The organism is Sulfuriferula nivalis, assembly GCF_009937995.1.
GTDB lineage: Bacteria > Pseudomonadota > Gammaproteobacteria > Burkholderiales > Sulfuriferulaceae > Sulfuriferula > Sulfuriferula nivalis.
On the sequence record NZ_AP021881.1, the window covers coordinates 1,950,705 to 2,181,390 of the forward strand.

At 47.9% G+C, this 230,686-nt stretch carries 215 protein-coding genes and 3 pseudogenes (2 of these 218 only partly in view); 109 read left to right on the top strand and 109 right to left on the bottom strand.

Annotation, left to right across the window (positions count from 1 at the left end; genetic code table 11):
• A pseudogene (locus SFSGTM_RS09650) lies at positions 1-53 on the top strand (tyrosine-type recombinase/integrase) (it extends 861 nt beyond the left edge of the window).
• The gene (locus SFSGTM_RS09660; RefSeq protein ID WP_162083488.1) at positions 50-1,165 is read left to right on the top strand and encodes an IS91 family transposase; all 1,116 of its coding nucleotides are present in this window, start codon (positions 50-52) and stop codon (positions 1,163-1,165) included. The pseudogene SFSGTM_RS09650 and the gene SFSGTM_RS09660 overlap by 4 nt, the downstream one beginning before the upstream one ends.
• A 309-nt stretch (positions 1,166-1,474) precedes the next feature.
• Here the strand turns inward: SFSGTM_RS09660 and SFSGTM_RS09665 are convergent, their stop codons facing one another.
• The 5 genes from SFSGTM_RS09665 to SFSGTM_RS09685 form a co-directional block, all read right to left on the bottom strand.
• Positions 1,475-2,353, bottom strand: a complete 879-nt coding sequence (locus SFSGTM_RS09665) for a restriction endonuclease (protein WP_162084970.1) — start codon at positions 2,351-2,353, stop codon at positions 1,475-1,477.
• 87 nt (positions 2,354-2,440) lie between these two features.
• Positions 2,441-3,121 carry a hemerythrin domain-containing protein gene (locus tag SFSGTM_RS09670; RefSeq protein ID WP_162084971.1) on the bottom strand — a complete coding sequence of 227 codons (681 nt, stop codon included), beginning with the start codon at positions 3,119-3,121 and terminating at the stop codon, positions 2,441-2,443.
• A 23-nt stretch (positions 3,122-3,144) separates the two neighbouring features.
• Positions 3,145-5,061, bottom strand: a complete 1,917-nt coding sequence (locus SFSGTM_RS09675; RefSeq protein WP_162084972.1) for a hypothetical protein — start codon at positions 5,059-5,061, stop codon at positions 3,145-3,147.
• Between the two features lies 1 nt (position 5,062).
• Positions 5,063-6,013, bottom strand: a complete 951-nt coding sequence (locus tag SFSGTM_RS09680) for a mitochondrial fission ELM1 family protein (RefSeq protein ID WP_162084973.1) — start codon at positions 6,011-6,013, stop codon at positions 5,063-5,065.
• On the bottom strand, positions 6,013-6,642 hold the full coding sequence (locus SFSGTM_RS09685; RefSeq protein WP_198420537.1) for a 2OG-Fe(II) oxygenase: 630 nt from the start codon (positions 6,640-6,642) through the stop codon (positions 6,013-6,015). The genes SFSGTM_RS09680 and SFSGTM_RS09685 overlap by 1 nt, the downstream gene beginning before the upstream one ends.
• Before the next feature lie 197 nt (positions 6,643-6,839).
• Here SFSGTM_RS09685 and asd point away from each other — a divergent pair, with 197 nt between their 5' ends.
• The 3 genes from asd to SFSGTM_RS09700 all read left to right on the top strand — a co-directional run bounded on the left by asd (position 6,840) and on the right by SFSGTM_RS09700 (position 8,569).
• The gene (asd, locus tag SFSGTM_RS09690) at positions 6,840-7,691 is read left to right on the top strand and encodes an archaetidylserine decarboxylase (RefSeq protein ID WP_162084974.1); all 852 of its coding nucleotides are present in this window, start codon (positions 6,840-6,842) and stop codon (positions 7,689-7,691) included.
• A gap of 125 nt (positions 7,692-7,816) precedes the next feature.
• Positions 7,817-8,035: a hypothetical protein gene (locus SFSGTM_RS09695; RefSeq protein ID WP_162084975.1), complete on the top strand. Its 219-nt coding sequence runs from the start codon at positions 7,817-7,819 to the stop codon at positions 8,033-8,035.
• A 24-nt stretch (positions 8,036-8,059) separates the two neighbouring features.
• Positions 8,060-8,569, top strand: a complete 510-nt coding sequence (locus SFSGTM_RS09700) for a GGDEF domain-containing protein (protein WP_162084976.1) — start codon at positions 8,060-8,062, stop codon at positions 8,567-8,569.
• Positions 8,570-8,578: 9 nt separating this feature from the next.
• Here SFSGTM_RS09700 and hypE read toward each other — a convergent pair whose 3' ends face one another.
• From hypE to SFSGTM_RS09730, 6 genes are read right to left on the bottom strand one after another with little or no spacing between them, the layout of a single operon-like run.
• The gene (gene hypE / locus SFSGTM_RS09705; RefSeq protein WP_162084977.1) at positions 8,579-9,583 is read right to left on the bottom strand and encodes a hydrogenase expression/formation protein HypE; all 1,005 of its coding nucleotides are present in this window, start codon (positions 9,581-9,583) and stop codon (positions 8,579-8,581) included.
• On the bottom strand, positions 9,576-11,813 hold the full coding sequence (gene hypF, locus SFSGTM_RS09710; RefSeq protein WP_198420538.1) for a carbamoyltransferase HypF: 2,238 nt from the start codon (positions 11,811-11,813) through the stop codon (positions 9,576-9,578). The genes hypE and hypF overlap by 8 nt, the downstream gene beginning before the upstream one ends.
• Entirely contained in the window at positions 11,810-12,910 is a 1,101-nt protein-coding gene (gene hypD, locus SFSGTM_RS09715) for a hydrogenase formation protein HypD (RefSeq protein ID WP_162084978.1), read from the bottom strand. The genes hypF and hypD overlap by 4 nt, the downstream gene beginning before the upstream one ends.
• A complete protein-coding gene (gene hypB, locus SFSGTM_RS09720; RefSeq protein ID WP_162084979.1) occupies positions 12,910-13,722 on the bottom strand; it encodes a hydrogenase nickel incorporation protein HypB in 813 nt (270 codons plus the stop codon). The genes hypD and hypB overlap by 1 nt, the downstream gene beginning before the upstream one ends.
• Positions 13,723-13,731: 9 nt before the next feature.
• A complete protein-coding gene (locus tag SFSGTM_RS09725; protein ID WP_162084980.1) occupies positions 13,732-14,079 on the bottom strand; it encodes a hydrogenase maturation nickel metallochaperone HypA/HybF in 348 nt (115 codons plus the stop codon).
• A complete protein-coding gene (locus SFSGTM_RS09730) occupies positions 14,072-14,314 on the bottom strand; it encodes a HypC/HybG/HupF family hydrogenase formation chaperone (RefSeq protein ID WP_162084981.1) in 243 nt (80 codons plus the stop codon). The genes SFSGTM_RS09725 and SFSGTM_RS09730 overlap by 8 nt, the downstream gene beginning before the upstream one ends.
• A 151-nt stretch (positions 14,315-14,465) precedes the next feature.
• Between SFSGTM_RS09730 and SFSGTM_RS09735 the strand changes: the two genes are divergently transcribed.
• The 6 genes from SFSGTM_RS09735 to SFSGTM_RS09760 are packed head-to-tail and all read left to right on the top strand — an operon-like array spanning position 14,466 to position 20,220.
• Positions 14,466-14,933 carry a HyaD/HybD family hydrogenase maturation endopeptidase gene (locus tag SFSGTM_RS09735; protein WP_162084982.1) on the top strand — a complete coding sequence of 156 codons (468 nt, stop codon included), beginning with the start codon at positions 14,466-14,468 and terminating at the stop codon, positions 14,931-14,933.
• Entirely contained in the window at positions 14,930-15,364 is a 435-nt protein-coding gene (locus tag SFSGTM_RS09740; protein WP_162084983.1) for a hydrogenase expression/formation C-terminal domain-containing protein, read from the top strand. The genes SFSGTM_RS09735 and SFSGTM_RS09740 overlap by 4 nt, the downstream gene beginning before the upstream one ends.
• A 21-nt stretch (positions 15,365-15,385) precedes the next feature.
• Complete coding sequence (locus SFSGTM_RS09745; RefSeq protein WP_162084984.1) at positions 15,386-16,450, top strand: hydrogenase small subunit; 1,065 nt, start codon at positions 15,386-15,388, stop codon at positions 16,448-16,450.
• Position 16,451: 1 nt separating this feature from the next.
• Positions 16,452-17,105, top strand: a complete 654-nt coding sequence (locus SFSGTM_RS09750; RefSeq protein WP_162084985.1) for a nitrate reductase — start codon at positions 16,452-16,454, stop codon at positions 17,103-17,105.
• On the top strand, positions 17,102-18,463 hold the full coding sequence (locus SFSGTM_RS09755; RefSeq protein WP_162084986.1) for a (Fe-S)-binding protein: 1,362 nt from the start codon (positions 17,102-17,104) through the stop codon (positions 18,461-18,463). Before SFSGTM_RS09750 ends, SFSGTM_RS09755 begins: the two co-directional genes overlap by 4 nt.
• On the top strand, positions 18,460-20,220 hold the full coding sequence (locus tag SFSGTM_RS09760) for a nickel-dependent hydrogenase large subunit (protein ID WP_162084987.1): 1,761 nt from the start codon (positions 18,460-18,462) through the stop codon (positions 20,218-20,220). Before SFSGTM_RS09755 ends, SFSGTM_RS09760 begins: the two co-directional genes overlap by 4 nt.
• 70 nt (positions 20,221-20,290) lie before the next feature.
• Here SFSGTM_RS09760 and SFSGTM_RS09765 read toward each other — a convergent pair whose 3' ends face one another.
• Both SFSGTM_RS09765 and clpB read right to left on the bottom strand, forming a co-directional pair.
• Positions 20,291-22,465 carry a sensor domain-containing phosphodiesterase gene (locus SFSGTM_RS09765; protein WP_162084988.1) on the bottom strand — a complete coding sequence of 725 codons (2,175 nt, stop codon included), beginning with the start codon at positions 22,463-22,465 and terminating at the stop codon, positions 20,291-20,293.
• Positions 22,466-22,602: 137 nt separating this feature from the next.
• Positions 22,603-25,185, bottom strand: coding sequence for an ATP-dependent chaperone ClpB (clpB, locus tag SFSGTM_RS09770; RefSeq protein WP_162084989.1), 2,583 nt, complete (start codon positions 25,183-25,185; stop codon positions 22,603-22,605).
• A gap of 149 nt (positions 25,186-25,334) precedes the next feature.
• Here clpB and nadC point away from each other — a divergent pair, with 149 nt between their 5' ends.
• Genes nadC through SFSGTM_RS09805 form a run of 7 tightly spaced genes read left to right on the top strand, consistent with a single transcriptional unit; the run spans position 25,335 to position 36,411 of the window.
• Positions 25,335-26,171 (top strand): carboxylating nicotinate-nucleotide diphosphorylase, encoded by an 837-nt coding sequence (gene nadC, locus SFSGTM_RS09775; protein WP_162084990.1) that lies wholly within the window; start codon positions 25,335-25,337, stop codon positions 26,169-26,171.
• Complete coding sequence (locus SFSGTM_RS09780; protein WP_162084991.1) at positions 26,168-27,181, top strand: phosphoglycerate mutase; 1,014 nt, start codon at positions 26,168-26,170, stop codon at positions 27,179-27,181. The genes nadC and SFSGTM_RS09780 overlap by 4 nt, the downstream gene beginning before the upstream one ends.
• Entirely contained in the window at positions 27,178-28,581 is a 1,404-nt protein-coding gene (locus tag SFSGTM_RS09785) for an efflux transporter outer membrane subunit (RefSeq protein WP_162084992.1), read from the top strand. Before SFSGTM_RS09780 ends, SFSGTM_RS09785 begins: the two co-directional genes overlap by 4 nt.
• Positions 28,574-29,674 carry an efflux RND transporter periplasmic adaptor subunit gene (locus SFSGTM_RS09790; RefSeq protein ID WP_162084993.1) on the top strand — a complete coding sequence of 367 codons (1,101 nt, stop codon included), beginning with the start codon at positions 28,574-28,576 and terminating at the stop codon, positions 29,672-29,674. The genes SFSGTM_RS09785 and SFSGTM_RS09790 overlap by 8 nt, the downstream gene beginning before the upstream one ends.
• On the top strand, positions 29,671-32,739 hold the full coding sequence (locus tag SFSGTM_RS09795) for an efflux RND transporter permease subunit (protein ID WP_162084994.1): 3,069 nt from the start codon (positions 29,671-29,673) through the stop codon (positions 32,737-32,739). Before SFSGTM_RS09790 ends, SFSGTM_RS09795 begins: the two co-directional genes overlap by 4 nt.
• A gap of 37 nt (positions 32,740-32,776) precedes the next feature.
• Positions 32,777-34,039 (top strand): cyclic di-GMP phosphodiesterase, encoded by a 1,263-nt coding sequence (locus tag SFSGTM_RS09800; protein WP_162084995.1) that lies wholly within the window; start codon positions 32,777-32,779, stop codon positions 34,037-34,039.
• Complete coding sequence (locus SFSGTM_RS09805; protein ID WP_162084996.1) at positions 34,036-36,411, top strand: sensor domain-containing protein; 2,376 nt, start codon at positions 34,036-34,038, stop codon at positions 36,409-36,411. The genes SFSGTM_RS09800 and SFSGTM_RS09805 overlap by 4 nt, the downstream gene beginning before the upstream one ends.
• Before the next feature lie 5 nt (positions 36,412-36,416).
• On the opposite strand, the gene SFSGTM_RS09810 is transcribed toward SFSGTM_RS09805, so the two are convergent.
• From SFSGTM_RS09810 to mobB, 5 genes are read right to left on the bottom strand one after another with little or no spacing between them, the layout of a single operon-like run.
• Entirely contained in the window at positions 36,417-37,565 is a 1,149-nt protein-coding gene (locus SFSGTM_RS09810) for an aldo/keto reductase (protein ID WP_162084997.1), read from the bottom strand.
• Entirely contained in the window at positions 37,562-38,731 is a 1,170-nt protein-coding gene (locus tag SFSGTM_RS09815) for an acetoin utilization protein AcuC (protein ID WP_162084998.1), read from the bottom strand. Before SFSGTM_RS09815 ends, SFSGTM_RS09810 begins: the two co-directional genes overlap by 4 nt.
• Positions 38,721-39,203 (bottom strand): 2-C-methyl-D-erythritol 2,4-cyclodiphosphate synthase, encoded by a 483-nt coding sequence (ispF, locus tag SFSGTM_RS09820; protein WP_162084999.1) that lies wholly within the window; start codon positions 39,201-39,203, stop codon positions 38,721-38,723. The genes SFSGTM_RS09815 and ispF overlap by 11 nt, the downstream gene beginning before the upstream one ends.
• Entirely contained in the window at positions 39,196-39,912 is a 717-nt protein-coding gene (gene ispD / locus SFSGTM_RS09825) for a 2-C-methyl-D-erythritol 4-phosphate cytidylyltransferase (protein ID WP_162085000.1), read from the bottom strand. Before ispD ends, ispF begins: the two co-directional genes overlap by 8 nt.
• Entirely contained in the window at positions 39,909-40,397 is a 489-nt protein-coding gene (gene mobB, locus SFSGTM_RS09830) for a molybdopterin-guanine dinucleotide biosynthesis protein B (protein ID WP_162085001.1), read from the bottom strand. The genes ispD and mobB overlap by 4 nt, the downstream gene beginning before the upstream one ends.
• A gap of 135 nt (positions 40,398-40,532) precedes the next feature.
• Here mobB and moaA point away from each other — a divergent pair, with 135 nt between their 5' ends.
• Positions 40,533-41,516 carry a GTP 3',8-cyclase MoaA gene (gene moaA / locus SFSGTM_RS09835; protein WP_162085002.1) on the top strand — a complete coding sequence of 328 codons (984 nt, stop codon included), beginning with the start codon at positions 40,533-40,535 and terminating at the stop codon, positions 41,514-41,516.
• Here the strand turns inward: moaA and SFSGTM_RS09840 are convergent.
• A complete protein-coding gene (locus tag SFSGTM_RS09840) occupies positions 41,513-42,703 on the bottom strand; it encodes a BaiN/RdsA family NAD(P)/FAD-dependent oxidoreductase (RefSeq protein ID WP_162085003.1) in 1,191 nt (396 codons plus the stop codon). The genes moaA and SFSGTM_RS09840 overlap by 4 nt on opposite strands.
• A 107-nt stretch (positions 42,704-42,810) precedes the next feature.
• Here SFSGTM_RS09840 and SFSGTM_RS09845 point away from each other — a divergent pair, with 107 nt between their 5' ends.
• Both SFSGTM_RS09845 and ycaO read left to right on the top strand, forming a co-directional pair.
• A complete protein-coding gene (locus SFSGTM_RS09845) occupies positions 42,811-43,548 on the top strand; it encodes a pseudouridine synthase (RefSeq protein WP_198420539.1) in 738 nt (245 codons plus the stop codon).
• 39 nt (positions 43,549-43,587) lie between these two features.
• Positions 43,588-45,297 carry a 30S ribosomal protein S12 methylthiotransferase accessory factor YcaO gene (ycaO, locus tag SFSGTM_RS09850; RefSeq protein WP_162085004.1) on the top strand — a complete coding sequence of 570 codons (1,710 nt, stop codon included), beginning with the start codon at positions 43,588-43,590 and terminating at the stop codon, positions 45,295-45,297.
• A gap of 36 nt (positions 45,298-45,333) precedes the next feature.
• On the opposite strand, the gene SFSGTM_RS09855 is transcribed toward ycaO, so the two are convergent.
• From SFSGTM_RS09855 to SFSGTM_RS09885, 7 genes are read right to left on the bottom strand one after another with little or no spacing between them, the layout of a single operon-like run.
• Complete coding sequence (locus SFSGTM_RS09855; RefSeq protein WP_162085005.1) at positions 45,334-45,774, bottom strand: type IV pilin protein; 441 nt, start codon at positions 45,772-45,774, stop codon at positions 45,334-45,336.
• Positions 45,771-46,157, bottom strand: a complete 387-nt coding sequence (locus SFSGTM_RS09860; RefSeq protein WP_162085006.1) for a hypothetical protein — start codon at positions 46,155-46,157, stop codon at positions 45,771-45,773. The genes SFSGTM_RS09855 and SFSGTM_RS09860 overlap by 4 nt, the downstream gene beginning before the upstream one ends.
• A gap of 11 nt (positions 46,158-46,168) precedes the next feature.
• Complete coding sequence (locus SFSGTM_RS09865) at positions 46,169-49,465, bottom strand: pilus assembly protein (protein WP_162085007.1); 3,297 nt, start codon at positions 49,463-49,465, stop codon at positions 46,169-46,171.
• 11 nt (positions 49,466-49,476) lie between these two features.
• Entirely contained in the window at positions 49,477-50,031 is a 555-nt protein-coding gene (locus SFSGTM_RS09870) for a pilus assembly PilX family protein (protein ID WP_162085008.1), read from the bottom strand.
• Between the two features lie 10 nt (positions 50,032-50,041).
• On the bottom strand, positions 50,042-51,088 hold the full coding sequence (locus SFSGTM_RS09875; protein WP_162086278.1) for a PilW family protein: 1,047 nt from the start codon (positions 51,086-51,088) through the stop codon (positions 50,042-50,044).
• The gene (gene pilV / locus SFSGTM_RS09880) at positions 51,085-51,516 is read right to left on the bottom strand and encodes a type IV pilus modification protein PilV (protein ID WP_198420540.1); all 432 of its coding nucleotides are present in this window, start codon (positions 51,514-51,516) and stop codon (positions 51,085-51,087) included. The genes SFSGTM_RS09875 and pilV overlap by 4 nt, the downstream gene beginning before the upstream one ends.
• A gap of 11 nt (positions 51,517-51,527) precedes the next feature.
• Positions 51,528-52,070, bottom strand: a complete 543-nt coding sequence (locus SFSGTM_RS09885) for a GspH/FimT family pseudopilin (protein WP_162085010.1) — start codon at positions 52,068-52,070, stop codon at positions 51,528-51,530.
• 145 nt (positions 52,071-52,215) lie between these two features.
• Between SFSGTM_RS09885 and SFSGTM_RS09890 the strand changes: the two genes are divergently transcribed.
• The gene (locus SFSGTM_RS09890; protein ID WP_162085011.1) at positions 52,216-53,256 is read left to right on the top strand and encodes an FAD-dependent oxidoreductase; all 1,041 of its coding nucleotides are present in this window, start codon (positions 52,216-52,218) and stop codon (positions 53,254-53,256) included.
• A gap of 3 nt (positions 53,257-53,259) precedes the next feature.
• Here SFSGTM_RS09890 and fliE read toward each other — a convergent pair whose 3' ends face one another.
• A complete protein-coding gene (fliE, locus tag SFSGTM_RS09895) occupies positions 53,260-53,601 on the bottom strand; it encodes a flagellar hook-basal body complex protein FliE (RefSeq protein ID WP_162085012.1) in 342 nt (113 codons plus the stop codon).
• A gap of 176 nt (positions 53,602-53,777) precedes the next feature.
• Between fliE and fliF the strand changes: the two genes are divergently transcribed.
• From fliF to fliR, 13 genes are read left to right on the top strand one after another with little or no spacing between them, the layout of a single operon-like run.
• Complete coding sequence (fliF, locus tag SFSGTM_RS09900) at positions 53,778-55,460, top strand: flagellar basal-body MS-ring/collar protein FliF (RefSeq protein WP_162085013.1); 1,683 nt, start codon at positions 53,778-53,780, stop codon at positions 55,458-55,460.
• On the top strand, positions 55,453-56,451 hold the full coding sequence (gene fliG, locus SFSGTM_RS09905) for a flagellar motor switch protein FliG (protein WP_162085014.1): 999 nt from the start codon (positions 55,453-55,455) through the stop codon (positions 56,449-56,451). Before fliF ends, fliG begins: the two co-directional genes overlap by 8 nt.
• A gap of 3 nt (positions 56,452-56,454) precedes the next feature.
• Positions 56,455-57,156, top strand: coding sequence for a flagellar assembly protein FliH (locus SFSGTM_RS09910; protein WP_162085015.1), 702 nt, complete (start codon positions 56,455-56,457; stop codon positions 57,154-57,156).
• Complete coding sequence (fliI, locus tag SFSGTM_RS09915) at positions 57,153-58,559, top strand: flagellar protein export ATPase FliI (protein ID WP_162085016.1); 1,407 nt, start codon at positions 57,153-57,155, stop codon at positions 58,557-58,559. Before SFSGTM_RS09910 ends, fliI begins: the two co-directional genes overlap by 4 nt.
• Before the next feature lie 54 nt (positions 58,560-58,613).
• Entirely contained in the window at positions 58,614-59,072 is a 459-nt protein-coding gene (gene fliJ, locus SFSGTM_RS09920; protein WP_162085017.1) for a flagellar export protein FliJ, read from the top strand.
• A 35-nt stretch (positions 59,073-59,107) separates the two neighbouring features.
• Positions 59,108-60,184, top strand: coding sequence for a flagellar hook-length control protein FliK (locus tag SFSGTM_RS09925; RefSeq protein WP_162085018.1), 1,077 nt, complete (start codon positions 59,108-59,110; stop codon positions 60,182-60,184).
• Between the two features lie 55 nt (positions 60,185-60,239).
• On the top strand, positions 60,240-60,740 hold the full coding sequence (gene fliL / locus SFSGTM_RS09930) for a flagellar basal body-associated protein FliL (RefSeq protein WP_162085019.1): 501 nt from the start codon (positions 60,240-60,242) through the stop codon (positions 60,738-60,740).
• A 6-nt stretch (positions 60,741-60,746) separates the two neighbouring features.
• Positions 60,747-61,748, top strand: a complete 1,002-nt coding sequence (gene fliM, locus SFSGTM_RS09935) for a flagellar motor switch protein FliM (RefSeq protein WP_162085020.1) — start codon at positions 60,747-60,749, stop codon at positions 61,746-61,748.
• A complete protein-coding gene (gene fliN, locus SFSGTM_RS09940) occupies positions 61,741-62,190 on the top strand; it encodes a flagellar motor switch protein FliN (RefSeq protein ID WP_162085021.1) in 450 nt (149 codons plus the stop codon). Before fliM ends, fliN begins: the two co-directional genes overlap by 8 nt.
• Positions 62,187-62,618, top strand: coding sequence for a flagellar biosynthetic protein FliO (gene fliO / locus SFSGTM_RS17210; RefSeq protein ID WP_269780049.1), 432 nt, complete (start codon positions 62,187-62,189; stop codon positions 62,616-62,618). Before fliN ends, fliO begins: the two co-directional genes overlap by 4 nt.
• Positions 62,611-63,354, top strand: coding sequence for a flagellar type III secretion system pore protein FliP (gene fliP / locus SFSGTM_RS09950; protein WP_162085023.1), 744 nt, complete (start codon positions 62,611-62,613; stop codon positions 63,352-63,354). The genes fliO and fliP overlap by 8 nt, the downstream gene beginning before the upstream one ends.
• A gap of 20 nt (positions 63,355-63,374) precedes the next feature.
• Positions 63,375-63,644, top strand: a complete 270-nt coding sequence (gene fliQ / locus SFSGTM_RS09955) for a flagellar biosynthesis protein FliQ (protein ID WP_162085024.1) — start codon at positions 63,375-63,377, stop codon at positions 63,642-63,644.
• Between the two features lie 21 nt (positions 63,645-63,665).
• A complete protein-coding gene (fliR, locus tag SFSGTM_RS09960) occupies positions 63,666-64,439 on the top strand; it encodes a flagellar biosynthetic protein FliR (RefSeq protein ID WP_162085025.1) in 774 nt (257 codons plus the stop codon).
• A 50-nt stretch (positions 64,440-64,489) separates the two neighbouring features.
• Here the strand turns inward: fliR and SFSGTM_RS09965 are convergent, their stop codons facing one another.
• The 24 genes from SFSGTM_RS09965 to flgB form a co-directional block, all read right to left on the bottom strand.
• Positions 64,490-65,701: an EAL and HDOD domain-containing protein gene (locus SFSGTM_RS09965; protein WP_162085026.1), complete on the bottom strand. Its 1,212-nt coding sequence runs from the start codon at positions 65,699-65,701 to the stop codon at positions 64,490-64,492.
• An 8-nt stretch (positions 65,702-65,709) separates the two neighbouring features.
• A complete protein-coding gene (gene cheZ / locus SFSGTM_RS09970) occupies positions 65,710-66,369 on the bottom strand; it encodes a protein phosphatase CheZ (RefSeq protein WP_198420541.1) in 660 nt (219 codons plus the stop codon).
• A gap of 9 nt (positions 66,370-66,378) precedes the next feature.
• Positions 66,379-66,768 carry a chemotaxis response regulator CheY gene (cheY, locus tag SFSGTM_RS09975; protein ID WP_162085027.1) on the bottom strand — a complete coding sequence of 130 codons (390 nt, stop codon included), beginning with the start codon at positions 66,766-66,768 and terminating at the stop codon, positions 66,379-66,381.
• A 29-nt stretch (positions 66,769-66,797) separates the two neighbouring features.
• Positions 66,798-67,865 (bottom strand): protein-glutamate methylesterase/protein-glutamine glutaminase, encoded by a 1,068-nt coding sequence (locus tag SFSGTM_RS09980; RefSeq protein WP_162085028.1) that lies wholly within the window; start codon positions 67,863-67,865, stop codon positions 66,798-66,800.
• A 22-nt stretch (positions 67,866-67,887) separates the two neighbouring features.
• Positions 67,888-68,481, bottom strand: coding sequence for a chemoreceptor glutamine deamidase CheD (cheD, locus tag SFSGTM_RS09985; protein WP_162085029.1), 594 nt, complete (start codon positions 68,479-68,481; stop codon positions 67,888-67,890).
• A gap of 8 nt (positions 68,482-68,489) precedes the next feature.
• Positions 68,490-69,338: a CheR family methyltransferase gene (locus SFSGTM_RS09990; RefSeq protein ID WP_162085030.1), complete on the bottom strand. Its 849-nt coding sequence runs from the start codon at positions 69,336-69,338 to the stop codon at positions 68,490-68,492.
• A gap of 96 nt (positions 69,339-69,434) precedes the next feature.
• Positions 69,435-70,757: a methyl-accepting chemotaxis protein gene (locus SFSGTM_RS09995; RefSeq protein WP_162085031.1), complete on the bottom strand. Its 1,323-nt coding sequence runs from the start codon at positions 70,755-70,757 to the stop codon at positions 69,435-69,437.
• 51 nt (positions 70,758-70,808) lie between these two features.
• Entirely contained in the window at positions 70,809-71,771 is a 963-nt protein-coding gene (locus SFSGTM_RS10000) for a chemotaxis protein (protein WP_162085032.1), read from the bottom strand.
• Positions 71,772-71,798: 27 nt separating this feature from the next.
• The gene (locus SFSGTM_RS17270) at positions 71,799-73,286 is read right to left on the bottom strand and encodes a methyl-accepting chemotaxis protein (RefSeq protein ID WP_174237442.1); all 1,488 of its coding nucleotides are present in this window, start codon (positions 73,284-73,286) and stop codon (positions 71,799-71,801) included.
• Positions 73,287-73,432: 146 nt separating this feature from the next.
• The gene (locus SFSGTM_RS10010) at positions 73,433-74,656 is read right to left on the bottom strand and encodes an HD-GYP domain-containing protein (RefSeq protein ID WP_162085034.1); all 1,224 of its coding nucleotides are present in this window, start codon (positions 74,654-74,656) and stop codon (positions 73,433-73,435) included.
• A 73-nt stretch (positions 74,657-74,729) separates the two neighbouring features.
• Positions 74,730-76,460 carry a methyl-accepting chemotaxis protein gene (locus SFSGTM_RS17215; RefSeq protein WP_162085035.1) on the bottom strand — a complete coding sequence of 577 codons (1,731 nt, stop codon included), beginning with the start codon at positions 76,458-76,460 and terminating at the stop codon, positions 74,730-74,732.
• Between the two features lie 45 nt (positions 76,461-76,505).
• Positions 76,506-76,985 (bottom strand): chemotaxis protein CheW, encoded by a 480-nt coding sequence (locus tag SFSGTM_RS10020; RefSeq protein ID WP_162085036.1) that lies wholly within the window; start codon positions 76,983-76,985, stop codon positions 76,506-76,508.
• An 11-nt stretch (positions 76,986-76,996) separates the two neighbouring features.
• Positions 76,997-79,030, bottom strand: coding sequence for a chemotaxis protein CheA (gene cheA / locus SFSGTM_RS10025; protein WP_162085037.1), 2,034 nt, complete (start codon positions 79,028-79,030; stop codon positions 76,997-76,999).
• Positions 79,031-79,234: 204 nt separating this feature from the next.
• Positions 79,235-80,170 carry a flagellar hook-associated protein FlgL gene (gene flgL, locus SFSGTM_RS10030; protein ID WP_162085038.1) on the bottom strand — a complete coding sequence of 312 codons (936 nt, stop codon included), beginning with the start codon at positions 80,168-80,170 and terminating at the stop codon, positions 79,235-79,237.
• A 16-nt stretch (positions 80,171-80,186) separates the two neighbouring features.
• Complete coding sequence (gene flgK, locus SFSGTM_RS10035) at positions 80,187-82,124, bottom strand: flagellar hook-associated protein FlgK (protein ID WP_162085039.1); 1,938 nt, start codon at positions 82,122-82,124, stop codon at positions 80,187-80,189.
• An 80-nt stretch (positions 82,125-82,204) separates the two neighbouring features.
• Positions 82,205-83,056, bottom strand: a complete 852-nt coding sequence (gene flgJ, locus SFSGTM_RS10040) for a flagellar assembly peptidoglycan hydrolase FlgJ (RefSeq protein WP_162085040.1) — start codon at positions 83,054-83,056, stop codon at positions 82,205-82,207.
• 7 nt (positions 83,057-83,063) lie between these two features.
• The gene (locus SFSGTM_RS10045) at positions 83,064-84,167 is read right to left on the bottom strand and encodes a flagellar basal body P-ring protein FlgI (RefSeq protein ID WP_162085041.1); all 1,104 of its coding nucleotides are present in this window, start codon (positions 84,165-84,167) and stop codon (positions 83,064-83,066) included.
• 16 nt (positions 84,168-84,183) lie between these two features.
• A complete protein-coding gene (locus tag SFSGTM_RS10050; RefSeq protein WP_162085042.1) occupies positions 84,184-84,846 on the bottom strand; it encodes a flagellar basal body L-ring protein FlgH in 663 nt (220 codons plus the stop codon).
• A 19-nt stretch (positions 84,847-84,865) separates the two neighbouring features.
• Positions 84,866-85,648: a flagellar basal-body rod protein FlgG gene (gene flgG / locus SFSGTM_RS10055; RefSeq protein WP_162085043.1), complete on the bottom strand. Its 783-nt coding sequence runs from the start codon at positions 85,646-85,648 to the stop codon at positions 84,866-84,868.
• Between the two features lie 108 nt (positions 85,649-85,756).
• Positions 85,757-86,497, bottom strand: a complete 741-nt coding sequence (gene flgF / locus SFSGTM_RS10060) for a flagellar basal-body rod protein FlgF (RefSeq protein WP_162085044.1) — start codon at positions 86,495-86,497, stop codon at positions 85,757-85,759.
• Positions 86,498-86,523: 26 nt separating this feature from the next.
• The gene (gene flgE, locus SFSGTM_RS10065; protein WP_162085045.1) at positions 86,524-87,744 is read right to left on the bottom strand and encodes a flagellar hook protein FlgE; all 1,221 of its coding nucleotides are present in this window, start codon (positions 87,742-87,744) and stop codon (positions 86,524-86,526) included.
• 15 nt (positions 87,745-87,759) lie between these two features.
• A complete protein-coding gene (locus SFSGTM_RS10070; RefSeq protein WP_162085046.1) occupies positions 87,760-88,425 on the bottom strand; it encodes a flagellar hook assembly protein FlgD in 666 nt (221 codons plus the stop codon).
• A gap of 14 nt (positions 88,426-88,439) precedes the next feature.
• A complete protein-coding gene (gene flgC / locus SFSGTM_RS10075) occupies positions 88,440-88,844 on the bottom strand; it encodes a flagellar basal body rod protein FlgC (RefSeq protein ID WP_162085047.1) in 405 nt (134 codons plus the stop codon).
• 5 nt (positions 88,845-88,849) lie between these two features.
• Positions 88,850-89,260 carry a flagellar basal body rod protein FlgB gene (flgB, locus tag SFSGTM_RS10080; protein WP_162085048.1) on the bottom strand — a complete coding sequence of 137 codons (411 nt, stop codon included), beginning with the start codon at positions 89,258-89,260 and terminating at the stop codon, positions 88,850-88,852.
• 161 nt (positions 89,261-89,421) lie between these two features.
• Here flgB and flgA point away from each other — a divergent pair, with 161 nt between their 5' ends.
• From flgA to SFSGTM_RS10095, 3 genes are all read left to right on the top strand, one after another.
• On the top strand, positions 89,422-90,102 hold the full coding sequence (gene flgA / locus SFSGTM_RS10085) for a flagellar basal body P-ring formation chaperone FlgA (RefSeq protein ID WP_162085049.1): 681 nt from the start codon (positions 89,422-89,424) through the stop codon (positions 90,100-90,102).
• 137 nt (positions 90,103-90,239) lie between these two features.
• Positions 90,240-90,560, top strand: coding sequence for a flagellar biosynthesis anti-sigma factor FlgM (gene flgM / locus SFSGTM_RS10090; RefSeq protein ID WP_162085050.1), 321 nt, complete (start codon positions 90,240-90,242; stop codon positions 90,558-90,560).
• A gap of 2 nt (positions 90,561-90,562) precedes the next feature.
• Positions 90,563-91,036 carry a flagella synthesis protein FlgN gene (locus SFSGTM_RS10095; protein ID WP_162085051.1) on the top strand — a complete coding sequence of 158 codons (474 nt, stop codon included), beginning with the start codon at positions 90,563-90,565 and terminating at the stop codon, positions 91,034-91,036.
• A gap of 14 nt (positions 91,037-91,050) precedes the next feature.
• Here SFSGTM_RS10095 and rimO read toward each other — a convergent pair whose 3' ends face one another.
• Positions 91,051-92,364, bottom strand: coding sequence for a 30S ribosomal protein S12 methylthiotransferase RimO (rimO, locus tag SFSGTM_RS10100; protein ID WP_162085052.1), 1,314 nt, complete (start codon positions 92,362-92,364; stop codon positions 91,051-91,053).
• A 55-nt stretch (positions 92,365-92,419) separates the two neighbouring features.
• Here rimO and SFSGTM_RS10105 point away from each other — a divergent pair, with 55 nt between their 5' ends.
• Positions 92,420-92,584 (top strand): hypothetical protein, encoded by a 165-nt coding sequence (locus SFSGTM_RS10105; protein ID WP_162085053.1) that lies wholly within the window; start codon positions 92,420-92,422, stop codon positions 92,582-92,584.
• A gap of 117 nt (positions 92,585-92,701) precedes the next feature.
• Here the strand turns inward: SFSGTM_RS10105 and pgeF are convergent, their stop codons facing one another.
• Both pgeF and rluD read right to left on the bottom strand, forming a co-directional pair.
• Complete coding sequence (gene pgeF / locus SFSGTM_RS10110) at positions 92,702-93,439, bottom strand: peptidoglycan editing factor PgeF (RefSeq protein ID WP_162085054.1); 738 nt, start codon at positions 93,437-93,439, stop codon at positions 92,702-92,704.
• Positions 93,436-94,407, bottom strand: coding sequence for a 23S rRNA pseudouridine(1911/1915/1917) synthase RluD (gene rluD, locus SFSGTM_RS10115; RefSeq protein ID WP_162085055.1), 972 nt, complete (start codon positions 94,405-94,407; stop codon positions 93,436-93,438). The genes pgeF and rluD overlap by 4 nt, the downstream gene beginning before the upstream one ends.
• Between rluD and SFSGTM_RS10120 the strand changes: the two genes are divergently transcribed.
• From SFSGTM_RS10120 to panC, 6 genes are read left to right on the top strand one after another with little or no spacing between them, the layout of a single operon-like run.
• Entirely contained in the window at positions 94,406-95,197 is a 792-nt protein-coding gene (locus SFSGTM_RS10120; protein ID WP_162085056.1) for an outer membrane protein assembly factor BamD, read from the top strand. The two genes, rluD and SFSGTM_RS10120, sit on opposite strands and share 2 nt — an antisense overlap.
• 3 nt (positions 95,198-95,200) lie before the next feature.
• A complete protein-coding gene (locus SFSGTM_RS10125) occupies positions 95,201-95,869 on the top strand; it encodes a histidinol-phosphatase (protein ID WP_162085057.1) in 669 nt (222 codons plus the stop codon).
• 6 nt (positions 95,870-95,875) lie between these two features.
• The gene (pcnB, locus tag SFSGTM_RS10130; protein ID WP_162085058.1) at positions 95,876-97,216 is read left to right on the top strand and encodes a polynucleotide adenylyltransferase PcnB; all 1,341 of its coding nucleotides are present in this window, start codon (positions 95,876-95,878) and stop codon (positions 97,214-97,216) included.
• Positions 97,209-97,724 carry a 2-amino-4-hydroxy-6-hydroxymethyldihydropteridine diphosphokinase gene (gene folK, locus SFSGTM_RS10135; RefSeq protein WP_162085059.1) on the top strand — a complete coding sequence of 172 codons (516 nt, stop codon included), beginning with the start codon at positions 97,209-97,211 and terminating at the stop codon, positions 97,722-97,724. The genes pcnB and folK overlap by 8 nt, the downstream gene beginning before the upstream one ends.
• Before the next feature lie 6 nt (positions 97,725-97,730).
• On the top strand, positions 97,731-98,516 hold the full coding sequence (gene panB / locus SFSGTM_RS10140) for a 3-methyl-2-oxobutanoate hydroxymethyltransferase (protein WP_162085060.1): 786 nt from the start codon (positions 97,731-97,733) through the stop codon (positions 98,514-98,516).
• The gene (gene panC, locus SFSGTM_RS10145) at positions 98,513-99,340 is read left to right on the top strand and encodes a pantoate--beta-alanine ligase (protein WP_162085061.1); all 828 of its coding nucleotides are present in this window, start codon (positions 98,513-98,515) and stop codon (positions 99,338-99,340) included. The genes panB and panC overlap by 4 nt, the downstream gene beginning before the upstream one ends.
• On the opposite strand, the gene SFSGTM_RS10150 is transcribed toward panC, so the two are convergent.
• The 3 genes from SFSGTM_RS10150 to prfB all read right to left on the bottom strand — a co-directional run bounded on the left by SFSGTM_RS10150 (position 99,337) and on the right by prfB (position 103,238).
• Positions 99,337-100,371, bottom strand: a complete 1,035-nt coding sequence (locus tag SFSGTM_RS10150) for a lipid A deacylase LpxR family protein (RefSeq protein WP_198420542.1) — start codon at positions 100,369-100,371, stop codon at positions 99,337-99,339. The two genes, panC and SFSGTM_RS10150, sit on opposite strands and share 4 nt — an antisense overlap.
• A gap of 266 nt (positions 100,372-100,637) precedes the next feature.
• On the bottom strand, positions 100,638-102,131 hold the full coding sequence (lysS, locus tag SFSGTM_RS10155) for a lysine--tRNA ligase (RefSeq protein WP_162085063.1): 1,494 nt from the start codon (positions 102,129-102,131) through the stop codon (positions 100,638-100,640).
• 2 nt (positions 102,132-102,133) lie between these two features.
• Positions 102,134-103,238 (bottom strand): peptide chain release factor 2 gene (gene prfB / locus SFSGTM_RS10160; RefSeq protein WP_162085064.1). Its coding sequence is split into 2 segments (ribosomal slippage): positions 102,134-103,156 and positions 103,158-103,238, totalling 1,104 coding nucleotides; the frame shifts between segments, so codons are not numbered across the junction.
• A 91-nt stretch (positions 103,239-103,329) separates the two neighbouring features.
• Here prfB and SFSGTM_RS10165 point away from each other — a divergent pair.
• Entirely contained in the window at positions 103,330-103,599 is a 270-nt protein-coding gene (locus SFSGTM_RS10165; protein ID WP_162085065.1) for a hypothetical protein, read from the top strand.
• Positions 103,600-103,691: 92 nt separating this feature from the next.
• Here the strand turns inward: SFSGTM_RS10165 and ppk1 are convergent, their stop codons facing one another.
• Positions 103,692-105,752, bottom strand: a complete 2,061-nt coding sequence (gene ppk1, locus SFSGTM_RS10170; protein ID WP_162085066.1) for a polyphosphate kinase 1 — start codon at positions 105,750-105,752, stop codon at positions 103,692-103,694.
• Between the two features lie 56 nt (positions 105,753-105,808).
• On the opposite strand from ppk1, the gene SFSGTM_RS10175 reads away from it, so the two are divergent.
• Genes SFSGTM_RS10175 through SFSGTM_RS10190 form a run of 4 tightly spaced genes read left to right on the top strand, consistent with a single transcriptional unit; the run spans position 105,809 to position 107,733 of the window.
• A complete protein-coding gene (locus tag SFSGTM_RS10175) occupies positions 105,809-106,429 on the top strand; it encodes a CYTH domain-containing protein (protein ID WP_162085067.1) in 621 nt (206 codons plus the stop codon).
• A 44-nt stretch (positions 106,430-106,473) separates the two neighbouring features.
• Complete coding sequence (locus SFSGTM_RS10180) at positions 106,474-106,926, top strand: SixA phosphatase family protein (protein ID WP_162085068.1); 453 nt, start codon at positions 106,474-106,476, stop codon at positions 106,924-106,926.
• A gap of 26 nt (positions 106,927-106,952) precedes the next feature.
• Complete coding sequence (gene nudB / locus SFSGTM_RS10185) at positions 106,953-107,396, top strand: dihydroneopterin triphosphate diphosphatase (protein WP_162085069.1); 444 nt, start codon at positions 106,953-106,955, stop codon at positions 107,394-107,396.
• Positions 107,389-107,733 carry a SpoIIAA family protein gene (locus SFSGTM_RS10190; RefSeq protein WP_162085070.1) on the top strand — a complete coding sequence of 115 codons (345 nt, stop codon included), beginning with the start codon at positions 107,389-107,391 and terminating at the stop codon, positions 107,731-107,733. The genes nudB and SFSGTM_RS10190 overlap by 8 nt, the downstream gene beginning before the upstream one ends.
• A gap of 57 nt (positions 107,734-107,790) precedes the next feature.
• On the opposite strand, the gene SFSGTM_RS10195 is transcribed toward SFSGTM_RS10190, so the two are convergent.
• The 7 genes from SFSGTM_RS10195 to glk are packed head-to-tail and all read right to left on the bottom strand — an operon-like array spanning position 107,791 to position 119,370.
• Positions 107,791-110,283 (bottom strand): glycogen/starch/alpha-glucan phosphorylase, encoded by a 2,493-nt coding sequence (locus tag SFSGTM_RS10195; RefSeq protein WP_174237410.1) that lies wholly within the window; start codon positions 110,281-110,283, stop codon positions 107,791-107,793.
• Positions 110,283-111,758 (bottom strand): glycogen synthase GlgA, encoded by a 1,476-nt coding sequence (glgA, locus tag SFSGTM_RS10200; RefSeq protein WP_162085072.1) that lies wholly within the window; start codon positions 111,756-111,758, stop codon positions 110,283-110,285. The genes SFSGTM_RS10195 and glgA overlap by 1 nt, the downstream gene beginning before the upstream one ends.
• Before the next feature lie 4 nt (positions 111,759-111,762).
• Positions 111,763-113,934, bottom strand: a complete 2,172-nt coding sequence (gene glgB / locus SFSGTM_RS10205) for a 1,4-alpha-glucan branching protein GlgB (protein ID WP_162085073.1) — start codon at positions 113,932-113,934, stop codon at positions 111,763-111,765.
• Positions 113,934-115,292 (bottom strand): 4-alpha-glucanotransferase, encoded by a 1,359-nt coding sequence (malQ, locus tag SFSGTM_RS10210; protein WP_162085074.1) that lies wholly within the window; start codon positions 115,290-115,292, stop codon positions 113,934-113,936. The genes glgB and malQ overlap by 1 nt, the downstream gene beginning before the upstream one ends.
• Complete coding sequence (locus tag SFSGTM_RS10215; RefSeq protein WP_198420543.1) at positions 115,289-117,010, bottom strand: glycoside hydrolase family 57 protein; 1,722 nt, start codon at positions 117,008-117,010, stop codon at positions 115,289-115,291. Before SFSGTM_RS10215 ends, malQ begins: the two co-directional genes overlap by 4 nt.
• 15 nt (positions 117,011-117,025) lie before the next feature.
• Complete coding sequence (gene glgC, locus SFSGTM_RS10220) at positions 117,026-118,321, bottom strand: glucose-1-phosphate adenylyltransferase (RefSeq protein ID WP_162085075.1); 1,296 nt, start codon at positions 118,319-118,321, stop codon at positions 117,026-117,028.
• Positions 118,322-118,350: 29 nt separating this feature from the next.
• Entirely contained in the window at positions 118,351-119,370 is a 1,020-nt protein-coding gene (glk, locus tag SFSGTM_RS10225; RefSeq protein ID WP_232525958.1) for a glucokinase, read from the bottom strand.
• Positions 119,371-119,553: 183 nt separating this feature from the next.
• Here glk and SFSGTM_RS10230 point away from each other — a divergent pair, with 183 nt between their 5' ends.
• From SFSGTM_RS10230 to rlmD, 10 genes are all read left to right on the top strand, one after another.
• Positions 119,554-119,793: a FeoA family protein gene (locus SFSGTM_RS10230; RefSeq protein ID WP_162085076.1), complete on the top strand. Its 240-nt coding sequence runs from the start codon at positions 119,554-119,556 to the stop codon at positions 119,791-119,793.
• A complete protein-coding gene (gene feoB / locus SFSGTM_RS10235) occupies positions 119,790-121,574 on the top strand; it encodes a ferrous iron transport protein B (protein WP_162085077.1) in 1,785 nt (594 codons plus the stop codon). The genes SFSGTM_RS10230 and feoB overlap by 4 nt, the downstream gene beginning before the upstream one ends.
• Before the next feature lie 76 nt (positions 121,575-121,650).
• On the top strand, positions 121,651-122,256 hold the full coding sequence (locus SFSGTM_RS10240) for a MotA/TolQ/ExbB proton channel family protein (protein ID WP_162085078.1): 606 nt from the start codon (positions 121,651-121,653) through the stop codon (positions 122,254-122,256).
• A gap of 11 nt (positions 122,257-122,267) precedes the next feature.
• Positions 122,268-122,684 carry an ExbD/TolR family protein gene (locus SFSGTM_RS10245; RefSeq protein ID WP_162085079.1) on the top strand — a complete coding sequence of 139 codons (417 nt, stop codon included), beginning with the start codon at positions 122,268-122,270 and terminating at the stop codon, positions 122,682-122,684.
• Positions 122,685-122,727: 43 nt separating this feature from the next.
• Complete coding sequence (locus SFSGTM_RS10250) at positions 122,728-123,819, top strand: glycosyltransferase N-terminal domain-containing protein (RefSeq protein WP_162085080.1); 1,092 nt, start codon at positions 122,728-122,730, stop codon at positions 123,817-123,819.
• Complete coding sequence (lpxK, locus tag SFSGTM_RS10255) at positions 123,813-124,829, top strand: tetraacyldisaccharide 4'-kinase (RefSeq protein ID WP_162085081.1); 1,017 nt, start codon at positions 123,813-123,815, stop codon at positions 124,827-124,829. Before SFSGTM_RS10250 ends, lpxK begins: the two co-directional genes overlap by 7 nt.
• Positions 124,822-125,001 carry a Trm112 family protein gene (locus tag SFSGTM_RS10260; protein WP_162085082.1) on the top strand — a complete coding sequence of 60 codons (180 nt, stop codon included), beginning with the start codon at positions 124,822-124,824 and terminating at the stop codon, positions 124,999-125,001. Before lpxK ends, SFSGTM_RS10260 begins: the two co-directional genes overlap by 8 nt.
• Positions 125,001-125,762 (top strand): 3-deoxy-manno-octulosonate cytidylyltransferase, encoded by a 762-nt coding sequence (kdsB, locus tag SFSGTM_RS10265; protein ID WP_162085083.1) that lies wholly within the window; start codon positions 125,001-125,003, stop codon positions 125,760-125,762. Before SFSGTM_RS10260 ends, kdsB begins: the two co-directional genes overlap by 1 nt.
• Positions 125,763-125,766: 4 nt before the next feature.
• The gene (gene adk / locus SFSGTM_RS10270) at positions 125,767-126,426 is read left to right on the top strand and encodes an adenylate kinase (protein ID WP_162085084.1); all 660 of its coding nucleotides are present in this window, start codon (positions 125,767-125,769) and stop codon (positions 126,424-126,426) included.
• 83 nt (positions 126,427-126,509) lie between these two features.
• On the top strand, positions 126,510-127,826 hold the full coding sequence (rlmD, locus tag SFSGTM_RS10275; RefSeq protein ID WP_162085085.1) for a 23S rRNA (uracil(1939)-C(5))-methyltransferase RlmD: 1,317 nt from the start codon (positions 126,510-126,512) through the stop codon (positions 127,824-127,826).
• 4 nt (positions 127,827-127,830) lie between these two features.
• Here the strand turns inward: rlmD and SFSGTM_RS10280 are convergent, their stop codons facing one another.
• A complete protein-coding gene (locus SFSGTM_RS10280) occupies positions 127,831-128,643 on the bottom strand; it encodes an HDOD domain-containing protein (RefSeq protein ID WP_162085086.1) in 813 nt (270 codons plus the stop codon).
• A 140-nt stretch (positions 128,644-128,783) separates the two neighbouring features.
• Here SFSGTM_RS10280 and SFSGTM_RS10285 point away from each other — a divergent pair, with 140 nt between their 5' ends.
• Positions 128,784-129,470 (top strand): Bax inhibitor-1/YccA family protein, encoded by a 687-nt coding sequence (locus tag SFSGTM_RS10285; protein WP_162085087.1) that lies wholly within the window; start codon positions 128,784-128,786, stop codon positions 129,468-129,470.
• 17 nt (positions 129,471-129,487) lie between these two features.
• On the opposite strand, the gene prmC is transcribed toward SFSGTM_RS10285, so the two are convergent.
• From prmC to dusB, 10 genes are read right to left on the bottom strand one after another with little or no spacing between them, the layout of a single operon-like run.
• Positions 129,488-130,333, bottom strand: coding sequence for a peptide chain release factor N(5)-glutamine methyltransferase (prmC, locus tag SFSGTM_RS10290; RefSeq protein WP_232525959.1), 846 nt, complete (start codon positions 130,331-130,333; stop codon positions 129,488-129,490).
• Positions 130,333-131,409: a peptide chain release factor 1 gene (gene prfA, locus SFSGTM_RS10295; protein WP_162085088.1), complete on the bottom strand. Its 1,077-nt coding sequence runs from the start codon at positions 131,407-131,409 to the stop codon at positions 130,333-130,335. Before prfA ends, prmC begins: the two co-directional genes overlap by 1 nt.
• Positions 131,406-132,656 (bottom strand): glutamyl-tRNA reductase, encoded by a 1,251-nt coding sequence (hemA, locus tag SFSGTM_RS10300; protein ID WP_162085089.1) that lies wholly within the window; start codon positions 132,654-132,656, stop codon positions 131,406-131,408. Before hemA ends, prfA begins: the two co-directional genes overlap by 4 nt.
• Positions 132,657-132,659: 3 nt before the next feature.
• Positions 132,660-135,917 carry a transglycosylase domain-containing protein gene (locus SFSGTM_RS10305; RefSeq protein WP_162085090.1) on the bottom strand — a complete coding sequence of 1,086 codons (3,258 nt, stop codon included), beginning with the start codon at positions 135,915-135,917 and terminating at the stop codon, positions 132,660-132,662.
• A 5-nt stretch (positions 135,918-135,922) separates the two neighbouring features.
• Complete coding sequence (hemF, locus tag SFSGTM_RS10310) at positions 135,923-136,828, bottom strand: oxygen-dependent coproporphyrinogen oxidase (RefSeq protein ID WP_162085091.1); 906 nt, start codon at positions 136,826-136,828, stop codon at positions 135,923-135,925.
• Between the two features lie 14 nt (positions 136,829-136,842).
• Positions 136,843-137,352, bottom strand: a complete 510-nt coding sequence (tsaC, locus tag SFSGTM_RS10315; protein WP_232525960.1) for an L-threonylcarbamoyladenylate synthase type 1 TsaC — start codon at positions 137,350-137,352, stop codon at positions 136,843-136,845.
• A gap of 9 nt (positions 137,353-137,361) precedes the next feature.
• The gene (gene purD, locus SFSGTM_RS10320; protein WP_162085093.1) at positions 137,362-138,636 is read right to left on the bottom strand and encodes a phosphoribosylamine--glycine ligase; all 1,275 of its coding nucleotides are present in this window, start codon (positions 138,634-138,636) and stop codon (positions 137,362-137,364) included.
• A 9-nt stretch (positions 138,637-138,645) separates the two neighbouring features.
• A complete protein-coding gene (gene purH / locus SFSGTM_RS10325; RefSeq protein WP_162085094.1) occupies positions 138,646-140,208 on the bottom strand; it encodes a bifunctional phosphoribosylaminoimidazolecarboxamide formyltransferase/IMP cyclohydrolase in 1,563 nt (520 codons plus the stop codon).
• A gap of 46 nt (positions 140,209-140,254) precedes the next feature.
• Positions 140,255-140,503, bottom strand: a complete 249-nt coding sequence (locus SFSGTM_RS10330) for a helix-turn-helix domain-containing protein (protein WP_162085095.1) — start codon at positions 140,501-140,503, stop codon at positions 140,255-140,257.
• Positions 140,504-140,513: 10 nt separating this feature from the next.
• Positions 140,514-141,542: a tRNA dihydrouridine synthase DusB gene (gene dusB, locus SFSGTM_RS10335; protein WP_162085096.1), complete on the bottom strand. Its 1,029-nt coding sequence runs from the start codon at positions 141,540-141,542 to the stop codon at positions 140,514-140,516.
• Between the two features lie 293 nt (positions 141,543-141,835).
• Here dusB and SFSGTM_RS10340 point away from each other — a divergent pair, with 293 nt between their 5' ends.
• The 11 genes from SFSGTM_RS10340 to SFSGTM_RS10390 all read left to right on the top strand — a co-directional run bounded on the left by SFSGTM_RS10340 (position 141,836) and on the right by SFSGTM_RS10390 (position 150,083).
• Positions 141,836-142,099, top strand: coding sequence for a hypothetical protein (locus SFSGTM_RS10340; RefSeq protein ID WP_162085097.1), 264 nt, complete (start codon positions 141,836-141,838; stop codon positions 142,097-142,099).
• Positions 142,096-142,275 (top strand): hemin uptake protein HemP, encoded by a 180-nt coding sequence (gene hemP / locus SFSGTM_RS10345; RefSeq protein ID WP_162085098.1) that lies wholly within the window; start codon positions 142,096-142,098, stop codon positions 142,273-142,275. Before SFSGTM_RS10340 ends, hemP begins: the two co-directional genes overlap by 4 nt.
• 146 nt (positions 142,276-142,421) lie before the next feature.
• Positions 142,422-143,105 (top strand): energy transducer TonB, encoded by a 684-nt coding sequence (locus SFSGTM_RS10350; protein WP_162085099.1) that lies wholly within the window; start codon positions 142,422-142,424, stop codon positions 143,103-143,105.
• Complete coding sequence (locus SFSGTM_RS10355) at positions 143,105-143,857, top strand: MotA/TolQ/ExbB proton channel family protein (RefSeq protein WP_162085100.1); 753 nt, start codon at positions 143,105-143,107, stop codon at positions 143,855-143,857. The genes SFSGTM_RS10350 and SFSGTM_RS10355 overlap by 1 nt, the downstream gene beginning before the upstream one ends.
• Positions 143,858-144,277 carry an ExbD/TolR family protein gene (locus tag SFSGTM_RS10360; RefSeq protein WP_162085101.1) on the top strand — a complete coding sequence of 140 codons (420 nt, stop codon included), beginning with the start codon at positions 143,858-143,860 and terminating at the stop codon, positions 144,275-144,277.
• An 81-nt stretch (positions 144,278-144,358) separates the two neighbouring features.
• Positions 144,359-146,578, top strand: coding sequence for a TonB-dependent receptor (locus SFSGTM_RS10365; RefSeq protein WP_162085102.1), 2,220 nt, complete (start codon positions 144,359-144,361; stop codon positions 146,576-146,578).
• A gap of 15 nt (positions 146,579-146,593) precedes the next feature.
• The gene (locus SFSGTM_RS10370; RefSeq protein WP_162085103.1) at positions 146,594-147,274 is read left to right on the top strand and encodes a Fe2+-dependent dioxygenase; all 681 of its coding nucleotides are present in this window, start codon (positions 146,594-146,596) and stop codon (positions 147,272-147,274) included.
• A complete protein-coding gene (locus tag SFSGTM_RS10375; protein WP_232525961.1) occupies positions 147,274-148,353 on the top strand; it encodes an alpha-hydroxy acid oxidase in 1,080 nt (359 codons plus the stop codon). The genes SFSGTM_RS10370 and SFSGTM_RS10375 overlap by 1 nt, the downstream gene beginning before the upstream one ends.
• Positions 148,354-148,363: 10 nt before the next feature.
• Positions 148,364-148,633: a PepSY domain-containing protein gene (locus tag SFSGTM_RS10380; RefSeq protein ID WP_162085104.1), complete on the top strand. Its 270-nt coding sequence runs from the start codon at positions 148,364-148,366 to the stop codon at positions 148,631-148,633.
• 10 nt (positions 148,634-148,643) lie between these two features.
• Entirely contained in the window at positions 148,644-149,219 is a 576-nt protein-coding gene (locus SFSGTM_RS10385; protein WP_162085105.1) for a cytochrome b/b6 domain-containing protein, read from the top strand.
• 114 nt (positions 149,220-149,333) lie between these two features.
• Positions 149,334-150,083 carry a hypothetical protein gene (locus SFSGTM_RS10390; protein WP_162085106.1) on the top strand — a complete coding sequence of 250 codons (750 nt, stop codon included), beginning with the start codon at positions 149,334-149,336 and terminating at the stop codon, positions 150,081-150,083.
• Here SFSGTM_RS10390 and SFSGTM_RS10395 read toward each other — a convergent pair.
• Positions 150,075-151,622, bottom strand: a complete 1,548-nt coding sequence (locus SFSGTM_RS10395; RefSeq protein ID WP_232525962.1) for a SulP family inorganic anion transporter — start codon at positions 151,620-151,622, stop codon at positions 150,075-150,077. The genes SFSGTM_RS10390 and SFSGTM_RS10395 overlap by 9 nt on opposite strands.
• 258 nt (positions 151,623-151,880) lie before the next feature.
• Between SFSGTM_RS10395 and SFSGTM_RS10400 the strand changes: the two genes are divergently transcribed.
• Positions 151,881-152,291: an RDD family protein gene (locus SFSGTM_RS10400; RefSeq protein WP_162085107.1), complete on the top strand. Its 411-nt coding sequence runs from the start codon at positions 151,881-151,883 to the stop codon at positions 152,289-152,291.
• A 28-nt stretch (positions 152,292-152,319) separates the two neighbouring features.
• Here SFSGTM_RS10400 and lptG read toward each other — a convergent pair whose 3' ends face one another.
• Positions 152,320-153,393: an LPS export ABC transporter permease LptG gene (gene lptG, locus SFSGTM_RS10405; RefSeq protein WP_162085108.1), complete on the bottom strand. Its 1,074-nt coding sequence runs from the start codon at positions 153,391-153,393 to the stop codon at positions 152,320-152,322.
• Complete coding sequence (lptF, locus tag SFSGTM_RS10410; protein ID WP_162085109.1) at positions 153,390-154,469, bottom strand: LPS export ABC transporter permease LptF; 1,080 nt, start codon at positions 154,467-154,469, stop codon at positions 153,390-153,392. The genes lptG and lptF overlap by 4 nt, the downstream gene beginning before the upstream one ends.
• 66 nt (positions 154,470-154,535) lie before the next feature.
• Here lptF and SFSGTM_RS10415 point away from each other — a divergent pair, with 66 nt between their 5' ends.
• The 15 genes and pseudogenes from SFSGTM_RS10415 (at position 154,536) to SFSGTM_RS10480 (ending at position 171,544) form a co-directional block, all read left to right on the top strand.
• Complete coding sequence (locus tag SFSGTM_RS10415; protein WP_162085110.1) at positions 154,536-156,026, top strand: leucyl aminopeptidase; 1,491 nt, start codon at positions 154,536-154,538, stop codon at positions 156,024-156,026.
• Positions 156,023-156,442 (top strand): DNA polymerase III subunit chi, encoded by a 420-nt coding sequence (locus tag SFSGTM_RS10420; protein ID WP_162085111.1) that lies wholly within the window; start codon positions 156,023-156,025, stop codon positions 156,440-156,442. Before SFSGTM_RS10415 ends, SFSGTM_RS10420 begins: the two co-directional genes overlap by 4 nt.
• A gap of 534 nt (positions 156,443-156,976) precedes the next feature.
• A complete protein-coding gene (locus tag SFSGTM_RS17055) occupies positions 156,977-157,459 on the top strand; it encodes a tetratricopeptide repeat protein (protein ID WP_198420659.1) in 483 nt (160 codons plus the stop codon).
• Between the two features lie 18 nt (positions 157,460-157,477).
• A pseudogene (locus SFSGTM_RS17065) lies at positions 157,478-158,203 on the top strand (tetratricopeptide repeat protein); the annotation flags it as partial.
• A 135-nt stretch (positions 158,204-158,338) separates the two neighbouring features.
• Entirely contained in the window at positions 158,339-160,192 is a 1,854-nt protein-coding gene (locus SFSGTM_RS10430) for an SEL1-like repeat protein (RefSeq protein ID WP_162085112.1), read from the top strand.
• Between the two features lie 262 nt (positions 160,193-160,454).
• Positions 160,455-161,135 carry a hypothetical protein gene (locus tag SFSGTM_RS10435; protein ID WP_162085113.1) on the top strand — a complete coding sequence of 227 codons (681 nt, stop codon included), beginning with the start codon at positions 160,455-160,457 and terminating at the stop codon, positions 161,133-161,135.
• 356 nt (positions 161,136-161,491) lie between these two features.
• Positions 161,492-161,944, top strand: coding sequence for a hypothetical protein (locus SFSGTM_RS10440; protein WP_162085114.1), 453 nt, complete (start codon positions 161,492-161,494; stop codon positions 161,942-161,944).
• A gap of 30 nt (positions 161,945-161,974) precedes the next feature.
• Positions 161,975-164,731 carry a valine--tRNA ligase gene (locus tag SFSGTM_RS10445; protein ID WP_162085115.1) on the top strand — a complete coding sequence of 919 codons (2,757 nt, stop codon included), beginning with the start codon at positions 161,975-161,977 and terminating at the stop codon, positions 164,729-164,731.
• An 8-nt stretch (positions 164,732-164,739) separates the two neighbouring features.
• Positions 164,740-165,849: an elongation factor P maturation arginine rhamnosyltransferase EarP gene (gene earP, locus SFSGTM_RS10450; RefSeq protein WP_162085116.1), complete on the top strand. Its 1,110-nt coding sequence runs from the start codon at positions 164,740-164,742 to the stop codon at positions 165,847-165,849.
• 201 nt (positions 165,850-166,050) lie between these two features.
• A complete protein-coding gene (locus SFSGTM_RS10455) occupies positions 166,051-166,380 on the top strand; it encodes a hypothetical protein (protein WP_162085117.1) in 330 nt (109 codons plus the stop codon).
• A 111-nt stretch (positions 166,381-166,491) separates the two neighbouring features.
• Entirely contained in the window at positions 166,492-167,769 is a 1,278-nt protein-coding gene (locus SFSGTM_RS10460) for a cation:proton antiporter (RefSeq protein WP_162085118.1), read from the top strand.
• 185 nt (positions 167,770-167,954) lie between these two features.
• On the top strand, positions 167,955-168,614 hold the full coding sequence (locus SFSGTM_RS10465) for a c-type cytochrome (protein WP_162085119.1): 660 nt from the start codon (positions 167,955-167,957) through the stop codon (positions 168,612-168,614).
• Positions 168,611-169,606, top strand: a complete 996-nt coding sequence (locus SFSGTM_RS10470; protein ID WP_198420545.1) for a c-type cytochrome — start codon at positions 168,611-168,613, stop codon at positions 169,604-169,606. Before SFSGTM_RS10465 ends, SFSGTM_RS10470 begins: the two co-directional genes overlap by 4 nt.
• The gene (locus SFSGTM_RS10475) at positions 169,606-171,090 is read left to right on the top strand and encodes a cbb3-type cytochrome c oxidase subunit I (RefSeq protein ID WP_162085120.1); all 1,485 of its coding nucleotides are present in this window, start codon (positions 169,606-169,608) and stop codon (positions 171,088-171,090) included. The genes SFSGTM_RS10470 and SFSGTM_RS10475 overlap by 1 nt, the downstream gene beginning before the upstream one ends.
• The gene (locus tag SFSGTM_RS10480) at positions 171,083-171,544 is read left to right on the top strand and encodes a cbb3-type cytochrome c oxidase subunit II (RefSeq protein WP_174237411.1); all 462 of its coding nucleotides are present in this window, start codon (positions 171,083-171,085) and stop codon (positions 171,542-171,544) included. Before SFSGTM_RS10475 ends, SFSGTM_RS10480 begins: the two co-directional genes overlap by 8 nt.
• 302 nt (positions 171,545-171,846) lie before the next feature.
• Here SFSGTM_RS10480 and SFSGTM_RS10485 read toward each other — a convergent pair whose 3' ends face one another.
• Both SFSGTM_RS10485 and SFSGTM_RS10495 read right to left on the bottom strand, forming a co-directional pair.
• Positions 171,847-172,962: an IS91 family transposase gene (locus SFSGTM_RS10485; RefSeq protein WP_162083488.1), complete on the bottom strand. Its 1,116-nt coding sequence runs from the start codon at positions 172,960-172,962 to the stop codon at positions 171,847-171,849.
• Positions 172,959-173,872 (bottom strand): annotated as a pseudogene (locus tag SFSGTM_RS10495) (tyrosine-type recombinase/integrase). Before SFSGTM_RS10495 ends, SFSGTM_RS10485 begins: the two are co-directional and overlap by 4 nt.
• A 55-nt stretch (positions 173,873-173,927) precedes the next feature.
• On the opposite strand from SFSGTM_RS10495, the gene SFSGTM_RS10500 reads away from it, so the two are divergent.
• Together SFSGTM_RS10500 and SFSGTM_RS10505 are read left to right on the top strand one after the other, a co-directional pair.
• Positions 173,928-174,797 (top strand): c-type cytochrome, encoded by an 870-nt coding sequence (locus SFSGTM_RS10500; RefSeq protein ID WP_162085121.1) that lies wholly within the window; start codon positions 173,928-173,930, stop codon positions 174,795-174,797.
• Entirely contained in the window at positions 174,794-174,973 is a 180-nt protein-coding gene (locus SFSGTM_RS10505; RefSeq protein ID WP_162085122.1) for a hypothetical protein, read from the top strand. The genes SFSGTM_RS10500 and SFSGTM_RS10505 overlap by 4 nt, the downstream gene beginning before the upstream one ends.
• A gap of 495 nt (positions 174,974-175,468) precedes the next feature.
• Here SFSGTM_RS10505 and SFSGTM_RS10510 read toward each other — a convergent pair whose 3' ends face one another.
• The 4 genes from SFSGTM_RS10510 to SFSGTM_RS10525 form a co-directional block, all read right to left on the bottom strand.
• The gene (locus SFSGTM_RS10510; protein WP_162085123.1) at positions 175,469-176,446 is read right to left on the bottom strand and encodes a hypothetical protein; all 978 of its coding nucleotides are present in this window, start codon (positions 176,444-176,446) and stop codon (positions 175,469-175,471) included.
• Between the two features lie 686 nt (positions 176,447-177,132).
• Positions 177,133-178,563 carry an IS1182 family transposase gene (locus tag SFSGTM_RS10515; RefSeq protein WP_162085124.1) on the bottom strand — a complete coding sequence of 477 codons (1,431 nt, stop codon included), beginning with the start codon at positions 178,561-178,563 and terminating at the stop codon, positions 177,133-177,135.
• A gap of 256 nt (positions 178,564-178,819) precedes the next feature.
• Positions 178,820-180,145, bottom strand: coding sequence for a PQQ-dependent sugar dehydrogenase (locus tag SFSGTM_RS10520; protein ID WP_232525963.1), 1,326 nt, complete (start codon positions 180,143-180,145; stop codon positions 178,820-178,822).
• Between the two features lie 142 nt (positions 180,146-180,287).
• The gene (locus SFSGTM_RS10525) at positions 180,288-180,818 is read right to left on the bottom strand and encodes a DsrE family protein (RefSeq protein ID WP_162085125.1); all 531 of its coding nucleotides are present in this window, start codon (positions 180,816-180,818) and stop codon (positions 180,288-180,290) included.
• 310 nt (positions 180,819-181,128) lie between these two features.
• Between SFSGTM_RS10525 and SFSGTM_RS10530 the strand changes: the two genes are divergently transcribed.
• The 5 genes from SFSGTM_RS10530 (at position 181,129) to pbpC (ending at position 192,368) form a co-directional block, all read left to right on the top strand.
• The gene (locus SFSGTM_RS10530; RefSeq protein WP_162085126.1) at positions 181,129-181,686 is read left to right on the top strand and encodes a sterol desaturase family protein; all 558 of its coding nucleotides are present in this window, start codon (positions 181,129-181,131) and stop codon (positions 181,684-181,686) included.
• 96 nt (positions 181,687-181,782) lie between these two features.
• The gene (locus SFSGTM_RS10535; protein WP_162085127.1) at positions 181,783-182,313 is read left to right on the top strand and encodes a hypothetical protein; all 531 of its coding nucleotides are present in this window, start codon (positions 181,783-181,785) and stop codon (positions 182,311-182,313) included.
• A 46-nt stretch (positions 182,314-182,359) separates the two neighbouring features.
• The gene (locus tag SFSGTM_RS10540; protein WP_162085128.1) at positions 182,360-184,306 is read left to right on the top strand and encodes an AsmA family protein; all 1,947 of its coding nucleotides are present in this window, start codon (positions 182,360-182,362) and stop codon (positions 184,304-184,306) included.
• Between the two features lie 132 nt (positions 184,307-184,438).
• Positions 184,439-190,213 (top strand): alpha-2-macroglobulin family protein, encoded by a 5,775-nt coding sequence (locus tag SFSGTM_RS10545; protein ID WP_198420546.1) that lies wholly within the window; start codon positions 184,439-184,441, stop codon positions 190,211-190,213.
• Position 190,214: 1 nt separating this feature from the next.
• Complete coding sequence (gene pbpC, locus SFSGTM_RS10550) at positions 190,215-192,368, top strand: penicillin-binding protein 1C (RefSeq protein WP_162085129.1); 2,154 nt, start codon at positions 190,215-190,217, stop codon at positions 192,366-192,368.
• 70 nt (positions 192,369-192,438) lie between these two features.
• Here pbpC and SFSGTM_RS10555 read toward each other — a convergent pair whose 3' ends face one another.
• The 24 genes from SFSGTM_RS10555 to SFSGTM_RS10670 all read right to left on the bottom strand — a co-directional run bounded on the left by SFSGTM_RS10555 (position 192,439) and on the right by SFSGTM_RS10670 (position 217,444).
• A complete protein-coding gene (locus tag SFSGTM_RS10555) occupies positions 192,439-193,215 on the bottom strand; it encodes an alpha/beta hydrolase (RefSeq protein WP_198420547.1) in 777 nt (258 codons plus the stop codon).
• Positions 193,216-193,236: 21 nt separating this feature from the next.
• Positions 193,237-194,499, bottom strand: coding sequence for a TolC family protein (locus SFSGTM_RS10560; RefSeq protein WP_162085130.1), 1,263 nt, complete (start codon positions 194,497-194,499; stop codon positions 193,237-193,239).
• Entirely contained in the window at positions 194,500-197,568 is a 3,069-nt protein-coding gene (locus SFSGTM_RS10565; RefSeq protein ID WP_162085131.1) for an efflux RND transporter permease subunit, read from the bottom strand. It abuts the gene before it with no gap.
• A 2-nt stretch (positions 197,569-197,570) separates the two neighbouring features.
• The gene (locus tag SFSGTM_RS10570) at positions 197,571-198,653 is read right to left on the bottom strand and encodes an efflux RND transporter periplasmic adaptor subunit (protein ID WP_162085132.1); all 1,083 of its coding nucleotides are present in this window, start codon (positions 198,651-198,653) and stop codon (positions 197,571-197,573) included.
• Positions 198,654-198,709: 56 nt separating this feature from the next.
• Positions 198,710-199,105, bottom strand: coding sequence for a hypothetical protein (locus SFSGTM_RS10575; RefSeq protein WP_162085133.1), 396 nt, complete (start codon positions 199,103-199,105; stop codon positions 198,710-198,712).
• Positions 199,106-199,114: 9 nt separating this feature from the next.
• A complete protein-coding gene (locus SFSGTM_RS10580; protein WP_162085134.1) occupies positions 199,115-199,564 on the bottom strand; it encodes a DUF4149 domain-containing protein in 450 nt (149 codons plus the stop codon).
• Positions 199,565-199,573: 9 nt separating this feature from the next.
• Entirely contained in the window at positions 199,574-200,155 is a 582-nt protein-coding gene (gene rnhB / locus SFSGTM_RS10585) for a ribonuclease HII (protein WP_162085135.1), read from the bottom strand.
• Entirely contained in the window at positions 200,146-201,300 is a 1,155-nt protein-coding gene (gene lpxB / locus SFSGTM_RS10590) for a lipid-A-disaccharide synthase (RefSeq protein WP_162085136.1), read from the bottom strand. The genes rnhB and lpxB overlap by 10 nt, the downstream gene beginning before the upstream one ends.
• A gap of 6 nt (positions 201,301-201,306) precedes the next feature.
• Positions 201,307-202,077: an acyl-ACP--UDP-N-acetylglucosamine O-acyltransferase gene (lpxA, locus tag SFSGTM_RS10595; RefSeq protein ID WP_162085137.1), complete on the bottom strand. Its 771-nt coding sequence runs from the start codon at positions 202,075-202,077 to the stop codon at positions 201,307-201,309.
• 16 nt (positions 202,078-202,093) lie between these two features.
• Positions 202,094-202,531 (bottom strand): 3-hydroxyacyl-ACP dehydratase FabZ, encoded by a 438-nt coding sequence (gene fabZ, locus SFSGTM_RS10600; RefSeq protein ID WP_434784328.1) that lies wholly within the window; start codon positions 202,529-202,531, stop codon positions 202,094-202,096.
• Positions 202,524-203,558 carry a UDP-3-O-(3-hydroxymyristoyl)glucosamine N-acyltransferase gene (gene lpxD / locus SFSGTM_RS10605; protein WP_162086291.1) on the bottom strand — a complete coding sequence of 345 codons (1,035 nt, stop codon included), beginning with the start codon at positions 203,556-203,558 and terminating at the stop codon, positions 202,524-202,526. The genes fabZ and lpxD overlap by 8 nt, the downstream gene beginning before the upstream one ends.
• Before the next feature lie 16 nt (positions 203,559-203,574).
• Entirely contained in the window at positions 203,575-204,075 is a 501-nt protein-coding gene (locus SFSGTM_RS10610) for an OmpH/Skp family outer membrane protein (protein WP_232525964.1), read from the bottom strand.
• A 10-nt stretch (positions 204,076-204,085) separates the two neighbouring features.
• Positions 204,086-206,428, bottom strand: a complete 2,343-nt coding sequence (gene bamA / locus SFSGTM_RS10615; protein WP_162085138.1) for an outer membrane protein assembly factor BamA — start codon at positions 206,426-206,428, stop codon at positions 204,086-204,088.
• The gene (rseP, locus tag SFSGTM_RS10620) at positions 206,428-207,783 is read right to left on the bottom strand and encodes an RIP metalloprotease RseP (RefSeq protein WP_162085139.1); all 1,356 of its coding nucleotides are present in this window, start codon (positions 207,781-207,783) and stop codon (positions 206,428-206,430) included. The genes bamA and rseP overlap by 1 nt, the downstream gene beginning before the upstream one ends.
• A complete protein-coding gene (gene ispC / locus SFSGTM_RS10625; protein WP_162085140.1) occupies positions 207,783-208,970 on the bottom strand; it encodes a 1-deoxy-D-xylulose-5-phosphate reductoisomerase in 1,188 nt (395 codons plus the stop codon). The genes rseP and ispC overlap by 1 nt, the downstream gene beginning before the upstream one ends.
• Positions 208,967-209,779: a phosphatidate cytidylyltransferase gene (locus SFSGTM_RS10630; protein WP_162085141.1), complete on the bottom strand. Its 813-nt coding sequence runs from the start codon at positions 209,777-209,779 to the stop codon at positions 208,967-208,969. Before SFSGTM_RS10630 ends, ispC begins: the two co-directional genes overlap by 4 nt.
• Positions 209,769-210,527, bottom strand: a complete 759-nt coding sequence (uppS, locus tag SFSGTM_RS10635) for an undecaprenyl pyrophosphate synthase (protein ID WP_162085142.1) — start codon at positions 210,525-210,527, stop codon at positions 209,769-209,771. The genes SFSGTM_RS10630 and uppS overlap by 11 nt, the downstream gene beginning before the upstream one ends.
• Positions 210,528-210,531: 4 nt before the next feature.
• Positions 210,532-211,089, bottom strand: a complete 558-nt coding sequence (gene frr / locus SFSGTM_RS10640) for a ribosome recycling factor (RefSeq protein WP_162085143.1) — start codon at positions 211,087-211,089, stop codon at positions 210,532-210,534.
• A 12-nt stretch (positions 211,090-211,101) separates the two neighbouring features.
• Positions 211,102-211,818, bottom strand: a complete 717-nt coding sequence (pyrH, locus tag SFSGTM_RS10645; RefSeq protein ID WP_162085144.1) for a UMP kinase — start codon at positions 211,816-211,818, stop codon at positions 211,102-211,104.
• Between the two features lie 2 nt (positions 211,819-211,820).
• Entirely contained in the window at positions 211,821-212,693 is an 873-nt protein-coding gene (gene tsf, locus SFSGTM_RS10650; protein ID WP_162085145.1) for a translation elongation factor Ts, read from the bottom strand.
• Positions 212,694-212,764: 71 nt separating this feature from the next.
• Complete coding sequence (rpsB, locus tag SFSGTM_RS10655) at positions 212,765-213,514, bottom strand: 30S ribosomal protein S2 (RefSeq protein WP_162085146.1); 750 nt, start codon at positions 213,512-213,514, stop codon at positions 212,765-212,767.
• A 160-nt stretch (positions 213,515-213,674) separates the two neighbouring features.
• Entirely contained in the window at positions 213,675-214,829 is a 1,155-nt protein-coding gene (gene clsB / locus SFSGTM_RS10660) for a cardiolipin synthase ClsB (RefSeq protein ID WP_162085147.1), read from the bottom strand.
• Positions 214,826-215,578, bottom strand: a complete 753-nt coding sequence (locus SFSGTM_RS10665; RefSeq protein ID WP_162085148.1) for an endonuclease/exonuclease/phosphatase family protein — start codon at positions 215,576-215,578, stop codon at positions 214,826-214,828. Before SFSGTM_RS10665 ends, clsB begins: the two co-directional genes overlap by 4 nt.
• Before the next feature lie 81 nt (positions 215,579-215,659).
• Entirely contained in the window at positions 215,660-217,444 is a 1,785-nt protein-coding gene (locus SFSGTM_RS10670) for a GGDEF domain-containing protein (RefSeq protein WP_162085149.1), read from the bottom strand.
• 123 nt (positions 217,445-217,567) lie between these two features.
• Between SFSGTM_RS10670 and SFSGTM_RS10675 the strand changes: the two genes are divergently transcribed.
• The 14 genes from SFSGTM_RS10675 to mshL all read left to right on the top strand — a co-directional run.
• Entirely contained in the window at positions 217,568-219,271 is a 1,704-nt protein-coding gene (locus SFSGTM_RS10675; RefSeq protein ID WP_162085150.1) for a GspE/PulE family protein, read from the top strand.
• 5 nt (positions 219,272-219,276) lie between these two features.
• Entirely contained in the window at positions 219,277-220,509 is a 1,233-nt protein-coding gene (locus tag SFSGTM_RS10680) for a type II secretion system F family protein (RefSeq protein ID WP_162085151.1), read from the top strand.
• A gap of 185 nt (positions 220,510-220,694) precedes the next feature.
• Positions 220,695-221,171, top strand: a complete 477-nt coding sequence (locus tag SFSGTM_RS17220) for a pilin (RefSeq protein ID WP_162085152.1) — start codon at positions 220,695-220,697, stop codon at positions 221,169-221,171.
• A 30-nt stretch (positions 221,172-221,201) separates the two neighbouring features.
• Positions 221,202-221,630 (top strand): type II secretion system protein, encoded by a 429-nt coding sequence (locus SFSGTM_RS10690; protein ID WP_162085153.1) that lies wholly within the window; start codon positions 221,202-221,204, stop codon positions 221,628-221,630.
• A gap of 102 nt (positions 221,631-221,732) precedes the next feature.
• Positions 221,733-222,215 carry a pilus assembly FimT family protein gene (locus tag SFSGTM_RS10695; RefSeq protein WP_162085154.1) on the top strand — a complete coding sequence of 161 codons (483 nt, stop codon included), beginning with the start codon at positions 221,733-221,735 and terminating at the stop codon, positions 222,213-222,215.
• Positions 222,202-222,729 carry a PilV family protein gene (locus tag SFSGTM_RS10700; RefSeq protein WP_162085155.1) on the top strand — a complete coding sequence of 176 codons (528 nt, stop codon included), beginning with the start codon at positions 222,202-222,204 and terminating at the stop codon, positions 222,727-222,729. The genes SFSGTM_RS10695 and SFSGTM_RS10700 overlap by 14 nt, the downstream gene beginning before the upstream one ends.
• Positions 222,726-223,523: a prepilin-type N-terminal cleavage/methylation domain-containing protein gene (locus tag SFSGTM_RS10705; protein WP_162085156.1), complete on the top strand. Its 798-nt coding sequence runs from the start codon at positions 222,726-222,728 to the stop codon at positions 223,521-223,523. The genes SFSGTM_RS10700 and SFSGTM_RS10705 overlap by 4 nt, the downstream gene beginning before the upstream one ends.
• Complete coding sequence (locus SFSGTM_RS10710) at positions 223,504-223,917, top strand: hypothetical protein (protein WP_162085157.1); 414 nt, start codon at positions 223,504-223,506, stop codon at positions 223,915-223,917. Before SFSGTM_RS10705 ends, SFSGTM_RS10710 begins: the two co-directional genes overlap by 20 nt.
• A gap of 13 nt (positions 223,918-223,930) precedes the next feature.
• The gene (locus tag SFSGTM_RS10715) at positions 223,931-227,362 is read left to right on the top strand and encodes a LamG domain-containing protein (RefSeq protein WP_162085158.1); all 3,432 of its coding nucleotides are present in this window, start codon (positions 223,931-223,933) and stop codon (positions 227,360-227,362) included.
• A gap of 64 nt (positions 227,363-227,426) precedes the next feature.
• Positions 227,427-228,371 carry a type IV pilus biogenesis protein PilM gene (locus SFSGTM_RS10720; protein WP_162085159.1) on the top strand — a complete coding sequence of 315 codons (945 nt, stop codon included), beginning with the start codon at positions 227,427-227,429 and terminating at the stop codon, positions 228,369-228,371.
• Complete coding sequence (locus tag SFSGTM_RS10725; RefSeq protein WP_162085160.1) at positions 228,368-229,009, top strand: PilN domain-containing protein; 642 nt, start codon at positions 228,368-228,370, stop codon at positions 229,007-229,009. The genes SFSGTM_RS10720 and SFSGTM_RS10725 overlap by 4 nt, the downstream gene beginning before the upstream one ends.
• Positions 229,006-229,689, top strand: coding sequence for a type II secretion system protein M (locus SFSGTM_RS10730; protein WP_162085161.1), 684 nt, complete (start codon positions 229,006-229,008; stop codon positions 229,687-229,689). The genes SFSGTM_RS10725 and SFSGTM_RS10730 overlap by 4 nt, the downstream gene beginning before the upstream one ends.
• Entirely contained in the window at positions 229,674-230,021 is a 348-nt protein-coding gene (locus tag SFSGTM_RS10735; RefSeq protein WP_162085162.1) for a hypothetical protein, read from the top strand. Before SFSGTM_RS10730 ends, SFSGTM_RS10735 begins: the two co-directional genes overlap by 16 nt.
• On the top strand, positions 230,018-230,686 hold the start of the coding sequence (mshL, locus tag SFSGTM_RS10740) for a pilus (MSHA type) biogenesis protein MshL (protein WP_162085163.1). Its footprint extends 1,035 nt past the window's final position; 669 of the gene's 1,704 nt are visible here — the first part of the coding sequence; the start codon lies at positions 230,018-230,020; its stop codon lies off the right edge, out of view. The genes SFSGTM_RS10735 and mshL overlap by 4 nt, the downstream gene beginning before the upstream one ends.

Genomic DNA, 230,686 nt, shown 5'->3' on the forward strand with positions numbered 1-230,686 from the left:
GCCTTAATCAATTAATGGAGAAATTCCACATTCATTGGGGCAAAGTCAAATGATCAGACTGGCGCACATCGTAGCAACCTACGCAGCTAAACTGCTTGCACAACACGGTCATCACCTATTGCCCAGCCAGCAAGCTGCCTTAACCGCCTTTCAAACCTGCCGTAGCCAGATGAGCCCGAGGATGCAACTTGCCTGTGATGATTGTCAAACACCCAGCTACCTGCCACATTCCTGCGGTCATCGGCATTGCCCGCATTGCCAGGCGCACGAATCACAGCGCTGGATAGACCAGCAATTACACAAATCCATCCCCGCCAACTACTTCATGCTCACCTTCACCGTGCCCGCCCAGTTGCGCACACTGGCCTGGCAACATCAGCGCGTCATGTATGACTTGATCACACGCTGCGCGTGGGAAACAGTCAACACCTTCAGCCAAAACGACAACAAGCTGCGCGGCAGCGCAGGGGCGGTGACTGTACTGCATACCCATAACCGCCGACTGGACTATCACCCCCATGTGCATCTCGTCATGCCCGCTGTCGCCTTTAACCCCAAACAGCGACGCATGCGTCATAAACACGGCAACTACCTGTTTAACCACAAAGCCCTGGCCAAAGTATTTCGTGCCAAATTACTGGCAGGCATCAGACAAGCAGGACTCACCCTGCCAAACGATTACCCGACCGATTGGGTGGTGGATTGCAAAGCCGTCGGCACTGGACAGCACGCTCTGATCTACCTTGGGCGCTATCTGTATCGGGGGGTGATACAGGAGAAAGACATCCTCTCCGACCGGCATGGTCAGGTCACCTTCCGTTACCGGAACAGCCAAACCAAACAAATGGAAACCCGTACCTTGAGTGGTGTAGCCTTCCTGCGACTGATACTGCAACACATTCTGCCCAAAGGCTACCGCCGCGCCCGCAACTTTGGCTACCTGCATCCCAATAGCAAACTACTCACCCAGCTACAGCTGACCCACCTATGGCGACGGAACAATCCGCCGCCAGCGCAACCCAGACCAGCGATACGTTGCCAATGTTGCGGTGGGGTGATGAAGATAGTGCGCACACGTATCAAAGCGATACCGCTAGCCACATCAGCCCCATCTATAAAACGGGAACACAGAGCAGATGACACAGGGTGGGAGACCATGCGCTAAACCAGCCCACACCGCCCACCTGCCAGACTAGGCAGGTATGGCCGTGCTCGCCCTGAAGAAGGCTGAAATTGGGTTAACATGCCCGAAAAGCCGACTAAAAACGGTGAGTTGAATAGAATAAGTTGCTGCAATGGCAACGTGAAGGTCGTGAAATGGCGGGTGGGATGCGTAACGCGTCCAGTTATGCCAGCATAGTCAAAAAGATATTTCCATAAGCGCTCAAGCAACACCCGCCCCAGCCATGCCGGGCTTGTCCAACAAACGGTTCAGATTGTGGCTCGCTTCGCGATCACAATCTAACCTTATTCGTTATATTTCCTCAGAATCAAAAAAATCATTATCGATAACCTTTACTTCGTAATGGCTTTTAGTCTGCACACCAACGTTGAACTTATGCATCAGGTCAACAAGCTTAGAACCGTCCAATAAAATTATTTTGTGGTGCGCATCTCTGGCTTTTACTTTTGCCTTTTCATCAAAAGTTGAAGTAGTCACAAAGATGCCCTTGTGGGTATCGCCACTCATAGCGCCGATAAAGTTGCGTATATCAGTTTCACGGACTTTATTTTCACTATAACGCTTAGCTTGAATATATATCCTCTCAAGCCCAAGCTGATCTTCGTTAATAATGCCATCGATCCCACCATCGCCTGACTTGGCCGTTTCTATAAAGTCGCCGTATCCCATTTTTTTAAGAAGAATCAAAATTATCTTTTCAAATGCATACGGATCAACCTCTTTAAGCTTAGCAAGCAGTTCATCTTTTACTTCCCGCTCAATCTGCTCAAATCCAGAATCAATCAAATCCTGTGGGCTTGCGTTCGCTACGATTGTTGTTTCTGGTGCAGACTTGCTTTCGGGCTCATAAAAGGTAATGACATTTGATTGAATCTCATTGAGTGATACATTTTCTGATTTGGCAGATTTCCCTTTCTCTGTGATCTGAACGTAGCCTCGTTGTGGATAGTGAACTAATCCGCCTTTCTTAAGATAGGACTTTCCCCAAGCAATACGATTTTCAATTAAACGATCCCCACTTTTAGTAGTTTGCTCCAGCATCTCCTGAGGCAGGTTCGAATAAAACTGATCCACTACAAGCCGAACTAAATCTCTACCTTTGATGATTTCACCATCTTTAAGCACTTCCAATATTGGAAGGAAGGTTTCATTAAACTTTGGCAATTCCATTTATTTTCCGATGAGGTATGAAGTATTCAAGCATTTCAGCGAGATAATCGCCAGAATGGAAGGAGGCAAGCCATTAACCATGCTCAACTAATCCGCTAAAGTCGCCAAAACCTGCTGAAACAAAGCCGCCTTAACCGCCTCAGGCGCTTTATTGATAGCCCCTATCCAGATCGGAAATATCGTCGCTTCTTCACGATATTCATGCTTAGATAAATAACCCGCCAAAATCGCCAGCAAGGGTGAAACACTGGTTGACGTAGCATCATCCTCATCAAAACTCAGTTCTATCATAATCGACTGATTGAGAATTTCGTTATGCTCTTGCATCATTGCGGCAGTTGGATCGATGCCCATCGCGTTCGGCGGAGTGCGTATCGCTTTGGCAAGTATGTCGTGCTCAACGGCGAAGTGTTTGCGCAAGCCTTCGATAAACGCCCGCATGATGGCATGGGCTTCGACCAGATGATTCTGGTCAGTCAGGTGTATCACTTGCGAGAACATGGCATCCAGCCGTTTATGGTCGCGTTTAAGCGAGTCAAACACGTCCACCGGCGCCACATCTTCGGCGCGGTGGATGACGGTCAGCCAATGTCCCGCATCGGTACGGCTAATTTCCCAGCGTAAGTTATTACGCAACTGCAAATTCAGGCTGTGCAGGGTAATCGCGGGATCTTCGGCGAACAATACGGTGGCGGTTTCGCCACGTGTCATGTCTTTAATTTCGTAGAACACCGCCGTTTGTAAATGGCTGGGCGCGGTTGCGGTCAAGTCACAATATTGCTCACTCATCATTAAAACCCAAACATATGATCCATACAGAACGCGCTATCACCATTCACCATGCCGTGATAACCAAATAAACGACAAGTCACATCGCGAATAATAATGTAAGCACCATCGCCCGCACGTTGCCGCGTTGCTGTATCAAACACTTCGCTATAACGCCAATGCAAAGAGCCACTGCAAGGAATAGAGATTTTGGTTTGTGCGATTTGTTCACCCATGCGGTTGAACAGGATCAAGTGCGTGTCAGATTGTGCATGCCAAGGCGTAGAAGCTGGATAAATCAGATGGCAGAAACTATCCAGCGGCGCATCTCCCAAACGCAGGAACAAACGTGTGCTCAAGCCAGGCGCTGCACCCACATAAGACTGCGGCTCATTTTTATAGGTCATCACAGTATTAAACACATGACCGCCAAAGCTGGTTTCAGCGATATGGCCACTGCTACGCTGGGTATAGCGGAACAAGCCATGTAACCAGCCATCCGCCCCGCCACCTTGCGCGAAATCATAGACCAGCTCGACGTGACCAGAACCACTAGTCAACTTCGCCGCTTGCTCAGCCAAAATCGCATTCATATCCACCGCGACACTGTCACTGCGCTGCAAGCAGCCAAATGCATGACGCGCCACTTCCACACCAGTCGCATCGTAGAATATCGCCGCAATCGGCAAATCCACTTGCGCGGTAGACATGGGGTTAGGCTGCATCGTGCTTTGAAATTGTGCAACCGGCAATATAGGCGCAGGCAGGATATAGGATTTACCTAATTGCTGAGTCAGATTCGGAATATTCGGGTCGATGACTAAATCGTTACGTTCAACGTTCACATGCGCCATACGGCTGCGGCCATTCTTCACATGGACTTCATAACGTGGACGCACAAAATAGCGCCCTGCCTGTACTTCCAGTTGCTGCGGCCAACGCACTTCAGGGAACAAGTCCGCCACATTCAGCGCGTAGCAGGCAAAAGGCGGAATGGCTGTCGGCACATAACGCACCTCATCTGAACCCATCAAATTGATCCCCACCGCATTGGCTGGAATAGGCACGGGATGGCTGTTTTGTACCCACATCACCACGGTTTCATCGTCTTTCGGTGCAGGCAGGCCTGCAAACAAATCCGATGGCCATGCATTCGCATCATGCGTACATGACAACACCGTGTCATCATCGCCATACACATCCAGCGCATATTTAACGATGTCGTGCCGCGCCACGCCCAGCACATGGATAAACAACGATGCAGTAAAATCGCCCAGACCAAAACGTGCACGGACTTCCTGACTGTCAATGATCAGACTCGCGCCTGCAGCAGGAATCTGATCCTGCCACTGCGCCAATATCACACCCGACTGGTCAAACAGACAATACCAGACCCGCGGCACAGCAGGTGCGCCCAGACCAGACCAATAATCCGCCGTAATAATACGCGTATGCTGACCAGGCGCATCACGTAAAAAACCGAAGTTCGTGGCAAAGTTCAACGGATCCAAATAGCGATTAGCATTAGTCAACATTGCTGCAGGCAAGCGCAATTCATCCAGACTCAGCAAAGTCACGCCTGCTGGAACAAGATGGCGGATATGATCCATTAATCTGCCCGCATCAAACGCCGTCACCAGCACAGTGCTTGCGCCAGAGGATGACAACGCTGTCACAGGCTGTACACTATGACCCAGTACCACCTTGCCCAGATCCTCTACCCGCTGCACATATACGGATGCAATGTCCAAACTATCCAGCGGATAAAACTCATGCAAGCCTTCGGCCATGCCGTGAGGATCGTAAATAGCGACTTTGCCCACTGCACGTAATCGCGCATACAAGTCTGCTGCTTTCGCCACTGTAAGTGGATGACCCAGCGCTTTGAAAAAACTATTGCCGCCCTTGGCGTTGCTAAACGTTTCTATTTTTAACGACATATCACCATCCTAATCTATGCTTAATTTCATCCGCCACCCGCCGTGTTTCATCCAGCGGTTGATACTGCCAATGAGCTAACTCTCCCGTGAACGGACGCGTACAACCTCGCGCCTGCAAGCTACGGTGAAAGTCTTCAAATTTGTTAGTGCCACCGGTCAAGCCCGCCACATACACAGGCTTGCCAGTAAAACTCGCCTCCGATGCCATATTCACTGAATCTGCCGTGACCACCAGATAATCAACCAGGGCTAAATATGCGTAATAGGGGTTTTCACTCACACCGTCCCATATTTTTGCGTCAGGTAAGCGTTGCCGCAACACTTCAACAACAGCAGCATCGGTACGCCGTGATGGCGTAATCAGTACCGTACCACCATGTTGTTGCTGCGACTGCTCCAGTTGATCCGCCAGATGCTCGGCAAAGCCGGCATCCAGCGTATATTTACGATTGCTGCCGCCCAGTAACACACCTATCAACGGCCGCGGCAAATTAGCATACTCGGCAGCAAACTTCTGTGACGCATCATCCAATCGCGCTTGCGTCACCCGATTCACCGCACCCAGCGTAGAAAATACATTTTCACCTTGCAAATCATCATGCTGTGGCGCGGCGATGATATCAAATTCACGCAGACTCATTTGCGGATGTTGCACACGGATATTGACAGTACGCCCGCTACTGGCACGCTTGATCGCCACGGCCACCGCTGTATTCAAACGTCCCGTACCGATGACCACATCTGGCCAGGGAGGCACAAAACTATCACTGCCCTCACCCAAAAAACGTAATGGTGACAGCCATAAATTCGGCGGCAAATACCGCCACGGCGCACTTGCAACAACGCGCTTTTTCACGCAGTCCAGACCCAGTGCCTCGGCCAAACCAAACGACTGGTTATCCATACCGACGATATCATTCGATAACACCCAAGCGATGCGACGGGCACACATCAGCCGTTATATTCTTTGTTGCCAAATAATTTTTTGAAAAATGCAGACACACCATGACGCTTTTGCTCACGACGTTTGACTTGTTCATCCAGTACCCAATTCAATTGCAGTGCTTTACGCTCGCCTACAAATGGCTTGTGCCCATGCCAGGAATTATCACTGCGTTTAAATGCCAGCAATGTGCCTATGCTCGGCTCAACTTCAGCCACAAAATCATCCAGATCCTCGCCCGAACGCAACAAACGCAAACGCCCTGCTGATTCATGCCAAGTCTCATTGAAATAAATCAGCATGGTAATGATTTTGGTTTTGCTGTCAGTATGAATACGACCATCAGTCTCATCAGTATGACCACGCACAGTTATCATGGTGGGACGACCAGTCAAATCCAGCTTGAATTTCTGCTCGACTGCATGACGAAATTCATCACCTTCGAGTTGCTGTATTAATTTGATAAATGCTGGGCCACAGTTCAGGGTATCCGCAGGAAAACTCCCTGCCTGTTTAATAGAGGGAAAATCACGCACGATATCCGCCAGCTTGTCCGTTTTAAGAAAGCCGGGCAACACCATGAATTCAAACGGATCTGAATTTAATTTAGTCGCACTGAATTTATCGATATCTATCATGTTTGCAGCTAATGTCGGTGTTTGCATAACGCTCATCATATTTAGGACAAGTTAATCTTAATTAGTCTAACCCTAAGTCTATCGTCTTTCAAGATAGATATAAAGTCAAAATCCAAAAAAGTAATTCAAAAGTGTCAAGGTGCAAAGCCAAGCGTAAATCGGTACAATTACGCAGTTAATGATCCTTACTGCTCAGCATGTCCGATAAGCGCCACATCATCACTCAGCATTTACTTCCCAAACGTGCCATTACCGAATTCGGCTGGTACGTTGCCAATGCCAAAGCGGGACGCATTACCACCTCCATAATTCGCTGGTTTATCGGCAAATACAGCGTCAACATGGAGGAAGCAGTCAATCCTGACATCACCAGCTATGCCAGTTTTAACGAATTTTTCACACGTCCATTACAAGATGGCGCCCGGCCATTGGCGCAAGCCGATTTTGTCAGCCCTGTCGATGGCGCGATCAGCCAGTTAGGCAACATAGAACACGACCAGCTGTTGCAAGCCAAAGGGCACACCTACTCTACTCGTGCACTGGTTGGCGGCGATGCCGAACTCGCCCTACAATTTGATCACGGCAGTTTTGCCACCATCTACCTTAGCCCCAAGGACTATCACCGTATCCACATGCCTTGCGATGGGCGCTTAACACAAATGATCTATGTGCCGGGTGACCTATATTCGGTTAACCCTGCTACCGCACGCGGCGTACCAGGCTTATTCGCCCGTAACGAACGTGTCGTCTGTGTTTTTGATACGGCATACGGACCCATGGTACTCACTCTGGTAGGCGCTGCAATAGTGGGCAGCATGGAAACTGTATGGCACGGCACCGTCAACCCACCACGCACCCGCAACGTGCGTACATGGCATTACCACGATCAAAACATCAACCTGAAAAAAGGCGAAGAAATGGGCCGTTTCCTGCTCGGCTCCACCGTTGTCATGTTGTTCACTAAAGATGCCATGCAATTCAATCCAGAATGGCACGCCGATCATACTGTACGCATGGGTGAAACGATGGGTAACCACCCGTCAATCTGACATACACCTAAACCAGATCCCAGATCAACCTGAAAGCATGTAAGACTTAATACCACGCTAATGACACACAAACTACTATTCATGTAGAATAAATCCGTTGCACATTATAATAAAATGGGGGCGGAATGCTGAACTATTACCGTGGTTGCAATTATGCAACCAAGTATGCAATTTATGGCACACTCTTCGGACTCTGCTTCCCTGTGCTATCTATCATACTAATATCCAATTTCGAGCAGACACCGACCATCGGTGATTTCCTGGCAGCCATTCCTCTCGCCCATAACAATCGCCTAATGTACGTTATCGACATGGCGCCAGTTATTACTGGAATACTCGCCTGATTAGCCGGCACACAACATGACAAAGTGACACATTTAGCTGAATATGACGCACTCACAGGCCTGCTAAACCGTCGCGCTTTTCTGCAAAAACTAGACGTCTATTTCAAATATGCCAAACGCTACGATAAGCAAGGTACGCTGATATTTATCGACCTGAACAAATTCAAACTCATCAATGATGCTTATGGGCACAGCACGGGAGATGCCTATCTCAAATTTATTGCGGAACATTTAGTCAAGACATTACGCGCCACCGATATGATAGGTCGATGGGGTGGCGATGAATTCATCGTGTTCATACATGAAATCAATGCGGTTCCTGCACAAAAAGTCGCCACCAAACTAGTAAACAGCTTTTGCAGTAGCGAAATACGGATACAAGGTCACACTTTCACACCATCTGCCAGCTTTGGTTTATCGTCAATAGAGAAACATATACAGGATGTCGGCCAATTAATTCATGGCGCCGACGTTGCGATGTACACCGCCAAAACAGCTGGAACTTGTGGTTGGGAAGAAGCTGCTCGCAAATAGCGTGGGCGCTCAGCAAATTCTGGGCAATGGATCATCTTCCAGTTCATCCAGTATGCGCGTGCCACCCAGAGGCGTATGCAATACGACCTCTACTCGTCCCGGCTGTAAATAACCTATCTGTGCTGCATCCTTGCCATCTGGCAGCTTACGCCATGCATCAAGCGCAACGGCGGCATCACTTTCAGCCACCACGGCAACAACCCGACCTTCACACGCCAGATAATAGGGATCGTAACCTAACATTTCACATACGGCTGATACCGGATCCCTCACAGGTATAGCTGACTGCTGCAGATTAACTTGCAATCCAGTGGCATGGCTGATTTCGCATGCAACGGTAGCCAGTCCGCCACGAGTAGGGTCACGCATGAAGCGCAGCCCAGGCAATCCCAGCAACGCCTGTGTCAGTGGTAATACACAGGCACTATCCGATGCCAGCTCACCTTTAAGTCCAAACTGCTCACGCGCCAGCATCACTGCAATACCGTGGTCACCCACTGGACCAGAGACCAGTATCACATCGCCTGCCTGTATCGTTTGCATACCGAGCGTTACCCCTGGCGTGCGCACACCTATGCCCGCAGTTGCCAGATACAACCCGCCACCTTCGCCGCGCCGCACCACCTTGGTATCACCTGCTACCACCACCACACCAGCAGCTTTGGCGGCACGTGCCAGACTGGCAATAATGCGATCCAGTTGCGCCAGCGGCAAGCCCTCTTCAATAAAAGCATTCAACGACAGATAACGTGGTGTTGCACCCGATACCGCCAGATCATTCACCGTTCCATGCACCGCCAGACTGCCTATATCGCCACCGGGAAACTCCAGCGGCTGCACTGTAAAGCCATCGGTAGTAAACATCAGCTCGCCCGCATCCCACGGCAACCGTGCTGCATCAACATTCACATCCAACAATGGATTACCCAGATGACGCGCAAAAACCCGCTCTATCAGTTCACGCATATAGCGCCCACCATTGCCATGCGCCAGAGTAATGTAGGCATCAGTCATGTCGACTTCCCATTTCTATAATTTGTCCAAAGCTAATACCGCCATCATTGACAGGCACTTGCCGCGCCAGCTTGACCTGTAAACCAGCAGCAGTCAGCAAATTCACCACCATTTCGGTCAGCCGATGATTCTGAAACACGCCACCGGCCAGCCCGATACACCGCACTGCATGCTTCTCCTGTACTGCTCTCACTTGTGCCAGCAACGCATGAGCGAGACTGGTATGAAACAGATCAGCACGCTGACTCACGCTCAACGTTGTATCCAGCAGCATCTTTACCAATGGTGCCCAATCGCTACGCCATATGCCATGCTCATCAAGACTCAACGGTAAATCTATCACTGCACACGCATTTCCCGTACTCGCAGCTTCCAGCCACATCGGCCCTTGCCCTTCATAGCTTGCATGCGTTACCAAACCAGTCAATGCAGCCGCTGCATCAAACAGCCGGCCGACTGCTGACGTTTGCTGCGTATTAATGCGCCGTTGCCAGGCCGTATGTACCAGATCGCCATCTGTGGGCAAAGCCGGACTATCCATCCCTATCTCCCAGCTCATAGCAGCCGCAGCACGCCAGGGCTCACGCCCAGCAACATCACCACCCGGCAGATGAAACGGACGCATGCTCGCTACCCGCTCCCAGCTGCCAGGCTTGCCTAACAACGCCTCGCCACCCCACATAGCACCATCCTCACCATAGCCTACACCATCCCAAGTGAATACCAGCCAGTCATGCAGCTCTTGATATTCCCCAACCAATGCCGAAGCATGGGCATGATGATGAAACACGGAGCTTACTTTCAGGCCACTGGCTCGTGCCCAGCGACTGCTGGCATAACTGCTATGCGCATCACACACTACGCGACTGGCAGTAACGTTATACAACTTTTGCAAATCAGCAATGACCTGTTCAAACACCACCATAGATCGCAGTGAACCCAAATCGCCTATATGCGGCGATATCACTACTCGCCGATCCCAGGCCAGCGCAATGGTATTTTTAGTATGCCCACCGACTGCCAGTACTGGCGTCTCCAGTGTAAACGGCAGATTCAGTTCCAGTGGCGCACAACCACGCCCCAATCGCAATGGTCGCGGCACACCAGCGCTCATACGAAATACAGGATCGTCAGCCGGACGCACTATCTTTCTGTCATGATGCAAAAAAACGTCAGCCACACCAGCCAATCTGGTTTCGGCTTCAGTATTGTCTGTTAATACAGGTTCACCACAGATATTGGCCGACGTTACCACCAATGGCGCATCGAAATCCGCCAACAGTACGTGATGTAACGGGCTATAAGGCAGCATGATGCCAACTTCCACCAAACCTGGCGCCACTTCTGTCGCCAGGCCGTTATTAGTTTTTTGTTGAAGTAATAAAATCGGACGTAACGGACTAGACAGAAATTCCGCTTCGGTGTCAGTCATTTCAACAGCCTGTTGCGCACTCATCAAATCAGGAAACATCACTGCCAGTGGCTTATGTGGACGCACTTTACGTGCTCGCAATCTCGCCACAACCACATCTGACTTGGCATCACACAGCAAGTGATAACCACCCACGCCTTTTACGGCCACAATTTGCCCCGCTCGCAATGCTGCAACTGCAGCCACTAAGGCACTCTCACCGCTTAATCTGAGTCTGTCATTCTGAAATAACAGTTGTGGACCACACTGGGGACATGCGACTGGCTCGGCATGAAAGCGTCTATCCAGTGGATTTTCGTATTCGGCACGACATGCTGGGCACAGATTGAACTCCCGCATACTGGTCGCAGCCCTGTCATAAGGCAAAGCATTAATCAGCGTATAACGCGGGCCACACTGTGTGCAATTGATGAATGGATATCGATATCGCCTGTCATAAGGTTCGAACAGCTCAGACAGACATTCATCGCAAGTAAAGTAATCGGGGGGCACATGAATGTCAGCGGGCACATTACCCACACTGGGACGAATAGTAAAACCTGTCATCCCCGCCAAATCAGTTTGCATCTGCGCCCGTAAGTCGGGTTGAGACAAAGGCGGCGCTTCATCAATCAAGGCTGTGGCAAAACCAGCCAAATTTCGCAAACTGCCTTCCACATGTATTTCCACCTGCCCTAGCTGATTCTGTACCCAGCCGTGCAAATCAAAACGCTGTGCCAGCCGATAGACAAATGGGCGAAAACCCACACCTTGCACCCGTCCAGCCACCACAAAATGCAAAGCACGCAGTTGACTCAAGCGACTTTCGCCTCTCTGACACCACTGGCCCACCAGATGCGGCAAGCACCCTCATCCGATACCATGCACGGCCCCACTGGCGTGCGCGGGGTACAGGCGCTGCCATACAGGCGACACTGGTCAGGATAAATCTTGCCGAGTACAACTTGCGCGCAGTCGCATCCAGGTGGCATTTCTCCTGCACGTTTACGCACAGGGTCTTCATAAGTAGGAAAACACAATCTAGCATTATGCAGGGACAGTGTCGATTTCAGACCAAAACCAGAGGCAGGAATCACTCCCACACCACGCCAGTTTGCATCCACCACATCCATCATTTGCGCCAGTTGGCGACGCGCACTCACATTACCAGCGGGACGCACCAGTTGTGGATAGCAATTATCGAGAAATGGGCGATCAGCCAGTAACTGACGCAACACGGAGTAAGTCGCCGCCAGCAATGATTCAGGCGTAAATCCGGCCACAGCAGCAGGCAATCCGTGCTGAGTGGGCACAAAATCCCATTCATCCGCACCCATGATAGTGGCGACGTGACCTGGCGCAATCAACGCATCGAAACCTGGCTTACCCGCCTCTAGCAACATAGCGACAGCAGGCCAGGTAAGGCGACCCGACAACAACACTGACAAATTCGGTGGTACACCTGCTGCCAACATGGCCGCAACAGGTGCAGTGGTAGTCTCAAAACCAGCGGCAAAAAATACCACCGGCACATCTGCATTATCACGCGCAATCTGTACTGCTTCCGTTGGACTCGCAATTGGTCGTATATCCGCACCAGCAGCGCGTGCAGCATCCAGTGAACGCGGTTCGCCCTTAGGTACATTGACAGGTACGCGCAGCATATCGCCGAACGCCACTAATATTATCTTCTCGTTGAGTGCCAACTGTATTGCCTGATACACATCTTCTTCCGGACAGATACACACGGGACAGCCCGGTCCGGGAATCAGCTCTATATTTTTCGGCAATGCACCGCGTAACCCAGCCATGGTGATAGACCGTTCATGACCACCACAGACATTCATAATCTTGACGCGCTCGGGCAGATCCAGTGCACGAATTTGCTGTAACCAGTAAGCGGCATCGTGCTGCATCAGCTCACCTCAGCGTGGCCATGGAGTTTCAAACCATCTGTTTGTATGTACGGCTTAACCGTTTGTCCGGCCAATACACGAGCACGTTGTGCAACGAGCTCACTACGCAGCCAGTCATACCAAGCCGCCATACCCTGCCCCTTGCGTGCAGAAAGCTGTAACAGCGGCACCGTACTCGCCAGTTGACGCAGACACTGCTCGGCACGCGCTGGAACAAAATCATCCAGCACGGCTAACAAATCTATCTTGCTCAGCACCACCACATCAGCGGCACGGAACATAACAGGGTATTTAGCAGGTTTATCATCGCCCTCGGTCACCGAAAGCAAAGTGACATTACGATGCTGCCCCAGATCGAAACTCGCCGGGCACACCAGATTGCCGACGTTTTCAACAAACAGAATATCCACCTGAGACAAATCCAGATGATGGAGTGCATCATGCACCATATGTGCATCAAGATGGCAGGCACTGCCCGTAGTGATTTGATAAGCGGGCACACCACGAGCACGGATGCGCGCCGCATCATTTTCGGTTTCCAGATCACCTTCGATAACAGCAATTCGAAATTCATCCTTGAGTGCATCGATGGTCGCTTCCAGCAAAGCCGTCTTGCCCGAACCAGGTGAAGACATCAGATTGATGGTGAGTATGCCACGGGTGTCAAAATGGCTGCGATTGTGCCCAGCCTGATCATCATTATGTGCCAGCAATTTTTTTAGTACAGTCACCGCACTCGTGCCCGCCTGCACTGGCTTATAAGCCAGATGCTGGTTACCTGGTGTCACATTGCAGCCACAGCTATCACACATGAGCCATCCTTAATTTGTAATCAATTCCAGATTCGCCAGCAGCATTTCATCACCGCTGATCAGTTGGGTATGATAATCCCCACACTCGCCGCACAACAATCGATTAGGCGTAGCTTCTGTATCTGCACCACAAGTCTGACAGTGCACGCGGACTGGCTGGGACTCTATGATCAACTGGGCTTCAGCCGCCACCGTCCCTGCTGCGGCCAGGGGGAAAGCGCTTACCAGCAACGCTGGCTCGACACCTGACAATGCACCAATATGCAAAGTAATAACAGCCACACTTTGCGCAAAATTTTGCTGGGCAATCTCAGTCACCTGAGTCACCAGCGCCTGACAGACTGCCAATTCATGCACGATGCATAGCCGATTCTATTGCCAGCATTTCGTCGTAAAGCTCCCATGCGCTTTGTGCTTCTGCCTCACTCATGGTCTGTATGGCATAGCCGACATGCACCATGACGTAATCACCTACCGCAGGCATTTCATCCTGCAGCAGAAACAGGTTTACTTCACGTGCAACGCCCTTGGCAGCGGCCTGGGCGAGGAAACCATCAATGGTAGTAATTTGCATGGGTATGGCTAGACACATGATGCACCTCGGTTAATTCAGCACAGTATAGCCCTGATAAAGCCAGAATAACATGCTAAAAAAGTCATGATTAATTCATTAGGTTGTTATTAAAATTTGGCGTAGTATCATTAACCTTACTCCCATTACTGGAATGTCTTAGTATAACTTTATGGTTACTCTAGTGCTCGGTATAGGCAACACCCTGCTCTGCGACGAAGGCGTGGGGGTTCATGCGGTACGTGCACTCGCACAAGATCATTCCCACCTGACTGACGTAGAATTTATGGACGGTGGCACACTCAGTTTTTCCCTTGCTGGCGATGTTGAAGATGCCAGCCAACTCATCATTATTGACGCTGCCGAGCTGGATGATGCACCAGGTACGGTACGTGCATTTGTTGGTGAGGATATGGACAAATTTCTCGGTGTCAACCGTAAACGCAGCGTGCATGAAGTTGGCTTGCTTGATCTGATGGCTGTCGCACTTCTGGCTGGCCACCTGCCCGAACGCCGCGCTCTGATCGGCATACAGCCTGACATAGTAGACTGGGGCGACGCACCCACCACAGCCGTTGCACTTGCGATACCGCAAGCCTGTGACATGACGTTAGCATTGATTGCAGGATGGCGCACATGAGCACACTAGACCAAATCAGCGTAAAAATCATCAATCCACTGTCGACTCAGGCAACTCAGGCAGATGGCCTATCCGGCAATGCCGATGCCATCCTGCATGAAATTGTCGCGCTATTGGAAGCCTATACAAGCACTGGGGAAATGGGAGCAATTGATCTACGCAGCCTGCCCCTTACGCCTGCTGACTATGAGCTGCTGCGTGACACACTGTCTGAAGGCGAAGTCCATGCGCATATCAATGCGATAGGCAACTCAGATATACATGAGACCTGTTATCCAGGCGTATGGTGGCTGACTTATTACAATGCAGACGGCGATACCGTGGCCGAGTTATTAGAAATTACCAGCGTTCCCCAAATATTAAAAGCACCCGAGGAAGATATGCGTGAAGGATTAGCCCGTTTACGCGACCGATTAACGCAATTGGAATAGCACTGGAGGGAGAAACAAACAATGAACGAACCCGATACCCTGGGCGCAAGCCTGACACGTAGCGGCGTTAGCCGGCGATCCTTTCTCAAATTCTGCACCGCCATGGCTTCATTGATGGCATTACCTCCCAGCGCTGCTTATGCCATGGCTGACGCACTCAATCGAGCTCAACGCCAGTCGGTGATATGGCTATCATTTCAGGAATGCACCGGCTGTGTGGAGTCACTAACGCGTTCTTTCGATCCAACGCTGGAACAGATGATATTTGAAATGATCTCGCTGGATTATCAGGAGACGCTGCAAGCTGCATCTGGTGAAGCTGCTGAATTAGCACGTAAACAGGCAATGAAATCATCTTATGGCAAATATGTGCTGATAGTTGACGGCTCCATTCCCACCAAGGACGGTGGCGTATATTCTACGATAGCAGGTATATCCAACTACGACATGCTGGTCGAGACCGCCAAAGGCGCCGCTGCCATCGTCGCCGTGGGCACCTGTTCTGCATACGGTGGCATTCCTCACGCCAACCCCAATCCGACGGGTGCAGTAGCCGTATCAGATATCATCAAAGACAAGCCGATCATGAATGTGCCGGGCTGCCCGCCTATACCATCGGTGATTGCCGGCGTACTGGCCTATTTCGTCACCTACGGCAAACTGCCGGAACTCGATCACATCGGCCGACCCAAAGTGTTCTTCGCCGATACCATCCATGACCGTTGCTACCGTCGACCATTTTACGATCAAGGCAAGTTTGCCAAGACCTTCGACGACGAAGGCGCGCGCAATGGCTGGTGTCTGTATGAGCTAGGCTGTAAAGGCCCAACCACTTACAACGCCTGTGCCACAATTAAATGGAATGGTGGCATCAGCTTCCCCATCGAATCTGGGCACGGTTGTCTGGGTTGTTCCGAACCCAATTTCTGGGATAAAGGCAGCTTTTACCAGCCACTTCCCACGCCACTCGCCGACAATGCACCCGTCATTGCCGCGGCGACTCTGGGCGGAATCGCAGTAGGCACAGTTGCCGCGGTCGTCTCGCGCAAACACCAAGCCGACATCAGTACGAAAGAGGAGAAATAGCATGGACTTGCTACAGTTTGCTCGCGGCCCGGCGCTAACTTGGGCGTTTGCTATTTTCGTATTCGGCATGACCTGGCGTCTGGTCGGCATCCTGCTGCTGAAACGGCGACCTGATTACTCCGAACCGCGCAATACCGCCAGCTGGACAGGCGCAATCAAACTCATCATAACCCGCTCCTGGCCCCACCGCGAATTCAGAAAACGCACTATTTTCGGTCTATCCGTAGGTTATATTTTCCATATCGGACTGGCGATTGTTGTATTCGGTTTCGCGCCACATATCATGTTCATTCGCAGCCTCACTGGTCTGGACTGGCCCAACCTGCCTAATGCCGTTATTTATATCAGTGGCGCTATCACTATCGCCGCACTCATCATCGTAATGGGACGGCGGTTGACCAATCCGGTCATGCGGCTTATATCGAATTTCGACGATTATTTCAGCTGGTTTGTCACCATAACTCCGGTCGTGACCGGCATGCTGGCAGTCGCCCATCTGGGTGCGCGTTATGAAACACTATTGGCTATCCATATTCTGTCGATTGCATTGTTGCTGGTATGGTTTCCTTTCGGCAAGCTGATGCACTCAGCGCTGATATTTATCTCGCGCGGCACGACCGGCGCGCTATTTGAACGCAAGGGAGCATCGATATGAGCACAGCAGATATTGACAGCAAGCACCCACTCGAGCTCGACAAGCCGCGTATTTCGGTGAAAAACCCTGAGCAGCGATACGACAAGCAGGGCGACATGCCCGATGTGGAGCGCGTGGAAACAGCCATGCGCCATTTTGTAAAGGACTTCGGTGCCGTCGCTGCCACTTATATGGAATCCTGCATCCACTGTGGCATGTGCGCGGATGCCTGTCATTTCTATGTAGCGACTGAAGACCCGAAATATACGCCCATCTGGAAACTGGAACCGTTCAAACAGGCTTACAAGCGCGAAGCCGGACCATTTGCACCCATCTACCGCGCACTGAATCTGAAGAAAAAAGTGACAGTGGAACAGCTGGAAGAATGGCAAGAACTCATATACGACAGTTGCACCATGTGTGGCCGCTGCACGCTGATCTGTCCGATGGGTATAGACATTGCTTCGCTGGTCGGGCTGGCGCGCCACGGCATGAACAAGGCCGGACTAGTACCGCACGAACTATGGGCAGTCGCAGAACGTGCCGAGCGCGAAGGCAGCCCGCTTGGCGCTACGCCCAAAGTATTCAAGGATCGCTGTGAATGGCTGGCCGACGACAATGAAATTGAAATCTTTGTCGACAAACCGCAGGCCGATGTCATCGCCGCGATGTCTTCGATAGAAATTATGAAATACCCTGACTCCATCGTCGCCACCGCAAAAATCCTCAATCACCTTGGGCTGAACTGGACTTTCCGTACAGACGGTTATGAAGCCACTAACTTCGGCATGCTCTCCGGCAATAGTGAATGGCAAAAGGAAATGAGCCTGAAACTGATTAACGCCACCATCGCCGCGGGTGCGAAATTGCTGATACTGCCAGAATGCGGCCATGCCTACGGCGCGATGCGCTGGCAAGGTGCGAATATATATGGCAAACCACTACCTTTCCGGGTATTGCACATTTCTGAATTTCTTGCAGAAAACACCAAAAGCGGTGCAATCAAAACTAAACCACTGGGCAAGACTCTGACTTTCCACGACCCTTGCCAGATTTCCCGCCGTGGTGGTGCAATTGAAGCACCGCGCGATGTTCTCGACGGGCTGGGCGCAGAAGTAATAGAAATGAAAGATACCAAGGGACTGAACTGGTGTTGCGGTGGTGGTGGTGGCGTCGTTACTATACACCGCGCTGACCCGATACGTTATCAGGCATTTCAGATCAAGATGAAACAGGTGGATGACACAGGCGCCGAGTTATTGGTATCAAGTTGTTCCAACTGCCGTCAGACATTTGATGATGGTCAGGATCACTTTCACTGGGACAAAACCATGCTCAGCTTGCTCGAGTTGGTTGCAGAAAATCTGGAGGATAAATGAACGCACCTACTAATCGAGTTATCGTCGATCCGATCACCCGTATCGAAGGCCATCTGCGCATCGAGGCAGAAACTAATGATCAAGGCATGATTACCCGTGCCTCCAGTGCCGGCACCATGGTACGTGGTATTGAAATCATCTTGCGTGGTCGAGATCCTCGTGACGCCTGGGCTTTTGCACAGCGCATTTGCGGCGTATGTACGCTGGTACATGGCATCGCCTCGGTGCGTGCCGTGGAAGATGCGCTGAAATACGAGATTCCGGCCAATGCACAACTGATCCGCAACCTGATGATTGCTGCGCAATTTGTGCACGACCATGTCATGCATTTCTATCACCTGCACGCGCTGGACTGGGTCGATGTCGTCTCTGCACTCAAAGCCGATCCCAAGGCGACTTCCGAGCTGGCACAAAGCATTTCTGGCTATGCCAAATCATCACCCGGCTATTTTTCTGACGTGCAGAAGAAACTCAAAGGCTTTGTCGAAGGCGGCCAGCTGGGGATATTCGCCAACGGCTACTGGGGCCACCCCGCTTACAAACTGCCGCCAGAAGCCAACTTGATGGCCGTTGCCCACTATCTGGAAGCATTGGCCTGGCAACGCAACGTGGCGCAGTTGCATACCATATTCGGCGGCAAAAACCCGCACCCAAACTTCGTCGTCGGCGGCGTACCTTGCGCGATCAGCATCCATCCTGGCAGTAACGAACCTGGCGCCAGTTCGGGTGCGACTTCATTGAATGTTGTCGGCCTGCAAAAGGTGCAGGACATCATTCATCAGATGCGCGATTTCATCGATCAGGTGTATGTGCCGGACACACTGGCTATCGCAGGTTTCTACAAGGACTGGTTCAAACAAGGCGAAGGCATAGGCAATTTCATGACCTATGGTGATTTCCCAGAAAAGGGCATGTCTGATCCGAGTAGCTTCCTGATTCCTTCTGGCGTTATCCTTAATCGCGACTTGTCCACCATCCATCCAGTCGATCTCAATGCTGAAGATCAGATACAGGAATATGTCGCACATTCCTGGTACGACTACAAAGATGGCAAGAACAAGGGACTGCATCCCTATGCTGGCGAAACGGAGCTGAATTACACTGGCCCCAAGCCACCCTATGCGCAACTGGATATAGATCAGTCCTATTCATGGATTAAGTCACCGCGCTGGAAAGGTCACGCAGTCGAAGTCGGTCCGCTGGCACGTGTACTGATGCTGTACGCCAAGGGGCACGAACAAACCAAAGAACTGGTAGGCATGACCTTGAAAAAACTCGACCTGCCTGTTACTGCGCTTTACTCCACACTGGGACGTACCGCCGCGCGGACACTGGAGAGCAAGATCATCGTCGATGCCATGCAAACCTGGTACGACAACCTGATTGCCAATATCAAGGCGGGAGATGTCAGAACCTTTAACGAAGCCAAGTGGGATCCGTCACAATGGCCATCTACCGCCAAGGGAGTAGGCTACATGGAAGCACCGCGCGGCGGGCTGGCGCACTGGATTGTGATCAAGGATGGCAAGATAGACAATTATCAGGCAGTCGTCCCCAGCACTTGGAACGCGGGTCCGCGTGACGCTGAAGGACAAGAAGGTCCCTACGAAGCGGCACTCAAAGGTCATCAGTTATACGACCCCAAGCAGCCCATAGAAATACTGCGCACCATACACAGTTTTGACCCCTGCATCGCCTGTGCGGTACACGTTACCGACCCGGAAGGCGAAGAACTCATTAAGGTTAAAATCCGTTAGCAGCATTGCCATGTGTATCGCCTCTGGGCTTTACGCATGGCAACACCGCTTGTTACAACTCCGTTTCGTTTCAGTTTGATGCTGATAAGGCTTGGGGCTTCCCGGTGAAATAGCCTTGTGAAAAATCGACGCCTATAGATTTAAGACTTAGAAAAATAGCCTCATCACTGACAAATTCGGCTATCGTACCCGCACCTATCTTGCGCGCAAAATCAACGATGGTTTCAACAATGATACGGTGCCTGCTGTCTTCAACAACCCGCCGAATAAGCGATCCATCAATCTTGATGTAATCAACGTCGAGCTTCAACACATGTTCAAAATTTGAGTACCCAGTTCCAAAATCATCAATAGCGATCTTTGCACCCAAAGCTTTCACCTCGGTAATGAAACGAACGACAGATTCGTAATTTTCTATGCCTTCAGATTCAAGAATTTCAAACACAATTCTGGATGCTGTTTTGGTTGCAAGTATAGTTTCAATAATATATTTAACCGTTTCTGCATCTTCAATATCATCGATGGAAAGGTTAACGGAAAATTCCTCACTACGCCCTGCAAAACAATGACATGCCTGACGTAGTACAGCATGAGTGATATGTGGATAGAGTTTGGTCTTTTTGGCAACAGGCAAGAACTGCACAGGTGGGATTATCTCTCCATTCTCACCCACCATACGCACCAAGGTTTCATATTTAACAATTTCACCCGTCACAAAATCGACTATTGGTTGATAGTGACAAATTATCCTGTCTTCACTCAGTGCTTTATGGATGGCAGTGGTCATCGCAATATTAGTACGATAAACCTGTTCGACATTCGCGTTCTCTTCATAAAACGCGTATGAAATTTTTTGATCTTTTGCTAAATGCAACGCGATGTCTGCGTGAGTTAGCAGTTTATTGCTGCCGATGGCTATACCCACATTCATACGTATCGCAACAGCCTCGTCAGCGATCGTGAAAACACTGGCTCTCAACAATTCCAGCAGTTGATCTATGCGCTTAGTGAGACTTTCTCTAGTGACCTCGTCATAAAACAGCACAACAAACTCATCACCACCAATTCGATACACTTGCAGATCGAAGCCCATCAATATGCCCGCTACCTGCTCTAACAAATGATCAGCGGCTTCCACACCAAACAGGTCATTAATCTCTCTAAACCTCGCTATATTAAAAATGGCACAAGCACCTGGGTAGCGCTCATTCATATCAATTTTCAATTTTTGCCGATTAGGAAGTCCAGTAGACTGGTCATAATAAGCGTAGCGCAATGCACTCTCTTGACTCTGCCGCAGTTCACTCAGATCAGTGAATATCGCCAGATAATTCTGGATAATATTGTTATAGTCCGCAATAGCACTGATACTCATCCACTCTGGAAATATCTCACCGTTAGCGCGTTTATTCCATATTTCGCCGCTCCAGTGCCTATCTTGGGTAATGCTGTGCCACATTTGCTCATAAAACGACTGATCGTGCCTGCCGGATGAAAACATGTTGGGTGTACGTCCAAGCACCTCGGCTGCGCCATAGCCAAAAATACTGGTAAAACCATTATTGACCTGAATAATTTTATTATTACTGTCGGTCACAATAATGCCATTAAGAGCATGTTCAAAGACAGTACCAAAAATATTCAGCTCTTCTTGTTTTTTCCTTAACAGTGTTTCATATTCAACACGTTTCAGAATAATATTGACTATGTATGCACAAACTTCCAGTAACCGTTTATGGAAACCTGAAGGTGATCGTTGCTCGAATGAACTCAGTGCAAAAGTACCTATCGCTTGATTGGTTTCATCGCGAATAGGCATAGACCAGCAAGAACACAAATTGAAATCGTAGGCGATTTGACGGATATCCACCCAGCGCTTATCGGTTTTGGTATCTTTTACATATTGCGCTTCATTATGAAATAGCGCATTACCACACGAACCACCACCAGGACCAGGCTTCAGACCATTCAGCGCATCGTGACCTGCTTGCGGTACTGATGGTGCAACCAGCACCTCCATCAATCCTGTCGAAATATTCAGCCACATCACTGACGCTACCGAATTAGGCAACATGGCTTCAGCCATCTGGCATAAACGTTCCAGCGCAACTTTTCCGTTATCGCCCGTTGCCATCAACTCAAGAATTTCATGCTGGATATCAAAAATATGGCCGTACTCAAGCGGGGTGAGTGTAACCTCCCCCTCTTTTTCCAAGGATAAACAGCTGCCTATCTCATTATCCATGCGCGCTCCCATCTTGATTTTCTAGTGTGACAACGATATCACAAAATTTGGACATTTTAATAATGCAACCAACCAATAAAATAAAAAGCGGGATGAGTTTTACCTCATCCCGCTTATATCGAATCGCTGCAAAAAAATTACTTGGTAAACACCATTGCCTCATCACGATAATCAACGTGGACGATGTCTTTTTCAGCAAACCCTCCAGACAAGATAGATTTTGCCAATGGGTTTTCCAGCTGCGACTGAATAGCACGTTTGAGTGGTCGCGCACCGAACAGCGGATCAAAACCAACCTCAGCCAGTGCATCCAGAGCAGCGTCGCTGATTTCAAAGCCCATGCCCATAGCTGCCAGACGTTTGGCCAGATATTGCAGCTGTATCTTGGCGATACTGCGGATGTGAGCTGCGCCTAATGCGTGGAACACAACAACCTCATCGATACGGTTGATAAACTCTGGACGGAAGTAGGTTTTCACCTCGCCCATCACCGCCTCTTTCACCACTGCGTAAGGTTCGCCTTGCATCTGCTGTATCATTTGCGAACCCAAGTTAGAGGTCATGACGATAACGGTATTTTTGAAATCTACCGTGCGCCCCTGACCATCGGTCAACCGCCCATCATCCAGCACTTGCAGCAATACGTTAAACACATCAGGATGCGCTTTTTCAACCTCGTCCAGCAAGATCACACTATATGGCTTACGGCGCACAGCCTCGGTAAGCGTACCACCTTCTTCATAGCCAACATAACCCGGAGGAGCACCCACTAAACGCGACACAGTATGTTTTTCCATGAATTCACTCATGTCGATACGTACCATGTGATCTTCCGAGTCAAACAGGAAACCGGCCAGTGCTTTGCACAGCTCGGTTTTACCCACACCAGTAGGCCCAAGGAACAGGAACGAACCATAAGGACGACCTGGATCGCCCAGACCTGAACGCGAACGACGTATCGCATCAGCCACCAAGGTCACTGCTTCATCTTGTCCAACCACGCGATCATGCAGCACATCTTCCATTTGCAATAATTTGTCGCGCTCGCCCTCCATCATTTTGGACACAGGTATACCCGTCGCCCGCGACACCACTTCAGCGATTTCTTCTGCGCCGACTTGCGTACGCAACAAACGTTTAGGTGTGGCTTGTTCGGCACTCTCTGCGGCTTGTGCCTGGTGCAGCTGCGACTCCAGTTGTGGGATACGTCCATACTGTATCTCCGACATGGCATTCCAATCGCCCTGACGCTTAGCCTCTTCCATTTCAATACGCGCCTGATCCAACTGCTCTTTAATATGCTGCGTACCCGCGACCATGGCTTTTTCGGCTTTCCAGATTTCTTCCAGATCGGCGTATTCGCGCTCCAGTCTGGCGATTTCTTCTTCCAATAAGCCCAAGCGTTTTTGCGAAGCTTCGTCTTTTTCCTTTTTCACCGATTCACGTTCTATCTTGAGCTGAATCAGACGTCTGTCCAGCTTATCCATTTCCTCAGGCTTAGAATCAATTTCCATGCGCACGCGTGATGCCGCCTCATCGATCAAATCTATCGCCTTATCAGGCAAAAATCTGTCGGTTATGTAACGATGACTTAATTCTGCCGCCGCAACAATGGCAGGGTCTGTGATGTCCACACCATGGTGAACTTCATATTTCTCTTGCAAGCCGCGCAAAATGGCAATGGTGTCTTCTACACTAGGCTCATCGACCTGCACTTTCTGGAAACGCCGTTCCAGTGCCGCATCTTTTTCTACATATTTACGATACTCATCCAAGGTCGTTGCGCCGACCAGATGCAGTTCACCGCGCGCAAGAGCCGGCTTGAGCATATTGCCCGCATCCATAGAACCTTCGCTCTTACCGGCACCCACCATGGTATGCAGCTCGTCTATGAATAGAATAATCCGCCCTTCATCTTGGCCAACTTCCTTCAACACCGCTTTCAGACGTTCCTCAAAATCACCGCGATATTTCGCCCCCGCCAACAAGGCAGCCATGTCCAGCACCAGCACACGCTTGTTTTTTAGCGTTTCAGGCACTTCACCATTAACAATACGTTGCGCCAAACCTTCAACGATGGCCGTTTTACCCACACCAGGCTCACCTATGAGCACAGGGTTGTTCTTGGTACGACGTTGCAACACCTGTATGGTGCGACGTATCTCATCATCACGCCCAATTACAGGGTCGAGTTTACCCAGCCGCGCACGCTCGGTTAAATCCAGTGTGTATTTGTTCAAGGCTTCACGCTGCCCTTCGGCCTCAGCGTTATTGACACTCTCGCCACCACGCACTTGCGTAATCGCGGCATCCAGCGCCAATTTGGTCACGCCATGCTGTTTTAATGCGCGCCCTACTTCACCTTTGTCGTCACATGCTGCCAACAAAAACAATTCGCTGGCGATAAACTGATCACCACGTTTTTGCGCTTCCTTGTCAGTAACATTTAACAGGTTAGTCAAATCGCGCGAAATCTGCACTTCGCCGCCATGCCCTTCCACTTTAGGCAGCTTATCTATCCCTGCTTGTAACGCAGTGCGTAACGCACGTACATTCGCCCCTGCACGGGACAACAACGAAGTCGTGCCACCCTCCGCATTATCAATTAACGCCGAGAGTAAGTGCACTGCTTCTATATATTGGTTATCCTGTCCGATCGCCAAACTTTGGGCATCAGACAAGGCTTGTTGAAACTGAGTCGTAAATTTATCGATACGCATAGCTTCCCTCTTTAGTTTGTATGTTATGAATAGCCTATATATGTGGGGTAGTAATAGAATTTCAACCCTGCAGGTCTTAAATTATCATGCTTGCAACATTGTCAGACTCCACGCACAATAAGCAACTTCTAATTTACCCAGACCAACCCATGCTCAGCGCAGAACAACTCGCCCTCGCCATACAACAAAACGTCACCGCAGCACTTGCGGAAGACATCGCCACGGGCGATCTTACTGCGGCATTAATTCCTGCAGATAAAATAGCAACGGCCTATGTCCTCAGCCGTGAAAAGGCGATTTGCTGTGGACGTGAGTGGTTTGATGCGTGCTTCCGAAAACTCGACCCAGAAGTTAAAATCAACTGGTTCACTCAGGATGGTCAGTGCATAGGGGTAGATCAAATGCTCTGTGAAATCACTGGCAATGCCCGCGCGCTCCTGTCTGCTGAGCGTCCCGCGTTGAATTTTCTGCAAACCTTATCCGCCACAGCTACTGCCGCACACCAGTATGCGCAGGCAATAAAGGATACTTCAGCCGTCATTATGGACACGCGCAAGACGCTGCCCGGATTACGTATCGCACAAAAATATGCGGTAAGCTGCGGTGGTGGCAAGAATCAACGTGTCGGATTATTTGACGGCATTCTAATCAAGGAAAATCACATTGCAGCAGCGGGCAGCATAGCCGCCGTACTCAAAGCTACCCGCAACGCCAGCGTACCTGTGCAAATCGAAGTAGAAAATCTGGACGAATTAAAGCAAGCCTTGAATTCAGGCGCAAAATTAATTTTACTGGATAATTTCAACATTACCGAGCTCATCGCCGCCGTCGCACTCACTCAGGGTCGCGCCATACTTGAAGCATCAGGCAATGTTGATTTGAACAATGTCCGTGCCATAGCCGAAACAGGCGTGCAACGCATTTCCACTGGCTCGATAACCAAACATATACACGCAGTTGATTTATCCATGCGCATAGACACATGACCTGGCTTATCGTGCCTGACCTTATGCCGCCAGCTGAGATGTGTGCGGCAGTACTGCAAGACTTATCCCTACCCGCGCTCAGCACTCTGCTGGCTCGCAGCAAACGTGTAACTGCCACCGCTACCACGAGCACAGAGGCTGCGCTATGTGCACATTTTCAAATTCCATATCAACAGGACTACCCCATCGCACCCATTTGTCTCGCAGCTGATGGCGGCAAACCTGAGCAGTATTACTGGCTACGCGCCGACCCTGTGCACCTGCGCGCTACCCGTGACCAGCTGATGCTCGTCGACAGCGGAGCATTTAGCATCAGTCAAATTGAAGCCGAATTATTTGCTCAAGCATTCAACGAATATTTTAAGGATGATGGTTATCTGCTTTACCCATTGCGTCCAGACCGCTGGTACTTGCGTGTAGCAAAAATACCACAACTACGTACTACACCGGTCAACCAGGTCACCGGCAAACATATAGACCCACATCTCCCACAGGGAGCAGACAGTTTGGCCTGGCATCGTTTTTATAATGAAATCCAGATGCTATTCTTTAGTTTGGCAGTTAATGATGCACGTGAACAACGGGGTGAGTTACCCATAAATAGCCTATGGTGTTGGGGAGGTGGGGTTATGCCCGATATCCCGCGCATGGCAACCGGCAAACTATGGACTAACGATCCCAATATACGTGCCATGGCATTGCTGGCAAACATGCCTAATGACGCGCTCCCCGACAACATCAACAATATAAATGACGATGCGATTGTCATTCTCGACCAGCTCACTGGCGCTGCGCAATACGGCGATTATTATGGCTGGCGCGAAGCAATGCTGGTGCTCGAACAAAACTGGTTTGCACCGCTGTTATCACAACTGAAAGCAGGACAAATCAAGCAGCTTCGCATCACCACACACACGCCCACGCATCAATACGAATGGCTTTGTCAGCGTATAGATTTGTGGCGTATCTGGCGACGTACGCCCTTGACACAACAACTGACCAGTTTATGAATTTCACTCGTGCCCCAACATATTTGCTGCTAATGAGCTTGCTCGGTGCATGCAGCGTCGGCCCGACTTACCACAGCCCAACCCCAGCATTAACCACAGCCTGGCAGGCACCGCTGCCGCATGACGGACAAATCAGTAAGCTCGATGACTGGTGGGCACAGTATCACGATGCAACCTTGGTCAAGCTCATCGAACAAGCGCAAGCAAGCAGCCCCAATCTGGACAGCGCTATCGCACGCATTGCCCAAGCCCGCGCCAATGGCGAAAGCGTAGGCGCGGGTTTATATCCCACCTTAGACTTCAACGCCAAATCCATACGCAGCAAAAACAATCCGTTTGGAAACCAGATATTTTTGCAAACAGCCAATAGCATCAGTCTGGATAGCGCTTGGGAAATCGATTTATTTGGTGCCAGTCGGCGTGCACGCGATGCTGCTGTAGCACGATACGATGCCCGAGTTGCCAATTGGCACGAAGCCCGCGTCAGCCTGGCAGCTGAGGTGGCCAGCACTTATTTCACTTACCGCGCATGTGAAATCGCCACAGTCAATGCAGCAGCAGACTGGCAATCACGCCAACAAACTGCTGCACTGACGCAACTCAAGCTGGCCCAGCAATTTATCCCTGCCAGTGATGCCGCACTCGCTCTGGCCAGCACACAGGATGCCCATAACCGCTATCTCAATCAGCAAGCAGAATGTGCATCACAACGTAAATCACTGGTCGCACTGACAGGCTGGGATGAGCCTGCGCTAGTTACCGAGCTTGGCCAGCAACAAGCCAAATTACCGGACAGCCCTATGCTCAACATCAACAGCGTGCCCGCTGACATACTCCGCCAACGCCCCGACCTGGCTGCAGCAGAACGTGATCTGTCCGCAGCCATGGCTGATATCGGCATCGCTGAGGCCAATCGTTATCCGCGCATCAGCCTCACGGGGTCTATCGGTATCTCCTGGCTCAATTTGAATGGGGCAAGTAGCCAATCAGACACCTGGTCATTCGGCCCTGCACTCAAAATTCCATTATTTGATGCAGGGAAACGTCGCGCGGATGCTGCGCTGGCTCAAGCAAAATATGACGAAGCCCGTGCCAATTACGAACTGAAGGTCCGTAGCGCAGTAAAAGAAACCGAACAGGCATTAGTTCAGCTCGATAGCACACGATTACGCTTAATTGACGCGCTCGCCAGCGTTAATAACTATAGCCAGGTCGAACACGCCACCCAATTACGCTATCAGGCCGGTACAGCAAGCCTGCTCGAAGTGGAGGACAGCAAGCGCAACCTCATTAACGCACAAAATCAATACACCACATTACAGCGTGATCAACTTACCGCCAGCGTCAGCTTGTATAAAGCGATGGGGGGCGGCTATACCTCGGCAGATAAGCATGACTAAATCCACCAAAATCTTACTCGTACTGGCAAGCCTGATTGCAGCAGGTGCATGGTTTGCGCTCAAACGCCCGCACACGACTCCCAACACAATTAACACGAGTGCCAAGCCCGCGCTCAGTGTCAACGTGACTCAACCACACGAACAAGACTGGCCCATCCAAGTCGTCGCCAATGGCAATATCGCAGCTTGGCAAGAAGCCGATATCAGCAGCGAAGTTACAGGTCTGAAACTCACTGCGGTTTATGTCAATGTCGGCGACATCGTTAAGCGCGGTCAGGTGTTAGCACAATTTAGCGAGGACATTCCCAGCGCAGACCTCAGCCAACAACGCGCAACTCAGGCCGAAGCTAGTGCTACGCTAGTCGAAGCCACCAATAACGCAGAACGCGCCCTGGCACTGGCAAGTACGGGTGCAATGAGCGAACAACAGATTAACCAGTATAAAACTGCCGCGCTCACCGCTAAAGCACGTCTGGATGCAGCCAATGCCGCGCTCAACCGGCAACAACTGAATTTGCAAAAAACCCGTATTACCGCACCTGACGATGGCATCATCAGCGCGCGTAATGCCACATTGGGCGCTGTCATCCCTGCCGGGCAAAGCCTGTTCAGCCTGATACGCCAAAACCGTCTGGAATGGCGTGCCGAACTCACGGCTGAGCAACTAGCCCAAATACACCCTGGACAGATCGCGCAGATCAATCTGCCTAATCAGCAAATCAGCAATGCAAAAGTCCGCATCATCGCGCCCACTATCGACCCGCAAACACGCCTGGGCATGGCCTATGTGGATATTCCTGCACATACGGCCGCGCAGGCAGGTATGTATGTCAGCGGCACGTTTATTCTGGGCACACGACATAATTTTGGCCTGCCTGCCAGTGCGATTATCGAACGTGACGGGCATAGTTACGTGTATCGTTTGAGCCCTGATCATCATGTACAACTGACACAAATCAACACTGGCACACGGTATAAAAATAATGTTGAAATTTTGTCTGGCATCAATGCGCAAGACAGTTTCGTGGCGGATGGCGGCGGCTTCTTGAATGACGGTGATTTGGTTAACGTCGTCACGGCAAAGCAGCCATGAACATTTCAGCCTGGGCGATACGCCAACCCATCCCTGCCATACTGTTATTTGCGCTGCTTACACTGTTAGGCCTGCACAGCTTTCAGCGCATGGGCATCCAGGATTTTCCTGATATCGAGCTGCCCGTTGTCACTGTAACGACAACACTGGAAGGCGCGTCACCATCCCAACTAGAAACTGACGTTGCCCGAAAAATCGAAAACACACTGGCAACACTGGGCGGGGTCAAGCATATACGTTCAGTCATCACCGATGGTAGTTCCCTGACATACGCCGAATTTAATCTGGAAAAAGACACCAGCGAGGCGGTCAACGATGTGCGCGATGCCGTTAGCCGGGTTCGCGCTGATCTGCCCGGGGACATAAAAGATCCCATTATCAGCAAGGTAACCACCACAGGTCGCCCTATCATCACATTTAGTATCGCCTCAGCACAAATGGATGAAGAAGCCTTATCCTGGTATGTGGATAACAACTTATCCAAATTGCTGCTGGCCATACCTGGTGTTGGCAAGGTGGACCGTGTCGGCGGAGTCGACAGGGAAATCCGTATCACCCTTAACCCCGCCAAACTTGCTGCGTTACATGTGACTGCAGCGGATGTATCACGCCAAATCAAGCGTGTAGAAATTGAGTCTTCTGGTGGGCGCGGCGATGTCGGGCAAGTAGAGCAAGCCATTCGCATTGTCGGCACAGTCAGTTCTGCACAGGCGCTAGCCGCCACCAGCATCCCCCTCAGTAACGGTCGTTATGTGCGACTGGATCAAATCGCCGATGTACAGGACACTCACGCCGAGCGCCGCAGTCTAGCCTTATTGAATGGCAAACCCGTAGTCGGTTTTGAAGTTACTCGCATGAAAGGCACCAGCGAAGTCGAAGTTGCAGCCAAAGTCCGTGCTGCGATAATGCAGCTGACCCAGCATCAGTCCAACCTCCATATCGCCGAAGTCTATGATGGGGTGACTGCCGTACAGGACTCATATGACGGCTCCATGGACTTGCTCTATGAAGGCGCGATACTGGCAATATTGGTGGTGTGGTGGTTTTTACGTGACCTTCGCGCCACGCTGGTTGCCGCTACTGCACTGCCGCTGTCAGTGATACCCACGTTTATCGGCATGTACTATTTTGGTTTCTCGCTTAACACCGTAACATTGCTGGCGCTGGCTTTGGTCGTCGGCATACTGGTCGACGATGCTATTGTGGAAATCGAAAATATCGTACGCCATTTACGTATGGGAAAATCGCCACTGCAAGCCGCGCTGGAAGCCACCAATGAAATTGGACTGGCGGTTGTTGCCACTACGGCCACCCTGGTTGCAGTCTTTCTGCCAACAGCTTTTATGGATGGCGTTGCCGGGAAATTCTTCAAGCAGTTTGGCTGGACCGCTGCATTAGCAGTGATGGCTTCGCTGTTAGTTGCACGCTTGCTTACGCCTATGATGGCTGCCTATCTGCTCAAACCACTGCCCGCCAAAGCGCACGAAAGCGCACTCATGCAGCGCTACCTGACCTTAGTGCAATGGTGTCTACGACACCGCATCGGCACATCAATCGCAGCTGCTGTATTCTTTTTTGCTTCAATTGCATTGATTCCCCTGTTGCCATCTGGCTTTGTTCCGCCTGGCGATCGCGGGCAAACTTTTGTGAGCCTGGAATTAGCCCCCGGCACACCGCTCGCACTCACTCGCGAGCGTGCTGAAATGGCACGATTAGACTTGGTATCGATTCCCGAAATCAAGCAAATTTACACCAGCATCGGTGGTGGCTCTGGTGGTGGTGATTTGTTTTCCAGTGGTGCGAGTACAGAAGTCCGTAAAGCCAAACTCACCGTCAGCCTGACACCACGCAATCAACGTAGCAGAACCCAACAGGATATCGAAGCTGAAATACGCCAGCGTCTGGCTACTATTCCTGGAGTACGCATCACTGTTGGTAGTGGGGATGCTGGCGAAAAATTGCAATTAGTCTTGTCAGGTGACGATGCCAATCTACTGGCAGTCACTTCACAGCTCGTAGTACGCGATATTCGTACGCTGCCTGGATTAGGTAATGTCAGCTCATCTGCCAGCTTGCTACGCCCTGAAATCATTATCCAGCCTGACTACGCTCGTGCTGCGGAATTAGGCGTTACCACAGCCAATTTGGCTGATACCGTACGTATCGCTACCAGCGGAGATTACAGCGCCGCACTCGCCAAACTCAATCTCAGTGAACGCCAGATCCCGATACGTGCACGCCTGCCTGATAGCATCAGGCAAAATCTGGACAGCATCGGCCAATTAAGCGTACCAGGCAAAAATGGTGACGTTCAGCTTGCCAATATTGCCCACATCACCATGGGCAGTGGTGCGGCGCAAATCGACAGACTAGACCGTAATCGCAATGTAACGATAGATGTCGAACTGAATGGACAACAACTCGGTGATGTTTTCAAAGCTGTGGAGCAACTACCCAGCATGCAGCACCTGCCACCTGGCGTATTCCGTAGTGACTCTGGTGATGCCGAGCGCATGCAAGAATTATTTGGCAGCTTTGGACTGGCGATGATGACAGGTGTGCTTTTAGTCTACTTCACTTTAGTTTTGCTCTTTCACGACTTTGCCCAACCTGTCTCCATACTTGCCGCTCTGCCACTCGCATTCGGCGGTGCATTCGCGGCACTCTATCTCACAGGCAGCAGCTTCTCCATGCCGTCGCTGATAGGTTTGCTTATGCTCATGGGCATCGTCACCAAAAATTCGATATTGCTAGTCGAATATGCCATCGTCGCCCGCCGTGACCACGGCATGAGCCGCCACGATGCCATTGTTGATGCCTGCAGCAAGCGCGCTCGCCCTATCCTCATGACCACCATCGCCATGGGTGCTGGCATGCTACCCATTGCACTAGGCTTGGGTGTAGACCCTAGCTTCCGGGCACCAATGGCAATCGCCGTCATAGGTGGATTAATCACTTCGACGTTATTGAGCCTACTCATTATTCCCGTGGTTTACACCTATGTGGATGATGTCACCATGATATTAAAAAAATGGACACATAGGCGCAATGGCGTGCTACGATGAGATGTAATCATAATCATAACGATCATATTTAAACAATATGGACATCAGCCAAACCCAAATCATTAATGTCAGTGACCTCCGCATCGGGCACTACGTCTATCTGGACTTGGGCTGGATGCAGCATCCTTTTCCGCTGAATCATTTTAAAATTCAGTCGCAAGCTCAAATCAATACGATACGCACATTAGGCTTGGCTCAGGTACGTTATGCTCCGGACTATAGCGACGAAAAAATCATTGCTACGCCTATTTCCAGTAGTGATATTACACAGCCCATCCCTACACTCGAAGAACTACGTATAAAGCAACATCAATCCATACTGCGCGCGCAACGCAATCAATTACTGGAAAGTGATCGCCGTTTTAATGATGCAGTACTGATTTATCAGAAAATCACCCAAAACATCGATAAAGATGCGGGGCTTGCATTACAAAATGCGGAAAAACTGATTAATGACATGATCACTGACTTTCTCAGTCACGATGATATTGCCATCCGTCTGCTATCTGAAAACAACGCTGAACAGAACACGCTACATTCATTAAACGTAACCATACTCTCGATGTTATTGGCTAAGACATCGGGATTGTCCATGCCACAAATAGCCGAAGTCGGCATAGCGGGACTATTGCACGATATTGGCAAAATCATGCTCCCGTATCGTGTGCGCTCGTTTAATGAACAAATGACAGGTGCTGAAAAAAACCTGTATGAAAGCCATGTACTTCTGGGTGTCAATATTGCAAAGAAAATGGGGTGCAACTCACTGATTCAGCTAATGATTGCACAGCATCACGAACGTGATGATGGTTCGGGCTTTCCTGCCCGTTTAATGGACATGAGCATCCCTATTCCCAGCCAAATTGTTGGCTTAATCAATGCCTATGACAATTTATGCAACCCAGCCAATCCTAGCCTGGCTATTACTCCTCACGAAGCCATTTCCATCGTTTTTGCCAAAATGCGTAATCAGTTTAATCAGGATACGATATCCCGTTTTGTTCGCATGATGGGTGTGTACCCACCGGGTTCCACTGTGCAATTAACTGATAATCGTTATGCGATAGTCATCAGCGTTAATAGCGCCCGACCACTTAAACCCAATATTATCGTCTATGACCGTAACATACCTGTTGATGACGCGTTAATATTGGACTTAACAACCCATCCAGAGCTGAATATACAACGCAGCATCAAACCCATAGAGTTACCGAAGGCTGTATACGATTACCTATCACCGCGCAAACGCGCCTGTTATTTTTTTGAGCGTGGTCAAATCATCACGTCGACAGCATCATGAATAGCCATTGGCAAGCCATAATTGAAGGCATGTTGGATGCTGTCTGGCTGGTCAGTCCGATAGACTTCAAAATTATTATTGCGAATCGGGCTGCTGCAGATTTGCTCGGCGTAACGCCTGACTGGTTTATCAACAAACCCGTAGTTGCATTAGCCGCCACACCTGAAGATATGTTTTTCTGGGAAGATGTTGCAAACGGCTTATCCCACCAAATCAATTCCGAGAGTTTAATCCGTCACCATGATGGTCATTTACTCAATGTAGAACGTCGAGTGAGTCTTGCTAAAACGGCTCAAGCCCACTTTTATATCGTTGCCATTCGTGACATGACCCAGCAACGTCACACAGAACTGGAACTGGAACGACTCATTGCCGAATTACGTGCCACGCTTGAATCCTCAGCCGATGGTTTATTGGTAACTGATCTGCATCACGGCATCCGTGCTTACAATCAGACCTTTGCAAAACTATGGGAAATGCCCGAACACTTACTCACCGAACGTGATGACTATGCCGTATTCAGCTGGATAGATCAGGCTGTATTACATCGTAACCAACAGACCACTGATGAAATTTCAGCACATCCACTTTTAGTTAATACCACATCCACCCTCACCTTACGCTCAGGCCGTATTTTTGAATGCATCACCCTGCCGCAATATGCCAGAGGACAAGCGATAGGCAAAGTTTATACCTACCGCGATATCAGCACGCAAGTCGCAAATGAAGCACGGTTAAAACTGGCTTCAAAAGTATTTGAAGCCAGTCTGAATGCTATTTTCATTACTGATAGCGATCATCAGGTGATTGCAGCTAACCCGAGTTGCGAAAAACTGACTGGTTACACACAGCTCGAGTTACTAAGTCTTAAACTTTGCAGCATTTTCACTTTCAGTTGTGATAGTGAACAGCTAGCCCAAGTAATGGAAGAAGTGGCAACCCAGGGTTATTGGGAAGCTGAGATGTGGAATCAAAACAAACATGGCGATATGTATCTGGTACTCGCATCCATAGTGCGCATAGAAGATAGTCTCCATAACAGCTATCACCATTTATGTTTCCTCAAGGATCTCACCGAAACACACATTGCCAAGCAACGGATAGAAGAACTTGCCTACCATGACACGCTGACGGGACTTCCCAATCGTTTGCACCTGGATCAGAAACTTGAGCACAGCATCAATCTTGCCAAACGTAATCACACCAGCTTTGCCGTACTGTTTCTGGATTTGGATCACTTCAAAAAAATTAATGACTCTCTGGGTCACCAATATGGCGACCAAGTGCTGGTGGAAGTTGCTCAGCGTCTGCGTGACAATATCCGTGAAATTGACATTGCATCTCGATTAGGTGGGGATGAGTTTGTATTGATGCTGGAACAAACGGATGCGCGCGGGGTAGAAATCAGCGCACAGCGCATATTAGATGCACTGTCCATGCCATTTACCATCAACAACATTAATTTTACGGTTACTTGCAGCATAGGCATCGCACTCTATCCTGAAGACGGACTCACGTTTGATGACTTGATCAAAAATGCCGACAGCGCCATGTATCATGCCAAAGAGCGTGGACGGTCTGGTTTCCGCTTCTATCAACCGCAGATGAATATGAGTCTGCTATCGCGGATGAAGCTGGATCATGCCATGCGCCTCGCGCTAGAACAACAACAATTCAAGCTCTACTACCAGCCGCAAGTTGATTTAAAAACAGGTGCCATCGTTGGTGCCGAGGCACTTATCCGCTGGCATGATGAGGCATTGGGCAATGTTAGCCCTGCACACTTTATTCCGGTTGCTGAAGAAACGGGTGTCATTATCCCGATAGGCAATTGGGTATTAAAAACCGCGATAGAACAAGCCTCACAGTGGAAAAGTAAAAACATTATCATTGCTATCAATGTATCTGCGTTGCAATTCCAACAGAGCAATTTTGTTGAAATCGTCAGTGCGGCATTGCAAGCTGCTGAGTTAAGTCCTGCATTCGTAGAACTGGAACTCACCGAATCCATCCTTATCAATGATGCTGAGGACGCTTTACAAAAGCTACAGGCCTTGGCCACATTGGGTGTCAAGCTCTCGATTGATGACTTTGGTACCGGTTACTCCAGCCTTAACTACCTGAAGCGTTTCCCGCTCAATAAACTGAAAATAGATCGCTCTTTTGTGCAAGAAGCGCCTGATAATGACAGTGATGTGGCCATTTGTTCTGCCATCATCAATCTATCCCACGCACTCAACCTGAAAGTTATTGCTGAAGGTGTGGAAACGGAAGAGCAAAAGGCATTTTTGATTGATGCCGGATGCGATGAGATGCAGGGTTATCTCTTCTCCCCTGCCATCCCTGCCGACGAATTCGAAAAACTACTGTAGGCCGACTACTCAGTCCGCTGATACATTTTCAGATAAGCTGTTTTTTCCATAGGTTCAGTACGCGCCACCGCTAACACATCCTGCAAGTGCGCTGGCGTGCTGATCCCCACAAGTGTTGTACCAACCCCAGGCGTAGAGCGATTAAATTGTATAGCTTGCTGTGCGTGATTAGGCAACATCGCCATCGACTGCATCACCGCATCCATAGCCTGATTCGCCAGATGCCCTTTAAACAAGGTATGACTCGCCATCAGATACACGCCCAATTGATGAGCTGCCTGGATAGTCGAGCCAATATTACCCTGCCCAGTAGTTTGACTGAAACGGGTAAAACCTTCCTGCATCACTTGATTAAAAGGCATTTGCACTACTTTAAACTGATGCTTGGCCTGATCGTCTTTCCATATCGCCCGCGCCGCCTTTTCAGCGTGACCTTGCATGGAGGTAATCGACTGAAACATGGGATCATCGGTCTCAGCACGAAAGCCATTGAAAGTAGAAATGCCGTAATAACGGATTTTTTTGTCTTTTACAGCTTGTTCCAGCACCATAAATACTTTTTCCAGCTTGCGATTTAGCTGGTCTTTACCGATGGCCGGAATATGCACTTCAGGCTGATCTATCAAAAAAGCGTCCAGTGTTTCTACGCCCATTAACTGACGTGACAGTTCAATCTGAAAGCCGATATATTCAGGGCTGATACAATGTGCCTGGGTTAAATCCTCTACTCGCCCCAACCCTTTCGCCACCACTTCAGTCTGAAACCACGCTTGTAAATCATCGGGACGACCATCACGGAAACTTAAGAAACCGCCCTTGGATACCAGGAACATCTGCTCACGCTTTACCCCCGCTTCCATAGCACGACGCACACCCACACCCACCGCAGCAACTGAACGGCCATAACGATAATGCGTGCCCGTATCAATAACGTTGATACCGTGCGTCAATGCCTCGCTAACAATTTCAGCATAATTTGCATCCACCTCATCTACAGGCGCACCCGGAAAAGTACCGATACCAATAGAAGAAAGTTGTAAATGCACGTTAAGAAAATCACTATAGTGCCCAGCGGCACAGTCTTTACCAATAGTAGTGACATATTGTTTGGTTGCCATCATTGTGCAATGGCCAGGTATCAATGGTGTAGTCATGATGCTTTCAAATAAGGATGTTGTTGAATAGCTAAAATTAAATCGTGGATTTCTGTGCGTATGTGCGTGTCGGACTCAGCATCCAGACGCGAAATAAATAACTGTGCAAAATGCGGTTCGTCCTCGTCCATATCCCAAGGCACGGAACGCAATGCGTCTATCCCTGTGGCAGGCAAATCGACAGGAAGTTCACGTCCAGACAACAAAGCCCACAAACCCGTCCATGCCCGCGCCAGCACTAGCGGGTGATAACCACCACCGCCTGTTACCAACAGGCGTGGTGTACCATCAGCGTGACATGGACTGGTGTTGAGTATGGTTTCGGCAATTGATAAAAAACCTTGTGTGGTCATGCCCAGCTTACCCAGAGGATCTGCGAATATCATATCCGTACCTGCCTGCAACACTATGGCATCTGGCTTAAACTTATCCAGCACTGGTTGCCACACGGCATCGAATGCCAGACGATATTCTGCATCATTGGTGGCTTTCGGCAATGGCACATTCAAACTGGTGTGCCCAGCGCGTGCTGTATCACTCACCTGCCCTGCCTTGAATGGATAGGCATAGTTATCCATATGCAATGACAGCGTAAACACCTCAGGGTCGTCAAGAAACGCCTCTTCTACACCATCGCCATGATGTGCGTCGATATCTATATAGAGTACACGCCAGCCTTGTTGACGCAGCCGCATAATACCCAACACGGTATCGTTGAAATAACAGAATCCGTGCGCCGCATCAGGCCGCGCGTGGTGCATACCCCCAGCAGGATTAAATCCGATACGCCCGTTAACAACCTCATCAGCTGCCTGTACAGACGCACCCGTTGCCGTGGCGGGGATGGTAAAAAACTGCTCGAAGTACGGATTTTCCAACGTACCTAAATGATGGCGCTGACGTACTGGATTGGACACTCGACCTAGCGCCTCTGCACGTTTAAAAGCAGACACATATTCCGGCGTATGGAACCACTCCAGCTCGTAATCTGCCGCTTTACGCGCCAGTTTAAACTCCGCATCGGTCATTGCACCATAAGCCAATATCAAATCAGTAGCTAATGACACGCGGGGAATCGACAAGGGGTGATTAGTCCCATACGCATTACGGCGGTAATTAGAACCACCGATATACGTCGCTTTGCGTGTAGGCTGATTATTTTGCATACAAAATACATACCGCTTCAGCAGCTATGCCTTCACCACGCCCAGTGAAGCCCAGCTTTTCCGTTGTCGTTGCTTTAACGTTGACGGCATTCACATCCACACCCAAATCTGCCGCAATATTAGCTTGCATCGTAGCGATATGCGGTGCCATTTTTGGGGCTTGCGCGATTATCGTGCTATCCAGATTTGCCAATTGATAACCTCGTTGCGCGATTAAATTTGCCACTTCGCGTAATAAGCGACGGCTATCTATACCTTTAAAACGTGCATCAGTATCTGGGAAATGCCGTCCTATATCACCCAATCCTGCTGCGCCTAATAGCGCATCGCAAATAGCGTGGAGCAATACGTCGGCATCTGAATGTCCCGCCAAACCTAATTCGTATGGAATATCCACCCCGCCTATAATCAGCTTGCGCTCAGCAGCAAAAGCATGGACATCAAAGCCGTGGCCTATGCGTAAATTAGTCATTATCCTGCTCCAAATTTCCCTGCGCTGAAATTTCCTGTTCCAGAATCAACCGTGCCATACGTAAATCATTAGGGTAGGTCACTTTAAAATTACTGCTATCAGCTGCAACCAGCAGGGGATGATGCCCTAATGCTTCAACTGCGCTAGCTTCATCAGTAGGCACAAAATCACTATTGTTACTCAATGCCTGCTGTAATAAATCATGCCTGAACATCTGTGGCGTTTGCGCTTGCCATAAGCCATCCCGAGATTCGGTTTGCGCAACATGTACACCCGATGCACGCTTAAGCGTATCTGCCACCGGAATAGCTAACAGCCCACCGATCTCGGTATCACCCACCGCCTCTATCAGCCGTGCAATAAGCTCAATGGTCAGGCATGGTCGCGCTGCGTCATGAACCAGCACCCAATCCTTCCCATCAGTAGACATCGCTGCCAAACCATTAGTCACACTCTCAGCCCGTGTCGCACCACCGCACCGCAACACTTGCAATTTATCGCCAAATTCACACCAGTTGTAACCAGCCCACCAACTATCATCTGCTGCCAGTACCACATAAACAGCCGTTATTAACGGCGAGGTTACCATCGCCCGCACTGCATAATAAATCATCGGATGTCCGGCAATATCGAGGTATTGCTTAGGTACTTCTACACCCATACGCGAGCCACTACCCGCGGCAGGTATCAAACCGATATATTGCGTCATAACACATTAGCTTTCAGGTAGGCATACACCAAGGCAGGTTGATTCAAATCGAGTTGCGGCAAGTCCGTAGATACGACACTATCCGTCACTACTGCCATTATCGCATCGTCATTCGGATATAGGCCAGGTTTGCCCAATGCTTCGCGATAAATTTCCAGCTTAGGCACATTAGCAAATTTACAGCCTTCAATAATTACCACATCACACGGGCTCAGTTTCGCCAACAATTCATTCAAATCAGGTACGGGTGCATCGCGTAATTCATGTAACAATGCCCAGCGTTTATCCGAAGCCAGCAATACCTCACTCGCCCCCGCAGCCCTGTGCCGCCAGCTATCTTTGCCTTCCTGATCGAGGTCGAAGTCATGATGCGTATGCTTAATCGTCGCAACACGCAAACCATCTGCTGCCATTAAGGCAATGAGTTGCTCAATTAACGTCGTCTTGCCACTACCACTCCACCCTGCAAAACCAACGATTTTCATCCCATATACTCACGCTACAAAACCCAGTGATACTAGCATATTCATGAGCATGCAAAAAGCCAGAACATACAACAGCCTTTTATAAAATGCTCAAATAGGTTATATTCTGAAATATCTAACGCTTTGCTATCCGCCATGACCATCCCTGTTTTATCTGACCCATTTGGTCGCCGCATTGAATACCTGCGCCTCTCTGTCACAGATCGCTGTGATTTACGTTGCAGCTATTGCATGCCCGAAGACTTTAAGGGATTTGAAGAACCTGCAGACTGGCTGACTTTTGACGAAGTAGAGCGATTGCTGGGTGCATTTGCGCGTTTGGGTTTACAACGCGTGCGCATGACTGGTGGCGAACCCTTATTACGTCGGCATTTACCCGAGTTAGCCAGACGCATCACCGCCTTGCCCAACATCAACGATTTGTCGCTTTCCACCAACGCTACCCAATTAGACAAGCACTCTGTAGCACTCAAAGCCGCAGGTGTCAGCCGCATCAATGTCAGCCTGGATTCATTAAAACCAGAACGCATCAAAGCCATCACCGGGCGCGATGCCCTGCCCGACATTTTGAATGGTTTAGCTCATGCCAATGCGGCAGGATTTTCCCCCATCAAAATCAATATGGTGGCAATGAAAGGGACAAATGACGACGAAATTGACGACATGGTTGCTTATTGCATAGACCAAGGTTTTACTCTGCGCCTCATCGAAACCATGCCTATCGGCGACACAGGGCGTAATACGGCTTATCTGGATTTACAGCCAGTCAAAGCACGACTGGCGGAAAAATTCGACTTAATCGAAGCCAGCTTCCACGGTGCAGGACCTGCCCGCTATCTCGCCACACCAGATGGCGCATTCTCCGTTGGTTTTATCACCCCGATTTCACAGCATTTCTGCGAGACTTGTAACCGTGTACGCCTCTCTGTCGATGGCACGCTTTATCTATGCCTTGGGCAAGACGACAAATTTGAATTCCGTCCACTATTACGCGGTGGCATAACCGATTCTGAGCTTGAAGATGCCATACGCTTGGCGCTCACTCACAAACCAGAACGCCACGAATTTCGTGAACAGCCACATAAAATACTGCGGTTTATGTCGATGACAGGCGGCTAGGCAAACTGCCCCGCCACCCAACCTGACGACCAGGCCCACTGAAAGTTGTAACCGCCCAACCACCCCGTCACATCGACGACTTCACCAATAAAATACAGGTTGGGATGCGTTTTGACTGCCATGGTTTTGGATGACAATGCATTGGTATCAACGCCACCCAGCGTAACTTCTGCTTTAGCGTAACCTAATGTGCCAGCAGGCATCAGCTCCCAAGCGGACAACGCAGCTATCATGGCGGCCACATCTTTATTGCTATGCTCTATCAACGGCTTGTTCCAAGCCTGCAACACACACCATTCCTGCGCAAAGCGTTTTGGCAAATGCTCACTTAGCAAAGCAGCCAATGTGGATTTGCTATGACGATGCGAATTCAGCCAGTCGGCTATATCCAGATTAGGCAATAAATTGATCGTGATTGGCTGTTTTTTTCCTGAACTATACTGTTGATTTTGCCAATAACTGGAAATCTGCAAAATCGCCGGGCCCGATAGCCCCTTATGCGTAATCAACATGGATTCCAGGAATTGCTGATCATCGCAGTTGCTCGCCACAGCCAGTGACGCACCTGATAAATTCTGCAAGCCCGCCAAGGTTTCTGGAGGCAATGCCAATGGCACTAAAGCAGGTTGTGGCGCAATGACAGGAACACCAAACTGCTCCGCAATTTTATAACCAAATGGTGTTGCACCCAGTTGCGGTATGGCTAATCCACCTGTGGCTATGACCAATGATGTAGCAGCAAATTCACCGTTATCAGTGCTCACAACATAACCATCACCAGTCGCCGACACACTCAATACCTGACTTGGCTGTGCCCATTGCACCTTACCCACGTCACACTCTGCACGGAGCATGGCAATAATTTGTTGTGCGCTATCATCACAGAACAGCTGCCCCAAAGTTTTTTCATGATAGGCAATACCGTAATGGGCTATCAGCTTGATAAAGTCGAACTGACTAAAACGCGACAATGCAGAACGCGCAAAATGCGGATTTTGCGACAGGAAGTTATCTGCGCTCACATCCAGATTAGTAAAGTTGCACCGACCGCCACCTGAAATACGTATACGCTCCCCGATTTTAGCAGCATGGTCTATCAGCAACACTCGCCGCCCTCGCTGCCCCGCCTGTGCTGCACACATCATGCCCGCTGCACCAGCGCCTATGACGATGACATCAAAATCCATATTACCTACCATCAATTCTAAAAATCACAACCCTACACCTTACACAAAAAACAGCTATTCGACACAATTACCGCGTAAAATTACCACTTTCGTAAAAAGCCTACACCATGACTGACACCACGCTACGCCTTTCCAAACTCATGTCCATGCGCGGACTCAGCTCACGCCGTGAAGCGGATGTGTATATTGCACATGGCTGGGTGAAAGTGAATGGTGAAGTCGTCACCGAACTGGGCACTAAAGTATCGCCCGACTGCCGCATCACCCTGTTGCCGCAAGCACAACGTGAACAGAACAGTCGCGTCACCATATTGCTTAACAAACCCATAGGTTATGTCTCTGCTCAGGCTGAAGACGGCTACCAGCCTGCTAGCGTGCTGATCACAGCAGCCAATCACGATGTGCAAGATCGCTCTGGAATTACTTTTAGTAACGAGCACGCACATGGACTTGCCCCGGCAGGACGCCTTGATATTGATTCCACCGGCTTATTGGTGCTCACCCAGGACGGGCGCATCGCCAAGCAGCTCATAGGCGAAAACTCTGATGTCGATAAAGAATATCTGGTGCGTACTGAAGGACGACTCTCCACACAAGGTCTGGAGTTACTCAATCACGGACTCAGTCTGGATGGTGCCGCACTGCGCCCCGCACAAGTCAGCTGGCAAAACAAAGACCAGCTGCGCTTCATCCTGCGTGAAGGTAAAAAACGTCAAATCCGCCGTATGTGTGAGCTTGTCGGGCTTAAAGTCATCGGCCTGAAACGCATCCGCATAGGCAAAATCATATTAAGCGATTTGCCTATGGGACAGTGGCGGTATCTGGGCGAAGATGAGCACTTTTAATTTTGCATTACACAATAATGAAATAATGAGGAACAACATATGACCCATCACTTCATCATCGGCAAAGATGCCGCGCTTGAGACATCGATCGACACCATGCACGCCAAACTGGCAGCACTGGGGTTTCATATTGAAGAGCGTTCATGGCTTAATCCCGTAGCCGATGCGTGGTCTGTGCATATCCGCGACAAGGATTGCCCGTTGTTGTTCACCAATGGCAAAGGCGCATCCAAACAAGCCGCGCTTGCCAGCGCATTAGGTGAGTTCTTTGAGCGACTGGGCTGCCACTATTTCTGGACGCATTATTATCTGGGTACGACCATCGCCCAACAAGACTACGTTCATTACCCACAGGAGCGCTGGTTTGATATACCTGAAGACAATACCTGGCCTGATGAATTATTAAATGATGAACTGCGTGAATTTTACGACCCGGAAGCCAGTCTGGATTTAAGCACACTAGTAGACAGAAACTCAGGCAATGCAGATCGAGGCATTTGTGCAATTCCATACCAACGCCAAAGTGACAGCGCAACCTGCTGGTTCCCCGTCAACATCATCGGCAATCTCTACGTCAGCAATGGCATGTCAGCGGGGAACACAGCGACTGAAGCCCGCACCCAGGCCTTATCTGAAGTGCTGGAGCGGCACGTCAAATTCCGTGTCATCAGCGAAGGCATCTGCCTGCCCGATGTACCCGAGCACGTTATCGCCCGTTACCCCAGCATAGCGCAAGGCATCAGCGAATTGCGTGCCGCTGGCTTTGGCATACTCGTTAAAGACGCCTCATTAGATGGACGTTATCCAGTGATGAACGTCACCATGCTGCATCCAAATGATCAAGGCTGTTTTGCCAGCTTTGGCGCGCATCCACGCTTCGAAGTTGCGCTGGAACGCGCACTCACTGAGCTACTGCAAGGGCGTGATCTGGACGCCTTGGCAGGTTTTCACCCGCCAGGTTTCGACCTTGAAGAAATCGCAGACCCACAAAACCTGGAAATCCACTTTGTCGACTCCAGCGGCATCATCAGCTGGGAATTTCTGCGCGCCACACCCGATTACGAGTTTAACGACTGGGATCATCCCGGCACCACAGCCGAGGAATTCAACTGGCTGTGTGACTGCATACACCAGGACACATGCGAAATTTACATTGCCGACTTTACCGACTTAGGTATTTACAGTTGTCGCATACTCGTGCCCAGCATGTCAGAAATCTATCCAATAGACGATCTGGAATGGGATAACAACAGTATAGCCAACGACCTGCGTCATACCATAGGCAATTTACAGAATCTCGACATAGCTGAAAGCACAGCATTACTTGATGAACTCAACCAGCGCGACGTGCCCGATCAACAACTCGTCGCTGCTTTCATCGGTCTCGCCGCTGATGCCAACAGCCACTGGAAAACCCTGCGCATAGGCGAACTCAAAACCCTGCTCGCACTCCACAGCCACGATACCGACAATGCACTTGCAGGTTGCGAATGGATAAGCAATTTCAATCAGATAGATCCAGCCAGACAAAAAATCTACAACTGCATTGCAACCTTGCTACAGCTTACAGACAGTCAACTATATAATGACAGCTTGATTCAGCTTTATGGTGAAGTGAATCTAACCAGATCGCAGGAATTAATCCGAGGAGAAAACTGCTTTGCAGATTTAGCTGTGTTAGGCAAAGATTTTGAAAAAAGTGAGATGCACCAGCAATTACTTAATGCATATCGCAAGTTGATGGGTTGAATCACCCCCCCGCCATGGCGGGGGGGCAAATCTAGGTTATCGATTCCAACAATCAGCCACTACCCCACCAGAACCTTGTACTCCAGTGTTGGTTAATGTGTAAGTACCGCAGGTATCACCTGTCATACTCCCTGTTGGCGTCGCTGACAGTGTAAAACACTGTCCTGTTGTACAGGGTGCTACAGCAGGAAAAGCTACCGTCATATTGTATTGTGCAGTACCATTAGTTGGACTTTGTGTACGCGGTAGTGTGGCACTGGTAATTGCGACGGCCGCACTGGTTTGGTCATAACGATTAGCCATAGTAAAATTTCGCTCAAGAAACTGGGCATTTTCCATCAATAAAGTTCTAGCTTGCGCACGGTTACCGCGCTTAACATATTGTGTATAACCTGGATAAGCAATGGCTGCAAGGATGCCAACAATTGCCACTGTGATCATTAATTCAACTAAAGTAAATCCTCGTTGCTTATTCATTGCTTTACCTTTCTGGATTCTGGATTAACCATGAGCTCTAATCGTTCAAGTTGATATGATGATTGCTGCGTCACAGATGATTTGATCCAGAAATGCACCCAATCGCCCACCTTAAGTTGGGACGAAGGTATCGAACCTCCAGCAATACCGATAAATTTCATATCACCCGCTGCAAAACTATACACCACCCCATTAATACGCAAAGTTTTTGCCTCCACATCGACACTTTGCAACTGCCCCATACTCATCACGCTCAAAACCTTTGGTATATCAGCATGCGTTTTAGTTTTAGCTTCAGGCGGCATCACAATCATACTAGCGAGTGAAGCATGTGAACAAAACAAGTTCGCCAGCAATAAGAAAGTTACATATTTAATATTCATATTCGATTCCTTTATTGGAAAATTTCACGCCAGGATGTACGACCTATTTTAGAAGGTGGTGAGTTTTGTATTGTTGAAATAGTGCCGTTTGACTGACTAATTCTTTTAAGAACATTCCCATTTGTACCAGCACCATTCTGCAATCTCGCCGCACTTGGTATTGAACCCAGCTTCATACCACCGACATAAACATGCTGGGTGCCAACTGTTACATAATCACTACTATCAATAGTACCGTCCCCATTAGAATCTAAACTAGGGTATGTTAATGCTCCACCCGTTGACAAATCCATTTCCATCAACCAACCATCGCCACCTGATGAACAAGCCGCAGTAGATGGGATTACTGTAGTAAAAATAACACGTTTACTATTCGTAGTTGATTCAGAAATCACTCTTTCACCACTCGTAGGCAAATCAAGATACCAGCCATGCACAGTGGCGAGTGTCCAATTTACAGGATTAGAACTTAACGTACGGAACAAATTTCCATTAACTGTTTGAGTTGAAGTTACAGTCTGCTGAACCAGTACTGAACGATCAGACACCGTTGCGTTATTATCTTGAATACCATAGAAAGTTTGAGTAGATGTTGTTGCTGGATCACCAGTTTCTATATATTTACCTGTGCCAAAGGCAATTATCCATCCATAAGATGCCCCTGCTGGGTTTGCAATAATATCAGGTGCTGCAGTAATAGGTTGACGAGTACCACCACTATCCTTAGCAACAAACAATGGCACTGGTGTAGTTCCAGTCATATATGCGGATCCCCAGCTGCTTTTTGTACTTGCACTAATATCGAATTTCCACATATTACCAGCAAGATCTCCCGCGTAAACAGTGTCGGCAGTTCCGTTACCATCTTGATCCAGCACAGTAGGGGTTGCCAAACCATTTGGAGTTGTAGCTGTACCATATCCAGTGTCTAACTTCTTAATCAATAAGCCCGTTTCTAAATCGACAATAAACAACACTGCATGGCCTGTCGTACTCGCATGACCATCTGCTTCGGTGTTGTTATAGCCATTACCAAAAATAGCTGCCCATCTACCATTATTTAATTTAACGATAGAAGGTTGGTTAAAACTGTAACCTAAGTCAGCATCATTAGCATCGGTGAACTCCCAGCGGGCTAATGTTGATGCATTTGTTTCGCTAAACAGGGTAGGATCAGTTACATCCATTGCAAAATACCCCTGCCCACCACCGGCCAAACCAGAAACCAATACGGTATGCCACGCATTATTATAAAAACCATCCAACACCGTAGGTGAGCCGTCAACAAAATATCGATGTGAATAACTTGTTGAAGTCAACTGAGTCAGATTTTTATAAACGGGACTAGGAACATAGGCCAATTTTTCATTTCCAGTAACCCCATCAAAGCCATGCATCATACCGTCATTGCCACCGACATACACCATAGCCTCACGACTTGCATACGTGTTACGAAATGAGGAATACGGTGCAGCCTCAAGTGTATCGGATAGATTACTTGCAGGTGCACCAACATAAAATGGACCTGAGTCAACAATATCACCAAGCACACTTGTCCCTCTGACACGCATCCCAGTTTGGCTCGTATCCCCACGAATATAATTTAATCGATTTGCACCATTTGTATCCGTAGTGCCAGTGGGACTAGTATTCAACGCAGCTATCTGACTCGAATCTAATTCAGTAGGAGACGGAGAACTCGAATTAGCTGGCCACCTGAATGGGATCCCTGCACCAGTACTAGGTTTGAAAGTAATGATAGATCTACCCGTATTATAATTTTGCGCATTCAATTGCGTTGCTGCATTCCATGCCGTTGGTGATGTAATAACGGCACCTGTTGAATCCAAATTATAAGCAATAAAGTCGCCAGACCAATCCGCTGAATTGAACTTACCTTGGTAAATCTTACCACCTGCTTGAACACTACCTGACGTCACAGCAACAGCTCCTGCAGAACCCGATTGAGCCAAAATATTACTGAAAATACTATTAAAAGTTGAATTCAAGGTCGTTAAATCATTCGCATAGTATGCCGCACTTGTCCCACCAGCACTGGCCATCGAATCAAGTGGATTTGGTGGATTTGTATTGAAATAATCTTGCGTAAACTGAGGCAAGGCAAAACCAATGATATAAGTTTTAACAGGCCTCGTTCCTGAATTTAAGTTAGTAACTGCTGTCACTGAGTTTGCTACTTCAGCAGATGAATATGGCAACCCAGGGGCATAAGTAACCGTACCGCCAGATGAAGTCACATTAGGCAAACCATTGGTTAGAAAGACCGCAAAATCTTTATTACATGAGCTAGGTGGCGCAGATGCAGCCCCCCCCTGAGAAGTACCAAAATTGGTTGTAGCTCCATTAAAATAGTCCTTAGCTGTCATAAAGCTTCCCGTAATAGGAGACAAACCCGCATTTTGCATAGGACTAGAGGAATTACCTGCCCAAGTAGATCCTGAGCTAGTTGGAATTGTACTTGTGGCCAGTTTCGCATTTATTTTCCCAGATTGCGTAGAATCTAAATTTGCAATTGGGACATGCAAATAGCCTTTACCGGGACTTCCATTAGAAAACCAGGCCCAACCTACATCAAATGAAACAACATGGGTTCCGAAATACGAAATATTTTGCGCAAGATCACTATCTGTTGGTACAAAACCACCGTTATATACTAAGCTACTGTACCCAGCTCCAGACGTTCCTGGTGCCGCATCAGAAGTTCCCGTCTTTTTTGAATAACATTGATAATTATTTGCCCCAGGACCATTATCAAATGTTGATGTTGAAGAATAACAAAACCAACTACCACCCGCTGCACTAGAATAAAAGGGCAGGTTTACATTGTAATAAATATAATTCCCAGGGTCAGCAAGATTAGGAGTTCTAAATTTCTTAGTTGTGCTAACACGAGACCCTGCGTACGAAGGGTCATAATTAGCTGGGTTATAACTAGCATCATAAGGACTTTGACTTAACCACTGAGGACTCACACTAGATTGCTGATAACCCATCAACCCCATGTTGATGATATTGGTATAGTTTGTCACTATGCTCTTTGCAGCAGTACGTGCAATCTCTGATTTACTGGCTGGATTGGCACTACCCACTGCTAGTCCAGTTGGATCTTCATCAAAATTATTACTATTACCTAAAATCAGCAACACATTTGCTTTAGCCGTGGTTGTCACAAATAATGGAGTTGGGCTCAGTACCAAAGATGCAGCAATAGCACTACCATTGCACACCGCGAGAACTGCCGCCGCAAGCAATGTGTATTGAAAATTTTGACGATTCATATTAGACATGTTGACCTCCATTAGAAATACAAATAAGTAGCTTGGGTTGTTGCTTGTGCTTCAGGCGCTAAACCCCAACCTCGAGCGGTCACACGATATGGAGATGCTTGACATTGCGAGCCGACCGACCTACCAACGGAACAAGTACCACCACTTGCGGGGTATTGGACATTGGAAAAAAGCTCAATGACATATTGTGGCTGGTTAGCCACTCCAACTAATGCAGTGCCTGTGTATGTTTGTGCATTTGCAGACTGAGTCACTTGTCCAAACGGAAATATCGTACTCCAAACAGGCACGCCATTTGTAGAAGGCAAGCATAACCCCGTACCTGCGGTACAGTTAGCCACAAAACCACTCGTTGATGTAATAACGCCAGAACTGACTTGAAACAAGCCTTGACGCACAGCCGCCTCAGCCGCCTGAAACGCCGAATCTTGATTAAGTGCATTAGCTGCCATCTTTTCATCCATCCCAGTACTACGCATTGCTGATACTGCAAGCAATGTAAGTATCACTAAAAATATCAAACTGGTTACTAGCACAGCACCTTGTTGGTTGTGTTTATTTCGCATAATCGCCTCATTAAGGTAAACGGTTTCGCAAACCTACGGTGGTAGTAAATACCTGATGTAACAGAAAATAATCAGCGGCGCCCACTACGGGCGTCATTGCTGAGCGCGCTGTAGCTGCATCAGCAAAATACTGATAGGTTTGAGGACCAGAAAGGACTTTATCAGCACTTACCATCAACAAATTAATCCGTACACTAACTACACCAGTCCAAGCGGGGACACTTGCAGCTGAGAAATAAGCAGATGCGGCACCACTATTGGTACTGTCATACCCATACAACACTTGCATATCCCATACATTCTCAACTAATTCGACTGTACCGTCATTGAGACTGGAGCGGTAGAGGGAGCGACCACCGCTAGGATTAACACCCACAAAATAGGTATATTGATCCAATTTCATTACATAAGGATCGCCATTGGTATTTGCAATGTATGAGCCTTGTAAATTCGCGCTTGGTGTAAAAGTAACTGTTGTGCCTATAGGTGTTGTTGCCGTAGCTGGTGAAAGCCCTGCAACTGAAAAGACATTGGCACTAACACAGTTAGTAGCGAGCAATATGTCACCCGCCTTAAATCCATATGGATTACCATTAACAGGGACAGCACCTGCTGCTGCAGTTCCAACAACACTCACAGGACTGCTAAACGCGCCAAATATAGTTAATGTATCACCAGCGGGACGTACAATAGTATTTATCACCGCAGGTGCAGCACTCGCATCTTGTCCGGAAATCATGTTGAGCGATGTCAATGCAGGTGCAGGAGCAACCGCTGCTGGTGGCACGGGATAAACTGTTAGATTTAGCAAATTACCACACCCAGAAAAACCAACCATGCGTATATTTTGCGACATTGACTGCAATGCATAACGGGCATTTTCTTGAATACGCGACATCGCATCAGTAGTCCGAAATGATTGTCTACTACCAATAAATACATAACCCAGCGCAACCAAAACTACCAATCCTATCGTCATGGCAATCATCAGTTCAACCAGACTAAAGCCTTGCGATTTTGAATTTAACACACGAGGGATGATTAGATATTTTTTCATAGTTGTGTATCCACTCTAATCTGTTGAGCATTACTACCACCAGTACCACGTGAGTCATTCCACTGCACAATGACAGTTGTGGCACCTGTTGCTGATGCCACTGTTACAGAACCATCCCCAGCAGGAAGTGTACTCGCCAATGCAGTCTTCCAGTCATTCACATCCGCAAGGGCAAGATTAGTAGAAGCCGATGCCGCGCCAATAGCAACGTTATAATTACTGGCTGCTGATGAATTAACGGCCATGATACGATTAACTCGCATACGATCAATGATGTCATAAGCGAGGAAAGCAGCTTGGGTACGCTGATAAGAACTATGATTATTACGCAGACTTGATGCCATTAATGCAGCCAAACCAAGCAAGCCAATTGACATAATTACCATAGTCACCAAAACTTCTAAAAGAGTAAAACCTTTTTGACGCATAACAATTTTCCTCAGGGACATACTACAGCGGGTGGATTCTGAACTCGAGCACGACCAGAAGCCGAAACCTGAATATCTCGCCCAGCAACCGTTGCAGGCACGAACGGACATAGCGACACTACCTCATTGCTTCCTGCAGCCAAAGATGTTGAACCCGTACTTTGATAAGAGAGGAAACTTGCAATGTTAATGCTACCCACTAAAGTGCTATTACCACTAATTGCTGGAAATACACGTATCACAGCATCAGTTCCATCAACAGTTCCGACTACACCACTATCAGTAAATACTATCCAACCCTGCGCCCAAGTTCCAGTAACCGCACACGTCGCACCATCCGCACTCTTACAAACACTCACAAGCCTGCCACGTTTTACTGCCTCACTTCTTGCAAGTTGCAAAGCGGATAAAAAATCATTACTTTGCGCTGTCATACGACTACTAGACACAAAAGATTGATAACCTGGTATTGCTATTGCAAGCAAAATTGCACCTATAGAAATGGTGATTAATAGCTCTATTAAGGTAAAACCTTTGTCTATTGGAATATTCACTCCACCCCCGATGTCCAAATTAATTAATACTCAACAATGACACACTAGCTAAAAGAAACAAATCACTCAACCACTCCCAGATAAACGGCATATTGCAAGGAATAAACGGTAAAATACATATGGAATTCTTTATTACACAGCAATTATGAAACCCAGTACTACTATCATCATCGGCGGCGGTATTATCGGCTTGGCAACGGCATTCCGTTTAGCTGCTAAGGGTGCACAGGTCACCATAGTTGAACGCAATACTTGTGGTGCCGAATCTTCTTGGGCAGGCGGTGGCATTTTATCGCCCTTAATGCCGTGGCAGTATGCGCCAGAGGTAAATGCGTTATGCAACGCAGGAATAGCCCGGTACGCAGACTGGGTAGCTGAAATCCAAACATGCAGTGGCATCGACCCTGAATACTGGGTCAGCGGCATGCATGTGCTGGCTCCATTTGACAAAGCCGCAGCTCAAGTGTGGTGTGAAGCAAATAATTGGCAATATAAGCTAGACGATAGCGAACTATGGCTACCTGATGTAGCGCAAGTACGTAATCCTCGCCTGATCAAATCACTGCGTGCTGCGGTTCTGGCGCGAGGTGTACGATTAGTAGAAAACACAGAAATCATCAATATTGATATAGCAAATAATTGCGTAAAAAGCATTACAACTCAGAAAGGAAAACTATTTGCCGATACGTTCATTACTTGTGCTGGCGCATGGAGCCAACAAGTATTAGCAAGCACACCACCCATCAAAACAATCAAACCCATGCGCGGGCAAATGGTGTTGTTCAAAGCCCCGGTGGGTACGCTGCAATCTGTGATGTATCAGCAAGGCGTATATTTGATCCCGCGCCTGGATGGGCATATTCTGGTTGGAAGTACGGTGGAAGATGTGGGATTCGATAAAGCCACAGATAGCAAAACAAGGGAACAATTGGCCACAGCCGCGTTTGCCATGCTACCAGCTCTACGCAATGCTGAATTTATTCAACACTGGAGCGGTTTGCGACCCGGTTCACCCGATAACATACCGACCATTGCTCGCCATCCCGAGATAGCTAATTTGTATGTTAACGCAGGCCATTTTCGTTATGGCGTGACCATGGCGCCGATTAGTGCAGATTTGATCGCAGAATTAATATCTGGACATACCCTGAGTATGGATATATCAGCATATCAATGGCGAGAGTAACGCCTAAACTTGCATATTCATAATCGTTGTGTAAGCTGCAACAAGTTTATTTCGTACTTGCACGGTTTCCTGGAATGAGATATTTGCTTTTTGCATGGATATCATAACTTCTGACAAACTCACTTTATCATCCCCCATTGCAAAATTCTGCCCTAATTGCGCGGCTTGCTGCTGAGTTTGACTCACTTGATCCAAAGAATTTTTGAGCGCATCAGCAAAGCCCATTTTAGGCGTGCCCTGCTCTGCCTGCACAGGGTCCGAGCCACCTTGTGCACGGGCTGCGGCAGCCTTAAGCTGGCTGACCATCGCTTCAATTTTACTGGTATCTATACCGCCTGTTATCATGATGACACTCCAATATTCATACTATAATTAACATATTAGGTCACAACCATCGTGCTTTAGGTTAAGATTAGCGCGGTAAATCCTATTCTATTCGGTTGATTAAATTCATACTGAATGTAGATAATAAACACACATATTCGTTTAATTTAACCAATCTCAACTCAACGGGGCACACCATGGCGGCAGAAGGCGAAATAGTCGCTACACCAGGATTCGCAAATTTTGCGACGTCATCTATTGGGCGCAAACTATTTTTGATGGTAGGCATCGCTGCCGTGATTGCAGTCATGGCTGGCGTATGGATGTGGAGCCAGAAACCTGACTATCGTGTTTTATTTTCCAATTTTAGCGACAAAGACGGTGGCTCCATCGTTGCTGCGCTAGAACAAATGAACGTGCAATATAAATATGCTGAAGGTGGTGGAGCAATTCTGGTTCCCGCTGATCAAGTTCATGATTTACGTTTAAAACTGGCATCGCAAGGCTTGCCTAAAGGTGGCAATGTCGGTTTTGAGTTGATGGAAAATCAAAAACTAGGCACCTCACAGTTTCTTGAACAAGTTAATTTCCAACGTGCAATTGAAGGTGAACTGGCACAAACCATAGAAGCAGTTAACGCAGTTCAATCAGCACGAGTACACCTTGCATTACCTAAAGCTTCAGTTTTTGTACGCGATCAACAAAAACCAACTGCATCAATTTTGCTTAATCTGCAGCCAGGGCGTGCGCTTGATGTTGGCCAAGTCAGCGCTATCGTGCATCTGGTTGCCAGCAGTGTGCCGGATCTGACACCCTCCAATGTCACTATCGTTGATCAGAATGGCAATTTGCTATCCGACAGCAGCACTAAATTATCTACCAATGGCATGGACCCCAATCAACTCAAATATGTACAAGCACTACAAGACGATGTAGCTAAACGTATAGAATCTATAGTTGCCCCCATCGTCGGCGCTGCAAATGTTCACGCTGAAGTAACTGCTGATGTCGATTTCTCACACAGTGAACAGGCGGCAGAAAGCTACAAACCAAATCAGACACCCGACAGCGCTACTGTGCGTAGCACACAAACCAGCGAATCCAGCAATGGCAGTGGTAATGCAAGTGGTATCCCAGGCGCAGCAACTAATCAACCCCCAGCGCCCGCAACCGCACCGATAACTGCGCCCCCTTCAGCTATCGCTGCTGCTGCAGCCGCTGCAAACACTGCTGCCAGCAGTAGTACTGCAGCACCTGCTACGACACAGAAAGACGCTACGATTAATTATGAGGTTGATAAAACCATACGTTATGTTCAACAGCCTATGGGCGGATTAAAACGCCTTTCAGTGGCTGTCGTGGTTAACTACAAACAAACCACAGACAAAGCTGGCAAGGTTAAAAACGTACCATTAACCTCCGCAGAGCAGGCACAAATTAGCGACTTGGTAAAAGAGGCCATGGGCTACAGCCAAGCACGTGGCGACACGCTAAATATCGTGAACAGTCAGTTCTTGGTTAATAAGGAAGAGGCTATTCCAGAAACCCCTATCTGGAAACAACCTGACAACATTAATATGGCCAAAGAAATGGGCAAATACCTGCTTGCATTCATAGCCATTCTGTATTTGTATAAAAAAGTACTTAAACCCTTAATAGAAAAATTCAATGAACCGGCACGCAGACATCACACCAATGCACAGGGTGAAGACATGGAGGATGATGAAGATGGTAGTGAAGTACATTTATCTAGCGCAGCACACACACCTCCACCTGGCAGTTCATACCAGAGCCATCTTGAGAATGCCAAACAGATGGCAAAAGAGAATCCTAAAGTTGTCGCTAGCGTCGTAAAAGTATGGGTGAATGGTAATGAGTAATGACAGTATTAATAAAGCAGCGATTTTGATGCTATCGCTAGGTCAGGATGAAGCTGCGGAGGTAATGAAACATCTGGGTCCGCGTGAAGTGCAGAAGCTGGGTGAAGCCATGTCTCAAATGAAAGCTGTGGCCCATGAGGATATTGCTGGCGTACTCAGCGATTTCAATGCTATTACAGCGCAAACAACGGGCATAGGTGAAGACTCAGACGAGTATATTCGAGCTGTGATGACACAAGCTCTGGGAACTGACAAAGCAGCGTCCTTACTGAATCGCATCCTGGGCGGCAATGACTCAAGCGGCATCGAAAGCCTGAAGTGGATGGATGCAGAATCTGTTGCTGATTTAATTTTAAATGAACACCCCCAGATCATTGCGACTATTTTGGTGCATCTTGAACGTGATCAAGCCTCTGAGGTTCTCACCCATTTTACTGAACGGCTTCGTAATGATGTGCTATTACGTATTGCCACCCTGGATGGTGTCCAGCCAGCAGCGTTACACGAACTGAATGACGTACTTACCAAGCTCTTGTCAGGCAATTCCAACAATATCAAAAAAGCGCCTATGGGCGGCACACGCACAGCGGCAGACATACTTAACTTCCTGAGTGGCGCAATCGAGACATCCGCAATGGAGGCATTGCGCAACTATGACAGCGACATGGCACAGAAAGTCATGGACGAGATGTTTGGATTTGAAAATCTGCTGGAAATTGATGATCGCGGCATACAGTTGTTATTGCGTGAAGTGCAGTCAGATGCGCTTATCATTGCACTCAAAGGCGCACCACCAGAATTGCGCGATAAAATCCTGAAAAACATGTCTCAACGCGCGGCCGAAATGATGCGCGAGGATCTGGAATCTAAAGGCCCCGTACGAGTATCGGATGTTGAAGCACAACAAAAAGCCATCTTAGTAATCGTTCGCCGCCTTGCTGATGAAGGTCAGATTGCCCTAGGTGGCAAAGGTGACGAGGCTTTCTTGTAAATCATGTCCAATACACCTAAAGAACAACTCACCGCCTATCAACGCTGGGAGATGGCAGCATTTGATGAGAATGGCAACAGTTCCAACACCAAAGGTGGCACTCAAGGTGCAGATGAACTGGCGGCTATAACTGAAAAGGCACGGCGTGAAGGATATACCAAAGGATTGTCAGAGGGTTTTCAAAATGGGCATAGCGAAGGCTTAGCCACCGCTCTAGCCGAAGGTAAAATACAGGTCGACAACACCATAGCTCAGCTAACCACTCTGTTAAATAATCTTAATGATGAAATCGCCCTTGCCGATCTGGCGATATCTGCAGATTTACTGGCACTTGCACTCGATATAGCGCAAGCCATGATCAGAACCGCATTAAACGTGCAACCTGACTTAGTCATTCCCGTCATCAGTGAAGCTATACACGACCTGCCTAACTTACAACAGCACTCTAAAATTTTCCTGCACCCCAGTGACGCCGCGATCGTAAAATCTCATCTGAGCAATGAACCTCATCATTGGAGGATTATTGAAGATGATGAAATTACACCTGGTGGATGTCGTATAGATACACAAAGCAATCAAATTGACGCCACCATGCAAGGGCGCTGGCAACGTATTGCCAAAAATCTGAATGTAAACAGTCACTGGCTTAATAAGCCACCAGAAGAAACAGTTGACGCAGATCCGACTGCCACGCTAAAAAAATGAACTCAGCGAATCTGCATACCCACCGTTGGCAAGCCTATTTACGCCAATCTTCGCAGCTAGTCTCCGCCACACAGACTATAAATATTGCTGGCAGAGTCACTCGTGTAGCTGGATTGGTAATGGAGGCTGTAGGGTTAAAATTACCTGTTGGCAGCGCCTGTATCATACCGCTCAACAGTGGCGCACAACTTGAAGCAGAAGTCGTTGGATTTGACGGTGATAAACTATTCCTGATGCCACAAAGTGATGTAGAAGGTATCATCCCAGGCACACCGGTATTTCCTTTAGCCGTCAGCGCCGCTCAGCTTGCACCCATTTCAGGCTCAGATTCCCCCAAGCGCAGGTCGATTGATAGAACCAGACACTTGCCGGTAGGCGCCGCATTATTAGGCCGGGTACTCGATGGTGCTGGTCGCCCCCTCGACCAACTTGGTCCGCTACCCAGTATGGATAGTGCCCCACTCACCGTACGCGCGGCCAATCCTTTAGGTCGCGCACCAATTACCGAAATACTCGACGTCGGGGTTCGTGCCATTAACAGCTTACTTAGTGTAGGACGTGGGCAACGCATGGGTTTGTTTGCTGGTTCAGGCGTAGGTAAAAGCGTCTTACTTGGCATGATGGCGCGCTATACCAGCGCTGATGTGATCGTAGTCGGACTGATCGGAGAACGCGGCCGCGAAGTAAAAGAATTTATCGAGCAAATTCTTGGTGAAGTAGGTTTAGCGCGCTCTGTCGTCATCGCAGCTCCCGCTGACACACCACCACTCATGCGTTTACAAGGCGCCGCTTATGCGACCACTATTGCTGAGTACTTTCGTGATCAAGGATTAAATGTACTGCTGATCATGGATTCACTCACACGATACGCCATGGCACAGCGTGAAATCGCCTTGGCAATAGGTGAACCACCTGCTACAAAGGGCTATCCACCTTCTGTTTTCGCCAAACTTCCCACTCTGGTAGAACGCGCAGGTAATGGCAAAGTAGGTGGTGGCTCCATTACTGCTTTTTATACTGTACTCACCGAGGGTGACGATCAACAGGATCCAATTGCAGATGCAGCTCGTGCGATCCTCGATGGACATATCGTGCTCAACCGCAGCCTGGCTGAAAGTGGTCACTATCCCGCAATTGATGTTGAACAATCCATTAGTCGTGCTATGCACAATATTACCAGCGAACAGCACCAACAGGCTGCCCGCCGCTTAAAACAGCTTTATGCCAGCTTTGAGCGCAACCGTGATTTAATAAACGTAGGTGCATACAGTAAGGGTAGCGACCCGCTAGTTGATGAAGCAATTGCTAAACATGCCAAAATAGAGCACTTCCTACAACAAAATATCAATGAAAGTGCAAGCATACAGGAGAGTTTAGGGCAACTTTCGGCTCTATTCGAGTGATTGAATTTTTAGAAATACGCTAGAATGGACTAAATACTGCCACAGGTGAGTGAGATGTCTAACCCTAATGCGATACAGACATTAATTGAATTAAGCACACGCGAAGTCGATGAGCATGCCAAACGACTCGGATTGGCTATGCGCGCACAAGTAGAACAAGAAGAAAAACTGACACTACTACTCCAATACCGTGATGATTATGCTAATCGCTGCCAAGCCAATCTAAGTACAGGCTTAAGTACCACCGACTATCAAAATTACCGTATTTTTCTTAATAAATTAGAAGATGCGATTGCTGGACAACATGAGGTAATCAAAGCGGCTATCCACAAAGTCACTTTTGAAAAACACAATTGGCAGACTGCCGAACGTAAACGCATGTCCTATGATGCGCTAGCCCAACGCAGTCAATTACAGGCACAACAACAAGCAGCAAAACGGGATCAAAAAGAAACAGATGAATATGCCAACCGTGCATTTGCTAACAAAATTCACCAAGCGAACCGAACCTAATAGTCAGTTAATGCCGAAAACGGAAGGACATCATCATGACCATCACAGTGAAACCCATAACACCCACACAACAAAGTGCCAATGCAGATAATAAAGTGTCAGACAACAGCTCACCCGATGTTCCATTTGGCCACGTATTAGCCAAAGAAGTTGCGCAGCACCAGCCAACTAAATCTAATGATGCAAACAAAAAATCTGCGGACCAGAATACCAAATCTGCTGATGCGACTGACTCTGCAAATCAACCACAAACTCCTGCACAGCTCTCAAGCGAGATGCTGGCCATGATGGGCATACAACAAGTTCCATCAACAGGTGCATCAGCGACACCAACCCTGCCATCAGCTGATAGCAACAGCATTTCCACAAGCAATGGAATTGGCAAAAAAATAACGTCACTTACCGATAAGTTAGCACCAACCAATAGCAACCTATCTGCCACAACGACCCTGCCCAATACAGATAAATCAGCAGCTTTGGCAGGTCTCGCCGACGATAAATCATCAGCCAAGCTAACTGGCAAAACTGACCCAGCAACTTTTTCTGATCTATTAAAATCGGCAGAATCAACCAAAGAACGCATGACTGTCACGCAGGCAGATCTTCCCACTATTCCACAGATACAAACATCAGCAACCAACTTGGTAGCAAGCAATCCGGGAATGATCATCAACGATAAAATCAGTGCTCGTGTAGGTACGCCAGCGTGGGATCAATCGCTAAGCCAGAAGATAGTATGGATGTCAAACAATGCCCAACAAACAGCATCGCTTACACTGAACCCACCGGATTTAGGCCCACTTCAAATTGTACTTAGCGTAAACAATGACCAGGCAAATGCCACATTCATCGCAGCGCAACCAGAAGTCAGACTGGCTATAGAAGCCGCTATGCCTAAATTACGCGAAATGATGAGTGATGCAGGCATACAGTTAGGTCAAGCTAATGTAAGTTCTGGAAACACACCTCAACAAAATAATAGCCAACAAAACAGCCCAGCGTCGAACAATAGTCAACCTTTGCATAGCATTGAAGATAACATTTCACTCAACACCACACATAGAAGTGCAAATATCACCACTGGACTAGGATTGGTTAATACATTTGCATAAATTTACCATTACAATATGGGTGCCATGTAAACCTAAACACAACGAGGAGTAATAAATGTCAAAAGCACCCGCAAAACCAGCAGCAGATGAAGCAGAAGCACCACCAGTTAAATCAAAGAAGATGTTATTCATCATTATTGGTGCGGTTTTAGTATTAGCCATCGGTGGTGGGGTTGCCGCCTATTTTTTAACACAAAAACCAGCTGATCCTCATGCAGAAAAAAAACATGAGCCTGCCAAGCCCCCTGTTTTTGTGCCAATGGATAACTTTGTCGTTAATTTATCAGGGGAAGATAGTGAAAAGTACTTGCAAGTAGCCATGACTATGCAAGTTGCTGACGAAGCTGAAGGGGAAGAAATTAAAGTACATATGCCACAAATTCGTAGTCGCATATTGTTGTTATTAGCAAGCCAAAATGCTGCTGATCTTCTCACTGATGCAGGTAAAAACAAATTAATCGCCAACATTGTTACTGAAGTCAACAAACCATTTGATCCACATGGTGAGCCAAATAAAATTTCTGGCGTTTTCTTTACATCATTCGTTATTCAATAATTCATCATGGCTGAAAATTTCCTATCTCAAGACGAAGTTGACGCGCTACTGAAAGGCGTAACTGGCGAACAAGATGATGTTGAGGTAGCGGAAGATACAGCTGGCGTACGTCCATACAACCTCGCTACACAGGAGCGAATAGTACGTGGACGTATGCCCACTCTGGAAATTATTAATGAGCGTTTTGCACGCTTATTCAGAATAGGTTTATTCAGTTTCATGCGACGGACCGCTGAAATTTCAGTTGGACCGGTTAAAGTAAGCAAATACAGTGAATTTATCCGTAATCTGGTGGTACCAACCAACCTTAACCTGGTGCAAATCAAACCGCTACGCGGCACTGCGCTCATCGTATTTGAGCCTACTTTAGTATTCATGATCATCGACAACTTGTTCGGCAGTGATGGTCGTTTCCACACACGGGTTGAGGGTCGTGATTTTACGCAAACTGAGCAACGCATTATTCAGCGCGTATTGAATATATTTTTTGAAAACTATGAAAAATCCTGGTCTCATATTTACAACATAGAATTTGAATACATACGTTCGGAAATGAATACGCAGTTTGCCAATATTGCTACGCCGAATGAAGTAGTAGTAACAACCACATTTTCCATCGAAATAGGCCCTATGCATGGAGACATCCATGTTTGCATGCCCTATTCCATGGTCGAACCTATACGTGACTTGCTAACCAGCACACTCCAAGGTGAAACCATGGATGTGGATAAGCGCTGGACCAAAATGATGACTCAGCAGATCCAAACAGCTGAAATCGAACTAGTTGCTAACATGGGTTCTGCAGATACCACGCTCGGCAAAGTATTAAATATGCAAGTCGGTGACATTATTCCATTAAAAATTCCTGAAACCATATTAGCCACAGTTGATAACGTTCCTGTTATGGAATGTAAATATGGCACACGCAATGGTCAATTTGCATTACGTGTAGAAAAGCTCATTGCTTACAGCACAGAAGAAACGCCTAAAGGAGATAAAAATGGCTGAAGACACAACAACCGAACCCGCAGCTGATGATTGGGGTGCTGCGATGGCTGAACAAGCCGAAGCAGATAGTGCAGCTGATGATTGGGGTGCTGCAATGGCTGAACAAACACAGGCTGAAGCGGCACCTGCGGCAAATGCGATATTTAAAGAGTTCACAGGTAACAACACACCTGAAACGCACAACGATATCGATTTCATTCTCGATATTCCAGTACAACTGACGGTAGAACTGGGGCGTACGAAAATAGCAATTAAAAACCTGCTTCAACTTGCCCAAGGTTCAGTGGTCGAGCTAGCAGGTATGGCAGGTGAACCTATGGATATCCTTATTAATGGATTCCTCATTGCTCAAGGCGAAGTCGTCGTGGTCAATGACAAATTCGGTATACGTGTGACTGACATTATCAGTCCCGCTGAACGCATTCGCAAATTAAACAAATGAAATACTTAAATATAATCATAGCATTGACCTTCAGCACCTGTTTCAATTTGGCTCATGCTGTAATAAAAAGCACTACCCCAGCAATACCAGCACCAACACCCACGTTGGACTTATTACAAGTTGTCTTAAGTTTAATTGTCATTCTGGGATTGATAATTGGTGCCGCATGGTTTGCCAAACGATTTATGCTAACCAGCACCCACAGCGGCACTACTATCAAAATGCTGGGGGGAGTCAATTTAGGTGGACGTGAACGGGTAATGCTACTTGAAATAGCCGACCAGTGGATTGTGGTTGGTGTCGCCCCTGGTCAAGTTAACACATTAGCCACCATGCCACGTCAATCTTTACCTAATACGCCGACCAATGCACCACCAGCAGCTTTCGCCACATGGTTGAAGCAAAAGATGGATAAGCACCATGAATAAATCACGCTTCTTTATTATTCTATTATCACTGCTTATCCCCGTCATAGCTCACGCAGAGCCAAGTGCTTTGCCAGCATTTACCAGCACACCTAATGCTGGCGGTGGTCAGAACTACTCTCTAAGTATACAAACCCTGTTATTTCTGACTTCACTGACGTTCTTACCTGCTGCATTATTGATGATGACCAGTTTTACCCGCATCATCATAGTATTGTCATTATTACGCCAGGCACTAGGCACCCAGTCTTCTCCGCCTAATCAAGTCTTAGTAGGCTTAGCTTTATTCCTGACACTATTTGTCATGGGGCCAGTTTTTGACAAAATTTATGCGCAAGCGTATCAACCTTACTCAGAAAATAAAATTAGCTTTAATGAAGCACTGAGCACTGGTGTCGTACCACTCAAGACCTTCATGCTAAAACAGACGCGCCAGGCAGATCTTGCACTATTCGTCAAAATATCAAATACGCCTGCATTACAAGGCCCTGATGATGTGCCATTACGTGTGCTAATTCCTGCTTTTGTAACCAGTGAACTAAAAACAGCATTTCAGATTGGATTTGCCGTATTTATCCCTTTTTTAATTATTGATATGGTCGTTGCCAGTGTACTTATGTCTATGGGGATGATGATGGTGTCACCCTCTATTGTGTCACTCCCATTCAAATTAATGCTATTTGTTCTGGTTGATGGATGGCAATTACTAATGGGATCACTCGCACAGAGCTTTTACTAGCCAGCGACAGAGGAGAAATTATGACCCCAGAAAGTGTAATGACGCTAGGACGTCATGCGATGGAAGTCACATTAATGGTAGCTGCGCCTTTACTGCTAGTCGCGCTGGTAATTGGTCTAATCGTAAGTATATTTCAAGCTGCCACACAAATTAATGAATCCACCTTGTCATTTATCCCTAAACTGGTAGGGATATTTATTGCCCTCATAGTAATGGGGCCGTGGATGTTATCAGTTATGCTGGATTATATGCGTGAAGTTTTCACCAACATTCCCAACTTAGTCGGCTAATCACTGTGAATAATAGCTGTCATGTTTAGTTTTACCGACGCGCAATTCTATGGTTGGCTGGGGGCATTTATTTGGCCGTTGACTCGTATCTTGGGGTTAATCAGTGCTGCACCAGTCTTTGGCCACATGAGCATTCCTTTCTCCAACAAGATCGGTATTGCAGTCATGTTGACACTTATTATTGCACCCACACTAACCAATGTCCCAATACTCGATCCAGCCACACCAGCAGGCATTTTAATACTCACGGAACAGCTTATCATTGGATTAGCGATGGGGTTTGCCATGCGCATGGTATTTGTTGCGATAGAAATGGCAGGATCCATTGGTACCCAGTCTATGGGATTTGGATTTGCCAGTTTTTATGACCCACAAACACAGGGACAAACTAGCGCAGTCAGCCAGCTATTTACTATGCTAGCCACATTGATTTTTCTATCAATAAATGGCCATTTAATGATAGTAGAAACATTGGTAACCAGCTTCACTACTTTACCCATATCCCTGACGCTCAATGGACATGGCTTTTTACAATTAGCAAATTGGGGTGGATTTATTTTTAGTACGGGAGTACAGCTAGCTATGCCGATGATAGCCGCACTATTGATTACCAATATTGCGCTAGGCATACTCACCCGATCTGCACCACAGCTAAACATATTTGGGATAGGATTTCCGATTACATTATCAGTCGGATTTCTAGTAATCATTACCAGCCTGCCCTACCTCACCGCACCAATACTTGCAGCCTTCAATCAAACATTTAATTTCGTCCAGCGGATTTTCTTACCCTGAGAAATCAAAACTAACGTCAACCTTGAATCAGCTCACCTACCTCTGGCAATCTAAGATTCCAATCGTTGCGCCCAAAACAAAGCACGCAAATGTGCACGATTAACATCATCCATATTCATACTCAAATCACAACTTGGAATAGCAGCACCAACTTGCGACTGCTCACAGGCCTCCGCAATCAATAAAAATGGCGCATAAATACCTTGGCGCGTCATTAAGGCATCTGTGACAGCATCAGGTAGCTGTATTTGCTCCAATGCATCTTCCATGGTGACCCCAAGCAACCTGTCGAGTAGCGAGAACATACCCGTGATAAACAGATTCTCAGCTTCGGTTTTAGATAAATAAGATTTACCCAGCAACTCCATTAAACGCCCACGTGTAATGGCTGCTTGCATCAGCACCAATGATGCCGTTGAAGCATTGGCGCTTGCCAACAACACTGATAACCAGCGATACAACGGGTTATAACCCAATACTTGAATTGCGTGGCGCATAGACTCAATTTCAAAACCCAGACCGAATCCTGCAGAGTTAATATAATGTAACAGCTTGTATGAAATCGCTGGATCGTGTTTTAACGCATCCTCAATTTTAGGAATATCCGCATTATTACGAACCAGCTCCATCAGTTGCAACAACATAACTTGCGATGGATTCAAACCTGTATTTTTGGCAATTACCTGTCTGGGCGATAAGTAAAATTCCCCTGCAAATGCCTGTAAACCCAATGCTCCACAAGCATCATACTCCTGCCAGTTACTGATTTTACGTGCGATCATCCGTATCGGAGAGTTCTTCAACACCCCATAAATACGGGCTTGTGATGAAAAATTATCAGGATCAAAATAGACCTCTATAGCCGTTGCAAGAATTAACTGCTTAGGGTTTAGCGCCTTCATATCTACGCCGCGCAACAGTATGCCGTACCCTGCTTTACGTAACACTTTAACCTCAGCGTAAACAGCATCATCTTCCAGTTCACTCACATTAACAATTAAGTTGGTGGAGTTAGCGGGTAATTCTGAAAAGGCATTTTCCATAATTAGCGCAGCAGGCGCATATAAAAAATGACTGTATTTGTTGTGTGGCGCATCCTCACCATTTTCAACATTTTCCAGAACTAAATTTACTAATGCACGCGCATCCTCAATTTCATCAAATTCAACTAGTGCTGTTTTCAGCCACGAAAACTCATAACCCAACACTTGTTGTTGAGTATCTAATAATGGCTCACGCACCACCAACCTAACATCATTCATCGCTGTCCTTAGAATCCGAGGCTATCTAACAAATCATCAACTTGGCTCTGACTTGCCATCGTTGCACCATCTTCACCATGATTAATCACTGGCCCATTAAGCAAACTCGCATCCACCTCGCGCTTAATCTCAGCAGGAGCGTGCTCAACCAGCAACTGAACTAATTGGCTTTCCAAATTATGCGCTAAGTCCGTTATTTTACGAATAACCTGGCCAGTCAAGTCCTGAAAATCCTGTGCCATCATAATTTCCATCAACTGTACTTTTGTTGTGTTCGCATCTGCCGCCATCATTTGTAAAGATTGCGCAGTTGCAACAACCATTTCTCTACAAATAGCTTCACTAAATGGCTGATCCAGTAAGCTACGCCAATCATTAGCTATGTCGCTAGCATTACCAGCAATATTTTCCTGTAATGGCAGCGCCTTATCAGTTGCGTTGAGTACTCGCTGTGCTGCTTGTTCTGTCAATTTGGCCACATAAGACAAGCGATCACGCACATCAGGAATTTCTTGCGCGGCCTCTTGTATCACCTTATCAAAACCCAATTCACGCAAACTATCGTGCAACGTTCGCGTCAGCTGACCAACTTGTGACAACAATTCATCATGATTAGGCTGGCTCGCTTCAGCATTCTTTATGTTTTTTGGCGTTGCATTATCCATCATGCCTCCCGCTTACATACCTAATTTTTCAAAAATCTTACCTAATTTTTCATCCAGTGTAGCTGCAGTAAACGGCTTGACCACATAGCCATTCGCACCCGCTTGAGCTGCGGCAATAATATTTTCTTTTTTGGCTTCAGCCGTCACCATTAAAACAGGCAGACTAGATAAAGCAGGGTCGGCACGAATAGCTTGCAGCATTTGTAAACCGTCCATGTTGGGCATATTCCAGTCCGACACGACGAAATCAAATTTCGCGCTTTTAAGCATTTGCAAACCTTGTGCACCATCTTCAGCTTCTTCAACGTTGGCGTAGCCTAACTCCTTCAATAAATTACGTACGATGCGACGCATCGTAGAAAAATCATCCACTACTAAAAACTTGAGGTTTTTATCTGCCATACTTCACTCCTTAATCTCCAAATATATTGTCACACTCGCAAAGAACGACTACCTTGCGACGCCAAATAGCCTAATACCTTGCCTGGCAAATCTTTAATGTGCCCCACTTCATCAACCGCGCCTATCGCGATTGCTTCCTTAGGCATCCCAAATACAACACAACTAGCTTCATCCTGTGCAAAAGTGTGGGCACCCGCCTGTTTCAACGTTAACATTTGCTGTGCGCCATCTTTACCCATACCTGTCAATATCACCCCAACCGCATTTTTACCTGCTGCTTTAGCTGCAGATGCAAACAATACATCAACTGAAGGCCGATGATGATTTACTGGCGCGCTTTGTTCAAGCTGAGTCATATAATTTGCACCACTACGCACCAACAACAAATGTGAATGTCCAGGTGCTATATATGCATGTCCAGGCAATACACGCTCACCGCCTTCGGCTTCTTTTACTGATATTTTGCATAACGTATTCAATCTGCTAGCAAAAGACTTGGTAAATCCTTCTGGCATATGTTGCGTAATCATAATTCCGGGACAATCAGAAGGCATTTGTATCAAAAACTCTTTTATAGCCTCAGTTCCACCAGTAGACGCGCCTATGACTATCAACTTTTCACTACTTAATAGTGGATTAGCCATGGTTGGCAATGCAACTGAGGTTGGGATTGAAGCAGAAGGTCTTGGTTGTATACGAGCTCGTGATGCTGCTCGGATTTTATCGCTGATAGTTTCAGCATAATCCATCATGCCATTTTTAATAGAGATTTTAGGCTTGGTAACAAAATCAATCGCACCCAATTCTAACGCACGCATCGTTATTTCTGATCCATGTTCAGTCAATGATGACACCATCACGACGGGCATGGGACGTAGACGCATGAGCTTCTCAAGAAAATCAAGGCCATCCATTTTTGGCATTTCAACATCCAAGGTCAACACATCTGGATTCAAAGCTTTAATCATCTCACGCGCAACTATTGGATCTGGCGCAGCACCCACAACTTCCATATCAATCTGATCATTAATAATTTCAGTTAAAACACCGCGAATGAGTGCAGAATCATCGATTACCAAGACTTTTATTTTTTTCATAAATACCATCCAAATCTAGAAATTAACCCGCTACTTTGAGTTTCAAACGCTTTGCATATTCAGACTCACGTTCTACCAGCGTTGCATTTCTCAATTCTTTTATTTTCCTCACTAATACCTTGCCAGTACGCGGGAAAAAATACACCTTACGTGGATGCGCGCCGTTCAAATCTTGTGATGCCACAGGAATTTTAGCCGCATCCAAATAATTCAACACAAACTCCGCATTACGTTCACCTACATTCATAGTACCAAAACCTTGCAACACGTTGCCGCCACCAAATACCTTTGCTTCTAGATTTTCACGCTTGGCTCCAGCCTGTAATAACTTCTCAATCAGGATATCCATCGCATGTACACCATAACGCATAGAAGGAGAAGCCGAGTTATTCATAGGCATACCCGCATCTGGCAACATAAAATGATTCATACCGCCGATAGCCCTAATTTTATCTCGTATACAGGCAGACACACATGAACCCAACACTGTCACAATGAGCATATCCTTCTGGGTATAGTAATATTCTCCCGGCAACAACTTAGCAGCATCACAATGAAAACTTGCATCGTAATACACGTTGCTTGCAAAATGTTCTTCCCCTGCATCCCAAGTCATATCATCGCCTATTTTATATGCGTAGAATGATTTAATGCATACACTGTTTTACTTAATAACTTAAAACGATTAGTTACATTTAAAAAATTTTCTGAATGACCCGCAAATAATAGCCCGTCTGACTTCATTATTTGCGCAAAACGATCCAGTATTTTGGCTTGAGTAGGTTTATCAAAATATATCATTACGTTACGACAAAATATCACATCAAAGGGACCGGAAATAGGCCAAGTTGGCGCCAATAAGTTAAGTGGTTGGAAAGTTATTAAGTCACGCAATGCTTGCTTTACCCTAACTGTGCCATCATTTGCCCCCTTTCCTCTAAGGAAAAAACGCTTAACTTTTGCGATAGGCATTTTTTCCACTCTATCAAGCTGATAAATACCATTTGCTGCATTCTCGAGCACATTAGTATCGATATCAGTTGCGATAATTTTCACTGGAGGGGTAAGGCTATTAAAGGCCTCACATACAGTCATAGCAATAGAGTAAGGTTCCTCCCCGGTCGAACTGGCTGAACACCAAATTTGAATTTCACCATGCCTATGCTTAACAAAGTCAGCCAATACGGGGAAATGATGGGCTTCACGAAAAAAAGAAGTGAGATTTGTCGTCAGCGCGTTAATGAATGCCTCCCACTCTTCATGATGAGCATTCGACGTCAAAGTATCTAAATAGCGTGAAAAACTATTAAATGCCAGCACACGCAATCGACGCGCCAACCGGCTGTAGACCATATCTTGTTTGTTATCAGATAAGGATATACCTGCACGCTGATAGATCATTTCACGCACACGATTAAAGTCCTTATCAGTAAAACTGAATTCCTTATTATTGTCTGTACTTACTTTAGCCATGACATTCCTAATATTTCTATAAGACTAATAATCTTGCACTGTAATCAACTATTTTTTGTATGTGCATATTAGAACGACGACCCACTACAACATAGATTAGAACTCCTGCCATTCCTCCCCTACACTATCAATTTCTTCATGCTGTGGCTGACGCGCAACAGGTTCTTCTGTTGAATGATGCTGAGTCCTGCGAACTGGCTCATGCGATGAATAAGTAGTAAGTTTAAATTCACCCACAGTATGCTCAAGTGCCTGTGCCTGATCTTGCAGACTTTGTGCTGCGGCGGCGGCTTGTTCAACCAACGCCGCATTCTGTTGCGTTGTTTCATCCATTTCTGAGATTGAACGATTAATTGTGCTAATACCTGAGTTTTGTTGTGTAGAAGCTGAGTAAATGGAATCAAGTAAATCTGTAAACAACCCGACCACTGTTAAAATCTCTTCCATATTGTCACCGGCTTCTTCAACTAACTGTGTACCGTCTTTAACTTTATGTACAGATTCAGTAATCAATGTTTTGATTTCTTTAGCTGCTGCGGCACTACGCTGCGCAAGGCTGCGAACTTCACCCGCTACCACAGCGAAACCACGCCCCTGCTCACCCGCACGAGCCGCTTCAACTGCTGCGTTCAATGCAAGAATATTGGTTTGAAAAGCGATACCTTCAATAACACTAATGATGTCTACGATTTTACGTGAGCTGGTGCTGATTTCACTCATGGTACTGACAACCTTTGCCATGGTCTCACCACCAGATTCACACATTTCGCGTGTAGTTGCAGCAACTTTTTGTGCATGATGAGCATGTTCGGTAGTTTCTTCTACCATTTTAGTCATTTGCTCAGTTTCAGTAGCGGTGATAGACAAAGAGTTAGCTTGTGACTCGGTACGATTAGATAAATCAGTATTACCAATAGCGATTTCCTGGGCTGCAGATGAAATTGTTTCCGTACCTTGACGAACCTGAGTCACAATATCATTAAGACCAATCTGCATAGTCTGCATGGTTTGCATTAACACACCGATTTCATCAGTAGAAGTTACTGGGATTTCTTGGCTCAGATCACCTGCAGCGATACGCTCAGCCGCAGCGACTGCAGCACTCAGTGGGCGTGTAATAGCGTGTATCAACCACCATGCCAAGGCCGCTGCAAGAGTGATACTGACGGTCATAAGAAACCCGACCAACCACATCACCATATGATAACGTGACTGCCCAAGCTCATATACCGTCTTCACTTCATCAAGTTGCGCTGAAGTTAACACGGCTGTACTTGTTGCATATTTATATATGTCATTACTTGTATCATTTGACATGGATAAAAAATGCACCCCCATGTACCCACCTATCAGAAGGGCCACTGCCAAAAATGTAACGACACTGATAAGCTTAGCTTTAATAGTCAGATTGTTTAACAAAATAGTCTCCTCAGCATTACGTTCAATAACGGAATATACCCCTATCCCGTCCTAATTATATTTAGCCAGTATTTCGCGTATGGTTGCAGCGAGTTCTTCTGCCACGAACTTGGCAACATAACCATCTGCCCCAACATTCTTGACATGGTCTTCGTTGGCAGTGCCTGTTAGTGATGAATGAATCACGACAGGAATATTACGGAAACGTTTGTCTTGCTTAATGTTACGCGTCAGGGTGAAACCATCCATTTCCGGCATTTCCAAGTCGGTCAGCACCAGCGCAACTTTGTCCTGTACCGTATGCCCTTCAGCTTCCGCCTGTTTGGCAATCGCAGCTAGCATATCCCAGGCTTCTTTACCTGATTTGGTCATCACGAAAGGGATGCCCATCGCAGCCAAGCCCTGCTCTATCATAGAGCGCGCAACCACAGAGTCATCCGCAGCAAGTAGTATCTTGCCTGGTTTAAGCTGGATTTGTGGCCCTATGGTCGCAGGATTAACCGCATCTTCATCATCACCGGTGAGTCTGCGTAATATGGTTTCTACGTCCAGCACTTGTACCAGTCGTGAGTTATCTACATCACCATCCAGTCGGGCAATACTGGTGACCATGCCATCTGCACAGTTGGCTTCAGCAGATAAAACCTGACCCCAGTCCAGACGCGCAATGTCTTCAACCGATTCGACTGCAAAGGCTTGTGTAGTACGCGCGAACTCGGTGACAAGCATGATATTCAAGCCGGTTTCAGGGACGCGATTAACGATGGCGGGCAGGTCATAGACGGTTATGACTTGACCACGCAAGTTGATTATCCCCAGCATATGCTGCGGTGCACCAGCTACTGCCGTAATCGCAGGCATGGCTACGATCTCGCGTATCTTGAAAACGTTAATGCCAAATAACTCAGAACGCCCACTGATTGCGTCTTTGCCTAATTGAAACAGCAATAACTCAAATTTGTTGCTACCCGTCAGGTTCGTGCGTTCATCTATTTCTTGCTGGACTGATTTCATTGTGTTCACCTTGCGTTAAATCTCGCTTTAAATACCAGCCGAACGGCGCAGTGCCATGATTGCTGTTGATACATTATTGGATGCTTTTGCATAAGCAGTACCAGAATCCAGTGCCTTGGTTGCTTTTGCATAATCTTCAGCATTAATCATATAAGCGACTTTTCCGGCTTCTTTGTGGAATTGCGCGTGTGCTGATACTACCTTATCAAATTCAGGTAAGCGACCAAATTGTGATTTGCCTTCGCCATATAACCATTTGCCTAAGCCACAGCAATTGTCAGCTGATAAGGTGGCAGCATCTACTTCGGTTTTTTGCAGTATGGCAGTACGCAGTTTGTTTTTCCATTCCCCGTGTGCGGCAATTGCGGTATTAATATCGAATGGCGTCGATGCTGCAGGTAAGTGTTTATGCCCATGATTCTGATGCAGCTGACCTGGGCGTGGGGTGATATTTTTAGGAGATGAACCCAGGCGACTATGTGATGAGGTGCTGGTTAATTGGAACTGGTTGACCAGTTCTTCCAAATGCCCTGCCTGATCCTGCAAGGATTTAGCTGCCGCTGCTGCCTGCTCTACGAGAGCAGCATTCTGCTGGGTAGTTTCATCCATTTGCGTAATCGCATTGTTGACTTCTTCTATGCCCTGACTTTGTTCACGGCTGGCGGCGCTGATCTCACTCATGATGTCGGTAACGCGTTGTACGCTGTTGACGACTTCGTCCATGGTACTACCTGCCTGGGCGGCTTGTTTGTTACCTTGTTCAACTTTATCTACTGAGTCATCAATCAGGGCTTTGATTTCTTTTGCTGCTGCAGCACTACGTTGGGCAAGACTACGAACTTCAGTTGCAACCACGGCAAAGCCACGACCTTGTTCACCTGCACGCGCTGCTTCAACTGCGGCGTTGAGGGCGAGGATGTTGGTCTGGAAGGCGATGCCATCAATGACACCAATGATGTCGGCGATTTTGCGGGCAGATTGATTAATTTCACCCATGGTGTTGACTACGTCAGACACCACTGCACCACCCTTACTGGCCACTTGGGATGCGGTTTCTGCCAGCTGGTTGGCTTGGCGTGCATTGTCTGCATTCTGCTTAACAGTGCTGGTCAGTTCTTCCATTGCTGAAGCGGTTTCTTCCAGTGAGCCTGCCTGCGCTTCTGTGCGGTTCGATAAGTCCAGGTTGCCTGCGGCGATTTCACTAGATGCTGACGAAATCGAAACAACACCACTGCGGACATCAACTATTAGCGCCTGTAAATTGGTACGCATATCCCGTAAAGCATCAAATAAGCGACCTAATCCATCTTTACCATGAAAATCAATAGCAACAGATAAATCACCTTTGGCAATCTGATTAGTCACTGCAATTGCTGCTCGCATAGGCGTAGTGATACTGCGCACAAATACGATACCAATAAGGAATCCAAATATAGCACCTACTAATAGCAATACTATAGTTGCCGTCATTGCATATTCCCAACCAGAAAAGGCAAGTAATGCAATAACTATCATAAACAAATACGCTAACCCAAAGGCTAGTGTTAAGCGTGTCCCAATTCCTATATTATTCACGTCTCAATCCCCCACAACAAACTTCAATCACAATTAACAAAACTATCAACACTTCATAAGTTCAATCTAAAAATCATCACACTCAGCTAACAAATTCCTGTCATTTTTTCCAAATCAAACCCCCACTTTGCAACATCCTCAATATTTTCAATACTATCCTGTGTATGGGACATATCAATCAACTCCATGGGAATACCGGCATTTGAACGCGTAGAAAAAAACACTTTGACTATCGGTTTTAATAAACTTTTTTTGGATTGATCTGCTACCACACCTAAACGACCTGACTTAAGCTTCAGCAGAGTACCCACTGGGTAAATACCAATTGTGCGCACGAAAGCCTGAAATATAGTTTCATCAAAATGACCCTTTTGCCACTCAGCCATTTTGCGAATTGCATCAGCTGGAGCCCAACCCGCTTTATAGCAACGATCCGAAGTTATCGCATCATATACATCGCACACAGCGCCCATTCGCGCTGCTAGTGATAAGGCATCACCAGACAATTTATCTGGATAACCTGCCCCATCCACACGCTCATGATGATGACGACATACATCACGAGCAACCTCATCTGCTGCAGGGCATTGCTGCAAGATTTCCCAACCACGTAATGGATGAGACTTAACCAGCTCAAACTTAGATTCAGACAATTTACCTGGCTTATTCAGCACTACGTCTGGTATGGCAACTTTACCAACATCGTGCAACAAGCCAGCCATGCCCAATGACTTTAATTCATTACCCTCTATTCCCAGATTTTTACCGAGCGCTATCATTAGCGCACAGACAGCAACTGAATGAAGATAGGTGTAATCGTCTTTAGTTTTGAGCCTGACTAAACTTAATAACGCAGTATTGTTACGTGCAACGGACTGATTTATTTCGTCTACTAAATTTTCCATCTCATCCATGGGTAACGCCTTACCCATACGCACTTCTGCAAACATTGCAACAATAGCTTGCTTACCTTGTTCTTTTATTTTTCTGGCTCTATCTAATTCTTGATCTAACGTTAACTTTGCTACCACAACCTGCTCAGATTTAGTTTGTGCTGCCAGCAATACTTCTTCAGTCTGTTTGGCAACATCCGAATCAGAAACCGCACTTGCAATATGCAATGGCACATCCAAACCTTTTGCCGTGTCTATCCATACCTCCTGAATATTGCTTTGTTTCAATGAAACCAAATCATTTTGATCTTCAAGTTTAAACGACTTTTTCCAAAAAGGATGATCCATCCAGCTACCACAGAGCTCATCTACATACATCCCCAGAATGAGATCTCGCACACCAATTCTTTTACGCATAATTAATCTCCCATAAACATTACAGATTAGAAATCACTATGCAATATCACGTCATCTAGTCATCCAATAAAACTTAAAACTCTTCCCAGCCTTCATTGCTGGTTGATTTAGCAACTATCTTCTTACTCACACTCGCTGATGGCTTATTAGCAAGTTTAGTTTGACGTGCTGGAACATGACTATTCTGTACAGTTTTCATAGGTGCACGTTTCGAATTTAAACGACGACCACTGTCTTCAAGCTGAAACTGATTCACTAAGCCTTCCAGATTACCTGCCTGATCCTGCAAAGATTTGGCAGCTGCTGCTGCCTGCTCGACCAATGCAGCATTTTGCTGGGTGGTTTCGTCCATTTGCGTAATCGCATTGTTGACTTCTTCTATGCCCTGGCTCTGTTCACGGCTGGCGGCACTGATCTCACTCATGATGTCGGTAACGCGCTGAACGCTGTTTACAACTTCGTTCATGGTGCTGCCAGCCTGGGCTGCTTGTTTGTTACCTTGTTCAACTTTATCTACTGAGTCATCTATCAGCGCTTTGATTTCTTTTGCCGCTGCAGCACTGCGTTGGGCAAGACTACGAACTTCGGTTGCAACAACGGCAAAGCCACGGCCTTGTTCACCTGCACGCGCTGCTTCAACTGCAGCATTCAGTGCGAGAATGTTGGTCTGGAAGGCGATGCCATCAATTACACCAATAATGTCAGCTATCTTGCGTGCCGAGTCATTGATTTCGCTCATGGTATTAACCACATCAGATACCACTGCACCACCCTTACTGGCCACTTGGGATGCGGTTTCTGCCAGTTGATTGGCCTGACGTGCATTGTCTGCATTCTGTTTAACCGTGCTGGTCAGTTCTTCCATCGCTGATGCGGTTTCTTCCAGTGAACCTGCCTGCGCTTCTGTGCGGTTCGACAGGTCCAGGTTGCCTGCAGCGATTTGTGCCGAGGCTGAAGCGATAGATTCAGTACCAACGCGAACTTCGCCAACAATAGTAGAAAGATTGCTGTTCATATCATTAAGCGCAACCAGCAATTCACCTATTTCGTCATGACGCTTCACTGCGACATCCCTGTCCATACGCAAATCACCCGCAGCAACACGCTGCGCAACTTCAATAGCATGACGCAATGGAACAGAGATACTACGGATTATCTTCCAGCCAATAATCACTGCCAAACTTACTGAAAGAATAATAATGCCCCATAAAATGTAACTCATTTCAGCAACATCACTATTTGTCTTCGATGTGCTATCCAAAGCACGTTTTTGCAAATAATCTGTTATTGCCTTAGAATCATCCTGACCCTTGTTATACAAGGGATTAACTTCGTTTAACAACGTTGTTTCTGCAGCCGCCCATTGGTTCGACTGTATAGATGCCACAACCTGATTAACACCATCCTCAGCAAAACCATGAGTATCACTTACCCAAGTATCCATGAGTCGCTTTTCTTCAGGATCGGTAATTGAGGCTTGATAATTTTTTAAGATTTCGGTCAAACGTTTTTGTGCCACGCTAATTGCATCTAAATGCTTAGAGACTGGATGATCATGCAATTTACTTGTAGCCAACTCAGGATTATGTTGCAATGCCAATAACAATAGACTACGTTGTTCTTCCATACGGTATTTAATACGCACGGCATCAGCTTCATTTGCCTTATCGCTCAAGCTATGTTGCAACACAGCCACTCCACTACTTGCGCTATACATCCCTAGCCCGCCAACCAAAATCAGCAGCAATGTAAATGCTGAAAAAGCGATAATTAAGCGTGCCTTAATTGTAATTTCGTTAAACATTTATTACTCCTAGAAATGAAATTTATATTTTTATTTGTGCGACGATCAATCCACCAGTCCCATTTCATCGCTGGCCATCAGTTTTTCGATATCAATGAGGATGAGCATACGTTCATCCAACGCCCCCAGACCAATCAGATACTCTTCATCCAGAGAACTGGTCATGGCCGGTGCGGGGCGAATCTGATCCGGTGCCAAGGTAGTAACGTCAGATACGCTATCAACCACCATCCCTACAATACGACCATGGAAGTTGAGTATCACCACCACCGTAGTGTCTTCATAGCTGGCATCACCTAACCCAAACTTCAGGCGCATATCCACAATAGGAATGATTAAGCCACGCAGGTTAATTACGCCCTTGATAAAGTTGGGTACATTGGCAATACGAGTTGGCGGTTCATAGCCACGCAGTTCTTGTACCTTGAGGATGTCGATGCCATATTCTTCATCACCCAGGGTAAAAGCGAGGAATTCCTGTGTCACAACGGCTGTCTTGTCTATTTCCAGTGTGTTTTCTTGCATGCTGTCTTCCCTTAACCTAATGAACGCATTAATGCGCCCACATCCAAAATCAACGATACGCCACCGTCGCCCAAGATGGTGGCACCTGAAATACCAGGCACTTTGCGGAAGTTGGATTCCAGATTCTTAACCACGACTTGCTGTTGCCCGACCAGACCGTCTACCAGCAGCGCAGCCTTCTTGCCGTCAACTAGCAGGATGACGACGATGCCGTCTTCTGGTGAGTTGCAATGGGTATCAATGGAGAACTGTTCGTGCAGGTAGATCAGTGGCAGGTATTCTTCACGTACCTTGATCAGTCGTCCCTGTCCTGCAACTTCTTTCAATGCCACTGTTTCAGGCTGCAAGGATTCAATGACGTAGGCCAGTGGCACGATGTAGACTTCTTCACCAACCTTGACGGACATGCCGTCAAGAATGGCGAGGGTGAGTGGCAGGGAGATGCGCATGGTGGAGCCATTGCCACGCGTAGAACGGATGTCTACTGTGCCGCCCATGGCGGCGATGTTGCGTTTGACAACGTCCATGCCCACTCCGCGTCCGGAGACGTCGGTAACCACTTCGGCGGTGGAGAAGCCCGGGGCGAAGATGAGTTGCCAGACTTCGTCGTCAGGCATGTTGTCAGAAACGGGAATGCCTTGTTGTTCTGCTTTTTTCAGGATACGTTCACGGTTCAGCCCTGCGCCGTCATCACGAACTTCGATGACGATGTTGCCGCCTTGATGCGATGCAGCCAGAGTCAGTTTACCGGTTTCCGATTTGCCTGCTTCACGACGCACTTCCGGGGTTTCAATACCATGATCGACACTGTTACGTACGAGGTGGTTGAGCGGGTCGACGATGCGTTCTATGAGGCCTTTGTCGAGTTCGGTAGCTGCGCCCTGAGTGATGAAGTCTATCTTCTTACCCAGCTTGGCAGCCAGGTCACGCACCATGCGCGGGAAGCGGGAGAAGACGTAGTCCATCGGCATCATGCGGATGGACATGACGGATTCCTGCAGATCACGGGTGTTGCGGGCAAGCTGGTTAACGCTGTTGAGCAGGTTCTCATAAACCATGGGGTCAAGTACAGCGATGCGCTGGTCTATCATGGCCTGGGTGATAACGAGTTCGCCAACGAGGTTGATGAGCTGGTCGACTTTTTCTATGCTGACACGGATGGAGCTGGATTCGGCATTGCTGTTGGTGGCAGCTTTGTCTGACTCTCGACGCTGAGGGATAGGTGCAGCGTCTGCTGCGTGAGCAGCAACGGGCGTTGCAGCTTCTATCATGGGCTCGATTTCAACTTTGATTTCATCATCACCATCTGCGCTAGCGGGTGTTTCGTCAACAACCGCTGCGGCTGCAGGAGCTGCGCTGGCTTCGGTGATTTTGAGGGTGTCGATGTCGACCACGAATGAACAGACGGCGAAGATGTCGTCGGCACTGTTTTCGGTGACGAGGGTGAACTGGCTGCCACCATCACCGAGTGTGGCGTGTGTGACTTCACCCATGAGCGCAAGCTCGGTGGTGAGGGTGTCGATGTCGCGCTGCGAGGTGGCGGGCAGGTTGACGTGGTATCGGTGCATGCCTTCGGCCAGTGGTAGCTCTAATGTCAGATCAACAACAGGCGCTGCAACCGGTGCAGCCACAGCCGGCGCACTGGCAACGGCATTGCCGAGCTCGGACAGGCGGTTGAGGCGGTCGCTGACAGTTTTGACCTGGTCATGATCAATAGCCGCGCCGTGGCGGTGGCCTTCTATGAGCATGGTAAGTACGTCTTTAGCCGCCAGAAACGCGTCTACGTGTTCGGCAGTCAGGGTGATTTCGTTTTTGCGGATACGATCAAGCAAGGATTCCAGCACGTGAGTCATTTCTGTCATGTCGGTAAAACCGAATGTCGATGCGCCACCTTTGATCGAGTGCGCCGTGCGAAATACTGCGTTGAGGTCTTCTGTGTCCGGTGCGGATACGTCTATGTTGAGTAATAAGCGTTCTTTTTCTGCTAACAGCTCTGCTGCTTCATCAAAAAATACTTCATAGAATTGACTCATGTCTACTGTCATTATTTCCCCCTTCTGGCGTTCCTTAACACAGCTTTCCTACGCTGCTTTGAAAAGCTAGTATAGCCTTATATTTAGAGACTTTGGAGGAATTTTTTATAGCGAGGAATGTGCGAATATTTGCATATTCTGATGTTTCATAAACATTCGAACTATATGGATGCGCAAAGCTGCGCATCCATATAGTTCGAACAAAATGCAGAACGTTTAATTAATGTAATTAAACAAAGATAAGCTAGCGATTTTTACAAAAGATTGTTGAGCAGCTTGCAAAGTGGTTTGCTGCTGAGTCAAGCTCGTCACCGCTTTCGCGTAATCTAAATCTTGCAAATTAGATAAAGTTTGGCTGTACTGCACATCCCTATCAGAACCAGAAGTATCCAACGAAGACAATTCGTTAATTTTCGAGCCGGTTGATGCACGCGCCGTCAACACATTATCCAACGTTGCAGCTATATTGGTATTTGCAGTTTGTATACCCACAGTTAAGTCACTAACCGTATTAGGTGGCGTAATAGTCGTTACTGCACTGGGGTTGTCCAATAAATTTGCAAAATTGTTCAATGTTTTAAAAATATCTTGTGCATTGGTCTGAAAAATCGCCTGACCTGATTCACTAACACCAATTTGTGTTGAGTTGTCGACTTGTAATTGACGTTGCCCCTGGTCACCCACATAAGTGACAGTGCCAGGAGGTTGCTCAACAAAAGGCGCAGTAGTCGTATGGTAACCAGAAAATAAATAATGACCACTACCATCAGTTGCATTCGCCATTCCGACCAAATTAGTAAGCTGTGCACGTATATTCGTCGCCATAGCCGCGCGATTAGCATCGCTCATGTTAGGATCACCAGCACTCAACACCGTTGTCTTTAGGCTTTGCAGCATATCCGTAACACTAGATAGCGCTCCATCAACACTGGTCAGCGAGTCTTTAGCGTATTGTCGATTCACTGCAAATTGCGCATTAACCGCTTGTGACTGAGTCACCGTTAGCGCCTGTGCCGCCGCAATGGCATTATCAGAAGGTTTCAAAAAGCTCTTACCCGTTGCTATTTGCTGTTGTGTCGCATTCACAGCACTTTGCAAATTACTGATTTGAGTACCACTTAACTCATAAAGAATACTAGTACTTATACGCATGACACACCCCCTAAATTTATCCGCCGATGGTCAATAATGTGGAAAACAGCTGGCTTGCAATTTGCATAACCTTGCCTGCTGCTTGATATGCCTGTTGATACTGAAGTAGGTTGCTGGCCTCTTCATCTAAATTGACACCTGACAATGACTGTTGAGCCTGCGTCAAATTCGATAACGTCTGTGTTTCAGCATCGTTAGTTACTTTCAGTTCATTTGTTTTATTGCCAATAGTCGCAACTAATTGTGCAAAAACGTCCTGATAATTAGCCGTCCCACCAACCATCGTGTTGGTTGTTTGCAAAGCCCCTAGCAATACGGCATTTCGATTATCTCCAACGCCACCGGTATTAGGACCCACAGTAAATGTGTCAGCATTAGCGGGTGCGCCACTAATCATCATACTGATACCACCAAAACTGATCGTCGCACCTGCGGTGTAAGGCACGGGAGCACCTGCCGCATAAGTAGTGCTGGTTCCATTATTTGTCACCGTCACAGCTTGAGTAGCAGGGAATCCAGTTAACTGACCAGCAGCATAAGTCAAAGTTACTGGAGATGCCAATGGAGAGCCAAGATAACTCGCATCAATACTGCCCGCACTTATTTGGCCTGAGCCGGTATTAGAAGTGGGAGCTGCCGTTACGATAGGTGCAGCTGCTGCAAGCAATGATGGGTCGGTAATTTTAACCGCGAATGCCGAAGCACCATTTGCAGTTGGTCTTACCAGGAAATTATCACCGGTTGCAGGTACACCGGCAGTGTTGAAATCTACACCATCTACGGTTTGTGGGTTGGTAGTCAGTGGCGTCACTACACCATCAGACAACCTCGTTACTTGATAGCCCGTTCCATTGTAGTTGACAGAATAATCACTGGTTGTAAGCGCTGACACATTACTAATAGTTGCAGTTACCGTAGCCGTCCCTGTATTGCCATTATTCGCGGCTACAGAGGGTGTACCTACAGCAAAAAAATCCGTCCCTGGATTACCATTTAAATCTTGGCCTAAACGATGTTGAGCATTAAACGTAGTTGCTAACCCAATTGCTATCCTACCTAATGCATTCTCCGCAGGATCCAATGTCTGGCTACGAAAATCCAACAACCCACCCAAAGCACCACCTGAAAGGGCTGAACTACTCAGTATTGAGGTCGCACCATTAGCGTTATAAGCCACCATGGTCTGAGTAGGATCAGTTGGTGAAATTGCTGTGGTTAATTTAGATGTAGTTGAACCAACAACGAGCGCTTGGCCATTGCCAATAAACACATTGTATTGACCATCCTGCTGCTTCACGACAGAAGCCTTAATTTGCTTACTCAAGTCCAAAACCAGCTGATCCCGTTGATCCATTAAATCATTCGGTGGCTGACCAGCAGAAGTCGCTCCTTGCGCCAAAACAATGGACTGATTGAGCTGCGCTATCTGCGTTGCAAGCGAGTTGATCGTTCCAACACTGGTAGTAATCTGTGTATTAACTCCTTGGTTAATCTGATCAAGTTGCGAACTCATACTCTGGAAACTTGATGCCAGCGTACTCGCTGTTGAAATTGCAGTTTGACGAGCGGCAACAGAAGTTGGATTAGATGAAACGCCTTGTATACCATTAAAAAAGCTCTGCAGCGCTGGCGACAATCCTGAAGTGGAGTCCGACAGCATATTATCAATTTGAGATATTTGCGTGTAATAACTATCCAGCCCGCTTTGAGTTGTTTGCGATGCTCTGACTTGCGCAGCCTGAAAATCAGAGTAGATACGCTGAATATTACTAATATCAACACCACTGCCCACATAGCCATAGCCAAAATTTTGCGCAATAGCTGCACCCTGTATAACCACTTGCCGGCTATAACCCGGCGTCGCCGCATTAGCGATATTATGCCCAGTTACGCTGATACCTACCTGAGCCGCAGCTAAAGCACTTTGCCCTATACTTAATATATTAGTAGCCATGATAGTTTACTCTTAGACGTTACTTAGATTAGCGACATAGATATCTATAACTTTAACTTTTATCACAACAAGCACCGCTATCAAGCTAACGAAGAATTGATAATCTGTGTCAATTTATCTGCATAATGTGGATCGGTCGCATATCCAGCGCGCTGCAAACCTTGCGCGAAGCCCACAGCATCCTGACCACTGGCAATAACTTGTTGATATCTTGGATTGCTTTTTAACAAATGCGCATAATCACGGAACGAATCAGCATAACTGTCATATGCCCTGAATTTTTCCACACGGCGCTGTGCAACACCATCGACATATTCCGTTGTTACCGCATCTACGGTTTTACCCTGCCAGCCTGCTGTAGCTTTAATGCCAAACAGATTATGGCTAGTCGTTCCATCCGCATTATTAATTTCTTTGCGTCCCCAGCCACTCTCCAAGGCAGCTTGTCCCAGCATGAATTTTGCGGGTATGCCTGTGGTTTTACTAGCTTCCTCAGCATGCGCCTGCAACCGACTCTGAAATATTTGCGATTGACTGGACTGCCCTGCATTTGATTTGGGTATCACATCAGTCGGTGGCGTTGCTTGCAACGGTGTTTGTACTGTTGCGCCTGATGGCATGACAGGCGGTGTAAAATTGGATAACTGCCGCACTAGCACATCAGCCAAACCAATACCCTTCGTTGCCAAATTCTGACTTAATTGCTGATCCAGCATTGATGTATACAGTCGGCTCTGATCATTATCAGTCATCCCATCCTGCGGTGTTGCTTCACGCATGCTTTTTAACATCATATTCATGAACACCGCTTCAAACTGCTTGGCAACGGCTTTAATTGCATCAGGCGAATTATCTTTTGCTGCGCGTTTTAGTGCCGCCAATCCTTGCGGATCAACGGAAAACTTATCTGTCATATCGGCCGCATTAATCATCGCAACCTCAAATTATCTCAAGATCCGCATGCAAAGCACCTGCCGATTTCATCGCTTGCAATATAGCCAGCAAATCTTGCGGTGTAGTACCCATGGCATTTAACGCCTTAACCACATCCGCTAACTGGGCACCACCTTTTAGCATCATAACCTGACCTGGTTCACTTTTAATTTCAATATCTGGAGCTTGGGTGACGACTGTTTTACCTTTGGATAGTGGGGCTGGCTGGCTTACCTCTGGATTACTCTTAATAACAACTGAAAGATTACCATGCGACACCGCGCAAGGATCTAGCATGACAGCCTGACTCATCACCACAGAGCCTGTCCGCGCATTCATAACCACCTTGGCCACACCAGGAGCAGGCGTCACATTAAGCGCCTCTAATGCACCAATAAATGCAACGCGTTGATTGCTCCCCAGCGGGGTACGCACTTGAATGACTCGGCTATCCAATGCTGCCGCAGTATCTGTACCAAAGCGCTGATTAATTGCGTTAACAAGCAAACTTGCTGTCGCAAAATCGGCCTGTTTTAATTCCAAACTAATCACATTATCCTGCCCAAGCGAGTTCAATACTGCCCGCTCTACGGTTGCGCCATTAGGAATCAAACCCACATCCAAATGATTTACCTGTGCCTTTGCCCCCCCTACTGCAGCACCGGCCCCACTCACCAGTACATTACCCTGCGCCATTGCGTACACTTGCCCGTCTGCACCCTTTAACGGCGTCATTAACAGAGTACCACCACGTAAACTTTTAGCATTACCCATAGATGAAACGGTGATATCAACTGTCTGTCCCGGTTGTGCAAACGCAGGCAAGGACGACGTCACCATGACCGCAGCCACGTTTTTTAATTGCAAAGTGGTACCCGTAGGCAAATTTACGCCCATACCACGCAACATGCTTTCCACGCTTTGCACAGTAAAAGGGGTTTGCGTCGTTTGATCACCACTGCCGTCTAAACCCACAACCAAACCATAACCTAGCAATTGGTTTTGTCGTACACCGCCTATATTAGCCAGATCCTTAACCGAAACTGCCTGAGCTATACCTGATATCAAAGCCAGACACGCAATCAGCAGCCGAGATTTCCAATTTTTCATATTCAATCCCTCCCGCTTAAAAAGGCAGCACACTCAAGAAGAACCTCGACATAGCCGCCATAACGGCCGCTGCATCAATTCGACTATTTGTGCGATATTCTATGCGCGCATCAGCAACCTGTGTAGAAGACACTACGTTACCAGCCTGTATTGCATCGGGACTAACCACACCTGAGAAACGTATATATTCAACACCTTTATCCAAAGAAATCTGCTTTTCCCCACTCACTACCAAGTTACCGTTAGATTGAACATCGACAACCGTTACTGTAATAGTGCTAGTGAAATTATTAGTTGAAGATAAAGCGTCTGAATCGGCATCTTTACCCGATGTCGTTGCGCTTACACCCAAGCCTTGCAATGTTTTGAATGGCAATCCCACGATACTCGGAATGGTCGCACTCATACTCCCAGACTTGCTACCCGAACTTGACGCTGCTTTACCCGCACTGGTTTTCTCTGCGATAGCAATTGTTATCACATCCCCAATCAAACGTGCTCTTCTGTCTTCAAACAAGGGACGGTAATTATTTGCCTGATAAATGGAACCATTATTTGCGCTCGTCGATACAGGCGCAATTGGCTTAGCTGTTAGTGGCTCTTTCACTATGGTACCTGGCACAGTGCCGCATCCGGCCAGCACAGTAAGCATCATCCCAAGTAGTAACCAAGTTTTCATGATTATTCTCAAAGCACTATTACATCTGTGTAAGTTTTTGCAACATTTGGTCAGAAGTCGTAATAGCCTTACTGTTAATCTCGTAAGCACGTTGTGTCGCTATCATATTGACCAGTTCTTCTGCCACGTTGACGTTAGATGTTTCTACATATCCTTGATTCAAGGCACCCGCACCATTCGTTCCAGGCGTATTGGTATTTGGACTACCTGAAGCACCTGTTTCCACGTAAAGATTTTCACCTTTACTTTCCAAACCAGCATTATTAATAAAGGTAGCTAATTGCAAAGATCCAACCTGCACTGCTGCCGTAACTCCTGGTTGAGTGACTGAAACTGTACCATCAGTGCCTATGGTCAAACTTTGCGCATTTGCAGGGATCGTAATCGCTGGCTGGATAACGTAACCACTTGAGGTTACCAGCTGACCCTGATTATCTACCTGCATGGAACCATCACGCGTATATGCCGTAGTGCCATCTGGCAACAATACCTGAAAGAATCCTGATCCTTGTATTGCTACGTCCTTGTCATTTCCTGTTTGCTGTAAATTACCTTGGGTAAAAATACGCTCAGTTGCCACAGGACGTACCCCTGTACCTACCTGCAGGCCAGAAGGGTATTGAGTTTGCTGTGAAGATTGCGCACCTGGCTGACGCAGAGTTTGATACAACAAATCTTCGAATACGGCACGTGAACGCTTGAAACCATTGGTACTGACGTTAGCCAGGTTATTCGCGATCACATCCATTTGCGTTTGTTGCGCATCCAGACCAGTTCTAGCAATCCATAATGAACGTATCATCTCGTTCTCCTACAGGAATTAAAAGGGTCGCCCATATCTAACATCATATCTAAGTCAGGGTTTACTCACATTGAGCGACTTGTATAGTTAATTATGTATCTATCTGTGCTAAGTTAAAGTGAGGATCTGACTGGCTTTACTGGAGTTATTCTCAGCATTGGTCAGTAATTTCATTTGCATTTCAAATTGCCGTCCCAAACTAATCATGTCCACCATCGCCGATACCACACTGACATTACTGCCTTCTACAGAACCATCCACTACACTGACATTGGCATCCGCATCAAATGGCTTACCATCCTTACTACGAAACAAACCATCATCACCGCGCACCATATCTGTCTCAGCAGGGTTCACCAATTTAATTCGCCCCAGCACATTCACCGAAGTCGCCGCACCCGCTTTGGGTATGGTTGAAACCGTACCGTCCTTGGAAATAGTAATGGTTTCATCAGGTGGGATAGTGATAGGCCCAGACTCTCCCATCACATTCATACCCTTCTCGGTTTGCAACAATCCATTTTCATTAATCTTCAAACTGCCGTCACGAGTGTAGCCTTCTGTGCCATTGCCCACATCAACTGCGATCCACCCCTTACCTTGCACTGCTACATCCAGATCACGCCCAGTTTGCTGTATGGGGCCAGGAGTAAAGTCTGTCCCCACGGTTGAGTCCACCACAAAAGTGCGTGTCGGCAAGCCACTACTTAATATTGGAACTGCGCGAAACGAGTCCAATTGGGCACGAAAACCATTAGTCATAGCATTAGCCAAGTTATTCGAAACCGTGCTTTGCTGCTCTATGACATGCTTTGCACCTGTCATCGCGGTATAAATCAGCCTATCCATGACTTGCCCCCCTTATCGCAGTATCATCAACGCAAATTCACCAACGTTTGCATCACCTGATCTTCAGTTTTGATGGTTTGTGCATTCGCCTGATAATTTCGTTGCGCTGTAATCATGTTGACCAATTCTGCTGTCAAATCCACGTTGGAGTCTTCGGTAGCTGAAGATTGCAACACGCCTAACGGGCCTGAGCCTGGCGAACCCACCAATGGAGTTCCAGAAGCCGCCGTTTCTGCCCAAGTATTATTTCCCAATGGTTGCAAACCGTTAGGATCAGCAAAATTAGCCAACACCACTTGCCCCAAAGTGGCAGATTGACCGTTGGTATAACGCCCCGTTATTACGCCATCACTACCAGTATTGAAACCAGTTAACTTTCCCGAGGTATAACCATCTTGGGTCAGTGCGTTCACACTAAATGTGGAACCAAATTGTGTTGTGCCGGTGTAATCCACACTCACCGACAAAGGCGTTGCTGCGCCAGTAGTTACTGGAACTGCAACACTGAATGGTGATCCGCTTGACAATGCACCAGCGCTGTCAAATGCAAGCGTCCCCTGCACAGTAGGCGCACCTATTGCTGTTCCGTCAGCTGATGCATACACATCCCAAGTATTAGATGCCGTTTTAACGTAGAAAGTCTGCAATATATGAGAGTTACCTAAACTGTCATACACTGAAACCGAAGTGGCCTGATTATAAGTGGTTGGATCTGCAATATTGAAAGGTGTGGTTGTTGGAACGGCCTCGCCAGAATTCAAGTTTAGTACAGCCCCCACTTTGGAAGTAATTTTAGGTGGAAGATCTGCAGTACTTATAGATATATCAGTGGGCGCACCTGTAGACAACACCCCACTTGAATTTGCTGTATAACCCGTCACATGCAAACCATCTGAATTGGTTATAAAACCATTCTTATCCAATTGAAATTGGCCATTCCGCGAATAACTGATAGTGCCGTTATTACTGAGACGGAAAAAACCACCTCCATTAATCGCAATATCCAGTGGATTATTAGACGAAGTGATATTTCCTTGAGTAAATTGCTGGGCGACATTCGTAACCTTAGTTCCTATCCCTACCTGCAATGACGAACCTGCACCAGTCAAGGAGCTGGCGTAAACGTCGGCAAATTGCGCCTGAGATTGTTTAAAACCTACCGTGCTTGAGTTAGCCACGTTGTTACCGATAACTTCTAAATCTTTAGAAGCCGCATTTAATCCACTCAGTCCTTGTTGGAATCCCATTTTAAGCTCCTTTGATTATAGAATTTGAAGTACATCTGACATATTGACCTCACCTAACCCCGGCACAGTCAACTTAATCCCTTGCGCATTGCTGGCAACACTTGCCACCTGTCCATATGACAAAGTCTGTGCATTCAAAGCCTGAGAACCTTGCAACGCAGTTACTCTGAAGCTATAGGCACCATCCGCCGCCTTCGCACCACTATCCGTCGTGCCATCCCACTGCAAAGGTATCAGCCCCGCCTGCTGCGCACCGAGATCAAAACTATGAACTGGTTGCCCATTAGCATCTAACACAGTGACATTGACACTGCTGGCATTGCTTGGCAGATCGACACCAAATAAGGCACTGCCATTACTCAAACTCATACTGGAACCGTTTACCATTACGCCATGACCGATCATGCTGGCAGCTTGCAACGTTTGTGAGGATTGAAAGCTACTTATCATCGATTGCAAAGTTGTATTCACTTGTTGAATACCTGAGACCGTTGACAACTGCGCTAATTGGCTAGTCATCTGTGAATTATCCATAGGATTTAATGGATCCTGATTCTGCATTTGCGTCACTAGCAACTTCATAAACTGATCTTGCGCTGCCGTAGCCGCACTTGTCGTAGTGGTTTGGCTAGGATTCATTGCGGCCAATAAACTAGAAGAAACGGTATTAGTTGTACTCATGGTGAACTCCTAAATTACTGACCGATAGTCAGAGTTTTTTGTAACATGGATTTAGCCGCATTCATGGTATCCACATTGGTTTGATAAGAACGCGAGGCTGAAATCATGTTAACCATTTCTTCCACTACGTTTACATTAGGCATAGTGACGTAGCCTTTTTCATCAGCCAGCGGACTTTTAGGGTCATACATCATTCGCGGTGGCGATTTATCTTCAACCACTTGCGTCACTCTAACGCCAGTCGCCTCAGCGCCATTCACAGGCACAGCGGAAAAAACCACCTGCTTGGCTTTATAAACTTGTCCGGTTGAACTGGTTGCACTATCGGCATTTGCCAAATTACTTGCCACCACGTTGAGACGCTGAGATTGCGCACTCATGGCTGATCCTGCAACATTAAAAACGCTAAATAATGACATGATGATTACCCCTGCTGTAACGCTGCTAACATATCTTTTATTTGACCAGTCACAATAGTCAAACTCGCTTCATAGCGCAGCGCATTATCGGTAAACTGATTGCGCTCCACATCCATATCCACCGTGTTACCATCCACACTACCCTGACGAATAGCGCGATATTGCAATGGTACTCCGCCGATAGTTTGGCTACTGCCAGCTGAAAAATGCGCAGAATTAGTTGCGCTTAACTCGGATGCGCCAGAATTGGCAGGCGCTAATGCATGTTGCATAGCCTGCGCAAAATCAAAATCACGCGCCTTATAGTTAGGCGTATCAGCATTGGCAATGTTAGAAGCCAATACTTGCTGACGCTGTTCTCTCAGCCTTAATGCAACTTCGTGAAATTGCATATTGTTGTCAAATTTACCTATCATGTTGTTCTCCATAGTCACGATGGCACATATATATTGATTTAATGATAGCGCTTCCATCAAAATGCAAAGGTATAAATAAGCCCCTATTACAGGTGCTATTCTTCGCTTTAGGAAAAACGTATCAACTTATGATAGAGTCAGAAAAAGGGAGCACGCTGCTAATGAGGTTACTGATAATTCTACTTTTACTCCCAACACTGAGCTGGGCAGAGCCTGCACGGCAGGACAGCAATAGTATTTTGAACACGGTTACTCAGTTTTTACAGACGCAGTCAGTGGGACTGCCTGGCAAAGTCAAAATCACTCTTGGAAAAATTGACGACAGGCTCAATCTTGCTCCGTGTAGCAATCTGGAAGCATTCATGCCATATGGCAGCCGTATCTGGGGCAAGACCACTGTCGGCGTTCGTTGTAGCGTCCCAAGCACTTGGACGCTGTTTGTCCAGGCTGATGTTCGTGTCACAGGAAATTATGTAATCAGTGCTGCGCCATTAGCACGCGGACAGATGCTAAGTGATGAACAACTCAGCATAGCCGTTGGTGATTTGACTAAACTACCCAATGGGGTCATCACCAGCAAAGATCAGGCCACTGGTAAAATCATGACCATTTCCATACCTGCTGGGACACCTTTACGGTCTGATGCAGTGCAAACCCTGGCAGCGATTAAACAGGGACAGAATGTACGTATCATTACAACTGGAAATGGATTTGAAGTAAGTACAGAGGGGCACGCATTGAACAATGCAAACGCTGGACAACCTGTACAAATAAGATTAATTAATGGACAAGTAATAACTGGCATAGCTAAACCAGATGGCAGTGCAGAAATATCAAATTAAGGTATTTTCTGACATCAAAAAGGTTCGTTATTATTTTATTTATTTATTTTGCTAAATTCAGTTAAAGTTTATTGAGAACCTGCCGACAATCCATATGTAGTTCAGAGTATCTGAACCTTGATTGAAAGAAGATTATCATGAAAATTACTGACTCCATTAAAAACATAACCAGCCTGCCGGTGGGTAATACAACCACGAACAGTGCTAAGGGCAACGAGCAAGCTGCTGCGGTATCGACGGCTAACAGCAACACTGGCGCCAAAGTAACCTTGTCGCCGCTGTCGTCTCAACTTCAGGCGTTACAGGTGCAAATTGCAGGCACCAGCGCGTTTGATACTAAAAAAGTTGAGTCTATCAAAACAGCTATTGCAAATGGTCAGTTTCAAGTTGACTCCAGTAAAATCGCGAATGAGTTAATTACTTCTGTGAGAGACTTGTTGCAATCTAGAAATGGGTAGATATGAGCACTATAGGCACTAAATTATTAGCGAATTTAAACCACGAACAACAAGCTATCGATCAACTTGTTGAATTGATAAAGCATGAACAAGAAACGCTGGTTGCCGCGAACATTGAAGCCATAGACTCCATTACTAAACAAAAAGCCAACCTGATTGCTAAGCTGGCTGATCAAGCAAACAAACGCCATCTTATTTTAGCTGCAGCAAACTACCAAGCCGACGATACAGGCATGCAAACATGGATAGAGCAAAACAATGCACGTGAAGTAAATGAAGCATGGCAGGCATTGATACAACAAGTTAAAACTGCAAAACTGCTCAATCAAACCAACAGCCTGCTTGTAAATACACATCTAGCCCGCACCCAAAACGCACTTAACATATTACACGGCAGCAACAAATCTGGTAGCGTCTACGGTCCAAATGGACAAACCAGCAGTTCAACTAAAGCACGCCCTATCGTTAGCGGATAGGACGCTGATTCAAGCTAAACGACCTCGCCCCACAGATCGTGCTCACCACTATCAGTAATTTCCACAGTTACAAATTCACCCACAGCCAAATCCGCACCATCTTCAATCACCACCACGCCATCGATCTCGGGTGCATCAGCATAACTGCGCCCTATTGCACCTTCTTCACTAATCTCATCAATTAACACCGTCATGGTTTGACCAATTCGTGCCGCCAGACGATCCGCGCTGATGTCAGCCTGGCGCTCCATTAAGCGTGCACGACGCTCTTCCTTAACCTCATCAGACACATGGTCTGGCAAAGCATTAGCAGTTGCACCATCCACAGCAGAATAAGTAAAACAACCAACCCTGTCCAATTCAGCTTCATCGATAAAATTCATTAACTGTTGAAAATCTTCTTCAGTCTCACCAGGAAAACCAGTGATGAATGTGCTGCGTATCACCAGCTCCGGGCAGATTTCCCGCCATGCACGTATACGTGCCAAGGTGTTTTCAGCAGCAGCAGGTCGCTTCATCGCTTTTAAAATACGTGGACTGGCATGCTGAAACGGAATATCCAGATAAGGTAAGATTTTGCCTTCGGCCATCAATGGGATAATTTCATCCACATGCGGGTAAGGGTAGACATAATGCAAACGCACCCATACATCAAGCTCGGACAACGCTGCCGCCAATTCTGTCATACGCGTACGTATAGGGCGACCCTGCCAAAAACCTGTTCGGTATTTCACATCCACACCATATGCACTAGTGTCTTGCGAAATCACCAACAGTTCTTTTACACCCGCTTCAGCCAAACGCTCTGCCTCCTGCATCACGTCACCAATAGGACGGCTCACCAAATCGCCACGCATAGACGGGATAATGCAGAAAGTACAACGGTGATTACAGCCTTCAGATATTTTCAAATAGGCATAATGATCAGGTGTAAGTCTAATTCCTTGTGGCGGCACGAGATCCAGATAAGGATCATGAGGTTTGGGCAAATGTGCATGTACTGCCGCCATCACCGCTTCAGTTGCATGCGGACCCGTTACCGCCAACACACTAGGGTGCGCGGCAGTTACCACATCAGCTTTCGCGCCTAGACACCCAGTGACGATTACCTTACCGTTTTCTGCCAACGCCTCACCTATCGCATCTAACGATTCTTCGACAGCGGCATCAATAAACCCACAAGTATTAACCACGACCAGATCTGCATCATGATAATTTGGTGAAATCAAATAGCCTTCTGCACGTAATTCAGTCAGAATACGTTCTGAATCAGACGACGCTTTAGGGCAACCTAGCGATACAAAACCAACTTTGGGTATAGCATTCATTTAATTCCACTTTCTCATGTATATTATATTTTTTGCGTTTGCTTATATCTGGATTATGATGATCGTTACTGCCAGCAGCTGGATTCAAGCTGCGGTGGTGCTGATTTTCGGTGGCGCGTTAATGGCTGTCGTTTACTATTTACTGGACACACCTGGACGCAAACTACGGCGCATGGCTCGTGAAGCAGAAGAAGATGCTACCAGTAACGATCAAGCTTAGCCCTACTTCTATCTGTACGACAACAAACTTGCAGCGCTGAACCTTCAACCAAACCCGCTCTAACCAACTACCTAACTAACATAATGAGATTATACGGGATAAGCGCACATCTTACCGTTATGCTGCGCGCGCATCCGAAATCCAGATCAGACTGGCCATACGCCCAGTCACCCCATCACGCCGGTATGAATAAAAGCGTTCTGCATCACCATAGGTGCAAAATTCGCCACCATAAATTTGAGTAATTCCCATTTGTTTTAAACGTAATCGCGCTAATGCATAAATATCCGCCAGCCACTTATTAGACCCAGCTCCCTGAAAAGCACTGGCGGCTGATGGCATATCTGCGACAAACGCTGTTCTAACTTCACTGCCGACCTCGAATGCATTTGGACCTATTGCCGGACCCATCCAGGCCATAATTTGCTCAGCTGGATGCGCCATTGCCGCGACAGTTTCTTCCAGCACACCCGCCAACAAGCCACGCCAACCTGCATGAGCCGCTCCCACTACCGATCCATCTTGCGCGCAAAACAACACAGGCAAACAGTCTGCGGTCAACACGGCACAAACAACATCAGTATGATTTGCAACAGAAGCATCCGCTGCGACACGCTCATGCAAATTATCTGCGTAAGCCACTGTTGTACCATGCACTTGCTGCAACCAGCATGGTTCACTCGGCAAATCATCCCGTAACAAAGCACGATTTTCCGCCACATCAACCATGCTATCGCCCACATGGTCACCTAAATTTAGCCCCTGATAAACGCCAACACTCACCCCTTCGGCACGCAACGTTGATAAAGCCTGAACCTGACCAGGCGCAGGCCAATCCGGGTAAATATATTTCATAACAACTCGGCACTTTCTAAACAAATCAACAAATCAGCAAAATCCGCAGGCGGATCTACTTGCCATACCATATCCTCACCCGTAACAGGATGTACCAAACCCAGTTGTGTAGCATGCAATGCCTGTCGCGGAAAATCCCGGACACATGACAACGCACTATTCTGCCCACGATGATAAGTAGCGTCACCCACTAATGGGTAGCCTATCGATGTCATGTGCACACGTATTTGATGCGTACGTCCAGTTTCTAGCGCACATCGAAGTAAGCTATGTCTGGCAAAACGACGTAACACCGTATATCGAGTTACTGCCTCACGACCATTGCTCACCACCGCCATTTTGATACGCTGCGTAGGATGCCGCCCTATTGGCGCATCAACCACACCATCATGCTCTACCACCCCATGCGTTACCGCCAAATATTCACGTTTCACACTGCGCGACTGTAACTGCCTCACCAAATGTGTTTGCGCGGTCAAAGTTTTGGCAACGACCATCAAACCACTGGTATCTTTATCCAGCCGGTGCACGATACCCGCCCGTGGCACATGGGTAATTGCAGGGAAATAGAATAACAATGCATTTAGCAATGTGCCTTGCCAATTGCCACTCCCAGGATGCACCACTAAACCCACTGGTTTATTGAGTACCAAAATACTATCATCTTCATAAATGATATCTAATGGAATATCTTCCGCCACTGCGGGTAATTCCGCTGGATGCGGTTCTGGTTGAACCGTAACTTTCTCGCCACCCCAGACTTTATCCTTCACGCCCAATACCCGCCCATTGACCTGAACCAATGATTGTTTAATCCAATCCTGGATACGGCTACGCGAGTAATCTGGCATCAGCGATGCAAGTGCACTATCCAAACGAACACCACCACTCGAAAAAGGAATTTCCAATTCGATAGCAGCATCCATGTTTAATGTATAATCTGTTAACTGTTTTTCGGAAGATGTCATGAAACGAATTTTACTTGTTTTACTGCTCGTTGGGTTAGCTGGTTGCAGCAGCACCCCCACAACCAACGATGAAACCAAAAATTGGTCTGCTCAAAAAATCTACGCTGAAGCCAAAGATATGTTGAATTCAGGTAGTTATGAGAAAGCGATCAAGCTATTTGAGACTCTGGAAGCGCGCTATCCTTATGGCCGTTATTCACAACAGGCGCAGCTTGAAGTCGCTTATGCATATTACAAAGACAATGAACCGGTGTCTGCCGTTGCCGCTTGTGACCGTTTTATCAAGCTCCACCCCAATCATCCCAATGTTGATTATGCCTACTATTTAAAAGGGCTATCCAACTTTACTGAAGATCAGAGCTTTTTCGCACGCATTGCTGATCAGGACATGACAGAGCGCGATCCACGTTCTGCAAGTAATTCCTATGCATCATTTCAAGAACTATCGACCCGCTTTCCAGACAGCAAATACACACCTGATGCTATTGCACGGATGAAATATTTGATTGATGCGCTGGCTATGCATGAGGTGCACGTTGCGCAATATTATTACAAACGTGGCGCATACGTCGCTGCGGCAAACCGCGCTCAATATGCACTTAAAACCTATCCACAAGCACCTGCTAACGAACTGGGCATAGCCATCATGGTTCGTTCATATGATGCTTTAGGCACAAATGATTTACGTGACGATGCGCTGCGGGTTCTGAAGCTCAATTTCCCCAAAAGCAAATATATCGCTGGCAATTTTGACAAAACCAAACCCTGGTGGCGTTTCTGGGAATTATAATTAATGAGTAAGCTGGTTCTATTTGACCTAGACAATACCTTGCTGGCAGGTGATTCAGATTACGAATGGGGGCAATTTCTCATCGCTCGTGGCATCGTTGACCGTGATCTGTATGAAACCAAAAACGAACAGTTTTATCAGCAATATAAAGCTGGCACGCTGGACATCCATGAGTTTCTGGATTTCCAGCTTCGCCCACTCGCACTCCATAGTCGCGCTCAACTAAATGCATGGCATGCTGATTTTATGCACGACAAAATCAAGCCCATGATGACCACAGCGGCACGCAATCTGGTTACGCAAGCGCTTGCCGATGCGGATATGGTTGCCATCATCACCGCAACCAATAGTTTTGTCACCGCGCCTATAGCGCAGGCATTTGGCATACCACACTTAATCGCAACAGAACCTGAACAAATCAATGGTGAGTTTACGGGCAAGGTTGCTGGAATACCCAGTTTCCGTGAAGGCAAAATCACGCGTCTAAATGACTGGTTGGCCGCGCATAACAAACAGCTTAAAGATTTTAATGAAAGCTGGTTTTATAGCGACTCGCTCAATGACCTGCCTTTGTTGGAATTAGTCAGCCATCCCGTAGCAGTCGATGCCGACCCAACGCTTGCAGCATATGCAAACAAATTAGGCTGGCCTAGCATCAGCTTACGCAATTAAATCCACATGATTAAAAAATTCATCAATCGGGTATTAGGTAAAAAGTCCAAAACACGCTTATTACGCATCCCTGTCAACCAGCACAAACTGACCCGTGAACAAATTTTGCCATGTGCACTTAAAGTAACTGACACACTGCAACAGGCTGGCTACAGCGCATTTGTCGTTGGTGGCGCGGTGCGCGATTTACTCATAGGAAAAACCCCTAAAGACTTTGACGTTGCCACCAATGCCACCCCAGAACAAGTACGTGACCTGTTCCGTCGTTCACGTATCATCGGTCGACGCTTCCGCTTGGTTCACGTCATGTGCGGCAACGACACCATAGAAGTTTCCACTTTCCGTGCCAGCGCAGCAACGGAAGAAGACGACACCAAGCAAATCACCGACGACACAGGTCGTATCGTCAGAGACAACGTCTTTGGTGATCAGGAAAGTGATGCAGAGCGCCGTGATTTCACTGTGAATGCGCTCTATTACGACCCAAGCACTGAGGAAATACTGGACTACCGTGGCGGCGTGGCTGACATTAACAACAAAATACTGCGCATCATCGGTGATCCCGCTACCCGTTACCGTGAAGACCCAGTACGTATGATGCGTGCTGCCCGCTTTGCCGCTAAACTGGACTTTCATATTGACGAAACGACGCGCGCACCCATAGCCGAACTCGCCGAACTACTCGGCAATGTACCGCCGTCACGCATGTTTGATGAAATGCTCAAGCTTTTACTTTCAGGTCATGCCCTGCGTGCCGTACACCAATTACGTGCCGAAGGCTTGCATCACGGCATTTTACCCATGCTGGACACCATACTCGAACAAGAGCACGGCAAACGCTTTATTAATGCCGCATTGCATAACACTGACCTGCGTTTACAAGCCGGCAAATCAGTGTCACCTGCTTTCCTGTTTGCCAGTTTGCTGTGGCATGAGTTACAAATCAATTACCAAAAACGACTCAGTCGTGGCGAGCTTGCCATACCCGCTTTTAATGAAGCCATGGAAGACACGCTGAATCAGCAACGTAATCGTCTTGCAGTACCACGCCGTTTAGATGGCATGATGAAAGAAGTCTGGAGCTTGCAAGCCCGTTTCGAACAGCGTTCGGGTAGTCGTCCCTACCGTTTGCTCACCCATCCGCGCTTCCGTGCAGGTTATGACTTTTTGTTGCTACGCGCTGAAAGTGGAGAAATCGCCACTGAACTTGCTGAGTGGTGGACCACATTCCACGTGACGGATGAGGAAACACGTGCCAGCATGCTGCTCACAGAACCAGTCAGCACAAACAAGCCAAAACGTCGCCGCCGCACCAAAAAACCTGCCATTGCCGTCACTCATGAATAAAAATCCCGCCCATGCGTATATCGCACTGGGAAGTAACTTAGCTAACCCTGCGCAACAGGTTTTGCGTGCATTTAACGCATTGGACAAACTATCCAATAGCCAGTTATTAGCGCGCTCATCGCTTTACTTGACTGCTCCTGTAGGCTATGCAGACCAACCCGACTTCATCAATGCTGTCGCACACATCACTACCGAATTAACACCTGCACAGCTACTTAACGCAGTACTTGAGGTAGAGCATCAATTCGGACGCGAACGTACATTTCAAAATGCACCACGTATTCTGGATTTGGATGTTTTGCTTTATGATGATACACAGCAGCATGAAGCTGGTTTGACATTACCGCACCCACGCATGCACGAACGTGCATTCGTTCTGGTTCCACTGGCAGAAATTGCGCCTGATTTATTGATACCCGGACGCGGTCATCTCAGCACCTGGTTACAAGCTGTGCAAAATCAAGATTTACACAAGGTTGCTGATAATTGGCAACCTAGCGAACGATAGGCCGTTATGACGAATCTCATTACACTACAACAACGTGCGCAACAAGGTGAAAAGCTCGCAGTACTCACCTGCTATGACGCCAGCTTTGCCAGCCTCATGGCTAATGCTGGTGTGGATGCTATTTTAGTGGGTGACTCACTGGGCATGGTCATACAAGGGCAGCGCTCTACCCTGCCTGTCACGCTCACGGATATGGTTTACCATACGCGAGCAGTTGCAGCTGGTGCACCCGACACTTTTATCATTACCGATTTACCATTTGGAAGTTACCAGGCCAGTCCAGAACAAGCGCTTATTTCTGCCAGTGCGCTCATGTCAGCAGGTGCGCATTGTGTGAAGCTGGAAGGCGGCGCTGTCATGGCCAGCACGGTCGCATTCCTAACACAGCGTGGCATACCTGTGTGTGGGCATTTAGGTTTATTACCCCAATCAGTCAATACTCTGGGTGGCTACAAGGTTCAGGGGAAAACCGATGCAGCGGCGCAACAACTCATCGCCGATGCTGAATTACTCGCAGCATCAGGCGCAGCTATGATCGTGCTGGAAGCTATCCCTGCGACACTGGCAGCACAAATCACTAGCAGCATTGCTATTCCAACTATAGGTATAGGTGCAGGTGTGGATTGCAACGGGCAAGTGCTCGTACTATACGACATGCTAGGCTTGGGCAAACCGCCTCGCTTCAGCCATAACTTTTTACAATCTGCTAATAGCCTGCATGAGGCTGTTACTGCTTACGTTGACGCTGTTAAAACTGCCAACTTTCCCACGGAACAACATAGTTTCAAATGAAAATTTTACATACCGTCGCTGAGCTGCATGCTTGGCGTGTGCAACACGATCAAGTTAGCTTTGTCCCCACCATGGGTAATTTACACGAAGGTCATCTCGCGTTAATTAAACTTGCGCAGCAACATGCACCCACCGTTATCGTCAGCATCTTCGTCAACCCACTACAGTTTGGTGCGGGTGAGGACTATACGCGTTACCCACGCACACTGGAAGCAGATGCTGCCAAACTCAGCGCAATCGGTATTGATGCCATCTTCGCACCGAGTGTAGAAGAACTGTATCCTCAGCCACAACGCTATTTCATTACACCACCCGCACTCGCAAATACTCTGTGTGGCGCTTATCGCCCAGGGCACTTTGAAGGCGTTGCAACAGTGGTCATGAAACTGTTTCAATTAGTCCAGCCTACAATAGCCGTATTTGGGAAAAAAGATTACCAGCAGCTCACTATTATCCGCGGCATGGTGGAAGACTTTGCTGTGCCCATCACGATCATTGCAGGCGAGACCATACGCGCTACTGATGGGCTTGCCCTGTCATCACGCAATGGCTTCCTCAGTCCAACTGAGCGTGCACTTGCGCCTGCCTTGTATCAACAACTGACTCGCATTCAGCAGGCCTTGCAAGATGGTGAACGTGATTATGCCCAGCTACAACTCAATGCCAGTAACGCACTTATCAAGCAAGGCTGGCAAGTCGATTACATCGCCATCTGTGACACGCAACTCAACCCTGCCAACTTAGAAACGTCATCATGGATGATATTGGGTGCAGCACGTTTAGAAACGACCAGGCTAATAGACAATGTTATGGCTACGAGTTAATACTCGAGACTAAGCGTAATTGAACCGTAGCCAGGATTTGTTGACTGGGTTATGAATTCCTTACTACTCACGTAATGCGCATACGTAATTTGCCCTCCTTGCCATTGCCACGCCACACCTACAGCGACATTTCCTACCAGATATTTTTTATCAACACTGTGACTCGCGGCGAAAGTATTACCGTCCAAAAATATATCTCTTGCGACCAGTCGCGCATCTGTGGATAAAAACACGAGCAAACCACCAGCAGAAAAACGCCGTTTAGCAATATCTTCCAGCGGTGCGTTGCTGTCTCCCGCAGAATGTATCGGTGAAGTACCAAAATCGTTAGGTAAGCGATTACCTGCGCGTATCTCAAAACCCGTATTCAAATAGGTTGCAACATTACCCAAACTGCCACCATAGTGAGTAATTGCATCAATTTGTGGCCAGGTATTGCTGACCCATATTTTTTTCCTGCGCTCCGCGACAACTTGTATACCCAATTCGTTATGCAATTGATTATCCCAGCCATTAAAACGGGGGATATCACGCAAATCGTGAATGAAATCCTGAGTTTGCTTACCTAATGATGCTGGACCAACCATACCAATATTGACCTGTATCGTATCCATCTGTCTGGCATCACGCTCGTTATAACCCAACCCCAGATAAAGCCAGCCTGCATATGGCCTATCATTAGGGATAACATCAGTGCGTGTTTTATCCAGCGGGGTGTACATAGATTGTCCTAATGTCACAACCATATTACGCGTGGCATAACCAGTGGGGTGTATCCCATTAATCAGTCTATTCAAGCGTCTCACCGATAAGGGCAAACAGGGATCACTCACATAATCTCTCAGGTTCGCAGACACCCAAGACAATTTCACACCGTTGGTATAGCCCTGATCCGAGCCGTTGAATAAGTCATTTTCAAAATGGACATTGTATATTTCGGGATGCCGCGCCAGTGCCGTAATGCCAGGCTTTGCAGGATCACAAGTGCTAGACACATCCTCAACAGCATAGGCTGAATTAGCTGCTAGCATCAAATTGCCAGTGAATATAAAAATAAGTTGTTTGAAAGTGAGAGGCATCAGTTCTTCTTACCATCCTGTCTTGCAAAAATGTAGTAAGAAGTTGACTCTATGTAATGAGTGCAATGCCGTGGTGCAGTTATCCTTGAGAAGGATGATAATGTGTGCACTTAGTCTGATAGTGACACAGTTTAGAATTATTGTGCAGGAAATTGTAAGCTGGATGATATTTAATGCTGGACGCCATAAATCAGCGCCCAACAATTAATACTTTACTTTTATTCCAGACGCATCTGCGGGAACAACACCACGTCGCGTATGCTGGCGCTGTCGGTCAGCAACATCACCAGCCTATCGATACCTATCCCACAGCCACCTGCTGGGGGCATGCCATATTCTAGCGCACGAATGTAGTCTGCATCATAGTGCATCGCCTCTTCATCACCTGCTTCTTTTTGCGCGACCTGTTCCATGAAACGCGCTGCCTGGTCTTCAGCATCGTTCAATTCAGAGAAGCCATTGGCCAATTCACGACCCACCATGAACAACTCAAAACGCTCGGTAATTTCAGGCTGACTATCGGAACGACGCGCCAATGGCGAGACTTCGGCAGGATAATCTATGATGAAAGTCGGCTGTATCAGCAGCGTCTCTGTGGTTTCTTCAAAGAAACTCAGCTGCAAACCACCCAGGCCATCCGTTGCACGGTATTTACCCTTGTGAGATTCAAACCAGCTAATGAGCCAGTCTCTGTCATTCAGTTGCGCATCAGTATATTCAGGATTATATTTTTGTATTGCCTGAGTAATAGTCAAACGATCAAATGGCTTACCCAAATCAACTATCGTACCGTTATAACTCACCTGCTCACTACCCGTCGCAACACGTGCCGCTTCACGTAACAAGGATTCAGTAAAGTCCATCAAATAACGATAATCACGATAGGCTTCATAAAATTCCATCATGGTAAATTCAGGATTATGTCGTGTAGACAAACCTTCATTACGGAAATTACGATTAATTTCAAATACCTTTTCCATACCACCAACCACTAGACGCTTCAAATACAGTTCGGGTGCGATGCGTAAAAACAGCTCCATATCCAGTGCATTGTGATGGGTTTTGAATGGCTTAGCCGCCGCGCCACCAGGTATAGGATGCATCATAGGTGTTTCAACTTCGAGGAAGCCATGTGAAATCATGAACTGACGTATTGCCTGCACGATCTTAGAACGGGTCAGAAACACATTACGCGAATCTACATTCGTCATCAAGTCCACATAACGCTGACGATATTTTTGTTCCTGATCAGTTAAACCATGGAATTTTTCAGGTAAGGGACGTAATGACTTGGTAATCAAACGCACGCTTTTAGCCTGCACTGTCAACTCACCAGTTTTGGTTCTGAACAGCGTGCCTGTCGCCGCAACGATGTCGCCTAAATCCCAATGTTTGAAAGCGCCATGTACATCTTCGCCAACATTATCGTTACTGACATAAATCTGCAACTGCCCGCTCATGTCTTGTAAAGTGGCAAAACTGGCTTTGCCCATCACACGCTTTAACATCATGCGGCCTGCAAATTGCACCTGAACCTGCTCAGCTTCCAAAGCCTCTTTGCTGTGCGCAACATATTGTGTATGAATATCGCCTGCGTAATCCTTGCGCTCAAAATCATTCGGGAAAGCCACCCCTGCCGCACGCAGCGCAGTCAATTTTGCACGACGCTCAGCAATCAGCTGATTTTCATCTTGTTGTACGATCTCGGTCATGCTTAAACCCCTTGTTTCAAACTGGCTATAATAAATTCGTCCAAATCACCATCCAGGACTTTTTGAGTATTCGATATTTCAACGCTGGTGCGCAAATCCTTGATACGCGACTGATCCAGTACATAAGAGCGGATTTGATGCCCCCAGCCCACATCGGACTTACCCGCTTCCAGCTTATCCTGCTCGGCCTGACGCTTGCGCAGCTCGGCTTCGTACATCCGCGACTTCAGCATGGACATGGCTTCGGCACGGTTTTTGTGTTGTGACCTGTCGTTTTGACACTGCACTACAATTCCCGTGGGAATATGCGTAATCCGCACCGCTGAGTCAGTTTTGTTAATATGCTGACCACCCGCACCGCTGGCGCGATAAGTGTCAATACGCAAATCAGCAGGATTAATATCAACTTCGATGGAGTCATCGACTTCAGGATATACAAACACACTGGCAAAAGAAGTATGACGACCACCAGACGAATCAAAGGGTGATTTGCGAACCAGGCGATGCACACCCGTTTCAGTGCGCAAGAAGCCATAAGCATATTCGCCGTCAACTTTAATACTGGCTGATTTCACCCCTGCCACGTCGCCATCGGAAACCTCCAGCACTTCAGGCTTAAAGCCTTTACGCTCGCAATAACGCAAGTACTGACGCAACAACATCGAAGCCCAGTCACACGCCTCAGTACCGCCCGCTCCCGATTGAATATCGATAAAGCAGTTATTGGGATCCATAGGATTAGCAAACATGCGGCGGAATTCCATGCCTTCAACAGTAACTGCCAATGCAGCCACATCAGCTTCGACAGCTTCCAGCGTTTCGTCGTCATTTTCTTCGCGTGCCATGTCGAATAAATCGCGCCCATCACGCAAACCTTGCGTCAGACTTTGCAGCGTTAGAACTACATTTTCCAGCGATTTTTTCTCGCGGCCTAATTCCTGCGCACGCTTGGGGTCATTCCAGATAGCGGGGTCTTCAGCGAGGACATTAACTTCTTCTAAACGGTTAGATTTAGTATCGAAGTCAAAGATACCTCCGAAGTTCAACAGTACGTTGGGCTAAATCGGTCAATGAGGTATCGATAAGGTTAAGGCGTTCAGCATCCATAATGGCAACAAATTCTAATTTGTAAAACCATAGATTATAACATCCAGTTCACAGGTAGAATGCTGACTTCTATTTAGACACACTGAAAACCATGAAAAAAACCGACCTCTACAAAAACCAGGGTCTTAAAATTGCCAGCCAAATGAAACAGGCTGGTACGCCAGCACGCTTCGCTGAACTGTCAGCCACCGTCCCTGACCGCCGCGAACAGCGCAAACTGGATCAAGCTCAAGGTCTGGTGCCATTTGCAGTCAAACTCAATATCGAGCTAGTAACGCAATTAAATGCACTGGCTAAAAGTCGGGAAATGAATATAAATGAATTGACGGCAGAACTCTTGCAAGCGGCATTAACGCAATAGTGTAGTACTCCAAGCATTCCTTGCTTGGTTAACTTCCGTAAAAAAACCCTGGATTACAAATTCCCAGGGCTTTTTCTTATCAGGCGGTGGCGCTATTTAGCCAGACTGCCCAATAACATCAACTGCGCTGAAGAAGGCTGCGCACGTCTTGATCGACGCAGGGTGTAGTTACCCATCTCATCCATTTCCCATGCCTGCATATTATCTTTCAAATATGGTTTCACACCTTCTTGCAACACACGTTTCTTTAAACGCGCATCCAGTATTGGGAAAGCCACCTCGATACGACGGAAGAAATTGCGATCCATCCAGTCTGCACTGGATAAATAAATATCCTCAGCACCATCATTGAAGAAATACGTTATGCGGGTATGTTCCAAGAATCGACCAATCACTGAACGCACTCGTATATTCTCCGACAATCCTACATGCCCAGGTTTCAAAGCACACGCACCACGGACAACCAAATCTATTTCCACGCCCGCCTGTGAGGCTTCATACAATGCCAGTATCACTTTAGGTTCCAGCAGCGCATTCATTTTGGCAAAAATACGAGCGGGCTTGCCAGCGCGAGCGTGTTCAATTTCACGTTGTATCAGCGTTAACATGGTGCTATGCAGGCTGAATGGCGATTGTAATAAATGTTGCAAGTGGGTTGCGCTACCTAAACCTGTAAGTTGTGTAAATACCTCATTAACATCATTGCAGATGCCTTCATGACAGGTAAATAAACCAAAATCCGTGTACAGCCTGGCGGTACGCACATGATAATTACCTGTGCCCAAATGCACATAACGCCGCAATACGCCTTGCTCGCGACGCACGACCAGAGCCATTTTTGCATGCGTTTTATAGCCTACCACCCCATAAACCACATGCGCACCAGCTTGTTCCAATTTCCCTGCCCAATCAATATTCGCTTCTTCGTCAAAGCGTGCCATCAACTCAACCACCACTGTTACTTCCTTACCCGACTGAGCTGCACGCATCAGTGCTTCCATCAATTTCGAGTCTGTACCCGTACGATATACCGTTTGCCGTATCGCAAGCACGCTGGGGTCTGTCGCCGCCTGCGTTATAAAATCTATCACTGGCTGAAAGCTCTGGAAAGGATGATGTAACAGCACATCGCCCTTACGAATAACGGCAAACATATCTTCAGTTTTTGCCAAAGCGGCAGGTGTGCCTGGCGTATAAGGCTGAAACTTCAATTCAGGTCTGTCAACCTGATCAGGAATTTGCATAAGCCGCACCAGGTTCACCAAACCATTTACCTGATATAAGTCTTCATGTTTCAGATTAAACTGTTGTAACAAGAAATTAATCATTTCAGCCGAACAACTATCAGCCACTTCCAAACGCACTGCATCACCAAAATTGCGTTGTGATAACTCCCCCTTCAGCGCATCACGCAGATTTTTAATTTCTTCTTCATCTACGAACAATTCAGAATTGCGCGTGACGCGGAATTGATAGCAGCCCTCTACGCACATACCAACAAACAACTCGTTGACATGAGCATGCAGTATCGACGACAAGAACACGAATCCGTATTCGCACCCTGCTATTGCCTCAGGCATACGTATTACCCTGGGCAATGAACGCGGTGCCTGAACCACAGCAGCACCCGAACTGCGCCCGAATGCATCACGTCCTGATAATTCCACAGCAAAGTTCAAGCTTTTGTTCAGTACACGCGGAAATGGATGAGATGGATCCAGACCGATAGGCGTTAGCACTGGCATCAATTCACGAAAAAAGAATTCACGTACCCAGTCAGCTTGCGCTTCATTCCAATGATTGCGACGTAAGAAGCGGACACCTTGTTCTGCTAGCTGCGGCAAAATATCGCTATTGAGTACTTCATACTGCCTATCCACTAAAGCACGAATTCTTGGTTCTGCGCTCTGTATAGTCTGTTTAGCCGTCATTCCATCTGGAGAAGTCTGATGTGGATCAATTGCTGCACGTTCCTTTAATCCAGCCATACGCACTTCAAAAAATTCATCCATATTGCTGCTGACAATACAAATAAATTTCAGCCGTTCCAACAAGGGCATCGCGCTATCTTGTGCTTGCGCCAAAACCCGCTCATTAAAAGCTAATAAACTTAACTCTCGATTAAGAAAATGATCTGTAGGAAGTGCGCTCATATGATATAAACTGGCAGTAAATAAATTTGATGATATGACAACATTGTGACAACAGCATGACACAGGAAATCGAACTTAAATTAAATATCAACCCTGCGGACACAGCTCGTTTTGTGGCACACCCCTTATTGCAATCCGTAATTGAGCGACAACGATTACGCCTGGTCAGTGTTTATTATGACACGCCTGCACTCACCTTGATGCAACAACGTGCTGCGCTGCGCGTACGCTTGGCTGGAACCCGCTGGATACAGACCATCAAAATCGGTGGTGGTGCCGTTAACGGCTTACACAGTCGCCCAGAATGGGAAGTCGAACTCACAGATCAGCATCCCCAACCCAGCCTGTTCACCGACCCGATTGTCACTCAATTACTCACCACTGAGCTCACGCATCAACTCACTCCCATTTTCCAAACAGTTTTTTGGCGTGATACTTGGTTACTCGACTTTAATGGTGCAAAAATTGAAGTCGCACTAGATCAAGGTAAAGTGCTAAGTCTGGCGCAAGCAACCCCTATCTGCGAAGTTGAGCTTGAACTCAAACACGGTGACGCACAGCAACTGACTGAACTCGCACAAGCTCTCGGCCAAGTTATCACCCTCACCCCAGATTCGGTTAGTAAAGCACAACGGGGTTATGCGCTATATCAGAACCAAATCAGCACCTCGTCTTAATCATGTCACAATTCCCGACTAAGATGACGGATTTGAGCAGAATCATGGACTTGATATTATGGCGTCATGCTGACGCAGTTGACGGTATCCCCGACATTTCCCGCGAACTCACAGCCAAAGGGACGAAACACGCGCACCTCATGGCCGACTGGATTAATGCACGCATCCCTGATGACACACGCATCCTGGTCAGCCCCGCTATTCGTGCACTGCAAACGGCAGATGCACTCAAACGCCCTTACATTATCAACAAATCCATTGCGCCAGAAGCTGATGTCATGTCGCTATTACTGGCTGCTGGTTGGCCGGATGCAGGTGGCACGGTAATGCTGGTTGGACACCAGCCAGCTTTTGGCCGAGCCGCCATGCTATTACTCTCAGGAATAGAAACCGACATGTCGATTAAAAAATCTGGCCTGCTCTGGATCAGCAACCGCGTTCGGGGCACGACACAACAAAACGTATTGCGTGCTGTTATCTCGCCTGATATGGTGTAAGGCATTTCACCTTACTGAGCTTCACCATGCCCTACAAAACTCCCATTTCTGTATTAGTTGTCATTCACACCCCAGATTTACAAGTATTATTGCTGGAACGCGCAGATAATACAGGTTGGTGGCAGTCGGTGACGGGCAGTCAGGAAGCAAACGAAACACCAGTACAAACCGCCATCCGTGAAGTTGCGGAAGAGACAGGGTTGGACACAGCCCTATATCAGCTGAACGATCTGAACTACGTCAATGAATATGAAATCTACCCACGCTTCCGTCACCGTTACGCACCCGGTATCACACAAAATACGGAACATGTATTCAGCCTGACTGTGCCTGCACCAGTAACCGTAACCCTAGCCGAACGGGAGCATCTGCGTTATATTTGGTTACCCGCTAGCTTGGCGGCACAAAGATGTTTTTCCCCAAGCAATCAGGCGGCAATTCTTCAACTATTAGGAAACTCAGATGATTAATATAACAGTCGATAAAAATATTCTGCATGCTACCGTTCTGGGCGAATTCACCATCGCTGATTTCAAAGAATTTGAAAACAACATACTGTATGACGTCAAGTTTCAGGGGAAAGTTAATTTAGTTATTGATTTACGCGACATGCTTGATTTCACCATAGATGTCGTTTGGGAAGAAATACGCTTCAGCCGTGAGCATGCACATGAATTTAACAAAGTCGCTATCATCACCACTGAAGCCTGGCTCACATGGAGCGCATGGATAAACCGTTTCTTTGTAGATGCAGAGATACAAGTATTTGAAACTATTGAATTCGCTGACGCATGGGTTGCAAGCTAACTACATAACAAAAGGGGTGGCAAATGCCACCCCTTATTATCGTTTCACAAATATCTATCAGCCATTATTGATCGGTTTCAACTTCCAAATTTCACGATTATATTCAAGCATCGTTCTATCAGTAGAGAAGAATCCACTCGCAGCAGTATTTAATATACTCATACTGGTCCATTTCTCAGTATCTTGCCAAGCTGTTGCAACAGCCTGTTGAGCATCAATATAACTACGGAAATCAGCCAAGGTCATCCATGGATCAGTTGATGACATCATCGAATTAATAATGTCATCAAAAATCCCTGGCTCACATGCATTAAAGTGACCGCTACGCAACAAATCCATCACTGCACGTAAATCCGCATCTTTCTCGACATATTCCCAAGGGCGGTAATCATGACGCAATGCATCAACATGCTCTGCACGCAAACCGAACAGGAAGAAGTTTTCTTCACCCACAGCTTCCAGCATCTCAATATTAGCACCATCATAGGTACCTATAGTCATCGCACCATTCATCATGAACTTCATGTTACCTGTGCCCGATGCTTCTTTACCCGCTGTCGATATCTGTTCTGACAAGTCAGTCGCTGGGGCAATAATTTCCATGGCAGAAACACGATAGTTAGGCAAGAAAGCCACTTTCAAATGTCCTTGGGCATCAGGATCATTATTAATAACCTCAGCCAGGCTATTAACCAATTTAACGATACGTTTTGCCATGTAGTAACCTGGTGCTGCCTTCCCACCAATTAATACACAACGATTAACCATATGTTCGGTCTTACCCTGCTTAATTTGAACATACAAATGAATCACATGTAATAAATTCAGCAGCTGACGCTTATATTCATGTATCCGCTTCACCTGCACGTCAAACAAAGCATGTGGATCAAAATCAACGTCGCAATCAGCTTTCACTAAAGCCGCCAAGCGTTGTTTGTTAGCCAGTTTCACTGCGCGCCAATGCGCATGAAACGCTTTATGCTTAGCAGCCGCCAAAGGTTTCAATTTGACAATCTGGCTTAAATCAGCGATCCACTCGTCGCCAATCTGCTCACTAATGAGTGAAGTCATACCTGGATTAGCATGCGCTATCCAGCGACGTGGCGTCACACCATTAGTCTTATTATTGAATCTTTCTGGCCATAATTGGTAGAAATCATGGAACAGGCCATCTCGCAACAGTTGAGAGTGCAGCGCTGCAACACCATTCACTGAAAAACTACCGACAATAGCCAGCCAGGCCATGCGCACATGACGATAAGGCGCCTCACCGATGATAGACATACGTTGTTGCCGTTCAACGTCCCCTGGCCACTTCATGGAGACCTTACGCAAGAACTGCGCATTAATCTCATAAATTATTTCCAGCAAACGTGGTAGCAAACGTTCAAACAAACTGACGGGCCATTTTTCCAGCGCTTCAGGCAATAAAGTATGGTTGGTATATGCCATGCAACTCGACGTAATTGACCAAGCTTCATCCCAATGCAAACCATGCTCATCCAATAACAGCCGCATTAACTCTGCCACAGCGATAGTTGGGTGGGTGTCATTCATCTGAAATACATTTTCTACCGCAAACTTACGAAAATCCATTTCACCATGTCGAACCCATACCCGCATGGCATCTTTAATACTGGCTGAAGCCAGGAAATACTGCTGGCGTAAACGCAACTCCTTGCCATTTTCGCTGCTGTCATTAGGATACAACACCATGGAAATATCTTCGGCCTGATTCTTGGACTGAACCGCTTCGGTATAACTACCTGCATTAAATTCAATCAGATTGAATTCGTCAGTCGCTGCCGCTTTCCATAAACGCAAGGTATTAACCGTTTTATTACGATAGCCAGAAATTGGAATATCGTATGGAATAGCAAGAACATCGTGTGTGCTTATCCAGCGTGCACGTGAATTACCTTCTTTATCGATAAAATGTTCGGTATAACCACCAAATTGTATGCGTTGACTATATTCAATACGCTCGATTTCCCATGGATTGCCATTTTGTAGCCAATGGTCTGGCGCTTCCATCTGGTAACCATTCTCGATATATTGGCGGAACATACCGTATTCATAGCGTATACCGTAGCCCATCACAGGCAAACGCAAACTGGCGCAACTATCCATGAAACATGCGGCCAAACGACCCAAACCGCCATTACCCAAACCGGCATCCGGCTCTTCTTCAATAACTTCTTCAAGTTTTTGACTGTAATTAAGCATAGCCTGATCGGTCGCGGTGTGTATGCCCAAGTTAAGCAAATGATTGCCTAAGGCACGCCCGATTAAGAACTCTAACGACATATAAAATGCACGTCGGTTACCTGGCTGCAATTGTTCATTCCATGTATTACGCCAATCCACCATCAGTCGATCACGTACCGAATAAGCTAGCGCCTCATAGATATAATTAGGTGCGCAACCATGGAAACGACCTAAGTGATAAGACAAATAACGTTTAAAATCATGACCAATAGTTGCAGCGTCATCGACTAAAGGCTCTAATGTGAACGGTCGATAAACATGTTTCACGTATTCCTTCTTCATCACTGAACTCCCTTATATAAAGATAAATAGGCTTGGGCACTATGCTCCCAGCCAAATGAGTGATGCATACCTATACGTAAAATCGATTGCCATACTTTGGGTTGCAAATAATATACCAGCGCACGTTCCACAGCTGCAATCAGTGCCGCCGGTGTTAACTCATCAAAGACAAAACCATTTGCCGTACCATGTTCCAGGTGGAGCGGCGTAACATCAACTACGGTATCAGCCAATCCACCAGTGCGATAAACAATAGGCGGCGTACCGTAACGCAGACTGTACATTTGATTCAATCCGCATGGTTCAAAACGCGAAGGCATCAGAAACATATCAGCCCCAGCTTCTACCAGATGCGCCATGCCTTCATCATAACCAATGAATACGGCAACACGATTGGGATGACTAACTGCAAACTCATGCAGCTGCGCCTCATAACGCGCATCACCACTACCAACAAAAACAAAACGCATCGCCGTATGCGCCAACCATTGTGGTAAAGCAGCTAAGACCAAATCAATACCCTTTTGCTCAACCAGTCGACTCACCATGCCAATCACTGGTGTATGCATAGCGGCTTCATCGTCACTTAGATGGAATCGCTTCAATAGTGCCTGTTTATTCAATGCCTTACCCGGCTGACGACGGGTGGCGGTATAGTGTGCTGTCAGATAGCTATCTGATGCGGGATCCCATACGGATTCATCTATTCCATTCAAAATGCCATGCAACTTATGTTGAGCAACCTGCAATACCCCTTGCAAACCATAACCAAATTCTGGAGTACATATTTCACGTGCATAGGTAGGGCTCACTGTAGTGACTTCGTCTGCATACACGATACCTGCTTTGAGCATAGAGAAGCCGCCATAAAACTCTACACCGTCAGTAGTCCACCATTGCCGTGGCAACGCTAAACGATTAAAGTCATGCAAACTGAAATGACCACCATAAGCCATATTATGTATAGTGAAAATTGACTTGGGCGGATGTGGCAATTCCTTTAATAATCCTGGTATCAAACCAGTCTGCCAATCGTTGGCATGGACAACATTTGCGCGCCAGCCTAAACCCAGCGCATCGCCAGCCATCTCAACCACCGCCCGTGAAAACACGGTAAAGCGCTCAGCATTATCAGCCCAGTCTTCACCATCAGCTTGCAAATAGGGATTACCGGGACGGTCAAATAACGAAGCGCTATCAACCAACCATAACGGAAATGTAAATTGTGGGTGCTTAATTTCTAACACACGCACACTATGAGTGCGCTTTGATCCACGGACATCCAGCCATCCCAGAATACGGATGGACTCAGCGTGCATTAGCACCTTCCGATAAGCTGGCAAAATCAATCGCACATCCACACCGGCCTTATGCAAAGCATGGGGCAAGCTGTACGCAACATCGCCCAAACCGCCTGTTTTTATTAATGGATATGCTTCACTCGCTGCAAACAATACCCTTGTTGATGTTGGCATATTATTAACTCACAACTCGTTTCAAAAACACCGCTGCCAATGGCGGCACTACCAATACCAAAGATTGCGCGAATCCCATCCAAGGTACATCTTGAGTATGTAACTCACCCGCATTACCACAATTGCTGCCACCATAATAATCAGAATCGGTATTAAGCAACTCTTGATAACGTCCCGCCTGCGGAACACCGATGCGATAACCCAATCTTGGCACAGGGGTAAAATTCAATATTGCCAATACATGCTCTTCATCACTATTACGCATCAAACTGAGAACAGACTGATCGCTATCATGGCAATCTATCCACGAGAATCCACGTGAATTAAAATCATACTGGTGCAAAGCGACTTCATTCTGATACAAGCGATTCAAATCGCCAACAAGTCGCTGCACACCATGATGGATAGGAAACTGACATAAAGTCCAATCCAATTCACCCTTATCTCGCCACTCATTCCATTGACCGAATTCACTACCCATAAACAGCAATTTCTTACCAGGATGCGCATACTGCCATGCATAAAACAAACGCAAATTAGCAAATTTCTGCCAATAATCACCCGGCATTTTGTCCAGCATACTGCCCTTCATATGCACTACTTCATCATGTGATAATGGCAAAAAGAAGTTCTCGGTATAAGCGTATATCTGGCTAAATGTCAGCTGATTATGATGATATTTACGATGAACAGGATCTTCTTCTATGTAACTTAGATTATCGTTCATCCATCCCATGTTCCACTTCATGGAAAAACCTAAACCACCCAACTCCACAGGGCGTGACACCATAGGCCAGGCAGTAGATTCTTCAGCGATGGTCAACACGCCCGCGAAACGGCCATGCAGCACGGTATTCAATTCTCGTAAGAAGGCAATAGCCTCCAGATTTTCACGTCCACCATACTGATTGGCCGCCCATTCACCCGCCTTACGTGAATAATCCAGATATAACATCGACGCAACAGCATCTACACGTAATCCATCAATATGAAATTCATCTATCCAATAGAGTGCGTTAGCCAACAGGAAATTTTTGACTTCATTACGCCCATAATCAAATATCAGCGTTCCCCAATCCTGATGCTCACCACGACGTGGATCCGGATGCTCATACAAAGTCTCACCCGTAAAACGCGCCAACGCAAAATCATCCTTAGGAAAATGGGCTGGCACCCAATCGAGTATGACGCCCAAACCCGCCTGATGACACGCATCAACAAAAGCACGGAAATCATCAGGTAAGCCAAATCGCGCAGTTGGTGCAAAATAACCGGTGACCTGATATCCCCAGGATTCATCCAGAGGATGCTCAGCTATAGGCAACAACTCTATATGGGTATAAGCCAGCTCTGTCAAATAAGGAATTAGACTTTCTGCAAGTTCCGCCCAGCTATAAAATGTCCCGTCAGGATGACGACGCCAAGAGCCCACATGCAGCTCATAAGTACTAATCGGCTTATGTTGCCAATCAAACTGCGCACGTTGCGCCAACCATACTCTATCCTGCCAATCATGCTGACTAGGTACTGGAATACATGAGATGGTTTCAGGACGATTAAAGCTTTGCTGTGCGTAGGGATCTGCTTTCGTCATCAATTGACCATGCGCACCTAGTATTTCATACTTGTAGCCCCAACCACCCTCTAAACCCGGAACAAATAACTCCCATACGCCACTTTGTCCACGTGAGCGCATAGGCAAACTACGTCCATCCCAGCCGTTAAAATCACCTATCACGCTGACACGCTGAACCCCTGGTGCCCAAACCGCAAACTGACACCCCGCCACACCATCAACCACATCGAGATGCGCGCCTAATATATGCCACGCGTCATAATGTCGACCTTCACCAAGCAAATACAAATCCAGTTCGCCAATGAGCGCTGTGAACGTATACGGCGAGATAGACTCAAGCCAGCTTAAATCAGCTTTAGATTGCCAACGCAACACCGGGTGCTGTTCAGTTCGAACAGGCAACTTAAGTTCAAAAATATCGGTATCTTTAAGACGGCTAAATACTTCACCCGTTTTTAAAGCAACTTGTTCGGCAGCCGGCATAAATACGCGGAGTAACCAACTTTCATCCTTGGTCTGCTGATGCCAGCCCAATACATTGAATGGGTCATGATGCGTACCCTGTTGTATACGACTAATATTTAGTTTAGTTATAGGCATTATTTTAAACGTTGAGTGTTATGTAACGATAAACGCAAGTTTGATGCCAAATCTGTTGGCACATCTTGCCACTGAAATTTCCAAGACCAGTTACCTTGAGTTGTACCTGGCGTGTTCATTCTTGCCTGACTACCCAACCCTAATAAATCCTGCATAGGCACAATAGCCAGATTGGCTGTACTGGCAAAAACAGTATGCAACATAGTATCAATTAATTGCGATGACTCTGTGATTTTTAACATCGATAAAACAGCAGCTTGCTCAGTTTCATCCAAGCTGGAAAACCATCCTGAAAGTGTGTCATTATCATGCGTCCCTGTGTAATACACACGATCGCAGGTTACATTTTCGGGCTTATGCGGATTATCTGTAAAACTGTCAAAAGCAAACTGCAACACACTCATACCTGGCAAATGGAATTGCAGTCTGAGCGCATTCACATCCGGGGTTATCACGCCCAAATCCTCCGCCACTAAGGGCACGCTACCCATATCCTCCAGTATGCACTGCAATAATGCATCACCTGGCACATTTTGCCAGTAACCATCCATTGCTGTCGGACTTGATGCAGGTATCATCCATGAAGCCGCCAGCCCTCGGAAGTGATCTATACGTACAAGATCAAAAAATTCAAAGTGATAACGTAAACGTTCCCGCCACCAGATAAAATCTGATGAGCGCATGTAATCCCAGTTATATTGAGGATTACCCCAACGTTGCCCTGTAGCAGAGAAGTAATCGGGTGGAACGCCAGCAACCAGCGTCGCCTGACCAGCATCATCAAGCAAGAAACAATGCGGATTTGCCCACACATCGGCACTGTCATGCGCCACAAATATGGGCATATCGCCAAATAAAGCGATCTGCAACTCAGCCGCATAATGACGTAAATGTTGCCATTGCATATACAGTTGATATTGTTGCTGTATATGCGCATCGATTTGATGTTGGTATTGCTGCTTGACTGCTTGCAAGGCTAACACATCACGTTTTCGCAAATCGTCAGGCCATGCGATCCATGATGCGCCATCATGCAGATCTTTTAACACCATAAATATGGCGTAATTCTCAACCCAATGCCGCTGTGCATGGTACCAGGTCTGAAATGCAGCATCTTCAATATCGACCGTACCCAGATGTTCTGGAAATAATGCAGGATTCAAGGCAAAAGCAGATGCGCACTGATATGGAGAAGCATCAGCCAATGGCACACCCAAGGGTAGCATTTGCCACACCCCTATACCCGCCTTTGCCAGCATATCTAATAAACGATATGCATCATCATCCAAACGTCCAGATGGTAAAGATGTTGGATGTAACAACACCCCAGCTTGACGGACTTGCACATGCGCACTCATTCCACATTCCTACGCATCGTGCCTGCATTCTCAGCATTACCACCCCCTTGAGATAACGGAATATCAAGCATTGCAGGTGCGTCCACATTAAGCAGTTTATATAACTCGCGCAATTGCTCACGATATAACTGCTCAAAATCGCTTACACTCCCCGCTGGGTTATAATCCCCAAACCACCAGAACCAATCTGACCCTTCGCACACAGCTAGTTGCTGGGTAGCATCTGTCAATTGTGAAGCGCTCAGTTTTCCAGACGCGATAACCTTATCGTAAGCAACCTTCGCCGCCACCAAGTAATCCCAACCACGATTTTTATCGGCTGAACCTATCCAGGTTGAAAATGAACCATAGACCCAACTACCTGCACAAATTTTTGGCAAAGGTAATGCAGTCACACTTTTGGACACATCCGCAAAGGTGGATGTTTTAATATGGGGTGAACTAGACAACTCCTCATACAAAGCATCTAAAAAGTATTGCCCGTTCTCAGGATAATATTCCCACGCATTTTCGCCATCTAAAATCACAGAGACGACATGTTGATCGGCTTCTTTACCTAAAAAATTCGCAATATTATTTAAATGTTGTACAAAATCCTGCGCAGCGTCATCCGCATGCCAATCACTGTATCTAAAACCGATCAAGTCTGACAAGCCATCATCACGGAAAAACATCCTGGTCTGAGAATCGCCGTGTTGACGAGGTTTAAAGAGTTCACGTTTACTGCCAACATCAACACCATCACATCCCGAAATATGATAACTATTGCGCCAGACCCCCTCTCCAGAAGCTGTCCAAGCTATATCATGTGCATCCAATAACTGTACCGCATCTTCACTGATGCCACCCTCAGCCAACCACACCCCTTTAGGCTTATGCCCAAAGTACTGTTCAAAAACAGTTAATCCATGGGTGACATGCCATGCACTACGTGTGTCACCATCAGGGTAACCCTTAGCATGAGGACGTGGCGCTTCAGGGCTAGCACACTGCATATTGTCAAAACTGTGTAACAGCGGAATAATTGGGTGGCCATAAGGTGTCATGGATAGCTCAACTTGCCCACGCTCATACAATTTCCGATAGCGTGGAATCAATCCCGCCAAACAATCCCGCATTACAGTCAGTAATGTGCGTCGCTGCTGAATATCAAAGCTGCCCTTATGCAAAAATAGCGCCTGGACTTCAGCTGGTTTACGCAAACTGTGCCCTAACCAAACCAGATGATACCAAGTCAGCAAATCCAGAAAATACTGGTCATTCAAATAACGTAACGAGCAACCGATGCCCGCACATCCCATACCAAAATCTTCTGTCGAGCCCACCATTTTCAGCAGGTTATTGAATAGAGGATATGGATGTATCATGCGTGGCGCATGGCAGCGCTGACAGTCACGTATCAACTGTAAACGTGCCTTTTCATCCGATGGAATCGGAGTAACACCTGCAAGCAGATTAAGCATTCCATCCTGCATAGGCGTGCCATGTTCAAGAAAGCCAGTCAATTGCTGAGCGTAATCATCCAATTGCTCAAGCAATACAGGGACAAAATTCACCACCGCACGCATTTGCGGATGCTGTTCCAGATGCGCCGCCATATCACTGTAGTCTTTAATGCCATGCAAATAAACCCAAGGCAAACGATATTCACCCGTTAAACCCTGGCGATAATATGGCTGGTGCATATGCCAGCACAGCACTACATTCAAGCGACTCATTACGTACCCCTAAATTTAACGATAAAGATGTTGCCCCAACATTTCTGGTGTTACTAAAACAATACCTTCTTTGGTCACATGAAAGCGCTTCGCATCTTCCACCAAATCCTCACCTATGACAGTCCCATCAGGAATCACACTGGCTTTATCAATAATTGCACGTGAAATACGGCAATTCTTACCTATAGACACTTTAGGTAAAATAACGCAATCTTTAATCAGGCTATAGCTTTCTACAGTACACCCGAAAAATATCACCGAACGTTTCACTCGTGCCCCAGAGATGATGCAACCCGCCGAAATCAGGGAATCGATAGCTTCACCACGCCGACCATCATCATCAAAAATAAATTTTGCAGGAGGAGATTGAGGCTGATACGTCCAAATCGGCCAATCTCTGTCATACAAATTCAATTCTGGATCTATTGCACACAATTCCATATTGGATTTCCAATACGAATAGACTGTTCCCACATCACGCCAATAACCAGGCGCACCTGTTTCGCTACGGAATGGATAAGCCATAGCGCGAGCATTATGAATATTGGCTGGAATAATATCCTTACCAAAATCATGAGAAGAACCAGCTATTTCAGCATCCTCTTTTAATATCTTGAACAAATATTCAGTAGTAAATACATAAATACCCATAGAAGCCAGAGCTGTATCAGGCTTGCCAGGCACGGCCTCTGGATTGGCTGGCTTCTCGGTGAATTTGGTAATCCGCATATCATCATCAACGGACATGACACCAAATTCAGAAGCTTCTTCACGTGGCACTTCAATACAACCCACGGTAAAATCTGCACCTCTTTCCACGTGATGGAGCAACATCGCCGAATAGTCCATCGTATAAATATGGTCACCGCCTAACACGATGACATACTCAGGATGATGACGTAACACGATATCCAGATTCTGAAACAGCGCATCTGCTGTACCCTGATACCATTCTTTTTTATGCGTACGTTGTTGAGCAGGCAAAATCTCTACGAACTCGCCAATCTCTGCCCGCATGAAACTCCAGGCACGTTGCAAATGGCGTATCAAAGAATGTGACTTATACTGTGTTAACACGCCAATACGGCGCAAACCCGAGTTCACGCAATTAGACAAAGCAAAATCAACAATACGATACTTGCCACCGAAAGGCACAGCGGGCTTAGCTCGCCAAGCGGTTAAATTTTTCAATCGTGAACCTTCGCCGCCTGCCAGAATCAACACCAATGTCTTACGCGTTAATTCAGTCACCATCTTAGGTTCAGTGTAATAGCGATACAGCTTTTCTTGTTGTGCTTTAGTTACAGCCATTTCCTCATCTCCTATTTATTTAACTACTATTAATTTAATGCTATTTGCATTGCACCCTGCAGCCCCAATCGCGCATTGGTTACCAAATAAATCGGCGTCTGTCTTACCAAATCAGCCATCCGACCCTTAGCTGCTGCAATTTCCATAAAACGCGTAGTGACTACCCAATTTTGCAAGTGAATAGCAACACCACCTGCAATAAACAACCCACCCTTGGGTTGATAGAGCAACACCATGTTTCCCACCCATGCTGCATAAACATCAACAAACAATTGCACAGCTTCAAGTGATACTGAGTCACCAGCCACTGCCAAATCATGAATTTGCCCAGCTTCTGGCACACTATCCAAAGCACGAGTATGAATCTGGGTTATTAAAAATTCATATACCAGACTCAAGCCTGCACCTGACAATATCCGCTCCCACGAAACATGCTGAAAGCGCATTTGCAGCCATGACAGCAATTTTGACTGCAGCTCATCAGATGACGCAAAATCAATATGCCCACCTTCCGTAGCAAAAGTCCTGTACACGCCACCCACATCCGCCTGCATCCAGGCCAAACCCAGACCAGTACCTGCTCCAGTAATCACACGCACCCCACCCACACGGGCTACACCATGATTCAACTCAACATAATCAGATTTTTTTAATGTTGCAACACCAGCAGCTGCGGCCTGAAAGTCATTCACCAGACGCACATCGGCAATTGCCAATTCTTGCTGCAAGGATTTAATATCCACAAACCAATCCAGATTAGTCAAACGCACTCCACCCGACTCAACTGGCCCAGGTAATGCCAAGAGTAACCTATCAGGATACACAACAGCATGTCCAGCATCCGCAATAAATTGACGGATTAAATCGCTAGCACTAGCGAAATTTGCGCTTACATAACATTGCTCAAATTGGATAACAGAAGGCTGATTTGGCTTGTGTGTGAACCAAGCCAACCAGCTTTTGGTGCCGCCGATATCACCAGCGACAATATTGATTAGATGCGTCCCGAGTTGATTATTGACATCAACCCATTGCGTAAAGTTAGTCATAATATTATAGGAACGTTATTGTTATGCCCTGTAAGGATTATTCTACGCCCGAATATCGCCAATAAACTAGCAATATTATTAAAAAGTACCATGCTAAATTGAAATTGTGACAAATAGCGCCATCACCACCTTGTTTATTCAATTAAGTCATGTTATAAATAAGAATCTTTCTCATTTAAGATAATGATGCATACCACTCTTGATCACTTACAACCTAATCAAACGGGCACTATTGCTACTATTGATGCTGGCGCTGAATTAACAGGGCGCATGTGCGCATTAGGTTTACGACTGGGTCGTATGGTTGAGGTTGTTCGCATTGCACCAATGCGTGGTCCCTTGCAAATCCGAGTGGGTCATACTGAACTCATGATACGCCGGGTAGATGCCGCGAAAATCAATGTAACACTCAACCAGCCATGAAACGCATCGCCTTGTTGGGGATGCCTAACACAGGCAAATCCACCTTTTTCAATCGCTTAACCGGTGCAGGTGCACGAGTGGGTAACTGGCCTGGCATTACCGTTGATTTGCTTTCTGCTAAAGTGTTACTAGCTGGGAGCATGATAGAAATTGTCGATTTACCAGGCATCTACAATTTGCACGGATTTTCTGATGATGAACAAGTCGTCCGCCATTTTCTAGAATCACAGGCAGTCAATGGCTTGGTTGTTATTCTCAATGCCACTCAACTTGATCGGCAATTAGCGTTATTGCTACAGCTGAAAACACTGAAACTCCCCATGACCCTCGTCCTCAATATGCAGGATGAAGCGCAACAAATGGGTATCAAAGTAGATATACCACGCCTGTCCCAAACTTTGGGCGTAGAAATCAATATGATTAGCGCAAAGCACGGACAAGGCTTTGGCAAGGCGCGCACCGCCATAGAGTCACTTATACATCACCAACCGACAGCTATTCATGCAGATGCCAGCGCATTCCAACAAGATGACAATATCGAAGCAGAATTAGACCGTATAGTCAGCGACACCGTTACCACACCCATCACCCTGCCACCCGATTTAAGCCGCCGACTCGACAAAGTTTTATTGCATCCATGGTTAGGATTACCTTTGTTTTTCCTGACTGTTTTTATTTTATTCCAAATAGTCTATGGCATAGGCACACCACTACAAGATGGAACAAGCTGGTTATTAGATCAATTTAAAACACTTGTGCTTGAGCCTGCACTTTCTAATGCGCCGTATGCTCTTAAAAGTTTCATAACCGATGGTTTATTCGATGGTATAGGTACTGTGCTTACTTTTTTACCCATTATCGTCATATTCTTCATGTTCATGGCAATTATTGAAGACAGTGGCTATTTATCTCGCGCAGCCTATCTGATGGATGCAGTGATGGCTCGACTGGGACTGGATGGGCGCTCATTTGTCATGCAACTTATGGGTATGGGCTGCAACGTACCTGCATTAATGGGCACACGAGTAATGCGTTCGCGTGCACTGCGCTTACTTACTATGCTGGTTATTCCGTTTTCATTATGCTCGGCACGATTACAGGTTTTCCTGTTTTTCACTACCGCAATTTTTGCACCGCGTGCGGCCGCAGCAGTCATGTTCTCTTTATACTTCATGAGTTTCTTAATGGCGTTTTTAACCGCTTTAGTATGGCGAGGAAAATACCGCAGCCATGAGCCTTTGTTATTAGAACTACCCCCTTATCGCTTTCCAACCATCAAACAATTGCTCGCGCAAGGTTGGCAACAGTCAGGTCACTTCTTGCGTGGTGCAGCAGGTTACATTGTTGCTGGTGTCATTATTGTATGGGGACTTACCCATTATCCATTTAACGTTCCACCTGCCAGCGCGACAACCTTGGCAGGCCAGCTTGCCAGTTGGATGGCACCAGTATTTGAGCCATTAGGTATAGATCGCCTACTTTCAGTAGCACTGTTATTTGGTTTTATCGCAAAAGAGATAGTGATTGGCGCCCTTGCCGTAATTTACGGTGCAGGACAGTCAAATTTAGCAGGCATACTTGCGCATCAACTCGACTGGGTACAAGCTTATAGCTTCATGTTGTTTACACTCATCTACACACCTTGCTTATCAACCATTGCAGTCTTAAAGCAAGAATCCAAGAGCTGGTGGTTTACTATTCTGGCGGTGGCATGGCCACTTGGATTAGCATGGTTGGTCAGTTTTATTTTCTACCAAAGCGCCCGTGCATTAGGTTGGTAATCACACCACCCTTGCCGAAACCCCAATCTCACGCTAAAGTGATGTACGTTTTTGAACCCTTAGGAGTATATGCGTCGTGTTAGCTATTATAGAAGCAGCTGGTTGGCCAATTTGGCCTTTAGTATTAGCATCGATTTTATCTGTCGCAATCATCATTGAACGTTTCATTTCATTACGCTCATCAGAAATTGCCCCGCAAGGATTATTAGAGAAAACAGTACAAGCCTATCGCCAGCAGGGCGCTAACAACGACATGCTGAATTTATTGGCACAAAGCTCACCACTGGGTCGTATTTTTGCCGCAGGTTTACGCAATGCGAAAAACTCACGTGAAGTAATGAAAGAATCCATAGAAGAAGCCGGTCGTGGCGTAGTCCATGACGTAGAGCGCTTTCTGCCAGCACTTGGCACCATCGCATCTGTTGCTCCTTTGCTCGGCCTGCTCGGTACCGTTATCGGTATGGTAGAAATTTTCGGCGCACAAACGCCATCGGGCGGCAATCCAGCAGTGTTAGCACACGGCATATCGGTTGCATTATACAACACTGCATTTGGTTTGATCGTAGCGATCCCCAGCTTGATTTTTTATCGTTTTTTCCGTACTCGTGTTGACAGCCTGATCGTGGAAATGGAACAAGAAGCGATTAAATTAGTTGAAGTCATACACGGCGAACGTCAGTAAGTGAGGCCAAGATGAATTTTCAACGCAGACAAAATCAGGAAGAACCTGAGATTAACCTCATCCCGATGATAGACGTGTTGTTGGTCGTGCTGATTTTCTTGATGGTTACTACGACATATGCCAAATTTTCTGAGTTGCAAATCAATTTGCCACAGGCAAATGGTGAAACATCCAAGGAAAAACCTGCACAAATTACAGTATCCGTTGATGCAGTGGGCAATTATCAAGTTAATGCCAATACTATTAACTTCACTAACGTCACCAACCTTGCCCAAATTCTGAAACAGGAAGCAAAAGGCTCGGCTGATACAGTAATCATCATCAATGCTGATGCAAAAGCAACGCATCAGTCTGTCGTTAACGTCATGGAAGCCGGTCGTGAAGCAGGTTTAACTCGCATCACTTTCGCTACACAAAAAAGCAACTAACCCCCCACGCCCCAACAGGGGCGTGTCATACTGCATATTCGCTATGAACAATTGGAAAGACCCACTCGGCAGTAACCGCATAGGCTTATGGCTAGCTGACCGCAATGACCGCAAACGCAACAATATTGCTCGCATTGCTGCACGCTGGGGTTGGGTCAAGCCTTTGGGTGAGCGCGGCAAAGTAATATGGGTAATCGCTGGTGCGAGCCGGAATAGTGTACGTCTTGCTGTGGAACTGGTTCGTGCAATCCGTGAAAAACGTTTAGACATACGCCTCGTACTCACATTTGAACAAGATTATCCAGAATTACTGAATGCGCTGGATGACTGTGACAAAACAGGCTGGGGACTAGCACCTTGCGACCATCCACGCGCACTGGAACGCGTTAATGAACGACTCTCACCTTATGGCATTATTGTCATAGACACGCAACCACGCCCTAACCTGAGCGCGTTATTAAGCCAGCATGAACGTGTGCTCGTCGTTAACCCACCTCAAACTGTCGCCTACAAATGCGAACGCATATATAACGGCACAGGTAACGGTGAATTAGCTCCGCCAGCCGATATGCTCGCCATCCTGGCGCAAGCGCAAATAGACCCCAACTTCAAATCGCTAGTTAATCACGGCATAGAGCGACATTTATGGTGGCTACATGATGACGCATCCAATACCAGTAGCGCACTAATCACCCAATTCAAACAACAAACAACAAACGATGTGCTGTTTGTCAGTGGTGCTAAACCTGATGGTAATTTCATCGCTATCAGCAGCTGGGATCGCAGTCCTATCCCTGGTGGCAGTATCGTCTGGGTTGACGATGACAAATGGTTAACTGCTATTTCTGCCGCTGTCACCGCGACACACCTAGTATCTATCGACCCAACCGTACTCTGGCAAGCAATGGCTGGCGGTGCCGCAATTTCCTGTCAGCAGCATCATGATTTACCCAAGACCAGTTTGCACGAAGCCATTACAGCTTGCGCTGATCCTACTACCCTCTGGCAAGATTATCGTGACAACCCGATACTTGCTCGCCAGCGTGGGGATAGTGCTCGGCGTTTATTCTGGCAAGAACGCCGCCTGGCAGAAAGCACCAGCGAAGAACTGGTGGCACGCGTTTTTGAATGGTAGCCTGGTTACAGCGTCAGTGGCTGAGCATAACCATCTGGCATGTGCTACTTATCCCGCTATCATGGTTATTTTTGAGCATTACTCGCATACGCCAGCTTGCCTATAAACTACGTTTATCTACCAGCTACCGCCTTCCAGTCCCCGTCATCGTAGTTGGCAATATTAACGTAGGTGGCACTGGCAAAACACCTCTAGTCATCTATTTAGTACAACAGCTACGTCAACACGGATGGCGACCCGGCATTATCAGCCGGGGCTACGGTGGCACAGCTACGACACCCACAGCAGTCAACGCCAACAGCGACCCATCCGTAGTCGGGGATGAGCCATTGCTAATTGCACAACGAGCAGGCTGTCCATTGTGGGTAGATCGCAACCGCCCCGCCGCTGCGCATGCGTTGCTGTCTAGCCATCCTGAAGTCAATATCATTATCAGTGACGATGGTCTGCAACACTATGCACTGGAGCGCGATATCAATATTGCAGTCATTGACGGCGCGCGCGGGTTTGGCAACAAGCAACTTTTGCCTGCAGGCCCATTACGTGAGCCACTAGCTCGCCTTAGCACTATGGATGCTATCGTCATTAATCAAACAGGTGCATACCACACCAGCATCCCGCCTACGCTCTCTCACTATGCTATGCACTTGCAAGGCCATCAGTTCACGCAGCTGCTTCATCCTCAACGAACTGCAACTGCTCAGAATTTCATCAATCAGCCTATCCATGCAGTGGCCGGCATAGGCAACCCAAACCGCTTTTTTGATCAGTTGAGTGCTATGGGACTAACAGTTATTCCTCATGCTTTTCCTGATCATCATCAGTATCAAGCTGGCGACTTTAATTTCACCCATTCTAATTTATCAGCCATTATCATCATGACCGAAAAAGATGCGGTAAAATGTCATTCTTTTGCCGATGAGCGGATGTGGGTTTGGGCAGTCGATGCACACCTACCTGATACTTTCATCGCCGACATACTCACCCAATTAGGAAACCATCATGGATAGCAAGTTATTAGACATACTGGTCTGCCCGATTTGCAAAGGGCCGTTGGTTTACCACAAAACCACACAAGAATTGATCTGCAAAGCAGACAAACTCGCTTTTCCCATTCGTGACGATATTCCCGTCATGCTTGAAGGTGAAGCCCGCACACTGGCCGAGGACGAAGCCATTTAATGCATTACACCGTCATCATCCCTGCCCGCCACGCCTCTACTCGTCTGCCTGCCAAGCCATTGGCAGATATACACGGCAAGCCGATGATAGTACGTGTTGCAGAACGAGCAGCATTAAGCCAGGCTCAACAAGTATGGGTAGCAGCTGACGATGAACGCATCATGCATGCGCTGGATGAGCACGGTATTACAGGCATACTTACCGCCCCACATCATGCCTCTGGCACGGATAGACTGGCAGAAGCGGTCATGCAACTAGGCTTAGATGATGATGCAATAGTTGTGAACGTTCAAGGTGACGAACCGCTAATCGCACCAGAACTAATCCATAGTGTTGCCGCTGATCTGGCTGCGCATCCTGAGTCGGTAATGGCAACGGTATGCCACGCTATTGACGATACTGCCAGCATGATCAACCCCAATATCGTCAAGGTAGTGCTGGATAAAGATGGACACGCGCTGTATTTTAGCCGTGCACCTATTCCTTACCCTCGGGACGCATTCGCAGCAGGTGCAGCATTACCTGCTGATCTGCCTGTATATCGTCACATCGGTTTATATGCTTATCGTGTCGGATTTCTGAAACACTATGCTAATTTAAGTCCTGCGCCCATAGAACAATTTGAATCATTGGAACAATTACGTGTGCTCTGGCATGGTTACAAGATCAGTGTCAGCATCAGCCCTCATCCCGCCGCTCCCGGCGTGGATACGGCAGAAGACTTAACACGTGTACGTGAATTATTTTTATTAGAAGGTTAACAACATGCGCATTATCCTACTCGGCGGCCCTGGGGCCGGCAAAGGCACACAAGCCAACTACATCAAACAACACTACAACATTCCACAGATCTCTACAGGCGATATGTTACGTGCGGCCATTACCGCCGGCACAGAGCTTGGCAAAGCAGCCAAGGCGGTCATGGATGCAGGGCAACTGGTATCAGACGACATCATTATCGGACTGGTCAAAGATCGCATCGCCCAATCAGACTGTGCCAATGGTTTCCTGTTTGATGGCTTTCCGCGCACCATCCCGCAAGCTGAAGCGATGAAAAGTGCAGGCGTGCCGATAGATTACGTAGTAGAAATAGACGTACCCGACAGCGAAATCATCCAGCGCATGTCAGGCCGCCGCGTCCACCTTGCTTCTGGTCGTACGTATCACACAGTATTTAACCCACCCAAAATCGCGAACACCGATGACATTACTGGCGAGCCACTAATCCAGCGTGATGACGACCATGAGGACACAGTCAAAAAACGCCTGGATGTTTACCATGCCCAAACTGAGCCACTGGTGCATTACTACTCTGACTGGGCAAATACCGCATCAGCCGCCGATGCACCCAAATATGTCAAAATCGCTGGCATAGGCAATGTAGAAACCATCCGTGACCACGTTTTTGCTGCCTTGGGCAAGTAAACACTAACAGAACATGTCGGGCTTTAGCCCGACAATGCCACACCTGCATTCATCATCCACCCAAAAAAACGCAATCTTTAAATATGACCGACACCATTACCGCCCCCGCCACACTCACTATCACCTCACTCAACCATGAAGGACGTGGTGTTGCACGGCGCGAGGATGGGAAAACCATATTTGTTGATGGTGCAATCACTGGCGAAGTTGTGCAATATTCGGTTTACCGCAAAAAAGACAGTTTTGAAATGGCGCAAATCACCAAAATTGTACGCCCCAGTTTTATGCGTGTTAAACCCCGTTGCCCCCATTTTGGTGTATGTGGCGGCTGTAGTTTGCAACACATGGATGCAGGTGCTCAAATCGCGGCCAAGCAACGTGTACTGGAAGACAACCTGGTGCACATAGGCAAGGTTCAACCTGCCAGCATCATGTCACCCATCCATGGCCCTGCTTGGGGCTATCGCACCCGCGCACGTATGTCCGTGCGTCTGGTAGAAAAGAAAGGTGGCGTACTGGTTGGTTTCCACGAGCGTCGCAACAGCTTTATCGCCGACATGACTTCCTGTGCTGTGTTACCACCGCGTATTTCCGCACTCATACCATTATTGCGCGAATTTGTCATGCGACTCACTATCCGCTCCCAGCTACCACAGATAGAAGTCGTTGCTACTGACGTGGTTGATGCTTTAGTCATACGCCACATGGTACCTATTCCTGCAGAAGATGAGGTGCTATTACGTGAGTTCGCAGATCAGCATCACATCCAGTGGTGGACGCAATCCAAGGGGCCAGACACTATCCAGCCATTCTATCCATTAGACGTACCAGAATTATCCTATAGCCTGCCTGAATTTAATTTGGTCATGCCGTTCCGCCCCAGTGAATTTACCCAGATTAATACCGATGTTAACCCCATCCTCATGCGCCGAGCTATGCAGTTGCTCGACCCGCAGCCAAATGAACGTATCGTTGATATGTTCTGTGGACTAGGCAATTTCACCTTGCCAATAGCGCGCCATGCACAGACAGTAGTCGGCATAGAAGGCAGCAAGGAACTCGTAGCCCGTGCGCAACAAAACGCCACGTTTAACGGCATTAGCAATACTGAATTTATGGTAGAAAATCTATTTGAAATAACCACTGAACGCATGCAAGCACTAGGTCATTTTGACAAAATGCTGATAGACCCACCACGTGATGGTGCGTATGCGTTAGTGCAAGCACTTGATGATAATGCACCTAAACGTATTATTTATGTTTCATGCAATCCCGCCACGCTGGCACGCGATGCCGCGGTGTTGGTACATGAAAAAGGATATCAACTAAAAAGTGCAGGTATCGCCAATATGTTCCCACATACGGCACATGTTGAATCTATAGCCTGGTTTGAGAAATAACTGTTTAAGGTGACTGAACAATAGCTTGCACATCAATCGCTGACATGTGCAGCAATTCCCCTATTGCCTTGTAATCATCTGGCAAGGCTGCATCATCCCAACCATTTTCAGCATGTCGCGCCAAATTAATTGCTAGAAAAATATTGCGCATTTGACGATGCTGCGAATTGGTTTTTTCCATAAAACCAATCAACATAGTTGGCAACACCCATGATTTGGCCAAGGCCAACTGTAAATCAGATAGCTTGAATCCGAAGATTGCCTGCTGAGCCACACGAGAACGTAAACTCTTATCTTTCAATTGCATTTCTCGTACTTGCATCATCTGCTGCGGCGCATAACACCACATCAGGATTTCTGCAAAGTTATGGAGTAATGCAGCGGTATGAATTTCATCAAAATGAGTGTCCTGCAACCGTACCGCCCAATCACGTGCATAATAGGCCGCGCGAGTAGCGCGCCGAATAACGTGCAACATCCCGGTTAAGGCAACGACCTTACCCTGCAAAAGATCTTCAGCCACAAGTCCAGGCCGAACCTTTTCAAATACGGTCTTCATACCCAGCATCATTAATGCCTGCTCTACTTGCACAACTTCGAACTGTTGTACACTGTGCTTGTGGTGTTGTAAGTAACGCAACAAAGCTACGGTCATTAATGGATCCGAATTGATAATATCAGCAATGCCTCGAATATTTAACTCATCCGCATCAAGGTCAACTCGTCCAAGCTCACGTGCCGTACGTTTAAGCATGGGGATTTCTGTGGTTTTAAAAAAACTCACCCAGCCATCCAAATTCAGTATTGGCTCTATCATCACTCACTCCACTCAACTTCCTTATTATTAGTTGCCTATCCTACAGAAAATTTACAAGATAAGCCACAAACGCCGTAAGGTTGCAACTTTAACTGCATTCCTATAGTCTATGAACAGTTAGTTTAATTTGGAGCAACAACATGCAACCTGAAATCCGATACGCAGGCACTACAGACATATCTGAAGTCCAGAACAAAGTTTTACGCAATACCTACCTCATGCTGTCACTCACCATGATACCGACTGTAATTGGCGCTTATGCAGGATTAAGCATCAACTTTTCTTTCATGGCGCAACACCCTGTCCTCGCTATGGTAGGAATGTTAGCTGTCATGTTTGGTATGTTTATGGGAATCGCCGCCAATCGCAACAATACCCTCGGTATTGCGCTATTGTTAGGTGTAACATTTTTGCTTGGTTTAATGCTGGGCCCAATATTACAAGTAGCATTACATTTCCGTAATGGTCCACAGCTAATCGCCATGGCAGCCGGCGGCACTGGGGCAATATTTTTCACCTTGGCAACCATCGCCACCGTCACCAAAAAAGACTTTAGCTTTATGGGTAAATTCTTGATGGTAGGTTTGGTAATGCTGATATTGGCTTCACTGGCAAATATGTTTTTCCAGATACCAGTCGCTTCATTAGCAATTTCAGCTATCGCGATTATGATATTTTCTGGCTACATACTCTATGACATCAGCCAAATCATCCATGGTGGTGAAACCAACTATGTCATGGCAACGTTGGCAATCTACCTCGACATCTATAATATTTTTGTTAACTTGTTAAATCTGCTGATGGCACTAGCAGGCAATCGTGACTAAGTAAGTTTCAGGGCAAGTCAGCCGACTTGCCCTAGCGTCACGCGTTCTACACCACCCAAATCACGTTCTGACTTTACATTCTTAAATCCTGCTGTAGTCAACAAACCCTGCACAACATCAGCCTGATCATAACCATGCTCAAGCAATATATGTCCTCCAGCTGTCATAAAGTGTGCAGCGGAATCGATAATTAAACGCAAATCATCCAAACCTGTCACACCTGCCGTCAGTGCTGATATCGGTTCAAAATGCAATTTTTTCAGGTGATCATCGTTTTCAACGATATAAGGTGGGTTACTGACAATCAGATCGAATTTATTACCTTCGGGCAATTGCTGCCACCAATCACTGACAACAAAGTCAATATTGATCACACCCAACAAAGCTGCGTTGGTCTGTGCAACCGCTATCGCAGCAGGGCTCTTATCTACCGCAACGACCTGCGTCAACGGACGCGCGTTAGCAATGCTGATCGCAATTGCACCACTTCCTGTACCAAGATCCAACACCCGCAGTCGCTTGTCTTCAGGAATGTTCAATAGTGCCAACTCGACTAACAACTCAGTATCAGGACGAGGTATCAACACATCAGGTGTAACTTTGAAAGTCATCCCGTAGAATTCTTTCTCTCCAAAAATATAAGCGATAGGCTCACCTTGTAGGCGACGCTGCAAATATTGTTGATACAGGGCAAAGTCTGATACTGACAAGATTTCATCATCATGCGCTATCAACCAGGCACGATTAACTTGCAGAATCTGCGCCATCAACAACTGGACTTCAAAGCGCGCATCAACGATCGACATATCCAGAACTAAAGCCAGTTTTGCGCTATCCGCTTGAAGTATGCCTAGTATTTGCACTATTCGCCCATTGCGGCCAATAACTCAGCCTGATGTTCTGTCGCCAAACCGGAAAGCAGCTCGTCCAAATCACCATCCATGATTGCATCAATTTTATACAACGTCAGATTGATGCGATGATCAGTAATCCGTCCTTGTGGAAAATTATAAGTACGGATGCGTTCAGATCGGTCACCACTGCCTATTAACGATTTACGCGTTGCAGCTTCCTTGGATGCAATTTCACGCAACTGTTTATCCTTAATCCGCGCCGCCAGTACTGACAAAGCTTGCGCCTTATTTTTATGTTGCGACCTATCGTCCTGGCATTCCACAACTATGCCAGTAGGAATATGCGTAATCCGCACCGCCGAATCAGTTTTGTTAATGTGCTGACCACCCGCGCCACTTGCACGGTAGGTGTCTATACGCAAATCAGCTGGATTCAAGTTCACATCAGCCACTTCGTCGGCTTCTGGCATTACCGCCACAGTACATGCCGAAGTATGAATACGCCCTTGTGTCTCAGTGGCCGGAACACGCTGTACACGATGACCACCTGATTCAAATTTCAAACGCGAGTAAGCACCACGTCCGATAATTTTCAGGATAACTTCTTTATAACCACCCAACTCGCTCATGCTTTCGGAAATGATTTCCACCTTCCAGCGCTGACGCTCGGCAAAGCGCGTATACATGCGGAACAAATCTGCCGAAAACAAAGCCGATTCATCACCCCCTGTACCGGCCCGAATTTCCAGAAAAATATTACGCTCGTCATTTGGGTCTTTAGGCAACAACTCCATTTGCAAGTCTGTTTCCAGCGTCAACAAGCGTGCTTTACCATCGCTGATTTCCTGCTCTGCCAGCTCTTTCATTTCAGGATCTGCCAGCATTTCATGTGCGCTGGCAATATCAGCCTCAGTTTGCGTATATGCGCGATACAAAGCCACCACAGGGGAAATTTCAGCGTGTTCGCGAGTGAGTTTGCGGTAGTTATCCATATTGCTGGTAACTGTTTCCACAGATAACAAACGATCGATTTCATCTAATCGCTCAGTCAATTGAGCGAGTTTATTCAGTAAAGTAGGTTTCATTCTTGATGTAACGCGTAAAGCCGAGAAAGCATCGCCACTAAAGCTTGGCGTTCACTATTATCAGCATGATTAAGTGCGTGGGTAGGATGATGTAAAAATTTATTGGTAAGACTGTGAGACAGCGTCTCTAATACTTGTTCAGGTGACTCGCCTTTAGCCAGCAGCTTCATCGCACGCTCTACTTCATGACGGCGCACGCGCTCGGCCTGGTCACGTAGACTGCGGATGGTTGGCACCAACTCACGTGTATCCAGCCAATGCGAAAACTGACGCACACTCACGTCGATAATAGCCTCAGCATCACCCACCTGCGCCATGCGATTTTCCATACCCTGCTTTACTATCGCGCCCAGATCGTCAACGCTATATAAAAACACATCCGCCAATTCACCGACTTCGACTTCGATATCACGAGGCACGGCCAAATCCACCATAAACATAGGGCGATGACGACGTGCCTTTAACGCCCGCTCAACCATACCTTTACCCAAGATGGGTAACTGGCTGGCTGTGCTAGTAACAACAATGTCATAACGCGAAAGATGTTCAGGTAGCTCTTGTAAACTAATTGCACTGCCTTGATAACGCTCAGCCAGAAGCTGCGCACGTTTTACCGTACGATTAGCAACCATAATGTGTTTAGGATGACGAGCACCAAAATGTGCCGCACACAACTCTATCATTTCACCAGCACCAATAAACAGTACATTCTGCTCGGCAATACTGGGGAAAATTCGCTCTGCCAGGCGCACTGACGCCGCCGCCATCGATACGGAGTTCGCTCCAATCTCTGTGGCTGTACGAACTTCCTTTGCTACCGCAAATGTATGCTGGAATAACTTATGCAAGACTATGCCCATGGTACCGGCTTGTTCAGCCGTTTTCACAGCCAAACGCATTTGTCCCAGTATCTGAGTTTCCCCCAACACCATAGAATCGAGCCCCGATGCAACACGAAAAGCATGCCGTGCAGCCTCAACATGAGGGAGTGCATAAATATAAGGAGCAATCGTTTGGCTATCCAGTTGATGGTAATGCGCAAACCAGTTAATCACCGCATCCTGGTCAGCTGCATTACAATAAATCTCAGTCCGATTACAGGTAGAAAGTATAGCGGCCTCTTTAACCGCACCTGACGATACCGCAGCATGCAATGCGGCTTCCATACCATCGGCATTAAAAGCCACCTGCTCCCGAATATTTACCGGAGCAGTTTCATGATTAATTCCTATGGTTAACAAACGCATGGATTAGTATGCCTCACCGCCAGCAGGACGGCGCTCTTCTATAGGTGCAGGCACTTGCTGTGGAATAACAAACTCGTTAACTGGTGGAGGCGCTATGGGTTTGCTCACAACTACTGGTTTAACAACTGGCTCCAAACGGGTTGCCGGTTTTAAATGTGGTGCAATGACAATAGGGGCAACTTTCACAGGCACCTGAACTGGTTCAGGAACAGGTATCGCTTCGCTTTGTGCAGGCTCTTCTACGACCTCCGCTGGGTCATCCATTTCTACTTCTGGCTGTGCCTGAACGATACGTGAAGGCGCCAAAACCGCCGACAATTGTGGACTCATCGCTTTAATCAACTGTGCAGGCAAAGAACTGGTGAAATGGTATTGTGCACCATCCTCACCACGCACTATTGCTGTCATCGTGCCGAAAAATTTGTCACCAATAAAGAACACCATGGTGGCTGTACGATTCACCACTCTTGACGACACCACATTACCGTTAGCATCTACCGTATCAAAACGATGATCACCAGTTCCTGTTTTCCCACCCATAATCAGTGGGTTACCGTCATTATCCTTAAAGACACCACGTAAACGACCCGCAGTACCACGCTCAACTACGCCCTGCAACGCTTTACGCACGACCACCGTTAATTCTTCAGGCAACAATCGCTCACCTTGAGGTGGTTTGCGCACAAAGACAGTTTCGTAAGGTGTGCCTGCTGCAAAATGCACTTTTTCTATCGACACTGCAGGCATGCGCACGCCTTTATTTACCAGTATCCCCATTAACTCTGCCAATGCCGCCGGTCTATCGGCTGATGTGCCAAGCGCTGTCGCATAGGATGGCACCAGGCTATCAAATGGATAACCCAGTCGTTTCCAGTCCTGGTGGATTTTTTCAAATGACTCCACCTCCAGCAAGCTACGTATACGGATATCTTGTGCATTTTTTCGCCCGGTACTGAACAGCCAATTATAAACGGCAATGCGTTGATCATGACTTGCTGCCACAATCTGATCGAAACTATGTTGAGGATGCTGCCGCAAATAAGATACTAACCAGAGTTCGAGTGGATGCACTTGCGTAATGTATCCCAAATCAGCCAGTGAAAATGCATCAGGCGCATACTGTTTATATAGACTGGCTATCGTTGCGTCAGTCAGGCGTTCACCATCGACACTGCGCGCGCGCATGAATTTAGCAAAATCCTCCAGACTTTCATCAGGCGCTAAATAGCGGAACACAGCAGCCAAACGACGTGGAGTAGGATGTACTTTATTAAGTAAGGTCTCGGTAACTTGAGCAGGAGTTTGACCGCGATAAGTTTTATAGAACCGCAACAAATAAGCCTGCCCTTCCTTATCCGCGAAACGCTCCAGATAAGTACGCCGCTCAGGGTTATTAACATCTTCTAAAATTCGCCCTGCCATACCAGGTGATTGCGCCATGTAATACAGACTAATATCACGCATCAAACGAATATAAACCAGATTGACCGAATTGCGCGTCGCATCCCATAGATTCATGATGCGACCATTATCGTCCTTGTTAAAGTTAACAAAACGATGCAATCCCCCCCCAGTAAAAAATGGCTGTGACGTGTCAGCAGAATATTGTCTATCCATTGCCGCTTCCAACATAGCTGTCAGTGACTTATCCTGAGCATGCTGGTAATAATTCACGGCCCAGGCAGAAATCGCATCCGTCGATGTTGGCACTAATGCAGCTAATTCCTTCGCAGACAATTTACTATACTGGTCATGCAATGCCGTCACAATTTCCAAATAGCTAATCATGGTACGTAACTTTGCCGTTGATCCAAGATCCAACTTGGCGCCTTTATTGATATCAAAAGGCTGGTTCAAGTTATCGGCCTGTATCCGTAACAATGCGCCCTGTGGCGTCATTTCATACAAGGTAAAACTATAAATAATCTTGCTCAGATCATTATCAGGATTCAGCAAGTTTCTACCATACATACCAACTTTAGCCGCGCCCTCGGGCGAATTCAGACTTACCAGAAACTGGCTAACACTTTGCTGTGCTGCAGAATTCAGCGTGCTGTCTGCACTGACATCATAACGATCCAAATCATATAAACGCGATACCCCAAGCAGATTAGCCAAACGTGAACGCACCGCATTTGCTGCCTTCTGCGCAATAAAAGCCTTATTCTGTATAGGTCGCTGCACATTAAAACTGAGCGGTGCCTGCAAGGCCACATCACGCAGTGCTGGACTAATCACACCTTCACGCGCCAATAAGCGCAGATGCACATTAGTGATATCTTCCAATGCTTTATGATTTACGTTCAAATAATAAGATGGCTTACGCTGCGCAATAATGAGCGACAACACATGCTTATAAGCATTACCCGTTTCGGCATCCGCATGATTTGCCAACAACAATTGGTTGACCCGATTCACATCCAGGCCATACCAGGCCCACAACGCATCAGGCAGACCAATGACTTCACCAAATTTTGGTGCCGCGGACAAAGGCACGGTATTCAAATAATCCAGGACCAAACGTTGTCGTGCAGGCAACGTTTTTTCTCCGTCCAGATAAGCGCGGACTGAAGCTGAAGCCATCTGTTGCCATTTATCCTGCACCGTCATGGTTAAACCATCCGGTGAATGACGATATTTCTCAATTTGAGTCGCCAACGTACTACCACCAGGCACATCGTGTGATGGATAAACAAACTGGATCAATTTATCCAATACAGCTTGCGCTAATCTATCCCACTCTACTGCAGGATTACGCTTAGGATTATCGGCTGCCAGGAGTTCACGATTTTCCACAAACAACAAACTGTTACGGATTAACGGGGGAATAGACTTAAAATCAGGATACACACGTTGTGGCGTATGGCTTTCAAACACCACATCACCTGATGCATCAGTAACTGTCAATCCAGACTGATCTTTTTCGTGGTATGGCAGATTCAAACCTTGCTTTGCCATTTGTTGCATCGCCGGACTAATGCGTGCCTGCTGGGAAATTTCAAAACCTTGATCGAGCAACAGCTTGCTTATTTCCGGCAATTGCACATAACCCTTACGAATATCGGCAGGGCCAACCTTGGGAAAATATATAGAACGACTCGCTTTAGGTTCCAGCTGATAATGCATTTTTGCAGCATACTCAGTCAGGTACTTTGCTTGCAATGTAGAAGTGGTGAATTCCCAGGCAAGGAAACCTGCCAGCGCTCCAACAACGACGATACTCGTCCCTGCCAGCCAATAATAAATACGTTTAGATGACATAAAAATTAATGGTTACCCAGCCAGTCCTTACCGATAATGAAATTACTATATAGACGCGCTTCTTCCGTCCCCGCTTCTGGTTGCCACTGATAAGACCATTTGACGATAGGCGGCATAGACATCAATATTGACTCCGCACGTCCGTTAGACTGCAATCCGAACAAGGTGCCACGGTCATACACCAAATTGAATTCCACATAACGCCCACGACGAAACGCCTGAAAATCACGTTCACGCTCACCATAAGGCATACCCATACGACGTTCCAATATCGGCACATAAGCAGACAAGAAATGATCACCCACACTTTGCACAGTCTGGAAACTATGATCAAAATCACGATCAGCGAAATCATCAAAGAAAATACCACCTATACCACGTGGTTCATTTCTATGTTTGATAAAGAAATATTCATCACACCATTTTTTAAAACGAGGGTAATAACTGCCATCAAATGGTGCCAAAGCATTGCTGCAGATTTGATGAAAATGCACCGCATCCTCTTCAAAACCGTAATAGGGTGTTAAATCCATACCACCACCAAACCACCAGACGGGTTCAGCACCCGGTTTGGTTGCAATAAAAAAACGAACATTAAAATGTACAGTAGGCGCGTAAGGATTACGTGGATGAAACACCAGAGACACGCCCATCGCCTCGAAGCTGCGCCCAGCAACCTCAGGATGAGCGGCAGATGCAGATGGCGGCAAATTAGCTCCGAATACATGAGAAAAATTAACTCCGCCACGTTCAAGCACATTTCCATTTTCTAATACGCAACTGGTACCACCACCGCCCTCAGCACGCACCCAGCTATCGCGTATAAACGACTTGCCATCGACCTGCTCCATGCGGCTGACAATAAGATCTTGTAGTGCCAGTAAATAATCTTTAACCGCTGCTGTATCCATACTTGATCCCTAATTTACGAGCGCACTACCTGCTTAGTCACTAAATCCACAATTTTGCTCGGCCGTTTCGCCTGTCCTATGCATCCAGGCATCACCTGCACTTGCTGTCCAAAAACTCTATAAACCCCACGAGCACTTCGCAACGCACGTTGTCCGCTACGGTTTGCACTGGTAGAAACCATTGCCATTCCCAGCCGTTGGCACAGTTTTGCTGCAACCACATGAGCAGTCACGCGCACGGCTATGGTCTGGTGCTTACCCCGCAACCAAACTGGACAACGTTTACTTGCTGTTAGCAGCAAGGTTACTGGACCTGGCCAATATCCAGACGCTACCGCCGCTTGTAACGCTTCAGTCGTGACATAACGCACTAACTGCTCTGGCCGCGACGCAATCAGTATCAGCCCTTTACTTTGCGGCCTGCGCTTCAATCTCAATATCTGCCTAACTGCCAGTCTGGAGTCAGGATTACAGCCTAAGCCATAGCAAGACTCAGTCGGATAAGCGTAGACACGGTGCCGCACTTGTAACAATTACTTTTTACGATCTATCGCACGATAACCGATATCGCGACGCATTTGGCTGCCGTCAAAATGTATCTGATCAGCCACTTCATAAGCGCGACGTTGTGCGATCTTCACGCTATCACCCAGTGCTGTGACACACAACACTCGGCCACCGCTAGTCACTACTTGCTCGTCAACTAACTTAGTTCCAGCGTGAAATACGTGCGCATCTTCTTCAACTTTAGGCAAACCCGTGATGACATCGCCTACACGCGGAGTATCGGGATAGTTCGCTGCAGCCATCACCACACCGAGCGCAGTACGTCTATCCCACTCAGCCTCGACTGTATCCAGCGTGCCATTAACAGCATGCTCCATCAACATGACAAAATCGGATTTCAACCGCATCATGATAGGCTGAGTTTCAGGATCACCCATACGGCAATTGAACTCCAGCACTTTAATCGTGCCATCTTCACTGATCATCAGACCCGCGTAGAGAAAACCTGTATAAGGTGTGCCAGCTGCCTTCATCCCGGCCATCACTGGCGTAATCACTTCACGCAATGTTTTAGCATAAATTTCTGGCGTTACCACTGGCGCAGGAGAATAAGCGCCCATGCCACCCGTATTCGGGCCAGTATCACCGTCACCAATGCGTTTATGATCCTGACTGGTTGCCAAAGGCAAGACATGCTCACCGTCACACATGACGATAAAACTAGCTTCTTCACCGGTCAAAAACTCTTCAATCACCACGCGCGCACCTGCGTCACCGAGCTGATTATCCTGCAGCATCATATCAATAGCTGCATGCGCTTCAGCTATATCCATAGCCACAACCACACCCTTACCTGCTGCCAAACCATCGGCTTTAATAACGATAGGCGCACCTTCAGCATCTATGTAAGCATGCGCTGCAGCGATATCACTAAAAGTCTGATATTTTGCAGTAGGAATAGCATGCTGCTGCATGAATGCCTTGGCAAAATCCTTGGATGCTTCTAATTGAACTGCAGCCTGAGTCGGACCAAATATTTTCAGGCCAGCGGCACGAAATTTATCAACCACACCCGCTGCCAATGGCGCTTCTGGGCCCACTACCGTCAACATCACTTGCTCTTGCTGCGCAAACGCCAGCAATTCAGCAATATCGGTTATCGGCACATTGATTAACTCTTTCTCGCCTGCGGTGCCTGCATTGCCAGGCGCAACAAATACTTTAGACACACGTGGCGACTGTGCCAAACGCCATGCCAGCGCATGTTCACGTCCACCCGAACCTATCACTAATATATTCATAATCTTTGCTTAATGACGAAAATGTCTATGTCCAGTAAATACCATGGCGATGCCATGCTCGTTTGCCGCAGCAATGACTTCTGCATCTTTCACGCTACCACCTGGCTGAATAACCGCTTTCGCACCTGCTTCTGCCAGCACATCCAGTCCATCACGGAATGGGAAAAACGCATCAGAAGCCACAGCGCAGCCAGCCAAAGGCAACCCTGCATTAGCTGCTTTAATCACTGCAATTTTAGTTGAGTCAACACGACTCATTTGTCCCGCGCCTACACCCAACGTTTGTCCATTGGCAGCAAAGACAATTGCATTAGATTTAACAAACTTCGCCACTCGCCAGGCAAACAGCATATCCTGTATCTGTTGTGCAGTTGGATGCAATTCCGTTACCACGCGCAAATCATCAGCCGTCACATTGAAGTCATCCACAGTTTGCACCAGCAAACCTCCACCTACACGCTTAACTTCATAAGCATTAACTTCGTGCGCCATAGGCACAACTAACACGCGCACATTAGCTTTTTTCGCCAATATGGCTAAAGCATCAGCACTGTATGCAGGCGCAATTAACACTTCCATAAACTGTTGTGACACAGCTTCCGCTGTTGCGGCATCAACTTCACAGTTGAACGCAATAATGCCGCCAAATGCAGAAGATGCATCGGTAGCAAATGCCAGACGATAAGCCGACAAAGCATCGTGCGCCACCGCTGCCCCGCTGGGATTGGCGTGCTTAATGATCACACATGCTGGCTGGACAAAGCTTTTTACACCTTCCCACGCAGCATCACTATCAGCAATATTGTTGTACGACAATTCTTTACCTTGCAGCTGAGTGTAATGCGCCAAGCTGCCCGCTACAGGTTGCAAGTCACGATAAAACGCCGCAGCCTGGTGTGGGTTTTCACCATAACGCATGGTTTGTACACGGGTAAAATTCAGATTCAACTGCGCTGGGAATGGCGCACGTTCGCCATCCAGTTCACGTGCGGTCAAATAATTGGATATAGCACTATCGTATTGCGCAGTATGGGTAAACGCCTTACGCGCCAGATCATAGCAAGTACCCGTGGATAGCGAACCACTATTTGCTTTCAACTCAGCCAGCACCATGGCGTAATCCGCAGGGTCAGTCACCACACCCACATGCTGATAATTTTTGGCTGCCGAACGCACCATAGTCGGACCGCCTATATCTATATTTTCAATTGCATCAGGCAAGGTACAGTCCGCTTTTGCCACAGTTGCGCTGAATGGATACAGATTCACCACCACCAGATCAATATAGCCTATGCCCGCCTGCTTGACTGCTTCAGCATGCTCAGCCAAATCGCGGCGCGCCAGAATGCCGCCATGTATCTTGGGATGCAAGGTTTTTACACGACCATCAAGCATTTCCTGAAAACCAGTGTAATCAGCCACTTCAGTACAAGCAATGCCATTGTCTGCCAATAACTTGGCGGTACCGCCCGTTGACAGGATTTCGATATTGAATTCACGCAAACCTTGCGCCAATGCCAGCACGCCCGTTTTGTCAGACACGCTAATCAGCGCGCGTTCTATGTAAGCCATTTGATTCCTTGAAGATAAAAATGAAGATACTTGATGCTAAATATAGTTACTGCAAATCATATTGCGCCATTTTTTTACGCAAGGTATTGCGATTTATACCCAGATACTCAGCAGCTCGGGTTTGATTTCCCTGTGCATAGCTCAAGATTTTCTCCAACAACGGTCGCTCTACACACGCCAGCACCATATCGTAAACACCCGTTGGAGGCTCCCCATCCAGGTCCTGAAAATATACGTCGATAGCCCGTTGCACACACACAGCAATCTCGCCATCCTGCTTATTCGCTACTGTCATAAAATCATCCCTAAACTGTAGCCGCGTCATTTATCTGACTGTCAGCCACGTAATCCAAATGTTTACCGCGTGCTCGGCAATGTTCAAAAAATTCATCTACAGCGGATACTTGTTCTTTTAATGTCTGTAATTGATTCATGGCATGACGGAAATTAGCCGAATCATGCAAGCCTTTGGTGTACCAGGATATATGTTTGCGAGCGATACGCAAACCTGATTGTTCACCATAGAATTCATATAAATCCTGCATATGATGAGTCAATACACGATGAATTTCGTCCACTTCAGGTGGTGGCAAATGCTCACCTGTTTGCAAATAATGTTCGATTTCACGAAATATCCATGGCCGACCTTGCGCAGCGCGCCCTATCATCACCGCATCTGCACCAGTGTAATCGAGTACAAATTTAGCCTTTTCCGGCGTAGTGATATCACCATTGGCAATAATGGGTATCCGCGCCACCGCCTTAACTGCCGCGATCGTGTCATATTCCGCATCACCCGTATAACCACAGGCACGCGTACGACCGTGCATAGCCAAAGCCTGAATACCGCTATCCTCTGCAATTTTTAAAATAGATAAGGCGTTTTTATGCTGCTTGTCCCAACCCGTACGAATTTTCAGCGTCACTGGGACATTCGGTACGGCATTCACGACAGCCGCCAAAATACGCGCCACTAAAGGTTCATCCTGCAACAATGCCGAACCCGCCATCACATTGCAGATTTTTTTCGCAGGACATCCCATGTTGATATCTATAATCTGCGCACCCCTATCCACATTATGCTGCGCAGCCTCTGCCATCATTTCAGGTATGGAACCCGCTATCTGCACTGAAATCGGATCCACTTCGCCATCGTGATTCGCGCGCCGCTGCGTTTTAGCCGATCCATACAGCAACGAATTGGACGTCACCATCTCTGACACCGCCATCCCCGCACCCATCTGCTTGCATAACTGACGGAAAGGCCTGTCCGTCACCCCCGCCATAGGCGCGACAATAAGATTGTTTTTGAGGACGTGATTACCAATACGCATAGATTAAAATTTGGGCAGAATAACCGCGTATTTTATACGCTAAACAGATTCCACGCAAAGTTAGCATGCCTTTCCTCGCTTAATCATCTTAAACAGTTTCACATTTCGTAAAACTTTTCCAGATCGCCTATAAAATAGTTGCAAATGATAGTGATTCTCATTAAAATACAAATACCGCTATCCTATGTATCAGAGCTTGTTTCTCAACGCGGAAAAATTAATACCTAGCCAGCCACGGGATACCCCATTAGCCAGCCAGTTCACACTGATAGCCCACTGATGAGGATATGAACATGCAAACGCTAATGTTACCGACTACCAGCCCCAGAGATACCGCCCCAATTGCTTTACTGGTCAGCAGCTTAAATCATCTATTGAACTATACCCTGAGCGGCTGCCAACTATCCGCCCGTCATGCTGCCTTTCTGCTTGATCGACTATCAAATCAAGATGATGTGGATGAAGGGTTACGTTTGCTTTGCCTACAAATGAGTGATCGACTGGAAGATGGGAACATGCAACATCAACTTGAATTGGCTCCCAGGGTATTGCCATGAATACCAAAAAGGAAACAGGGGTTACACCAGCCACCACCTCTAAAACCGCGCAAACACCACCACGCTATGACAGCAAACATTTATTCGGAGAAGGGAATGTTGCCATCATTCAACACGCAGGACGTGAATACCAGTTGCGCATCACTGCAGGCAATAAATTAATCCTTACTGCCTGATTTCATCCAAATCAACATTAATGCAGAAGCCTGCAATAAAATCTTTACTTTATAAATGATAGCTATTATCATTTACATAGTTACAAATTACTTACACCCTAGCCAGCCAAAAGCCAGCCAACTATACCAACCATATTGGATTTGGCATGACATTGGCAGCAAGCTCATCAATTACATCATCAATCCCTTCACAATACCCCGCTGCGGGACGTTTGTTCATTGTGATCGGATTGCACGTGGGCGTTTTATATGCACTATTAAACCTGCCAGCAACACAGAATACGATAACGCCACCCCGAACACTGGAAGTGAGCCTGATCACGCCACAACCTGAACCGCTGAGACCAGAACCTGCGGTGCCACAACCTGCACCACCCAAACCGCAACCCAAAACAATTACCACACCGCCTGTGCTAACAGCAAAACCTGAAGCTAACAAACCACTTCCCGTTCAAGTGGCTGAAGCACCCAAGCCGATTGCGTCTACGCCCACCATATCAGCCGCGCCGCTAGCAGAAGCAACCCCCACGCCGTCTATGCCAGCCACTGCACCACTTATCAACGCGGATTACTTGAACAATCCCAAGCCACCCTACCCCGCCTCATCAAGACGACTAGGTGAAGAAGGCAAAGTCTTGCTCCGTGTCCACGTCAACATTGATGGCTCAGTTGACAAAATAGAGCTGCATCGCTCCAGCGGTTTCGCACGTCTGGATGACTCTGCAATGAATACCGTACCCGACTGGAAATTTGTACCCGCTCGTCAGGGTAATCAAGCCGTCGCGGCCTGGATTATTGTGCCTATCTCATTTAATTTAAGGAGTAACTAATGCAAACCACCTCACCTCATGAATTGGGCTTTGCCCATTTCGCTGCACAAACCGACGACCTGGCTAAGTTCCTGTTAGCCGTACTGCTCATCATGTCTGTCGCAACCTGGTATTTGATTATCAGCAAAGCATATATCAACTGGCGTATGCGTAGTAGTGCTAAACAATTCCTGAGTAATTTCTGGAATGCACCAGGATTAGACTCAGTCGCCAAACATATCAATGCAGCAGGCGTGCACGATCCGTTCTCCCACCTAACTCATCATGGGCTAAAAGCTGCAGAGCAATTCAAAAACAAAACAGGACAGCGCTTAATTGAAGCGGGTTCAGTCGATGAATTTCTAACCCGCGCTTTACGACGCGCCATTGAGCAAGACACGGCTCGCCTGGAAACAGGACTCACCGTCTTGGCTTCCATCGCCTCCAGCGCTCCTTTTATCGGACTGTTTGGAACAGTTTGGGGTATCTATCACGCACTCATCAATATAGGAATGAGTGGCTCAGGGGCACTTGATCAAGTAGCTGGCCCAGTAGGTGAAGCTTTAATCATGACGGCATTGGGCTTGGCAGTCGCAATTCCAGCAGTCCTTTCATACAACTTTTTTAACCGCTCAAACCGCATGGTATTGAATGAACTCGATGGTTTTGCTCATGATTTGTTTGCTTTTATGTCCACAGGTGTTTATCGCGACAGCAAAATCGCCACACCAGCTATGCCCGTTCGTGCTATTCCCCAGGCTCAGGAGGCTTAAATGGCATTCGGCGGACTCAACACACAGTCAAACACACCCACGATGGCTGAAATCAACATGATACCGTTGATAGATGTCATGCTCGTGCTGCTGGTTATCTTCATTATTACAGCACCGATGATGACTAACGCTGTAAAAATAGACCTACCCACTGCAACCAGCGCACCCAATCCCGTCAAACCAGAAACCGTGCAATTGTCGATAGATGCAAGCAATCAGATTTTCTGGAATGACGGAAAAATTGACCCAAGCGAATTGAATGTACGCTTGCAACAAGCAGCGAGCAAAAGTCCTCAACCCGAACTGCAAATCCGAGCTGATGGCAATATAGCTTATCGACATGTCGCGAAGATGATGGCCGATGTCGCCAATGCAGGACTGACCAAAATAGCTTTTGTAACCGATCCAAAGCAACAATAGATTCAACGCAACGCAAGTTGCATAACCGCAAGCCAGCATCAGTTATGCCAGCCAGCACACATTTTTAATTAGGAGCATGGCATGGCAATACCTGAACGTAACCTGAACACAACGTTAACCCCAAATCAGAAAGCTATTAATCTGATACGCACTGTCGGCATAGCACCGTTAGGCGCCTTAATGGCAGGCTTGGCTATGCCAGCAGTGGCTGCAGAAAGCACAACAGAGCAAACACTTTCCACCGTTACGGTTCAAGCTGATGCCGACAATGAGGTACAACCAGACGGCTATCTGGCAACAACTACCCGTGTCGGCAAAACGCTGCAGGATCCGCAGGATGTTCCACAGGCAGTGACTACAGTTACCAAAAAGATCATGGAGGAACAGCAAGTCAATTCACTACGAGAAGCCTTGCGCAATGTATCAGGCCTCACTTTCAACGCGGCAGAAGGTGGGCGCTCTGGTGACAATATGATGTTACGAGGTTTCTATACTTTTGGTGATATGTATCTGGACGGCATACGGGATACCGCACAATACAACCGCGAAACCTTTGCCTATGAACAAGTGGATGTACTGCGCGGTGCAGCAGCGATGCTCTTCGGTCGCGGACAGGCGGGAGGTGTTATCAATCAGGTCAGTAAATCACCTGTATTAACCGACAAATACAGAATCGCTGGCAGCGTAGGTTCAAATGGTTATCAGCAGGAAGCCGCTGATCTTAACAAAGTAATCGGCGAACATGCTGCTATCCGTGTCAACCTCATGAATCGCGATGAAGGCAGCTGGCGCTCCAACCCAGCCACTGGTGCAGAACCAGAAATTCACCGCAATGGTGTCGCAGTTGCAGCCCAATGGGGCATAGGCACTGACAACAGCTTCAAAGTCAGCCATTACTACCTCAATACACAAGATAATCCAGATTATGGTGTGCCATTTGACAGTACCACGCATGCACCATCTACAAAATATTCAGCAAGTACATTCTGGGGCATAGACAAAAATTTCGATGACAGTCGAACCAATATGACTACACTGACCCATGAATACAAGTTTTCCCCCAAAACCCAGCTGCGCACGCAAGTCCGTGCGTCTGAATATCTACGTGCTTACTGGGCTTCGGCTCCTTCCAACACAACTGACCCCAACGCAAATGGCACCAGCCCCAAAACACGCAAAATGGATACTGACGACGTCACTGTTCAAAGTGATTTAAGTACTCAATTTATAAGCTTGGGAATGAAACACGAAGCACTAGTTGGTGTGGAATACCTGAAAGAGAATTCCAGTCGTTGGAGTTTAAAAAACATAGGCAGCAGCACCACACCGATATACTCAGCTGACGTAGTCAACGGCGCACCGAGTACCTATGCAGGCAACAGCTACGCCATTTACGTACAAGATACCATGGAGTTCATCCCGCACTGGAAGGCCACACTTGGCGTCCGCAGAGACATGATGTCAGCTGACTATGGATTAACCACGGGCAACCCACCCGTTTCCGCTGGAACAGCGCACTTGGATTTTGCAGAACCCAGCTATCGGACTGCATTATCTTACCAACCCAACAGTGATGCGCATTATTACGTGGGCTGGAGCGATTCTTTCAGCCCGACCGCAGACCTGTATCAAACCTCGGCAGGCACAGCCTACCCACCAGAACGTAGCCAGGTTCTGGAGGCTGGCGCAAAATGGTTATTCTTTAATGGAGATTTAGCTTTCCGCACTGCTATTTATCGTGCCGATAAGGAATGGGAACGTAACGCCGATCTGGAATCCACAGCTGGCGTCTTAACCAAGAAACGTCGCACTGACGGGATAGAATTTGAACTGGCTGGACGTATCACTAAGAAATGGGAAGCATTTGCTGGCATTGCACTCATGGACGCCAAAATTCTGGAAGTAGCCGAGAACACCAATGCAACTACAGGTGTAGTCACTTATGCCAACCCCAATTACCAAGGCCAGACACCACCTAACACACCTCCTTATACTGCCAATTTATGGACCACTTATGCATTAGGTGATGGATGGAAAGTAGGGGGTGGCTTTGAAGCTAAAGGCAAACGTTATGGCTACAATCCTAGCAGCAGTGGAACAAGCGCATTTAACCCCAACACTATCAGTGGTTATGTACGTTGGGATGCCATGGTTGCCTATGAGCAAAAGAAATATACGATACGTCTAAACATACAAAATTTGTTTAACACCGTGTATTACGATTCACTCTATGTCAACGGCGGTTTCACCACTCCAGGTACCAACCGCAAGTTCCTCTTGATGGGTGAATACAAGTTCTAAATACAGGATGCAATCATGCTAATCACCATAGACGATGTTTTAACCCAGGAAGAACTGACTGAAGTTCGCAACCTGCTGGCGAATTCAAGCTGGGATAGCGGCCATACTACCGCTGGCACCCAGGCAGCCAAAAGCAAGAACAACCAGCAGCTTGCAGAAACAGCGCAGCATCTGGACAAACTTCGTTTACTGGTGCTTGGTGCACTGAATCGAAATGCACTATTTTTCACTGCAGCACTACCGCAGCGCATATTGCCCCCGCTATTCAACCGTTATAGCGGCGGCACCAATTTCTATGGCAATCATGTTGACAATGCCATGCGCCGTCTGCCTGACGGCAGCTACATGCGTAGCGACGTGTCAGCCACATTGTTTTTGGCCGATCCGGACAGTTACGATGGTGGCGAGTTGATGATTGAAGACACCTATGGTAGCCAGAAAATCAAACTCCAAGCTGGCAGTATGGTTATTTACCCCGCTTCGTCTGTACACCAAGTATTACCTGTCACACACGGCGAACGTCTAGCCTGTTTCATGTGGATACAAAGTATGGTGCGCAACACTGAACAACGTCGCATGCTGTTTGAAATGGACATGGCGCTACTCGACTTACGTCATACACATGGCGACACAGACCCAGTCATTCGCTTAACCAGTAGCTATCACAACTTGCTACGCACTTGGGCAGAAACCTGATGCATCCTTTAAACGATATGGGGCAATTACTTAATCTATCCGCTTACCAATCCCGGGCGCGTAGCTTACTAGACCCTGCAATTTGGCAATATCTGGAACATGGCGCTAGTGAAGAAATCAGTCTGCGCGCTAATCGCACAGCTTTCAACAACTGGGATATCCCCACTCGCCCTCTCACCAACGTAAATGGCGGGCACACACGCCAGACGCTATATGGACAAGAACTGGCACACCCTATTTTGCTCGCACCCATCGCTTATCAAAGGCTATTTCATGAGCAGGGCGAAAGCGCCAGTGCACTTGCAGCATGTGCTCAGGGTGGACAATTGCTGGTCAGCAGTCTGGCGAGCCAGCCGTTGGAATATATCGCTGAAACAAGTGATTCAAATTTATGGTTTCAACTCTATTGGCAAGGTGAGCGTGAGCGCACTTTACGTTTATTACGTCGAGCTGAGGCAGCTGGCTACTGTGCCATCGTATTCACGATAGACGCGCCTGTAAAACAGGCCACACTCGTATTACCTGCGCATATCCACAGCGTTAATCTCGAAAGCATCCCACCCTACTCGGCCATTAAGTCTGATCAAAGTCAGGTATTTGATGGCTGGATGGCACACGCCCCGACCTGGGATGACGTTTCATGGCTGCGACAACAAACTCAATTACCGCTAATACTCAAAGGCATTATTCATCCCGACGATGCCGATACCGCATTAAAACTCGGATGCGACGGCATTATCGTTTCCAATCATGGTGGACGTGTATTAGACGGCACCCCTGCCAGTTTGACCATGCTCCCCATTATCAGCCAGCGCATAGCAGGCCAAATCCCAATACTTTTCGATAGCGGAATACGCAATGGTCGTGACATATTCAAGGCATTGGCGCTGGGCGCAAGCGCTGTACTTATTGGCCGTCCTTACATCTGGGGACTTGCCAGTGCAGGCGCCATGGGTGTTGCTCACATTCTACGTTTAATGCGTGACGAACTGGAAATGACCATGGCCCTCAGCGGCTGTGCCACCTTGTCAGACATTAATAGCTCAAAATTATTTTCAAATCCCTCCAACCAACCTTAAGGAAATTACAATGAAATATATCTCCCTCAGCGCAATTTTATTCACACTATTAACCTCAGTAGCGCATGCCGACGCAGATTGCGTTGCTCATCCCAAAGAATCCTGGATACCCGAAAGCAAAATCAAACAGGCGCTGATTGATGAAGGATACTCGATTAAAGTTTTCAAGGTAGATGGCAACTGCTATGAAATGTATGGTTACAACAAAGCAGGAAAACGTGCCGAAATTTACTTCGATACACAGTCAGGCAAGCCAGTTAAGGCTGAAATCGAAAAGTAAGCAGGTAAAAATGCCACGCCATCCAGTTATTGAACGTGTTTATGTTTGGGACAAACTTGTCCGCTTACATCACTGGTCAGTAGCCAGCCTTATTCTTATTAACGGCTGGCTGCTGGATGGTGGTGGCAAGTTACATCGTTGGGCAGGATACACACTGGTTGCATTGATCTGTACCCGCATAGTCTGGGGTCTATTAAGTCATGGTTATGCTAGATTCAGCACATTTCTACCCACACCCGGTCGCATCAAAACCTACCGCCTTCATTACCACAACAACAACTTACCAATGCCAACTGGTCATAACCCACTGGGCGGCATGATGATATTGCTTATGTTTACCCTGATACTTAGTTTAGGCATCACAGGATGGCTCATGGGCACGGATACCTACTGGGGTGTAACCTGGCTGGAAAATCTGCATGAAACACTATTCTACATCCTCATGCTCTGCGTTAGCCTGCATGTCACTATGGTATTAATACTCAGCAAGCATCTGCATATCAACCTACCCAAGGCTATGCTTACTGGATACAAGGAAAGGACCAGCGCATCCCGTTCCTTGGGAAGCATCAACAAGAAAAATTAAAACATTCATCCACTAAGACTTTTCCATCACCAATATTCAAGTCATAGTATGGTAATCAAACAAGGTTATACTCGTCAGGATATTACTGCCGACTAACCACTATTGGAATGTACCATGCGTAAACTGCTGATATGGACTCGCCGCTGGCATGGCAACCTGGCAATAGTTTTTATTTTTCCCATACTCATCATGGCATTTACTGCCATATTGATCGTCCATGGAAAGGCATTGGGTATCCGCAATATTTATATTGATGCGAGCTGGTGGCCTGGCTATCAAACCAATACAGCTAACAGCCAACAAAACATCCGCAGCATTGTTGAGAAGGAAAATGGCTGGTGGCTATTATCCAGTGCTGGCTTATTTGACATCACCAACAATCAAGCAACACTGGTCACCCCACTTGCAGACAAGGACATACGTTCATTAATTGCCACCACAGATGGTGTACTTGCTGTATCAGATAAAGGCTTGTGGCGTGAACAACAGGGTAAATGGCTGCAGATTTTCAAGGGCAATATCACTCAGGCCAGTGGCAACGAGCATTCCATAGTGGTTATGCTGCGGGGCAAGGGTTCCATGCAAAGCCATGATAACGGAGCCACATGGGCATCGCTCAATCCAGTAATGAGTTCATTGCTTACGCAAAACCCGGTGCTATCGCAACAATCCAGCAAAATCAGCCTGGCTCAACTCATCCGCGACATACACAAAGGCGTTGCCCTTGCTGGCGACAAGAACCAATGGATATGGGTGGATAGTATTGCACTGTCACTGATTTTCTTCGCAAGCACGGGTATATTCATGTGGTGGAACAAGCAAAAGTCCCGATTTACAAAATCGAGGGACAAAGTATCAACCTAACCGATTATCTGCAGGATGATAATTTGGATCTTCCAGCACATTCACCTCTATCATCCCTTTGGCTTTATCGAGCAGTTCCATACAGTCCGGACTCAGATGACGTAAATGCAGCTTTTTCCCAGCCCAGGTATAACGTTCTGCCAACGCATCAATCGCAGCGATTGCAGAATGATCTTTGACTTGAGAAAATTTGAAATCAATAACAACCTCAGCTGGATCTTCCTTGGGAGTGAATAGCGAGGCAAAATTATGCGTAGAAGCAAAGAACAAAGCCCCATGCAGTTCATACACTTTCCAGTTGTGCTCATCCGTCGTCACCTTGACGTTAATATGCTTGGCCTGCTGCCATGCAAACACCAGAGCAGAAATAATCACGCCGACGATGACCGCCATCGCCAAATCGGTAAAAACAGTGACGATAGCCACTGTCAACCCAACCAGCACATCGGCTGGTGGCACTTTACCGAACAAACGAAAACTACCCCACTCAAAGGTTTTTTCCGACACCATGAACATCAATCCGATTAATGCCGCCAGCGGTATCATCTGTATCCATTCCGATGCGAACAGGATAAAACTCAGTAAAAACAGCGCAGCTGCAATACCAGATAGATTTTTAACTGCTCCATTGGTCACATTAATCATACTCTGACCTATCATCGCACAGCCGCCCATACCACCGAAGCATCCTGTCACTACGTTAGCAATACCTTGTCCAACACACATGCGATTCGGTTTACCGCGAGTCTGCGTCATGTCGTCAATCAAATTCAGGGTTAATAGTGACTCTATCAACCCTACACCAGCCAGTATCAAACTATATGGAAAAATAATACGCAGGGTATCCCAATTAAACGGTACATCTGCAATATGAAAGCTCGGCAAATCACCCTTAATTGATGCTAAATCACCCACTGTTTTGGTTTCTATGCCACCAAAAATAACCAATGCAGACACCACCACAATCGCCACCAGCGTTGACGGCACCACCTTCACAAAACGCGGCAGAATATAGATAATCAGCAAAGTCAGCACAATCAGGCCGAGCATGATATACAGTGGTGCACCCTGCATCCAGCTCAATGATCCATCCGCATTTGTCACTTTAAAATGACCTAGCTGCGCCATGAAAATCACAATTGCCAGCCCATTTACGAAACCCAACATAACAGGATGAGGAACCATACGAATAAACTTACCTAGCTTGAGCAAGCCGAATGCAATTTGCAACACCCCCATCAACACGACAGTGGCAAATAAATACTCCACCCCGTGCTGCACCACCAATGCCACCATCACCACCGCCAGAGATCCTGCCGCACCTGAAATCATGCCTGGACGGCCACCTATCAGCGAAGTAATCAAGGACACCATGAATGCAGCATACAAGCCCACCAATGGATGCACATGTGCCACAAAAGCAAATGCAATCGCCTCAGGCACTAATGCCAGCGCAACTATCAATCCACTGATTAAATTTATTTTGATTTCAGGAATATTCCGTAAATACATATCAACCTCACAAGGCACAGTCCACATGGTAAACACACACCATGCCAGACAAACTCAGATTAATTACTACTATGAAAGCACAATGACTTGCCAATTAGTCCGCATAAAAACAGCAGCGGTCACTGCAAAAAGACGAAGCGAGAAAATTACATGGGCGTAACTCAGACTGAGTTGTTATGAATTGTGCCGATATTATAACGAAGGTTTCATGCATCCCCAAACCAGCATACATAGCAAGCCGGCCATTTTTCTAGGATAATACGCTTTTGCCAATTTGAACCTGCCATGACCTCTCCCCTACCTACTGCTGGCATATGGAAACGCTTTGCGACCATGATTTATGAAGCCATATTGCTACTAGCGGTTTTATTTATTGCCGATTACCTGTTTATTGCCCTGACTCATAACAAATTACCAAAAGCCTCGTTACAGATCTATCTTGTTGGCGTAATGGCTATTTATTTCGTCTGGTTCTGGATGCGCGGACAATCCCTGGCAATGAAAACCTGGCATATTTATGTAGTTAAGGTAAATGGTGACAAGTTGGATATGCAGACAGCGTTAAAGCGTTTTGCCTTTAGCTGGCTAATCGGTATCACCCAATTATGGGCATTGTTTGATCGTGACGGCCAATTTTTGCACGACAGACTGGCAGGCACACGGTTAGTCAGCAAGTCACATCTGTTGAAAGATTGACGTAGTTAACGCTACATGAGCAAGTACGTTATTGCTGTTCTACCCGCTTCAGCAAGTAAACACCCAGCACTAAAAACATTAACGTAGGCACTAACGCACTCACTAAAGGCTGCCAATCGTTAAGTAAACCCATATAGGCGAATAATCGATTAAACAGATGGTAGCCTAACCCCAACATAATACCTGCGAACACACGCAAACTCACGCCTCCGGCACGGGGGCGATGATAGGCAAACGGCAAGGCCAGCAAAATCATGATAGGTGCGGCAAAGGGATAAATCAATTTACTCCACAATGCGATTTCATAGCGCTTACTAGGCTGATGGTTCTCATGCAAATGCTGAATATATTCCCATAAGTTCACAGCAGACATCTTTTCCGGTGGTACCAGCAGCACATTCATAATGCTGGGCGTCAGCACCGATTTCCATTCGCTGCTATCTACATGCCCTACCGTGACTCCCGTTGCCGCAAATCGAGTTTCATCGATGCCATGCAACTGCCATACGTTATCATGTAAAAACGTGCCCGTAGCGGCGCGATAAATGCGCTGCAAACGAAACTTATCATCAAAAGTGTACACATTGACATCATGAAGTTCACCATCCGGTGTCACCTCACGCACATTGATAAAGTTACGGTCATCACGCACCCATAATCCAGAACGAAACGCCTGCGCCACCAGCGAATTAGTCGCTTTTAACTTCATTTGCTCAGCATAACGATCACTTGCAGGTGCAATAATTTCACCGAACACAAAAGTCAATGCAGTAAATACCAGTCCCACCATCATCAAATATACCGCAATGCGCTGCATCGACAATCCTGATACCAGCATGATGCTGAATTCAGAATTCTCCACTAAACGCGCCATAGCGACTAACGTACCTATCAATGCTGCGACGGGCAGCAACTCATACAAATGTCCAGGAATGCTTAAAGTGACATAGAGCAAGATTTGACCAAAACCATAATGGCCTTTGCCTAATGCATCCAACTCGTTAATCAAATCAAAAAATGCAAACAAAGTCATCAATGCGACAAACACAAACAGAGATGATGCCAATGCTTCCTTGGCTAAGTAGCGGACAATAAGCTTCATTTAAACAAGCCTCGCCGCAAACTCATACGCTGATAAAACATGATACTCGCCAATCCCAGCATGAATAGATGCACGCCTAACAAGCCAGCCACAAATGAAATTTTTTCCTGAGCCACCCACGCCTGAATGATACCTAACAGATTGTTATAAATAACAAATATAAGCAATGACAATATCAAACTAAACGAACGTCCAGCACGCGGATTAACAAAGCTCAGCGGTATCGCCAATATTGCCAGCACCAAAGCACTTACAGGAAAACCAAAACGCCAGACAAACTCGGCCAGGTTGGCCGGGGTAGACTGTTGCAACAATGTTGTTGCCGGTAATGAATTCGCACCCAAATCACGGTGCAAAGAAATTGTTTTCGGCTCCAACCACATCCAATAATGCCCGAACTCTGCAATTTTATAGTCTGCCAGTCCAGGCGTACCTTCATAACGCCTGCCATTTTCCAGCACCAGATAACGCTCACCATTCGGCAACCGTTTATGCACCCCCGACTGCGCAACTGTAATACCCAGCACACCATCCTGCGTGGACTGCATGAACAGATTTTTCACCCGCGCACCGTTATCTGCCAGACCTTCAACAAAATAGACTTTATCTGCCTGTTTGGACTCCACAAACAAACCTGGTGTAATCAGTGACAATTCGTCGCGGCTATCTAATATTTGTCGGAAAGTATCTTTTTTGCTCAACGCCCAGGGGATCACCGCCAGATTCAACGTACCTATCGCCAGCACCACAGGCAATGCAAAAGTCAGTATGGGTCGTAACCAGGCATTGAGCCCCAGTCCAGCACTAAACCACACCACCATTTCGCTCTCACGATAAGCACGCGACAACGCCATGATAATAGAGATAAATAACGCTAATGACAGCAACATTGGAAGAAAACTGAACACGCCAAAACCGAGGAATGTCAGCACCGCCTCGACCACCATTTCACCGCGCGCAGCATCACCTAGCAGACGAATAAATAGCGTAGTGAGCGTAATCACTAACAGCACTAAAAATACCGCGAGATAGTTAAAAATAAGTTCACGCAACAATGCGCGATGAAAAAGCTTCATGTTTATTTTGACTTTTGACGACAGACTACAAATAATGAGGGGACATTCACGGTTTAGGAGCCACACATGGAATTTAGCATAAAAAATACCCTAGCAGACAAACAACGTGCAGCATGCACAGTGATCGGCGTTTTTGAATCTGCACAATTATCCGCTAGTGGACAAATCTTGGATAGCGCCAGCTTAGGCTATTTAACAGAAATTTTGGCAACAGGTGACATGACAGGCAAAGCTGGCAGCACTTTATTGTTACACAACGTCCCGCTTATCAGCAGCAAGCGGGTGTTATTGGTAGGATTGGGAAAAGCCGCGGAATTTAATGGCAAGAATTTCCTGACAGCCACCAATGCCGCACTCTCTACCCTCAACAAACTCAACATTAGCAATGCTGCAATATATTTAACCAGCGAAACGCTGACCGACCAAAATCTCGCATGGCAACTGGAACAAACCGTTTTTGCAGCACATGCACAACAATACCAGCCAGGCAAACTCAAGAGTAAAGCGGATGACAAATCCTGCAGCTTGAAAAAAATCACACTCATTATTGATAGCAAATCCCTGAAATCTGCGGAAACCAGTGTAACCCAAGCCAGCGCCATCGCTGCGGGTATGGCATTGGCTCAAGATCTGGGCAATCTGCCTGGCAACATCTGCACGCCAAGTTATCTCGCCGACCAAGCCAAATCACTGGCCAAAACTTACCCCCTAAAATGCGAAATCCTTGATCGTAAAGACATGGAAAAACTGGGCATGGGCGCATTGCTGGCTGTGGCTCAAGGCAGTGTTCAACCACCCAAACTCATCGTCCTCCGTCACAATGGAGGCAATAAAAACGACAAGCCTATCGTCCTCGTGGGCAAAGGCATTACCTTTGATTCAGGCGGCATTTCGCTCAAACCAGGCGCTGAAATGGATGAGATGAAATATGACATGTGTGGAGCAGCCAGTGTGTTGGGTACGTTACAGGCTGCCGCCGAGCTAAAATTGCCGCTCAATGTTATCGGCGTCATCCCTGCCAGTGAAAACCTGCCCGATGGCATGGCCGTCAAGCCAGGCGATATTGTCAAATCCATGGCGGGACAAACCATAGAAATTCTCAACACCGATGCAGAAGGCCGTCTCGTACTCTGTGACGCACTGACCTATGTTGAACGTTTTGATCCAGAAGTCGTTATCGACATCGCCACCCTTACTGGCGCGTGTGTGATTGCGCTGGGTCAGCATGCAAGTGGGCTGTACAGCCGCAGTGATGAGCTTGCCGCAGAAATCACCGCCGCTGGCACCGCCTCGCAAGACCGCGCATGGCGCATGCCACTGTGGGATGATTACCAGTCACAGCTGGATAGCAATTTCGCCGACATCGCTAATATTGGTGGACGTGCAGGTGGCTCAATTACCGCGGCGTGCTTCTTATCGCGTTTTACCGGCAAATATAACTGGGCACACCTGGATATCGCCGGCACTGCATGGAAATCAGGCAAGGATAAAGGCAGCACAGGCCGCCCAGTACCTTTACTCACTCACTTCTTGCTAGGTCGCGTTACCAAAAAATGAGCCGTGTAGACTTTTACTCCAATGCGCCAGATAAACTCATGCTGGCGCGGCAGATAGCACAAAAGGCATACAAGCAGGGGCTGAAGATCCTCATCCTGAGTGAGGATGAGGAAGTCCTGAACGAACTCAATACCAGACTATGGTCGGATGTAGTTACCAGCTTCATTCCACATTGCCTGGCCAGTGAACCTCACGCCCACTGCACGCCTATCGTATTAGGCACGAATTTAGGCGAACTGCCTCATCGTGATTTATTGATTAATCTGAATGCGCACACGCCCGATTTTTTTGAGCAATTTACCCGCTTAATCGAAATTGTCAGCACCGATGATGCTGATCGCCTTGCTGCACGCCAGCGATGGTCATACTATAAACAAAACAACCACCCACTCACTAATCACGACATGAGTAAATAGCTTGATATGTAGCAGTAAGAACCTTGTAATTAAGTCACTTACCCTCTAAATCCTGTTTGTTATCACACAGACGATTCACTTTAGCCCTCTATATCGCCAGCACAAGTTAACATGCATATTAATTGTTAGTCTTACAAAATATTTGAAAAAAGATAGAGAGGTGATAAGCTAGTCCACTTAAATACAACTAAAAACCTACATTGGAGAGCCATTCTTGGCGGAAAAATTAGAGCTCGTTAACACTTTATTCTTCAGCGCAGCATGATATTAATAATTAAAGGCTATGTCACAGTTAATTGTTGAAGCAAAACGCACAATTTAATTTTTTATTAAAAATCAATAAATTACATTTTTATGGTGCCTATTTAGTATCCAATATCCATAAGGCTTGTACAGCCACCACTAATTAACTATGACATAGCCTAATTAAAGCAATGTCAATTTTAAGCTTACAACAAAACCTTTTTCTGCAGCCACGCATAATTAGCTATTAAATCTATTCCACAATTTTTTACCTTTGATACGGGTTATGAAATGAGACACAACAAATTACTATCTATCATCAGCATTGCACTGAGTTCGACACTGGTTCTGGTATCTGGGAATGCTGTGGCAATGGATGATGCACAGGCTAAGCAACTATTTACCCAAGCTTATCAGGGAGATGCGACTGCTTTACAGCAGCTGCAGCAAGATGCGATTGCGGGCAGTGCTAATACAGAATTTTGGTACGGTGTTTATTTCGAAGTAAATGAAGAATATGTTAACGCTCTAGCTTGGTTAAAAAAATCTTCTGTTCAGGGATTTGCTGCCGCACAGGGCGAGATTGGTGTGCTATACCACGACGGCCAAGGCGTACCACAGGACTACGCACAGGCTGTATCCTGGTACAAAAAAGCCGCTGACCAGGGAAATACTGACGCTCAGAACAACCTTGGCGTACTATACCAGAACGGCCAAGGCATACCACAAAACTATGCACAGGCCGCCACATGGTTCAGAAAAGCCGCGAACTAGGGGAATGCTAACGCACAAACCAACCTTGGCGTACTATACCAGAACGGCCAAGGTATACCCCAAGACTATACACAAGCTGCCGCCTGGTACAGAAAAGCCGCTGAGCAGGGGAACGCTGAGTCACAACACAACCTTGGCTTGCTATACCGAGACGGCCAAGGCGTACCGCAAGACTACGCACAAGCCGTAACTTGGACCAGAAAGTCTGCTGATCAGGGGCTTGCTGTCGCGCAAGTTAACCTTGGCTTGCTATACCGCGATGGTCACGGCGTGCCGCAGGACTATGCACAAGCCGCAGCTTGGTATAGAAAAGCCGCCGATCAGGGGGAGGTTCATGCGCAAAATAACCTTGGCATTGTGTACCTCAACGGCCGAGGTGTACCGCAGAACTATATTCAGGCCGCATCTTGGTTCAGAAAGTCTGCTGAACAGGGATTTGCTTTAGCTCAGAACAACCTTGGTGCAATGTATAGAAAGGGGCAAGGCATAATTCAGAATAATATCATTGCCTATGCCCTCTACAATCTATCCGCAAGTCAGGATCAATCACACGATAATCCAGCCCTATCTAATAGAAATGATCTTGTTTCTATAATGACTGAGGCTGAAATAGAATCAGGACAGGCATTGACCCAGAAAATGATTGCAAACGGGGTTACTGTAGCAATCGATGCGTATCTTGGTGTTCAGCAAAAGCATTCATCTACTCATCAAAATAAAAAACAAAAGTTGTTAAATAATTGAATTCTCTGCCCTGCTGTTAATTGATTATGCTTGCATGGCTGATCAAACCGTAATAACAAACTAGGCAGAAGCTCAATCAGCGACACAACAAAACTACGCCTTTTAAGAAAATTTACCATTGATACGGATTAGAAAATGAAACACAAAAAATTACTATCTCTCATCAGTATTGCACTGAGTTCAACACTGGTTCTGGCATCTGGGAATGCTGTCGCAATAGATGATGCGCAAGCCAAGCTACTTTCTATGCAAGCTGTTTTAGGTAATACAACTGCTTTACAACAGTTGCAGCAAGATGCGATAGCAGGTAATGCTAATACGGAATTTTTGTATGGAGCTTATTTCTACGTAAAAAATGACTATGACAATGCTTTAGTTTGGTACAAAAAATCAGCTGACCAGGGATATGCTGCCGCACAGGGCGAGATTGGCGCGCTATACAACAACGGCCATGGCGTACCGCAAGACTACGCACAAGCTGTCTCCTGGTACAGAAAAGCCGCTGACCAGGGGAATGCTAACGCACAACACAATCTTGGCGTGCTGTATAACAACGGCCATGGTGTACCGCAAGACTACGCACAAGCTGCCACCTGGTACAGAAAAGCCGCTGACCAGGGGAATGCTGAGGCACAACACAACCTTGGCGTGCTCTACCAAAACGGCCAAGGCGTACCTCAGGATTACGCACAAGCCGCCACCTGGTTCAGAAAAGCTGCTGATCAGTGGTATGCCCAAGCGCAGAACAGTCTTGGCGAGCTGTATGACAACGGCCAAGGCGTACACCAGGATTACTCACAGGCCACCCAGTGGTACAGAAAAGCCGCTTATCAGGGGTATGCCCAAGCACAGCTCAATCTTGGTGTGCTGTACGGCAACGGCCTAGGTGTGCCTCAAGATTACACACAGGCTGCTCAGTGGTACAGAAAAGCCGCTGATCAGGGTGTTGCTCTAGCGCAGTACAACCTTGGCGTGCTGTACGACAACGGCCAAGGCGTGCCTCAGGATTACTCACAGGCCACCCAGTGGTACAGAAAAGCCGCTTATCAGGGGTATGCCCAAGCACAGCTCAATCTTGGTGTGCTGTACGGCAACGGCCTAGGTGTGCCTCAAGATTACACACAGGCTGCTCAGTGGTACAGAAAAGCCGCTGATCAGGGTGTTGCTCTAGCGCAGTACAACCTTGGCGTGCTGTACGACAACGGCCAAGGCGTGCCTCAGGATTATGCACAGGCCACCCAGTGGTACAGAAAAGCCGCTTATCAGGGGAATTTTCTAGCGCAGTCCAACCTTGGCGTGCTGTACGCTAACGGCCATGGTGTGCCTCAGGATTATGCACAGGCCGCTCAGTGGTTCAGAAAAGGCGCTGATCAGGGGTATGCTCAAGCACAGAACAACCTTGGTGTGATGTACGACTACGGCCTGGGTGTGCCTCAGGATTACGCACAGGCTGCTCAGTGGTACAGAAAAGCCGCTGATCAGGGGGTTGCAAAGGCGCAGAACAATCTTGGCGTGATGTACGCCAATAGCCATGGTGTTTCACAAGACTATGTCATTGCTTTTGCACTTTACAATCTTTCAGCGGGCAAGGATCACTCAAGCACTAATCCTGCCACGTCAAACAGAGATGCTATTGTTTCTTTGATGTCAAAAGTGCAAATTGAAGCTGGACAAGCCTTAACTCAGCAAATGGGATTAATGAAAGCAACTGCTGCAATCGCCAAGTATGAACATAATAGCGTGGCAACCGAGCATACCAGAACAATGCCGCACGAAAAAACCCAGATAGTTCGTCAACAGGTTACAGCGTCATCAGGAGGGTGGCCAGCTAAACCAGCACATAGGCCTGGTGTAACAAGCTGTAATACGCAATGTATGAATGGTGACTGTCTACGCACTTACGACGATGGACGTCATGTTCATCTACATGTATCTCCGAGCATAGACCCATTCACAAATGAAATGAAGTTCGAGACACCACCATGCTAATGAAAACCACGGGGAAAAACCTGATTTTTAGCGTGCCAAAGACTGAGTTTACGGTGGATCATGCATTATATTGGCAATGTCAAACATAGGGTCTAAGAAGCAATCACCAGAAATGGCGGGCACAAAATTGGCGGCAAATGGTGCGTTAATACAGCCACTTCGATCTGAGTAATACTGCAAGCTGCAATATGCTGATAAGCTTTAGCATAAGAACGATTCCGAATTCTAAATCAACCACCATAACAAATGATGAGGAGCATTAATGACTAAAATACCAAAAAGCTGTATTTATACAATGCTACTGTTGGCGTTTATTAATAACGGATATGCAGATGATAAGTTAGTCGACATATCTAATGTGACAGCTAAGCAAAATCTAATCAAAGATACCACGCCTGCACCTTATTCAGTCATAGTAGAAAGAACTCGATTTACTAAAAAAGCAGCATGGTTTGATGCTTGGGAAGCCAAATGCAATTGGGTGCATCATGCTGATTTATCTAATGTATGCAGTAATGATTTAGCGCTAAATGGTAAGTCAGGCGACAAACATGTTTTTTTCGTTGAGGAAGAATTTATTGGTGATGCACAAAATCTCCATCTTGAAGGAAGCAAGCCAGAGCTAACTAGTGCACAAACGACTTCTAATGCGATAGGGACAGCAGTAACGCTTGGTATTTTATGGGCAACTCGTGGTGTTACAACGATCAATACTAATCCATATTTTCCTGAAGATGTGATCACATACGAAGATATTAAAAATGCGCCACCTAATCCGAAGAAAGCAATTTTGACAGAAGTTTATGTCACAATGCCTGCCAGCAATGTCGTTTTGGTGCACAAAAGAGAGCAGTTAACGCTGGTATATACTGATATGAGTAATGATGAATTGCGAAAGATACATTACCAAAACGCCATAAAACAAGAGTTTAGAATGAAATGATGATCGTATCTTGGTATGGCATGGCAGTAGCTCTTACATCATGTATACATGCAGCCACGTGCAAATTGCACCACAATAGACCCATCTTCTGCATTTTAAGCTGACCTGATGATGTTTACTCAAAAAATTTGCGGTCAACTGCCGTTTCTAGGTTTAGCACACCATTATCAAAATCATGCGTTGACGTTGGCCAGACTTCCATCAGAAACAGACAAATGCCCATGGTGTGCTTGCTGGCTTTTGCTCTGCACTCATTCCATTTCTGAAATTCGACTAAGGCATGACAGCCGATGATGCGGCAGACTTCGAAAATGGGTTTAAAATATGCATAACCAAAAACTTAAGAGGTCTAAAATATGGACGACCCTATCATCGATAAAATGGATGCCTTAATTGGACGCTACCAAACCAACCCGTTTGCGCCAGCAGCCAATCCACCCGAGCCATTAGTCATGCCTGAATACGACACGGTGATGAATTTCCCTGTACTAACCGACATTGTCCAATTGGGTGATGCCGTATTCAATAATGCAGCGCCGACACCACCCTCTGCATCTACCCCAGCAGTAGATATTAGCGCAGAAACCCAGTCCAGCATCGCCACCCATGTTTTGCAATCCATCAATTCACAATTGCAAACCCAAATAACCAGCCTGATTGCCCCTCAATTGCAACAAGCCATGGATGACACCATCGCCCTGCTACTGCCACAATTAACTATCAATATCGAGCATATCGTACAAGAAACCCTGATTAACGAATTCAAGCGTTACGGTATTACACTCAAGCAGCCTGACGATTCGGTATAATGTGATGTTTTACCTAACTCATAGTGCATCATGGAAATCGCTAACAGTCTCGCTAAAAGCTTTGAACCGCAACAAATAGAACAACGCTGGTATCAACACTGGGAACAATCGGGCTACTTCCGTGCCAGCATGGATAGCCAAAAACCCGCTTACTGCATCATGCTGCCACCGCCGAACGTCACCGGCACGTTGCACATGGGACACGCTTTCCAGCACACCATCATGGATGCACTCATACGCTACCATCGTATGCTGGGCGACAACACCTTATGGCAGCCAGGTACTGATCACGCAGGTATCGCCACGCAAATCGTGGTGGAACGCCAGCTTGATGCCAAGAACATCTCCCGCCATGACTTAGGCCGTGAAGCTTTCCTCGAAAAAGTATGGGAATGGAAAGCGCAGTCTGGCTCCACCATTACCGGCCAAATGCGCCGCCTCGGCACTTCCTGCGACTGGGAACGTGAACGTTTCACCATGGATGAAGGTTTATCCACCGCCGTCTCCGAAGTATTCGTCAAACTCTATAACGAAGGCTTAATTTATCGTGGCAAACGTCTGGTCAACTGGGATCCCGTACTGGGCACCGCCGTATCCGACCTCGAAGTTGTTTCCACCGAAGAAGACGGCTTCATGTGGCATATTCTTTATGCCATAGAAGGTGAAGATGGCTTTGTTGAAGTCGCCACCACCCGTCCTGAAACACTATTTGGCGACGTGGCTGTAGCGGTTCATCCTGAAGACGAACGTTACAAACACCTCATCGGTCGTCATGTGCGCCTGCCTATCGCTGAGCGCAGCATCCCGGTAATTGCCGATGATTACGTTGATCCTGCTTTCGGTACTGGCGTAGTAAAAATCACACCTGCACATGACTTCAACGACTACGCTGTTGGTGCGCGTCACCATCTGGCACCTATCAGCGTGTTAACGCTGGATGCGAAAATGAACGATCTGTGCCCAACCGAATACCAGGGACTGGATCGCTACGTTGCCCGTAAAAAATTGCTGGCTGAGTTAACTGAAAAAAATCAACTCGCCCACGCCAAACCACACAAATTGATGGTGCCACGCGGTGATCGCACCAACACTGTCATCGAACCTATGCTCACCGACCAATGGTTTGTGGACATGGCCGAAATGGGCAAACAGGGCCTAGAAGTAGTTAAATCTGGTGAACTGCAATTTGTCCCGGAAAACTGGACTTCCACCTACAACCAGTGGCTGGAAAACATCCAGGACTGGTGTATCTCACGCCAGCTCTGGTGGGGACACCGTATCCCGGCCTGGTATGACGAAGACGGCAATATCTACGTCGCCCATACCGAGGCTGAAGCGCAGCAACAGGCTGGCGAAAAAACCATACGCCGCGATGAAGACGTACTCGACACCTGGTTCTCGTCCGCGCTGTGGCCATTCTCCACGCTGGGCTGGCCTGAGCAAACACCTGAGCTGGATGCATTCCTGCCAGGTGCTGTGCTGGTTACCGGCTTTGACATCATCTTCTTCTGGGTAGCGCGTATGGTGATGATGACCAAGCACTTCACTGGCAAGATTCCTTTCCGCCAGGTCTATGTCACAGGTCTGGTACGTGATGCACACGGTAACAAAATGTCGAAATCCAAAGGGAATGTTATTGACCCATTGGATTTAATCGATGGCATTAGTCTCGATGACCTCGTCGCCAAACGCACCACCGGCATGATGAATCCTAAACAGGCTGCCAGCATCGCCAAACAAACACGTGCCGACTACCCTAATGGCTTTGCCGCATTTGGTACCGACGCTATTCGCTTCACCTTTGCCAGTCTCGCTACCCATGGTCGCGACATCAAGTTCGATTTGCAACGTGCTGATGGTTACCGCAATTTCTGCAATAAATTGTGGAACGCGACACGCTTCGTGATGATGAATTGCGATGGCAAAGATGTCGGGCTGGATGACAGCCTGGCGCTCGAATACAGCTTTGCCGACCAATGGATTATCAGCCGTCTGCAACAAGCCGAACTCAGCGTTGCGCAAGCATTTACCGATTACCGTTTTGATATGGCTTCGCGTGCCGTGTACGAATTTGTTTGGGATGAATACTGCGACTGGTATCTGGAACTTGCCAAAGTCCAACTCAGCACAGGCAACGAAGCCGCTACCCGCGCCACTCGCCGCACCCTGGTGCGTGTACTGGAAGCCGCGCTACGACTTGCACACCCGATTATTCCATTCATTACTGAAGAGCTCTGGCAAACCGTTGCGCCACTGGCAGGTGGCACTGGCGACAGCATTATGAACCAGGCCTACCCTATTGCCGACACGAGCAAAATCGACGAACAGGCAATTAACCAAATCAGCTTGCTCAAAGACATTATCAATGCAACGCGTGGTCTGCGTGGCGAGATGAACTTGTCACCTGCACTCAAAGTACCATTGGCGATGAGTGGCAATGCCGTGATGCTCACCAGCTTCGCACCTTATGTCGCTGCGCTGGCCAAACTCAGTGAGGTTAAGATTCATACCGAACTACCCGATGGCGATGCACCAGTAGCTATCGTCGGTGACAGCAAACTCATGTTACTTATCGAAATTGATAAGGAAGCTGAAACCGCACGACTGTCTAAAGAAATCGACCGTTTACAAGGCGAAATCAACAAATGCGATGCCAAGCTCAGCAACGCCAGCTTTGTTGATCGTGCGCCAGCGGCAGTGGTTGACCAGGAAAAACAGCGCTTAAATGATTTCAAGGCAACCCTGGAGCAAGTTCGAGATCAGTTGCAACGTCTAGTGGCTAAATAAACAGGCTTATGCCGCGCTGGGATATATTTTGCCGGGTCATCGACAACTACGGTGATATCGCTGTCACCTGGCGACTGGCGCGGCAATTAGTTACAGAACATCATGTCAGCGTGCGTTTGTGGGTAGATGATTTACGCCCACTCGCCGCACTTTGTCCCGACGCACACCCTCAAGCAGCAAGCCAAATACTCAGTGGTGTAGAAGTACGGTTGTGGACAGCCGATTTTCCAGCCGTGGATATTGCTGATGTCGTCATCGAAGCCTTTGCCTGCGACATACCAGACAGCCACATGAACGCCATGGCAGCCAGTCCCATCAAGTCGCTCTGGCTTAATCTCGAATATCTCAGCGCCGAAGACTGGGTCGCAGGCTGCCATAACCTGCCCTCGCCTCATCCACGCTTACCACTGGTCAAACATTTTTTCTTTCCCGGCTTCACCGCGCAAACAGGTGGGCTAATAAAAGAATACGACCTCATCAGTCGTCGCGATGCATTTCAAAGCGACCCTAAGCTTCAAGCCGAATTTTGGGCTCAACTCAACATCACACCCGTCAGCGATGTGCTTACCATTTCCTTGTTTGGCTATGAAAACCCGGTTCTGCCCTCACTGTTAACACAATGGGAAAACAGTGCCACACCTGTCACCGTTTTACTACCGGATAGCAAAATCACCCCACTGGTCAGTAATTTCTTCACTAACAACCCAACCTGGCAACGCGGCAATTTAACAGTACATCGACTCCCTTTTCTCGATCAGGACAGCTACGACAAACTGCTCTGGCTCTGCGACATCAACTTTGTCCGGGGTGAAGACTCTTTCGTACGCGCCATCTGGGCAGGAAAACCGTTTGTCTGGCACATTTACCCCCAAGCTGACAACGCCCATCATGACAAACTCAATGCCTTTCTGGCTCACTTCCTGAGTAATGTAGAAAGTAATGTATCCACTAATTTCATCACATTCTGGCACAGCTGGAATCAAGTAAACTCGACCGAGTTGAACTGGCATACGTGGTTAACAACACTACCCGCAATACAGCAGCAACAGCTAACGTGGACTAACCAATTAATCATGCAACAAGACCTGATGCGCAATCTGATAACCGCAACAAACTGAGCAAACAACATGCCGCAATAGGCGCCAATATTGCACTATGTGCGTCAACGCACAGTATCCATAAGTACATCTGTTTATTATCCACTTTTAAGATGTGACCATGAACAGCAGTATCACGTCAGATCGTATTTTTAATTCCACTCGATTTAAATGTGCACTGAAATGAACCTCAATTTAACCAATGCAATGCAAAGGATAATCATGCAGATACTTAATCAGGATGTTCAAATAAACGAGGTCTTGGCTCAGCCCATATCGCTTCCGGAAGATCCGCAAAAAGAACGTATCGTGCTGTGGAAAGTATTCCGTAGCAAAGATGCGGCATTGGAATATGCTCATCACATACTGCTGGAACCGACTCAACGTATTGTTGGCGGTTATTGGACAGACTCGGCGGGTGGTTTTTTCTGGCTAGGTGTGGAAGTTGAAGATCTGGAAAAATGGGGTAACACTCAAGCGATACAGTTGACTGATCCATTCGACAGCAATGACCCTGTAGGTCAAGGACGTGGACCAGGCAGCGACGAATAGCAAGATCGGAACACAGTAGCCCAACTTACCAGAACACATTGAATTATCGTATACGCTGCCAGACCAGCCTATAATAGCAATATGAAAATTATAGTTGCGTATGGATGACAAATGACTAACGCCCATTGGTTCCTGCTCGTAGGTGGACTGTTGCTTACCATGGGCTTGACCTCTTCGATACTTAAGCGATTGCCAATCACCTCCGCCATGATTTATCTGGCGGTCGGTATTCTGGTCGGTCCGTCTGTGCTCGGTATATTTCATTTCAACCCACTCAAGGAATCAGCGCTGCTGGAAGTGCTGACTGAAGTGGCGGTATTGATTTCCCTGTTTTCAGCTGGTGTGAAAATGCCAGTACCATTCAGCTTTGTCCGCTGGCGCACACCTATATTGCTCGCTACAGCGTCAATGACCATCACGGTCGCATTGATCGCAGCATTCGCCTATTACGTGCTCGACTTGCCATTAGGGGCAGGCGTCCTGCTAGGTGCAATACTTGCTCCTACCGACCCGGTGCTGGCAACCGATGTGCAAATTCGCCACCCTGGTGACCACGACCAGCTGCGCTTCACACTGACCTGCGAAGCTGGCATGAACGATGGCAGTGCCTTCCCCTTTGTCATGTTGGGCTTGGGATTGCTCGGTTTGCATGACATTGGTGATTATGGTGTGCATTGGATATTGATCGATGTGTTATGGGCCACCGTAGCGGCGATTACCATCGGCATAGTTTCAGGCGTCACATTAGCTTATGCAGGACATAAATTGCGCGGTAAAACCACCGACAACCATCTAATATATGACTTCCTCGGACTCGGTCTGATAGGTGTCGTCTATGGTTTATGTGTACAGATCGGCGCCTGGGGATTTTTGGCCGTATTCTTCTCCGCAGTCGCATTACGTCAGACTGAACTCCGCTTTGCCAGCACCAATGAATCGTTCAGCAATCTCGATATAGAAGTAAACAGCACCACTTATGATCTACCACCGACAGTCAGTGAAGGGTCATTAGTATTTAAAGAACATCTGGAAAGATTGTCAGAAGTCGTGCTCGTGCTATTAATAGGCGGCACGCTATTTCAAAGCTCATGGAGTTTTCGTGCAGTCGGCCTTGCACTGTTTGTCTTCATAGTAGCGCGCCCAGTCAGTGTTTACATCGGCTTGCTTGCAACGCGCACTTCTGGGCGAATACGCGGCATGGCAGGCTGGTTTGGCGTACGCGGCATAGGCTCACTTTATTACCTGATGTACGCCATACAAAACGGACTCCCCGAAGATCTTTCGCTGGAACTGGTCAAACTGACACTGATAGTTATCACTTTATCTATCATCGTTCACGGTTTTAGCGTCAAACCACTGATGGGTCGTTTTCAACGTCACCGCAAATAGCTATGCAGGTGCAATATCACCACAGAAACTCAGAACACAGCCACCCTTAGCTGCCATCAGTAATTAAAACTAACGTGCGCTACCGCACAAACTTACCCGCTTAATCCTCGTAGAGTTCATCAGGACGACGTAATCCGCCATACACGTACGGATGCTTTTTTTGATGCTTGATATGAAGGATACCGATGAGCCCAAATCTGACGCTTATTTCACTCATTAGCCTTGCACTAACAGGCATGATTAACCCTGCGCTAGCCGACGACGCTACTATTGCGCTGCATGGTAATGATCGAGGCACACCAGCGTGCATGAGTTGCCACGGCGCTCACGGTGAAGGCATGCCCGCAAATGGATTCCCCCGACTCGCAGGGCAGAACGCCGACTATCTGCAGGCCCAGCTCGTTGCATTAACAAATGGTCAGCGCTTCAATGCGATGATGACACCTATCGCCAAAACGCTGAATGCTGACGAACGCGCCACAGTGGCCCGCTATTACGCCGGATTGGGTAGCCCGGCAGGTATAAACGCAGCTGTACCAGAAACAAATTCCGTAGGAGCACGTCTTGCCATACAGGGTCGATGGCCGCAGGGTTTGCCGGCATGCATACAATGTCATGGCGCTATGGGCGTGGGTGTCGGCAGCACCTTTCCTGCGCTGGCAGGACAGTCATCGATCTATATCGAGAATCAACTGCGTGCCTGGCAGCAAGGCACACGCGCACCTGGGCCTTTAGGGCTGATGAAAGTTATCGCCTCCAAATTGTCTGCAACCGATATCCATGACGTAGCGACATATTTTTCAGCGCTGCCCACAAGCACAGTTTCCACGAGGAATCAGCCATGAAAGTACAATTAGCCATAACATGGACTGTCGGCATTCTTGTCACTGCAGGTGTCATCATCGTAGCAGCACAAGCCGGGCAACCTGGCCCGGTAACGCAAACCGAAAAACCAGTTGCCGCATCCACTATTGCATTGCCTGCGGCGACTGACGTCAAACCCGCAACTAAATTCCAGCCGCCATCTGATCTGGATATGCCCAAGGATGAATTCGGTAAAACAGTACAATTGGGCAAGAATATTTTCGAACATACCTCAAGCTATGCAAGCAAATATACGGGTCCTACCAACCTCCGCTGTGCCAGTTGCCATCTGGATGCGGGTCGTCTCGCCGACTCGGCACCCTTGTGGGCTGCCTATGTAAGTTACCCAGCTTACCGTAGCAAAAACAAACACGTAAATACCTATTCCGAACGTATGCAGGGCTGCTTTAAATTCAGTATGAACGGCAAGGCGCCGCCGCTTGGTGACCCAGTGCTGATCGCACTGGAAAGCTATTCCTATTGGCTGGCAACCGGTGCAACCATAGATCCAAAAATAGCTGGCAGGGGTTATCCAAAAGTGCCCAAGCCCCCATTGGCTATGGATTATGCACGCGGACAGCTGGTATTTGAACAAAACTGTGCAGTATGTCACGGTGCGGATGGTGCGGGCCAGGCGGATGCTAACGGACAACCCAATTTCCCAGCTTTATGGGGCTCGAAATCATTTAACTGGGGCGCTGGCATGGGCAGCATAAAGAATGCCGTGGGCTTCATCAAAGCCAATATGCCGCTGGGTTTGGGCGGTACATTGAGCGATCAACAAGCATGGGATGTGGCAATTTTCATGGACAGCCATGAACGTCCGCAAGACCCGCGCTTCCAGGGGGATATAGCAGCGACGCGAGCAAAATATCACGACTCATCTGACAGCATGTATGGAACCGTAGTAAATGGTCAACTGCTGGGTAAAGGTACTACATCAGCGAACAATCCGACTCCCGGCATGAAATGATGGCTGAGGTTATCGAGAAAAATAAGGCCGGACACGAGGGCGGCACAGCACTCAGCTTTATCACAGGCGCGCCGGTTGCATCTGTCGAAACTAATCTTATGCGTGCCCATGCTTACGCTGCACTGTTCTGTTTGATAATCGCAGCCTTGTTTGGCACGGCGATCGCCATCAAACTAGTGCAACCAGAATTCCTCAGTGGTCATGTAGAAACCACCTGGGGGTCCATGCGTGCCAATCATACTCAAGGTATCCTTTTTGGCTGGCTCGGCAATGCCTTTATCGCGTTCCTGTATTTTGCGGTTCCGCGACTAGCCGGGCGTCCAGTCATGAGTCGAGCACTCGGCTGGCTGCTGTTCGCATTATGGAATGCAGGTGTGGTGTTGCTGGGCTGGACGCTGGTTACCATCAATCTACCTGACACGTTCTGGGCGATCAAGCCGCTGGAATGGACCGAGTTTCCACTGGCAGTCAATCTGGTGACTGAGCTGTGTCTGGGGCTGATGGCATGGCAGTTTATCCCGCCGCTGGCTCGGAAACCCAATGATGATGGCATGTACGTATCATCTTGGTACATCATCGGCGGACTGACATTCACACTGTTCGCCTTCCCAGTAGGCAGTCTGGTGCCACAACTGGTGCCAGGTGCAATTGGCGCAGCGTTTAGCGGGTTATGGATACATGACTCCATCGGACTATTTGTCACGCCTTTTGCGCTCGCCATCGCGTTTTATGTAATTCCGGTACGGACTAAACTACCTATCTACAGCCACTTTTTATCGATGTTAGGTTTCTGGCTACTGTTCTTCGTTTATCCGCTTAACGGCATCCACCATTACGTTTACTCATCCATACCTATGGATACTCAGCGTGCAGCAATTGCTGCTTCTATCATCATGGGATTTGACGTGATACTGGTCGTCTTCAATCTGCTCATGTCGTTGCGCAGACAGGGGGCGTTGGTCAGTCGTGATATACCGCTGCGTTTTGTATGGACTGGCGTTGTAATGTATTTGGTGGTCAGCCTGCAAGGCTCGCTCCAGGCCATCATGCCTATGCAGCGTTACATACACTTCACTGACTGGGTAATCGGCCACTCGCACTTGGCAATGCTGGGTTTCGCTACTTTTGTCACATTGGGTGGCATCGCCCACATATGGGAACGCAGTTTGGGTAGCCGTTATCACCGCGGTTATATGAATCTCGCTTACTGGCTGATTTTGTCAGGCTTGATGATAATGCTGGTCGATCTGACAGTGGCAGGCCTGGTACAGGGACAATTATGGAACAGCGGTGCACCATGGATGGATTCAGTACGTATCTCCCACGGATACTGGCTGGTACGCGCCGCATCTGCTGCGCCTATCCTTGCTGGTTTTGCCTTATTCATTGCTGGCATGTTTACTGGGATCAGCAATCGCAATACCAGTGGCAGTCAGCCCTTACCAAACACGGGCGCGCAACTACCGCAAACTAATCATGGATGAAATTATCACAACCCAGCCCAGCCCGCAGCACTGGTTTGGCATGGTATATCTACTGATATTTGGTGCTGGCATCGGTTTCTTCCTGCTCTCATTTATTGCGCTGGGGGTATTGCCGGGATTACGTTTAGCCAAGACGATTGCTTCCCATACCCAGACAGATATGCCGGATTACACCGCCGCCGAACTGCGCGGCCGGCAGGTTTACGCAAGCCTGGGCTGCGCGCTGTGCCACACACAACAGGTACGTTTCATACTGCCTGACGTGCTGCGCTGGGGCGCGCCCACCGAAGCATGGGAAACACGCTACGACTTTCCGCAACTGTGGGGTACACGTCGCATCGGTCCCGACCTTGCCCGTGAAACTGGCGTACGCAGTGATGACTGGCAACTCACCCACCTGTACCACCCCCAATCAATAGTGCCAGATTCAGTGATGCCCTCCTATAACGAATAAGGTTAGATTGTGATCGCGAAGCGAGCCACAATCTGAACCGTTTGTTGGACAAGCCCGGCATGGCTGGGGCGGGTGTTGCTTGAGCGCTTATGGAAATATCTTTTTGACTATGCTGGCATAACTGGACGCGTTACGCATCCCACCCGCCATTTCACGACCTTCACGTTGCCATTGCAGCAACTTATTCTATTCAACTCACCGTTTTTAGTCGGCTTTTCGGGCATGTTAACCCAATTTCAGCCTTCTTCAGGGCGAGCACGGCCATACCTGCCTAGTCTGGCAGGTGGGCGGTGTGGGCTGGTTTAGCGCATGGTCTCCCACCCTGTGTCATCTGCTCTGTGTTCCCGTTTTATAGATGGGGCTGATGTGGCTAGCGGTATCGCTTTGATACGTGTGCGCACTATCTTCATCACCCCACCGCAACATTGGCAACGTATCGCTGGTCTGGGTTGCGCTGGCGGCGGATTGTTCCGTCGCCATAGGTGGGTCAGCTGTAGCTGGGTGAGTAGTTTGCTATTGGGATGCAGGTAGCCAAAGTTGCGGGCGCGGCGGTAGCCTTTGGGCAGAATGTGTTGCAGTATCAGTCGCAGGAAGGCTACACCACTCAAGGTACGGGTTTCCATTTGTTTGGTTTGGCTGTTCCGGTAACGGAAGGTGACCTGACCATGCCGGTCGGAGAGGATGTCTTTCTCCTGTATCACCCCCCGATACAGATAGCGCCCAAGGTAGATCAGAGCGTGCTGTCCAGTGCCGACGGCTTTGCAATCCACCACCCAATCGGTCGGGTAATCGTTTGGCAGGGTGAGTCCTGCTTGTCTGATGCCTGCCAGTAATTTGGCACGAAATACTTTGGCCAGGGCTTTGTGGTTAAACAGGTAGTTGCCGTGTTTATGACGCATGCGTCGCTGTTTGGGGTTAAAGGCGACAGCGGGCATGACGAGATGCACATGGGGGTGATAGTCCAGTCGGCGGTTATGGGTATGCAGTACAGTCACCGCCCCTGCGCTGCCGCGCAGCTTGTTGTCGTTTTGGCTGAAGGTGTTGACTGTTTCCCACGCGCAGCGTGTGATCAAGTCATACATGACGCGCTGATGTTGCCAGGCCAGTGTGCGCAACTGGGCGGGCACGGTGAAGGTGAGCATGAAGTAGTTGGCGGGGATGGATTTGTGTAATTGCTGGTCTATCCAGCGCTGTGATTCGTGCGCCTGGCAATGCGGGCAATGCCGATGACCGCAGGAATGTGGCAGGTAGCTGGGTGTTTGACAATCATCACAGGCAAGTTGCATCCTCGGGCTCATCTGGCTACGGCAGGTTTGAAAGGCGGTTAAGGCAGCTTGCTGGCTGGGCAATAGGTGATGACCGTGTTGTGCAAGCAGTTTAGCTGCGTAGGTTGCTACGATGTGCGCCAGTCTGATCATTTGACTTTGCCCCAATGAATGTGGAATTTCTCCATTAATTGATTAAGGCGAGTGTGTGCGCTCTGATGGCGTTGTTCGGTGAGGTGGGTGTAGCGGATGGTGGTGAGGATGGACTGGTGTCCGAGTATCTGCTGAATTTCGAGTAAATCGATGCCAGCTTCTATCAGGTGGGTGGCATAGCTGTGGCGCAGGCTGTGTGGTGTAATTCTTTTTTTAAGCCACAGTCACGGGTCACTTGACCCAAGGTGGTCTGGATACCACCACGATCCAGCGGGGTGCGTGCCAAGTGCGATTTGGCAAGACCGCCGTGTCGATTAGGAAAGAGCAAGCTTGGGTTGCGATGGGTGAGCCAGAAACGGCGCAATACCTGCAAGGTGTTCTCTGATAACGGCACCAATCGATCACGGTTGCCTTTGGCGTTGCGTACTTGCACCCGCATCCGATCCGCATCGATATCCCCTACCTGCAAGCGTAAGCCTTCGCCTAATCGTAAGCCCAGGCTGTAGAGGGTGAAGAAGAATACGCGGTAGCTCAATACGCGGGTGGCCATGAAGATTTGTTGTGCCTGGGCGACGGTAATGATGTCGGGCAGGCTATATGACTTGGGTGGTTTAACCAGATCCGCACCTGGCCAGGGTTGGCTGAGTACATGGGCATAATAGAACTTCAGTCCATACAGATCATGTTTGAGCGTACTCCATGAATGGGTATCCAGGATGCGAACAAAATAGTCGGTTAATTGTGGCTTGGTGAGCGCGTCTATCTGGTCATTAAAATACACCGCTGCGCGCCGTACGCCGTGTGAATACAAGGCGATGGTTTTAGGCTGCATGCCTCTGAGCTTGAGGCAATTCAGCAGTCGCTGGTGATTGTGCTCGAAGTGCGCGGGGATGGGTGTGGGGGCTGTCAATGTCGTCTCCTCGTGGTACAGTAATCAAAATTCCATTGCTGGGGGAGACGAAATTATGCTGCGTAATTTGATGGTTCGGGAATATTTCTCCGCGATAGCGGCTTCGTTCAACTGGCTATTCAAAGGTGGTCCTGATCGTCCGGGCGCCTCGGCTTCCGACCTGCTGGCTTATTTGCACACACTGGGACGCGCACGTCAGGCAGGTGCAGGCAAGCGCATAGGACCCCGCGTTGATAGCGGGCTGGATCCAGATATGTTGATGGAAATAAATAGTTTATGTACAGCTCCATTTATCAACCCTAATCAGGCACAACTGAGTGGGACTGTACCGAGTTTGGCGCATAGCACCGTTACCCGCGACCAGTTGTTTGCACGTGGCAGCACGCTGTTCACGCAAAACTGTGCAGGATGTCACGGTGCCAATGGTGATGGCAACGGACTTGCTGCATCAGGCCTGTCACCCAGACCTGCCAATTTACAGGTGCATCATTTTTCAACGCAGGGTGTAGCGGAGGCATTATGGAATGGCGTACCCGGCTCGGCAATGCCCGCCTGGCGTGACTTACCCGTCTCTGACCTGGCAAGTCTGACCATTTACGTGCAGTCATTGCACAGTGCTCCCGTCGAAACCATCACCACCACAGCTTCGTTACTTGCGCGTGGTGCTGGAATTTATGCAAACAATTGTATGATTTGTCACGGTGCCCAAGGTCGTGGCAACGGCTCAGTCAGTATAGGGCTCTTGCCCCGACCCGCAGACTTTACAGCTATGCAACCCGATACGGCGCGTGCCATACAAGTGCTGAACACAGGCATACCAGGCACAGGTATGCAACCTTGGCCCAGCCTTAGCGCTTTGGATAAACAAGCGGTAAGTACATTTATACGTACCCTGTACAAATTACCAGAGGCACAACAACCATGATAGCCGTGATTATTAGCGCGATCATTTTCATGGTGATGGCACTCGTTACCATTTGGCTGTTTTCACCCAAATTCCGCTCTTGGGCCGAGCAACCCAAATACACCATGCTCAAACGCAATGACATGTTCGAGCGCGCTAGCTATGACGAATTAAATAGCACTGGCAAACCTCGCTAAAACAACCATACCACTACTGATCTAGGAATGTAATATCGTGTTGATATTGCAAGCGGAGATTAATAGCACGAGGTACCGATTGTCTGCCAATATACATTCTAGGGCGGGTCAGGTTGCTGGGGTCTAACTTCTGCTATTCTGCCTAAGCAAGCTGTCATTCATACACAGGTTTTTGAGTGACGGCTGTCCACCCAAAATCAAATTTTGATGGCTTATTGTCAATTTGCACCGCAGATTGATCCAACTTTTGCATTTCAGTCTGCCCCACCAAATTTTATAGAAGATGTTTCATGAGCATCTAATATTGGGTTCGCCGATGTGCTTCAGAAAATGGCGTGTGGTGTCGGCATTAGTAATAAAGGCGCGGATACTTATCTGTGCAGGGCAGCTTGGATAGATCAAAGGGAAAACTTCATAGAGGCTACGTGCCGGCAACATACACCACAGGTGTATGTGAAGCAGCACGATGCGGTGCAGTCAATCTAGGTAATAGCGCTATTTCTCGGCGGCTACCGAAGTTAGCAGCAAGTCGATTGCCTTTGATGCCACCAAGAGAATGTTTTTCTCATAGGCGGCTGGGTCGACGGTGACGGTTCCCGATTGGTTGTTACTCGATCCGGAGCTGTCGTATGTGCCGATGAATGCGTCGGAATGAATCTGGCCTTCGAGGCCGAACTGCGCCTGACAGAAGGCGCAAGCTCCTGTGCCACTACCCCAACCCAGGATCGATGTGGACGGGATGATCTCATTTTTATTACGGCCGTCGATTGTTGCTCCCACAGCGAGGGATGCCTTGGAGCCGCCAAAAGAACCTGAGCCTTTGAAATTTGCAAAGTTTGCGACGATGGTGATACCCAGTACAGCAGCGTCAGTTTGTTTAGCTGCAATGGGGAACGCCTCGTACGCTGGGGACTTCGCCACTTGATCGCTAATTATATTGAAGCGTGCTGCAAAGCCCGCCGTGCCTTTATCCTCCTTGGCGCGGTCATCGGCAGCCAACGCCACTGAGCGCTGACCAGTGGGGATCACGAACGTCCCCAAGCGGCCGACCGTAAAGTTTTCGGATGGCGACAGAGCGGCGTAGGCGGCGGCTGTTTTCATGAGCGCTGACGACTCGATGACGGCATATCCCTTGGCGGACGCCTGCTTGAGGAACTCCACATAAATCTCGTCGGCAATTTTCTGCATGAGGGTGTGGTTCACGCCGACCAGTTCTCCACTTATCTTGGCCGCGCTGCTGCCAAAGAGGCCATGCGATGCTGCATTCGCAGCGTCTTCGGTGACGAAGGCCACACGAAACGCACCAATTGCGAAAGTCGATTTCCCTTTAAGCTCTCCACCATGTGTGACTTTAACGCTGGCATCCTTATCACCACCTCCAAAAAAAGAATCGGCTTGTACTTGGCTAGTCAGTGCAATGCCGCCGATTAAGAAGGCGATGCAGGAGAGGCGAAAGCAGACTTTATTGATCATAAGGGCGATTCTTTCATCGAAATTAAAAAACAGAGTGGATATTCTAAAAGTGCACTTTCGCCAAACAGACAAGAAAAAACTTTTTAAAACCTGAGACCATTATTATTTTTAATATTGATTCCGTCGCTATCATCATGAATATTGGTGGTAGAGCACGAAACTGAAAAGATAAACAATTCAAATGAATTCAATTAAGTATCAACGATTATGGAATTGAGGTCAATGGCATTATTCTTCTTGGTTATTTGAAAAATGCCTGATTCCATCCGCGTGGATGGCGAACTATTGAATAACTTGGTCGAGAACACCAGCGAGGTTTCGAAGGACCCTTAGACAACGCGATACCATAGCGACGGTTCGGATCGGTAATGTTTATAGTTATCGGGCGCGGTGTATTTGACAACGGCTCCATGTCGGGAAAAAGATTGCACTAGATTGAAGGCTTAAGCCATTCTAAACTCGCCTATGTCCACTAGTATAAGCAGTACTTCATAATCAGCCATACGAATGAGCACTTATGGCACAAAACAGAAGAAATTAGCCAAGGACGTGAACGTCTACTTAGGCCGGAGGCTGTGTGAAAACGGTCTAAAATTCTGACCGGGATGGGGTGGCCTCAGAAACACACTGGCTGCTCAATTTTGATTTGCAGGTGGTGTTGGGAACAGAGCAAGCAAAAGGCCCGATCAGGCCTGTATCGCCACCATCAACTCCTTGATTCCGATGATTTTCATCACTCGCTTCATGTTGTAGGCGAGTACATGCAGGCTCATTTCGGTACTGACCCGTTCCAAGGTTCGGGTCAGGAAATGGGTTGCTCCCATCCAATCCTTAAGCGTGCCGAACGGATGCTCAACGGTCTGTCGTCGAATTCGCATAGCATCTGGTTTTTTATCGAGACGTTTTTGCATGGCATCAAGGCTGGACTCATGCTCTCCACGGGAGATACGTCGATATGGGCTGGGAGTACATTTATCCTTGATTGAACAGCGAGGGCAATCCGAACTCGAGTATCTATGAATAAGTGCACCCCGCTCAATACTGGTGAACCGTTTGGTCAGTCGGCTTCCGGCCGGGCAACGGTATTCGTCTGTTTCTGGTTCGAAGATGAAATCTTCTTTGTCGAATCGTCCATCGGCTTTGGCCGATGAAGTCATTGGCTTGGAAACGAAAGGGGTAATGCCTGTTTCCTCGCAGGCATGTATTTCCTCGCCATTGAAATAGCCACGATCCGCAATCACCTGCAGATCGGACGCGACCATGGCCACCTTGGCTTGCTTGGCCATCTTTGCTAACTGACCCCGGTCACTCCCCGTATTGGTGACCTCGTGGGCAACGATGAGATGGTGCTGTGTATCGACCGCCGTTTGAACGTTATAACCCACCAACCCTCGACTGGTACTGGTTGCCATGGCGCGAGCATCCGGATCGGTTAACGAAATTTGTCCGCTGGGTACCTGATCCAGTTGAGCTTTAATTTCTTTCAGTTGCTCCAGCCTGACCTTCATCGTTGCCATCTTCTCCTTGAGTCGGGTTGTTCTCGCCTCGGCAATATCGGCAGGCTGCCGGTCTGCGGTATCCATTGCTGTCAGGTAACGCTCAATGCTACGATCAATTTCCTGTATCCGCTTTTCAAGTTTGCCGCGTGTGAAGTTGCGGTCATGTGCATTGACCGCTTTGAACTTGCTGCCATCAATAGCCACGACTGCTTGGGTGAAGAGATTTAGCTGGCGACATAGCACAATGAACTGATGGCAAACGTTGCGGATACCTTTGCTGTTGTCCTTCCTAAAGTCAGCAATGGTCTTGAAGTCGGGAGACAGCCTTCCGAGCAGCCACATCAGTTCAATATTCCGATGAGTTTCTCTTTCCAGCCGGCGGCTCGATTGAATGCGATTGAGATAGCCATACACATAAAGTTTCAGGAGCGTCGATGGGTGATACGAAGGTCGCCCGGTAGCGGCTGGCGCAACTGAAAAACCAAGGTCACTAAGATCGAGCTGATCGACAAACACATCAACAACCTGGACAGGATTGTCTTCACTGATATAGTCATCGAGGCACTCCGGTAGCAACGAGACTTGGCTCCGACATTCGCTATGGATAAATCGCTTCACGATAAGCCTAACATAATGTTTATATGCGTTATTTTAACACATAATGGCGATTTATCGTTTACACGGGGGCGACGTTTTCACACAGCCTCGCCGAATACCTGACCTTCATATTCTCGAGACTTTTACAGAAATTTACGTTCAACCCGTTATGGGTTGGTGGTAGCTGATAGGCTGAAGCAGATTTTTTCGCCAAAGGAATGCTCCTTGAATCGTAGATTCCAGGCGCATTGCACAGGATACACCAATGATATCTAGCTCAATGCGTTGAACTCACGCGCCAGATGACATTACCCACGTCGTCAGCCACAAGCAGCGCGCCCTGTTTATCAATCACCACACCCACAGGTCTACCGTAGGCGTTACCTTGCTCACTTAGAAAACCTGTCAGTACATCTACAGGCGCGGCAACCGATGGTTTGCTATTTTGAAAAGGCACGAAAATCACCTTGTAACCACTGTGTGGTCGACGATTCCACGAACCATGCTGGCCGATGAACATGCCGTTGGCGAACCTTGCTGGCAACGTATTGTTGGCGGAAAAAGCCAAGCCCAGAGAAGCAGTATGTGCCCCCAAAGCGTAATCAGGCACAATCGCCTTGGCGACTAAGTCCGGACGCTGAGGTGACACGCGCTGATCGACATGCTGACCATAATAGCTATAGGGCCAACCGTAGAAACCACCATCTCGTACTGAGGTCATATAATCTGGAACCAGATCACTGCCCAGCTCGTCGCGCTCATTCACCACTGTCCACAATGCGCGGGTGTCTGGCTCCCATGCCAGACCATTCGGGTTGCGCAGACCTGATGCAAAGATCCGATGCGCACCTGTCTGGATATCAACCTCCCAGATAGTAGCCCTTTCAGCCTCGACTGCCATGCCACGTTCAGCGACATTGCTATTTGAGCCTACAGTCACATACAGTTTGCTGCCATCCGGACTCGCGATGATATTCTTGGTCCAATGGTGATTGATAAGCCCCGCTGGCAAATCCACTAGCTTAATGGCGGGTGCAGTGATGCGCATATCACCTTCCACATAGGGAAATCGCAGCACCGCGTCAGAGTCGGCGATATACAAATAGTTGCCAACCAGCGCCATGCCGAAAGGTGAGTTTAACCCCTCCAGCAATACCGAACGCAAATCCACCACCCCATCACCATTACTGTCGCGCAGCAATGTGATGCGGTTAGCACTGGGCACACTTGCACCGGCTTTCTTCATCACCAGCCCCATCACCCAACCCTTGATACCTTTGCCGTCTTCCGGCTTGGGTGGCGCATTGCTCTCTGCCACCAGCACATCGCCATTAGGCAGCACATAGAGCCAGCGCGGATGATCAAGATCTTTTGCAAAAGCGCTGACAGTGGTACCGGGTGCGGACAACGGTTTGACGTTATCAGGCCAACCTTTTGCAGGGGCGATATTAACTGTGGGTATCAGGGTGTGATTGGGTGCGGGGAGCTGCGGATTGGCACCAAAGCCAGCCGACAGCGGCAACGTGGCTGTATCACCACATGCCGACAGCGCTAGCATGGCACTCAACATCACGATTATTCGTACAGAAGGCTGCATAGCCATGACCAGCTCCTTGATTGATATTTACCAACTGGCTAACCGGGTGGTTTCATAGCCTATCTAACACCCCGTCAGACTTAAATTAGCACTTGGATGTTTTAAGTCCGGCAGGATAGTAGTTTTCAAAAACCTGGTCCTATAATACTCAATTTACAGGATCTACAACATAGCCCTTTTTCGCTTGCAAATAAGCCACTTCGGCAAAGCCGGACGGCACGATGTCACGATCGGTCACGTGATATAGCTGATGAAAATCGATACCCTGTTCGCGCAGGGTATTGTCGCACACGTCAAACTGCACACCACGGGCTTTAAGTGCATCAAGCTTTTTTCGCATTTCTGGATCAGGATCTTTCAACAACGACACGCCCTTGCCATAAAGCACGACCGTACTATGTACGTGACCACCCCATTTCGCAGCCGAATCCAGGCCATTCTCTATATTATTCAACTTCATGCCCTGAACGGCCTTATCATCAGTCGTCATTGGCACCACTATCTTCACCACCCCATATTGTTCATGGGTCATCTTCGGTTGAACATAGCTGCCAGAACTAACCACCATGGCTTTTGCACCTGTATCTGTATGGGGTTTGTCATCGGCAACTGCATAGACTGCACCCACCACAAATATCGAACTAATTATCGGAATCAAGACGTGTCGAATACGTTTCATAATTTACTCCTGGTTGGATTAGTAAAATCACACTACAAAATGGCCATCTGTATAAGTAAATATCGGCACATTCAGTTCAGTGTATCCCTGCAAATTTTGCTATCCGTTCGATACCGAACATATCCTGGCTCAATCACTTCTTGACGTTAGCATCCCTATTTCATTTCAGCCTCACTTCGTTCACAAACCACAATTTATGTGTGTCGCCGTACAGACTGTGCATTTCAGCGCAAGTATTCTGGTTAAGTAGCGTAATAACACGCCTACCCAAATAGCCATCTGATTGGGCAAAAAACACATGGGAGTTTTTATGTTGAAACACAGCAAATTGGCGTACCGAACTTACTTCGCGCTGTATCTAAGTGCAGTAGTTATTTCGTTGACCGTCCTGCTGGTGACGAACCCGCCTGAACAAAGTCTGATACTGGTCAGTTTCGCATTAGCAGGTCTGGCAAGCTGGACCGCTATTGAGTACGTAATGCATCGCATCATACTGCACGAGTTGCCGTTTTTTAGTCGCTGGCATATGGCACATCATCAGCACCCATCCATACTCATACGCGGAACTAAGGTGCTCAGCACGATATTTATCATCTTGCTTGCCCTGCTTCCAGCACTGTTATTAGCTGATATTCAGCACGCTTTTGCACTATCACTAGGTTTAATCACAGGTTATCTGGGATACGCACTTACACATCAGGCCATACATCACTGTAATACCGATCATGCCTGGCTGAAAGAACGCCAGCGCTGGCATGTTGATTGTCACCACCACAGCGAGCAACCCATTTGCTATGGCGTTACAACTGAATTTTGGGATCGTATTTTTGGCAGTACACCTCAGGTAGTAGCACCCACAAATTATTAACAGTAAAAAGTGTGCGGTTACGCACATACGCACCAGGACGTAGAGATTAAGATTAACCACTATCCGACCCAAACGGGTCATATCAGGAGAAATAACATGAACGAATACATCCACCACGTATCGGGATTTTTTGCTCACCGCGAAGAAGCCCACAATGCGCTTACCTCACTTGTTGAGCGCGGACTGCCAAGCGAACATATACATATCTTTGAAACCGACGCTGATGTACCCGCCTCCGCTCAGGCATCTAAAAGCAAAGAAGTCTTAAAAGATGTGCTAGTAGATGGCGCTATTGGCACAGCAATTGGCACTGGTGTCGGCGCGCTAGGCGAAATAGCCTTGCTAGTAACGAACGTCAGCTTGTTCATCGCTAGTCCATTGCTTGCACCTATCGTGATGATGGGTTGGGGCGCCACTATAGGCGCTTTGATCGGCGCTTCAGCAGGCGCTACATCAAGCATAGAACACAAAGACGGGAAATTTGCCGAGCTGATCGGTGACGCCATATCCAATGGTCAGTTTGTGCTGGTAGTGAAAACCAAATCCGAACAAGAAACCGCCATTGCACGTGATGTCATCCAGAAATCGGTCGGTGATTACAACGATATCAACAAGGTCTGGAAATAATTGTTGAGCACAGTGTGTCGAGCAAGCCACTGAAAAACAGCCGAATATGAACGCGTCTCGCAGCCTGAAATTGTTAGGAATCCTCATGGCTGCGTTAGCCGTTACCACTCTCATACTGGTGATATTCTTCGACTGGAATTGGCTGCGTCATCCTATCGAACGCTTCGTGGCGGAGAAAACCGGGCGGGCGCTAATCATTAACGGCAACCTCAACATCAAACTGGGTTGGCCGCTTGCTCGTATTCAAGCTACAGATATCAGCTTTGCCAATCCTGACTGGGCGAAACAGCCGCTGATGTTCACGGTCAAACAAATAGATGGCAAAGTCAGTTTGCCTGAGTTATTTAAACGCCATGTCAGTGTGCTCACGCTTAATCTCACACAGCCACAGGTATTTCTTGAACAAAGCTCAGATGGCCGCAAGAACTGGCTACTCGACCGCAATCAGCAAGATGAAAACGCCAAAATTAAAATTGACAGTATCACTCTGGATAACGGTCAAATCAGTTACACCGATACAGGACACGACACTCAAATTCAGGCCGCGCTTTCTACCCACCAGAGCCTGCCACAAACCGACATGGCAGCAGATATCATATTTACCGCGACAGGTAAGCTCAAAGGGTTGGCATTAACAGCCAGTGGTAGTGGCGGCACCGTGCTCAACTTAAATGATGAAATCACCCCCTATCCGCTCAACATTGATATCAGCCTCGGCCATACCCAGCTACATGCAGCAGGTACAGTAACCAGCTTGAGTCGCTTTAGTGCTGTTGATTTGAATATAGCCCTGAACGGCACCAGTCTCGATCAGCTATATCCGCTGATAGGTATTGCGCTGCCACGTACACTAATTTACTCGACCAAAGGGCATTTACTGCACAGCACAAAGCAGTGGCGTTATGAGAAATTCACTGCGCGGATAGGAAAAAGCGATTTGTCTGGCAATCTTCAAATCGACAGCACTGGTAAACGCCCGTTTTTAAAGGGTGACGTAACATTTCAAAAGTTGGATCTGGCAGATCTTGGCTCGCCCATAGGGATGAGCAATAAAAACAAGGGCAAAGCGTCCGATTCAACACAACAAACCACGCATGCACTACCTGTCAGCACTGCCAATAAACGCGACGTACTGCCTGAACTGCCTTTTCGCACCGAGCGCTGGGACAGTGTCGATGCAGACGTAAGAATCCAGGCAAAGCACATCCAGCGGGCACGTGCCTTGCCTATCGACAATCTGGTGGCACACGTCAAAATGAATAACGCCATCCTGACGCTAGATCCTATCAGCTTCGGTGTTGCAGGCGGCACACTGGCGGGAACCGTCACGCTCAATGGCAAACACGATCCGATTCAGGCCAAAGTCAACATTCATGCCCGAAAGATACAACTCAATCAATTATTCCCCACCATCAAATTAACCAGAACCAGTATAGGTCAGATACATGGTGAATTCGACCTGAGTGGTACTGGAAATGCCGTTGACCAGATGCTCGCCAGCGCCAATGGCCGTGCGACGCTAGTGGTGGACGGAGGAAAAATCAGCAAGCTGATGCTAGAAACAGCAGGGTTGCATCTGTGGGAGATGTTGCAATTAAAAGTAACTGGTGACGAAGTCATCACGCTAAATTGTGCAGTGGCTGATTTCGATGTCAAACGCGGCAATCTGCAAACCAAAATCATGGTTCTGGATACTGACATCACCACCATCATGGGTAGAGGCAATATCGACATGGCACAAGAAACTCTGGATCTGGAATTACAACCCCACACCAAAATCCTCAGTCCGCTGGCATTGCACAGCCCAATCTACATTCGTGGTAAATTTGCCAAGCCTGTTGTATCCCTCGACAAAACCAAACTGATATTACGTGGTGCAGGCGCAATTGCGCTGGGCGTCGTCAACCCGTTACTGGTAATCATCCCATTAATTGACTCTGGGCCTGGAAAAGACAGTGCATGTGGAAAGCTGATACGTAGAGCACAACACTAAGGCCGTGTTGGCTTACGTCCTGCTAGGATCGATAATGCCTCCATCAGTGACATACATGCAGGATAAAAAATTACAGTTTCCCTACAAACAAGCACTATATAATCCTCAAGAATACTCGGGGGAGAATAAAAAATGTGGTTACGTATGTGGATGCGGGTTGTAATTGTTTTACTTATGCTGAGTTTACAGTCCGTATGGGCGGCAGGTTTTCAGATCGAGAGTTTCTCCCCGCAAGGGACAGTCAAGGGTGTGCGACAGGTGACGGCACGCTTTACTGCACCGATGATTCCATTTGGCGATCCGCGTTTGCCTGAACCTTTTGATATCGATTGCCCGGAAAAAGGCACGGCGCGCTGGGTTGATGCAGAAAACTGGGCGTACGATTTTGACCGTGATCTGCCAGCCGGCGTTAGCTGTCGGTTCGTACTCAAAGCCGGACTCAAAGCATTGGACGGCAGTGCGCCGAACGGTACGTTGGCATTTACCTTTAACACAGGCGGGCCTTCAGTATTACGTACTGAACCGGATGAAGGTTCGCAGATAGAAGAACGCCAGATTTTCATCCTCGGTCTGGATGCGACAGTCCGCAAGGATAGCGTGCTAGAGCATGCATGGTGCTCAGCACAGGGTATCAACGAAAAGATCGGCGTACGTTTCATCGAGGGCGCAATGCGCCAGCGCATACTGGCAGCCAGCCAGAATACGCTCGGTGGCATGCTGCAGGTTCTGTTCAAATCGCGTGATCACGCTGCCATTGCCACTTTTTCGGTAAAGGAAAAGGGCACCCCTTTCGAACAGGCGCTCAAGGCAAATGATGATCGCATCGTTGTGCTGCAGTGCGCACGCCGACTGCCGGCCAAATCGGATGTCAGTCTGGTATGGGGTGCGGGCATTGCTACACAGAGCGGAATTACGACCGATCAGGATCAGGCGCTGGCTTTCGAAGTACGCGAGAATTTTCGGGCAAAATTCAATTGCGAGCGGGTCAACAAGCATTCCAACTGTATCCCTATGCTGCCAATGACGCTGGACTTCACTGCGCCAGTGCCTGCCCGTTTTGCCAAACAGATTACGCTGACAGGTGCCGGCAAGACATGGCACGCAGTGTTCAGTAAAGATGATAGCAATGCAGTAAATAGTGTCAATTTTAGCGGCCCATTTCCTGAGCATGCTACTTTCAAGCTGACGCTGCCAGAAGCGATACGCGATGACGCAGGGCGTCCCTTATACAATCGCAAGCGCTTCCCGTTGCAGGTCAAGACTGATTTTGCACCGCCACTAGCCAAATTCCCCGCCGAATTCGGCATCATCGAACTCAATGCCGGTGCCACACTGCCAGTGACAGTGCGTAATCTGGAGCCGGCTCTGGCAGTCACCAAAATTCAGGCTGAACAGGATATACCGGGCAAAACACTCAGAGTCAGCGACAATCCGAAAGATATCTTGTACTGGCTGAAGCTGGTCAGAAAAAATGCCAATGACGAGTGGGAATACGATGAAGATAAAGGCCGTTCCGTGCCTGTGGTTCGTTCCGGCGATCAGCCAACCCGTTTCCATCTGCCCAAGCCCAATGGTGCGAAGGCATTTGAAATCATCGGCATCCCGCTGGAGCAGCCGGGACTGCATATCGTAGAGCTGGCCAGTCCCAAGCTGGGTGCAGCCTTGCTGGGCGAGAAAAAACCTTATTACGTGCGCACAGCCGCGCTGGTGACCAACCTCTCTGTGCATTTCAAGCAGGGGCGCGAGTCGTCGCTGGTATGGGTGACATCGCTGGATAAGGGTGAACCGGTAGCCAATGCCGCAGTAGATGTGCGGGATTGCGGCGGCACCAGTTACTGGAAGGGCAAAACCGACAAAGACGGCATTGCCAATATTGAAACAGCACTGCCATCACTGGACGAATTACCGATCTGTTTTGAGTACAACCGCAGCTATTTCGTGACTGCGCGACTGGGCAAGGATAACAGTTTCGTATTCTCCGACTGGAATGAAGGTATCAACCGCTGGCGTTTCAACCTGCCCGACGGTAGCTATAACGGCCCGATACTGACAACCACGGTATTCGACCGCACCTTGCTGCGCGCGGGCGAAACCGTACACATGAAGCATTTTTACCGCCGTCATACCCGTAGCGGCTTTGCGCTGCCAGCAGCAGACAGTTTACCTCCCCTGTTGCGCATTACGCATCAGGGCAGCGAGCAGAAATACGAGATGCCGCTGAAATGGAATGCCGACGATACCGCCGAATCTGTGTGGACGGTGCCGAAAGATGCAAAGTCCGGCAGTTATACGGTGGAAATGGTGACATCGAAAGGCCAGAATAGCGACAGTCGCATGAGCGGCAGCTTCCGCGTCGAGGCGTTCCGCGTTCCAACCATGAAAGCCGTACTCAAACCATTGGGTACGCCGTTGATCAATGTCGATAGCGCCGAACTGGATATGCAGTTGAACTATTTATCCGGCGGCGGAGCTGGCGGGTTACCGGTCAAACTGCGCGGTCTGGTCGAGCCCCGTACAGTCAGTTTTGCAGATTATCCCGATTTCACTTTTGCCAACGGCAGCGTGAAGGAAGGTTTGCAGGCAGAAGCTTCCAATCAGTGGCAGTTTGGCGATGACGAAAACGATGACGACGATGCACCGGCTATCAATACCGCTGTCAGCGGCAGCCGTCCGCTGGCATTGCGCAATCTGGTGCTGGATAAGAACGGTGCAATTCGTGCCACGCTGGATAAGTTACCACGCTCGGATGCGCCACAGGATGTGACGGCCGAGCTGGAGTATCGCGACCCTAATGGCGAAACGCTGGCTGCATCCAGTCATTTTACGTTGTGGCCGTCGCGCATCGTGCTCGGTATCAAGCCCGATGCCTGGGCGGCAAGCAAGGAGCATCTCAAATTTCATGTACTGGCGCTCGATACCGCAGGCAAGCCACTGGCCGGCGTTCCCGTCAGTGTGGACATGTTGCAGCAGAAAAGCTATTCGCACCGCAAACGCCTGATCGGTGGATTTTATGCTTATGAACATAAGAGCGAGATCAAACGGTTAGCCGATATCTGTCAGGGCGTCACCGATGCCAAAGGCTATGTGCATTGCGACACGCATAGTGATACCGACGGCAATCTTATCCTGCGTGCGCATGCCACCGACGATGCCGGTAACGCCAGCTGGGCGCATCGCGAAATCTGGGTTGCCGGCAAGGACGACTGGTGGTTCGATGCCAGCAACGACGACCGTATGGACGTGTTGCCGGAAAAACCGCGCTACGAGCCAGGCGATACGGCCACTTTCCAGGTGCGCATGCCGTTCCGCGAAGCGACAGCGCTGGTCACGGTGGAACGCGAGGGAGTGATTGATTCCTTTGTGCAGCATATCTCCGGCAAAGAAGCGGTGGTGAAACTGCCGATCAAGTCTAGTTACGCACCGAATGTTTTCGTCTCGGTACTGGCTGTGCGCGGCAGAATGGACGACGTCCAACCCGGCGCGCTGGTCGATCTGGGCAAGCCGGCATTCAAGCTCGGTATCGGCCAGATCAACGTCGGCTGGCGCGCGCATGAGTTAAAAGTCGCCGTCCACGCTGATCGCGACGAATACAAAATCCGCGACAAGGCGCATGTCAAAATCAAGGTGATACGCGCAGACGGCAGCACCCTGCCCGCCGGAGCGGAAGTCGCACTGGCGGCCGTGGACGAAGGTCTGCTGGAGCTGATGCCGAACGATAGCTGGAAACTGCTGGAAACTATGATGAGCACGCGCGGGCTGGAAGTCGATACCGCTACCGCCCAAATGCAGGTAGTCGGCAAACGCCACTTCGGTCGCAAGGCCGTGCCGCATGGTGGCGGCGGCGGACATCAGGCTGCACGCGAGTTGTTTGAAACGCTGCTCAAGTGGCAGGCCCGGGTGAAGCTGGATGCCAACGGCGAGGCGGAAGTGGATGTGCCGCTCAACGATGCACTGAGCTCATTCCGTATCGTAGCCATTGCGCATGCCGGGGCCGGTCTGTTCGGCACCGGATCGACTTCGGTGCACACGACTCAGGATGTAATTCTGCTGTCCGGGCTGCCACCCATGGTGCGTGAGCAAGACAGCTATCGCGCTGGGTTCACCGTGCGTAATGCCTCCAAAGGTACATTGACCCTAAAGGTACAGGCCAAACTGACGCAAAGTCGCAGCGGCAGTACACCGCTGGCAGTGAAACCAGATCTGGCACCACAAACTGTCACGCTGGCGCCGGGGGCGGCACAGGAAGTTGCCTGGAACGTCACCGCGCCGCTGGATGCCGATAATTTACGCTGGGAAGTCGAAGCGCGTACACCGTCAGGCGATGCCGGCGACAAACTCGCAATTAGCCAAAAAGTCGTGCCAGCCGTACCAGTACGCACTTATCAGGCCACGCTGTTGCAGCTCGACCAGCCGTTTGCATTAGCCGTAGCCAAACCCGCCGATGCACTGCCCGAACGCGGCGGCGTAGTGTTGCACATGCAGAGCCGTCTCGCCGATGAATTGGCCGGAGTACAGGATTACATGGCGTCATACCCATATACCTGTCTGGAACAGCAAGTTTCACAGGCTGTGGCATTGCGCGATCAGAAACGCTGGGATCGTGTTATGGACAGCCTGCCCGCCTATCTCGACAACGACGGCATGGCTAAGTATTTCCCAATGATGCAGGAAGGCAGCGACACCCTGACCGCTTATCTGATGGCAATTGCAAATGAAGCTGGCTGGACTATTCCCAATACCAGTCTCGAACGCATGAACAAGGCGCTTAATGGCTTTGTAACTGGTCGCGTGCGTCGCTATTCCGCACTGCCCACTGCCGATCTGGCAATACGTAAGATCGCTGCACTGGAAGCGTTATCGCGTTATCAGGAGGTAGGCGATGAGATGACACAATCCTTCTCCATCGAACCCAACCTGTGGCCGACCTCGGCGGTGCTGGACTGGTACGACCTGCTCAAGCATGCATCCGGACTGGCAGAACGCGACAAACGCATGCAGGAAGCGCAAGGCATTATCCGTTCACGCCTGAATTTCCAGGGTACGACCATGGGCTTTGCTACCGAACGCAGCGATTATCTGTGGTGGTTGATGATATCCGGCGACGTCAATGCCAATCGAGCCATACTCGACCTGCTGGACAACCCGCAATGGCAGAAAGATATGCCGCGTCTGGTACGTGGCAGCATTGGGCGGCAACACAAGGGTCGTTGGCAGACTACGGTTGCCAATGCATGGGGCGTGCTGGCGCTGGAGAAATTTTCGCAACGGTTCGAAGCCGTGCCGGTGACAGGCAAGACCGTTGCCTCGCTGTCCGGCCAACAGGATAAAACCCTGGACTGGAGCCAGCACGCCAAGGGTGGCGATCTAGCTTTCAACTGGCCGGCAACATCGCAAACCTTGCACGCTGTGCAGAATGGCACTGGCAAACCTTGGCTAACAGTGGAAAGTCGCGCTGCCATTCCGCTCAAACAGCCGCTCAGCTCAGGTTTCCATGTAGTGCGCACGGTAACTGCGCTGGAACAGAAGGTAAAAGGCCGCTGGAGCCGGGGCGACGTGCTGCGCGTACACCTCGATCTCGAAGCACAGTCGGACATGAGCTGGGTAGTAGTCGACGACCCTATCCCTGCCGGAGCATCGGTGCTGGGTACGGGGTTAGGACGCGATTCGGCCATATTTGCCAAGGGTGAGAAAAAACGCGGCTGGGTCTGGCCTGCTTTTGAGGAACGCACATTCGAGGCTTTCCGCGCCTATTATGCATTCGTACCTAAGGGTAGCTGGAGTGTGGAATATACCGTGCGGCTGAATAATTCTGGTCATTTCGAGCTGCCCGCCACTCGGGTCGAAGCCATGTATGCGCCGGAAATGTTCGGCGAAATTCCGAATCAGGATATGAAAATTCAGGAGTGACATGGACGTTATTCGGGTATTACTCTCAAGACCGGCTTCACGCTGGATCAATGTCTGGCTTTTGCTGACTGGTCTGCTGACAGCAGCAGCAGGACATGCGGCATTGCCGACTTTTGCCGAAGTAAAGGCCGGTTATGTGCCTTCCGATGCTACGCTACTCGATCGCAATGACGTTGTTATCGATCAGTTGCGCATCGACATGAAAATACGTCGACTCAACTGGACACCATTGCAGGATATTTCACCGATACTGCTGACAACCGTGATTCAGGCGGAGGACAAACGCTTTTACGAACACGCGGGGGTAGACTGGAAAGCGCTGGCAAGTGCGGCTGTCGACATGTTGTTTCAGGACAGGCAGCGAGGCGCCAGTACGTTAACCATGCAACTGGTCAGCCAGCTGAATCCGGCACTGCTGCCGAAGAAGAACAAGCGCACCTATACGCAAAAATGGGATCAGATTGCGGCAGCACGCGAGCTGGAAAAAAACTGGAGCAAGCCGCAGATACTCGAAGCTTATTTCAATCTGGTGAGCTTTCGCGGCGAATTTCAGGGCATAGGCGCTGCAGCCAAAGGCTTGTTCAATAAAACACCGGACGGACTGGACGAGGCAGAAGCCTTGTTACTATCGAGTTTGCTACGCGCACCTAATGCGACGCCGGGCACGGTAGCAAAACGCGCTTGCCAGCTCGCCATCAGCGCCGGGGTAAAAACGTCGTGTACGGCAATTCAAGCCAAAGCCGCCATCAGTCTGGATCGTGCTTTCAATATCGCACCGGAAATCGCACTGGCACCCCACGTTGCCCGCCGCTTGCTCAAAGATGCCGGACAACCAGTACGTTCGACGCTGGATGCTGCTACCCAGCAATTCGCTACTCAATCGCTGTTTGAACAATTGGCCGGACTAGCCGGTAGCCATGTACAGGAAGGCGCTGTGCTGGTGGTGGATAACAAAAGTGGCGAAGTGCTGGCCTATGTCAGCGGCGGCCCCAATTCACGCAATATTTATGTGGATGGCGTGCTCGCTCCTCGTCAGGCAGGCTCGACGCTGAAGCCTTTTCTTTATAGTCTGGCGCTGGAGCAGCGCCTGCTGACAGCGGCCTCACTGATCGACGATGCGCCAGTTAATTTGTCTACGCCCAACGGTCTGTATGTGCCGCAGAATTATGATCATGAGTTCAAAGGTATGGTCAGCGCGCGGCTGGCGCTGAGCGGATCGCTCAATGTGCCGGCAGTGAAAACGCTGATGCTGGTAGGTACCGACACATTCATCGATCGCTTGAATGCGCTAGGTTTCGACGGGCTGACCGAGGATGGCGATTATTACGGTTATTCGCTAGCGCTGGGCTCTGCCGAAGTGAGCTTGTGGCAATTGGTAGATGGTTATCGTACCTTGGCAAATAGTGGCCGTTACAGCACACTGAGTTTGACGCCCGGCAGCAGCGGCAAGGCAGTGCAAGTAATAGATCCGGCAGCTGCCTTTGTGGTGGGAGACATCCTCTCAGACCGCGGCGCACGCGCTATTACTTTCGGCCTGGACAGTCCACTCGCAACCCGTTACTGGTCTGCCGTCAAAACCGGCACCAGCAAGGACATGCGTGACAACTGGTGCGTCGGGTTTTCCGAGCGTTATACCGTTGGTGTATGGGTAGGCAATTTTAACGGCGACGCCATGCGCGACGTTTCCGGCATCAGCGGCGCAGCACCGGTCTGGCTGGAGGTCATGAATTTTCTCAATGGCGCTGCACCTGGGCGGGCACCAACCGCACCGCAGGGTGTTGTCGCCCAGAATGTACGATTCAATCCTGCTGTAGAACCGCCGCGACGCGAATGGTTTCTTGCCGGTACCGCCAGCTCAGTGATCAATCTTGCTCCGACGGGCAGTGTGCGTCCTCGCATTCGCTACCCTGGGGCAGGTGAAATTTTAGCACTTGATCCGGATATACCGCCTGCCAATCAGGCAGTGTTTTTCGAGATGTTTCCAGTTGATACGTCCATGCAGTGGCAGCTGGACGGTAACGTATTGCCTGCCGATACTCCCTGGCACCCTCAGTCAGGTGAGCATATGCTGGTGTTGCTAGATAGTGCTGGGCAAGAAGTGGATAAGGTACATTTTGTTGTACGTGGCAATTTAAGGCAGACAAGTAGTAGATAACGGCGCATGAAATCTATACATCCTCATCATAAACAACTGCCGGACTGGAGGAGGATGTATAGCCACAAATTCATTTCAGTTCATGCGTCCATCTCACTATTTCATCCATATCAGCAGTAGGTGCACCCTTGTGATCGGAGTCTGATTCATAATAATGATTAGATGGATTAGCAGGCAGCTTGCTATACAGCGGGATATTCACCTGTCTTAAAGCTGGATAATCATTTTTAGCTACTGTCCATAAAATGGGCACTTTTGCAGCCAGAACCGAATATTCCAGATTCATTGCACCTTCAGGATCAAACCAGCTCAGGTATATATTCGGCGTAGTTATTACAGTAAATAAGCCACGACTGCCTTCATAATCATTCAGCCCCACAGTGACATCCCCTTGTCCTGTTGCCTGCAATTGCCGGGCTTGCGCAACAGTCTCACCCAGCTTTTCCCTGAAACCAGCGCTGGCGACATTACCTCCGGGTGACATGGCAATCACGCCATCAACTGGCAGCACCCCTGCCAGATACATGGCAAATACGCCGCCCTGACTATGCCCGGCCACAAACACTTTTTGCGCGCCTTGTTGCCGCAAGGAAAGTATTGCCGCTTCTACTTCACGCTGCGCATGTGCTACATCGACATCATAATGACGACGTCCAGACCATGGCATATCCAGATTACTCACCAGATATCCCCGTGTTTGCAAACCTTCAGCCAGCGTACTCACTAATCCAGACGGTGAGCCGCCTTTACCGTGCATGATGACTATACCCAGCTGCGGCGATTGTGCATGTGCCAGCGATCCGAACCACATCAGACACCAGGCTAACAAAATTGATCTGAACGCCATTTTTTGCTCCTTATATGATTTTTACTTGACGGGATCATGCCCTTCTTCATCGGCATCTATCGGCCACAAGGCATGTGTGTCCAATAGTAAACGATAACGCGCTTGCGCTGCCGCAAGTCGTGTATTGATGGCATTCAAATCTGCGTCCTGCGTCAAGCGGCGCGCGTTGAGCACATCCGTCAGCCCACTTTCCCCCAATTCATAGGCGCGCGTCATCAAGTCAGCATGACGGCGCATCGCAGTACTGGCTGCTTCACTAGCTTGCCATGCACCATAGGCAGATTGCGTGGCGAGCCAGGTATTGGCAGTTTCGGTCTCGATTTTGGTACGCACTCCCGCTTCACGTTCACTGGCAACCAACTGATTCGCCGCCGCCATACGCGCAGTTGCGTAACGAGCGCTGCCCGTAAATGGAATAGTGAGATTGACCCCTATAATTTTTTCTTCACCACCACGTTCATTGGCAAAATGTATACCGACACTAGGGTCTGGGACTTTATCTGCTTCGCTACGCTCCAACAGTGTTCCATAACGCAAGGTTTCATTATGGGCAATAGCCAGTTCATGGTTGTGTGCCATACTGCGCTGCTGCCACACATCCAATGATTCGGTCACTCGTTCAGGCTGTGGCAGCACAGGTTTGGTTGGCAGCGCTATAGCTGGATATCGTCGATTCAGCTCATTCTTTGCAGTCGCCAGCCGTAACTCAGCATCGGCCAGCTGTGCTTGTGACTGCGCTAACGCAGCTTCTGCCTGAAGCTGGTCAAGTTTGGCGGCATCCCCTGCACGTACGCGTTTATTAACCACGTCTAACTGAGTTTTCAGCCCATCTACTTGCGCTTGCCATTGCTGGGTTTGATAGAACTCACGCAACCAGTTAAACCAGCTGGTCAATAACATACGGCCAGACTCATGCAGCGCGTCGCCGAGCACGAAATGACCTTGCTCCATACCTTGTTCACCGAGTTGCGCATCCAACCGCGCCTTATTCGGCAAACGTAACGCGCGTTCCAAGCCCACGTCCCATTCGTTATAACGCTGATCAGGTATCAAGGTATGACGTTGCTGCGTATTCAGGCGGATAGCCGTTTCATACCCACCCGCCCGCAGACGGTCATTATTGGCCGATTCCACACCCAGATTCGCCGTTGCTGCACGTACTGTAGGCGTGTTATTCAATGCCGTAGTCACGGCAGCCAGAGAGGGTAAATCAGGTGGACTCATGTAGCTGTCTGCATAAGCGGGTAAGCTCATCATCACCGCTAAAAATAGTATTTTTTTCATTTAAGCCTCCACCGCCACTTTGGCAAAGCCAAAACGACGATACAAAATAGGAAGTAAGACCAAGGTCAGCAAGGTAGAGGTGACTAAACCACCTATCACCACAATCGCTAACGGCTTCTGAATTTCAGAGCCTGGACCGCTGGCAAACACCAAGGGCAACAAGCCGAATGCAGCGATCATCGCTGTCATCAGCACCGGACGCAGCCGGCGTTTCGCACCCTCAACCACAACTTGACTGATATCCATGCCAGTCTCGATAAGCTGATTGAAATAACTGACCAACACCACACCATTGAGCACGGCTATACCCAGCAAGGCGATAAAGCCGACTGATGCGGGTACAGACATATATTCACCTGATAGCCACAAGGCAAACACACCCCCTATGAGCGCAAATGGCACATTGGTCAGCACCAACAGCGCTAACCGCAGTGAATTAAATGTGGCATAGAGCAGCAAAAATATCATCATCAGCGCGATCGGTACGACGATAGCCAGACGTTTAGCCGCACGTTGCTGATTCTCAAACTGTCCGCCCCAGACGATGCTATAGGCTGCGGGCAACGATACCTTGCTCGCCACAGCACGCTTAGCCTCATCGACAAAGCCCACCAAATCACGCCCACGCACATTGGCTTGTACCACGACATAACGGCGAGCGTTTTCTCTATCCACTTTCACCGGACCATCAACACGCTGCAAATGGGCGATTTCGGATAACGGTATGCTGCGACCATCTGGCAAGGTGATGCGCATCGCCGCAAACTGTTCCGGCGAATTACGCACGGCTTCCCCGCCACGCAATACCAACGGTGTACGACGCACACCTTCGAGCACCACACCTAGCTGCTTGCCTTCGATTTGCGCCCGCAGGTCATTCTGGATGTCATCGGTATTCAAGCCAAACCGCCCAGCTGCCAGCCTGTCAACTTTGATCTGCAAGAATTGCACACCATCATTTTTAACCGTAATAACGTCTTCAGCACCAGGGATGGCTTTGAGCACGCCTTCAACTTGACCTGCCAACTGATTTAACTGAGCCAGATCCGTACCAAAGATTTTCACAGCCAAATCACCACGCACGCCTGTCAGCATTTCCGACACGCGCATTTCTATCGGCTGTGTAAATGATATCGTCACCCCGGGGAAATCCTGCATCACCGTGCGCAACTGATCAATTAACCAGGGTTTATCAGGCTTGCGCCATTGATCACGAGGCTTAAGTACGAGGAAGGTATCAGTCTGGTTCAAACCCATAGGATCTAATCCCAGTTCATCCGAACCTGTCCGCGCCACGACACCCTTGACTTCAGGCACACGCATGAGTGCTTGCTGTATACGCAGATCCAGTTTCACCGAGTCTTCCAGGCTGATAGATGGTAATTTTTCCAGTTGCAGAATCACATCACCCTCATCCATCACCGGCATAAAGGTTTTACCTATCAGGGTATAAACCCCTGCTGTTGCTACCAAACCCAATACTGCGGCGATAACTACCGTACGCGCGTGTGCAAGACTCCACACCAAAGCAGGCTCATAAATCGCCATAGCCTTACGCACCAGCCAAGGGTCACTATGCGCACCCTGTTTCAGCAGCCAGGAAGCTAGCACAGGCACCAACGTCAATGACAGCAATAATGAACCTGCCAAAGCAAATACTATGGTCAGTGCAACAGGAATAAACAGCTTGCCTTCCAGTCCTTGTAGCGTCAGTAAGGGGAAGAACACGATAATGATAATCAGCACACCAGATGCTACAGGGGTGATGACCTCACCAACTGCACGATAAATCAGATGCAGTTTTTCAGCCGTCTTATCATGCGCCAGATGGGTGACGATATTTTCCACCACAACAACCGCCGCATCGACCAGCATACCAATCGCTATCGCCAGCCCGCCCAGACTCATGAGATTCGCCGACATATCAAATTGGCGCATGAGAATGAATGTGAATAAGGCAGATAAGGGCAATACCACTGCAACCAGCACAGCGGCCCGCAAATTACCTAAGAACAGAACCAACAATATCACCACCAGCACTATCGCTTCTGCCAAAGCTTCCGCCACTGTCCCCACCGCGCGATCAACCAGACCGCCCCGGTTGTAGAATACTTTGGTGTGCACGCCTGCAGGCAGCCCTTTATCAATCTCAATCAGTCGCTCCTGTACGGCAGCAACCACTTGCCGTGCATTAGCACCCTTTAACCCCAGCACCAGGCCTTCTACCGCCTCACCACGACCATCCTTGGTCACTGCGCCATAACGAGTCAAGCTGCCGACCTGGACTTCTGCCACGTCACCCACACGCACAGGCACGCCATCGCGGTTTGTGATAACGATGGCACGTACGTCATCCAAGGTCTTAATTGCACCTTCAACACGCACAACCAATACTTCTTCACCTGCACGCAAACGCCCTGCACCATCATTTCGATTATTCAGTTCCAGTGCGCGTTGCAAATCATTCAACTGCACGCCTCGCGCTGCTAACTGAGCATTGTTTGGTACGACTTCGAACGTACGCACCATGCCACCCAACGTATTCACATCAGCCACACCAGGCAAAGTACGTAGTTGTGGACGAATTACCCAATCCAGCAGTGAACGCCGCTGCTCGAGCGACAATCCGCCACCTTCAACGGTAAACATAAACATCTCACCCAGCGGCGTAGTAATTGGTGCTAATCCGCCTGAACTGCCTATGGGTAGGCTACTCTGCACATTGGCTAAACGTTCAGCAACTTGCTGGCGAGCCCAATAAATATCGGTGCCTTCGGCAAAATCGATGGTAATGTCGGCCAATGCATACTTAGAAATAGAGCGTAATATTTGCTGCTTGGGTATGCCCAGCATTTCTGTTTCTATCGGCGCAACAATACGCGCTTCGACTTCTTCAGGAGTCATGCCTGGGGCTTTCATGATGAGCTTAACTTGCGTGCTCGATACATCAGGAAAGGCATCTATCGGCAACTGCTGAAAAGCCATCCAGCCAGTACCGATCAAAATAGCGGTCAATATTAATATCAACAGCCGCTTGGAGAGGGCAAAAGCGACGAGTTTATCTAACATGATTATTCGCCTCCTACGCCAGTCCACACCGCCTTAATCTGCGCAACACCCTGGATAGCAATCATGTCGGTGGGCAATAACTTGCCCGAAATACTCGCCATCGTTCCCGTATGGGCTAATACTTGTACCGCAACTGGATGGAATCCGTGTGCATCACGTACGAATACATAGGGTTTATTCTGCTGATATACAATTGCACTTGCAGGAACCTGCCAAGCTGCAGTGGCTGCATGCCCACTGATTTTGGCTTCAACGGCTTGCCCACTCATCAGCCCATCCAAATCCCCGCTAATTTCTGCACGCACGGTGACAGTTTGTGAAGCCTGAGCGCTTTGTGCAATCGACAATACCCGACCCGTTGCAGTACGTCCGACCAGACTTACCGTGTCGTTAACTTTAATATTGGCTGCCAACTGACTAGGCACTTGTATCACCAGCCACAACGGGCGCATTTGAGCGATTTTGAATAAAGCCGTGGTGGTATCAACGCGTTGACCGGCTGTGACATTGGCCTCCAACACCACACCAGATATCGGCGATGCCAGTTGCAATTCTGCACTACGTGCAGTTCCGTGCTCCATTTGCGAGATGGTACTGGCTGGCACGCCTAACATACGAAGCGATTGGCGCTGTTGTGTCAGCATCGCCTGTGCAGACAAATAGTTTGCCCGAGTCGTTTGCTGGCGTGATGCGGGGATAATGCCATCAGCCAATAATTTATCATCACGCTGCATTTGTGCCTGTGCCAGTTGTGCCTGCGCTGCCGCCTGCACCAGCCCACCTTGTGCTTGCGCCAAATCTGGACTCAATAAGCTTGCCAGTGGTTGACCTGCTTTAACCTGCGTGTTCGCTGTGACCCAGATACGACTCACCATCCCCATCATAGGCGCGGCAACTATGCGCTCCTGATTTGCTGGTATTGCTACCATTGCAGGGTAACTTAAACTGGTTGTTGATTGGCTACTGCTAATTGGGGTGGTAACGATACCCAATGTTTGTAGTTGTTTGGCAGTAAATGCCAATTGATCAGCGGCATAAGCCGTAACTGCTGTGCTCAATGCAACAGCAAAAATAATGCGTTTCATGGTATATCCTCACACAAAAAATAGTCACCTATTGTCGGTTAACAATAGGAGTAAATCTAAACGTGTGAGGTTGGAGGTGCGAGTGACCAGGGTAGTGCGTAAGATGGAGTACGGAATACAGCAGGAATACGGAATAAACTTGTCCACACCAAAGCTGGTGCAGGTAACAAAGCGAGCACAAGAATAGCGACGAGTAAAAACACATCCATAACACTGATGTCCAACTCATTTTTCCCTACCGATTCCATACCTATTGCATCTTCTTCGGCAAGGTTTGCTTTCATCTGATACATACCTGATTCGGCAGGCATGTGATTTGTATCAATTTCCAGATTTGGCATATGAATTTTGCCAGGACTGGATAAATCATGAACATGTGCATGCAACAGCGGCGCCATACCTTGCAGTAGCGCCAGCCATATAATTAACACCCATGTCAGACTGGATTTCATAATCACAAATTAGCCTAAATAAACGCCTAAAGTTGCCACAGTAACGGTGACTAAACCCAGTGTTAAATTAATTGCAATCAACTTGCGGATCTGTCCCAATGCCGCTCCACCAGCCGGCCAGTCCTTTGCAGCAACAGCTCGCTTCAAACGTTTGTAGGGTGCAAAAAACACATGCGCGAATAACAGCATCATGATCACACCCAGCACGAACATCAAGCTAACATAATGTGTTGGCGGCATACCCATACTAAACATCATATGCATGCCCGTACCCAGAATGATTGCAACTGAACCCCATACCCACGGAAAGAAACGACCAAACACACCTTCCCATAAGCTCAAACGCTGTGGTGGCTCTAAGCGTTCTGCTGCAACAGGGCGTAAAGCCATATACGCAAAAAACATTCCGCCCACCCAAATTACAACACTTAACACATGTAAAAACTTTGCAATTATCATTATTTATCCCTAAAAATCAATTTCAACTTGCTGCACTATTTTTTTGACAGGTGCATAGCTTAGCCTATGTTCTGGCGTAATACCAAACCTAACAAGCGCTGCCCTGTGCGCCGCCGTCGGATAACCTTTATGCTGATCGAAACCATACTGTGGGTAGAGTGCATGTAAACGCATTAGTTCCCGATCACGTGCAGTTTTTGCCAGGATTGATGCCGCCGATATGCATGGCTCCAGCGCATCTCCCTGAACGATAGCTCGACTAGGTAATTTCGTCGCAGGACAATGCAGGCCATCGACAAGTACTTCGTCTGGCTGTATAGCTAAAGCCTCAATCGCACGCCGCATCGCCAGCATCGACGCTTGCAAAATGTTAATCTCGTCAATTTCCGCGGCAGTTGCAAAGCTTACCGCATATGCCAAAGCATGCTCCTTGATCAACACTTCCAAAGCATCACGGCGCTTGGCACTCAATTTCTTAGAATCGTTAAGTCCGACAATAGGTTTATTGGGATCGAGTATGACAGCCGCAGCATAAACAGCACCTGCCAAAGGACCACGACCGGCTTCATCTACCCCGCAGATTAATCGCATTTTAAGTAAGGCAATATCGCTGCGGCCATTTTTTCAGCTGTATTTTGCTTGAGTGATACATATTGTCGAGTGAACTCAGTTTCTATCTCTGCACGCCGTGTTTTATCTTCCAGCAATGCCATCAGCGCATCAGCTAACTGCGGCGCGGTAGCATTTTCCTGCACTAATTCAGGCACGACTTCACGGTTCGCCAAAATATTAGGTAACCCTACCCAGGGCAAATAGGCTTGTCTGCGCATCAAATAGGCAGTGATTTTAGGCACTCGATAAGTAATCACCATAGGACGTCTTAACAAGGCTGCTTCCAGCGTTGCCGTACCTGATGCAATCAGTGCAATATCAGCTGCAGCAAGCGCATAATCTGCGTGACCTATCATGATTTGTATATTGGGTAAATGCTCGCAGGCATGCATGGCTGCGGTGAAAATTTCACGCGTTGCACGACTAATCAAGGGGGTTATAAAACGTACTTGCGGATTACGAGCCTGGATCAGTTGTGCAGTCTCTACGAATAATTGCGCATGCTGTTTGAGCTCACCAACGCGACTTCCAGGCAATAGGGCAATAATCGGCTGTGCAATGGGCAAATTCAAGCGCGCACGGGTGCCATCACGATCAGGTTGCGCAGGCAAGGTATCTGCTAACGGATGCCCGACATAAGTCACCGGTATGCCTGCTTTTTGATAAATTACCGCTTCAAAAGGAAACACAACGAGCATATGACTAACGGCTTTGGCAATTTTTTTGATACGTCCACCACGCCACGCCCATATAGACGGGCTGACATAATGTACAGTAGGAATACCATGGGATTTAAGTGAGGCCTCTAATCCCAGATTAAAATCTGGTGCATCAATGCCTATAAACAAATCTGGTGGATTTGCTAATATCGTTTTTTTAAGATTACGCCGTATCTTGAGCAATTCAGGCAGATGTTTAATAACTTCGACGTAGCCATTAACCGATAGCTTTTCCATAGGATACAGACTGCGTGCACCTGCAAATACCATCTTGGCGCCAGCAATACCGTAAAACTCGGCATTGGGGCAATGCGCTTTAATAGCCTGAATCAAATGACTACCCAGCAAATCGCCAGAAGCCTCGCCTGCAACTATCGCAATACGCGGTGGACGTTGGTTGCTCATGCCATACTACCGAATGATGCCGCGTTTCGAGTTCACCAGGAAATCAACCATAGGCTGCACTTCAGGAACCTCTTGCGCCAACGCTGCCAGCTGCACTTGCGCTTCGGCCAGTGTCAATCCTTCACGATACAATATCTTATAGGCAAGTTTTAAGCCTGCCAACGCTACAGTTGAGTAACCACGGCGCTTTAAGCCTTCATTATTCATGCCATGTGGTGCAGCGGGCTGACCTGCTATTAAAAGGTATGGTGGTACATCTTTGAAGATGACGCTGGAAATACCCGTCATCACATGTGCACCTATCTTGCAGAATTGATGAACGCCAGTGAAGCCACCTAGAATTGCATAATCACCCACTTCAACGTGCCCTGCGAGCGATGCATTATTGGCAAACACAGTATGATTACCAACATTGCAATCATGCGCTAAATGCACATAGGCCATAATCCAGTTATCATTGCCTATGCGTGTTACACCTGTATCTTGCACTGTACCAATATTGAATGTGCAAAACTCTCGGATGATATTACGATCACCGATTTCCAGACGTGTAGGCTCCCCCGCATATTTTTTGTCTTGCGGAACTTCACCCAGTGAACAGAACTGAAATATCTGATTATCACGACCTATAGTGGTATGCCCATTGATTACCACATGTGGTGCTATGGTAGTACCTGTATCAATCGTGACATACTCACCAATGATGCTATAAGCACCGACACTGACGCCTTCAGCTATCTGTGCCTTAGGATGGATAATGGCTGTGTTATGTATCATTTAACTAACCACTTCATTAACGCAACGTCGCCATCATTTCAGCTTCAGCCACACGCTGACCGTCCACTTCAGCATAAGTTGCATATTTCCAGATGCCTTTCAGGTTACGCAAAATCTCTACATGCAAGGTTAATTGATCGCCAGGCATAACAGGTTTTTTAAAGCGCGCACCATCGATACCAGCAAAATAGACTACAGCGTCACTATCAGGAGGATTACCTACGGTCTTGAACGATAACAAAGCTGCGGCTTGAGCCAATGCTTCCAATACCAACACGCCCGGCATAACAGGATGCTTAGGAAAATGCCCTGCAAAGAACGGTTCATTCATACTGACGTTTTTCAGCGCAATAATTTCTTTGCCAGGTTCTAAATGAATTACCCTATCTACCAATAAAAACGGATAACGATGCGGCAAATACGCCATAATTTCATTAATATCCATACTAGTCATTTTTTTTCTCCATACTGGCTAACTGTTGTTCTAAAGCGCGCAGGCGTTTTGCCATGCTGTCTAAATGGCGCATTTGTACTGCATTTTTTAACCATTCACTGTGTTCCGAGAATGGCAAGGCGGAAGTATAAGTTCCCGCCTTAGGAAGTGATTTAGTAATCAAGGTATTCGTTGAAATATTAACCTTGTCAGCAATTTCAATATGACCGAATATCATCGCTGCACCACCTATCGTGCAGTGTGCCCCGATATGCGCACTACCTGCTATACCAGTACACGCAGCGATAGCCGTATGCTCACCAATGTGGACATTATGTGCAACCTGAATTTGATTATCCAGCTTCACCCCGTCGTGTATTACCGTATCATCCAGTGCACCACGATCTATGGTGGTATTAGCCCCGACTTCAACATCATCGCCAATAATTACCCGCCCAATTTGCGGGATTTTTAACCACCGTCCAGCTTCTGGCGCTAAACCAAAACCATCCGCACCGATGACGCAGCCTGAATGCAAGATCACGTTACTACCAATGACACATGAGGGATAAATGGTGACATTCGCATATATCAATGCATTCGTACCAATCTGCACACTTTGACCGATCACCGACCCTGCAGCAATACTGCTACCCGCACCTATGACTGCGTCTCGCTCTATGACCACATTGGCAGCGATGCTTACCCCTGCACCGATAACTGCGCTGGGGTGTATTACTGCTCGCTCATGTATACCGAGTTCACCACGCAATGGTGGATTAAATAAAGTCGAAACTTTAGCAAAATAAGTGTACGGATTATCCGCCAGGATACATGGTTTATCAGTAACACCGACCATATCACGCGCTAAAATGAAAGCGCCAGCATGACTGCTGGCTAACTGTTCGCGATACTTAGGATTAGCTAAAAATGCAATATGCTGTGACTGCGCCTGAGCCAGGCTCGCAACTTGAGTAACACAAACTGACGCGTTACCCTGTACAGAACCACCCAGTTGTTCAGTTAATTCCTTAAGACTGTAACTAATTGCATGCGCCACAGCATTACTGACTCAAAGAACGAATAATGCGGTCGGTAATGTCAATTTTTGGACTGAAATAAATCACATCTTCAAGAATAACATCGTACTTTTCAGATTCGCCGTAAGCTTGAATAGCTTTACGTGCTTTGTCCTGAACCTTAACTAACTCTTCATTGCGGCGAACATTTAAATCTTCACGAAATTCACGTACGCTACGCTGATAATCACGATTCAGATTAGCCAAATCACGCTCTTTACGCTGCTTATCAGCATCAGACATAGTCAATCCATCTTTTTCCAGCTGTGCTTGTAAATCACGAGCTTGCTTAGCCATTTTCTGTAAATCAGCATCACGACCAGAAAACTCTTTTTCAAGTTTCTTTTGCGCTGCCAAAGCAATAGGCGCTTCGCGAAATACACGATCAGTATTCACAAAGCCAATTTTCATATCAGCCATCGCTGTTACACTACTAACCAATAGACTTACCGCTACAACCAACTGCTTGAGTACTACTTTATTCAAAATTTACCCCTTAAAATACCTGACCCATAGTGAACTGGAATACTTGTTTCTTATCAGAAGGTTGCGGATTCAACGGCATGCCTAAACTGAATTTCAGTGGACCCACTGGCGATACCCAATTAACTGCCATACCTGTTGAGAAGCGTATATCCTGGAATGAGAATTTACTATACAAACCATCATTTACTCCAACACCATTTACATTCTCTTGATTACCAGGCCCAAACACCGCACCAGCATCAACAAAGGCACTCAAACGTACTGATTTATCATTTTCCAAACCTGGCATAGGAAACAGGATCTCTGCATTCCCAACCACACGTTCATTACCACCCAATGCGATTAATTGGCCAGATGTAGTATCCCAGTATTTAGGACCTATCGTCCCTGTGTCATAACCACGTACAGAGCTCACACCACCTGCATAGAAATTCTTGAAGAACGGCAAATCAGTGTTAGTACCATAACCACCACCGTAACCAAACTCGCCATTCAACATCAATGTAAAGGTTTTACTCAATGGCTTAAACCATTGTTGTTGATAATTAACTTTGTAGTACTTCAAACTGCCTGGTGGAACTGCTACTTCACCATATACACGTTGCAACATACCCTTGGTTGGATAAGTCAGACTATCACGACTATCGCGAGCAAAACCTATATTCAACAACAAGGTATTATTAGCATTGCCATATTCACTCACGAAATTCTGATACTGAATAGGGCTACTGGAATTAACTGTCAATACAGCATGTTCCACCGACATACCTAAACTTAACGCATCCTTTTCATTCAATGGAATGCCAAGTCTAGCCCCTACACCTGTTGTACTATTTTTATAACTGGAAACAGAGGACAAACTGGTCGTATCGGTGTCGCGACGATACAAATCGTAGCCCATGCTTAAGCCGTCAGGCGTAAAGTACGGGTTGGTATAAGAAACTGAATAGACTTTATTTATACCACCGCTATTAATCTTTACAGCTAAGGCATTCCCGCTACCAAACAGATTATTCTGTGATATTGAACCAGATAAAATCAGACCTTCTGAAGATGAAAAGCCTGCGCCGACCATAATGTTGCCCGTAGCTTTTTCAGTAAGGCTCATATTCACATCTACCTGATCTGTTGTACCAACTACAGCAGGCGTTTCTACATTGATATCACTAAAATAGCCTAAGCGTTCTACCCGCTCACGTGAGCGCTGAATTTTATCTGCCGCATACCAGGCGCCTTCCATTTGGCGGAATTCACGACGCACAACTTCGTCTCGCGTACGAGTATTGCCGTTGATATTAATACGATTAACATAAACCCGGCGTCCTGCATCAACAAAGAAAGTAAATGCAACTGTATGTTTTTCCTTATCCACTTCAGGAACAGCATTAACGTTGGCAAACGCATAGCCATCGTTACCCAGTCTGTCACCAATTTTCTTTGAGGTTTCTGTCAGTGCTTCACGCGAAAAAACATCACCGGCCTTAACGCTGATCAATTTCTGCAACTCAGCTTGTGGCACCATCATCTCGCCCGCCAGCTTAACGTCAGAAACAGTATATTTTTCGCCTTCAGTAATATTTACCGTTAAATAAATATCTTTTTTATCTGGCGTAATTGAGACCTGTGTAGAGTCCACATTGAACTCTAAATAGCCTTGGTTAAGGTAAAAAGACTTTAGTGTTTCTATATCTGCAGCTAATTTCTGTTTGGAATACTGGTCGTTTTTGCTATACCAGCTAAACCAGCCCGGCGTGCTTAACTGAAACAACCCCTGCAATTTTTTCTCTGGGAATACATTATTACCTACGATGTTAATCTGGCGTATCTTGGCGACGTCACCTTCCTTAATATTGAACGCGACTGCAACGCGATTACGTTCCATTGGCGTTACCGTAGTATCAATTTCTACTGCGTACTTACCACGACCAAAATACAGGCGTTTAATTTCCTGTGCAGCCCTGTCCAGCATCGCCTTATCAAAAATACGTCCTTCAGCCAGTCCCGATTGCTTTAAACCATCTTTAATTTGATCGGCAGTAAGATCTTTACTCCCAACGATATCAATTTTCGCAATCGCTGGACGCTCTTCAACGACCACAATGAGCACACCATTCTGTTCTTCCAAACGCACATCTTTGAAGAAGCCTGTCGCAAACAAAGCCTTAATCGCCGCAGCAGACTTGTCCGCATCTAATGTCTCACCTACCTTAACAGGCAAATAACTAAATACAGTTCCTGCTTCAGTACGTTGTAAACCTTCAACACGGATATCTTTCACCACGAATCCGTCTGCGGCTTGCGCCGAAATAGCCAAAACGCTAGTTACCAGCGCAGCAATCAGTTTAATTTGCATTATTGAGAACCTAATAAACGAGTAATATCGTTATAAAAAGCAAACACCATCATCGTAAACAGTGCTGCCATACCAAATCTTTGCCCTAATTCCATAATACGATCAGACACGGGACTTCCCTTAACCGCTTCGACAATATAATACATCAAATGCCCGCCATCCAATAATGGAATCGGCAATAAATTCAACACCCCTAAACTGATGCTAACCAGCGCTAAAAATCCTACAAAAGACATCCAGCCATTGCGCGCCGACTGCCCTGCATAATCCGCTATCGTCAATGGGCCAGATAAATTGTGCCAGGACACTTCACCGGTAATCATACGCCCCATCATTTGCAAACTGAATATCGACATTTGCCAGGTTTTAGCAAAGCCCTCTTGCAAAGCACCGCCAACCGAGTAATCCAATGTTGTCATCATATCTTTAAATACAGCTGCATCAACATCAGGGCCAGCGCCTATCTTACCGACAACAGCACCCGCCTCAGTTACGCTTTCAGGTGTCAGATTCAAGTCTATCTGCTGCGAACCCCGCATAACAGTCACGACCAATGTCTGTCCCGCATGGTTACGCACCCAGCTTACAAAATCTGCCCATTGTGTCACAGCATGCTGATTAACCTGCAATATTTCGTCCCCAACGCGCAAACCTGATCGCTGCGCAGCACCTACTTCCAGGACTTTACCAACGACTGCCGGAATAGCCGGTTCGAACAATTTCAAGCCCAATTGGGTGGCAATTTCAACCTTACCGTCGCCCAAACTCGCGCCAGTGACATCCAGAATGCGTGTACCACCGCCATCCAATTTAACAACAACCTGTGTCTTTTCTGATACATCTCGAAGCAATGCCCAGTTCACATCCGCCCAACTACGCACAGGCTGATCATCAATAGCCGTAATCTCATCACCATCATGCAAACTCGCCATAGCCGCTGCAGTTTGTAGCAGTGGTTCTGCCAATATCGGCTTAATAGCTGGCACACCGTGCAGGAAAACACCCCAGTACAGCAGGACGGCAAGCAGCAAATTGGCTACAGGCCCTGCTACAACAATAATCATCCGTGCCCAAACAGTCTGGCGATTAAATGCTCGACCCAGTTCATGTTCAGCCACTGGTGCTTCGCGTTCATCCAGCATCTTGACATAACCGCCTAAGGGTATCGCACCAATAGACCACTCCGTCGCATCTGCCCCCCAACGTTTAATCAATAATGGCTGTCCGAAACCTACCGAAAAACGCAACACCTTAACGCCTACCCATCGCGCAGCTAAATAATGCCCTGACTCATGCACAACAACCAATATTGCCAATGCCGCAACGAAAGAAATCAAAGTGCCTAAAAATTGCATTATGCTGCCTGTTTTTGCAAGTAACTATCTGCATCAAGCCGCGCTTGCGCGTCAGCCGCAATCAAATCATCCAGCGAACTTGGTTCACCAGACATCGCTCGTGCCAATGCGTATTCGATACTCGCCGCTATAGCATGATAGCCAACTTGCCCGGCCAGGAATGCAGCGACAGCAGATTCATTTGCCGCATTTAGCACAGCAGGCAACATTCCGCCCTGTGCTAACGCATCGAACGCCAGTTTTAAACAGGGGAAACGTTGATAATCGGGCGCTTCAAAGGTCAAACCACGCCCAAATAAATCCAACGCTGATACGCCTGAATCTATACGCTCAGGAAAGCCTAAAGCATAAGCTATCGGTGTACGCATATCGGGATTACCCAATTGCGCAATCACTGAACCATCTAAATAATCCACCATGGAATGAATCACACTTTGCGGATGAATAACCACTTCTATCTGCGCAGGCGCAGCATTAAATAACCAATGCGCCTCAATAACTTCCAGACCTTTATTCATCATCGTCGCGGAATCAACCGAAATCTTTCTGCCCATCACCCAGTTAGGATGCGCGCAAGCCTGATCAGGGGTAACAGTCGCCAAGTCGGCTAAAGGAATAGTACGGAAAGGACCACCCGATGCAGTCAACAAAATACGGCGCACACCGCATGCTGCCAGATCGCCATTAAATTCGCGCGGTAATGATTGAAATATCGCATTGTGTTCACTGTCTATGGGTAACAATGTTGCGCCGCCTGCTTCCACAGCCTGCATAAACAGACTGCCAGCCATCACCAATGTTTCTTTATTCGCCAGCAAAATTCGTTTGCCCGCATGTGCAGCTGCCATTGCAGGACGTAACCCAGCTGCGCCAACGATTGCCGCCATCACCGTATCAACTTCGGGCAGCGCCACAACCTGTTCCAACGCTGATATTCCAAACAACACTTCTGCCTGCACACCGGCATCAGCCAGCAATCCACGCAATTTAATCGCGCTTGCTTCATCCATCACCACCGCATAACGAGGCCGATGCTGCACACATTGCGCAACCAATTTTTCCAACTGTGTACTTGCCGTCAATGCCACTACATTAAAGCGTTCAGGATGCCGCGCCACTACATCCAGGGTATTTACTCCTATCGTGCCTGTCGCGCCTAATATGCATAAATTTTGCACTTTATTCATCCTATCATTTGCGCCATATCCGCATGCAATAACACCAGCGCTGCAATCGGCAAGGTAGAAGTTAATGCATCAATTCTATCCAACACTCCACCATGCCCAGGCAAAATAGTGCCACTGTCTTTTGCCCCGGCTATGCGCTTAATCCAAGACTCAAACAAATCTCCTATGATGCTCAAATACAGCATCAACCCACCTAATATCGCAATTGGTAGCAACCATGTCCAGGCATTAAAACTAGCGCTGTGTAAAACGCCAAGCACTATTGCAATATAAATCGCCAACATTACTGCAGCACCTGCCACACCTTCCCAAGTTTTACCTGGGCTAATCGTTGGCGCCAATTTATGTTTGCCAAAACGTCGACCAGTGAAATAGGCTGCGCTATCGGCTATCCACACCACACCCATCAACACCAGTACCAAGCCTGCACTATGCGTACGCAACTCTACCAGTGCTGCCCACAACGGCACTAATACCAGCAACCCCATAGGAAAACGCAACACCGCCGACTTCAACTGCCAGCCATAAGCCAACATCATCGGCACGAGTAACAACCATAACACCGCAGAAGCCAGGTACACCCACTGCGCCGCATCAAAAGCATAAACTGCTGCAGCAGACAGCATATTGATGAGCACAAATATATACTTTAACGATATTGAGAAATTAGATAGTTTTGCCCACTCCCAGGCGCCCACAACCAATGGCAGCAATACCACCACCGCCCATGCAGCATCAGGCAACAAGAACAAACACCCCAGGAAACCGCCAATCAACAAAAAGGCAGTAATTAAACGTTCACGTAACATGATGCAGTTGCTCGCTGGTACGACCAAAACGACGCTCACGTTGCTGGAACGACGTAATCGCCATATCCAATGCCGCAGCATCAAAATCTGGCCACAATGTAGGGGTAAAATACAACTCGGAATAGGCTAGTTGCCACAATAGAAAATTACTAATACGCTGCTCACCGCCAGTGCGAATAAACAAGTCTGGCTCCGGCGCATAATGCATGGACAGATAAGGCTCCAAATGCTGCTCAGTCAACGCCTGCCCTGCCAACTCTGGATGGTGAGTCAACATTTTGGTCACTGCCTGCAACATATCCCAACGCCCACCATAATTAGCAGCGATAGTTAAAGTCAGGCCATTGTTCCCCGCCGTCATATGCTCTGAAGCATGGATTAACTGCACCAATTTAGGCTCAAAGCGGGACAAGTCACCTATGACTTTAAGTTTGACTTGATTTTTATGTAACTTACTGACTTCATGTTCCAGCGCAAAACGAAACAAATCCATCAGTAAATTAACTTCTTCTTCAGGTCGCCGCCAATTCTCAGAACTGAAAGCGAACAAGGTCAGGTATTTTACATTGCGTGCTACACAGGCTTTGATCACCTCTCGCACCATTTCCACACCACGCTTATGCCCTGCTATGCGAGGCATATAGCGTTTTTTTGCCCATCGTCCATTACCATCCATAATAATTGCAATATGGCGCGGCACTTCTACTGACTCTGGAATATGTTGCGTGGAACTGCCAAATATACCCACCTGCTTACACCGCCATCAATTCAGCTTCTTTAGTTACTAAAGCCTTATCTACTTCAGCAATAAATTTATCAGTGAGTTTTTGGATTTCGTCCTGAGTGCGACGTTCATCGTCTTCGCTGATTTCTTTATCTTTCAGCGCTTTTTTCAGCTGGTCATTCGCATCACGACGCACATTGCGTATCGCCACTTTTGCGCCTTCGCCTTCAGTTTTCACGACTTTTATCAAATCTCGGCGACGTTCTTCGGTCAGTGCAGGCATCGGCACACGGATCAGATTACCCTGACTGGATGGATTTAAACCCAAATCCGAATCACGTATTGCCTTTTCTACTGCGCCCACCATCTTGGCTTCCCAAGGCTGCACAGAAATTGTACGTGCGTCCATCAAGGTCACGTTGGCTATCTGATTAATAGCTGTTGGGTTACCGTAATAATCCACCATGACATGATCCAGAATTCCTGTGTGCGCACGCCCGGTACGCACTTTCATCAAGTCAGTTTTGAGCGAATCGAGTGACTTGCTCATTTTTTGCTCTGTATTTTTTTTAATATCAGCTAACATGCCATTTCCCTCTTAACAATGCACCAATGTGCCTTCGTCTTCGCCCATCACAAAACGCGCCAAGGCACCAGCTTTAAACACACTGAGCACCGCTAACGGCATTTTTTGATCACGACACAGTGTAAACGCAGTAGCGTCCATCACTTTCAAATTCTTGTTAATTGCTTCATCAAAACTCAAACGCTGATAACGCGTTGCATTTGGGTCTGTTTTTGGATCAGCAGTATAAACGCCATCTACTTTAGTCGCTTTAATCACGATATCGGCATTCATTTCCATGCCACGCAACGCAGCAGCCGTATCGGTAGTAAAAAACGGGTTACCCGTTCCTGCACCAAAAATCACTACACGACCTTCTTCTAAATAACGCATCGCCTTACCTCGTATATAAGGCTCAGCGACTTGTTCTATATTCAACGCGGATTGAACGCGGCTTACCACGCCATTCACGCGAAAAGCGTCTTGCAACGCCAGTGCATTCATTACTGTTGCCAACATCCCCATGTAATCAGCAGTCGCTCTATCCATCCCCGCTGCCGCTGGTGCGACACCTCGGAAAATATTACCACCACCTATCACCACGGCGACTTGCACGCCCATATCGACAACGGCTTTCACCTCTTGCACGATACGCGTAATCGTTTCACGATTAATACCGTAACTATCATCGCCCATCAGGGCTTCACCAGACAACTTTAGTAATATGCGTTTATACACTGGCGCGCTCATGCTTACACCTTCGCAGCAGCAGCCACTTCAGCGGCGTAATCAACCACTTTCTTCTCCATACCTTCACCAACCACGAACATGGTGAATGCATTTACCTTAGCTTTTTTCTCAGCCAATAACTTCTCTACCGTTAGATCAGGATTCTTAACGAAAGGCTGACCAACCAGAGTAACTTCAGCCAGGAATTTAGCAATACGACCATCCACCATTTTAGCAACGATGTCAGCAGGCTTACCTGATTCAGCAGCTTGTGCAGTATAGATTTCACGTTCCTTTTCGATCAAATCTGCAGAAACCTGATCTTTGGACACACAAGTAGGTTTACTTGCAGCAATGTGCATCGCCAAATCTTTACCTAAAGTTTCATCGCCTTCCAAATCAACCATAACGCCGATTTTTGAACCATGCAAGTAAGATGCCAAACGACCTGCAGTGCTATATGTTGCTACACGGCGTATGGTCAAATTCTCACCCAGCTTCATAATCAATGCCTGACGCACTTCTTCAACCGTTCCGCCTGTCATTGCCATAGCAGAAATCGCAGCAACATCAGCATTTGCAGCTTCAGCAGCTAATTTAGCAACAGCTTGTGCGAACCCAAGAAAGTCATCATTCTTAGCTACGAAATCTGTTTCGCAGTTGATTTCCGCCATCGCGCCTGATTTACCATCAGCACTGATAAACGCACCAATCACGCCCTCTGAACCACCGCGACTAGCTGCTTTACTTGCCTTTGCACCACTCTTGATACGCATTAAATCTTCAGCAGCCTGCATATCACCATCTGTTTCAGACAGTGCTTTTTTACATTCCATCATGCCCAAACCAGTACGCTCACGTAACTCTTTTACCATACTCGCTGTAATTTCAGCCATGCTTAACTCCTTGATTAATTAAATTTACAAAAAAAGGGGCACAGGCCCCTTTTCGTTGAGCTATGAAATGATTATTGTGAGGTAACGACTGCAGCAGCCTCTTCCTCAACAAACTCTTCACCTTCACCCAAAATTTCGTTGACTGATTGGCTACGACCTTCCAATACTGCGTCAGCTACACCACGTGCGTATAAACGAATCGCGCTGCTTGAGTCATCATTACCAGGAACGATGTAATCAACACCCGCTGGGCTGTTGTTAGTATCAACCACGCCCACAACAGGAATACCCAAAGCATTCGCCTCTACAACAGCACCTTTTTGATAACCCACGTCGATAATGAAAATCGCGTCAGGCAGAGCTGTCATATCTTTGATACCGCCCAGACTGCGTTGCAGCTTGTCTAATTCACGCTTCAATACCAAAGCTTCTTTTTTAGGCAATTTAGAATTGTCTTCGCCTAACAAAATTTCCAATTCTTTCAGACGCTTGATAGATTGTTTAACTGTTTTAAAGTTGGTTAACATACCACCCAACCAACGGTTATCAACATAAGGCATACCGGCACGTTCGGCTTCTTCACGAACGATTTCACGCGCAGTACGCTTGGTACCTACGAACAACACAGTACCTTTATTTGCTGCCAATTTACGCACAACTTTCAGTGCGTTTTGGAACATAGGTAAACTTTTTTCCAAGTTTACAATGTGAATTTTGTTACGATGACCGAAAATGTACGGAGCCATTTTCGGATTCCAGAAACGTGTTTGGTGACCAAAGTGAACACCAGCTTCCAACATTTGACGCATAGTAATAGACATACAATTTCCTTTAGGGTTAAGCCTCCAACTGTCGCCCAACATTCCCCATAATTCGTTACAGGGAACACCCTAAGCAAAGACAGTTGTGCGTATTTTGCTATTTAGACATTAAATAACAAGCTCAAAATTATAGCATAAACTACGCTAGTAGAGCAACGCATCACCACTTTTGTCCATAACCTACCAAACCCATCAAACCACGCACTAACAACATTGCCGCATTCGGTAAAATACGCTGATACCAGGCACGTTTACGCCAGCCCTCTACTTTGATCCAGCGACCGCCACGCAACATAGCAGCTTGCAAGGCAACATATAACTCATCTGCAAATCGTGTACTTTCTACCAGCACATTGGCCTCGCGTGCCAACAACAAACTGAACGGATCAATATTACTTGACCCTACAGTAGCCCAATGCCCATCTATTACCGCAACCTTGGCATGCAAAAACCCATGGTGATATTCACATATTTCCACACCCGCAGCCAATAACTCACCATACCAGGCTCGTGTTGCATAATGCAGCAAGCCATACTCCACACGCCCCTGTAACAGCAGCACCACCTGCACATTACGCTGCGCCGCAGTCATTAATGCATGGCGAAACCGCCTGCCTGGCAAAAAATACGCATTCGCAATGACTACCTGCCGCGTCGCCGACGCAATCGCTGACAAATAGGCGTCCTCTATATCCCGCCGATGGCGCAAGTTGTCACGCACCAAATAAGCGACTTTATCATTACCTACTTTAACTGGCTGTGCTGCCCATTGAGTGCGCCTTCTACGTACCACACGACCATGTGTCCACCCGATAAACGCCCATAATCGCCGCACATCTCGTGTAATCTGCTCAACCACCCTGCCCTGCACCTGCACCGCAAAATCAAAGCGCGGAGGAATCTGATTGGGTGTATCCATATCATCAATAATATTAATACCGCCGATAAACGCCAGCTCTCCATCAACCACTGCGATTTTTCTATGCATACGCCGCAACCGATGTCGCCGCAACGACAACTGGAACTGCTCCGCACGAAACACCATCCATTCCACACCAGCCGCTTCCATCTCGGCCACCAGCGCAGGATTTAAATCACGCGAACCAAAACCATCAACCAACACACGCACAACCACGCCTCGCCGCGCCGCTGCTATCAATGCCCCTGAAACTGCACGCCCAGTTTCATCATCAGCAAAAATATAAGCCTGTAGATGCACCTCTTGTTTAGCCGCACCTATCGCCGCCAATATCGCGGGGAAATAGGCCGCGCCACTTTCCAGCAAATCTACCTGATTGCCATTCGTCCAGATCACTCGAGCTCCAGTGTCGCCAGTAATGCGGCATGATCTGAACGATGCCAGCCATCACCCGCCTGCAACACTTGCGCATTAACAACACGCCAGCCACGCACATAGATTCTATCGAGTGACAACAATGGAAAATGCGCAGGAAAACTCTTGGCTGTTTGCCCATGCACACTCATAAAGGCCTCTTCCAAACCTAATTCAGTGGCAAATTTACGCCCCGCTTGACCACGCCAGTCATTAAAATCTCCAGCAATAATCAGTGGCGACGTATCCGGAACTGTCTCATGCACACGTTTTATCAGCATTGCCAATTGACGTTGGCGACTATGTTCAAACAAAGCCAGATGCACACACATCAGATGCACTGGCGCAGCCAAACCTGGCACAGCTATCTGCGCATGCAACAAACCACGCGACTCGAACGCATGCGCTGAAACATCCAGATTCTCGCTCGCCACAATAGGGTAGCGGGACAAAATCGCATTACCATGATGCCCATGGTCATATACCGCATTTTTCCCATAGGCAAAATCCGACCACACCTCATCCGCCAGAAACTCATATTGTGGCGCACTAGGCCAATCATGCCAACGCCCGCCATGGGTAGCATGACTACCCTGCACCTCCTGCAAAAACACCACATCAGCCTGCAGTGATCGCAAACGCTCGCGCAAATCGTGTATCACCATACGCCGATTAAAATGCGTAAAGCCTTTATGAATGTTATAACTCACTACCCGTATCGATTTTGTCATTATCAGATGATAACAAGCATTTACAGCCTACTGTCAAATGCCAAACAAAATCTGACCTAAAAACAAGCTAACCTTATAATTTTAAGCCGCTAAAGCTTTCAGTGTTGCAGGCAATCCGCCCCGACTGTCAACATACAGACTGGAGCCTGGTATCTTTTTAGCGGCTTTTTTCACTTCAGCTGCAACCGCTGCAATCTGATGGCAACTTTCAAATTGGCGGGGCTGAACCAGCACCGCACCTATAGATACACTTGGGAATGCATACTCAATATCATTCCCGCGCCTATCCTCTGCAGTATAAATACCCACACCAAACTCGGCATGTGTTACGTATTTGCACACCGCATCATCAAACTCAGTCAAAATTTGCTTACAACGCCGCTCCCAATCAGCACTCTGGAACAACATGAAGAAATCATCACCACCAATATGCCCGACAAAATCCACATCCTGATCAGCCACTGTGGACAACACGCGCGCCGTCAATTTAATTAGTTCGTCGCCATGCGCATAACCAAACACATCATTAAACGGTTTAAAATTATCCAAATCTACATAACAAGCGCAAAAGCTGACACCATTCGTCAACAACACTTCGATTTGTTCATTAATCGGCACATTACCAGGCAGCAAGGTCAAAGGATTTGCATAGCGAGCCTCTTTTATTTGCAAGCTAGTCATCTCTTGCATCAGCGCAAAGTTAGATCCCACACCCACATAACTTCCAGCATGCGTCAGCACAAATCCATCGGCAAAACGCTTACGCCCCTGAGCCAAGACCAGCTGGCTTAAAGCGACGATGGGCGTATCCAGTTCCACCGCAATAAACGCCTTATCCATAAACAAGGCACAAGATTGCCGGGCATATAACTCACGTATATATTGTCGCGAGAATTTATCTACCATGGTTCGATTAAGCACACCGACGGGCAGACCATCATCCAGCACAGGCAATATCTCCAAATCCGGATGAGCCAACAAAATTTCATGCGCTTCTTCACTATTAGTAGTGACATCCACTGTAGGTACTTTATTTAGCAATAGTCGGGCTTGTGGTCCTCGGCGCAATACCGTTTTTAACCATGCACCATCACCCGCATAAGACAATTGCATGCACTCCAAGACAGCCGAGCTTGCCGTTAAACTCGGTTGAGCAGCAGGTCGCCCAATAAAATATCCTTGACCACAACACACGCCCAACTCCTTCAGCAATAGAAATTCCGCTCGTGTTTCTATACCTTCCGCAATTAGTGTGGCATTGCTTTTATCTGCAATCTGCTTGATTGCCCGTACAAACTGCAAATTCACTGGCTTCTTATCTATCCCCGTCACAAAATGTTTATCAATTTTCACAAACTGCGGGCATGCCTCCGCCCATAAACGCAGACTGGAAAAACCCTCGCCCAAATCATCCAAAGCAACGCTAAAGCCTTTATCCTGCAAACGCCGAATTCCTGCCACCACATCAGCACTCGGCATTTGCGGCGTACCTTCGGTTAATTCAAAGACTATACGACCTGCTAAAGGACTGGTCGGTGCCAATAAATCCACCAGCAACGGATTATCCAGCACGCCATTCAAGAGTGCGTATGGGCTGATATTGGCAAACAACCGACTTTTCATGGATTGTTCCAGAAAAGCCGTCATCACCTGAAACAGACATAATGTTTCTAACGCCAATAACAAATCATGCTGGATCGCCGTTTCAAACAAATCTTGGGGCATAGGCAGCAGACTATCTACAGGACCACGCACCAATCCTTCATAACCAACAATCTCACCATCATGCATTGCGATAATCGGTTGAAAAACGGGAATCAAACTACGTTCCTGCAGAATTTTCAATAAACAATCTCGCTTATCCATCTTCACATCCCTTTCACTCTGACATGCAGCAAGATGGCATAAAAATATGACCGTTTCACGACAAGCACACACAAGCGCTCAATTCGCGTTAAGATAATGCCATAACAAACTTGAGGACTCCGCATGGCACGCCCGGAAAAAATTCGTTTAGGCGAATTATTGGTACAACAAAAACTGCTCTCGGAAACACAACTACAGCTCGCACTGGAAGAACAAAAAAAGAGCGGGCGTAAACTGGGACGTTTTCTGGTAGAAAATGGCTTTGTAACCGAAGATCAGATTGCTGACGCCATTGCCAAGCAACTCAACATCCCCTTCATCCGCTTGAAAAATCACCCTATCAAGCCAGAAACTACGCGTCTCCTGCCCGAAATGCAGGCGCGACGTTACCGTGCCATTGTCCTCGAAGACAGAGAAAATAACGTGCTTGTGGGAATGAGCGACCCGACTGACTTATTTACCTATGATGAAATCGCCCGCATCATCAAAAAAGACATCGCGCTGGCAGTCGTAGGCGAAAATGAATTACTCCACACCATAGATCGCATCTATCGCAAAACTGACGAAATCACCGATTTAGCAGAAGAACTGGGGCAAAATTTAGGTGAGAGTGTTATTGATTTCTCAGGTTTAGGTGTGAATCCAGGCAGCGAAGATGCACCTGTCGTCAAGTTACTACAATCCGTATTTGAAGATGCTACTCAAGTTCACGCATCTGACATACACATAGAACCCCAAGCCGACAGCCTGCTTATTCGTTTTCGTATTGATGGCGTACTCAACATCCAGACGCGTGCCGATATCAAAATCGCACCCGCGCTGGCATTACGCCTGAAACTCATCTCTGGTCTGGATATTTCCGAAAAACGGCTGCCGCAAGATGGTCGTTTTGCCGTTGAAGTCAAAAAGCAAGCCATAGACGTTCGCATATCCACCATGCCCACCCAACATGGTGAATCAGTGGTAATGCGACTACTCAACCAAAGTGGCGGCACACTTAATCTGGATAAAATCGGCATGCCTGCGGCTATGCTGGAACGCTTTCGCGCTATCCTGAAGCGTCCCAACGGATTGATACTGGTCACAGGTCCAACGGGTAGCGGTAAAACCACCACCCTGTATGGCGCATTATCCGAGCTCAACAATCCCGGCCTTAAAATCATCACCGTAGAAGATCCTGTGGAATATCGCCTGCCGGGCATTAATCAGGTACAAGTGAACGAAAAAATAGAACTCAGCTTTGCTCGCGTCCTGCGTGCCGCTTTGAGACAGGATCCGGACATTGTCCTCATCGGTGAAATGCGCGATCAGGAAACTGCCCAGATCGGTATGCGTGCGGCAATGACAGGCCACCTGGTACTATCCACACTGCATACCAACGATGCCGTCAGCACACCAATACGCTTAATGGACATGGGCGTGCCACGCTACATGGTAGCCACCTCTATTCAGGCAGTGCTGGCCCAACGCCTGGTACGTCTCAATTGCGAAAACTGCATTGAAACCTATACACCGACACCTGCCGAACACCTGTGGCTAAAAGCTGAATTAGGCGACACAGTTGATCAGCAGCACTACCATCACGGCAAAGGCTGTACCTATTGCAACCATACCGGCTACAGCGGACGTCTGGGCGTCTATGAAATGCTGGAAATCACCAATGCAGTCGCTGAAGCTGCCAACCAGTCCGACCCCGCCATATTTTTAGCGGCAGCCACCAAACAAATGGCTGGCAACACTCTGCGCCGCCAAGCGGTCAATCTGGTTACACAGGGCAAAACCACTATCCTTGAAGCCATGCGCATCAGCAACCAATTTGACGACTGACCATCATGCCATTTTTTGCATACAAAGCGCGCAACGCACAAGGTGAACTGATAGAAGGCATATTAGAAGGCTCTGACACCAGCAGTATCGCCGATACCTTACGTAACACCAGCCTCATGCCGATTGATATCGTCATCAGCAATACCAAAGAAAAATCCAGCGCGGATAACTGGTGGGCCAAACTCACCGAAGAGAAAGTGACGGCACTTGATCTGCAGCTATTCAGCCGCCAGCTCTACACCTTGCTCAAGGCGGGCGTACCTATCATGCGCGGATTGGCGGGCTTGCAAGAATCCGCCACCAACAAAACCTTTGGCAATGTCATACAAGACTTACGCACCTCACTGGATTCAGGACGCGAACTATCCGCCGCAATGCTGCGCCACCCAAAAATATTCACCCCATTCTATTTAAGCATGGTACGCGTAGGCGAAATGACAGGCCGACTGGAAGAAGTATTCCTGCGCTTGTTCGACCACCTCGAATTTGAACGTGAAATGGGCGAACGTGTACGCACGGCCTTACGTTACCCAAGCTTTGTCGTCATCGCTATGGCTGTTGCTATCAGCGTAATCAACCTGTTCGTCATTCCCGCATTTGCCAAAGTCTACGCAGGTTTCAATGCCGAATTGCCATTGGTAACTCAGATCCTCATCGGCTTTTCCAATTTCATGGTGAATTATTGGGGGCTATTACTTGCTATGGTCGTTGGCGCCTACATGGGTTTCCGCTACTACATCAGCACCGAAAATGGTCGCTACCACTGGGACAAACTCAAACTACGCTTCCCCATTGCTGGAAAAATTCTCCTCAAAGGTACACTCGCCCGCTTTTCCCGCAGCTTCGCGCTTTCCAGCAAAAGCGGCGTGCCAATTATTCAAAGCCTTAACGTCGTAGCTCAAACCGTCGATAACGCCTATATCGCCAGCCGCATTATCCAGATGCGTGATGGCATAGAGCGAGGCGAAAGCATACTGCGCACCGCCGTCACCGCTGGTGTGTTCACCCCTGTCGTGCTGCAAATGATTGCTGTGGGTGAAGAAACCGGCGACCTCGATAATCTCATGGACGAAATCGCCCATATGTATGAACGCGAAGTCGATTACGAACTGAAAACGTTATCTTCACAAATAGAACCAATATTAATCATAGGGTTAGGAGTCGTCGTATTGGTACTAGCACTGGGTGTTTTCCTGCCTATCTGGGATTTGGGCAAAGTTGCCATGCATCACAAATAACAACGTGCGATGACATGACATCGCACACACCCATAGCAGATTTTAATACCGACAACATACCAACCCCATATCAAATGCGGCTTGGTAACGAATCAGGCTTACAAACAATATAGCGACAATCAGCTTGACGAATCAATTACAGCGCCCTATTCTTGACTAAGAATAGCAATAACACTGGAGTGGGCATGAAAAAATCACAACATGGCTTTACCCTCATCGAATTAGTTGTAGTGATTACCATATTGGGCATATTGGCAGCCATCGCCCTGCCCAAATTCACAGCAATACAGGCTGACGCGCGTCTGGCTAAAATGAATGGTGCCATGGGCGCAGTAAAATCAGCCGCAGCAATGGCACACGCTACATTACTCACACGCGGTTTTAGCAGCAGCTATACCGGCACACCTGTTCCCAACATCGTCATTGAAGGCACCACCGTTGTTTACACTAACGGTTACCCAGATGCCGCCACGATCGTACCGCTGGCTGGATTAGTCAGTACCGATTATGTGATTGCTGGCCTGACTGCCCCCAGAATCGCTGCACCAGATGGCAGCCATACCAGCGGCACTGCTGACTGCACTATCAGCTATACACCTTCCGCAGCTGCAGACACACAACCGACTTACACCCTCAATGCCACATTGGCTAATTGTTCATAACCTCAACCATTTTTTAAAGGGAGCAGCACCATGAAAAAAACACAATCAGGTTTTACCTTAATCGAATTAGTCGTCGTCATTGTGATATTAGGTATTCTGGCGGCAACCGCATTACCTAAATTTATTGATATATCAAGCGACGCTGAAACAGCCGCAATCCAGGGTGTTGCGGGTGGGTTAAACTCCGCCGCAGCCATTAACTACGGTGGTTGCGCTATAACCAACAATACAGTTACTGCAAACAAATGTGTAAAAGTTGCTAAATGTTCTGACGTTGGCGCATTACTGATCCCAACTTTAACTTTGGGAACTACAGCTAGCACAACCAGTTATTATCTTGCAGCTGATAATGCTAGTACAACCAATGGAACTGCGGTTGCTTGTACGATACAAAAAGACAAAGGCACAACTTCAGCTGCCTTCTCTGCCACCTACAGCGCGATTGGTGCAGCAAACTAACTAGCTATCCTAGCTAACCGAAGATGCAAGCGCATCTTCGGTATTCTTACCAGCACAACTACTTTTCATCCAGTATTAATGTCATTTTTTGGGCGTCTATAGATGAGCAGAACTGAACACTATAGTGCTGCAAAACACACTGTGACAGGTTTCACCCTGATAGAGTTGATAGTCGTCATGATCATCGTCGGCGTGTTAGCCGTCGCCGCCATCCCCAAGTTTTTCGACAAGTCCACTTTTGAAACGCGTGGTTTTGCTGATGAAACCACTGCCGCATTACGCTACGCACAAAAAGCCGCGATCGCTCAGCGCCGTACTGTCTGCGCTACATTTACCAGTAGCAGCCTGACGCTGACCATAGCCTCCGCAGCTGGCGCGAGCGCTTGTGACATCAATCTCGCCAGCCCCGCAGGCGGCAGCCCGTTTACTGTCACACCTCGTTCAGCGGGCATTACTTACACCATTACACCCACCAATTTCAGTTACAACGCACTGGGACAAGCCAGTAATGGACAAACCATAACGGTAAAAGATGCAACTGGCAGCATTATCATTGAGCAAGACACTGGCTATGTACACGATTAAGCGCCAGGCTGGCATTTCGCTCATAGAGCTGATCATTTTCATCGTCATCGTCAGCACGGCTGTCGCCGGCGTGCTATCCATAATGAACATCACCACTCAGCACAGCGCCGACCCCATGTTGCACAAACAAGCGCAAGCGATAGCTGAATCGCTGCTGGAAGAAATTGAACTGCAACCCTTTACCTATTGCGACCCGGATGATGCCAACGCTGCTACCGCAACCAGTACAGCAGGCTGTGCCACGCTGCCAGAAACGATGGGGCCAGAACCTGGCGAAACCCGCTATGGCACACCGCAATTCGATAACGTCAATGATTACGACGGGTTTGCCATGACAGGCATTAACGACATCACCAATACGCCCGTCAATGGATTAAGTGGTTACACCGCCAGTGTAGCTATTAACCCTATCAGCAACACTGAACTACAAATCAATGTCACCGTTAGCTCTGGCAGCGACAGCCTGACCCTGACAGGCTATCGTTTCCGCTACGCCCCGAATGCCGTGCCATGATAATGAATAATCGCCGCCAACACCGAGGTTTTACCCTGATAGAGATGATAGTCGTCATCACCATCACTGGCATTATCGCCGCCGTGGTCGCCACGTTCATTCGAGCACCTATTCAAGGCTACCTGGACAGCGCAAACCGTGCTGCACTCACCGACGTCGCCGATACTGCTGTACGTCGTATCGGCCGCGATTTACACCTTGCCCTGCCCAACAGCGTCCGTATCACCAGCGCTGGCGGCATCACCTATCTGGAATTTCTGCTAACCAGCGGCGGCGGGCGTTATCGTATCGACACGCCGGGTAACCCCTTGGATTTCACCACTGCCGACACCAGCTTTGATGTGCTCGGCCCCCCTGTCAGCATGACTGCTGGCGCACAAAATCTGCTGGCCATATACAATCTGGGTATCTCAGGTGCAAATGCATACAATGGTGACAATACCAGTGCCATAAGTGCTGCAGGCAATACTGTAACTTTTGCCTACAAGCTATTCCCTTTCGACTCGCCCAGTCACCGCTTCCAGATTATCCAATATCCCGTAACCTACGCGTGTGACACCACGGCTGGCACACTCACCCGTTACTGGAACTACCCTATCAATATTAACCAGCCCACCAGCTTTACTGGTGGTAGCAGCGCGCTATTAGCCAAAAATGTCAGCCTGTGCAGTTTCAGTTATGATCAACAAGTGATTACCCAGCGCGCAGGGCTGGTTGCAATCAGTTTGCAGCTCACGCAAAACGGCGAATCAGTCAATTTATATGATGAAGTCCATGTCAGCAACGCGCCCTGATTACCGCCAGCGCGGCTTCTCCATCGTCTCCGCCATCTTTCTGCTGGTGGTGCTCTCCGCTTTGGGCGCATTCATGCTCACGTTCTCCAACGTCCAGCAAATGACTTCGGCACAAGATGTACAAGGATCCAGAGCCTATCAGGCCGCACGTGCTGGCATAGAATGGGGCGCTTATCAAATACTGCAGAATAGTGGCAGCTGCGCCGGCAGTGCTACCGTTCCGTTAGGTGGCAATTTAGCCAGTTTTACAGTAGTTGTTAACTGCAGCAACAGCAGCACAACCGAAGCAGGCAACCCTGTGAATATGTTCCAGCTCACTGCAACGGCAACAACAGGTACGGTGGGTAGCACCACCTATATTGAGCGACAAGTTCAAGCGACCATAGAGCATTGACCAGAGAAAAACCATGAATATGCAAACTACAAACCACCCTGTCACTCATGGCAAATGGCATACAGCGTCGATAAAACTGATGTTTCCACTGCTATTGCTGATTTGCTGGTTAATGCACACCACGCTGGCACATGCGGTCACCTATTCCAACGTATCGACCCCGTTTTCATGGATAGACACCACCAGCCACACCAAAGTTGGTTACAACACCGCCCCGTACAAATTCAATAATACAGGCGGCTGTGGAACTACACCGCCTATCCTCGATGACACCATGTCCGACGACATTCCGATCGGATTTACTTTCTCCTATGGTGGCACAGCCTTTACTCAGGCGCGTATCATGACTAATGGCCGCCTGCAATTCAATAACAACACAACTTGTGGCTATGGCAGCCCGGTCACACAATTACCTTATGCAGATGCTGGCCTCAATTACACCATGCGCATCTATGGTAATGATATGGATCCTACCCCGCAGGCGAATGCAGGCTATTCAACTGCGTGCAAACTTACCTCAACTTGCTATATCAGCTATGCCAGCATAGGCACCGCACCTAACCGTCAATTCGTGGTTACCTGGAACAACGTCCCGGAATGGGCGGCTGGTGGCTCCACCAGTGGCAATTACAATTTGCAAATCATACTGAATGAGAATGGCACATTTGTTTATCAGTATGGCGTCAATGTTCCGGGGCCACAGGCCACGCTGGCTCAGGTAGGCTGGCAAGTCAGCGCGACTGACTTTAACGTCCCCAGCGTTGGATTACCCACCAGCAATACCGCGATACTTTTTTATATTCCCAGCCCGATAGCCCAGTACCATTTCCAACAATCTGCCTGGACCGCACCCGGTCAGGTAACCGATACCAGCGGCAGCTCACCTGCCTATAACGCGACCGCATTAGGAGCGGCTGTCCCTGGCGTAGGCTATGCCTGTAACGGCGCAGTCATCCCGGCCAACAACGGCGCGGTAGTTGACGGTATTGACACAGGCATCGCCGTTCCAACAAACCTGGGCGGAGCGGGCACGATAGATTTCTGGTACAAAGCCAACAGCGCATGGGTCAATGGAGGTGATGCGCAATTAGTTGATGCTTCCATCAGCAATGGCCAGTGGTTTTTTGCAACCAAACTGAATAACGGTGATGTGCGTTTTGTTATCACCGATTCCACAGGTACGATACGTGCTGTAGAAACCAGCGCAAATAGCGTTGCTGCCAATACGTGGACACATATAGCACTGACATGGAACTTCAATGCGCTGGCCGCCAGCAATAGCGACCATCTGAGTATTTACATCAATGGTGTGCAGAAGGCGATTAGCGCATTCAGCAGCAGCGGTACAGTTTCATCACAGATCGGTACGCTTTACCTTGGTGATAATCGCAGCAGCTTCACGGGTTCTGGCGGAACCAAAAGTTCAGCTAACGGCACTCTTGATGAATTCAATCTCTACAATGTAGAAGGCGGCTCGGTACTGATACAGCGCGACATGAATTACAGCACAGTCTGCGGCCCTGATCACTATGAACTATCCCTGCCTAGCAGCAGCATCAGCTGCCTGCCCACCACTGCCACCATCACTGCCTGTGCCGATAGCAGCAGCCCTTGTACAAACGGTTTTATTTCAGCCAGCAATACCGCAACATTAACCACCAGTGCAGGCACGCTCACTGGCAACCCGGCGACTTTCAACGCTAACGGCGTAGCAACTGCCACCCTCAGTGACCCAGCCGCTACCAATAATACGGCGGTCTCAGTTACCCTCGCAGGCGTACAGACTGCACCGCTTAGCCCCACCAAATGCTGTCCAGATGGCATCAACTGCGCCGTTAGCAGCAGCTGTTCCACCACTTTTAATACGGCAGGATTTATCTTTACTGGCGCTGCGAATGGCACAATAACGACTATCCCAGCCCAGACAGCTGGCGTCTCATCTGCCACTTATTATCTGCGCGCCATAAAAACCAATACCTCAACACAAGCCTGCCAGGCCGCCATACAGGGAGTAAGCACAGTAAATTTCGCCTACGAATGTAATGACACGGCAACCTGTTATGGCGCCAATTTAATGAGCGTCAATGGCGGCACTACCACCACCATAGCCCGTAACAACAATGCCAACGTATCGAGCTATCTGCCTGTCAGCATGAACTTTGATGCCAATGGCAATGCACCGTTTACTTTCAACTATGGTGATGTAGGTAAAGTCACGCTGTATGCCAGCAAGGTTATCAACTCAGCCACATTAGCTGGCGCATCCAACGCCTTTGTGGTCAAACCATACAGCTTTGTGTTGTCTGGTATCAAACGCACCGCAGATAACTTCGCCAACCCAGGTGCTACAGCTACAACTGGCAGTGTGTTTATCAAAGCCAGTGATCCATTTAGCGCAACCGTCACCGCAACAGCTGCTACAGGCGCAGCCACGCCGAGCTATGGACATGAAGCCACACCAGAAAGCGTTAAATTAAATTCTGCATTAGCCGGATTAGGCTTAACTAGCAATCCCACCATCAGCGGTACATTTGGTACATTCACTAATGGCGTGGCAAGCGGCAACAATTTCAGCTGGTCAGAAGTCGGCATCATTACACTCACGCCAGACGTACTGGACGGCAATTATCTTGGCGCAGGCGATACAACTGGAACAACCAGCGGCAATGTCGGGCGTTTTACTCCGCATCATTTTGTAACCTCGGTAACACCAGCCTGCGCGACTGGCAGTTTCACCTACTCGGCGCAACCTTTCAGCGTGCAAGTCACCGCCCTGAATAATCTGGCCACACCGACCGCAACAACCAACTACAACAGCACCAGCAACTTTGCAAAAGCCATCACTCTGAGTGATGGTAGCGCGTCTGCAACCGGCTCATTCAGCAACAATACCATTGCCGCCAGTGCCTTCGCCAGCGGGGTTGCAACAACAGCAACACCGGCTTACACATTCAATAGTCCGGCAACAGCGCCTACCACTATCACGCTACGCGCTACCGATACCGACAGCATCTCGTCGTCAGGCTACACGGAAGGCACAGCACCACTGCGCAGCGGACGCATCAAACTCAACAATGCCAGTGGCTCAGAAACACTCAACTTGCCTGTCCCCATGGTTGCGCAATACTACAATGGCACCAGTTTTGTCACTAATACCCTAGACAACTGCACCACAGTACCAGTGCCTACGACGCCGACTGCCAGCAACGGTTTATCCACGTCACTGACCACGACGGCTGCCTTGTCATCCCCTTTTATTGCAGGCAATGGCAATCTGCAACTATCCAAACCCAATGCAAAAGGCTATGTAGACATCACCATCAACGCACCCACTTGGCTACAATACAACTGGAAAGGCACGGGACTGACCAAACCCACCGCTCGCGCCACGTTTGGAATTTACAAAAATGCAAATGAATTCATATATATGCGCGAAATGTATTAAGTAGATTGACAAGCATATTGATATGTTTTAACTTCGAACCAATTACTAAAAAGCATAGACACTAATGGGGATATTCTCAGGGAACAAAAAGTCACAGGGTTTGCTGGTTTTTGAACTGCAAACGGATGGTGTATGCGTGACGCAAGTCGCCCATACCAAGGGTAATAAACCGCAAGTTTTACTAGCGAAATACTACCCGCTAGCTGGAGCAGAGCCATCAGCTGTGCTTACCCGCATAGACAAGGAATTGCGTACCAAAAACTATCATTGCGGACTCATCCTCAACGCAACAGACTTTCAACTCCTCACCATAGAAACACCCAATGTGCCCGCGCCCGAACTCAAAACTGCGGTGCGCTGGTTACTCAAGGACATGCTGGACTACCATGTCGATGACGCAACCATAGATATACTCGATATTCCCGTTGACAAAAATGCACCCGCACGCAAAGCCATGATGTTCGTCATTGCCGCACGCAATCAGCTAATCGCGCAACGGCAAGCCCAATTTGAAAATGCTCACATAGACCTGAGTATTATTGACATACCTGATTTGGCACAACGCAACATTGCCAATCTCGTAGCTTCGGCTGACCGCGGTTTGGCTATGTTACGCTTTGACAACAATGGTGGCTTGCTCACTATTACCTATCAGGGCGAATTGTATTTATCGCGCCATCTGGATATTAATCTGACGCAACTCAGTACCACCAATATCGAACTGAAGACCCGTATATTCGAAAAAATCTCGCTAGAATTGCAACGCACTTTCGACCACATTGATCGCCAGTACCAATTTCTCAATCTGGAAAAACTGGTACTCGCGCCGGCATTAGCTGAGTTTACCGAACTCACTGAATTCCTCAGTGGTAATTTATATCTGCCTGTCAGCAATATCGACTTGCACGACATAATTGGCCTCACACCAGAATTACAGACGACAGCACAACAATCCCGCTTTTTCATAAGCTTAGGCGCTGCCCTCAGGCTAGAGGAGAAAATCCTGTGAGCCAGCAAATTAATTTATGTAATCCACTATTCCGCAAACAGGAAAAGTACTTCTCTGCTATTACCATGGTGCAATCTTTAGCTATCATCCTGCTCGGTGCATTGCTGTTTTATGCGTATTTACAATACCAGTATCGTGACTTGGCAAAACAGGCGCAGCAAATGTCACTACGCCAGACTGAGGCACAACAGCAATTAACCCAGGTCGCATCAACGATGGGACCCCGCAAACCCAGCCAGGCACTGCTTGACAGCGTCGCTGAGACAGAACATGCAGTGCAGGCACAGCAGGTCATACTGGGCTTGTTAAAAACCGGGGAAATGGCTAACCAGACCGGCTTCTCTGCCTATTTTCAGGCGCTGTCGCGGCAAACTGTGCATGGTCTATGGCTCACAGGATTTGATGTGGTTGGAATGGGTAGCCAAATCAGCATCAATGGTCGCGCCATGCAAGCTGAGTTAATTCCTCAATTTATAGGCAAATTAAAAAATGAACCTCAATTTGTAGGCGCAAATTTCACCGCGCTTGAAATCGCGCCACCTAAACCGGTAACAACAAATACAACTGACACGCCTCCAGTCAGTTTGCCATACACCAACTTCACCCTTACTAATGTGGTTGCGGAGCCTGCCAAATGAAAGACTTACAACAACGCTGGCTTACTTTTGCCAACCGCATTGACGCCGTCAGCTTGCGTGAACGTGTCATGATATTCGCCGCAGCGGCAGTAGTGCTGATTACGCTTATCAACAGCTTGCTGATCGACCCGCTGTTAGCAAAACAAAAACAAAGATCGCAGGAAATCAAGCTGGCACAACATACGACCGAGCAATTACAGACACAAATTCAAGCCATTATTCAGGCTGGCACAGTTGATCCGGATCAGGCACTCCAAGCCCGGCTCAATCAACTACGGCAACAAACCACAGCTAGTGGCAAAACGCTGGATGACATACAAAGCAAACTCATTGCACCTCAACAAATGCCAGCACTGCTGGAAGATCTGTTACGCAGCAATAAAGATGTACATATGGTCGCACTCAAAACGCTGCCGATTACTGAGCTCGCTGATAGCAAAATCGACGCTAAATCCGACAGTAAAACTGACGATAAGCTGCCGCACATTTATCGTCATGGCATAGAGATGACTATTTCAGGAAAATACATCGCATTAACCCATTATCTCAGCGCGCTCGAAACCCTGCAATGGCGCATGTTCTGGGGGCAGGCTGCCATGACTGTCGACGAAGATGGCGCAATACTACTTAAGTTACGACTTTACACATTTAGTCAGGATAAAACATGGCTAAGCATTTAACCCTGACTTGCTTGAGCCTGTTGCTCTGCACATCCTCTTTCAGCCAGGCTGATAACATGACCGACCCAACACAGCCGCCTGCAAGCATGAATAGCGCAAACACTGCCAATACCAACAGCAATGTTTCCACCGTTCAGTCCGTCACCTTAGGCAAGCAACATCGTTATGCCATGATCAATGGCACCACGGTCAAAGTCGGCGACGTCATTGATGCCGGGCGCATAATCAAAATTACCGAAAGCGATGTTTGGGTCAAATCAGATAATGTCGTATCACGCATCTCGCTATTTCCCAATGTCAGCAAACACACCACCGTTAGGAAACACCCATGAATAATTTTCGTTTATTAATACTCACCAGCGCACTACTTAGCCTGACAGGTTGCGCCACCCTGGGTATTGCGCCAAAACCTGACACCACACAAGCACGAATTAATACCGAATTAAGTCAAGCTGTCGACAACAAACAACAAGCTAATCTTCCACCAGCAGCAGTCAGCGCAGCTTTATTGCCACCACTGCAAATCGCTATGCCTAAATCGACCAAGCCACTGGAGCAAAGATTTGATTTAGTGATTAACAATGCCCCTGCCAACCAGGTGTTTATGGGGATAGTCACTGGCACCCACTACAGCATGCTGATTCCACCAGATTTAACAGGGAATCTGTCAGTCAATCTGAAAAACGTCACCGTGTTTGAAGCGCTGGATGCAATTCGTGAGCTCTATGGCTATGATTACAAAGTTGATGGCAGCCGCATATACATCCAGCCCATGAGCATGCAAACCCGCGTGTTCAAGCTCAATTACATCGCAGGGCAACGCAAAGGCACATCTGACATTCGCGTCACCTCCGGTTCCGTCGGCGACACACCTGCGATACCAAGTGGTGTGGCAGGTGCAATGCCGACTACTACCACCCCAGGTGCAACCAATGGTCACTCGTTAGAAACCAGCAAAATCACCACCAATACCGAATCTGATTTCTGGAGTGATTTA

What these genes read in the sequence shown, in the direction of transcription:
- SFSGTM_RS09660 (WP_162083488.1), top strand. Translation starts at nt 50, where the DNA reads ATGATCAGACTGGCGCACATCGTAGCAACCTACGCAGCTAAACTGCTT.
- SFSGTM_RS09665 (WP_162084970.1), bottom strand. Translation starts at nt 2,353, where the DNA reads ATGGAATTGCCAAAGTTTAATGAAACCTTCCTTCCAATATTGGAAGTG.
- SFSGTM_RS09675 (WP_162084972.1), bottom strand. Translation starts at nt 5,061, where the DNA reads ATGTCGTTAAAAATAGAAACGTTTAGCAACGCCAAGGGCGGCAATAGT.
- SFSGTM_RS09680 (WP_162084973.1), bottom strand. Translation starts at nt 6,013, where the DNA reads ATGTGTGCCCGTCGCATCGCTTGGGTGTTATCGAATGATATCGTCGGT.
- SFSGTM_RS09685 (WP_198420537.1), bottom strand. Translation starts at nt 6,642, where the DNA reads ATGATAGATATCGATAAATTCAGTGCGACTAAATTAAATTCAGATCCG.
- asd (WP_162084974.1), top strand. Translation starts at nt 6,840, where the DNA reads ATGTCCGATAAGCGCCACATCATCACTCAGCATTTACTTCCCAAACGT.
- SFSGTM_RS09695 (WP_162084975.1), top strand. Translation starts at nt 7,817, where the DNA reads ATGCTGAACTATTACCGTGGTTGCAATTATGCAACCAAGTATGCAATT.
- hypE (WP_162084977.1), bottom strand. Translation starts at nt 9,583, where the DNA reads ATGACTGATGCCTACATTACTCTGGCGCATGGCAATGGTGGGCGCTAT.
- hypD (WP_162084978.1), bottom strand. Translation starts at nt 12,910, where the DNA reads ATGCAGCACGATGCCGCTTACTGGTTACAGCAAATTCGTGCACTGGAT.
- hypB (WP_162084979.1), bottom strand. Translation starts at nt 13,722, where the DNA reads ATGTGTGATAGCTGTGGCTGCAATGTGACACCAGGTAACCAGCATCTG.
- SFSGTM_RS09730 (WP_162084981.1), bottom strand. Translation starts at nt 14,314, where the DNA reads ATGTGTCTAGCCATACCCATGCAAATTACTACCATTGATGGTTTCCTC.
- SFSGTM_RS09735 (WP_162084982.1), top strand. Translation starts at nt 14,466, where the DNA reads ATGGTTACTCTAGTGCTCGGTATAGGCAACACCCTGCTCTGCGACGAA.
- SFSGTM_RS09740 (WP_162084983.1), top strand. Translation starts at nt 14,930, where the DNA reads ATGAGCACACTAGACCAAATCAGCGTAAAAATCATCAATCCACTGTCG.
- SFSGTM_RS09745 (WP_162084984.1), top strand. Translation starts at nt 15,386, where the DNA reads ATGAACGAACCCGATACCCTGGGCGCAAGCCTGACACGTAGCGGCGTT.
- SFSGTM_RS09750 (WP_162084985.1), top strand. Translation starts at nt 16,452, where the DNA reads ATGGACTTGCTACAGTTTGCTCGCGGCCCGGCGCTAACTTGGGCGTTT.
- SFSGTM_RS09755 (WP_162084986.1), top strand. Translation starts at nt 17,102, where the DNA reads ATGAGCACAGCAGATATTGACAGCAAGCACCCACTCGAGCTCGACAAG.
- SFSGTM_RS09760 (WP_162084987.1), top strand. Translation starts at nt 18,460, where the DNA reads ATGAACGCACCTACTAATCGAGTTATCGTCGATCCGATCACCCGTATC.
- SFSGTM_RS09765 (WP_162084988.1), bottom strand. Translation starts at nt 22,465, where the DNA reads ATGGATAATGAGATAGGCAGCTGTTTATCCTTGGAAAAAGAGGGGGAG.
- clpB (WP_162084989.1), bottom strand. Translation starts at nt 25,185, where the DNA reads ATGCGTATCGATAAATTTACGACTCAGTTTCAACAAGCCTTGTCTGAT.
- nadC (WP_162084990.1), top strand. Translation starts at nt 25,335, where the DNA reads ATGCTCAGCGCAGAACAACTCGCCCTCGCCATACAACAAAACGTCACC.
- SFSGTM_RS09780 (WP_162084991.1), top strand. Translation starts at nt 26,168, where the DNA reads ATGACCTGGCTTATCGTGCCTGACCTTATGCCGCCAGCTGAGATGTGT.
- SFSGTM_RS09785 (WP_162084992.1), top strand. Translation starts at nt 27,178, where the DNA reads ATGAATTTCACTCGTGCCCCAACATATTTGCTGCTAATGAGCTTGCTC.
- SFSGTM_RS09790 (WP_162084993.1), top strand. Translation starts at nt 28,574, where the DNA reads ATGACTAAATCCACCAAAATCTTACTCGTACTGGCAAGCCTGATTGCA.
- SFSGTM_RS09795 (WP_162084994.1), top strand. Translation starts at nt 29,671, where the DNA reads ATGAACATTTCAGCCTGGGCGATACGCCAACCCATCCCTGCCATACTG.
- SFSGTM_RS09800 (WP_162084995.1), top strand. Translation starts at nt 32,777, where the DNA reads ATGGACATCAGCCAAACCCAAATCATTAATGTCAGTGACCTCCGCATC.
- SFSGTM_RS09805 (WP_162084996.1), top strand. Translation starts at nt 34,036, where the DNA reads ATGAATAGCCATTGGCAAGCCATAATTGAAGGCATGTTGGATGCTGTC.
- SFSGTM_RS09810 (WP_162084997.1), bottom strand. Translation starts at nt 37,565, where the DNA reads ATGACTACACCATTGATACCTGGCCATTGCACAATGATGGCAACCAAA.
- SFSGTM_RS09815 (WP_162084998.1), bottom strand. Translation starts at nt 38,731, where the DNA reads ATGCAAAATAATCAGCCTACACGCAAAGCGACGTATATCGGTGGTTCT.
- ispF (WP_162084999.1), bottom strand. Translation starts at nt 39,203, where the DNA reads ATGACTAATTTACGCATAGGCCACGGCTTTGATGTCCATGCTTTTGCT.
- ispD (WP_162085000.1), bottom strand. Translation starts at nt 39,912, where the DNA reads ATGACGCAATATATCGGTTTGATACCTGCCGCGGGTAGTGGCTCGCGT.
- mobB (WP_162085001.1), bottom strand. Translation starts at nt 40,397, where the DNA reads ATGAAAATCGTTGGTTTTGCAGGGTGGAGTGGTAGTGGCAAGACGACG.
- moaA (WP_162085002.1), top strand. Translation starts at nt 40,533, where the DNA reads ATGACCATCCCTGTTTTATCTGACCCATTTGGTCGCCGCATTGAATAC.
- SFSGTM_RS09840 (WP_162085003.1), bottom strand. Translation starts at nt 42,703, where the DNA reads ATGGATTTTGATGTCATCGTCATAGGCGCTGGTGCAGCGGGCATGATG.
- SFSGTM_RS09845 (WP_198420539.1), top strand. Translation starts at nt 42,811, where the DNA reads ATGACTGACACCACGCTACGCCTTTCCAAACTCATGTCCATGCGCGGA.
- ycaO (WP_162085004.1), top strand. Translation starts at nt 43,588, where the DNA reads ATGACCCATCACTTCATCATCGGCAAAGATGCCGCGCTTGAGACATCG.
- SFSGTM_RS09855 (WP_162085005.1), bottom strand. Translation starts at nt 45,774, where the DNA reads ATGAATAAGCAACGAGGATTTACTTTAGTTGAATTAATGATCACAGTG.
- SFSGTM_RS09860 (WP_162085006.1), bottom strand. Translation starts at nt 46,157, where the DNA reads ATGAATATTAAATATGTAACTTTCTTATTGCTGGCGAACTTGTTTTGT.
- SFSGTM_RS09865 (WP_162085007.1), bottom strand. Translation starts at nt 49,465, where the DNA reads ATGTCTAATATGAATCGTCAAAATTTTCAATACACATTGCTTGCGGCG.
- SFSGTM_RS09870 (WP_162085008.1), bottom strand. Translation starts at nt 50,031, where the DNA reads ATGCGAAATAAACACAACCAACAAGGTGCTGTGCTAGTAACCAGTTTG.
- SFSGTM_RS09875 (WP_162086278.1), bottom strand. Translation starts at nt 51,088, where the DNA reads ATGAAAAAATATCTAATCATCCCTCGTGTGTTAAATTCAAAATCGCAA.
- pilV (WP_198420540.1), bottom strand. Translation starts at nt 51,516, where the DNA reads ATGCGTCAAAAAGGTTTTACTCTTTTAGAAGTTTTGGTGACTATGGTA.
- SFSGTM_RS09890 (WP_162085011.1), top strand. Translation starts at nt 52,216, where the DNA reads ATGAAACCCAGTACTACTATCATCATCGGCGGCGGTATTATCGGCTTG.
- fliE (WP_162085012.1), bottom strand. Translation starts at nt 53,601, where the DNA reads ATGATAACAGGCGGTATAGATACCAGTAAAATTGAAGCGATGGTCAGC.
- fliF (WP_162085013.1), top strand. Translation starts at nt 53,778, where the DNA reads ATGGCGGCAGAAGGCGAAATAGTCGCTACACCAGGATTCGCAAATTTT.
- fliG (WP_162085014.1), top strand. Translation starts at nt 55,453, where the DNA reads ATGAGTAATGACAGTATTAATAAAGCAGCGATTTTGATGCTATCGCTA.
- SFSGTM_RS09910 (WP_162085015.1), top strand. Translation starts at nt 56,455, where the DNA reads ATGTCCAATACACCTAAAGAACAACTCACCGCCTATCAACGCTGGGAG.
- fliI (WP_162085016.1), top strand. Translation starts at nt 57,153, where the DNA reads ATGAACTCAGCGAATCTGCATACCCACCGTTGGCAAGCCTATTTACGC.
- fliJ (WP_162085017.1), top strand. Translation starts at nt 58,614, where the DNA reads ATGTCTAACCCTAATGCGATACAGACATTAATTGAATTAAGCACACGC.
- SFSGTM_RS09925 (WP_162085018.1), top strand. Translation starts at nt 59,108, where the DNA reads ATGACCATCACAGTGAAACCCATAACACCCACACAACAAAGTGCCAAT.
- fliL (WP_162085019.1), top strand. Translation starts at nt 60,240, where the DNA reads ATGTCAAAAGCACCCGCAAAACCAGCAGCAGATGAAGCAGAAGCACCA.
- fliM (WP_162085020.1), top strand. Translation starts at nt 60,747, where the DNA reads ATGGCTGAAAATTTCCTATCTCAAGACGAAGTTGACGCGCTACTGAAA.
- fliN (WP_162085021.1), top strand. Translation starts at nt 61,741, where the DNA reads ATGGCTGAAGACACAACAACCGAACCCGCAGCTGATGATTGGGGTGCT.
- fliO (WP_269780049.1), top strand. Translation starts at nt 62,187, where the DNA reads ATGAAATACTTAAATATAATCATAGCATTGACCTTCAGCACCTGTTTC.
- fliP (WP_162085023.1), top strand. Translation starts at nt 62,611, where the DNA reads ATGAATAAATCACGCTTCTTTATTATTCTATTATCACTGCTTATCCCC.
- fliQ (WP_162085024.1), top strand. Translation starts at nt 63,375, where the DNA reads ATGACCCCAGAAAGTGTAATGACGCTAGGACGTCATGCGATGGAAGTC.
- fliR (WP_162085025.1), top strand. Translation starts at nt 63,666, where the DNA reads ATGTTTAGTTTTACCGACGCGCAATTCTATGGTTGGCTGGGGGCATTT.
- SFSGTM_RS09965 (WP_162085026.1), bottom strand. Translation starts at nt 65,701, where the DNA reads ATGAATGATGTTAGGTTGGTGGTGCGTGAGCCATTATTAGATACTCAA.
- cheZ (WP_198420541.1), bottom strand. Translation starts at nt 66,369, where the DNA reads ATGATGGATAATGCAACGCCAAAAAACATAAAGAATGCTGAAGCGAGC.
- cheY (WP_162085027.1), bottom strand. Translation starts at nt 66,768, where the DNA reads ATGGCAGATAAAAACCTCAAGTTTTTAGTAGTGGATGATTTTTCTACG.
- SFSGTM_RS09980 (WP_162085028.1), bottom strand. Translation starts at nt 67,865, where the DNA reads ATGAAAAAAATAAAAGTCTTGGTAATCGATGATTCTGCACTCATTCGC.
- cheD (WP_162085029.1), bottom strand. Translation starts at nt 68,481, where the DNA reads ATGACTTGGGATGCAGGGGAAGAACATTTTGCAAGCAACGTGTATTAC.
- SFSGTM_RS09990 (WP_162085030.1), bottom strand. Translation starts at nt 69,338, where the DNA reads ATGGCTAAAGTAAGTACAGACAATAATAAGGAATTCAGTTTTACTGAT.
- SFSGTM_RS10000 (WP_162085032.1), bottom strand. Translation starts at nt 71,771, where the DNA reads ATGAAATCAGTCCAGCAAGAAATAGATGAACGCACGAACCTGACGGGT.
- SFSGTM_RS17270 (WP_174237442.1), bottom strand. Translation starts at nt 73,286, where the DNA reads ATGATAGTTATTGCATTACTTGCCTTTTCTGGTTGGGAATATGCAATG.
- SFSGTM_RS10010 (WP_162085034.1), bottom strand. Translation starts at nt 74,656, where the DNA reads ATGCGTAAAAGAATTGGTGTGCGAGATCTCATTCTGGGGATGTATGTA.
- SFSGTM_RS17215 (WP_162085035.1), bottom strand. Translation starts at nt 76,460, where the DNA reads ATGTTTAACGAAATTACAATTAAGGCACGCTTAATTATCGCTTTTTCA.
- SFSGTM_RS10020 (WP_162085036.1), bottom strand. Translation starts at nt 76,985, where the DNA reads ATGCAAGAAAACACACTGGAAATAGACAAGACAGCCGTTGTGACACAG.
- cheA (WP_162085037.1), bottom strand. Translation starts at nt 79,030, where the DNA reads ATGACAGTAGACATGAGTCAATTCTATGAAGTATTTTTTGATGAAGCA.
- flgL (WP_162085038.1), bottom strand. Translation starts at nt 80,170, where the DNA reads ATGCGTATAAGTACTAGTATTCTTTATGAGTTAAGTGGTACTCAAATC.
- flgK (WP_162085039.1), bottom strand. Translation starts at nt 82,124, where the DNA reads ATGGCTACTAATATATTAAGTATAGGGCAAAGTGCTTTAGCTGCGGCT.
- flgJ (WP_162085040.1), bottom strand. Translation starts at nt 83,056, where the DNA reads ATGATTAATGCGGCCGATATGACAGATAAGTTTTCCGTTGATCCGCAA.
- SFSGTM_RS10045 (WP_162085041.1), bottom strand. Translation starts at nt 84,167, where the DNA reads ATGAAAAATTGGAAATCTCGGCTGCTGATTGCGTGTCTGGCTTTGATA.
- SFSGTM_RS10050 (WP_162085042.1), bottom strand. Translation starts at nt 84,846, where the DNA reads ATGAAAACTTGGTTACTACTTGGGATGATGCTTACTGTGCTGGCCGGA.
- flgG (WP_162085043.1), bottom strand. Translation starts at nt 85,648, where the DNA reads ATGATACGTTCATTATGGATTGCTAGAACTGGTCTGGATGCGCAACAA.
- flgF (WP_162085044.1), bottom strand. Translation starts at nt 86,497, where the DNA reads ATGGATAGGCTGATTTATACCGCGATGACAGGTGCAAAGCATGTCATA.
- flgE (WP_162085045.1), bottom strand. Translation starts at nt 87,744, where the DNA reads ATGGGATTCCAACAAGGACTGAGTGGATTAAATGCGGCTTCTAAAGAT.
- SFSGTM_RS10070 (WP_162085046.1), bottom strand. Translation starts at nt 88,425, where the DNA reads ATGAGTACAACTAATACCGTTTCTTCTAGTTTATTGGCCGCAATGAAT.
- flgC (WP_162085047.1), bottom strand. Translation starts at nt 88,844, where the DNA reads ATGTCATTATTTAGCGTTTTTAATGTTGCAGGATCAGCCATGAGTGCG.
- flgB (WP_162085048.1), bottom strand. Translation starts at nt 89,260, where the DNA reads ATGATAGGTAAATTTGACAACAATATGCAATTTCACGAAGTTGCATTA.
- flgA (WP_162085049.1), top strand. Translation starts at nt 89,422, where the DNA reads ATGAGGTTACTGATAATTCTACTTTTACTCCCAACACTGAGCTGGGCA.
- flgM (WP_162085050.1), top strand. Translation starts at nt 90,240, where the DNA reads ATGAAAATTACTGACTCCATTAAAAACATAACCAGCCTGCCGGTGGGT.
- SFSGTM_RS10095 (WP_162085051.1), top strand. Translation starts at nt 90,563, where the DNA reads ATGAGCACTATAGGCACTAAATTATTAGCGAATTTAAACCACGAACAA.
- rimO (WP_162085052.1), bottom strand. Translation starts at nt 92,364, where the DNA reads ATGAATGCTATACCCAAAGTTGGTTTTGTATCGCTAGGTTGCCCTAAA.
- SFSGTM_RS10105 (WP_162085053.1), top strand. Translation starts at nt 92,420, where the DNA reads ATGATGATCGTTACTGCCAGCAGCTGGATTCAAGCTGCGGTGGTGCTG.
- pgeF (WP_162085054.1), bottom strand. Translation starts at nt 93,439, where the DNA reads ATGAAATATATTTACCCGGATTGGCCTGCGCCTGGTCAGGTTCAGGCT.
- SFSGTM_RS10120 (WP_162085056.1), top strand. Translation starts at nt 94,406, where the DNA reads ATGAAACGAATTTTACTTGTTTTACTGCTCGTTGGGTTAGCTGGTTGC.
- rluD (WP_162085055.1), bottom strand. Translation starts at nt 94,407, where the DNA reads ATGACATCTTCCGAAAAACAGTTAACAGATTATACATTAAACATGGAT.
- SFSGTM_RS10125 (WP_162085057.1), top strand. Translation starts at nt 95,201, where the DNA reads ATGAGTAAGCTGGTTCTATTTGACCTAGACAATACCTTGCTGGCAGGT.
- pcnB (WP_162085058.1), top strand. Translation starts at nt 95,876, where the DNA reads ATGATTAAAAAATTCATCAATCGGGTATTAGGTAAAAAGTCCAAAACA.
- folK (WP_162085059.1), top strand. Translation starts at nt 97,209, where the DNA reads ATGAATAAAAATCCCGCCCATGCGTATATCGCACTGGGAAGTAACTTA.
- panB (WP_162085060.1), top strand. Translation starts at nt 97,731, where the DNA reads ATGACGAATCTCATTACACTACAACAACGTGCGCAACAAGGTGAAAAG.
- panC (WP_162085061.1), top strand. Translation starts at nt 98,513, where the DNA reads ATGAAAATTTTACATACCGTCGCTGAGCTGCATGCTTGGCGTGTGCAA.
- SFSGTM_RS10150 (WP_198420542.1), bottom strand. Translation starts at nt 100,371, where the DNA reads ATGCTAGCAGCTAATTCAGCCTATGCTGTTGAGGATGTGTCTAGCACT.
- lysS (WP_162085063.1), bottom strand. Translation starts at nt 102,131, where the DNA reads ATGACCGAGATCGTACAACAAGATGAAAATCAGCTGATTGCTGAGCGT.
- SFSGTM_RS10165 (WP_162085065.1), top strand. Translation starts at nt 103,330, where the DNA reads ATGAAAAAAACCGACCTCTACAAAAACCAGGGTCTTAAAATTGCCAGC.
- ppk1 (WP_162085066.1), bottom strand. Translation starts at nt 105,752, where the DNA reads ATGAGCGCACTTCCTACAGATCATTTTCTTAATCGAGAGTTAAGTTTA.
- SFSGTM_RS10175 (WP_162085067.1), top strand. Translation starts at nt 105,809, where the DNA reads ATGACACAGGAAATCGAACTTAAATTAAATATCAACCCTGCGGACACA.
- SFSGTM_RS10180 (WP_162085068.1), top strand. Translation starts at nt 106,474, where the DNA reads ATGGACTTGATATTATGGCGTCATGCTGACGCAGTTGACGGTATCCCC.
- nudB (WP_162085069.1), top strand. Translation starts at nt 106,953, where the DNA reads ATGCCCTACAAAACTCCCATTTCTGTATTAGTTGTCATTCACACCCCA.
- SFSGTM_RS10190 (WP_162085070.1), top strand. Translation starts at nt 107,389, where the DNA reads ATGATTAATATAACAGTCGATAAAAATATTCTGCATGCTACCGTTCTG.
- SFSGTM_RS10195 (WP_174237410.1), bottom strand. Translation starts at nt 110,283, where the DNA reads ATGAAGAAGGAATACGTGAAACATGTTTATCGACCGTTCACATTAGAG.
- glgA (WP_162085072.1), bottom strand. Translation starts at nt 111,758, where the DNA reads ATGCCAACATCAACAAGGGTATTGTTTGCAGCGAGTGAAGCATATCCA.
- glgB (WP_162085073.1), bottom strand. Translation starts at nt 113,934, where the DNA reads ATGCCTATAACTAAACTAAATATTAGTCGTATACAACAGGGTACGCAT.
- malQ (WP_162085074.1), bottom strand. Translation starts at nt 115,292, where the DNA reads ATGAGTGCGCATGTGCAAGTCCGTCAAGCTGGGGTGTTGTTACATCCA.
- SFSGTM_RS10215 (WP_198420543.1), bottom strand. Translation starts at nt 117,010, where the DNA reads ATGAGTCGCTTGAATGTAGTGCTGTGCTGGCATATGCACCAGCCATAT.
- glgC (WP_162085075.1), bottom strand. Translation starts at nt 118,321, where the DNA reads ATGGCTGTAACTAAAGCACAACAAGAAAAGCTGTATCGCTATTACACT.
- glk (WP_232525958.1), bottom strand. Translation starts at nt 119,370, where the DNA reads ATGACTAACTTTACGCAATGGGTTGATGTCAATAATCAACTCGGGACG.
- SFSGTM_RS10230 (WP_162085076.1), top strand. Translation starts at nt 119,554, where the DNA reads ATGATGCATACCACTCTTGATCACTTACAACCTAATCAAACGGGCACT.
- feoB (WP_162085077.1), top strand. Translation starts at nt 119,790, where the DNA reads ATGAAACGCATCGCCTTGTTGGGGATGCCTAACACAGGCAAATCCACC.
- SFSGTM_RS10245 (WP_162085079.1), top strand. Translation starts at nt 122,268, where the DNA reads ATGAATTTTCAACGCAGACAAAATCAGGAAGAACCTGAGATTAACCTC.
- SFSGTM_RS10250 (WP_162085080.1), top strand. Translation starts at nt 122,728, where the DNA reads ATGAACAATTGGAAAGACCCACTCGGCAGTAACCGCATAGGCTTATGG.
- lpxK (WP_162085081.1), top strand. Translation starts at nt 123,813, where the DNA reads ATGGTAGCCTGGTTACAGCGTCAGTGGCTGAGCATAACCATCTGGCAT.
- SFSGTM_RS10260 (WP_162085082.1), top strand. Translation starts at nt 124,822, where the DNA reads ATGGATAGCAAGTTATTAGACATACTGGTCTGCCCGATTTGCAAAGGG.
- kdsB (WP_162085083.1), top strand. Translation starts at nt 125,001, where the DNA reads ATGCATTACACCGTCATCATCCCTGCCCGCCACGCCTCTACTCGTCTG.
- adk (WP_162085084.1), top strand. Translation starts at nt 125,767, where the DNA reads ATGCGCATTATCCTACTCGGCGGCCCTGGGGCCGGCAAAGGCACACAA.
- rlmD (WP_162085085.1), top strand. Translation starts at nt 126,510, where the DNA reads ATGACCGACACCATTACCGCCCCCGCCACACTCACTATCACCTCACTC.
- SFSGTM_RS10280 (WP_162085086.1), bottom strand. Translation starts at nt 128,643, where the DNA reads ATGATAGAGCCAATACTGAATTTGGATGGCTGGGTGAGTTTTTTTAAA.
- SFSGTM_RS10285 (WP_162085087.1), top strand. Translation starts at nt 128,784, where the DNA reads ATGCAACCTGAAATCCGATACGCAGGCACTACAGACATATCTGAAGTC.
- prfA (WP_162085088.1), bottom strand. Translation starts at nt 131,409, where the DNA reads ATGAAACCTACTTTACTGAATAAACTCGCTCAATTGACTGAGCGATTA.
- hemA (WP_162085089.1), bottom strand. Translation starts at nt 132,656, where the DNA reads ATGCGTTTGTTAACCATAGGAATTAATCATGAAACTGCTCCGGTAAAT.
- SFSGTM_RS10305 (WP_162085090.1), bottom strand. Translation starts at nt 135,917, where the DNA reads ATGTCATCTAAACGTATTTATTATTGGCTGGCAGGGACGAGTATCGTC.
- hemF (WP_162085091.1), bottom strand. Translation starts at nt 136,828, where the DNA reads ATGGATACAGCAGCGGTTAAAGATTATTTACTGGCACTACAAGATCTT.
- purD (WP_162085093.1), bottom strand. Translation starts at nt 138,636, where the DNA reads ATGAATATATTAGTGATAGGTTCGGGTGGACGTGAACATGCGCTGGCA.
- purH (WP_162085094.1), bottom strand. Translation starts at nt 140,208, where the DNA reads ATGGCTTACATAGAACGCGCGCTGATTAGCGTGTCTGACAAAACGGGC.
- SFSGTM_RS10330 (WP_162085095.1), bottom strand. Translation starts at nt 140,503, where the DNA reads ATGACAGTAGCGAATAAGCAGGATGGCGAGATTGCTGTGTGTGTGCAA.
- dusB (WP_162085096.1), bottom strand. Translation starts at nt 141,542, where the DNA reads ATGCGTATTGGTAATCACGTCCTCAAAAACAATCTTATTGTCGCGCCT.
- SFSGTM_RS10340 (WP_162085097.1), top strand. Translation starts at nt 141,836, where the DNA reads ATGCAAACGCTAATGTTACCGACTACCAGCCCCAGAGATACCGCCCCA.
- hemP (WP_162085098.1), top strand. Translation starts at nt 142,096, where the DNA reads ATGAATACCAAAAAGGAAACAGGGGTTACACCAGCCACCACCTCTAAA.
- SFSGTM_RS10350 (WP_162085099.1), top strand. Translation starts at nt 142,422, where the DNA reads ATGACATTGGCAGCAAGCTCATCAATTACATCATCAATCCCTTCACAA.
- SFSGTM_RS10355 (WP_162085100.1), top strand. Translation starts at nt 143,105, where the DNA reads ATGCAAACCACCTCACCTCATGAATTGGGCTTTGCCCATTTCGCTGCA.
- SFSGTM_RS10360 (WP_162085101.1), top strand. Translation starts at nt 143,858, where the DNA reads ATGGCATTCGGCGGACTCAACACACAGTCAAACACACCCACGATGGCT.
- SFSGTM_RS10365 (WP_162085102.1), top strand. Translation starts at nt 144,359, where the DNA reads ATGGCAATACCTGAACGTAACCTGAACACAACGTTAACCCCAAATCAG.
- SFSGTM_RS10370 (WP_162085103.1), top strand. Translation starts at nt 146,594, where the DNA reads ATGCTAATCACCATAGACGATGTTTTAACCCAGGAAGAACTGACTGAA.
- SFSGTM_RS10375 (WP_232525961.1), top strand. Translation starts at nt 147,274, where the DNA reads ATGCATCCTTTAAACGATATGGGGCAATTACTTAATCTATCCGCTTAC.
- SFSGTM_RS10380 (WP_162085104.1), top strand. Translation starts at nt 148,364, where the DNA reads ATGAAATATATCTCCCTCAGCGCAATTTTATTCACACTATTAACCTCA.
- SFSGTM_RS10385 (WP_162085105.1), top strand. Translation starts at nt 148,644, where the DNA reads ATGCCACGCCATCCAGTTATTGAACGTGTTTATGTTTGGGACAAACTT.
- SFSGTM_RS10390 (WP_162085106.1), top strand. Translation starts at nt 149,334, where the DNA reads ATGCGTAAACTGCTGATATGGACTCGCCGCTGGCATGGCAACCTGGCA.
- SFSGTM_RS10395 (WP_232525962.1), bottom strand. Translation starts at nt 151,622, where the DNA reads ATGTGGACTGTGCCTTGTGAGGTTGATATGTATTTACGGAATATTCCT.
- SFSGTM_RS10400 (WP_162085107.1), top strand. Translation starts at nt 151,881, where the DNA reads ATGACCTCTCCCCTACCTACTGCTGGCATATGGAAACGCTTTGCGACC.
- lptG (WP_162085108.1), bottom strand. Translation starts at nt 153,393, where the DNA reads ATGAAGCTTATTGTCCGCTACTTAGCCAAGGAAGCATTGGCATCATCT.
- lptF (WP_162085109.1), bottom strand. Translation starts at nt 154,469, where the DNA reads ATGAAGCTTTTTCATCGCGCATTGTTGCGTGAACTTATTTTTAACTAT.
- SFSGTM_RS10415 (WP_162085110.1), top strand. Translation starts at nt 154,536, where the DNA reads ATGGAATTTAGCATAAAAAATACCCTAGCAGACAAACAACGTGCAGCA.
- SFSGTM_RS10420 (WP_162085111.1), top strand. Translation starts at nt 156,023, where the DNA reads ATGAGCCGTGTAGACTTTTACTCCAATGCGCCAGATAAACTCATGCTG.
- SFSGTM_RS17055 (WP_198420659.1), top strand. Translation starts at nt 156,977, where the DNA reads ATGAGACACAACAAATTACTATCTATCATCAGCATTGCACTGAGTTCG.
- SFSGTM_RS10430 (WP_162085112.1), top strand. Translation starts at nt 158,339, where the DNA reads ATGAAACACAAAAAATTACTATCTCTCATCAGTATTGCACTGAGTTCA.
- SFSGTM_RS10435 (WP_162085113.1), top strand. Translation starts at nt 160,455, where the DNA reads ATGACTAAAATACCAAAAAGCTGTATTTATACAATGCTACTGTTGGCG.
- SFSGTM_RS10440 (WP_162085114.1), top strand. Translation starts at nt 161,492, where the DNA reads ATGGACGACCCTATCATCGATAAAATGGATGCCTTAATTGGACGCTAC.
- SFSGTM_RS10445 (WP_162085115.1), top strand. Translation starts at nt 161,975, where the DNA reads ATGGAAATCGCTAACAGTCTCGCTAAAAGCTTTGAACCGCAACAAATA.
- earP (WP_162085116.1), top strand. Translation starts at nt 164,740, where the DNA reads ATGCCGCGCTGGGATATATTTTGCCGGGTCATCGACAACTACGGTGAT.
- SFSGTM_RS10455 (WP_162085117.1), top strand. Translation starts at nt 166,051, where the DNA reads ATGCAGATACTTAATCAGGATGTTCAAATAAACGAGGTCTTGGCTCAG.
- SFSGTM_RS10460 (WP_162085118.1), top strand. Translation starts at nt 166,492, where the DNA reads ATGACTAACGCCCATTGGTTCCTGCTCGTAGGTGGACTGTTGCTTACC.
- SFSGTM_RS10465 (WP_162085119.1), top strand. Translation starts at nt 167,955, where the DNA reads ATGAGCCCAAATCTGACGCTTATTTCACTCATTAGCCTTGCACTAACA.
- SFSGTM_RS10470 (WP_198420545.1), top strand. Translation starts at nt 168,611, where the DNA reads ATGAAAGTACAATTAGCCATAACATGGACTGTCGGCATTCTTGTCACT.
- SFSGTM_RS10475 (WP_162085120.1), top strand. Translation starts at nt 169,606, where the DNA reads ATGGCTGAGGTTATCGAGAAAAATAAGGCCGGACACGAGGGCGGCACA.
- SFSGTM_RS10480 (WP_174237411.1), top strand. Translation starts at nt 171,083, where the DNA reads ATGGATGAAATTATCACAACCCAGCCCAGCCCGCAGCACTGGTTTGGC.
- SFSGTM_RS10485 (WP_162083488.1), bottom strand. Translation starts at nt 172,962, where the DNA reads ATGATCAGACTGGCGCACATCGTAGCAACCTACGCAGCTAAACTGCTT.
- SFSGTM_RS10500 (WP_162085121.1), top strand. Translation starts at nt 173,928, where the DNA reads ATGCTGCGTAATTTGATGGTTCGGGAATATTTCTCCGCGATAGCGGCT.
- SFSGTM_RS10505 (WP_162085122.1), top strand. Translation starts at nt 174,794, where the DNA reads ATGATAGCCGTGATTATTAGCGCGATCATTTTCATGGTGATGGCACTC.
- SFSGTM_RS10510 (WP_162085123.1), bottom strand. Translation starts at nt 176,446, where the DNA reads ATGATCAATAAAGTCTGCTTTCGCCTCTCCTGCATCGCCTTCTTAATC.
- SFSGTM_RS10520 (WP_232525963.1), bottom strand. Translation starts at nt 180,145, where the DNA reads ATGGCTATGCAGCCTTCTGTACGAATAATCGTGATGTTGAGTGCCATG.
- SFSGTM_RS10525 (WP_162085125.1), bottom strand. Translation starts at nt 180,818, where the DNA reads ATGAAACGTATTCGACACGTCTTGATTCCGATAATTAGTTCGATATTT.
- SFSGTM_RS10530 (WP_162085126.1), top strand. Translation starts at nt 181,129, where the DNA reads ATGTTGAAACACAGCAAATTGGCGTACCGAACTTACTTCGCGCTGTAT.
- SFSGTM_RS10535 (WP_162085127.1), top strand. Translation starts at nt 181,783, where the DNA reads ATGAACGAATACATCCACCACGTATCGGGATTTTTTGCTCACCGCGAA.
- SFSGTM_RS10540 (WP_162085128.1), top strand. Translation starts at nt 182,360, where the DNA reads ATGAACGCGTCTCGCAGCCTGAAATTGTTAGGAATCCTCATGGCTGCG.
- SFSGTM_RS10545 (WP_198420546.1), top strand. Translation starts at nt 184,439, where the DNA reads ATGTGGTTACGTATGTGGATGCGGGTTGTAATTGTTTTACTTATGCTG.
- pbpC (WP_162085129.1), top strand. Translation starts at nt 190,215, where the DNA reads ATGGACGTTATTCGGGTATTACTCTCAAGACCGGCTTCACGCTGGATC.
- SFSGTM_RS10555 (WP_198420547.1), bottom strand. Translation starts at nt 193,215, where the DNA reads ATGGCGTTCAGATCAATTTTGTTAGCCTGGTGTCTGATGTGGTTCGGA.
- SFSGTM_RS10560 (WP_162085130.1), bottom strand. Translation starts at nt 194,499, where the DNA reads ATGAAAAAAATACTATTTTTAGCGGTGATGATGAGCTTACCCGCTTAT.
- SFSGTM_RS10565 (WP_162085131.1), bottom strand. Translation starts at nt 197,568, where the DNA reads ATGTTAGATAAACTCGTCGCTTTTGCCCTCTCCAAGCGGCTGTTGATA.
- SFSGTM_RS10570 (WP_162085132.1), bottom strand. Translation starts at nt 198,653, where the DNA reads ATGAAACGCATTATTTTTGCTGTTGCATTGAGCACAGCAGTTACGGCT.
- SFSGTM_RS10575 (WP_162085133.1), bottom strand. Translation starts at nt 199,105, where the DNA reads ATGAAATCCAGTCTGACATGGGTGTTAATTATATGGCTGGCGCTACTG.
- SFSGTM_RS10580 (WP_162085134.1), bottom strand. Translation starts at nt 199,564, where the DNA reads ATGATAATTGCAAAGTTTTTACATGTGTTAAGTGTTGTAATTTGGGTG.
- rnhB (WP_162085135.1), bottom strand. Translation starts at nt 200,155, where the DNA reads ATGCGATTAATCTGCGGGGTAGATGAAGCCGGTCGTGGTCCTTTGGCA.
- lpxB (WP_162085136.1), bottom strand. Translation starts at nt 201,300, where the DNA reads ATGAGCAACCAACGTCCACCGCGTATTGCGATAGTTGCAGGCGAGGCT.
- lpxA (WP_162085137.1), bottom strand. Translation starts at nt 202,077, where the DNA reads ATGATACATAACACAGCCATTATCCATCCTAAGGCACAGATAGCTGAA.
- fabZ (WP_434784328.1), bottom strand. Translation starts at nt 202,531, where the DNA reads ATGACTAGTATGGATATTAATGAAATTATGGCGTATTTGCCGCATCGT.
- bamA (WP_162085138.1), bottom strand. Translation starts at nt 206,428, where the DNA reads ATGCAAATTAAACTGATTGCTGCGCTGGTAACTAGCGTTTTGGCTATT.
- rseP (WP_162085139.1), bottom strand. Translation starts at nt 207,783, where the DNA reads ATGCAATTTTTAGGCACTTTGATTTCTTTCGTTGCGGCATTGGCAATA.
- ispC (WP_162085140.1), bottom strand. Translation starts at nt 208,970, where the DNA reads ATGAATAAAGTGCAAAATTTATGCATATTAGGCGCGACAGGCACGATA.
- SFSGTM_RS10630 (WP_162085141.1), bottom strand. Translation starts at nt 209,779, where the DNA reads ATGTTACGTGAACGTTTAATTACTGCCTTTTTGTTGATTGGCGGTTTC.
- frr (WP_162085143.1), bottom strand. Translation starts at nt 211,089, where the DNA reads ATGTTAGCTGATATTAAAAAAAATACAGAGCAAAAAATGAGCAAGTCA.
- pyrH (WP_162085144.1), bottom strand. Translation starts at nt 211,818, where the DNA reads ATGAGCGCGCCAGTGTATAAACGCATATTACTAAAGTTGTCTGGTGAA.
- tsf (WP_162085145.1), bottom strand. Translation starts at nt 212,693, where the DNA reads ATGGCTGAAATTACAGCGAGTATGGTAAAAGAGTTACGTGAGCGTACT.
- rpsB (WP_162085146.1), bottom strand. Translation starts at nt 213,514, where the DNA reads ATGTCTATTACTATGCGTCAAATGTTGGAAGCTGGTGTTCACTTTGGT.
- SFSGTM_RS10665 (WP_162085148.1), bottom strand. Translation starts at nt 215,578, where the DNA reads ATGACAAAATCGATACGGGTAGTGAGTTATAACATTCATAAAGGCTTT.
- SFSGTM_RS10670 (WP_162085149.1), bottom strand. Translation starts at nt 217,444, where the DNA reads ATGGATAAGCGAGATTGTTTATTGAAAATTCTGCAGGAACGTAGTTTG.
- SFSGTM_RS10675 (WP_162085150.1), top strand. Translation starts at nt 217,568, where the DNA reads ATGGCACGCCCGGAAAAAATTCGTTTAGGCGAATTATTGGTACAACAA.
- SFSGTM_RS10680 (WP_162085151.1), top strand. Translation starts at nt 219,277, where the DNA reads ATGCCATTTTTTGCATACAAAGCGCGCAACGCACAAGGTGAACTGATA.
- SFSGTM_RS17220 (WP_162085152.1), top strand. Translation starts at nt 220,695, where the DNA reads ATGAAAAAATCACAACATGGCTTTACCCTCATCGAATTAGTTGTAGTG.
- SFSGTM_RS10690 (WP_162085153.1), top strand. Translation starts at nt 221,202, where the DNA reads ATGAAAAAAACACAATCAGGTTTTACCTTAATCGAATTAGTCGTCGTC.
- SFSGTM_RS10695 (WP_162085154.1), top strand. Translation starts at nt 221,733, where the DNA reads ATGAGCAGAACTGAACACTATAGTGCTGCAAAACACACTGTGACAGGT.
- SFSGTM_RS10700 (WP_162085155.1), top strand. Translation starts at nt 222,202, where the DNA reads ATGTACACGATTAAGCGCCAGGCTGGCATTTCGCTCATAGAGCTGATC.
- SFSGTM_RS10705 (WP_162085156.1), top strand. Translation starts at nt 222,726, where the DNA reads ATGATAATGAATAATCGCCGCCAACACCGAGGTTTTACCCTGATAGAG.
- SFSGTM_RS10710 (WP_162085157.1), top strand. Translation starts at nt 223,504, where the DNA reads ATGTCAGCAACGCGCCCTGATTACCGCCAGCGCGGCTTCTCCATCGTC.
- SFSGTM_RS10715 (WP_162085158.1), top strand. Translation starts at nt 223,931, where the DNA reads ATGAATATGCAAACTACAAACCACCCTGTCACTCATGGCAAATGGCAT.
- SFSGTM_RS10720 (WP_162085159.1), top strand. Translation starts at nt 227,427, where the DNA reads ATGGGGATATTCTCAGGGAACAAAAAGTCACAGGGTTTGCTGGTTTTT.
- SFSGTM_RS10730 (WP_162085161.1), top strand. Translation starts at nt 229,006, where the DNA reads ATGAAAGACTTACAACAACGCTGGCTTACTTTTGCCAACCGCATTGAC.
- SFSGTM_RS10735 (WP_162085162.1), top strand. Translation starts at nt 229,674, where the DNA reads ATGGCTAAGCATTTAACCCTGACTTGCTTGAGCCTGTTGCTCTGCACA.